Below are 168,139 nucleotides of genomic sequence, written 5' to 3' on the forward strand. Positions count from 1 at the left end.
CGCTTGGCTCCGAGGAGAGAAGATTGCTTGCTATGTTCGGATGGGACGAGTCGCTATACGTGTAAGGGGATGAAAATCGAAGTCGCTTCGGTAGCTGAGAAGAACTCCCGATTCTCAATTTAATTACTGCTTGTTCGGTCAGGTTTGATTTGTGCTGTTCGCTGATGGCTATCCCAAAACACGAGGAAAATCAATCCAAGTTCACCTTAGCAGGGTGCGAAATGTGAGTTAATGTTGTCTCTGCCTCGGCCTTTCCCGTTTATACTGATCCTGACTGTCTAGATTCAGTGTAGTATTATATATCATCTGTTGTAATTACCTTGAAATATTTATCTAAAAAAAGAGCAATCCAAGGAAATCTTCCTGGGGCTGCTCTTTTTGGTTATTCTCTATTTCATTAATTATTCGGTTATTCTTTAACAGCTTCAAGTGCTTTACTGATCATGTCACTAGCATCAGTGCGGGTAAGTTCAACTTTTGGATTGAATTTGCCTTCCTCATCCAATTTAACAATCTCTAACGCAATTGCAGTTTGAATCATACCTGAATAGGAAAGATCGATTTGATCATTATCTTTGATTTCAACCGGTACTAATTTGATCATTGGCAATTTGCCGTTTGTTTGCAGCGTGTGAACCAGTAAATAGGTAAACGATTCACGAGTCAGCTTCGTGTTAGGATCAATATTGACATCAGTTGGCGCATATACGCTCGCAAACGCATCCTTAATCAGTTGAACACCTTCCGTAGTGGAGAGAGATTCATTATTAACGACAGGAGCCGGGTGAGCTTTCAAATATTCTATTGCATTGTAAATTTCTTCAGCGGCTTCCGCCCGTGTAATGTTCTTTTGCGGATGGAACGAGCCGTCTGCATCCAGCTTGATGATACCATAGGCAAGTCCGCGTTGAATGGCGCCAGAATATTCGACATTCAGTTGATCCTGATCCTGAATCTCCACAACAACCGGTTTGATCAATGGCAGTTTCCCATGTGCCTCCATCGCCAGAATAAGCTCGGCCGTGAACGCCTCACGTGTCATTTGGGCACGGGGATCCAGGTCCTTATCGAGCGGAACCCCGTTAGCTCCGGCAGTAATCAGCGCATTTGCATACCAGGCATGATTATCGGCTTTTGAAAAATAATTCGTCGCTTTAGGTTCAACCAGGAATCTGATGCCATCCAAATTGAGTCCAAACGCATTCACAATAAGTTGAACGCTTTGTGCAGCAGAGAGGGTAGTCTGTGGAGCAAACAACTCAGATGTGACCCCGGATACGATACCTCTTTGTTGCAGGCTGATAATTTTGTCCTTTGCAGAGATGCTGTTCAAATCTGTAAAGGAGCTTGAAGCAGCAAAGCTTTGTCCCATTAAAGCCGAAGAAATTAAAGCCGCCGCTGCAGATACTGTCATCATTTTATATACTATTTTCACTGCATTCACCTCATCATATAGTGTTGAGAAGCAAGTTCTCGTTACACTAAACGGCTAGAGATTTAAAAAGGTTGCACACAGGTGATTAATTTTATTATTTCCGGATATAAATCTCTTTGCTATTAAATTCTCCGATTGAATTCTTTTAACAATTGGTAATATAATGAATACAGGCAGTTGGACAAGAGAGAAATCGATCCATGTGCGTTTATCCTTAACCAGCTGTCTCATTATTTCAAGGGCAAAGGAGCAGAGGAAACCTATGTGTACAACCCATGTTCTAAGCGTTCCAAGCGCAAAAGCACCTTTTGAAAAGACAACCATCGAGCGGAGAGAGTTACGGCCTGACGACATTTTGATCGATATTAAGTATTGCGGGATTTGTCACTCGGATATTCACATTGCCCACAATGATTTTGGCAACGCGGTTTATCCCATGGTCCCAGGTCATGAAATTGCAGGGGTCGTATCCGCTGTAGGATCAGCTGTGACAAAATTCGCTGTGGGAGATCGTGTTGGTGTCGGTTGCTTTGTCAACTCTTGCGGAGAATGCAAATTCTGCCTGCGAGGTGAGGAGCAATTTTGTACTAAAGGCGTAGTTATTTCATTTAATTCTACAGACTACGACGGGAATCTTACATATGGCGGATACAGCCAACACATTGTGGTAAAAGAACATTTTGTTGTTCGTATCCCGGACAGCCTGGATCTGGCTGCAGCAAGCCCGCTATTATGCGCCGGTATCACCACGTACTCCCCGTTAAAACACTGGAACGCAGGTCCTGGGAAGAAGGTCGCTGTTCTGGGGATGGGCGGTCTCGGTCATTTGGCCGTTCAATTTGCCCATGCCATCGGTGCTGAAGTCACTGTCTTGAGTACAAGTGCGAATAAAAAAGATGAAGCTGTGAGTTTTGGCGCAGATCATTTCTATACTACCAGTGACCCCGCGACATTCAAGGAATTGGCTGGTCACTTTGACATCATCATCAACACCGTGTCGGCAAATATTGATGTTGATGCGTATCTATCCCTGCTGGAAGTAGATGGATCACTTGTAACTGTTGGGCTGCCAAGTAAACCGGAACAGTACAATATTTTCTCCCTGTACGCTGGACGTCGCAGCATTACGGCTTCAAATGTTGGTGGCATGAGAGAAACACAGGAGATGCTCGATTTTGCTGCAGAGCATGGTATTGCTCCCAAGATTGAGATCATCCGTGCCGATCAAGTGGATGAAGCGTATGAGCGAGTTCTGAACAACGATGTGCGTTACCGGTACGTGATTGACATGGCCACTCTGTAAACAATAAAAGAGCACATAACTATAAATATGTCAACTATTGGGCAGGCCTATGCGAAAGCGCATAATCCTGCTTGAGACCCGCCTTGGTGTTACATGCACCAAGGCTTTTTTCATGTAAAGCCGTCACAAAAAAACGTCTATCGACGTCCTTCAAAAAAAATATGTTTCTAACGACAAACTTTTGAAGATTTCGACAGGAATATTATTTTATAATTTCATCAGATCATCAATTCTATAATTTTTTTCAATTTATTCTTTTATATTTCAAGGAGATGGAATGGTTGAAAAGAGAGAATGTAGAAAACATCGTTGCTTTATCGCCCAATCAGGAAGGAATTTTATTTCATTGCATTCATGAACAAGGCAGCCCAAACTACTTTGAGCAATTAAACATCTCCTTGACCGGAAGCATCCGGATCGCTGATTTTCAGGAAGCCTGGAACATCGTGGTACGTGCCAACGAATCTCTTCGCTCCCAATTTCGCTGGTCGGGTCTGAGGCAGCCGGTGCAAATTATTTTGAAAAATAGCATACCCGAAATTCGGATGGATGTGCTGGCAGGGAAAGATCCGCTGGATGCAAGAGAAGAATTGCAGCGCATTATGGCTGATGATATGGAACGCGGGTTCCGGCTGCAGGAAGAAGTACCTTTCCGAATCAGGCTCATTCAAGTAGAAGCCAATCAATATCAGATGCTCATCAGCAGTCATCATATTTTGTTTGACGGCTGGAGCACGGGCATTCTTCTGAAGGAATTCTGGCATGCCTACCACAAACTGCGCCAGGGCCAGGAGCCTATTGTGCCTCCCAAAAGAAAGAAGCTGGACTACCTCAAATGTATACATAACCTGAATTTTGTCGAAGAAACGGCTTATTGGAGCAAGACTTTGACTCATGCCGGACATGCTTCGATTACACCCTCTGTGAAAAGCAAACATAAATGGAAAAAAGAAATGCTGCAAGAAACACATGTAATGTCTCCGGAGCAGACTCTGCGGTTAAAGCGATTTGCAATGGAGAATCAAATGACGATAGCCGGCTTGTGTTATACCGCTTGGGCATTGGTTTTACAAATGTATACAGGCCGCAGGGATGTGCTCTTCGGCACCACGCTTTCCGGCCGGAATATCCCTTTTGAGGGTATAACGGATATGGTTGGATTATTCGTCCAGACCGTACCTTTTCGAGTGAAGCTGGATTATGCTGCGGCCGGCTCACAGCTTCTCGGACAAGTTCATCAATCTCTGCTGGATTGCGAACGGTACAGCTTTTACCCCTTGACAAGCATCATGAAGGAGCTGGCCGGGAAGGGACAGAACGGCGAATTCGACACGCTGTTTGTCGTTCAGAATTATCCCTTGTTCCAGTTTGAAGCGCTTGGCGGCGAAGAGTTAGCGATTTCGTCTCATTCGATAAGAGAACATTCCCATTATCCGATAACGGTAGGCATTCAGACGTTTGCGGACATCCGGATTTCCGTGTCTTATCGGACCGATCAGTTTGAGAGCCAGTTTATCCAGGGCATGATTGTGGACTTTGCTTTCTTCCTCAACCATTTGCATGATCTGAAAGAAAGAACAGTTAACCACCTTCTGGACTTGCATCAAGGGGAATTATGGCTGAGGCAGCGGCGGTCTGACGTTCCCCATACGGACGATCAGGGGAGTGAACCCTGCAACAGCAGCTGGCCTTCGGACCAGCTTTATCCGGTGCTGTTCGAAAATCAGGTCAGTCAGAGTCCTGATCAGGTGGCGGTGATATTTGGAGAAGACAACTGGACGTATAGCCGGATCAATAACCGGGCGAATCAGCTTGCGCTCAAGCTGCAGGAAATCGGGGTCGGACCCGAGGTGCCGGTAAATCTTTTTATGGAGAGATCGGTTGACCTGTTTGTCTCCGTGCTCGCCATTCTCAAGGCAGGGGGGGCTTTCGTGCCGATAGACCCGGAGCTTCCTGCAGACCGCATCATGGACATCCTGGAGGATACTCGTTCACCGTTCATCCTGGTGGATCATCACACCCGGGAGCTTCTTAACCAATTCAGTTTGGAAAGCAACATCGTGAATGTTTCGGAGCTGGAAGAAGGACACCGGACTTATGCAAACGTAAAGGCAAGCCGCTCTGCCCGCGATCTGGCCTATGTGCTCTATACATCGGGAACATCCGGCAAGCCCAAAGGTGTCATGATTGAGAATCGCAACCTGGTTCATTTTATTCAATCATTTGACCGCAAGCTCCAGTGGTCTCGGAGCAAAGTCATGCTGGGACTGTCCACCTTTTCATTCGATATTTTTATTGTGGAAATGCTGCTCCCCCTGCTGAAGGGAATGAAGATCGTAATGGCAGATGCGATCCAACAAAAGGACCCGATTCGCTTATGCGAACTGATTGAACGCTCTGGCATTCATATTATTCAATTAACTCCTACAAGGCTGAAAACGCTGCTCAGCCATTCCGGCAATGTCAAGCGGCTGCAGGGGGTAACGGATGTACTGCTTGGAGGAGAGGCGCTGCCGAAGCAGCTTGTCCGTTCTCTGCGGGAGAAGCTGCCTGCTGATATTTACAATCTGTATGGGCCAACGGAAACGACGGTTTGGTCTACCGTGAACCGTTTCGACGAACCGGACACCATCTGCATTGGAACGGCGATTGAGGATGTGAACATTTATGTTATGGACGAGGCCGGACGAATCAAACCGTGCGGGGTTCCCGGCGAAATATGCATTGGCGGAAAAGGCGTTGGCCGCGGCTACTGGAACAACCCGGAGCTGACCCGTGAGCGGTTCGTTCCCGACCCGTTTGCTCCCGGAGCATGGATGTACCGTACGGGAGATTTGGGCCGCTGGACCTCCGAGGGACAGCTTGATTTCCTTGGACGGATGGATCGTCAGGTCAAGATCAGGGGGTATCGGATTGAACTGGCTGATGTCGAATCGCATTTGTTATCTGCTCCCTCCGTGGCTGCGGCTGCTGTTATTGTGAGGGAACAAGAGGGCACCGAGCCTTATTTATGCGCTTATGTTGTGGGAGAAGCAGGGGAATTCTCGTCCACACAGCTAAGGGAGCATATGCAGTCCAAGCTGCCGGATTACATGGTGCCCAGCTATTTTGTTCCTGTTGAGAAGCTGCCCCAGAACCAGAATGGCAAGCTGGATATCAAAGCCCTGCCTCTTCCGGTTCAGGAAGCAGCACGGCCCGGTAAGGACAGTCATCTATTTGCGCCACGAAGTGAACTGGAGCATATCCTCCTGCATTTATGGCAAGAAACACTTTCGCTACAGGGCAATGTTTCGTCAAACACACATTTTATGGACCTTGGCGGACATTCGCTGCAGGCCATGTATCTGGTTATGGGTATTCAGAAGGAGCTGGGAATTGAAATTACCGTACAGGAAATTTTTCGGTATCCGACCCTTGGAGAGCTTGCCGCATTGCTGGCCGCAGCCGTTGACGGGAAGTTTCGTCTTCCAGCCATCGTCCCGGCAGCCGAAGCGCAGGACTATCCATTGTCCAGCGCGCAGCTTGCCATGTATATAAGCACCCAGTGGGAGGACGAGCTTACCTCCTACAACCTGCCATTTAGGATTGAAATGAAGGGCTCAGTCGATCACTACAGAGTTGAAGAAGCGTTCCGTACCTTGATTCAGCGCCATGAATCGCTGCGCACCAGCTTTCATGCTGTGGGCGGGGAAATCCGGCAAATCGTACATCGTCAGCTCCCGTTTGAGCTGGAATATGCAGAGGTTGATGCAGAAGGACTGAAGCGTCAGCTCACCGGTTTTATCCATCCTTTTGATCTGCAACAGGCACCTTTGTTCCGGGTAAAGCTGCTTCGCCTCGACGAAAGCTCTTATGTGCTGCTGGGAGACCTGCATCACATCATTACCGACCATCATTCTGTTCGTCAGCTCATGCAGGAGTTTATCACACTGTATCAGCAGCAAAACTGCGCCCCTGTGCAGTTGCAATACAAGGATTACGCTCTTTGGGAGAGTGCGGTTCGCAAGACAGAGGTATATGCCGAGGCCGAGCAATATTGGCTGTCGGTCGTTCATGATGCACCGGCTCCGGCGGCGCTGCCGCCCGATGTTGCCCATTCCCTTCACAACAAAGGCGGAAGCCAGCTTGCGTGGCCGTTTCCCGCAGAACTGGCCGATAAGCTGGTCTCGCTCGCCCGGCTGCACAAAACGTCAATATTTACAGTGTTGCTGACAGCCCATTACATTCTAATGCACAAGTATACCGGTCAGGAGGATGTGACCGTAGGGATTCCATTATCGGGGCGCTGGCAGCCGGATATGGATGCCGTAAGCGGAATGTTTGTCAATACGCTGCCGCTGCGCAATGCACCTGTTGCTGATATCTCTTTTTCCAGGCTGCTCTCCCAGGTCAGACAATCCATGCTGCGGGCCATGCAATATCAATTTTATCCGCTTGCTGACCTGGTTCAAAAACAGAGGCAAGCTTCTCCCGGGCTGCAACCGTTCTTCCGCACCGTATTTACGATGCTGTCTAATGAGGAGCGCCTGGATGTGCCGGGCGTGGAAATGATCATGAAGCCGCTGCATCATGGGCAAAGCAAGTTTGATCTTACCGTAACGGTACTGGCAACAGATCAGGTGCCCGTCAAGCTCATGATTGAATATGCACACCATCTGTTCGCGGCAGACAGTGTACATAAATGGGCGGAACGGTACATGCATGTTCTGGAGCAGGTGGCTGCGCAGCCGGAGCTGGTGCTTTCTGAAATCAAGGTTCATGAGGAGCCGGGACCGGTTCCCGAACGGTATGAAGAAGTGGACTTTCAATTTTAACGGCGAAGGAGCATATGGGTGTGTCCAACCAACTGTATAGTGAAAAGGCTTTGCTTGCAGCGAGTATGCGCGATCAGAAAGAAACGCTGATCCGGCTTGTATCTGAGGAATTGCCCAAGCCGGTTGTACCTTATGACCGTTTGTCGCAACCGTCGTTGGCTCCAGTCCGGTCAGAGTTATCCAGACATGTCGTTACGGCCTGGCTTCCCGAATTCTCCGCCCAGGAGCTTATCCGCATAAGCAATGGCTCGAACGCCAATCTGCACGCGCTGGCCGCGGCGGCAGCTTCCGTGCTGGTCTACAAGTATTGCGGGGCGGATTATTTTCTGCTGGGCATTCCGGCTGTCTTTATCCCCGTAAACGTAAGGCAGGACGATACATTCAAGGAGCTTTTGCTGAAAATCAGGAAGGGTTTGAGCCAGTCACAGGAATATGCCCGTTATCCGCTTGAAGTGTTGGCCGGTGAGCTGGGAATGCCCTGGGAAGGTACAGATAATCCATTCTTTGAAATTGCCGTGATGCTCGAAACGGTTCATGGTCTGGCATGGATGGACGATATAGGTGCGGCCTTTGCCTTTTCCCTGAATGTTCATGCCGATTCCGTTCAAATCAAGCTGTACTATGATCCGGGCCGGTACGCGGAATCCTCGGCCTGGCGGGTTATGGATCAATATATGGTGCTGCTTCAGAATGTCCTGCTTCAGCCGGATCAGCCCATTGTCGGCATTTCCATGATGGATACTGACTCGCTGTCCTTGCTTGCACAGGAAATGAGCGTAGATTTTGCAATGCCTGAGCCGTCCTTGCTGCATGAAATGTTCGCCAGCACAGCTTGCAGTGTACCGAACCATACTGCACTTGTATGTGGCAGCGAGAAACTGACATATGGAGAGCTTAAGCACCGTGCTGACTGCATTGCCTCTGCCCTGCAAAAGGCAGGTGTGAAGCGTGGCACCATCGTTGCCATCCGGGTTGAACGATCATTTGACATGGTGGCGGGAATCCTGGGTATTTTGAGCGCAGGAGGAACGTATCTGCCGATTGAGCCCGGACTTCCTGCGGAAAGATTCCGCTATATGCTTGAGGACTCGGGAACGGCCTTTTTGGTGACGGTCAGCAGCCTTGAAGCTCCCGCAGCATGGGGAAGCGGAACGAACATTCATTTGGATGAAATGGTGTGGAACTCTGCAGAGGAATGGGTTCCGCGCGGGGAGACGTGCTTCGGGGACGATGTGTCTTCCGCAGACCCGGCATACATTATTTACACTTCGGGAACGTCGGGCCAACCGAAAGGAACCGTGATTCGGCATGGCGAAATTACAAGTCTTCTTCAGCATACGCTGCCGCTGTTTTCGTTATCTGCCAAGGATCGGTGGACCCTGTTCCATTCCTTCAGCTTTGATTTCTCGGTATGGGAAATGTTCGGGGCGCTTGTGACAGGGGCAACACTTATCATTGTGCCGGAATCCATTGTAAAGGATACCCGGCGTTTCGCTGATCTGCTGGCCGCAGAGAATGTGACGGTGCTGAATCAGACGCCTTCGGCATTTTATCGGCTCATCCAGGAAGAAGCTATACAGGAATGGAGTCCGCGTTATGTGATTTTTGGCGGCGAAGCGCTGACGCCCGGCAAGATTGCGGCATGGGCAGAGCGTCATCCAAATTCTGAACTGATTAATATGTACGGCATTACGGAGACCACCATTCATGCGACCTATAAAAAGCTGCTGCCCGCAGACCTGCGCTCCTCCGCCAGCAACATAGGTCATCTTTTACCGCATTTGCGGGGCATGGTGGTGGATCGTGACCTGCATCCGGTCCCTTGCGGCGTACCGGGAGAACTGTGGATTGCCGGGCTGGGTGTAGCCGAGGGTTATCTTGGCAAACCGGAACTGACAAATGCCCGGTTTGTCAGACACCCCTTGATGGGCGAAACACGGTTCTACCGTTCAGGAGACCTGGTGAGGCAGCTTGCAAACGGTGAATTCGAGTATTTGGGCAGAATGGATCAGCAGGTCAAAATTCGCGGGTATCGCATCGAGATTGGAGAAATTGTAGAGCAGCTTCTGCAGTATCCACATATCGCCGACGCGGTCGTAATAACGCAGAAGGATAGCATGGGAAACTCGGAGCTTGCCGCCTATCTGGTATGCCGTGGCACAGTTACTGATGAGGAAATTCGCTCACATCTGGAGAACCGCTTGCCTGCATATATGATCCCGTCCCATTTCTACGAGACAGAATCCATGCCTCTGACCCTCAACGGCAAGCTGGATCAGAAAAAGCTGCTGTCTGTTCGCCGCAGGCTGCAAAGCAATACCGTTTATATGCTTCCAAGAAATGATGTTGAACAGACCGTATACGAGATCTGGAAAAAATACGTGCCTCAGGATGTGGATTTTGGCATTCATGACTCTCTGTTCCACATTGGAGGACATTCCCTGACCGCTTCCCTGATTGTGAATGAGCTAAATCGCGATTTCGGATGCAATCTTACGTTACGAACTATTTTCGAGCATTCAACGGTTGAAGCTCTGTGCCGTGAAATGCGGCAATATGTTGACCATGCGTACACCCCGATTCCGTCCATTGGGGAACAAGAGCATTACATCTGTTCTTCCGCTCAGGAGCGTATCTATTTTCATCAAGCTGCAGCCGAGGATTCAACGCTATATAACATGCCGGTCAGGCTGGACATTCATGGTCCGCTTCATGAAGCGCAACTGGAAAAGGCCTTGCAAGCGCTTGTGGCAAGACACTCTGTGTTGCGTACTTATTTACACATCGTGCAAGGTTATCCGTGCATGTGCACGGCGCCCACTCTGCGCCAGGAGCAATATTTGGAAGTAGTGCCGCTGGATGAGGCAGAGCTTGAAGGTTATCTGCGCCATTTTGTCCAACCGTTCGATCTCCTGGCTGCTCCGCTGTTCAGAGTGAAGCTGCTGAAGCTGTCCGAGACCCGCTGCATGCTCTTGTTTGATCTTCATCATATGATTGCGGATGGGGCGACACTGGATATTTTGCTGCGGGATCTGCTGCTCCTGTATGAAGGACAAGCACTGGAACCGCTGATGGTGGAATACAGGGACTATGCTGCCTGGCAGAAAAAAGAGCTGATGAGTGCGGATATGACTGTGCATCAAGCCTACTGGCTGGAGCAGTTCCGGGATGAGGTTCCGCTGCTGGCCTTGCCGACGGATTATCCGAAAAGGAGCTATCCTGACGTACAGGGGGATGTGCTTATATCCTCATGTGCACCGGACATGCTGGAGCCGTTGCAGGAACTGGCCCGGCAGCACCATACCACACTGTTCACGGTTATGCTGACCGCCTTTTATGTTCTGCTGCACAAGTATACCAGCCAGGAGGACATCGTGGTGGGTACACCGGCCGAAGGGCGTGAACATGTCGAGCTGAAGCAGCTTGCCGGCGTATTCGTCAACTCGCTGGCTTTACGAAGCCAGCCTTCAGGAAGCAAAACATTCGTGCAATTGCTGGAGGAAGTCAAAAGCACCGTCATAGCGGCTCTGGAACATCAGGCCTATCCGTTCGAGCAGCTTGTATCTAAAGTGGGAGCATCGCGGGATCTGAACCACAATCCGCTATTTGATGTCTGGTTCGCCCTGCAATCATCCACCGAGCCCAAGCGTTGCGGAGCATTACGGATCAAGGCTGCTGCTCTTGCATCCGGAATATCCAAATTCGACCTCAGCCTGTACGCTGTGATCCATAGCAATCATACATTTGATCTCATGTGGGAATACAGAACCGGTTTGTTCCGCGCTGAAACGATTCGGCAGATGTCGCATCATTTTGTCATTCTGCTGAGAGAGTTGGGCATGCACGCTTCGCGTCCATTGCAGAACATCACACTGTTGTCGGAAGCGCAGCATGATCAAATCATCCGGACATGGAATCCTGACCCGTCCCATTATCCGGTCGAGGCCGGTATTCATGTGCTGTTTGAACAAATGGCCGCCGCTGTGGGCGGACAGATTGCACTTGAGACACCACTAACGAGCCTGACCTACGAGGAACTGAACGGAATGGCCAATACGTTGGCGCAGCGGCTCAGAAGCAAAGGAGTAGGCCGGAATACACTGGTCGGGATCCTCCTTGGCCGCAGCCACCACTTGCTGGTTGCGATCATGGCCGTGCTGAAGGCAGGCGGCGCTTACCTGCCCATCGATCCCGGCTTTCCGGAGGAGCGCATACGCCATATGCTGCAAAACAGCCGGGTCAAGCTTGTGCTGTCGGATCATCTGGATGGGTTGAACGGTTGGGGAGAGAGCAACATCGGTGAAGTGCTGCTGCTTCACGATGAGCAGACCGCATATGATGGAGAGAGTGCTAACCCTGAGCCGATCAACGAACCTGGGGATATGGCTTATGTCCTGTACACTTCCGGCTCCACCGGGTCACCCAAAGGGGTGGTTATTACCCATGACAATCTTTTCAATTTCATCCATGCCATGAGTGAACAGATCGAATGGCCTGCAGGCTCCGGCGTACTGGCGTTGACGACGGTATCCTTTGACATTTTTTTTGTTGAAATGCTGCTGCCCTTGTTTAAAGGAATGAAGGTTATCATGACCGATGAAGCCATGCAGCAGGACCCGGAGCTGCTGGCCCGTCTGGTACGGGACAAGCCTGTGCATACACTACAGTTGACGCCGTCCCGCTTGTCTATGCTGCTGAATCACCGCCATGGGGTGGAACTGCTTCGCCAGGCAAAGCAGATTCTCGTCGGGGGCGAACATTTTCCGCTGAAGCTGCTTGCCGGACTTCAGAATTGCACGATGGCCAGAATTTACAATATGTATGGTCCGACAGAGACCACCATCTGGTCTACGGTACAGGAATTGACTGCCTCCACCCGTAATGACATAGGCAGGCCTCTGGCCAACACAGGGCTTTATGTATTGGATTCACAAGGACAGCTCGTACCTCCGGGTATTCCGGGAGAGCTGTATATCGGAGGCAAGGGTGTAGCAAAGGGTTATTTCGGAAACGAGCTCCTGACGAATGAACGATTTATACCCAACCCGTTTACAGGCGAGGGGACGATGTATCGAACCGGAGATCGGGTCCGGTGGCTGGATGACGGTTGTTTGATGTATTTGGGAAGGCTGGACCACCAGGTCAAAATACGGGGATACCGCATCGATACGGAAGAAGTGCAGGAAAGCATGATGTCGTGTGAAGGCGTTGCCCAGGCACTTGTGGCGGCGGAGTCCAGCCAGGAGAACGGAGGCAGACTGGTCGGTTATTACACGGCTGTAAGGGCATGTTCACCAAGGCAGGTCAGGCAGCATTTAATGGATTTGCTCCCGGCTTATATGATTCCCGGACGATTGGTGCAAATTGCTTCATTCCCGCTGACACCGAACGGCAAGCTTGACCGCAAGAAGCTGCAGACAGCAGAGATGATTCAGGATCAGGAGGAGGAACGGGAGAACACGGAGGCGGCAACGGACGGGGAGCGGCAAATGGCCGCGATCTGGTCCGAAGTGCTTGAACTGACCGGGCCGTTCAGCCCGACAGACTCTTTTTTTGAACTGGGAGGCAACTCGCTGCAGGCCAGTTCCATTCTGCTGATGATTCATGAACGCATGGGTGCGGAGATATCCTTGCGCCAGTTTTTCCAACAGCCTACAGTCAGGGCATTGAGCGCATTGGCCGAATCTTCGTCCAAAAGCAAAATCATGGCCATTCCAGCAGCGACTGCCGCAGACAGCTATCCGTTATCCTCGGCCCAAAGACGAATGTATTTCCTGTACGAGCTGGAAGGTGAGGGCATTTCCTATAACATGCCGCTGATGGTCAAGATCAAAGGCAGGCTGGATCACGAACGGCTTTCCAGGGCTCTGGATGAGATGACCCGGCGTCATGCATCCTTGCGTACCCGCTTTGAAACGGTAAACGGGAGACCGGTTCAACGCATCGTGCCTGATGCGCAAATTCCGGTGTCGTATCGGCAAGCAGCTACAGGCACGGAGCTTCAGGATATGGTTTCGGAATTTATTCAGCCTTTTGCGCTGGATAAAGCTCCGCTCGTGCGGCTATGCATCGCTGCCACTGCAGAGGAAGAAAGCGTATTGATGCTTGATATGCACCATATTATTGCAGATGGAATCAGTACCGACATTTTCGTGCGGGATATGCTTGCACTGTATCAGGGACAAGAGCTTGTCCAGCCCCCAACAGTGGATTACAAGGATTACAGTCTGTGGCAAAGCCAGCTGGTACACACCGATCTGTACCGGACCCAGGAAAAATTCTGGCTGGATGCACTGGGGGGAGAGCTGCCGATTCTGAACCTGCCGATTGACCGGCCAAGACCGCCAGTTAAAGGATATGACGGCGGAACCGTCAAAACCAGTGTGCTGCCCGAGCTTCGCCACAAGCTTAACCGTACTGCGGCAAACCATGGCGTGACTTTAAATACCTTGCTGCTCACAGCATATTATACGCTGCTGTTCCGCATCACCGGCCAGGAGGATATCATTGTGGGATCGCCCTTTGCCAATCGTCAACAGGCGGATATCCGGGAAGTGATCGGCATGTTTGTCAATACGGTCGCCCTTCGTTCCTGCCCTGTGGCGGACAAAACGGTAAGACAGTATGTGCATGAAGTAGCGGACCTGCTATTGCTCGCTCAAGAGCATCAGGAGCTGCCTTTCGAGCATCTGATCGAGAAGCTGAATCTGCCGCGCGATATGAGCCGCAATCCGCTATTTGATACGATGTTCAGCTACCAGTCCAAGCCATTGCCATTACCTCAGTGGCCGGAGCTGCGTGTTGAGCCGTATATGGTTTCATTTCCGGTATCCAAGTTTGACTTGTCCCTGAATGTTATAGAAACCTCTGAGGACATGCTGCTTGAGCTGGAATACAGCGCAGAGCTGTTTATGGCAGAGACGGTGCATCGTTATATGGATTATTACATTCAAATATTACTGGCCTTTACGGAAGGGCCGGACCAGTTGCTCGGAGAGATTGAATTTCTGCCGTTGGAAGAGAAGAGAAGGCTGCTGTCCGGATTTCACCGTCTGCTTGCCGAACCGTTGCTTGTCGAACCTTCCGCCAACGGTGAGGACTTTTATACGCTGTTTGAACATACGGCACAGCAATATGCTCTTCAAACGGCGCTGGTATACGAGGGACGGTCTCTTACTTACGCTGAGCTGGAGCGGCGTGCCGCCGTGCTTGCCTGTGTTCTGCAATCCAGGGGAGCAGGGCGAGGCAGCAAGGTGGGTGTGCTACTGGAGCGATCCATGGAGGGTATAGTTGCCATCCTGGCGGTATTGCGGACAGGCGCAGCTTATGTTCCGATAGATCCGGCCTATCCGGAGGAACGGGTGGCGCATATGTTGAGCGACAGCGGGGCGGAGTGGCTGATCTGCCATGCAGACAGCACACGGTCCGTGTCGTCTTCCATATGCTGTATCCCGATTGAGCAGGTGGACTGGTCGCAAAAGCCGGAGCAGGTGAGCCGTACAGCCGTCAACAGCGAGGATTTGATGTATATCATTTATACCTCGGGCTCTACCGGCAGGCCCAAAGGTGTCATGATCGGACACAGGCAGTTTATCGCCATGTGCCGTATCTGGCGGGAGGAATATCAGCTGACACGTCCGGACTTCAGTCTGCTGCAATTGGCGAGCATTTCCTTTGATGTGTTCACCGGTGATTTGGGCAGAACGCTTCTGCATGGCGGCAAGCTGGTCATCAGCTCGGAGGAAGAGAAGTATGATTTTCGGCGGTTATACGGTCTCATGGCGGAGCACCGCATTACCCTGTTTGAATCGACCTCCGCTCTGATTGTCCCGTTTATGAACTATGTGAGTGAGCGGAATCTGGACATATCCTTCCTGAAGCTGCTGATTATCGGCTCGGATGTGTGCAGAGTGGAGGATTTCCGGCGCCTGTACGCCCGATTCGGCGGAGCCATGCGCATTGTGAACAGTTATGGGCTCACCGAAGCGACGGTAGATTCAAGCTATTATGAATGCAAGCCCGGCTGGAGTTTGCCGGAAACGAGGGTGCCCATCGGAAGGCCCCTGCCCAATGTACGATTTTATATTTTGGACAAACGCGCCCAGCTGGTGCCGATTGGCGTTATCGGAGAATTGTATATAGGCGGCATCGGTGTAGGCAATGGGTATCATAACAATCCCGAGCTTACACACAACCGTTTTTTGAACGACCCGTTCGTTGCAGGAGGCAGGGTCTACCGGACCGGAGATTATGCAAGATGGCTCCCGAATGGAACCGTGGAGTTTCTCGGCAGGGGCGACGCGCAAGTCAAAATCCGCGGGCTGCGGATCGAGACGGGGGAAATTGAAAGTGCGCTGCGCCGGCATCCTCTGATCTCTGAGGCGGTGGTCATTGCCCGGCAGGATGATGGCAAAGAATTGTACTTATGCGCCTATTATACGGCTGCGAACAGCATTGATTCACAGGAATTGAGGAATACATTGACCGCCTCACTTCCGGAATTCATGATCCCGTCCCATTGGATGAGGCTGGAGCAAATGCCGGTCAGCAGCAACGGGAAAATTGATGTCAAGTCTTTCCCGGCTCCCGCAACGGGCCCTGCTCTCCGCAGTGGCGGGGGAGACCGCCCTGAGACAGACATCGAGCGCAAGCTTGCGGCGATCTGGCAGGATGTTCTGGCGTGCGAGCAGGTTGGGCTGGATGACAATTTTTTTGATCTTGGTGGAAATTCCATGTCCATACTGGAGATCAATACAAGGATTCGTGAGGAGCTGGCGCTTGAATTCAGTGTAGCCACGTTGTTCAGGTACGCTACTATTCGCTCGTTTATCGCCCAACTGAATCCGGGTGACGGGAAGAAAGAGATGGCTATCGCCAGCCGAACTGCCCATCACCAGCAAGCAGCCATGATCCAGGACGGAAACCAGCGCAAGCGAGAAATGCTGAATCGAAGACGGGACCGCTAACCCGAACTCGTTTGGAGGTTGACCTATGAATCAAGGTGAAACGCAGCTTGTTCCGATCAGCGAATCCTCTGAGCTGGAAATATTGCGCAATCTTGTCCCTCTGTATCTTCACGATTTATCGGCATATTCACAAGAGCTTAGGCCGAATGAGCAGGGGATATTTGAATATGAAGGATTGCATCTGTATGGGCAGGATGAACGGCTGAAAGCCTTTTTGATTTACCACGAATCCCGGGTCGCAGGTTTTCTGCTGCTGAATCAGCCTCCCTATACGGCCCAGGATGTCGATTACTGCGTGAACGAGCTGTTCATTCTGAAAGGCTGCAGGCACAAGGGGATTGCCCGGGCTGCCGTTCAGCAAGTATTGCGGCAATATCCGGGCAAATACTTGATTTTTCAATTGGCAGGCAACGCGCAGGCGATTTCCTTCTGGAAAAAGGTGTATGACCTTAACGGGATTCATTTCTCGGAAAAAGAAGAGTTATATGATGGCGAATTATGTAATTTTCAGCGATTTGAGACGGGGCCGAGTAGCTTGAGAAGGAGCATTCAGTATGGAAAAGGAAAATAGTCAATTTACGGGATTGGAAATTGCTATTATCGGCATGTCCGGAAGATTCCCTGGGGCCGCCAATTTGGAGCAATTTTGGCATAATCTGAAGCATGGTGTTGAATCTATCACTTTTTTTACAGATAAGCAGCTTGAGGCTGCCGGCGTATCCAGGAATATGCTGCAGAATCCCGATTACGTCAAGGCCAAAGGGCTGCTGCAGGATTATGACTGCTTTGATGCATCGTTTTTCGACTATGTTCCTGCCGATGCCGAGTTGCTGGACCCCCAGATTCGCCTCTTTCATGAATGCGCATGGGAGGCCTTGGAGGAAGGGGGCTACGCATTGCCCGATTCTGATCTGTCTGTAGGTGTGTACGCCGGGGCATCGTCCAATCTGCTGTGGGAGGCAACCGCCTCGCTGGCAGAGCTTGCTCCCGAATCCAAACAATTTGCCGACAGCCAGCTGACGGATAAAGATTTTCTCTCGACACGGGTGTCCTATGCCCTCAATCTGAAAGGTCCCAGTGTAAGTATCTATACTGCCTGTTCCACGTCCCTGGTGGCCATCCATATGGCCTGTCAAGGTTTGCTTAGTGGAGAATGCCGCATGGCACTGGCCGGAGGAGTGACGGTCTCACTTCCGCAGGAAGGCGGTTATCTGTTCCAGGAAGGCATGATTCTGTCTCCGGACGGGCACTGCCGGGCTTTTGACCACCAAGCTGCCGGAACGGTGGGCGGGAGCGGAGCAGGAGTTGTGCTGTTAAAAAGATTGGAAGATGCGCTGGCGGATGGGGACCCCATTCATGCCCTGATTAAAGGATCAGCCATCAATAACGACGGGGCGGGCAAGGCGGCCTTTTCCGCTCCCAGCATAGAGGAGCAAAGCCGTGTCATCCGCTCAGCCATGCTGGCCGCAGAGGTGGAGCCGGACAGCATCAGTTATGTGGAGGCGCATGGTACAGGCACTTATATCGGAGACCCCGTGGAGCTTGAAGGGCTGCGCCTGGCGTTTGACGGTGTGATTCCCGCATCCTGTGCCATCGGCTCGGTCAAATCCAATATCGGCCATCTGGACTGTGCCGCCGGAGTAGCCGGGTTCATCAAAACGGTGCTGGCGTTGAAGCATCGCACACTTCCGCCGACATTGCATGTAACCCGTCCGAATCCGCAGTTTGACTGGAATACGAGCCCGTTTTATGTCAACACACAGGAGCGGCCATGGACAAGCGTCAAGGGGCATCCCCTGCGTGCCGGTGTCAGCTCTTTTGGAATCGGAGGTACGAATGCCCATGTGATTTTGGAGCAAGCCCCGCTACCGACAGAGATCACTAGTCGTCAGCATCGCGGTAAGTCCATGGACACACAAGCGGAGACGTCGCCGGTGCTTCTTCCCATATCGGCCAAGACGCCTGCGGCCCTGAAACAGACCGCCGAAAATCTGGCCCGCTACCTGGCGGAGAATCCGCACGCCTCTCTGGAAGATGTGGCACACACGCTCGTTCATGCCAGAGCGGAATGGAAGCATCGCGCTGCGTTTATTTGTCACAGCCGCCTGGAGGCGATTGAACAACTGTACGCCTTTAAAGAGTCCGGTACATCGTTCCCGGCAGCCGGCTTCATGGAGGAAGTTCGTGAACGCTGGCTGGCCGGTGACAGCATCCGCAGGCATTATCCGCACCTTTTTGCCGGAAGTATGCTGCATTTGCCGACCTATCCGTTTGCGAAAGTACAGTTTAACCGCCAGCTTGAACAGTACAAGCAGCTTATGGCGGCAGGCGGCCTATCCGCCCGTGCAGGGAATTATGAAGGCATTGAACGGGAAGCCCGGCCGCAGAAAAACGCGGACCTCACCAAGTGGCTGTATGTGCCCGGTTGGTCCAGGACATCCAGGGTCAGCCATACGCTCGACAAGCGCACCCTAGAACGGCTCAAGGAGAGCGTGTGGGTGATTGCTCCCGATGCTTGCGGAATTAGCGGGCATATGCTGAAGCTGCTTGAGGAGCATAACGCAGAGGTATTGGTCACAGGCCCGGACGCAGCATGGACATTGCCGGACAGCAATACCAAATCTCTGAAAATCCTGCATCTGGCGAGCCTCACCCCTGAAATGCATCCAGCGCTCGACCAGGCACGATTTCAGGTTTTGCAGCAAAACGGCGCCTACCGTCTGCTTGACCATGTTCGGAATGTCCATAAGGTCAAGGGTACCGTTGCGGCAGATCTTATCGCGGTGACCAACGGGATGCAGGAGGTGACGGGCACGGAGCGGATTCAGGCTGCGCATTCCACGCTCAAGGGTCTGGCGCTGGTCATTCCGCAAGAAAATCCGAATATTCGCTGCACGGTGGTGGATCTTGATGATGAGCTGTCTGCAGAAGCCGCGCATGCTTATGCCTGTGCCCTTCTCAACGAGGCCGTTCATATAGAGTCGAGCCCTGAGCCATTTGTCGCTTACCGCCAGCAGTATCGCTGGATTGCAAACTATGCGCCTGCTCCGTTGCCGGCCCGGCCGAACGGGCAAAGCGAGCTGCGCCCTGGCGGCATCTATTGTATAACCGGCGGGTTCGGAAAGATCGGCCGCGCACTTGCAGAGCATTTTGCCTTGCGATACGGGGCACGGGTCGCTTTGCTGGGGAGAACAGCCATTCCGGACAAGCGTACATGGAAGGACATTGCTGCCGGGCAAATGCACGTTGCCGAAGAACGGGTAGGGAGCCTGATCGGCTGGGCGCAAACGCTTGAGCAGAGTGGAGCAGAGATCATGCTCCTGACGGCGGATGCTGCGTGCGAAGACAGCCTGCGGGAAGCATTCGCCCGTGTTGGTGAGCATTGGGGACCCGTCAACGGCATCATTCACGCAGCCGGCCTGACGGATGGAGCGACATTTGAAGCGGTCTCCCGTCTGGATGAAGAGCTGCTGGAGGAACAGTTCAGGTCCAAAGTGTACGGCGTGCTGGCCCTGGAACGAGCTGTTGCAGATTTGAACCCAGATTTTTGCGTTCTGTTTTCTTCGTTGTCAGCGGTGCTTGGCGGAATTACCTTCGGCGCTTATGCCGCCGCGAACAGTTTTCTGGATGCTTGTGTATACAGCCCGTCCTTTCGGCAAGGACGGTGGATCAGCCTGGGCTGGGACGGCTGGAATGTCGGAGGAGAGCATGGTACGGACTCCGCAACGAATGATCCTTTTTTGATGGAGATTGATGAAGGGATTGAAGTATTGGAACGGGTGCTTCTGACGAAGGAAGCCGGGCATTTCATCGTCTCTGTGGCAAATCTGGAGCAGCGCAGGAGTCGTTGGGTTACCGGGCTGCGGGTGGAAAGGGAACAGGCAGCGCCTGTGCGCAGCAATATCAAGAAGCTTCCGCGTCCGCCGCTTGCTGTGCCTTACAGTGAACCGCAGAACGAACTGCAGCGTCAGTTAACGGATTATTGGGAAAATTTCTTCGGCATTGAGCAGATCGGTATAAACGATGATTTCTTCGAGCTTGGCGGAGATTCACTCAAAGGCGCAACGCTGATTGCCGGTCTGCAAAAACAGGGGCTTGCGCTCCCGCTCAGCGAGCTGTTCCAGCATTCCACCATTCGCGAGCTGGCGGAAATATGGACCGGGGAATCCGCGATAGCCCCGACCGTTGCCCAAGGAGAATCGGAATCGGAGCTGGCGGGCCTGTACCCGCTGTCGCCTGCACAGACCCGCATGTATTTCATGAGCAGATATTACGAGCAAGATACCAATTATAACATTCCTTCTGCTGTAACCATTGCCGGGCCGCTGGACAAGGAAAGGGTGGAGCAGACCATCCACACCTTGATTCGCAGACATGATAGTTTGCGCACCAGCTTTGAAATGCGTGAAGACGAGCCTGTTCAGCGCATCCATCCGGCCTCGGAAATCCGGTTTGACCTTGCTTACAGCGAGGCAGCATTGGAGCAGATCGAAGCAAGAGCTCACGAACTGATACAGCCTTTTGATCTGGGACAGGCACCGCTGCTGCGGGCACAATTGATCCGCCTGGAAGAGAATCGGCATCTGCTTTTTATGGATATGCATCATATCATTTCGGACGGCGTGTCAACCGGCATTATTATGAAGCAGTTTGTTGAGCTTTATGATGGAAAAGCATTGGAAGCACCGACCCATCAATATAAGGATTATGTGCGTTGGTTACAGGGAATCTCACCGGCAGTCAGGGAGCGGCAGCAGCAATTCTGGCTCAACCGGTACCAGGGGGGGCTGCCCGCCTTGCGTCTCCCTGTCCTGATGGAGTCTGGCCAAGGCGGGAAAACAGACGCAGACAAGCTTCCGTTTATATTGGATCAAGATACAGTCCGAAAACTGCAAGCCTTGTCTTCCCGGCACAGATCGACGATGTTCATGACGCTGCTGACGTTATACTATGTATTTCTGTCCAAGTATACCAACCAGCAGGACATCGTCATCGGAACGGCCTCCGCAGGCAGGCAGTACGAACACGCTGACAATATTGTAGGCATGTTTGTCAATACGCTTCCGCTGCGCAATTTTCCGGCAGGCAGCAAACGTTTTACGGATTTTCTGGAGGAAGTCAAATCTAATGTGCTGCAATCGTTTGATCATCAGGAATATCCGTTTGAGGAGCTGCTGCAGCAGCTTGATCTGGAACGGAGCCCTGACAGACAGCCGCTGATGGAAACGATGTTTGTATTTCAAAATATTGATTTTCATGCGCAATCCGGCTCTTTGACATTTGCGGGCTATGACCTGCCGAGCACCTCTTCCAAGTACGACCTTATGCTTGAGGCCAAAGAAATGAACGGAGAAATCCTCTGCTTGTTCCATTACCGCGTTCAATGCTTTGACCGTGCTTATGTGCAGCAGATGGGCCGGCATTTTCAGCATTTGGTGCAGCAGTGTCTGGCTGATCCGGAACTGGAGCTGCGTCAGCTGCGGCTGATGACTTCGGAAGAAGAGGTTCGTTTATTGCAGTACACGCATCCCTATCTGTGTGAATCGACCGGGCAGACGGTTCAGAGCCGGTTTGAAGCTATGGCGGAGCGGTATCCGGATCGTATCGCGCTTGTGCTGGAGGATAGCAGCTATACCTATCGAGCCTTGAATGAGCAGGCAAACCGGGTCGCGCATACGCTGATGTCGAATCTGCCGCAGCAGGAAGCCATTGTGGCCATTGTAATGGAACGTTCGGAACAGCTTGTATCCGCCATTCTCGGCACGGTGAAAGCCGGGGCTGCATACTTGCTCATTCAGCCCGATCTGCCGGAGGAACGCATTGCTTATATGTTAAAAGACAGCGAAGCGGCAAGGATTATCACCACACCGGAGCATGCCGGCAGGCTGAAGGGTTATGGACCGGAGCTGCTGCTCATGGGGAACGATGACTTGGCCGCCTGTATGGAAAATCCTGCGCCGGACGTGTCGCCGGACCGGCTTGCTTATGTAATGTACACATCGGGCACTACAGGCAAGCCCAAGGCGGTGATGATTGAAAACCGGAACATTGCCAGGCTGGTACTGCCGGAAAATTATCGTCTGCTCATCCAAGGAGGCCGGGTTCTGCAGACGGCATCCATGATGTTTGATGCCTTTACGCTGGAGCTGTGGGGAACGCTCACCAACGGGGATACGCTCGTGATGCTGAATGAGCACATCATTCAGGATGCCCGTACATTCAGCACTGCGTTGTCCGATTACGGCATCACAGACCTGTTCCTGACGACTTCGCTGTTTCATTATTTGGTGATGCAGCAGCCGTCGTCGTTTGCAGCGCTAAAGACTGTGATTATCGGAGGCGAAGCCGCGTCTGCGCATCATGCGCAATTACTGCACCAGGCTTGCCCCGCTACAGTGTTAATCAACGGCTACGGTCCGACGGAAAATACGACATTTTCCACCTTGCATACCGTCAAGCGGGGGACGAAGGCACCCGTTCCAATCGGAGTGCCGCTCTATCTGTCCCAGGCCTATGTCGTGCATCCGGAACAGATAGACCAACTGCAGCCTCCCGGAGTGGAAGGAGAGCTATGCGTTGCCGGGCAGGGTGTTGGCAGAGGGTACTGGAAACAACCGGAGCTGACCGCCCGTAAATTTGTGCCCAATCCATTTGATCCAGGCAAGCTTATGTACCGGACCGGGGACTTCGCCAAGTGGCTGCCGGAAGGAAGCTTGCAGTTCAGCGGCCGGATGGACGATCAGGTCAAGATCAGGGGCTACCGTATCGAGCTTGACGAAATCCGTGCCTGTATGCTGGAACACCCGGATATTACAGGGGCGGCCGTCATTGTGCTTGATCGTGAAGCCGGGCGTGAGAAGGAGATCTGCGCATATTATACCGCCGGACAGACGGAATTGGCTCAAGATCAGGTCCGGAACTTTCTTGCCGCAAGACTGCCGCGTTATATGGTCCCTGCTTTTGTGATCCGTCTGGACGTGCTGCCCTTAACCTCCAACGGAAAACTGGATCAGCGCGCATTGCCGGACCCGTGGACACAATTGCAGGACTCCGCTGCGCTGCTGACCGAACCGGTAACGGCCATGGAACGGCGGCTGGCGGCCATTTTCGCCGCTGTGCTGGGGCTGGATACGGTGGGCAGGGACTGCAATTTCTTTGATTGGGGCGGACATTCGCTCAAGGCTATGCAGCTTGTCAGCCGGGTGCAGCAGGAGTTCAACCTGGAGATGAAGCTGAAGGATCTGTTCCGGTATCCTGTGCTGCAGGAGCTGGCTTTGCAGCTGGAAGAGCGAGCGGAACATGTAACGGAAGAGCAAGAGCCGCTTCCCTGGGCGCAAGCTATTCAGTCTGTTGTGCAGCAAGAGGATTACCCGCTCTCGTCCGCCCAGCAGCGATTATTTATATTGGAGCAGTTTCAGGATATCGGAACAAGCTACAATATGCCTTTTGTGCTGCGGCTTGAAGGAGAGCTGAATATTGAGCAGGTGAAATTCGTTTATACAAGCATGCTTGAGCGGCATGCCGCCTTGCGCACGTCATTTCATTTGACCGCAGATCGTGGACCGGTGCAAAGAGTAGCCCCGGTAGAGTCGCTCCAAGCAGAGGTAACGCTATACTCAAGTGAACCGGAAGACCGGCAAGCTGTTCATGACCTGATTCAACAATTTGTCCGGCCTTTTGCTCTGGATGAGGCTCCTCTCGTTCGGGTAGGCATTGTACGGCTGCAAGCTCGCCGGCATCTGCTGATGGTGGACATGCATCACCTGATTTCGGACGGGGTCTCCATGGACATCTGGGTGGATGAATTCATCCGGCTGTATACAAACGATGCTCTGGAAGCGTCGCAACTGCAATATCCCGATTATGCCGTCTGGCAGCAGCAGCAACTGCATTCGGGGATATTGGAACGGCAAAAAGCGTTTTGGCTGAATCAGCTGGCAGGTCCTTTGCCTGTGCTGCAAATGCCAACTGATTGTGTGCGCCCTGCTGTTCGCAATTATGCCGGCCGTCAATACAGCTTCACGCTTGGACAAGAGCTAACCGACAAGCTCAGGTCCTGCAGCCGGGAGCATGGAGTTACGCTGTACATGCTGACCCTGGCGGCATACGGTGTTCTGCTCCATCAATATACGGATCAGGATGATCTTGTCATCGGCACTCCGGTTGCGGGAAGGAACCATGCAGATTTGTTCGGTGTGGTCGGCATGTTTGCCAACACGCTTGCCATCCGCTGCCAGCCTGAGGCCGGGAAAACGGCTGCTGATTTTTTACAGGAAATCAAGCACATCACGCTGCATGCATTCGAGCATGCAGATTACCCGTTCGAGGAGCTGGTGCAGGCATTAAACGTGCCCAGAGATACAAGCCGCAGCCCGGTATTTGATACGATGTTTTCCTTGCAGAATGCTCCGACCCGCACGCTGCAACTTCCGGGGCTTTCCTGTGAGCCGTATGGCTTTGAAACGAACCAATCCGCCTTCGATCTGTCACTCCAGATTCATGAGCAGCAGGATCGGCTCGAACTGTTTATGGAGTACAGCACCCGTCTGTTCCGGGAGGATACGATTCACAGGCTGATGTGTCACTATTGCAATATTCTGCAATTCATGGTTACACAGCCCGAGGCTCTCTTATCCGCAGCGGACATGCTGACGAATGAGGAAAAGCAGCTGATTTTACATCAATTCAACCCGGCAGCAATCGACAGAGAACAGCCTGCCCCGACCATACCGAATCTTGTTGAGCGCCAGGCTGCACAAACACCAAATCGTCTCGCTGTTCATCACGGAGAGGAGCGGCTGACCTATCGGGAGCTTATGCAAAAAGGAGATATGCTGGCCCGTCACCTGACAGGGCTGGGTGTGACTGAAGGAAGGACTGTCGCCATTTTGATGTCCAATTCGTCCGCCATGATTGTCTCCTTGCTGGCCATTCAGCGCATGGGGGCCATATGTTTGCCGATTGACCCGGAATATCCCGAGAAACGAATCACATTCATGCTGCAGGATGCAAATGCTGTCCTGTTGATCACCGGCACCGAAACCGGCGTTCCTCTCGCCTGGACGGGACCAACCTTGCGGATGAGCGGCTCTGAAGCTGTCAGGTCCAGCCTGGAGCAAGGCGATCCGCGCGGCGGCGTGTCTAACACATGGCCTGAAACGGGAACACCGGGGGATGCTCCCGCATGGCTGCCTGATCGCAGTCAGCCGGGGTCCATTGCTTATGTGCTGTATACATCAGGAACAACAGGGCAGCCCAAAGGGGTCCAGCTTTCACACCGGAATCTGGCTCATTATGTGACAACTTTTAGCGAAACCTTCCATCTGGAGCCGGATGACCGGGTGCTGCATCATTCATCCATTTCATTTGACACATCCATTGAAGAAATCTATCCGGCGCTGGTTACTGGAGGTTCCGTGCATATTGCTGCGAAGGATAAGGCGCGTCATATAGAGAGCCTGGCAGCGCTGATTGAAGAGCGTTCCGTAACGGTCATCTCCGCTTCTCCGGTGATGCTGAGTGAGTTGGACCGGCATCTGCGGAATCATCGGGTCCGTCTGTTCATAGCCGGAGGAGATGTGCTGAAGAAGCAGCATGTTTCCAGACTGATGCAGAACGCCGAGGTGTACAACTCTTATGGCCCTACGGAAACGACAGTATGTGCAGCCTACCATCGCTGCCAGGACAGTGATAGCGATAGCATGCCCATCGGGAAACCGATTCCGGGCTGCCGGATTTATATTCTGAACCGGAGCGGCAAGCTTCAGCCTCCGGGCATTCCGGGAGAGCTCTGTATTGCCGGGGCCGGAGTAACCCAAGGTTATCTGGGCAGGGAGGACCTGACGGCGGAGAGGTTCATCCCCGATCCACACGGGACTGGACGCATGTATCGCACTGGTGATCTGGCCAAATGGGATGAGCAAGGAAATCTGCATTTTCTGGGACGGTTGGATCAGCAGGTGAAAATTCGCGGATACCGTGTGGAGCTGCAAGAGATCGAAACGGCTTTGCTGCAAATCCCCGGGGTAAAGGAAGCGGTCGTACTGGCCAGAGCGGACCAGCATCACTTTCAGCGGCTGCAGGCCTTCCTGGTGTCCGATATTCAGCAATATCCGGGGCAGATCCGGGAGCGCCTGCTGCTGGATCTGCCGGAATATATGATCCCCGGCCAGTTCATCGTGCTGGACCATTTGCCTTTGACCCACAACGGAAAAGTGGACAGGCACAAACTGGAGCAGGAGCATGAACATATACAGGCAGCGGCACAGGAAGCCAGAGCGGTGGAGCCGTCTAATCCTGTGGAGGCCCGGTTGCATCACATATGGAAAGAGGTTCTGAATGTGCACGAGTTGGGCGTGCAGGACAACTTTTTTGAACATGGAGGCCACTCGCTCAAGGCTACAAGCCTGGCGGTAAAGATTCGGCATGAGTTCCGGCTGGACTTCAATCTCCAGCACGTATTCCAGTATCAGACCATCGCAGAAATGGCTGATTTTCTGAAATCAAGCCTGGCGGTTGCGCAACTGGACGACATCGTGCCGGCCCAGCAGGCTGACCATTATCCGTTATCCTCCGCGCAAAAACGCATGCTGTTATTACATGCGGCGGATGAAACGAGCACCAGCTACAACATGCCGATGGTGCTGGAGGTTGCAGGCAAGCTGGACGAGAAGCGCTGCCGGGCAGCGCTGGCACAATTGATCGGCAGACATGAAATTTTGCGAACCTCCTTCCATTTCATTGATGGCATGCCTGTTCAGAACATTCATGATCGGGGAACAGCGGAATGGATTGAAATCGAGGCCCAGCAGGACGAAGTGGATGCCATCATTCAGGAGCATATCCGGCCTTTCCGCCTGGACCAGCCCACCCAGCTGCGGGTCTGTCTGATCCACACCGGCGAACATCAGGCGGTATTGGTTTTCGATATCCATCACATCATATCCGACGGTGTGTCACTTTCTATTTTGATTGCGGAATTTATGGACATTTATATGGGAAAAGAACTGCCGGCCTTACAAGTGCAATATAAAGACTTTGCGGTATGGCAAAACGAGATGCTGTCCAGTCCGCAGATGCAAACACAAAAGAACTACTGGCTGGCCCAATTTGAAGATGAAGTTCCCGCTCTGAAGCTTCCATATGACTATGAACGTCCAAAGCTGCAAAGCTTCAGCGGAAGCTCCATCTCTTTTGAAGCAGGCGCGGAGTTAAATGAACAATTAAAGCAGCTTGCCTTGAGAACAGACACAACGTTATACATGCTGCTGCTTGCAGCCTACTACGCCTTGCTGTACCGCTATTCGGGGCAGCGGGATATCGTGATCGGCTGTCCCATTGCAGGCAGACAGCATGAACAGGTGGAACGTTTGCTGGGTATGTTTGTGAACACCTTGCCCTTGCGCATGCGGATTCACGGAGACTGCAGGTTTGAAGACCTGCTGCAGGGGGTAAGACAACGCACTCTGGCTGGCTACGCCAATCAGGATTATCCGTTTGATGATCTTGTCGAACAACTGGATTACCGTCGTGACCTCAGCCGCAATCCGCTGTTTGATACCGTGCTGGTCATGCAGAATATGGAGTCGCCGCCGGCGATTATTCCTGATACGCAATTCCAGGCGCGGGATTATGAACGGAACAGCACCATGTTTGATATCCGCTTTGAGGTGACCGAGGCTCACGAGGGCTTGCAATTTACGATGGATTATTGCACCAGCCTGTTCAAGGCATCCACCATTCGCCATATGACCCGGAATTACATGCACATCCTGCAGCAGATTGTTCGCAACACCGGAGTGGAGCTGGACCGGATCGAGCTGGAGCATGGTTATACCATTCGGGAACGGCAGGACTGGCTGGAGAGCATTACTTTTGATTTCTAACATGAGGTGTACAGGAAGGGGAGAGGGAATGGATACGCTCGAAAAACATGTATTATTGTCGGATGCAAGACTTGAAAAAGAAAAACAGTATTGGCTTGGGCAGTTTTCCGATTTCACGGAAATGACACGTATAGCATTCACTTCATCTTCCTCCGGAGAGGGACGGGTTGAAGTTAAACGTTATTTGTTCAATGAGTCCCTGAGCCAGCGATTGAATGCCGTCAGCAGAGGTTCAGACCATGCCTTGTTTATTCTGCTGCTGGCCGGTCTCAACTATGTGCTGCACCGGTACACCGGGGAAACCGCAATTACCATCGGGGTTCCCGTCATGTCGGATATGGCGGATAACTCCAAGTCCTTGAATCCGCTCGTTCTGCTCCAGACCCAAATTCAACCCGGAGATCGTGGACGAGACTTTATTGCACATACCAAACAGCGGATGGTTGAAGCGGATCAGCACTCAAATTTTCCGTTTACACTGCTGCTGGACTTGCTTGGCGTTGACACGGGAGAGGAGGCTTATTGCAGCATTATTGCCACGATGGAAGGGCTATATGACCCGGCTGCGGTCGCAGACATCGGTTATGATTGCCGCTTCGAGTTCCAGCGCCGTTCAGACCACCTTGCGCTGCAAGTAACCTATCAGACGACAGCCTACGCTGAATGGTTTGTCAGCCAGCTTTTCATGCATTACGAGAAGGCATTGGAGCAGATCTTGTTCTATCCTGATCACGAAATGGATGCCTGCAATCTGCCGGGTGAAGAGGAGCTGCAACCATTTGTGCCAAGTGCTCTTTCCGTGCATGCCGGGGAGGTTGCGAGCATTCCCGCACTGTTCGAAGCGCAGACCGCCCTTCATCCTGACAAGGTGGCTGTTGCGGCAGAATCCGGCGTGTACACTTACAGGGAGCTTAACGATATGGCCAATCGGGTGGCTAACTATTTGCAGCAGGAGCGCGGGCTGCAGCATGAAGAGCATGTCGGCCTCATGATGCATAATTCCGTGTATTCCATTATCGGGATGCTGGGCGTATTAAAAGCGGGCGGGGCTTATGTTCCGCTGGACCCGGCACTCCCGTATGCGCGGATGCAAAAAATGATGGAGGATGCCCACATCCGCACCGTGCTCTCGCTTCAACCGTATCTGCGGCAGCTTAACCGTTTGCAGTGGGAGCTTCCGCAATTTGCAGCCTATATGTGTCTGGATACCGATCAATTGGAAGAGGCCGAAGAGCTTGAGAATGAGTTTATGGACTCCAATGTCTGGAATTTTGTAGCTGACCAGGCGACCGATGATATTTCAGGCGGTGCCTGGGTCAGCAGCTACAACCGTCAGGACTTGTCCAGGGGGGAAATGGACGAATATGCTGATAATATCAGGCAGAAGCTGCTGCCTTATCTGAATTCAACCTCCCGTGTTCTTGAAATCGGCTGCGCTTCAGGCATAAGCATGTTTACCTTGGCACCACATGTCGGATTTTATTATGGTACCGATTTGTCTTCAAGCATGATCCGCAATTGCCGGGAAAGGGTGGAGCGTGAGGGATTGCGGCACATCAAACTGGACTGTCTGCCTGCCGACCAGATCGGCCGGCTGCATGAGGAGCCTTTTGACATCATCATCCTGAATAGCGTTGTGCAGGTCTTCAAGGGACACCATTATTTGCGAAAAGTACTACGCTCCGCCCTGGAGCTGCTGTCGGACCGAGGTATTTTGTTCATTGGCGATGTCATGGATCTTGATTGCAAAGAAGCGTTTTTGCAGGATTTGCGGGATTATGATGCTGCGCACCCGGAGGTCAGCACCAAGACCGAATTTGACAATGAATTATTCCTTTCCCGGGCCTTTTTCCAGGATATGCAGGCAGAGTACCGGGAAATCGGGGGCGTGCATTTCTCTGACAAAATATATACGATCCCGAACGAGCTCACCTTGTACAGATATGATGTCATCATGGAAGTGGACCGGACCGGAGCAGAAGCCGAATACAAGCAGGGCAAGCTTAAGCACCAGCATGATCTGAAATGGATACAACGTCAAGGCAGCGATGGCCCGCCCGTCCATGTATCCTCGCGGCAGGCAGCTTATGTTCTTTATACATCTGGCTCTACAGGTACGCCCAAAGGGGTCGTAATCGAACATCAGAATGTGGTGCGGCTGCTGCAGACAACTTCATCTTTATTTGCCTTTGAAAGCCGGGATGTATGGTCTCTCTTTCATTCCGCCTCATTTGATTTTTCGGTCTGGGAGATTTTCGGGGCTCTACTATACGGAGGCAAGCTTGTTATCGTGCCAAGAGAGATCGCGGCGGACACCCGCTCCTTTGTGCGGCTTGTGCAGGAGAAACGGATCAGCATATTGAGCCAGACTCCATCGGCATTTTACCAATTCGCACGTGAAGCAGTGCAGAGCGGCATTAAGCTGCCTGCACTGAACAAGGTCGTCTTTGGCGGCGAAGCTCTGCAGCCTGGCATGCTCAAGGAATGGAATGAGCAGTATCCCGGGGTCCGTCTTATCAATATGTACGGAATCACTGAAACAACGGTCCATGTCACGTATAAAGAGCTGACATCGGAAGACATCCGGCGCAACCGCTCCGATATCGGAAAGGCTTTGCCTTCCTATCAGGTGTATGTGCTGGACCCTTGGCAGCGGGTTGTACCTATGGGTGTTCCGGGAGAAATGTATGTAGGCGGCAGCGGTGTGGCACGTGAATATCTTAACCTGGACGAATTGACCCGGCAAAGATTTATGTCCATACCGCTGGAGCACAGCGGCAGGGTGTACCGCTCCGGAGATATGGCACGCTGGAATCCGGACGGCTCGCTGGAGTATATGGGGCGAATGGATGAGCAGGTCAAGATTCGGGGTTACCGGATGGAAATCGGGGAAATTACATCCGTGCTGCTGGACCATCCCGGCGTTAAGCAAGCGGTGGTTCATCTGATTCGTGCGGAAGACGGAAGCAAGGATTCGTGTGCGTATTATGTGGCGGCACAGCCGTTAAATGCCAAAGAACTGAGAGAATTTATCGGCAAAAGGCTACCCGGATTCATGATCCCTTCTTACGTGGTTCAACTGGACAGCATGCCACTGACGCCCAACGGGAAGGTGGACCGGCGCAAGCTCCCCGATCCCCGGCAAGGATTTTACAAGGAGCAGGTGTTAACGAAGCCCGAAGGGCCGCTGGAACAGGAGCTTGCCCATATTTTCGAAGATATTCTCGGGATCGGGCAGGTGGGACGCCACGACAGCTTTTTTGAAATGGGCGGCCATTCCCTGAAAGCAACCAGACTGGTATCCCGCATTTACAAGCACTTTGAATGTGAGCTGAGCTTGAGGGATATTTTCCGTTTCCCTTCCGTGCATGAACTGGCCTTGCATATTCAGGGACAACGCTCCACCCGTCCATTTGAGAAAATCCGCCCAGCGGCGGCCAGAGCTTCTTATCCGCTGACTTCAGCGCAGAAAAGATTGTTCATCCTGGAACAGTTCAGTGACATCGGCACCAGCTATAATATGCCGGTGGTGTTCCGGGTGCAGGGGCCGCTTGATCCCGAACGAGTCAAGGATGCCTACATTCATTTGCTGAAGCGTCATGCCAGTCTGCGAACTGCTTTTCATATGCATGGCGATGAACCCGTGCAAACCGTGCTGGATATGGATGCATTATCGCCAGACATCACCTTGCTGGATATGCCTGATGCCGGCGAAGAGATCGTGCGTGCGCGGATTGATGAATTTATCCGTCCGTTTGTCCTGGAGCATGCTCCGCTTATACGAATTACGTTGATTCGTATGCAGCCGGAACAATACCTGTTTATGCTTGACATGCATCACATCATATCCGACGGCACCTCCCTGAATATCTGGTTCCATGAATTCATGTCCTTATATCAAGGAGATACGCTGAAGCCGCTGGATATTCAGTATATCGACTATGCGGTATGGCAGCATGAGCAGCAGGGTCTTGTGGTGATGGACAACCTGCGAAACTATTGGCATAGCCAGCTTGCCGGGGAACTGCCCGTGCTGCAGCTCCCGTGTGATGAGCCCAGGCCATCCGCCCAGGATTTCAGGGGCAATCAGTTTACGGTCCGGCTTGGACACAGGCTGGCCGGGAAGCTGGAGGATAGCTGCCGTGAGCATGGGGTGACGTTGTATATGCTGCTGCTGGCGGCATATCAGGTGCTGCTGCACAGATATACAGGTCAGGAGGATATTATTGTAGGCACGCCGGTTGCTGGCAGAGGGCATGCGGATCTTGAGCCGGTGATCGGTATGTTTGTCAACACACTGGCCATCCGGTGCAGGCCCCAATCAGACCGGACATTCGGCTCTTTTTTGCAGGAGGTAAAAAAGACGTCCCTGGAAGCCTTTGAACATGCCGACTATCCGTTCGAAGAGCTGGTTCAGGAGCTGCAGGTCAAACGGGATTCGAGCCGCAATCCCATATTTGATACCATGTTTGCCTTGCAAAACATGGAAAGGACGGTTCTTCGCATTGCCGATCTGCAGTTTGAAGCCTGTGACTATGACTGGAAGTCCGCGAAATTCGACCTGCTGCTGCAGGCGGAGCAGGAGGCGGGTGATCTGGCGCTCATTTTTGAATATGCGACATCGCTATTTCACCAGTCCACGATTGAACGTTTGTCTGCCAGTCTGCTGTTAATTCTGGAGCAAGCCATCCTGAATCCGGACCTGCGCATCGGGGAGCTGGAGACGATGACAGATGTGGAGAAAATGAGGCTGCACAGGCAACTGACAGGGGAGCGGCTGGATTTCTCGGGGGCAGATCATGTTTGTCTCGGTTTTGAAGAACAGGTAAGCCACACACCTGACCGGACCGCAATCCGGGATGAAGGGGGCATGTTGAGTTACAGGGAACTGAATGCCTATGCCAACCAGTTTGCCAGGGTCCTTCAGGGAGCAGGGATTGTCCCTGGTACCCCGGTGGCGATTTGCGGTGAGCGCTCCATTTCGTACATAACGGGTGTGCTGGCGATTCTCAAGGCTGGCGGAACTTTTGTGCCTATCGATGCGGCATTACCGCAGGAAAGGATTATGCATATGGTTAGCGATTCCGGAGCCAGACTGCTGATTAACTGCACAGAACCATCCATCAAGCTTCCCGGCATGCCGACACTTCAACTGGATTACACCATGCTGACAGATGATCCCGGCAATCCGGGCATTCCAGTGGCAGCCACTGATGCGCTCTATACCATCTATACGTCCGGAACGACAGGCACGCCCAAAGGCGTTCAGTTGTCACATCGAAATTTCATGAATCTGGTGCTCCATCATCGGCAGCAATCCGGAATCCAGATGAACGGCAGGGTGCTTCATTCGTCATCCATCGGATTTGACGTGTGTTATCAGGAGATGCTGGTCACCCTCTTGTCAGGTGGGGAACTGGTCATTGTATCCGATCACATCAAAAAAACGCCGGATCTCCTGCTGGACCTGCTTGGGCAGCATGAAGTAGAAACGATGTTTCTGCCAACAGCCTATTTTAACTTCCTGATTAGCGAGGAGGATTATGTTAACCGATTGCTGGGCGGGACACTTAAGCATATCGTTGTGGCTGGAGAGGCGCTTGTGCTTACTCCGCCATTCATGAAGGTATACAGTCAGAGTCCGGTTCAACTGCATAACCACTATGGCCCATCGGAGACGCATGTAGTCACAACCACGCTGTTGGACAAGCACACTCATCTGCGTGAGCGGCCGCCTATTGGCAAACCGATCAGCAATACCGAATGTTACATTCTGGATCACAATCAGCGCATCGTTCCCGTGGGGGTAAGCGGCGAACTTTATATTGCCGGGGCATCCGTAGGGCTAGGATATGTGAATCAACCGGAGCTGACTGCGGCCAAATTTTTGCCCAACCCGTTCAAGCAAGATACCGTGATGTACCGGACAGGCGATTTGGCAAGGCTGCTGTCCAGTGGAGAAATAGAGCTGCTGGGACGGGCCGATCAGCAAGTAAAGATCCGTGGGTACCGAATAGAGCCGGGCGAGATTACTGCGGTGATGCTGCAGCACGAACGAATCAGCCAGGCGGCAACAACGGTGCGGATACAGCAGGACGGGACCAAGGAATTGTACGCATTTTATACCTCGGCTGACGGAATCGAAGCTGTGGAGGTGCAAAATTATCTGGCCGGACGCCTGCCTTCCTATATGGTGCCGCCATACCTGATCCCCGTTGAGGAAATGCCGTATACCGCCAACGGAAAGGTAGATTATCGGGTACTGGCAGCGAGCGCTCCGGCACATTCCACCCGAATCCCCGGCGTGCTGCATTTGCCTGAAACGGAGCTGGAACAGCGAATCGGCCAGATGTTCCGGAGCATTTTGGAAAAAGCCGAGATCGGAAGGGATTTCGATTTTTTCGAGCACGGAGGGCATTCGCTCAAGGCTATGAGACTGGTGGCTAAACTCCGCAAGGAGCTGAACGCCGCTGTGACGCTCCGTGATATCTTCTTATATCCGACCGTGCAGGCGCTGGCGGAGCATATAAGTCATATGGATATGCCGACAGACAGCCCGTCCATCATCGCTCCTGCACATGCTGTGCACAAGTATCCCCTGTCCTCGGCACAGAAGCGCTTGTACATCCTGGATCAATATGAGGGCATTAGCACGGCTTATCACCTGTCTTCCGCGCTTCTGGTGGAAGGAATGCTTGATCTGGAACGGGTTCATAGCGTGTATAACGCTTTGTTGGAGCGTCACGAGAGCCTGCGGACAACTTTTCATATGGAGGGTGACGAGCCTGTGCAAATGGTGGCCGAGCCTTCGCCTGCCGAGCTCTGGTTTCGGGATGCCGGAGGAATGCAGGAAGCAGCGGTTCAACAGCTTGCGGAATCTTTTATCCGTCCCTTTCAGCTTCGTGAAGCGCCGCTGCTGCGGATTGGCGTCATTCAGCTGGAAAGCAGCAAACATCTGCTGCTGATGGACATGCATCATATTGTATCCGACGGAACCTCCATCGGCATTCTCGTTCAGGACTTTATCGGTCTTTATCAGGGAGCGGAGCTTCTGCCTGTGCCGGTCACATACAAGGATTTTGCGGTTTGGCAGCAACAGCAGCTCCAATCGGTCGGGGCGGTGCGCAAAGAAACGTTCTGGATGCATCATCTGTCTGGCGAGCTGCCTGTTCTCCAGCTTCCCACGGATTTTCCCAGACCTGCGCAGCAACGGTTTGAGGGTGAACTAACCTTTATGCGGCTTGATCAGGACTTACTGCAGCCCTTGCGCCATCTGGCCCAGAGAACCGGAACAACACTGTACATGATTATGCTGTCAGCCTTTCAGGTTTTTCTGCACAAATATTCCGGAGCAGAAGACATCATTGTTGGTGTGCCTGTGGCAGGGAGAACCCACGAGGATGTGGCCGGTGTCGTCGGCATGTTTGTGAACACGCTGCCGTTTCGGAGCAGGCCTGAACGAAGCAAGCCATTTATCCGGTATTTGCATGAAGTGAAGGACCAACTGCTGGAAGCCTTTGAACATCAGGATTATCCGTTGGAACACATGATCGATCTGCTTGAGCTGCAGCCTGACCCGAGCCGCAATCCGTTGTTTACGGTCACGTTTGACATGCAGAACATGAGTGTTCCCGAATTGCACCTCGACGGAATGACGATCAGCAGTTGGGACAGCAGTCACGTAAGCTCCAAGTTTGATTTCTCGGTATCTCTTGCCGAACGTGAAGATCATATGCTCTGCACCGTTGAATATGCAACCTCCCTGTTCAGGAAAGAGACGGCAGACCGAATGATGAATCAGTACCGGGAGCTGCTTCAGGCTATTGTCTCCTGCGAGGAGGCAGCCATCGGGGAGTTGAACATGGTTCCACAAGAAGAGCAGGCACTGATCCTGAATGAGTTCAGTCCGGAGCTGCCCGCCGTCAACACCAATGAATGGATTCATCGTGCCTTTGAACGAATGGCTGCATCGCAACCGGAAGCCATCGCTGCTGTCTGGAAGGGACAAAGCTTGCTCTATGGTGAGCTGAATGCCTATGCGAATGAACTGGCTCATACGTTGCTCGCGCAAGAAGCGGGGGCCAACGCTGTGGTCGCTGTCTATATGAACAAGTCGCTGGACACGCTCATTGCCATCCTCGCCATCTTAAAAGCAGGCGCCGCTTATTTGCCGATTGACCCGGAATATCCGCCGGACCGGGTACAGTTCATGCTTGAGAGCAGTGGTTCCTGCTGTGTCATCACCGATGCCGAATATGGGGCAATGGTGGACAAGACGCCTGTACTGATCTATAGCCATACGGAGCGGTCTCCGGGTGAGATTGCCGCCGCCGGCAATCCGAATGCAGTGGTGCATGCCGGGCATCCGGCCTACGTAATCTACACTTCGGGATCAACGGGACAACCGAAAGGGGTCATGATCCCCCACCGCGGCTTGACTTATTTGATTGCTTTGTACAAAAAAGAACTGGGCCTGACACCTGATGATCGGGTTGCCCAAATTGCCAGCATCGCGTTTGACCTGGCTACATTTGAAATTTTTGCTGCTCTGACGACCGGCGCGGAGCTGCATCTGGTTCCGCGACCAACTTCGGCTGACCCGGTTGCGCTCACTGATTTGTTGAACAGCAGCGGCATTACCTTTGTGGCGATGACACCATCACACCTTGCCTATCTGAACCCGGAGGAGCTGCAAACCGTTCGGCTGGTGGCCTCGGCTGGTGAAGCCATTTCGGCCTATGAATACGAACGCTGGCATCGGTTTGGCTTTGCCAATTTGTATGGGCCTACCGAGACAACCATTCTGGCGACCTTGTGGATACCTGACCCAACACGGCCAATACCGGCTAACATTCCAATCGGGAAGCCTGTTGCGCATAGCCGGATTTATATTCTGAGCGATAGCGGGAGGCTGCAGCCGATTGGTGTCGAGGGTGAGATTTGCATCGCAGGTGCAGGTCTGGCCAAGGGGTACCTGGGACTTCCTGAAGCAACCCGCGAGAAGTTTGTGGACAATCCTTTCGAACCTGGCACGATGATGTACAAAACAGGGGACAGGGGCCGCTGGCTTCCGGACGGCAACATTGAATATGCGGGCCGGATAGACAATCAGGTCAAACTACGGGGATACCGTATTGAGACAGGGGAGATTGAACTGAGGCTGCTGCAGCACCAGGCGATTCGGGATGCTGCCGTCATCGTCAGCACGAATGCACAGCAGGAGCGCTTTTTATGCGCATTTGTCGTGGAAGCCGCACCTGTCTCATCGTCTGAACTCAAAAGCTTCCTGGCAGGCTCTCTGCCAGTGTACATGGTGCCTTCATTCTTTGTCCGTCTGGACCAGCTGCCTGTCACCGTGAATGGAAAGCTGGATATCAAGAAGCTGGAGCGAATGGACACGTCTCTCTTTGAAGAAAACGCATATGTTCCGCCCCAAACCGAGCTGCAGTCGAAGCTAATTGCGCTGTGGGAAAAGCATCTCAAGGCAGAGGGCATCGGAATTCGGCATAATTTCTTCGAGCTTGGCGGACAGTCATTAAAAGCCGCCCGGATGCTCTTCGACATCACGCAGGAACTGGGAATCGCCTTGTCTTTGCGGCATTTATATCAATACCAGACCATTGAAGAATTAACCCTGTTTATGGAAGGTGACAAACAGCATGACGCAAACCGTTCCTAACGAAAACATTCAACTATTCTGCGTCCCCCATGCTGCAGGCTCGGCCAGCATGTTCGGCTCCTGGAAAGAAAGCTTGCCGAGTCACATTCAGCTTGTACCGCTGGAGCTTGCAGGAAGGGGCCGGAGATTCAATGATGCTTTATATCCCGATTTTCAGGCGGCTCTTAACGATCTTTACAGTGAGCTGATAAAGCAGAAGCTGAAGCAGCCGTATGCCCTTTTGGGACACAGTATGGGGAGCCTGCTTGCCTATGAGCTTGCGATGAGGCTGCAGGAGGAAGAAGGCCAACCGCCGGCGCTGCTTTTTCTCGGGGGTCAAAGACCCCCTCACCGCTTTGCCCTTGGCCCGCGTTATGCCGGTCTGTCCGATGAAGAGCTGTGGTCCATCCTGCTGGAAGGAAGCCAGACCCCCTGGGACGACCACCAGTATGGCGAGCAGATTCGCGACATGTACCTGCCCATTCTGCGGGCAGACCTGCATGTATGCGACTCCTACCGCTATATTGAAGGGAGAGGCAGGTATACAGGCCCCGTTGTCGTGATGAATGGAGCGGAAGATGAAAGTGTTCAGGGAGAGCAGCAGGAGTGGTACGAGCTGGTTAACGCTCCTTGTCATACGCTCACTTTTCAAGGCGGCCATTATTTTATATATGAGGATCAGGAGCGGGTTATCGCAGCAGTCATTCAGCATTTGAAGGGGGTCATTTAACTGTTCCGAACGATGATGAAATCCAAAATTCACAAGGCTACGGTGACGGAAGCCAACCTCAATTATGTAGGCAGCATTACCATTGACCGTGATTTGATGGAAGCGGCCGACATATTGGAGAACGAGAGGGTGCAGGTTGTTAACAACAATAACGGAGCAAGACTGGAAACGTACGTGATTCCGGGAGCGCCCGGCTCGGGTGTCATCTGCCTGAACGGGGCGGCAGCCCGGCTGGTTCAGGTGGGAGATGTGGTCATTATTATGACCTATGCCTTAATAAGCTCCGAGGAAGTGGCAGGGCATGTTCCCCAGGTCATATTGGTGGATGACCATAACCGGGTGTCGGATATCCTGTCAGGCGAAAAGCACGGTCAGATGGTGTAAGACAAACTGACTTCACAGAAAGAAGGGAATTTGTCCATGAACGATAACTGCGTGTCCGCCGGCCTCACAGCCCTGCCCCTGACACACCCGCAAAAACGGATCTGTGCGGTTGAAGCTTTGTTTCCCGGCTCCCCTCTCCACAATATTGGCGGTGTCGTCCGGGTAAAAGGCCTCTTTGATCCGGAACGGATGGATAAGGCTATTCGCTTGTTTGTCAGCATACATGAAGGCATACGGGGGCAGTTGGTGCAGCAAGGCTCCGATCTGCAGCTTGTGGTTGCTGATGTGCCTCATCCGGAGCAACGGATCGCAGCCTTTTTGGATTTTAGCGGGGAAATGAGTCCCGAAGAACGCTTTGAAGAATGGGTCTGCCAGCAGGCGGCCATTCCGTTCCGTCTGACTGAGGGGCCTTTGTACACATTCGCATTATGCGCCATTCGGGAAAGAAGCAGCGCCATACTGATCAAGCTGCACCACGTCATCGCAGACGGGTGGTCGGTTGCGCTGCTGACCGATCAGTTATGGGCTATTTACGACAGTCTGCAGACCGATAAGGAAAGTATGGAATCGTTGGTCCCGCCCCCCGCTCCAGGAGGGATACAGGGCTCGAATTTGCAAGATGCCATAACACAGGAAAATAATTACAAAACTTCGCGCAGGTTCGAACAGGATCGCCGCTTCTGGCTGGAAAAGTTCGACGAGATGCCTGAAGCTCAACTGCGCTCTGCTGCGGATTTAAGAGGCAAGCGGCAGTCCTTCCAGCTTTCCGAAGCTTTGTCTGCTGTGGCAAGGAAGCTGGTCGGCAGAACTGCCTCCTCCTTGAATCTGTTGTTTATCGCTCTTTATTACATTTACGTGAACCGTATGGAAGGGGAAAAGCAGGCCGTTATTGGCACCCCCGTACTGAACCGGAACGGAGCACGGCAAAAACAAACGTTTGGCATGTTTACAGGCACGATGCCCTTTCGGTTTACGATATGTGATGAATGGAGCTTTACGGAGCTCTTATCCCGCATCCAGGACGAAATGAAGCTGTGTTACAAGCATCATCGCTATCCTTACGATTTGCTGCTGCAAGATTTGCATGCCAGCGGGTTTCAGCAAAAATCGCTTTTTGCTACATCTATCAACTACTATAATACGCGCCATGTGACGGAAACGCAGGAGCTGTCCGTGAGCAACACCGAGTTTTACAGTGGCGAGCAGTGGTATGCGCTGCAATGGATTGTCAGGGATTGGTCGGCCGACTCGTGCTTGTCCCTGGATATGGACTATCAGACTGGGGTGTACAGTGACGAAGAAATCGAACAGATGTATGAGCTGGTGTGCCGCATTCTGGAACAGGTTGCCCAAGATCCGGAGGTCCCCGTTCACATGCTGAACCTGCTTTCGCCCGCAGAAGAGCACTGGCAGCTACATGTATTCAATGACACGACCCGCAATGATCCCGCAAAACGAACCATCACTGAACGGATCGAACAGCAAGTGCGCAGCACGCCGTATCGGACGGCCGTGACCGATGGTCCGCACCAGCTAACCTATCAGGAATTGGACACACGGGCGAACATGCTTGCGAATCACCTGATTGCAAAGGGAGCGGGCAAGGGGCAGGTGATCGGTCTATACATGAACCATTCCATAGAGACGGTCATCGCCATTCTGGCTGTACTTAAATCCGGTTCGGCGTATCTTCCGCTGGATGCTTCATTGCCGGCGGAGAGGCTTGCTTTTATGACCCGTGATGCCGGTGTGCAAATGATCGTGACCAACCGTGAAGCCACGTTTTCTTTTCCCGGCGAGTGGATTATGGCCGCTGCTCAGCTTGAGAAGGACGAGTATATGAGCGCGGATGCCGTACCGGAGTGGAGTGTGGAGCGGCACCCTGATGATTTGGCTTATATCATTTATACTTCCGGCTCGACAGGCCAGCCCAAAGGGACCCTGATCCGCCATCGGGCTCTGGTCAATTATATCGAGTGGGCTGCCAAAACCTATGTGCGCGAAGAGTCCGAGATATTCGCCTTGTATTCTTCACTTGCCTTCGATTTGACCGTCACCTCGATCTTCACGCCGTTAGTTAGCGGAGGGACGATAGCGGTATATCCCGATAACGGGGAGGAGCATGCGATATACCGCATTGTGAGGGACAATCAGGTCACTATTCTCAAGCTGACCCCGTCCCACCTGTCTCTGCTTAAAGGCATGGATCTTCGCGGGTCTTCCATTCGGCGGCTCATTGTAGGGGGAGAAGATTTCAAATCAGCCCTTGCCGCAGCCATCGACCGGGCCTGGGGAGGAAATATTGAAATCATGAATGAATATGGCCCTACGGAAGCTACAGTAGGCTGCATGATCTATACGTATGACAGGCATAAAGATCAGGCTGGCTCGTTGCCGATCGGCATTCCGGCTGACCATGTGCAAATCTATGTGCTGGATGAGCATCTCCGGCTGCGGCCTCCGGGAACGGTGGGGGAAATCTATATTGCCGGAGACGGATTGGCGGAAGGGTATTTGAACCGGCCTGAAGCGACAGCGGCCCATTTCTTGCCACACCCTTTTGCACCCGGCAAACGCATTTACAAAACAGGGGATCTGGGCCGATTCCGCCCGGACGGCCAACTGGAGTACAAAAACCGGGCCGATGCCCAGCTCAGCGTGCGGGGGTACCGCATTGAACCGGGTGAGGTTGAAAATGCGCTGCTTGCCCATCCCTCCGTCAGTGAAGCCGCAGTGACAGCGGTAACCGTAAACGGAAGCTCCCCGCAGTTATGTGCATATCTGGTGATGAACAGCAGGGAAGAAAGGGAGGCGCTCCGTTCGTTTCTGACCCGGCGCTTGCCTGCATACATGATTCCGCAGCATTACGTATTCCTTGGCGATATGCCAATGACACGCAACGGCAAACTGGACAGAGCACGGCTGCCGGAACCGGCGCTGGCCGAGCCTGCCGGGCAAGGCAGCCGCAGCGGTGCTTCGGAGCCTGTAAGTGCAGCCGCAGCGGCTTTGCACGAGGTGCTTGCGCAAGTTTTGGAGCAGGATGCCGTCGGATCGGACGCTCATTTCTATCACTTGGGCGGAGATTCGATTAAAGCCATTCAGGCGGTCTCCCTGCTGCAGGAAAGAGGATATGTGATAGCGGCAAATGACATTTTATCCAATCCGCTGGTTGGTGACATGGAGGCGTTGCTTCGCGAGAAGAAACGTGCAGGCACCCTGGATCACCGCTGTACAGGCTCACTGCCTGATACGCCTATGCACGTCTGGTTCAAAAATCTGTCGCTTGATCAGCCGCAGCGATATCATCAGCGTCTCTTGCTTGAGATTCGGCGGCCCTTGTCCGGTGAGGATATCAGCGTGCTGCTGGAACGGCTCATCCATCATCACGATACCCTCCGCATCAATCAGGAAGGGGCCGGACAGCGCTTTTTTTACAATGAAAACCATCGCTCGCTGCGTTGTTCGGTACATGAATTGGGTGGGATATCGGGTCTCCATGAGGAAGCGTATGCCGAAATGCAGCGTGTGGCACACGAAGCAGAGCGCAAGCTGAATCTGGCCGCAGACCCGCTGCTGCAAGCCTTTATCTTTTATCAGAGCGGGACCCCATCGTATCTTCTGCTTACAGCACATCATGTGATTATCGACGGGCTTTCCTGGAGAATCGTGCTTGAGGATTTGAACCGGGCAGCAAGCCAGAGATTGAGGGGTGAAGACGTATGTCTTCCGAACAAAACCGCCTCCTATCTGGACTGGGCGCAAAGCCTGCATCGCCATAGTAATCTCCTGTATGAGAAGGAGCAGTCCTATTGGGAAACGATTCTTGGCGGGCTTGCTCCGATCCTTGAATCACAGGATAATACCCCGGAAGATAGAGAATCACGGCAGGGGACGGAGCATTTACATTTTGCACTGCCAACGGACGTTACGCAGCAGTTGCTGACCACAGCCAATCGGGCTTACAACACCCGGCCTGTGGAATTGATGCTTGCCGGTCTGCTGGCCGCCATTCGTTCCGTAACAGGGCAGCGCAACGTTAGCCTTGATCTGGAAGGACATGGGCGAGAGCAGATGGACTCCGAGGTGGATATCTCCAGCACGGTGGGCTGGTTTACAAGTCTGTATCCGATCTCCATCCAGTCACTGCATACGGAGTGGGGCAGCTTGATTAAGCAGGTCAAAGAGCATCTGCGGCAGATACCGGGAGGAGGGATCGGTTACGGAGTGCTCCGTTATTTGCGAAAATCACTGCCGGCAGCACCGGCAAATGATCTCGTATTTAACTATTTGGGAGAGTTCACAAATGGCCGTGACGATGACGCTTTTGTACTGGCCGACGGCTCGATGGCCATGACGGCTTCCCGGAGCAGCGGCGCTTATGCCATGGAAGTCAACGGGGGCGTATTTGACCGCAAGCTGACGTTTGAGGTGAGCTGCCGGACCGGTGAAGCAGTCACAGGATTGGCGGCAGCTTTGATGGAGCATTTCCATGCCTGCCTGCTTGAAGTCGCGGAATATTGCTCCCGCCAGACACATACGGAGTTTACGCCTTCCGATTTCGAAAGCGTCGAATTGACACAGTCCGAATTGGACAGCATTTTTTCCTAAAACGCACGAAGTCCATAAGGGAGCGGAGTATGAAGAAACGAGCGGCAATACACAAAAACAATGGCTTTGCCTTAATCCTTGTTGGCCTTCTGATGCTGGGATTGTGGGGGTTGCCGAGCTATGGACACACGTTCGCCTCTGCCTCTGCGGCAGGGGACCCCTCTGTTCCGCCGGATGCAAGCCGCATCGCGCAAATTGAACGTCTGATTGACAGCCAGATGGAAAAATCACACATTCCCGGCGTTGCGGTCACGATTGTGCAAGGTGCTGAAACTGTATATCAACGGGGATTTGGTTATGCGGATGCCGAGCGCGGGCAGCCCGTATCCGCTGCAAGTGTATTTGAGCTTGGTTCGACCAGCAAAGCTTATACCGGAGTGGCCGTTCTCAAGCTGGTCAGAGAAGGCAGGCTAAAGCTGGAGGACCCGGTAACAGCCTATATTCCCTGGCTTCAATTCCATGTCAAAGGTGCTGGGGCCAAGCCCGGCACCGAGGCGGCCAGTGTTACAATTGGACAACTGCTGTATCAGACAAGCGGCATTCCTTTTTCCACCATTGGCGATATTCCCGCAGGGGCGGGAGAGGATGCGCTCCGGCAAACTATAGAAAAGCTGCGCGGAACAGAGCTGGATTTTTCACCAGGTGAGCGGTTCCAATACGCAACTGTCAATTATGACATTCTGGGATATGTCATTGAACAAGTCACAGGCCAGTCCTATGAAAATTATATCCGCGAGCAAGTGCTGCAGCCGCTCGGACTGCATCATACCTATGTATCGACAGCAGAAGCAAGCCGCCATGACGAGGGGGTTCAGGGCTACAAGCTGGGATATCTGAAGCCCAGACCGTTTGATGCTCCCGTTTACGAGGGAAATACACCCGCTGGATACATATATACGGATAGCCGGGACATGGCGTTATGGCTCAAAATCCAGTTGGGAGCGGTGTCTGTGAACCCGGCAATGGCAGCAGTCCTTTCCCGATCGCACCAACCGGACCGGACAGTGTCCCCGGATGCGGACGGCTCTTCTTACGCCGCCGGGTGGTATGTATACCAGAGCGGAGGCGGAGAGCTGTCCCATTCAGGCAGCAATCCGGCCTATTCCTCCTTTATTGCATTTCGCCCCGGGGAACAGCTTGGCGTAGCGGTGATGGCCAATCTGAACTCGGCCAATACACTGGTCATCGGACAGGGCATCCTTGATCTCTTGCTGGACAAGGAGCCGGTAACGGAGATCGGGGATATTTATCGTAATGTGGACCGGATGTCGGTCATTCTTTTGGCCATATCGCTGCCTTTTATCGGATTGTCGTTATGGTTTGTCATTTCCATTGGACGCGATCTGCGCCACAAGCGGCGGCAAGCGGCCTCCGGCATCCTTATGAACGGGCTGCGGCTGCTCAGTTTTGTCGTGTTTTCCGGCGGGCTGACCTATGCGTTCCTGTTGCTTCCCGAGGTGCTTTTCAACGGAGTAAATTGGGGGTTTGCCGAAGTGTGGGCACCGTCCAGCTTCAAGATGTCCATGTGTTTTCTATATGCCGCACTTCTTTTATTTGCCCTGAGCCTGTTGCTCAATTCATTGTTCCCCGGACAAGGCAGGTCGCCTTTATTTCCTTTTATCGTCCTGTGCCTGGTGAGCGGTATCGGCAACACACTCATTATTTTTATTATTAATGAAGCACTGGCGCGAACGGGTGCATTTCAGGCCGGACTGTTCTCGTTTTTTCTCGTCGGTCTGCTGGTATATGTGCTGAGTCAAAGAATCGTCCGCACACAGCTCATCCGGTTCACCAACGATCTCATTTATGTCAAACAAACGGAAATCATTGACCGTATCTTGCATTCACCCTATGGCAAAGTAGAGAAGATTGCCAAGGAAAAGCTGTATTCCGTGTTAAATCACGATATTGAAACAATCAGCGGTGGCATCAATGTGCTCGTATTCGGATTGACCAGCCTGATCACCCTGATCTTCTGTTTTGTCTATCTCGGTTTCATTAATGTATATGGGCTGCTGGCATCCATGCTCGTGATTTCATTTGCTGCCCTTGCCTATTATGCCGCAGGGCGCGATGCCAACAAGCATTGGGAGTCCACCCGTGACATTCAGAATGTCTTTTATAAGTATATTGGTCACATGGCCCAAGGGTTCAAGGAGCTCAGTTTGCATCAGGCCAAAAAGTCCGAATTCCGGGCCGATCTGCATGAAAGCTGTAATGAGTACCGGGTGAAGCGAATCCAGGGGGATACACGCTTTGCCAACGTGTTTGTCATTGGAGAGGTCATGTTTACGGTTGTGATTGGTGTCGCAGCTTTTATGTTCCCGTTATGGTTTGATTCCATCCGCAGCCATTCCTTGCGCAGTTTTATTTTTATCTTTCTGTACATGGGGGCGCCGGTGCGGGGTGTCCTGGATGCCGTGCCTGATCTGATTCGTATGCGCATTGCCTGGAACCGGATTCATCAATTGTCCGCAGAGCTGGGCAACGAGCCTGGAGCGGCAGAGTCTGTGCAAATGGAGGACAGACTGGATGCCAGCTTCAGCACCCTGGAACTCAATCATGTCTGTTACACGTATGAGAACGATTCTGGTGCAGCATTTTCCGTCGGTCCGGTTAACCTCGTCCTCAGGGCAGGTGAAGTTACTTTTATTACAGGAGGAAACGGCAGCGGCAAATCCACGCTGGTCAAGCTGATTACAGGCCTTTACGAGCCTTCGGCCGGTTTTGTCTCGATGAATGGCCGTCCCGTATCGCCTGCGGGTCTTAGTGAGCAGTTTACGGCGGTGTTCAGCGAGTACCATCTTTTTGACAAATTGTACGGGGTTCGTAACAACCTGGATGATACGGCGGTGAGCCATTATCTGCAACAGCTTCATCTGGAGCAAAAGGTGTACATACAGGACGGCCGTTTCAGCACAACTCAGCTTTCCTCGGGACAGCGGCGGCGCCTCGCGTTGTTCATCAGTTATATGGAGGACAGACCGGTATATCTGTTTGACGAATGGGCAGCAGACCAGGACCCTGAGTTTCGCCGCTTCTTCTACCATTCAGTGTTGCCAGACCTGAAGAAGCAGGGCAAATGCGTGATCGCTGTCACTCATGATGATCGCTATTTTGATCTGGCAGATAGGCTGGTTAAGATGGAATCCGGCCAAATGATACACCTGGAAACGCAAAAGACCGCATCCGGTTCCTGGTAACCGGGGATGAGACGAGACCCTCTATAAGAAAGGACGATGGACAATGATCAAGCTTGGCATCATGTTTTCCGGACAGGGAAGCCAGTATGCGGGGATGGGGCGGTCGCTTGCCGCCAAGTCGGCCATTGCCCGCCGTATTTTTGACCAGGCCAGCAACATATTGGGATATGATCTCACTGCCGTGATGAATGAAAGCGGCTCGGACCGTCTGGAGCAGACGGAATATGCTCAGCCTGCCATTTTTGCCTACAGTTATGCCTGGTATCAGATGCTGGTTGAGGAAGCCTTTCTTGCACCAGCCTTCGGTGCAGGTCACAGTCTGGGGGAGCTTACCGCTCTGGCATGTGCAGAAGTCCTCTCGTTTGAAGAAGCGCTTCGCCTTATTCAGAAGCGAGGAACATGCATGCAGCGCGCAACTGAAAGCGGCTTTGGACGCATGGCTGCCATCAAAGGTGTTCATGTGTCCGTCATTGAAGAGGTATGTGCACGGCTCTCAGATCATGAGCGGCTCGTGCAAATTTCCAACTATAATGCGGCCGATCAAATTGTGATTTCAGGTGAAAGCCGACAGGTGCAGCACGCAGTCGATCTGCTGGCCAAGCTTGGCGGCACTGCCTATCCGCTTCATGTATCGGCACCATTTCATACCCCATACATGAACGCGGCCAATGCCGAATTTACCGCAGCGCTGCAGCATGTAAATTTTGCGAACGGAAGCTGGCCTGTCATCTCTAATGTGAATGCACAGCCATACCGCGATAAGGAGCATGTTCGTGCCGGGCTGCAATCCCATATGCTGCATCCTGTCCGCTGGTCGGAGAGCATCGCGTGTATGTTGCGGCAAGGCGTGAACGTCCTGATTGAGATTGGCCCCAGAGCAGCACTGCGCAATACGATCCGGCAAGCGTATCCCCATATTCGGAGCTTTTCCGTTGATCATGATTATGATGAAATCATCGAAATATTGCGGGATGTGCAGCAGCAAAGCCGATCCACCGTGACTGCAGCCTGCCTGTCCATGGCCCAGCTTATCCCGAATCGCAACAGCAGCATGGAGGAATATACAAGCGGTGTCGTTCAACGATTCCAAAAACTGGAGTATCGCAATCTGCACATGCAGCAGGAGGGGCGCCATGAGACCGAAGAGGAGCAAAGGGAGGCACTGCAACTGCTGCAGGACATACTCCACACCAAAAAAGCAACAGAAGAGGAAGCCTGGAACTGTTACATCCAAATCAGTGCTGAGACCGGCCTGCCACTGTCAGCACTGATACAAGAACATGCAGTGAAGTGAAGAAGTGCTGTTTGCATAATGTAAAGCGCGAGTGCAGGAGGGAGAACAACCGCTGCACTCGCTTTTTTCGTATAATGCCAATTTATAATTACCTCAGAAAACATAACTATGTTGGTTTTTGGAAATATGATTACCACATTTTTAAATATATTTCAATATCAATGCGAAAATAGTAAAATACGAAATTTTGTAATTGACCTGTGGAAAATTATACTATAAAATTGGAGTAAATGGTTCGAAGTGGAGGGAATACATTGGATGATTTACACTTAGATGATCTGAGAATTGACTCCTTAGTAGACTTACTTAAAGCATCGTACACGTTAGAGGATTACGAACACATGATTGAAATAGCTGATAAACTTCTTCTATCGGCAGAGAGAGTATACTCTAGGCAAAAACAATCAATAGATTCAGGGAAACGATACGTTTATTTAGATGGAAAGAGGCACATCGTCTACTATTTCGGATTCAGTCAGATGGCGAAAGGTATTGCTTTACAGAAAAAGGAACTGTACAATGAGTCATTGATTTGTATAAAAAACTATGCTGATCTGTCTTGGTTGGACGATGGGAGCAAAGATGCTGCCGAAGAAATAGCAGCCTTTAAAACGTTTGCGGAAGCCAATACATACAGCGTGAATTTACTTGCAGGGAGGCAGGAATATCTCCATCAGTATGTACAATTTCTCAAAGCATCCAGAATTGAAGAGTTGTTGCCCGGTATGATAACAATACTCAACTCAGCCATTCAGCATGGTTTTGCTGTCGATTTTGTACTGAACGATTCCGAGGGGGCTATTGAAGAAGCGATTGAGGCTTGTAGTAAAGACAGCAAAGAAGTAGTGTATGTGACAAAGTTCTACTACACCCTATCAGAATATCATTTGAAAATGAAACATTATCAAATTGCCTTACATTATATCCTACTTACTTTAGCAGTGTCTGATAAATTTAAAAATGTGGCAGTCTTTAAAAAATGCGTGGTTTTGTTTGAGCACCATCGTATTCATGCGGACCAAGATCAGCAGAACACTTATGCAAAATTCATGAACGAAATTTGGGAAAGGGAGATCAAAAATGAGAAAAGTATTTCTAACGATGATGCTTACAATAGGGTTAATTAGTCTTTTTGGGGTTCCTGTGAGTGCAAACGATTATTATACAACAACTGAGCATGGGATGGGACACTAGACAGTAATTTTTACAACTATCAGTAAATCCACACCTAAACCATCAAAGACCGTCCTAGAAGGGCGGTCTTTGATCTAATATTCAACTTCATTTCGTAGTGAATAATACCAAAATTTCCTATTAAATCCTTTTGCAAGCTCTGGAAGCATCTGATAACTATAAAGAAATAAGTGAATATAAAGTAAGTATCTCTGTGAAGGATATCATCGCCGTATGCTCCTATGGTGGAACAAAGTAAGAAGTGTTACCTGATGCGTTATATATTGAGAGTAAGGGAAAGACATCGAAGCCCCCTTTAACGCAATAGGGAGCCAATACCTTTGTCGCATTAGCCCCCATTTACATCTACTTCAGAGTAAAGAGTGTTATTTCGGTAACACAGCCTTCATCGGATAGAACTCGGCAGTCATCAATCCTGCAATAATGGCGGGGTCTTCTGCGATGAGTTGTGAGACTTGCTCTGCGTTCTCAACTTCAATGATTGCAACCCCATGCGGCGATTTCGGATTTAATACGGGTCCGAAAACTAAAGCAATCCCCTGATTCAGCAAGTCCGTCCAATAGGCGATATGTTGGTGCATAATGTTGCGTTCTTCTTCGGTCATATCGGACATATTCTGAGAAAAAGCCGTTATAGGGGTTGTAGACCTTAACATGAAGTGCATTTTACCCGGATTGTTGCTTGCTGTAGTATCAGACATTACAAAAAACCTCCAGTACCTTAAATTTGTATTTCTACTTACATGTGCAATGATAACGTATAGAGTGCACTTGATAGCAATAGCGTTCGAACCAATGTTATAATAAAAATATGGAAAACAAATTTTCGAGTAAACAAGTTTCTGAAATGACGGGATTAAGCGTCCATACATTGCGATACTATGAACAAATCGGGTTAATTGACGGTATAGAACGGGACGAAAATGGATATCGTCAGTATTCAAAATCCGATATCGTATGGTTTCAAGTTTTAAGTTATATTCGAGCGATGGGGATGCCCATTCGGGAGATGCAGCATTATACCGCCTTGCGCAGTAGTGAAGTCTCTACAATAACAGCACGACGAGAATTCATGGAAGCTTACCGCAGGAAAGTTATCGATCAAATGAATGAGCTTGAAAAGACGCTGGAGAAAATCGATCAGAAAATCAATTTTTTTAAAAATCTAGAGGACTCAGATAAACTACAACAGGGCAAATAATACAGCATTCAACGTGTTAAGAACGTTAGCAATAAAAGCCACTTTAATTGGCGGTTCCGAATTCACCGTCGATTAAAGTGGCTGATGACAATGTGTCTTGTGTTGACACTGGTTCAATTATTTTGATTTTTTGTTCCCCAATCACACAACTGTTCCAAAATGGGTAATAGTGTTTCCGCTTTCTCAGTAAGACTGTACTCGACTTTAGGGGGAACCTGAGGATACTCTTTCCGATTCACCATACCATCTGCTTCCAATTCTTTTAGCTGTGAACTCAATGTTTTAAAAGTAATGGCTCCTATTTGTCTTTTCATATCATTAAAGCGAACAGGCTGCTTTTCGGCCAGCAGGTAAAGAATAAGCATTTTCCATTTACCCCCAATCACAGACAATGTGTAACCAAAAGGGGTCTCTTGAATATTCCCTTCACCTTTATAATCAGCCATGCTCATATTTACACTATCCTTTCGGGTAGTACCTTTCAAAAAAGTGCGTACTACATTTTTATTTGTGGTCAGTTTATACTAACCTTACATTGAAGTAAAGGAGAGAATAAATTGGCTAATATCAAAACCTACAATCACGATCTTTGGGATCACGGCATCTCCCAGGGTTACAGCGTTAATGGCACCATCTACATTTCAGGACAATTTTCCCACGATACGCAGGGCGCGTTAGTTGGTGAGGGCGATATCGAGGCACAGGCCCGGCAGACGCTGGAAAATCTCGATCGCGTGCTGGCGGAATTTGGTGTTACGAAGTCGAACCTCGCTTATGTGGAGCTCTATCTGACAAACCCGCAAGAGCATTCCGAGCCAGTCATCCAGATGTTCAAGGAATACATCGGACAACACCGGCCAGCGGGCAGTCTTATTGGTGTCACATACCTGGCGTTCCCTGAGCAACTGGTGGAAGTCAGCGCTGTTGCACACACGGACTGACGCGGCCGCTACGGCAGTTCAGAGCCAGGCGGTTGCGCTATGAGAAAGCGCAGCCGCTATTGGTGCGGAGCGAAAGGGTGGATCAGTTTCTTACAAATGTCAGAGAACAAAATATTGTCGCTTAAGAAGCCGCCTGCATGGCGGCTTTTCCTGCTCTCCTTATTGAGCAGTAGCGAACTTGCGGGAGGTTTCCCGATATGCTGTAGGAGACATGCCTCTTTTAGCTGTAAATTGTTTTATGAAGTAAGTGTCATACTCAAATCCGGTAGCACGTGCAATTTCATTCAAGCTCATGTCCGTATGAGTCAGTAAATTCCCCGCAACTTTCAAGCGGTGCAACAGTAAGTAGCCCATTGCTGTGCATCCGCATCTTTCCTGAAACATCTTATTTAGAGAGACGCGATTCAAGTGCGCGCATTTCGTTAAATCTTCCAAGGTGATCTTGTCGGAATAGTTTGTGTGTATATATTCCAGAACTGCATCAACAGGGGATTGTTCGCTGTGGCGGTTCAAATCCTCAAGCACCCCCAATATTTGTATGAGGTATTTTTTTATTCTGCATGCCCAGAGTGCATCGCTTTGTGCATACACTTCTGTGCCAAGCACAAAAAACCACTCAAATAATTGTGGGTATGCCTTCTCGCTAATACGAGGTATTCCGGTTCGTGCAGGAGATTTATGAAACAGTGAAAGACCTGTTTGTATTTTCAGATTGGTCGGAAAGTAATCTTGTGTTTCAGAAAGGGGGGTCGAATCAAGAAAATCCGGATGAAAACAAAATGATGATGCCGAAGCGTTATGCTTATCTAAAACTTGTATCGTATCCTCTGCAGACAAACAAAGGATAGCGGGTGCTGAAATGGTGACCGGGCGTTCATTCAATAGCCCTTTTATACTTCCATTCGTAACAAAAACCAGAGTCAAGCGCTCCGGGTAAGGAAAATGTGTAAAATCCTCAGCTGCTACAAATTCAATATTTACAGTTCTGTTTTTATGGCGGTCAATTTGCGGCATGGTTCTCACCTGACAGATAGTATAGTTAAATGCTTCACTTATGACAGTGTATCACAAAAGTTCAAGGGATATAATTTGAATGAAGACAAAGAAAGGTGGTTACGATGATGGCAATTAATATCGCAATAAATGGTTTTGGCAGAATTGGCAGACTCGCTTTTCGACAGCTTTTTGGTACGGAAGGATATAGAGTTGCAGCCATCAATGACCTTACAAGTCCGGAGATGCTTGCGCATCTGCTGAAACACGACACAACGCAGGGACGTTATGACGCCAAGATTGATTATAGCGAGAACAGCTTGACCGTGAACGGCGTGGATATTCCGATCTATGCCGAAAAAGACCCCGGAAGGCTCCCGTGGAAAGAACTGCAAATTGATGTTGTTCTGGAGTGCACAGGCTTTTTCGCATCAAAAAAAGCGTCAGCGGCACATATTGAAGCTGGCGCCAAAAAGGTACTGATATCCACTACCGCCGGAAAAGATGTTCCCACCATCGTTTTCGGTATTAATGAACACACGTTGACTAAGGACGATACCATTGTTTCGGCTGCTTCCTGCACAACGAACTGCCTTGCGCCAATGGCCTATTTCTTGAACGAGCTTGCACCGCTCAAAAAGGGCTTTATGACCACGATACACGCCTACACAAACGACCAGAATACCCTGGATGGCCCCCACGCCAAAGGCGACTTGCGCCGGGCGCGCTCTGCGGCGGGCAACATCATCCCAACCTCAACCGGGGCAGCAAAGGCAATCGGGCTCGTGATCCCGTACCTGGATGGCAAGCTGGATGGAACATCGCAAAGGGTGCCGGTTATGGCAGGCTCACTGACAGAATTGACCGCAGTTGTGGGCGGCTCCGTGACAGCGGAGCAGGTCAACAAGAAGATGGAGCAATCCCAATCGGATGAATACGGATATACAGATGAACTGCTTGTTTCGTCTGATATCATCGGCATGACTTACGGCAGCCTGTTTGACGCAACACAGACGAAGGTAACAGAGTTAGGGACAGATACACTGGTGAAAATCGCCGCGTGGTATGATAACGAAAACTCCTTCACCAGCCAGATGATACGTACCGCAAAATACCTTGCAAAATTATGATGTTTACTGAGCTGGAGGATAAGAGCATAAGAAGTCGCCAAATTGGCGGCTTTTTGCTTTTACGATAGTGTTCTTGCCCAATACAGCGAAGTAGCAAAGTTAATTATGGCTATATAAATTGGATATACAATCGAAATAAACAATATTACTAGCCCTACCCCTCCGAGAGGTTGTTCTTGTGGATTGGTAATTGGATAAAGAGATGCGTGATTTTATCGGCTCGGCTCGTGCGGTTCGGCGGCTCTCTGACTGCATTTGTCTTGAACACGGATTATCTGTCATTTCCAATCCAAAGCTCCATAGCAAGGGAAAATTCAAGCATTATGGTGAGTGGCTTGGCGGCAATAAGCCGCAGACTTTTCAGGAAAAATTAAAGGCGTAGATTGATGCTTGCCTTGCAAAGAAACCGCCGGATATGGACGCTTTTTTTACAGGCCATGGCGGCGGCTGGTTATGAGGTCAAACATGGGCGCGGCGGTTCAATCTGCTTCCGCGCAAAAGGACAGGAACGGCCCAAGATCAATCTGATTGTGGATATTGAATCCCGCATGCGTCAATACACTTGCCCTGCTTGCCGGTTTGTGAAGCTCCCCAGATTCCAAGTATCTATTTACATCTCTACTTCCATGGTAATCTTTGTTACATAGTCCTCTTTGCTCCTTGCAGTATCTTCACCTATCAGATATTCTTCATAAGCAAAGCTCCCCATTTGAAGGTGGTTTCTCTCTAAAAAGGCAAGCATTCTTTCATATGCTTCTCCCATGCTACCATATCCCCCTCGATGGTAACCAACAGCGTATAATCCTTTTGGTTTTATTCGGGTATTCGGACGATCTTGCTTGTTGGTTATTTTTACAAAAAAGTAAGAACTATCATTATAATTGCCACTTAGGATTTTTTCCTTTGCCTGCATTATGCCAGCAAAAGAGGTTCCCTGTGACGACATGTTGGCTTCAAAATTATAAAAAGCCCACAGCCATTTCCAATAGTCATTTGAGCTGTCTTCGGTAAATAAACCGCTACAAATAATGGCTTCTTCTTCTTGTTCTTCTAATATAATTCTATCAATATCAGCCTGCATTCCTTGGTTCGTAAGATTGATATATTCTTCCAGAATTTGTTTAATATAATTCAACTGTTCAATTTCTCTATCGACCTCTATAATTTTCTGCTTTGATAGATTAACAATTAGCTCTGGTGTTCTTATATCCAGATAGGCTTTTATCTCTTTAAGAGGCATATTTAATTCTTTTAAGCTGGCAATGGTATAAAATACTTTTATTTGATGGTATGAATAATAACGATACCCTTTTTCATCTGTGATAGAAGGCTGGAACAGTCCAATGTCATCATAATAAAAGAGGGTTTTTTTATTAACTCCACAAATCTTGGCAAATTCTCCTGTCTTAAAGTAAGTTTTTTGGATTGTACTCATTTTCAATCTCCTTTCTACTATCCAGTTACAGTATACTAAATAATGCGTTATAACAAATATATAAAAGATAAATTTTAGCTGTATTAAAAGGGTTTAATAGTCATTCTCTTTTTTTGAGCTTTCCTATTGACTATCCAGCTACAGAATACTTTATCTTATAATTATTAATTTGAGTCAAGAATGCAGATTGATTTCTGTGATTTCGTTGTTATAAACAACACATTGGTTCATTGAATTATGAGGAGAGTTTTTATGCAAAAAAATTGGAAAAAGAATGCTGGGATTTTTATCGCAAGTCAAGCGATATCCCTTTTTGGTTCATCTCTTGTGCAGTTTGCTATTACATGGTATGTCACCCTCAAAACACAATCAGGCATTTATGCCACGTTGACTATTATCTGCGGATTTTTGCCGACCTTTCTCCTATCCCCATTTGCAGGGGTATGGGCTGATCGGTATGATCGCAAGAAGCTAATCATGCTGTCTGATGGTGGTATTGCAACATGTACCTTGGTGCTGGCAATCCTGTTTCTCACGGGGCATGACTCTATCTGGTTATTGTTTGTTGCATCGGTTATTCGTGCGTTAGGAGCAGCGATACAAACTCCTAGCGTGAATGCACTACTACCGGATATTATACCGAATGAACATCTGACCAGAATTGGTGGTATTAACAGTTCAATTCAATCTTTGATTACGCTACTGTCACCTATGGCCAGCGGCGCATTAATGGGATTCGCCAGCATTGAAAGTATATTCTTTATTGATGTGATAACCGCTGCCATAGCAATAATTTCTATGCTGGTCTTTTTTAAGCTACCTAAACAGGAAAAGAAAGTGGACATGGCGAAAGCACCGGACTACATGGGTGACTTGAAAGAAGGTCTTTCCTATATTTTTAGGAACAGATACCTGCGCAACGTTTTTGTGTTCTTTGCTGCTTTTGATTTTTTAGCTGCACCGATGGAACTGTTAACCCCTCTCCAAATCACTAGAACCTTTGGTAGCGATGTTTGGCGACTCACCGCAATCGAAATGACCTACTCGGTTGGTGTGCTGGCTGGTGGGATTGTTATAGCAGTCTGGGGAGGACTGAAAAACAAAGTCCATACCATGGCGTTGGCAGGGCTTATCATGGGTATAACGACCATCGGTATAGGATTACCGATTAATTTCGGCTTATACCTTCTATTTATGGTTTTATGTGGTGTGTCGGCAAATATCTTCTACACACCTGCTGTAGTGCTGTTGCAGGAAAAGGTTGAACCGGAATATCGGGGTAGAGTGTTTGGCATAATAACTATGATGACCAGTAGCCTGACTCCCTTAGGAATGCTCCTGTATGGTCCGCTCGCTGATGTGGTTTCAATTGAATGGCTTTTGCTGGCAACCGGAGCTTTGGTGCTGATTATGACTTGCGCACTCCGGCTCAATAAGGCGTTGCTGAAAGCCGGAGAAAGCGGGACTACCTTTCAAAAGGAAGGATCGGAATGTGCCTAAAAATAACCCGTCGGCAACAATTTTAACGAAATAACGGGAATGATAGTTGAACATTGTAAATGAGAGAGCCCTCATATTCTGATGGCTCTCCTTATTAACTTGCTGGCTCTATTTCATTAACATCATGGCTCTCACTAATTAACCAAGTGGCGCTGCCGCAACGAAATATTCAAGAGATACTAAAAGGGCGTGATAACCTTTTTAAATTGCGGCGGCTTTGAGATAGGAGACTATCATGTACCCGATGTTGCTTTTTGATGTCTGTGAGGGGCCGTCACCTTACTGTGATGGCTGGATGTAGCAAAAAAATTCCTCCTGTATAACCTCAAAAAATCAAGTAAATATTCGGACGATCAGTGCGCCCATTTTTCATTCGACACCTTTCGGGAACTATCCCTAAGTGGTGTTTTTTTATATCCTTTTTCGACTATTTACGAGCAGATCAAAACGTTAAATCGGACGGCTGAGATCCGATTACGGGAACGTAGCGATGGTTGGGGATGGGGTCAATGATGCCCCGGCGCTGGCTGCATCCACGGTTGGCATCGCCATGGGCGGAGCCGGTACAGACACGGCGCTGGAAACAGCAGACGTGGCTTTGATGGGTGACGATCTAAGAAAACTGCCTTTCGCGATAAAACTAAGCCGAAGTGCACTCCGCATCATCAAACAAAATATCACTTTTGCACTTGCAATTAAGTTGATTGCTTTGCTGCTCGTTATTCCGGGTTGGCTCACGCTATGGATTGCCATCCTTTCTGATATGGGCGCAACGCTCCTGGTTGCATTAAACAGTTTACGACTCATGCGCATGAAAGAATGAAAAGTAAAGGGCTGCTACGAAGTATAATGAGCAGCCCCATTTTTCTGTTAATACGCAACTGCGGATGGTATCAGCTAAGCTGGTATTACCCCTCGTTAGATGCTTCAGGCCGTTCATCTGCATCCCGGCGGGCAGTTCACGCTGGGTCGAGCGGCAGAGCGGAGTACGGATGGACCGGGATGCGCATTGGCGGCTCGGCGAGGAGATCGATGATCTCGTCACGGAGTTCGTCGGCAAGGGCGCTGGTTTCGTAGCTTTCCTTTGCCTCGATGGACCGGAATACCTCGACGTTCCAGAGCACATCCGGGTCGTCGTCCTCACGAAGGATGATGAACCGGTCGGACGCGCCAGACTTTTCCATGCCGATGGTAGCCAGTTCGAACAGCTTGTCGCCGTTTCCGGGCTTGGCGCGCATCTTGATGATGTACGCGGGTTGGTTTTGAAGTGCCATGTTTTTCTCCTTTCAAATTCTCTTTAAACTCAGAGAAATTAGCATTTGCATGACCACATCGGTATATGCATGCGGATAACGATGAAAAAGCAACAGCCTTCGATTTCGGAGCTCTTTACAACAATAACTTTGTTTTTTTATCATTGGAGAGGGGAAACTGGTTAACGGATGTATGGGACACAGCCCCTTATTCTTATACAATGAAGGGAACAGTAATATCAAGCTGTTGATGAGATTTTCGACTTTAAAAGTCAATAACTGCAATGATATTCTATTCGGCAGAGGCCATCCGACCACGGATGGCCTAAGTTTTTTAGGTTATAAGACCCTGAATATATAGTTCCTTGGTCATGTTTAGAAATTGTCTAGGGTCATATGGTACTATTAAAATAAAAATTGAGAGAAGCATGGAGTGAGATTGTAAGTGAAAAAGAATTATTTCGAAGAGATGCACAAACTTGACCATGACGATGACATGAGATACCGGCTTCTGATTCGGGGAGTCAAGCTGTTGTTGGAAGAGCGTAAGCGGGAACGTCCTAAACTAAAGCAAATTCTTGATTCACGCAAAAGAAAAAAGGTCCAGCAAGCCGCGAAGTGGACTTGAAAAGAATTATATGCACTTTATTAGAATGGTCTTATACAAGGAAAACAAAGCAAAATTCAACTGCCGTACATATACCCCTAATGTGAGCGCCACTGACAAATCAAGGCTGTCAGTGGCGCTTTTATTGATAAAAGTCATTTAAAATGGCTAATTTACACGACACCAAATGGTGTCCTATAATCAAATCGTCACTAAATGGAGCCCAGTTCAAGATCGGGTGGCTTTCTACAGCAAGTACTGAAGTACGAACCATAGGAAGGAGTTAAGTATGAGCGGGGCTAATCAGGAATATATCATCATCTCGGGTGCAAGGGAAAACAATCTTAAGAACGTATCCTTACGCATCCCCAAGCGGAAGATCACGATCTTTACCGGGGTATCCGGATCCGGCAAGTCATCGATCGTCTTCGATACGATCGCCACTGAATCCCAGCGTTTGCTGAATGAAAACTTCAGCACATTCGTCCGCACCTTTCTGCCACGTTTACCGCAGCCGGATGCAGACGCGATCGAGAACCTGAGCATGGCTGTCATCGTGGATCAGAAGCGGCTGGGCGGCGGTTCCCATTCCACGATGGGCACGATTACCGATATCTCACCCATTCTCCGCCTTCTCTTCTCTCGAGTGGGTCAGCCCTATGTTGGAGGAGTGAACATGTTCTCGTTCAATGATCCGCAAGGTATGTGCCCCGAATGCAACGGGATCGGCCGCAGTCTGTGTGTCATCATGAGCAAAGCGGTGGACATGTCCAAGTCGCTTAATGAAGGGGCGATTATGCTGCCAGGATATTCGGTAGACAGCTGGGAATGGAATATGCTTCTACAGTCGGGAGACTTCGATCCCGACAAGAAGCTGAGCGATTATTCGGCTGGGGAATTGGAACAGCTGTTATACGCCAAGGCAAGGAAAGTGAAGATGGATTTCGCCGGGAAGGCAACGAATATTACCGTGGAAGGCGTCATTGAGAAGTTCACCAATAAATACATCAAGCAGGATGTGAAGACGAAGTCCGAGCGTACACAAAAAACGGTTGCGCCGTTCATCTCCGAGGGTCCCTGCTCCAGCTGTCATGGCGCCAGACTCAGTCAGGCAGCGCTGGGCTGCAGGATCAACGAACTTAACATTGCGGAGCTGTCCTCCATGGAGGTCGGCCAGCTCATTCGCTTCATTCGGGAGATTGACGATTCTGTCGCCGTGCCAATCGTCAAGTCTCTGACGGAGCGGCTGCAGCATCTGGTGGATATCGGACTTGACTACTTGACACTGGACCGCGAGACAGATACATTGTCCGGCGGCGAGTCGCAGCGTGTCAAGATGGTGAAGCACCTGAGCGGAAGTCTGGTGGATGTTACTTATATTTTTGATGAGCCCAGCGTTGGTTTGCATCCCCGTGATGTACACCGGCTGAATGAGCTGCTGCAGAAGCTGCGCGACAAGGGTAATACCGTGATTGTCGTCGAGCATGATCCCGATGTGATCAAGGTTGCGGATCATATCGTCGATGTCGGGCCACACGCTGGCAGCCACGGCGGGTCCATTGTGTACGAAGGAAACTACGAAGGTCTGCTGAAGGCCAACACGCTGACAGGCACCTATATGAAGCAGCCGCTCCAGTTGAAGCATGATTGCAGACAGCCATCCGGCAAGCTGTCCATCAAGGATGCCACATTGCACAACCTGCGCAATGTGAGCGTAGATATTCCAACCGGAGTGCTGACTGTCGTTACGGGTGTCGCCGGTTCGGGCAAGAGTACGCTGATTAACGAAGTATTTCTCAGACAGCATCCGGATGCGATCGTCATCGATCAATCGGCGATAGGCGTGTCAACACGCTCGAATCCTGCAACCTATACTGGCATTATGGATGATGTGCGCAAGGCGTTTGCTTCCGCGAACAAAGTCGACCAGGGCCTGTTCAGCTTCAATTCCAAGGGGGCTTGCGAGAACTGCCAAGGGCTGGGTGTAGTGTATATTGACCTCGCATATCTCGACAGCGTGAAGCTGCCATGCGAAGTATGTGAAGGCAGACGGTACAAGGAAGAGGTGCTCGCGTACAAGCTGAACGGCAAGTCCATTGCAGAAGTGCTGGAGATGACGGTGGAGCAGGCATTGGATTTTTTTGAGCTTAAAGAGGTCGTGCGCAAGCTGCAGGCGATGAGTGATGTGGGGCTGAATTATATTACGCTCGGCCAGCCGCTCAGCACACTCTCGGGCGGGGAATGCCAGCGCATCAAGCTGGCAAGCGAACTGCATAAGAAGGGCAGCATCTACGTGATGGACGAGCCGACAACCGGACTGCATATGTCGGATATCGGTCACCTTCTGGAAATCATGAACCGCCTTGTGGATGCCGGCAATACGGTGATCGTCATTGAGCACAACCTCGAGGTAATCAGCCAGGCAGATTGGATCATCGATATGGGACCGGACGGAGGCAGCAAGGGCGGCCTGGTAGTGTTCGAGGGCACACCTGCACAGATCATCCATGCGGAGCAGTCAATCACGGGTAGATATTTAAAATAATAATATAAAACAGATCACTCAGGTGGTATCTATATGCCCCCAAGTGATCTGTTTTTACAAGTTGGGTTTAAAAACTACCATGACCTATTTATCCGCCAGATTCATCTCTGCGCACATGAGGATGAAGGCGCCTGCTCCGTGCAGGTCGTTTTCGCTGGTTGGACGGGCGATATAGTGGGCGTAGTCGCCGATTCCCGTGCCGATGCAAATGTTGCCAATCACGACGTTGCCGTTCTCGTCGAACTGCAGCGTATCGATGACGCCCTGGTAGCCTTTCCAGGCATAATCCATGTATTTGGCGTCCAGATAGCCGAACCGGACAGCCTTGGCAATGGCATGCACATACAGCGCCGTGCAGGAGTTTTCATGCCAATTATCCGGGCGGTCGCCTTTGTCTACGACTTGATACCATAATCCGGTGGCAGGATCCTGATACTTTGTCAGAGCGATAAGCAGATCCTGTACAATGGTTACGAGCTTTGCTTTATCCGGATGATCCTCTGGCATGTATTCGAACATTTCAAGCAAGGCGACGGGATACCAGCCGATGGCACGGCCCCAGAACTCCGGTGCAAGGCCCGTAACGGGGTCGGCCCATTTGGCCTGCCTGGTTTCATCCCAGCCGTGGTACAGCAAACCTGTGACAGGGTCCTTCGTATGCTTCTCCATGAGCAGCGCCTGGAAGGCCATCATGTCAAAATAATCGCTCTCGTCAAATGTTTTGGCGAACTGCACAGCGATCGGTCCGGCCATATATAAGCCATCCAGCCACATTTGGTTCGGATAATGTCCCTTGTGCCAGAATCCGCCGGATGGATTCGTTGGCCAGGATTTCAGCAAGGGCACCAGCGTGTGCAGCGCTTTTTTGTACCGCTCGTCTCCTGTCTGCTCGTAGAGAGTGAAGAGAAGCACGCCGGGCTGTATGTCGTCAAGTTCGTCGGACATAAACTTTTTGATGCTGCCGTCCTCAAGAATCTGGCTGTCCACCCACCCTTTCATGTAGTCGTACAGCTTTTGTTCTCCGGTCTGCCGCCAGCATTTCTCCATGCCTGACAGGAAGACGCCTTGATGGTAGTGGAACCGGTCTGGCGGAAGATTTTCCGGCTCGAATTTATTCATTAATGCTTCGCAGGCTTTTAGCGCCCATTGAATCGGGGTCATAAGGGATGAAGCGGTTTGCATGCGTATCCTTCCTCCTTGGTTATTTGTACTCCTATTCTAGCACCGGAATATGTACATGTTTTGCGGAATGTCTCCTTTTCTTCTTATTTCTTGCGGTATAATAAACAACAGATACGGAAGGGGAGGGGAGCGGCTTGGGAGATCTATATTTCGAAAATAATACAGGCACATTCCAGGTATCCCACCGGAAAGCGTTAAGCCACCATATGCCGGTGAGCCATTTTCACAGTACCTACGAAATCTATTATCTGATGTCCGGCAAGCGGGAAATTTTTATTCAAGACCGGACAATTACCATTAGCGAAGGCGATGTCGTCATTATCGCTCCCAATATTCTGCACCGTACGACCAATGCGGAGCGGCCGAAGCATGAGCGGCTCATTATCAATATGCATGAACGTTTTTTTTCACCGGATGGTTCTCATAAGGAAGCGCTTCAGCCTTTGTTGGAACGGGATTACCTGATTATGAACGGTTCCTTGCGCACTAGGCAGCCGATCGAAGCTCTTTCCAGAGCGATGATTCAAGAGATGCAGGAACGCGGAAAGGGCTTCGAATTGTTTGCCCAGACGCTTGCCGTGCAGCTGCTCATCCTGTGCTGTAGACACTTCCGGCAGCATGATGCAGAGCCGCTGGCATCGCCCAGTCCCATGCACGAACGAGTATCGGAGATCGTCCGCTACATTAACGAGCATTACATGGAAGAACTATCGCTTCATTTACTGGCGGACAGGTTTTATATCAGTCCTTATTATTTGAGCCGATCCTTCAAGGAGGCGACAGGCTTCGCGTTTGTAGAGTATATGAACAGCGTGCGGATCAAGGAAGCCAAGAAGCTACTGGAGAGCTCTTCCATGAAGGTGAACCTGATCGCAAGCAAGGTGGGCTTCGGAAGCGTGACGCATTTCGGCCGGGTGTTCAAGGCGGTCACGGGCCATGCGCCACTGCATTATAGAAGGAAAAGGGAGACGCGGAGAATATAAAAATAAAATGCTGCTTGATATTCCGGTGCCGGGACTCTATGGGCCCTCGGTCAATGAGGATGTAATACTCTGTATAAAATCGGATATTTCAACCATAATATAACAAATTGGTTTGTTTCCAAACGTACGGAGGAGCAGATGAATGTGAAAAGTAAATGGTTGCCGGCATTGCTGTTAACCTTGGCGCTTGTTGTTAGCATGATACCAGCAGGATCCGTGCAAGCGAAGGCAGGCGCGGAAAAGGATTTGGCTTGTCTAAGCCCCAAAATGGTGCAGCTGCAGGGCGATATGCGGAAAGCTTGGATCGACCATACGATATGGACAAGAAGTTATATTGTCAGCGCCATATCGAATCTCCCAGATCAGAAGGACGTATTGGACCGGCTTTTGCGGAACCAACAGGACATAGGCAATATAATCAAACCTTATTACGGGGAAGCCGCCGGCAATAAGCTGGCTGATCTTCTGAGAGAGCATATTCTAATCGCAGGGAAAATTGTAGCGGCGGCCAAAGCGGGCAATCAGACGGATGTGAAAAAGCTAGAGGCGGATTGGCATAGAAATGCTGACGATATCGCCAAATTTTTAAGCACAGCGAATCCGAACTGGCAGTTTAAAGTGCTGCAGGATATGCTGTATACACACCTTCAGTTGATTACGGAAATCGTCCTTGACTGTCTCAAAGGAGATTGGAAAGCAGATATTGCAGCAACCGACAGAAACGAGATCCATATGATTCATTTAGCGGATATCCTGACAGAAGGCATTGTCAAACAATTCCCCGGAAAATTTTAAACAGAACGCGATAGGTGCTGCAAAGCAGTTTAAGCTTTTTATAATCGCCCGAAAGGGTGACTATGAAAAGCTTTTTTATTGGTGTTCAGATTATGCGGAAAACAAAAAAAGCTTGGCATATAAGCCAAGGCACAAAAAAACATTTGAACACAAAAAAGCGCTATGTTATAATCGGTAGCGCGATTGAAAATCATGTCAAGAACGGTATATTAATTACTTTTCCTAACTTTATTTTATACCAGTGACCGCTGATTTGTCAATGCCCTTTTTTGCAGACTAGATTGAAAAGGAGTGTGTCTAGAAAACATGGAGGAGAAGGAATGGCGGACAGAGCAAGAACGGCTGGATCAGGTCAGGGAAAAGCTGAAAGCAAGGATTGACGAGTTGGAACCGGAGATTACCGGGCTGCACGATCAGGCTGCTGAGATTCGCAGGCGGTTCTGGGAAGAAGTTACGGTTAACACGAGCACGGACGAAGAATTTGAGGAAACATTTTATACAATCAAACAACAGGCTGCCGTGTTATCCGAACGGGAGCGTGGCCACCGGCTTCTGACGCAACAATGGAAGAGCTTAAATCGGCTGTTGCCATCTCCGTATTTCGGACGCATCGACTTTCTGGAGGATGGCCAGAACCTGAGCGAGCAGATTTATATCGGCGTATCTTCCTTCGTCGCTGAAGATGGATTGAGCTTCCTGGTGTATGATTGGCGCACTCCCATAGCAAGTCTCTACTACGATCATTCCCCCGGTACAGCCTCTTACGTCACGCCGGGCGGGCGGATCACGGGTACGATGGAACTGAAACGGCAGTATCAGATTCACGATGGACAAATCCGTAATATGTTTGACGCGAACGTAACAATTGGCGATGAGCTGCTCCAACAAATGCTGGCCAAAGGCGCGGACTCGCAAATGAAGAGTATCGTATCCACCATCCAGAAGGAGCAAAATGCCATCATCCGCAACGATCATAGCCGGCTGCTTATCGTGCAGGGGGCGGCTGGCAGCGGGAAGACCTCCGCAGCCTTGCAGCGTGTAGCGTATTTGCTGTACAAAAACCGCGATTCGCTTAAGGCTGACCAGATCGTTCTTTTCTCACCGAATCCGATATTTAACAGTTATGTATCCTCCGTCCTTCCGGAGCTCGGCGAGGAGAACATGCAGCAGACGACTTTACAGGAGTATCTTGAATATTGGCTTGGTTCATCCTTAGGTCTGGAGGATGCCTTCGATCAGATCGAATATGTGCTGACCGCACAATCAGCTCCACATTATGAGGCTCGCCTGCAAGGGATGAAGTACAAGGCGTCCGAGGCTTTTTCGAAAACCCTGCAAAACTATGCCTTGTGGCTGGGGCAGGCAGGCATGCTTTTCAACGGCATTCGCTTTCGGGACCGTGATCTGATCACCGCGGAGCAAATGAGATTGCAATTTTACAGCTATGACCCCTCCTTGCGCTTGGCCAATCGTGTTGAACTGCTGCAGAAATGGCTTCTGAAGGAGCTGGCACAACTGGAACGCAAAGAGCGCATGGCGTCCTGGGTAGAGGAGGAGCTCCAATATCTCGACAACGAGCAATATGCGGAAGTTTTCGGTGAGCTGCACAAGGACAGGGAGGTCTTTGACATTGCCGAGCATTACGCCGCAGTTTACGAGAAAATAAGCAATAAGCGCCGGGGAGATGAAGGTGACTTTGACTTCACCGAGCGCGAGGAAGATTTGCTCAGCCATAGGATCGTGAAGATGGGCTTCAAACCGTTAAGGCAAAGTGTGAGGAAATTTGCGTTTATCGATGTCCAGGGCCTGTACGCCCAATTATTTGACGATGAAGCTGCTTATCTGGAGAAGACGAATGAGATCGAAATCCCTGTTCTATGGCCTGAAATCTGCAAGCAAACGAAAGAAAAGCTGGATCGGCTCGAATTATTTTATGAGGATGTGACTCCGTATTTGTATTTAAAAGAACTGATCGAAGGTGTCCGCACGAACACGGAGATTCGGCATGTCTTCGTCGATGAGGGGCAGGATTATTCGCCGTTCCAATATGAGTATCTCAAAAAACTGTTTCCCCGTGCCCGCATGACGGTGCTCGGCGATTTCGGGCAGGCGATCTTTATGCAGGCTACCAACCTGCAGGAGTCTGATTCGCCGCTGTTTCAGCTTTATGGTGAAGCCGAAACAAGCTTGATCCTCCTTGTGCGCAGTTATCGTTCAACTCGGGAGATTGTGGAATTCACGAAGGCACTGCTCTCTGATGGGGCGGAAATCGTCCCCTTTGCAAGGAGCGGGCCGAAACCTTTTCTAGTCACGTTAGAAGGCGGAGAGAAGCGTGATGAGCGAATGTTGGAGGACATTGCGGCACTTAAAGCCGAAGGCTTCGACTCTATTGCCGTCATTACGAAGACAGCGGCCGAAAGCCGCGTTGCCTTTGAATCATTACGGATGCAAGAAGGCGAAGCATTACAGCTCATTACGAAGGAGACGGTCGCCTTTGAGAAAGGAGTAATGATCATTCCCGTATATCTTGCCAAGGGCATTGAGTTTGATGCCGTTCTGATTTATGAGGCTTCCCCTCAAGCTTACGGCCGCGACAATGAACGCAAGCTTCTGTATACGGCGTGTACGCGGGCCATGCACCGGCTGCATCTTTACACGACAGGTGATTGGTCGCCGTTTGTGCAGGCATTGTCTGCAAATTTATACGAGAAAGCGCCATATTGACAGATCAAGGGGATGTCGGCCGCGATAAGCTGCTGTACATTAGCCAGCAAACATGTTTCTTCTCAATTTAATGGTTAGGAGAGATGTTGAATGAGTTCTTTGGTGCTCGGTTTTCAGGAAATGGAGCAAACGCAGCAGCTGCTTGTTGGTGGAAAAGGGTTAAATTTAGGAGAATTATCAAAAATTCAAGGAATCCAGGTACCAGAAGGGTTCTGTGTTACAACCGAAGGATATCAAAAAGCCATTGAACAAAACGAAACGTTTCAAGCATTGTTGCAGCAACTAACCATGCTCAAAGCAGAAGAGCGGGATCAAATTGCTGAAATCAGCAGCAAGATTCGACAAACTGTTATGGAAGTAGAAATCCCTTCGGATGTAGTGAAAGCAGTCACTCACTATCTCTCCCGCTTTGGCGAGGAACATGCTTATGCTGTGCGTTCCAGTGCGACTGCTGAAGATTTGCCACATGCCTCTTTTGCCGGCCAACAAGACACCTATTTAAATATTATCGGCGTTGATGCCATCCTGCAGCATATCAGCAAATGCTGGGCTTCTCTATTTACGGACCGTGCCGTCATCTACCGTATGCAAAATGAATTTGACCACAGCCAGGTTTATTTATCTGTTATCGTGCAAAGGATGGTTTTCCCGCAGGCTTCAGGGATTATGTTTACCGCTGATCCGATGACTTCCAATCGAAAGCTGCTGTCCATCGACGCTGGTTTTGGACTTGGAGAAGCATTGGTCTCCGGCCTGGTATCTGCCGATGGTTATAAAGTACAGGATGGACAAATCGTCGAGAAGAGAATCGCAGCCAAAAAATTGGCGATCTACGGCCGAAAAGAAGGCGGGACCGAGACAAAACAGATTGATCCTGAGCAGCAAAATACGCAAACTCTTACTGATCAGCAAATTTTACAACTGGCAGACATCGGAAGACAGATTGAAGCGTATTTCGGCCAGCCGCAAGATATCGAATGGTGTTTGGCTGAGGATACATTTTATATTGTCCAGAGCCGGCCTATCACGACGTTATACCCCATCCCTGAAGCAAATGATCAGGAAAATCATGTTTACTTATCTGTCGGCCACCAGCAAATGATGACCGATGCCATGAAACCATTAGGATTGTCTTTTTTTCTGTCAACAACTCTTGCACCTATGCATACAGCCGGCGGAAGATTGTTTGTCGATATCACATCTCGCCTGGCTTCGCCTGCCGGTAGAGAAGCTTTATTAAATATGGGGCAATTCGATCCGCTCTTTGAAGACGCACTTATGACCATAATCGAGCGAGATTTTATTAAATTGTTACCAAATGATGAAAAAGAACCTGCTAATAGCAATAAAGCTATGCCGCCTGCAGGTGCTCGAACACAAATTGATAGCGATCCGGCCATCGTTTCTGATTTGATTAAGCGCAATCAAGCCTCGATCGAAGAGTTAAAGCAAAACATCCAAACCAAATCTGGAGCGGATTTATTTGATTTTATTGTGGACGATATTCAGCAGCAATTAAAAAAAATTTTATTTGACCCGCAAAGCTCGGCTGTGTTTATGGCTGCGATGGATGCTTCAGCATGGATCAACGAAAACATGAACAAGTGGTTAGGTGAAAAAAACGCGGCAGATACGCTTTCTCAATCCGTACCTAACAATATTACTTCGGAAATGGGTCTGGCGCTCCTGGATGTCGCGGATGTGATTCGTCCTTACCCGGAAGTCATTGAATATTTGCAGCATGTACAAGGTGATAGCTTTTTGGATGAGCTGCTTAAGTTGACTGGCGGGCAGGAAACCCGAGACGCGATCTATGCTTATCTGGACAAATACGGAATGCGCTGTGCCGGAGAAATCGATATAACCAGAACTCGTTGGAGCGAAAAACCAATTACCCTTGTCCCGATGATTCTGGGTAATATCAAAAACTTTACGCCTAATGCCAGCCAGCGGAAATTCGAGCAAGGGCGACAGGAAGCATTAAACAAAGAACAAGAAATATTGGAGCGATTAAAGCAATTACCGGATGGTGAACAAAAAGCCGCAGAAACCAAACGAATGATCGATCTCGTCCGGAATTTCATCGGTTATCGGGAATATCCAAAATACGGCATGGTGAATCGTTATTTCGTGTATAAGCAGGCTTTGCTGAAAGAAGCACAACAACTCGTACAAGCGGGCGTTATTCACGAACAAGAAGATGTATATTATCTCACTTTTGCAGAATTTCACGAGGTTGTACGCAGCAATAAACTGGATTACCAGCTCATCAGCCAACGAAAAGACGAGTACAAACGATATGAGAAACTGACTCCGCCACGTATGCTCACGTCTGATGGTGAAATTATTTCAGGCAAGTACAAACGAGAAAATCTCCCGGATGGGGCTATTGCAGGTCTGGCTGTTTCTTCCGGAATGATCGAGGGGCGCGCACGTGTCATTTTAGACATGAAAGATGCTGATCTGGAAGATGGGGATATATTGGTCACCTCCTTTACGGACCCTAGCTGGACACCCTTGTTTGTATCCATCAAAGGTCTCGTCACCGAAGTTGGCGGACTGATGACCCATGGAGCCGTGATCGCACGTGAATATGGCTTGCCGGCCGTTGTTGGCGTGGAGAATGCTACCAAACTGATCCGAGACGGGCAACGAATTCGCGTGCATGGAACAGAAGGCTATATTGAAATATTGTAATCGGAACAACAGATTTCAATTGAGTAATACTTAACTTATAATGGATAAAAGGTTAGTTCCGCCGAAACACCAGAAGGAGGTTGAACAACGTGTCAAATCCGGATGAGAAAAAAGTCCAAACCTATCAGGATTGGCTGACATGGGATGGAACATGGGAGTTAATTAATGGCCAGGCATATAATATGACACCAGCTCCAACCTCATTGCATCAGTTTATTGTTGGAGAGCTTCATTTTGCACTACGGACATTTTTTCAGAATCGTAATTGCTTTGTGTTCGTGGCTCCTTTTGATGTGTTTTTCAGCGAAGGTGAAGATTATAAGTCGCCTGATCATGTCACTCAGCCTGACCTCTCGGTTGTATGCTCGAAGGATCAAATATCTAAAAATGGCTGTCTGGGGGCTCCAACGGTAATTATAGAGGTGCTATCCCCATCAACCGCACTGAAAGATTTTAATGAGAAGTTCAATTTATATCAGAAGCACGGAGTACAAGAATATTGGATTGTCGATCCAGGAAACCGGACGGTTCATGTATATTCTCTGCAGGATGGCAGCTACCAAATACGTAATCTGTATACGGAGCAAGAGATAGTCCAATCTATCGTTTTTAAAGATCTGCAAGTGCCTATGAACAGACTGTTTAGTCTGGAATAATTGAAACAATACACCGATAAGATGCGACTCGACAGTTATGTGCTTTGAAATTAGGCACCTGAGCAAACAAGGCTCTGCCTTCGTGTTGCCCAGGTGCTTGCTGATTTGATACGAAGTGAATAAAGAGGCTTATCCGAAAGAAATACTAAATAAACCTATCTTTTACTGACTATGCTAAATACTATAGAAACGGAGAAGCCGACGATGGATTTTCTAATGATTGTTTTGTTAGTCATGGTTGGATTACTGGTATCCAATATTGTGAGTCACTATGTACCAGCCATTCCTACTGCTTTAACGCAGATCGCTTTAGGGATCATCCTTACACTAATACCAGGCCATTATTCATTCGAAATTGACGCAGAGTGGTTTTTGTTATTATTTGTCGCACCCATTTTGTATAATGATGGCCGCCTCTTTCCGCAAAAGGAATTGTGGGGAATGAGAACTCTCATATTGGGGAATGCATTTTTCCTGGTCATTTTGACAACAATAGGCTGCGGTTACGTCATTCATTTTCTAATCCCCAGCATTCCGCTTGCAGCCGCATTTGCTCTGGGAGCAATTCTGTCACCTACAGATCCTGTTGCAGTTACCGGTATTGCCAAGAGAATTAAAATACCGGAAAAAGTTATGGTTTTGGTCAAAGGAGAATCCCTGATCAATGATGCTTCAGGACTGGTCGCTTTCAAATTCGCCATCGCTGCGGTGGTAACCGGCGTTTTTTCCTTGAAAGATGCTGCGTTAAACTTTTCCTATGTTTTTGTAGTCGGAGCCATTTTGGGGCTTATCCTTGGCTTAGTTGTAACCTCGCTTCGCTTCAGATTGCGCAAAGCAGGAATACATGACGTCACATTCCATACGCTGCTGCAAATTTTGACTCCATTTGGCATTTATATGGTTACAGAACATTTTTTCCATGCTTCAGGTGTCATTGCTGTAGTAATCGCAGGTATTATTCACTCCACCGTGAAACAATTCACGGAGACGTTTATTGCGGAAGAGCAAGTTCTTACTGAAAATACATGGTCCATGCTGTTATTTATCTTGAATGGTTTCGTTTTCTTTTTATTGGGCATGAACATTCCGTCTTCCATGATGGATATCTTTTCGCAACCGGATATAAACGGATGGTTGGCTTTTGGCTATGTTGCTGCGATCGGGGGGACCATTCTTGTAACACGATTGGTCTGGTCCATAATCACCTCGCTGCTTACGTATAACGTGGCTAACAAAAGACAAGGAGAAAAACCACAAATAAAGACGGATCTGATCACGACCTTAACCGGGGTTCGTGGTGCTGTTACCATGGCCGGAGTGCTTACGATTCCTGTCTCCATTGCCAATGGGGACGTGTTTCCTGAACGTTCGTTAATCATTTTCCTTGCTGCCGGGGTCATTTTGCTGCTTTTAATTCTGGCTACTGTTTTTCTCCCTATACTCAGCAGAAGCGAGGAGGACCATGATCAGGCAGACGAGTTGGAACTGGGAGCAGCCAAAACCAAGCTTTTACTTGTCGCCCTACGAAAAATCAAAGAAGAAATGAATGATCAGAATAAACCGGCTGCACTCAAACTGATGCAGGAATATATACTCAGTTTTGAACAAAACTTCTCAGGACACAATGTTAATGATAAATATGTGACGCGATTTAACGATAACCTTGATGAAATTCGAAAGCTGGCTATTGATATTCAGAGGAATTATGTCTCCACGCTTTTAGACAACCATAAAATTGATGTGCTGGTTCATGATCGGTTAGTCCAATTTTATGATATGCAGGAAGCGGCATTCGAGTATAGTCTGCGTTCCGGAGCCAAATTAATGACCAAAAGAATCAGGCATACTGCTGTTCGTTTCACTCGAATTTTCCGGAAATGGGATTTTCCCAATCAAGATACATGGCGTGAGGTCAAAACTGTGCAAATGGAAGCGATTCAGGCTGCTATTACAGGCCTTGAGGCACATGCAAAATCATTGCAGCAGCCGGAGTACGTGTATGCTGTTATGCTGGAATATGAAAGTATGCTCATGAGATTCAAACGTGTAAACGAACATCAGGATGATCTATATGTTAGCTTCAAGGAAGAACTAAGGCTCAAAGTAATTGATGCAGAACGACTGGCCATACGCACGATGTATGAAACGGGAGAAATCAATAAAGAACAGGAAAAAGAATTAAGAAGAAGCTCCAATTTCATTGAAAGTATTCTCTTGTTTGAGCATATTGAATAGGAGAAAAGCTTTGTCCATTCCGGGCAAGCCTGTGGAGGAAAAACCATAGTAAGTTAAGGCCGGGGAGAAGAATCCCCGGTCTTTTTCAAACTGCTCAGGATACCTTCTAATAAAATTAGGATTAAGATATCTGGTATTGCGGATTTTCGTGAATTCATTGACAATATAATAGAGGCACTCTCGCGCCGGCGAGAGTGCTTTTTTTAGATTTTACTGGGCACTGCGGGCAAATTTGCAGCACAAGCAGGTCAATAGAGCAAATATAGCGTAGTTTTTGGGTCGGGAAATCTGCTATACTGCCTATTGAAAGCGGATACATTATCCAAAAATACCGGATCAGCGGCCGCACCGTGCTCTGGTATCTCACTCAACGCTTGTATGGGGGGATTGTCTATTGTTCCGTACCTGGTATCGTCGATTGCTGCTGTCCTACTTTCCCATTTTTTTACTCACCGTAACGATACTCATTTTTGCCTCTTTTGTGTTTATCAATGATATTTCACGCATGGAAACCAAGAAAGCGGACCGCATCTCCGCCAGCTATATCGTGGATAATGTAGACCGGACAATAAAAGAAGTTGAGTTATCGGTGCTGGCTGCCGCTGAACGAAGTGATGCCTATAAACGATATTTCAACAATCAAGGCCAGACGGATAGGGGGACGATCTATGCGGTGGCCCAAAGCCTGCGTAATCTGACCGACGAATCGCCCTATATTCAGTCTGTCTATCTATATGACAAGAAAAGCGAAAGCGTTTTAACAGAAACCGGGTTAAAGGATCTTTCGGGCTTTACAGACGAAGACTGGATTCGCAGTATGACCTCCGGCTCTGTGTCCGAGGGTTGGCAGCCTGTCAGGGAATACAGGGATAAGTTCGTTCAACGCACACCTGTGCGTGTGCTTACCATAAATAAAGCAATGCCTTTGCCCTTTGGCACGGAGGGTATACTTGTTATCAATATCAAAATGAGCGGAATTGAACAGATGGTCGACAGTATGGTCAACGAACAGCTCTCCTTCCTTACGATTATTGGCAGTGACGGGCAGACTGTATACCAGGCGCACTCGGACAGTGAAGGCGCAACGAACGGGGAACAGTTGAATACCATTGATCTGGAACGGCTTGGCTGGACGTTCTCCAGCGGCATCAAGGCGGGCAACCTGTTCGGCTGGGTATCTGTCATCTCCTATCTCTGGGTGGCTATCGCTTTCGGAACGGTTATCTGTGCGATTATTTATCTGGTCTATGTTACCCGGCGCAACTACAAGCCCATTCAGGTGATTATGAACCGGATTGAAGGCCATCAAATCCGGACAATGGACCATTCCACCTACAGACCGGACGAAATGAAGCTCATTGACGGGGTGCTGGAGGATCTGATCAACCATATGACGGATTATGACAGGAAGAGCCGGGAAAACCTGCTGCTGCAGCGCAGCAAGCTGTTCACCGATCTGCTGCGCAATGAGCGGATGGACAATGCTGCCCAGCGGATAGAGGAGCTGTCGCCGTTCTCTGGTGTTCATTCCTCATCCCGCTTTTCGGTTGTGCTGAGCGAAATCAACCGCTACGAACAGGTTTTTCGGGATCGTTATACGAGGGACGACCAGAACACGCTCAAATTTGCTCTGATGAATGTCTTTCAGGAATTGGCGCGGGGGGCGGATTTGCAGGCTTGGGCAGAGTGGATCAGCACAGACCGGGCAGCGATTCTCTTCCTGTCAACCGGAAGCGATGAGAAGATGACTGAGGAAATCCGTCTATTCACCGAGCAATGCCGTTCCTGGGTAGAGCAAAATTTGCGTATTTCCCTCAGCTTTGGCATCGGACCGCCCGTATCTGGTCCAGGTGCAATTCGGGATTCATATGCGGCGGCCGAGAATGTGATGCAGCACAAGCTTTTAATGCATGAAGATATCGCTTTGGTGCAATGCGGGGAAGTACGCCAGTCGCTGCTTGAGACATACAAGTATTTACAAATGATTGCCGAGTTTGTCAAGCAGTTTCGCATGGCGAGCGGCCAATGGCGGGAGCGGTTGGAAGAGATCTTTAAAGCGTTCGAGCAGGATTTTCTGCAGGACGATGATATTCGCTCTCTGATCCAGGCCATGCTGCAAATGCTGAGCCGGGAAGTGGCTGTGATGTCGGAGCAACTGCAGGACGCACTGTCGACGGAGAATGCTTCGATACGTTTGAAGCTGTTGGAAGAGTCGGAGTCCATTGATGAAGTCAAGGGCATTCTGTTTGAATATTTGACCGATGTCTTCCGCACCTATGTCTCCGCCAGCGAGACCAAAAGCTACCGGGCGATGGTCAACGAAATGAAGAACTATATCGAAGAAAATTTTGCGGATTCCGATCTTTCCCTGAAGCATTTAAGCGACCGATTTCAGGTATCTGGAAAATATGCCAGCTATCTTTTTAAAACAGAATTTAATATGAAATTTGTTGATTTCGTTACAGAACTGAGGATGAAGAAAGCCGAACAGCTTCTGTTGGAAACGGAGTATTCTTTGAAGGATATAGCGTTCAAGGTGGGATACGCCAATGCCATTACGTTCGGCAGAGTATTTAAACGGGTCGCCGGAATCACGCCGGGGGATTACCGCTCTTTGAATCGCGGCCGTCCAATCTCCAGAACATGAGCGGCACGCCTGTTCAGATTGAACATGAACAACTGATCTTACACTTGTTATTTCGGGACCGCATTCCTGCTCGCATACCTCCACCAGGAGGATGCAAACACGAATGCGGTCTTATTTTTCATATTTTCGAAAGCGGTTTATTGCACGAAAATGGTTGCATGGATAAACAGAAGGTCTGATTGGGAGTATCCGAAACAGGTTTATTGTCAAGCCGCTGAAATTCATGAAATACTGTGGGCATCCCGGAACAGCAAGTGCCAGGCTTCGAAGCATTAAAGCAAGCATGACGTGATCGGGATTCCGCACAGGGACGGACAGCTTTAAAGTTAGGCGGTCATAAAGCCACAATTAAAAAACGCAAAGGGGATGGGGATGGAAGAATGAACGTATTGCATGGAGTACTGAAGAAGACAATCGGGCTCGGAATGGCCGCAGTCATGGGAATTTCTCTGCTGGCCGGTTGCACAAACGGGGATTCGGCGGCAGAAGGAGAAAACGGCGAACGAGTCACGTTAAAGGTTGAGGTGTTTGATCGTGGCAACAGTCCAGAACCGCATACCATTACCAACAACTATTTGACGAAACTGGTGCAGGAACGGTTCGGCGATCCGAATAACATTGATATCGAGTTTGTACCGGTTCAGCGCTCTGAGGAAGTTTCGAAGCTGAATGTGTTGATGGCGAGCAATACCGATGTGCCGGATATCGTCTTTACGTATGATTCCACCGTGTTTTACCGTTACGCCCAACAGGGTGGTCTGACCGATGTCGGAGAGCTGCTCGATGAGTATGGTCCGAATCTGAAGAAATTTATTGGCGAAGAGACGCTTGCCTTCGGCCAGCTTGAAGGCAAGCAGTTCGCAATCCCTGGCAAACGGGCGATCACGGGCCGCTATAGCTCTTACATCCGTCAGGATTGGCTGGATAAACTGGGCTTGCCTGTACCAACATCGACCGATGAGCTGTATACAACCTTGAAAGCGTTTAAAGAGAAGGACCCGGGAGGCCTCGGCAGCCAAAATATTCCGATGGGCATGGCACTGGCTCCGTCCCAGTTTGAAACCCTGATATTTTCCTTCATCAAGCCGGTCAGAGGTGATCTGACTTACAGCCAGCGTTACGAGCTGCCGCTTCATGAGGGCTTTAAGGATGCGATGCAATTTCTGAACAAGCTCTATAACGAAGGGCTGATCAGCAAGGATTTCAGTCTGGACGAGGATAAAACCCAATTGGCCAAAGATATTCAGAACGGCAATATAGGCTACTGGTCGGAGGACGTAGATGTCCTGTTCTATGCCGATGGCACATTGGATAACCTCTACAAAAATGTAGAAGGGAGCAAGGTGGTTCCGGTAGACGTCCTGACCAACGCCAAAGTTGAAAACAAGCATATTAAGTCCCGCTATGCCTCGAACGGCATGTACATCATGATTCCCAAAAGCAGCAAACGCGCGGTCGAAGCGATTAAGTATCTGGACTGGATGGCCTCCGATCATAATCTGATCGATATGTACAGCGGCATTGAAGGGGAGAACTATGATCTGGTCGATGGCCTGCCGGTCGTCAAAGCCGATGCCCCTCAGGAAGTTGTGGACCGGATTTACAACGCTGGCGATATGGCCATCATTTCCAATGGCAAAAACATCGGAGATCAGGTCACCAACGAAAAAGCTTGGGTGAGCGGCTTCCCGGAGCGCAACCAGGAAATGCTGAAGCAGTCAATCGCGATTGCGAACACCGACACGATTGGTCCTATTGTTTTCGGCAAACCGATTGAAGCGGAGGCCCAATATGGCACCACACTTAATGACAAAATCACCGTCATTATTGTCAAGACTGCGATGGCCAAGCCGGAGGAATTCGAAGCGGTTTACGAGCAGGAAATGCAGGATTATATGTCCCTGGGCGGAGCCAAGCTGCAGGAAGAGCTCGAACAGGCGCTCATGGAGCTTCCGACTCAATAAATGAATAAAGGTAAAAACCGGGGGATGCCGCTCGCTTCACCGGTTTTTACCTATAGGAGGAAACCGACTTGAGCAAAGCGACCTACTTTAGACGGTATTGGCAATTGTACGCGCTGCTTTCGCTGCCTATTCTCTATTTCCTGATCTTCCGTTATGGTCCGATGTATGGTGTGCAGATTGCTTTCAAGGATTTCAATCTGTTTCAGGGAATTACAGGCAGTGAATGGATCGGCTTTGATGCCTTCCGCGAAGTCTTTGGCATGAGGGAGTTCTACAGCACCCTGCGCAATACTTTTATGCTGAATTTTCTGGATTTGCTCGTCTCTTTCCCGGCCCCGATCATCCTGGCTATTATGCTATATGAAATCCGGGCGGCATGGTTCAAAAAAATATCCCAAACCATTCTGTACATTCCCCATTTTATTTCCTGGGTGATTATCGGGGGCATCGTATATCAATTATTCGGCAATCAGTCAGGTATGGTGAACGGTGTGCTGGAGAGCCTGGGCCTCACTCCGATCCCGTTTCTGACCGAAAACAATCCATGGCTGATCACCTATTTGTTCACAGGTGTCTGGCAAAGCGCGGGCTGGGGAACCATCCTCTATCTGGCGGCGTTGACCGGTGTTAACAAGGAAATGTTTGAAGCTGCAGAGGTGGATGGGGCAACAAGATTGAAAAAAATTCGCTATATCACACTCCCCAGCATTAAACCAACCATTGTGACACTGCTTATCCTCAATCTCGGGAAAATGGTCAGCATCGGCTTTGACCGTCCTTATGTTATCGGAAATACAGCGGTGCGGGAATATTCCGATGTGCTCAGCACCTTTGTGTACCGCATCGGTCTGGAATCCGGTCAATATACGCTGGCTACCGTAGTCGGATTATTCCAGGCCGTGGTGGGACTGGTGTTCATTCTCGGCTCGAACTATATTTCGAAAAAAGTGACCGGGGACGGTATTTTATAGGAAGGAAGTGAGTGCCATGAGTGAACGTACCTCAAACCGGATATTTGATATCGTTAATATTACGTTTGTTGCCTTGTTCGTTTTGTTCTGCCTGGCTCCGTTTTTGCATGTAATTGCCGTGTCGCTCAGTTCAAACCGGGCTATCACTTCCGGAGAAGTTACGCTTTTTCCCGTTGAGTGGAACTGGAACGCATACATTAAAGTATTTTCCGACAATGCCATGATTCGCTCGCTCATCTTCACGATTGTTCTGACGGTGGCCACAACGGTGCTGTGTATGCTCTTCACGATCGCGGCAGCCTATCCGCTGACCAAAAGAAATCTCAAGGGCCGCAAATTTTTTATGTACCTTATCATTATCACGATGTTCTTCAGCGGCGGCATCATTCCCGAATATTTGCTGATTCGTGATTTGCATTTGCTTAATTCGGTCTGGGCGCTTATTTTGCCTGGCCTGGTCAGTCCTTTCAACCTGATTATTCTCATTTCCTTTTTCAACAACATTCCTCCAAGTTTGGAGGAATCGGCCGAAATCGATGGCAGCTCCCATTTCCGCACACTGTCGAGCATTATAGTTCCACTGTCCATGCCGGTTATGGCCACATTGGCTCTCTTTTATGCAGTAGGACGGTGGAACGGCTTCCAGGATTCCCTTATGTATATTAACAACCCGAACCTGTATCCGCTCCAGCTTAAGCTGTTCCAAATGGTGCAGAACAATATGGTTTCTGAACTGACGCAGTTGGAGGGGGCCAACCGGACCCCGCTGACACCGGAAAGCCTCAAGGCGGCCACCGTCATTTTCGCTACCGTACCGATCCTTCTCGTCTATCCGTGGCTGCAGAAATATTTTGTCAGCGGTGTCATGCTTGGTGCCGTCAAAGGTTGAACTGTAGGGCGTTGTTGGCTGCCAAGCTGGCGCGCAGAAGGCAATCGGGAGGGAGTTACTAATGTACAAACAACTGGTGGACAGTAATAACAGAGCAGTGGAGGAAGGATTATCCCGGCAGGTGCTCGATCCGCAGAGCCGTTATTATGGAGGAACAATTGACCCGGGTACGGGCATTGCCTGGGTCAACCACACAACCGGCACACCGACCGACATGTGTTATTGGGGGGCCGCTCTGGCTCATCCCGATTCTGCGTATTACCGGGATGAGCAGTTGCTGGCACGGCTGCTGCTGGCGACAGAGTTTGTGCTGCGCGCACAGCATGAGGACGGCTCTATCTCTCCTGGCTGGACCAACTACCATTCACCGCCGGACACGGCCTTTGTCATCGTCGGTTACGCTCAATTGTACCAATTGCTGGCACAGCAGGAATGGGCGCCGCTGCAGCCTGTGCTGGATAATATGCGTCTGTTTCTTGAGCGAACTATTCCCGCCATGCTTACGGGCGGCTGCCATACGCCGAATCACCGCTGGGTGCTATGCGCAGCACTAGGCTTTCTGTATAAGCTGTTTGGACTGGAAGAGGCTGTTCAGCGGGTGGATCAGTGGCTGTCGGAAGGCATGGACATTACACCGGACGGTGAATGGACGGAACGCAGCAACGGGATTTACAACGCAGTCAGCGATATCATGCTTATTCATGCCGCCCGTTTGCTGGATCGGCCACAATTGCTTGACCCAGTTCGTTTGAATCTGCGCATGATGGTATATCTGGTCCATCCAGCGGGCGAGGTCGTTACCGATTATTCCGGACGACAGGATTTGGGAAGTTTTCACGATCTGTCTCCATATTATTTGCCTTATGCCATTCTGGCCCGTTATGACCAAGATCCTGTATTCGCAGGCATGGCAGAATGGGCCGGTCAGGCGCTTGCTAGTCCGGGTGTCTGCTCCGTCAACGTGCTTGTGCGGATGCTGCTGGAGCCGGAGCTTCAAGAGCCGTTTGAGGCAACGGAGATCCTTCCTGTAAAATACGAAAAAATACTGAACGGCGATTTCCTGCGGCATGGCTATTTGCAGAATATGGAGCTCGCAGGCCATCTAGGACGAATCTACCATAGCCGGCTGCATACCGATTTCGGGGCGCCTGTTGCCCGCTGCAGGGACGGCGGTACCAGTGTGACGCTGATGACGGAGACGCCGTCATTTTTTGCGCTGCGCCATGGAGCTGTGAGGCTACTGGCCGTGCAGCTGGCTTCTTACTTTTATCCGGGTTATGTGCCGATGCAGGAAATGACCAAGCTCCCCGAAGGATACCGCCTGGCAGGGGAGCAAAAAAAGGGATATTACGGCCCGGTCGAAGGAGCATTGCTTCCTCCGACATCCGGGACGGCGGTAAGCCCTTGGTATTTGCTCCCTCATCATATGCGCCCGCTTACTCATGAACAGACGTTCCGTGTGGAGGCGGAGGTTCAGCGTACCAACAAGGGCTGGACAATCCGGCTACTTGGTGATGAGCCGGGGGAAGTCATGACACAGCTTTCCTTTATTTTTGGCCGGGAAGGAAGCTTCACCACGGGAGAATTGCAGGCTGCAGGAGAGGACTGTTATCTCTGGAGCGGTGGCCATCTCCGCTATGTATGCGGCGAGGACTGGATTGAACTGACAGGGGGCGAACTGGGCCATCTGGCCGCCACGGTGCGCGAGGCGAAGCTGCAGGATAACTGCAAGGCGGTGTTGGTCAATTTTATGACCCCATTCAATAAGACGTTTACCATCACTTTATCTCCTTCCATGATAAGAAAGCAATGCCAGTGAAACCATGGTGTATGAGTAGAGCGAGGCGCCAGATGTTTCAAGATCTTACGGGCAAGAGTCTCTCCGAAGTTTAGTTCAGCAGGCTCATAAGAGAATCCGACGAGAAAATGATAACGCTTGCAAAAAAATCTTGCTCAAACGATGTTGACTGGAATATTATGAAATTAAGCGCTTAACCTTTAATGGAAAGCGTTTAATTTCAGATAGATTAAGCGCTTAACCTTGGAAGAAGGGAGACGGTTCATCCATGACAACGATTCGACTGACGATGGCTCAGGCACTGCTCCGTTATCTGGACCAGCAGTACATTTCCGTGGACGGGGTGGAAAGCAAGTTTGTCAAAGGTGTTATTGGCATATTCGGGCACGGCAACGTGACAGGAATCGGGGAAGCGCTGGAGCGCAGCCCGGGCAGTCTCACCTATCTGCAGGGCAAAAACGAGCAGGGTATGGTGCATACTGCGGCGGCTTATGCCAAACAGAAAAACCGCAGGCAGATTTACGCGTGCACCACCTCTATCGGGCCTGGAGCCCTCAATATGATCACGGCGGCGGCTACCGCCACAGTCAACCGAATTCCTGTGCTGCTGCTGCCTGGTGACAATTTTGCCTCACGCGAGCCGGACCCGGTGCTGCAACAGCTTGAAGTGGGCAGCGACTATACGGTTTCTGCCACCGATCCGTTTAAGGCAGTAAGCAAGTACTGGGACCGCATCGTGCGCCCCGAGCAGCTGATGACGGCGGTCACCCACGCCATGCGGGTGCTGACCGATCAGGCAGAGACAGGAGCAGTGACGCTGGCGCTGCCGCAGGATGTGCAGGCTGAGGCGTACGATTACCCCGAAGTGTTCTTCACCCGGCGAGTGCATTATCTGGATCGCCGGCCCCCGGTTCGGGCAGCGCTGGAACGGGCGGCCGAGCAGATCGCCCGTGGACGCAGGCCGTTGCTGATCGCAGGGGGCGGCGTGCTCTATTCCGAGGCATCCGCTCAGCTTGCGGCCTTCGCCGAGGCTTTTGGCATTCCGGTTGCCGAGACGCAGGCAGGCAAGAGCGCTCTGCCGTGGGACCACCTGCTCAATGTGGGGGCCATCGGCGTAACCGGCTCCCTGGCCGCCAACAGACTGGCCAGGGAGGCGGATATCGTCATCGGTGTCGGTACGAGATTTTCGGATTTTACGACATCGTCCAGGTCTGCTTTTCAGCATCCGGATGTAGCGTTCGTCAACATTAATCTAAACGGCATGGATGCCGCGAAGCTGGGCGGAGAAGCCATTCTGGCCGATGCGAGGGAGGGTCTGCAGGCTCTTCAGTCGCTTCTGCAGCAGTGTGGATACCGCAGCGGATACGAGGGCTCGGAAATTGTGGAGCTGCGCCAGCAGTGGAATGCCGAGGTGGAGCGGCTGTACGGGCTTGGACATGAGGCAGGGCTGGCCCAGACCGCTGCGATTGGTGTCATCAACCGGACGATTGCGCCATCCTCGGTAATCGTGTGCGCGGCAGGCAGCCTGCCTGGTGATTTGCACCGTTTGTGGCGGTCCGCAGAGCCGAAGACGTATCACATGGAATACGGGTTCTCCTGTATGGGCTATGAAGTGAGCGGAGCACTGGGATCTGCGCTGGCCGAGCCGGAGCGTGAGGTGTACGCCATGGTGGGTGACGGCAGTTACCTGATGCTGCATTCCGAGCTGGTGACCAGCCTGCAGGAGCAGCGCAAAATTACAATACTGCTGTTCAACAACAATGGCTTCCAGTGCATTCACAATTTGCAGCGGGAGCATGGCAGCGACGGGTTCGGCAATGAATTTCGTTACCGGGAAGCAGACACGGGACGTTTGACCGGAGCGTATATACCGATCGATTTTGCCGCTCATGCCCGCAGCCTGGGGGCCAAGGGTTACCGGGTGGAGAACGCCAAGCAACTGGAGGAGGCGCTCAGGGATGCCCAGGCAGAGACTGTGACCACGCTGATCGAAATTCCGGTCGTTCCCGGCACCAATACCGGCGGGTATGATTCGTGGTGGAATGTGGGTGTTCCCGAAGTATCTACGGCGGAAAAGGTCGTTCAGGCCCATGGTGTTATGCAGGAGTATCGCACCAAAGCAAGACTCGTCTAAATCGAATCACAAAGGAGACGTGAAGCTATGAGCAAGCTGCCATTCCGGCTTGGCATTCATCCGATCAATTGGGTTGGCGAGGATGTGAAGGAACACGGTGAGGATACGACGTGCGAACAGATTCTGGATGATATTCAGCGCCTTGGACTGACAGGCACGGAAATGGGGCGTAAATTTCCAACAGACCTGGAGGTTCTGAGGAAGGAGCTGAGCCAGCGCGGCATTAATCTGGTATCCCAGTGGAAATCAGTGCTGTTCTCCGATCCGGCTTACCGGCAGTCCGAGCTGGACAGCTATCGCCGCCATGCCGAATTTCTGCAGTCCATGGGAAGTACAGTGATTAGCACGGCCGAGGTGGGAGGCTCCCTGCATTTTGATCCACGGAGGACACCACATGAAAAAGAGGTGCTAAGGCTGGGCGAGCAGGAATGGAGCAGCCTTGCGGAAGGGCTGAATGCGGCCGGAGCGATCGCCCGTGAGCATGGGCTGAAGCTGACCTATCATCATCACGGCGGCACGGTGGTGGAGCAGCCGGAGGAGATCGACAGGCTGATGGAGCTGACTGACCCCAGTCTGGTGTACCTGCTCTATGATACGGGTCATGCCTACTATGGCGGTGCCGACCCGCTTGAGGTGCTGCGTAAGCACTATGATCGGATCGCCTATATCCACCTTAAGGATGTGCGTCCGCATGTCCTGGAGGAGGCGCGGGCCGAGCAGAGCGATTTTGTCAGCTGTATTCGTAAAGGGGTATTTACGGTGCCTGGAGATGGCTGCATTGACTTTGGCCCGATCGTGCAGGAACTGGTCACCCGAGGTTATGACGGCTGGGCGATGCTCGAAGGGGAACAGGACCCGGCGCTGCATAATCCTTATGCGTATGCGAAGCGTTCTCTGGAATATCTTCATTCCCTGCTGCAAGAGCCTGATACAGAAAGGAGTGCACAGGCATGAGTGATGTATCCTTTCCCGCTTCCAGGAGACTGGATTTCACGGCGATCGGACGTCTGTGTATTGACCTGAATGCCAATGAGATCAACCGTCCGATGGAAGAGACGATGACATTTACGAAATACGTTGGCGGTTCTCCGGCCAATATCACGATCGGCATGTCCCGGCTTGGCATGAAGACAGCCTTCATCGGCAAAATCGCCAATGACCAGATGGGCAGATTCATCCACGGTTATCTGGAAAACAACGGCATCAATACGTCCAATGTCGTGACAGACGATACCGGGGCGGTGACCGGACTTGCTTTTACCGAAATCAAAAGTCCAACCGACTGCAGCATCCTCATGTACCGCGACCATGTCGCTGACCTGAAGCTGCAGCCACGCGAGGTGCAGGAGCAGTTGATTGCCGACTCCAGGGTGCTGCTGATCTCGGGCACGGCCCTGGCACAGAGTCCATCCCGGGAGGCGGTATTTCAGGCACTGGCCTATGCCAGCCGGCACGGTGCCGTGATCGTGTTTGACCTTGACTATCGCCCTTATACATGGACGTCACCGGAGGAGACGGCGGTATATTACAATCTTGCGGCCGAGAAATGCGATATCATCTTGGGCACACGCGAGGAATTCGACATGATGGAGACGTTTGATCATAATCCGGAGCATAGCGATTTGTTAACGGCGCAGAAGTGGTTTGATTTTACGGCAAAAATCGTCGTGATCAAGCATGGCAAGCAGGGCTCCATCGCCTACACCCGCGAAGGGCTTGCCCATCGTGCGGCCAGCTATCCGGCGCAGGTGGTGAAAACGTTTGGGGCAGGCGACTCCTATGCAGCCGGGTTCCTGTACGGTCTGATGCAGGGCTGGTCGATTGAGCGGAGCATGGGGTACGGCAGTGCGGCCGCCTGCATCGTCATCTCCAGCCACAGCTGCTCGGATGCGATGCCAACGGTGGAGCAAGTAAACGATTATATTGAACGTTGCAATCGTGGCGAGATCACAGTGTCGTAGGAAGAAGGCGAGTGTCATAGTACGAAGGAGCAAAGGAGACAAGATTATGGGAGAAAGAGCAATAACGGAGCAGCCGCAAATCATTCACGTACAAAACTGGATTGGAGGTGCCTGGGTCGCCCCGGCGGGCAACTGCACCGAACCGGTGGTGAATCCGGCGACGGAGGAGGTCATCGCTTACGTGCCGCTGTCTGAGGCGGCGGATGTTGACCTGGCAGTACGTACGGCGAAGCAAGCCTTCGCTGCCTGGAGCCTCGTGCCGGTTCCGCGGCGCGCGCGGATTTTGTTCCGTTACCAGCAGCTGCTGGTCGAGCATTGGGAGGAGCTGGCCCGGCTGGTGACGCTGGAGAACGGCAAAAGTTATAACGAAGCCTACGGCGAAGTGCAGCGCGGCATCGAATGCGTTGAGTTCGCGGCAGGCGCCCCGAATCTCATGATGGGCAAGCAGCTGCCCGACATCGCCACAAGGCTCGAATCGGGCATGTACCGGTACCCGGTCGGTGTTGTGGGGGGCATTACCCCCTTCAACTTCCCGATGATGGTACCGTGCTGGATGTTCCCGCTGGCGATTGCATGCGGGAACACCTTTGTCCTGAAGCCGTCCGAACGTACACCGCTGCTGGCGTGCCGCCTGGCAGAGCTGTTTCAGGCAGCAGGACTCCCGGACGGAGTGCTGAACATCGTTCACGGCGCGCATGACGTCGTGAACGGGCTGCTTGAACACCGGGATGTTCAAGCGATCTCTTTTGTCGGCTCACAGCCTGTAGCCGAATATGTCTACACCACGGCCGCTGCGCATGGCAAACGGGTGCAGGCCCTTGCCGGCGCCAAAAACCATTCCATCGTCATGCCCGACGCTGATCTTGATCTGGCCGTCAAGGAAATTACGGGTGCCGCCTTCGGTTCGGCCGGGGAACGCTGCATGGCCTGCTCGGTCGTTGTTGCCGTTGGGGATATCGCGGACACCCTCGTGCAGAAGCTGGCGGAGGCTGCCGACCGGATTGTGATCGGGAACGGCATGGACGAAGGGGTCTTTCTTGGCCCGATCATCCGTGGCCCGCATAAGGAGCGTACGCTTGGTTATATCGCGTCCGGGGAGCACGAGGGAGCCGCCCTGATCCGGGATGGCCGGAAAGATGAGGCAGCCGATCAGTCCGGTTATTTTATTGGACCCACCATCTTCGATGAAGTGGAGAGCAGCATGAAAATTTGGCGGGACGAAATCTTTGCGCCTGTGCTCTCGGTGGCAAGAGTGGCGACGCTGGGAGAGGCGGTAGAGCTGGCCAATCGCTCGGATTTTGCCAACGGGGCGTGTCTGTTCACCCGGAGCGGAGCGAGCATGCGGCAGTTCCGCGAAACGATTGATGCGGGTATGCTGGGCATTAATTTGGGCGTACCTGCGCCGATGGCGTTTTTCCCGTTTTCCGGATGGAAGAAGTCCTTCTACGGTGATCTGCATGCCAATGGCACGGATGGAGTTGAGTTCTATACACGCAAAAAAATGCTGACAGCGCGCTGGTAGTCCACAGTGAAACTTAGGCTGGACCGCTAGAAGTCTTGTTGTGAAGCCGAGCGGCGCAGTGCAGATGCATACAGGGAGGATAACCGAATGGAGAAGGATAAAGTGAAAATCGGAATTATCGGGGCCGGACGGATCGGCAAAATCCATGCCGACAATCTGCTGCGCAACCCGCTTGCCGAAATTGTGGGCATCAGTGATTTATTCGCCGGACCGGAGCTGCAGAGCTGGGCAGCGGAACGCGGCATTGCGGCCGTCACAACTGACAGCAGCAGGCTGATCGCAATGTCTGAAGTGGATGCTGTGCTGATCTGCTCCTCCACCGACACGCACGTGCCCCTGATGGAGCAGGCGGCGCGGGCAGGCAAGCATATTTTTTGCGAGAAGCCTGTCAGCATGGACCTTCAACAGACCCTCGCCGCCGTGACTGCGGCAGAGCAGGCGGGTGTGAAGCTGCAGATCGGGTTCAACCGCAGGTTCGATCATAATTTCAGACGGGTGCGTGAGCATGTGCAGATGGGCACGATCGGGGAGCCGCACATTATCAGAATCACGTCACGCGATCCAAGTCCGCCCCCGGCAGAGTACATTCGGGTGTCAGGCGGGATATTCATGGACATGATGATTCACGATTTCGACATGGCCCGCTACCTGACGGGAAGTGAGGTGGAGGAGGTGTATGCCTTGGGCAATGTGCTGATTGATCCTGTATTTGCGGAGCACGGGGACGTGGATACGGCGATTGTCACCCTGAATTTTGAGAACAGAGCGATCGGTGTTATCGATAACAGCCGTCAGGCTGTGTATGGATATGATCAGCGCGTCGAAGTGTTCGGATCGCTTGGAAACGCCGCGGCTGCCAATGACCATCCGAATACAGCTGAAATTAGCACGGCGGGTGGCCTGATGCGCGACAAACCGCTGCACTTTTTCCTGGAACGCTACAATGAAGCGTATGTAGAGGAAACGGCCCTTTTTATCGAGTCCATTCTGAAGGACACCCCCGTGATGGTGGGCGGCTACGATGCCGTACAAGCGGAGCGCATTGCGTTGGCGGCTCGCATGTCATTGTTGCAGAAAAGACCCGTAAAGCTGAGTGAGGTGCCTGGGATGACTGTTGGAACACAGACGGCTGCCCCATGAGCTGCTGCTTTTTCGAAGATCATTTTCGAGAATCGGATGAAAGAAATCACCAGGAGAGGGAGTGGAGGTAAAAATGGCAGAATACATCATTAAATCTAAGCTGACACCGGATGAAGATGGAACGGTGCTGACCGTAACCCCGGAATCTGCCGGGTGGAGCTATGTCGGGTTTCTGGTGGCAAAGCTGGCAGAAGGGCAGACGCTGACCCGCGAGAGTGGGGATCAGGAGCTCTGCATTGTGCTGCTCAGTGGTTTGGCGAATGCCGTGACCCGCAGTCAGACATGGGACAAAATAGGGAAACGAATGAGCGTTTTCGAAAAAATCCCGCCGTACGCTGTATACGTTCCATGCTCGGATCGGGTAGAGATCACGGCACTGACAAGCGTAGAACTGGCTATTTGCTCGGCACCGGGCCATGGCACCTATCCGGCGCGACTGATTGCCCCTGAAGATGTTGGAGTGGAGATGCGCGGGTACGGCAATTTGGAGCGGCAGATCCACAACATTTTACCAGAGCAAAAGGAAGCGGACAGTTTGCTTGTTGTAGAGGTATTCACGCCGGATGGACATTGGTCCAGCTACCCGCCGCACAAGCATGATCGGGATGCGCTGCCAGAGGAATCGTTATTGGAGGAAACCTATTATTTCCGCGTAGAGCCGGAGCAGGGATTTGCGATTCAACGGGTTTACACGGATGACCGCTCCGTGGATGAGACTCTCGCGGTGAACAATGGGGAAGTCGTGCTTGTACCTTGCGGATACCACCCGGTAAGCGCTCCTCCGGGCTATGAGGTCTACTATCTAAACGTGATGGCCGGACCGACGCGAACCTGGAGATTCCGGAATGACCCGGATCATGACTGGTTGATGAAGCCCAGCTAATTGATGGAGCTCCCAACCCAACCCATCTTCTTTTTTCAGCGCGTGAGCCGTCTGTGTGCATCAGGTTGCTTATGGCGGCATCCGCCTGCATAATGGGAGTCAAATGAAAACAATGGGGAGTTACAATGAAAGCAACCATTTACGATATTGCACGGGAGGCGGGAGTGTCCATTGCCACTGTCTCCCAGGTCATTAACGGCAAAGGCAAAATCAGCGAAAAGCGGCGCGCCGAGATTATGGAAATCATGGAGCGCCTGAACTATCAGCCCAGCGCTATCGCCGCTGCCCTGACAGGCAAGCAGACGTATACGCTTGGGCTGCTCGTGCCAGACATCTCCAATCCGTATTTCGCCGAGCTCGCCAGGGCGGTGGAGGATCGGAGCCGGCAGTTGGGCTACAGTGTCGTGATCTGCAGCACCGATAACAAGGACGAGCGGGTAGAGCGATACCTGAACCTGCTTCAGCAAAAAAAAGTCGACGGCATGATGATTGGAACAGGCATCAGAAATGCCGGGATACTGACACCGCTTCTGCAGCAGTCAATCCCCTTTGCACTGATTGCCCGTCATATGCCGTCACTCGCTGTTCATACGGTTGCCACGGATGACCGGCTTGGTGGTGCATTGGCGGCACAGCACCTGCTGGACCTTGGACATACGCGTGTGGCGGTGCTGTCGGAGCCTGCGCGAGTAAGCAGCAGTCAGGAGCGCTTGCGCGGCTTCCGCGAAGTTCTGGAGAAGGCGGGGTACACGCTGGCACCAGAGCGGATCAGGGAATCGACGGCCGAGCTCAATGCTGCCAAAGCAGCTGTGCTGGAACTGCTTGGACAATCCGCTCAGCCCACTGCGCTGTTCTGCTGCAACGACATTCAGGCTATCGGCGCATTGCAAGCAGCCAAGGAGCTGAACCTGCGGGTGCCGAAGGAGTTGTCCGTCATCGGGTTCGACAACACGATTCTCGCCTCCGTAACGAGCCCGCCGCTGACGACGATTGCACAGCCGATCGAAGAGCTGGGACGTCATGCGGTCGACCTGCTGATTGAAGAGTTGAAGCAGGAGCGGCAGCCTGCGCGGAACATGATCCTGAAGCCGTGGCTGGTCGTTCGGGAATCGACAACAAAGGCGCCTGGATGAGGTATGTGTTGAGCATATCGAATAGGAGACATATGGTAAATAAATTGAAATTTAAAAACCGTCGAAGAAAAAAACGACGGTTTTTCCTTATAATGACCCTGGAACAATGGTGAAGGAACTGGAAATCCCAAAACGCTCTCAGAATCTGTTAGACTAAGAGCAACAAGGGAGCCCACAACAGTTTGTTTATTAAACTGTTGTGGGCTTTTTTTCTTAGATATCAGACATACATGCCGCTTCACGGTACCACTGATAGATGAAAATAGTAGATGGAATCAGAATCAATCCCGATCACCATATCAGCTGCTTATTTCTCGGCGTCACCCATGATATTGACTAATACATCGTTAACATGAGCCGTGTCGTGATGCTCGTGGTAAACGGCGATTTTATCGCCCCGGAGCTCAAAGAGAAAATGATAATGGTTCTGATAGCGACGTCCACTCTTTAGCTTCATCGTTGAGTAGGCTTCCACTGCCACACGGTCCCCTTGGATGGTCCAACCGGTAGGGACGATCTGAAGTGGCCCGTCAGTAATGTCGTCCAGCGGGGTCAACATCGATCGGAATTCATCCTTGGTGATGAACCCAGGGTGTGGAAGTCCGCTCATCCACCACTCGACATCATCGGTGAGCATATCGAGAAGTGCGTTCAACGGTTCCGTGTTCTGAGGGTCCCCCCATCGACCTTGCCCGTAATGGCTAAGGAAGTGTTCAATAATCTTTTTCTTGCCTGTATCGTCCATTTTTGAATTCACGCTCCTTTGTAGAGTTCGGGTTCCCGGCAAGATCACATTCCTCCGATAAACAGAGGTTGAATTGTTGTCTGCAGACAGGTACATTATAAATCAGAGTTTTATGTGCAGTAAAATTGATATATTCGAATTAAACGTTCATTAATAATGAACTAAAGTGTTTTGCATGTCATAAATTTAATACAAGGTGTGAAATCGTGGAGCTTCGTCATCTCATAACCCTGAAAACGATTGTTGAAAAAGGCGGATTTAAAAAAGCTGCTGAGCATCTTGGTTACGCCCAGTCCTCCGTCACTGCACATATCAAGGAGTTGGAAGCCGAGATCGGAAAACCCGTTTTTGATCGTTTGGGTAAAAAAGTCGTGCTAACCCACTACGGGGAACAATTTCTTCCGTACGCTTTAAAAATTATAGAATTATACGATCAAGCTTTATCGACAAACAACGAACCTGCAGGTGATCTTACGCTGGGTGTATCGGAGTCACTTATGATTCATCGTGTCCCATCTCTTCTTGTCGAGTATAAAAAATTATATCGGAATGTGAATTTATCCCTTAAAACACTTGATTTCCAAGATATGTTGGCTTGTCTTCAAACAGGAGAAATCGACATTGCATTGGTATTAGAAAGTGATGGATGGAAAATGTCTGAACTCCACTATGAACAGCTGTTGAGAGAAAAAATGGTGATGATCAGCCCGCCTCCTGACAAGAATCTTGAACTGGGGGCCGTACTTTATCCCGAACGTAGTTGCGGTTATAAGACAGTTTTTAAAGAATATATCACTGACAAGAAAATAAAAGTTAAAGAAGGTCTGGAATTCCAGAGCATCGAAGCGATTAAACAATGTGTCAGGAGCGGTTTAGGAATTTCCATGGTTCCTTATTTTTCGGTACAAGAGGAATTGGAAAGCCATAAATTAATCGGGGAAGAGGTCGAATCTGATCCTGCTGCAGTTTCAACGTACCTTGCTTACCACAAAGATAAATGGCTTTCACCATCCATGAAAAGCATGATCTCATTAATAAAAAAGCATGCTAAGGAGTGGATATGAACGGCCCATTGTGCGTATACCGCCAGCGCGAATAAGTAGTCATTCATAACCGCGCATGGACACACGCGACTTTAGCCGTGTGAGGAATTGCGCTCGGCATAAGGGCTACCATGGGTAGCTCGAAAGCCGAAAGGTCCATGCTTCCTCCTTTTATCATGAGAATTTAACATAGTGTGCTATATTGAATGCAGTGAAAAGAGGTGAATCCGATACCCACCATTACAGCAAAAATCCAAATCGATGTCCCGCATGAACATAAGGAGATGCTCATCAAGACCATCCATACCTACCGCGAAGCATGTAACTATCTTTCTGCAATGGTCTTTCAAACTAAAGAGTTACGTCAGCGTACACTCCATGACTTGTATTATCGAGAGCTGCGAAGTCGTTTTGGTTTAAAGAGCCAAATGGCACAATCGGTGATCAGAACCGTCATCGCCCGCTATACATCTACCCGATCCAACGGGCACGATTGGAGCTTGGTCAAATTCAAACGCCCTGAATATGATCTGGTATGGAATCGAGATTATTCTTGGAACCATGATCGGTTTAGCGTGAATACACTGGACGGGCGGGTGAAGCTTCGTTACAAAAAACGAGGCATGCAGCATTTCTTTGACGGGACATGGAAATGGGGCACGGCCAAGCTCGTGTACAAACACAAGAAGTGGTTTTTGCACATTTCCATGACCAAAGAGTTTCCTGAATTGGATCTTCCAAAGGTCAACCATGTTGTTGGCATTGACCTGGGAATCAACTTTCTCGCCACCACCTATGACAGCCAAAGCCGGACGACATTTTATCCTGGACGAACGGTGAAACATAAACGTGGCCAGTATAAGGTTCTACGCAAACAACTTCAGATGAGACAAACCCCATCGGCTCGAAAACGACTCCAGGAAATCGGTTCAAGAGAAAACCGTTATGTTACCGATGTCAACCATCAAGTAACCAAGGCACTCGTTGAAACGTATCCGAAAGGCACACTGTTTGTGATCGAAAATTTAAAAGGTGTTCGTTCCGCCACGGAAAAAGTGTGTGTTCGCCATCGTTATGTGTCGGTTTCCTGGGCATTTCACCAATTCCGTGACATGTTGGAGTATAAGGCTCAACTGAACGAGCAGGTCGTCATCGCAGTAAATCCTAAATATACTTCCCAAACCTGCCCGAAATGTGGACATGTTGAACGAGCCAATCGAAACAAAAAAATGCGCACCTTTGAATGCCAAACCTGTCACTATCGCTCGAACGATGACCGAATTGGCGCTATGAATCTGTACCGCAAAGGAATCGAGTACATCGGTACAGGTACAACAGGAGTATAGCTCTTGTTGTAGGGGCGAGGTCAACCGTCCTGATGTTCCAACACGCTAAGGTAGGAGCACGATAAGGGTGCGTTCGCACTACCGGTTAGGAATAAGTCTAAAAGGCTTGTGCGAAGCGCAAGCACTGTCTACGAAGTAGGCAGAGACAAGCTCGTGACTTTAGTCATGAGTTGTTGACAACCACTCCTTCAATGTAATGACCCCGAGAAGACAAGAAAAGGAGTTCGCCAGCAGCAATCTCCTTTTCTTGAGCATGAAACATTGTGAAATATCAATATATTATTGAATATAATTCCAGATTCCAAGGGCAAACTCATAAATAAAGTATAACGAGAAACCGATCAGCAGAATGCCTGCAATAACCGAAACCATCTGAATCATTCTTCGGCTCATGACTGTCCTTGTTACGGAGACGACAGACAGCAGACCGATGTCGTGAATCAGTATGCCACTAATCACGCCGCATGCCGCAATGCTGAAATTGCCCGTATTGTTGGAACTATAGGAATCGGAAAGAACGGCACCGAAAACGGAGACCCAAAAAATAAGGTTGCCTGGTGATACGGCAACGAGCAATCCATTCCGGTATGTACTCCAAAACGATTTTTGTGTTTTTTCATCCGCTGGGGTGATATCCTTATCGGCATTCTTGATAGAGTCATAACCCAAATAGGCGAGAAAAGCTGCACCCACCAGCCAGAGCGGCATTTGAATAAACGGCAGGGACAGGAAGGAGGCAAAACCCAAATACATCGCAATAATCAGGGTCAGGTCAATGGTCATTCCACCAAGGCCGACCGCCCAGCCATGAATAAATCCGTTTTTCAATCCTTGCTTGGTCATTTCTACGGTAATTGCTCCGACTGGCATCGCAATCGTAAGGCCAACCAAGAAGTATTTCAAGTATATTTCCATTTAACACCTCTTTCATCTTATGTATAAATTCGTGCTACTAGCGAAAAAACAATAATGAACAGCATAATACATAAATTCATCCAAAACAAGATTTTTTTCAACCCTTCTTTAAACCTTCCAAGACTTCACCTGGCAATTCTCTGACCTTGATATCCCCGCCCAACAAGAGCAGCCAATTTGTTATTTCTGAATACTGAGATGGGCGCATTAAGCCATCAACGCTGCGTTGTCGGTGTTTGGCTTGGATCGTGCGGATATCGATCACTAACGAGCATAAAAATTTCTTCTTGCAATTTTGAACCGAAAGGTACATAATAGCCTCATACCTAATTATGAACCGAAAGGTTCAAAAATGAATTGAGAGGAGTTTTACATTTGAATACGACAAGCACAATGAATAAACCGTTAGCTGACAAAAAAGCTTTGGTCACCGGAGGAGCACGCGGCATTGGCGCAGCAATCGTGAAAAGACTTGCAGAAGACGGCGCATCAGTTGCCTTTACTTACGTCAGCGCACAAAGCAAGGCAGATGAACTGGTACAAGAAATTAAAAGCGCAGGTGGTCAGGCTTTGGCGATTCGCGCGGACAGCGCCGATGCCGGTGCAGTGAAAGGTGCTGTCGAAGAGGCAATCCAAGCATTTGGCGGTATCGATATTCTTGTTAATAATGCCGGCATTGCAAGCTTAACGCCTTATGACCAGTTTGATCTTGAAGAATTCGATCGAATGGTTGCTGTTAATATGAAGGCGGTGTTCGTTGCCGTTCAAGCTGCCGGTCCGCAAATGAAACAAGGCGGTCGCGTCATCAATATTGGCAGTGTTGCCGCTGAATTTAATCCATTCACTGGCAACAGCCTGTATGTCTCGACAAAAGCTGCGGTAGCCGGATTGACACGGGCGCTGGCGCGCGATCTGGCGCCTCAAGGCGTTACAGTCAATAACATTCAACCGGGATTGATCGATACGGATATGAATCCTGCGAACGGCCCCTCTGCTTCAGTCGTAAACATGGTTCCGCTGGGAAGATACGGCAGAGCATCCGAAATTGCAAGTTTGGTGGCTTATATCGCTTCCCCTGAAGCCAGCTATATTACCGGGGCAACCCTGAATGTCGACGGAGGCGGGAGCGTTTAATCACAAGCGCTTTCTTAACGAGGGCAGGATGAACAAGAAATAGATTATGCAAGCAAAAAGATCCAGACTGTCAGGAGACCGGATGGCCACCGATCTTATCGGGCCGTTTGGATCTTTTCATATTTTCCGAAAACATTGCAAATTCCGAGCTGTGTAGTAAAATATCACTTATCTGATTTATGAAAGGTGAGATGATGATGGCAGCCGGACGTCCGCGGGAATTTGACATCAAACAAGCGCTTGAGCGCGCCGTAGAGATTTTTCGGCAAAAAGGGTATGAAGGAGCTTCGTTGTCCGACCTGACCGAAGCCATGAAAATCAACCGTTCAAGCTTTTATGCAACCTTCGGCAGCAAAGAAAACCTGTTTCACATGGCGCTTGATTTTTATATAAGCGAAGAGCCGATTCAAGCTTCAGTGGCTGCGCTGAACGAGCCGACAGCTCGATTAGTCATCGAGAAGCTTCTTCGCGCAACGGCGGATTCGGTGCTCAATCCCAATTATTCTCCAGGCTGTTTAACAATCAAAGGAGCCCTTACGGACAGCAAGGAATCCGATCCGATCAAACAATCATTGACCGATCTACGCATTCAAACCGAAAAAGCGCTAAGTACCCGGTTGGAGCAAGCCAAGAAGGATGGGGATTTGCCCAAGCACGCCGATCCTGTCGCCCTGGCCCGGTATGTCGCGACCCTCGTGTACGGTATGACGGTCCAGGCCGTGAACGGGGCCAACCGTGAAGATCTCGAAGAAATGATCACTATCGCTATGTTTGCATTGTCAGCATATAAATGAATTGTCGGCTCTCTTGTAAACCTTCCAAGACTTCACCTGGCACTTCTTTGACCTTGATATCTTCACCCAGGAAAAGCAGCCAATTTGTGATTTCGGTTAATTCTTCTGAATGATGAACATTGATAAAAGTCTTTAGAATGGCTGTCGTTTGGTAAGGATTCGTATAAGAAAGTGAAATTTTTAATGGATGGTATTTTTTGAACTGGGCAATCGCCTTGGGACCAAGTTCCAGGACAAGGTTGACTGCTTCTTCCTGCTTGCTTAGTTTTTCTAATATTTTTTTCCTGCTTACTCTTTTCTTCGTGGGGTATGGTTTTACATCAGTGAGATTGTCGACAGGAATAATCCGCCTCTTTTCTTCCTCCAAGTCAAAACCTTCAATTAACCATAAGCTTTTTTCCCGATATAGGTGCAAGAGAACAATGGAATAAGACTTTATTTCCTTCTCCTCCTCGATAGAAACCAATAAATAGCTGTCCAAAAGAAGGATTTCGATGAGTTTTTCCAACATAGGATGGGGCAGGTCTGACAGATCAAGCAGATCGGGATTATGGGGGTTGGTCCCTTCAAAGAGCAATATTTGATTTAATAGAACAAGGTCATCTTGCTGGCTTTCCGAGATGAGACCCAGTAATTTTTCGGCTAAAGACTGGCGGCTCTTCAGATAAGGGAGCTGTTGATTTCTTGTCGCCATAAAGGCAATAAACAGAGCTTTAATTTCATTATCGGTGAAGCGAACCGTCGGCAGGACAGAGTTGTTCATGACAAAATACCCCCCATCCCTGCCAACTTCAGCGACTAGTGGTAGCCCCATGGCTTCAATTTCTCGAATATCCCTAAGGGCAGTCGAACGAGAGATGTTAAATTCACGCATAATTTCAGAAATGGTAAAGTGGGCGCGGTTGTTGACATAGCGCATGATGGTATTAATTCGTTCAACTTTTTTCATCTGGCCCCCCTAAACAGGTTCATTTTTTGACATGATTTATGGTTATTATAAACTCATCAAGTGAAAAGACAACATCATTTGATTAATTTTAAAAAAAGGACGGTTTTGAATATGGCAAATTATACTCTTGAGGAAAAAGACAGCTTTACCGTTTTAGGCATTGGAATTGAGCTTAAGAGCGATTACACAGACTATGCCGGCATTAACAAGGAAAAAGCAGACTTTTGGCAGGCAGTGGAACAAGATGGAAGGCTTGACACTTTAAAAGCCAAAGCCGCAAATGACTACATTTTTGCCGTGAACGAAGCGGTGAATAACAAGATGATGCATTATGCCGGCGTCATGACAGAGGCATCGTTACCAGAGGCAACCAGGGTTATCCAGTTTCCTAAAGGGGAATATCTGGTTGTTAAAGGGGAAGGGAAGACGGCTGAAGAGTTGAGTAATACGCTTACTGGCATTGCCTTTGGTCAAGCCTTGGCGGAAGCAAAGGATTATGCCTATGTTGGCGGGCCAAATACAACGGTTGAGATGGGGCAGCGAAACGGCTTAGTATATGGCGAAATGTGGATTCCTGTTGTTAGGAAATAACGCTCACAAAACTTTAAGCGAATGCTTCCGATGTGAGTTTTGTTCGAAGCAGGTTCTAAGAGGTAACGCTCACAAAACTTTCAGGAGGGATGAAATGTCCTATATCGTTGATTTTAAGAATGTGTCTACGGTTGGCTTGGGGTCTTCACCAGTAGCAGAAGCGCTGGCTGGTTTACGAGCTAATGAAGCCCGCTACTTTATGAACAAATATAAGCATGAATTTACGGTTGTACAAGCTAGTGAAAGCCGGGAGACCCTTGATTATGTGAACCGGATTTTGAAAGAAGAACGTGATCTTGAGTTTGCGGCCAAGCCTTTGGAAACGTCGCGTTTTCAAGTGGAAAATATCCAATTTGCTTATGTCTTTTATGAGGATGGTCTGGGGCTCAATGTCATGTATACGCTTGATGACCCCAAGAAGCGGGCCGTTGGTTTTAAGCTTTCTGAGGGGATGGAGGTACCCCAAGAGTTAGAAGGGAAGTTTAAGTTTGCCAGGCAGAAGTCTAAACTGGCCGGAACCATTCGAGGCTCGTTTTTTGTAATTAAAGGAGAATATTAAAGCAAGCAGACCGCCGAGGGGGAACGGTGTCACTTTACGTGACGCAATTCCCCCTCGCTAATTTTATTCCTCGATGGTGGTGTGTACAGCGGAATGATGGGGTGACAGCCTTTTTCGAAATACTTCCATTTTAATCTAAACAACTTGTCCGAGCTGCGCATTTAATGAATTATCCAAAATGATTGGAGGGTATCTAGATGGTCGCTATAAATATATTATTTATAACCGGAGATTTCTCCAAATACCTTGCGGATGGTACCTACCATTTACTGAATGAACTAAAGAAGAGAGCCAATATTGCTGAGTGGCATCAGCCTGGGGATATTCATGAGATTATAGCAAAATTGGACCAGCCGCCCGACTTCGTGTTTGTAAATGAATTTGGTGAAACGAACTGTCCCGTCATCAGTGGCTTGGATACATTAACTCTGCCATTTGCTATTTATGTACATGATATTCATTATAACCACAAACAGCGAAATGAAGAGATGAAAAATATTAAGGTTAAATATATCTTCACCCGATACCGTGATGGTTTCAAGCACTTTTACCCTGACCTCTCTCCATTGATGAGATGGCTTCCCCAACATGCACCTACAACTATTTTTTATGATTATGCTCTACCAAAAGATATAGATATGTTGCTTATGGGAAGCACAGACCAACACTATTATCCTCTAAGATTTAAAATTTATGAGAAATTGAAAAATGAATCTAATTTTTTATGTCATCCGCATCCTGGATATAGAAATATTGAAGAGAATGAACACCAAAGCAAGCAGGTTCTGGTTAGAGAGAATTATGCGCAAGAGATAAACCGTGCCAAGTTGTTTTTTACTTGTGATTCCATTCTCCATTATCCTATTACAAAATACTTTGAGGTTCCATCCTGTAATACTCTTTTGTTGGCACCAGCGATACCAGAGTTATACGACTTAGGGTTTATTCCGGATCAGCACTTTGTAGACATCAATGAAGATAACTTTGTGGAAAAAGCACAATATTATTTAGATCATGAGGAAGAAAGAATACAAATCGCAAGAAACGGCTATGAGTTGGTCCAAAATTACCATTCATCGGCAAAGCGTGCCGAAATGTTGCTGGCAGAGATCAAGGATATTCTTAATAAAACGAATGATTTGTCCACCTTTTGCGATATTGATGGGGCGTGATGTCCATATGTTCCTTAAATAATTTGCAGAAGTACGAGACATTCGTCAAGCCGATCTCCTCGGCGATGAACGAAATCGGTTTGGTCGTCGTTGTCAATAAGCGAACAGACTGATGAATCCTGCGGGCCGCGATATATTCCGAAATGCTGAGCCCGGTTGCTTCCTTAAATAAATGGGAAAGATGATAGGGGGATACATGCAGCGATTTGGCCAAGTCGTCCAACCGATAGGGAATATGATAGTTCGTCTCGATCCAGCTTAATATTTTTTCCACTTGGTGGTTTTTGCGTCCGGCAGGATACGCTGCGTAGTCCCCCTCCAGATGACTCCACATCGGCTTGAGAAAATGAAAGAAATTCACGAGAAAAAGCGAAATCTCCTCCGATCGATTCGTCTCTGCTCCAAAAGGCAACCTCTCCTGAAAGTTTCTAAATAGATGAACCAGGATATGCTGATCGTCAATGTCGTACAGGCAAGGGAAGGGCAGCTTCCCTAGATAAATATAGGTAAAGAAGGCATGAAGTGCAGGCCATTTCTCGAAATACGCTTCGAACATGGTGGGTTCAAAAATAGCCAAAGACCGTTCGAAACATTGGTCGTGTGAATAATCCAGCGTCAGATGATGAAGCTGAAAAGGCTGAAAAATACAGAGCATGCCGGGTTTGATCTCGAAGCTCCTGTTATTGACGATCACCGTTCCCCGACCCTGGTGGATCAGCAGCAGCTCGATGCCCAGATGGGAATGAAAGGTTTCTTTATGCTCGTTGTTTACACTTTTGCGTTTATAGGCGAAATAAATGGGATTCTCATTAAACTTATACAGATCATATCGCATGAATAAAGACACCTCCTGTCTCAATCCTCTTCACTATAACGAGTCTCCGGCAAAACCGCAATATAGCGTTATTTTTCCCACCTTGCAGCCTCACAATGAGCAGCCTTCCTCGGGTACTATCATGTTGTGGACATCAATTCCGTGGGAGGAAATCATCATGTTAAAGGTTGCGATAATCGGCGCAGGGGCGATCTCCAAAGCTCATATCGAGGGTTACCTGCGGTTTAAGGAGCGATGCGAGATTGCTGCCTTATGCGATTTGTATCCCGACAAGGCAGAAGCGCAGAAACGGCAGTATGCATTGAATGCTAAAGTTGTTAGCGATTACAAAGAGCTGCTCGATGAAGGGATCGATCTCGTCTCCATTTGTTTGCCTCCGTATATGCATGCGCCGATTGCGGTAGATTTTCTGAATGCCGGAAGTCATGTACTGGTTGAAAAGCCGATGGCATCCTCGCTGGAGGAATGTGATCTCATGATCGAAGCAGCGCAAAAAAGCGGCAAAGTGCTGTCGGTCGTGGCGCAGAACCGGTTCACGAATCCAATCATGAAGCTTAAGAAGATGCTTGACACCGGACTGGCCGGCCCCATCCTGCATGCGCAGATCGATTCCTTCTGGTGGCGTGGCCATTGCTACTATGATCTCTGGTGGCGCGGCACCTGGGAGAAGGAAGGAGGTGGCTGTACGCTTAATCATGCGGTTCATCACATCGATGCTTTGCTCTGGATGATGGGCCGTCCCGAGCAGGTTCAGGCGTTCATGAGCAACGTCGCGCACGACAATGCAGAGGTCGAAGATTTATCGATCGCAATGCTTCGTTATCCGAATGGGGCATTGGGGCAAATCACGAGCTCGGTCGTTCATCATGGTGAGGAGCAGCAGTTTATCTTCCAGGGACAACACGCCCGCATCTCGGCTCCCTGGAAAGTAACGGCTTCCTCGTCCAAATCGAATGGATTCCCGGAAAAGAATACGGAGCTGGAAGAACGGCTTCAGCAGGTGTACGACAGCTTGCCGGATTTGCCGTACGAAGGGCATACCGCTCAAATCGACAACGTCCTGCATGCCATCGAGTCGGGAGAGCCGCCGTTAATTGACGGAGTCAGCGGCCGCACGACCCTGGAGATGATCATGAGCATTTATAAGTCGGCCAGTACGGGAGAGAACGTCTGCCTTCCGCTGGTTGCGGGCGACTCGTTCTATACGCAAGCAGGTGTTAAACAGAATGCCATTCATTTCTACGAGAAAAGCGGTCATGTCGATAACTTCGCCGATCAGCAAATCACGATCGGAACGAAATTGGAATAGTCAATCACATTAAATAATTCGAGGTGAACCATGGATAAGAAAGATGGAATGAACTATGCACCTGTCGGGAAACCGATGCCTGTCGTCAAGCCCGGGGAATTCGTCATCGCAGCCATTGCTCTCGATCACGGTCATATTTATGGAATGGTAAACGGTCTGCTCGAAGCGGGCGCCACCTTAAAGTGGGTATATGATCGGGACCCGGATAGAGCGGAGGCTTTTAAGCACAAGTATCCTCAAGTACAAATAGCGTCATCGGAAGAGGAAGTGCTTGGGGACACGGAAGTACAACTGGTGGCCGGAGCCGCCATCACTTCCGAACGCTGCGCCTTGGGCTTGCGTGTAATGGACGCAGGCAAGGATTATTTTACGGATAAAGCTCCGTTCACGACTCTGGAACAATTGCAACAGGCCCGTGCCAAAGTTCGGGAAACGGGCAAAAAATACATGGTTTATTATAGCGAGAGGTTACATGACGAATCTGCCGTTTATGGCGGCCAGCTTGTCGAGGAGGGGGCGATTGGCAAGGTCGTACAAGTCACCGGCTTTGGTCCGCATCGTTTGAACGCACCCTCACGTCCGGAGTGGTTTTTCCAGAAGGAGTATTATGGCGGCATTCTCTGCGATATCGGAAGCCATCAGATCGAGCAGTTCCTTTATTATGCCGGCTGCAAGCATGCCGAAGTGCTGCACAGCAAGATCGCGAATTACAGCTGCCCCGATTATCCGGAGCTTGACGATTTCGGTGATGCGACCTTGCTGGGAGATAATGGAGCGACGAATTATTTCCGGGTGGACTGGCTGACCCCGGACGGATTAAGTACATGGGGAGACGGACGTACGATAATTCTGGGAACAAAAGGCTACATCGAGCTGCGCAAGAATGTCGATATTGCCCGTAGCGACTCAGGAGATCACGTCTATCTGGTCAATCAAGAAGGAGAATTCCACTTCCAGGTGGCCGGACAGATCGGCTATCCCTTCTTCGGTGAGCTCATTCTGGATTGCTTGCATCGAACCGAAAACGCGATGACACAAGAACATGCCTTCCTCGCGGCGGAGCTGTGCCTGAAAGCTCAGGAGATGGCTATTAAAATTAAATAGACACTACGAATCCGCACAAGAAAGAACTCCGGTGAATTGACTTCATCGGGGTTTTATTTGCCTTTTTTTGGGTTCTAGTAGTTGACTTATCCGTAAGGGAACTTTATACTCCATTTATTAAAATAGTTTTAAAAAGATATTAAAAAAAGGGGTTGGAGCATGTCATCTTACACGCATAATACGATTCAAGTTAAAAAGATGAATATTGAGCTGGTTAAAAACGCCTTGAAGGCTCAGGGAATAGCTACAAAAGCGTCCATTGCAGGCCTGACCAAGCTTAGTGTTGCCACCTGCGGGACAATACTTAATGAGCTGCTTGCCATAGGCGAAGTCATCGAATTAGAACCGGATGGGCCAAATGGCGGCAGACCAGCCAAGCAATATAAGTACAATGCAAACTTTGGATGCATTATCTGTCTTCTTGTCAGGACGGAAGGCGGCATTCATTCTATCAGCTACAGCATCGTGAATTTGCTTGGCGAGACTATTAAAGAGACAACGTTGGGACTGCCTCATATCGATAGGCATGTTATTGACCAATTGATTGAGGGATTAATCAGTGACAACGAGAATGTTCGAGCCGTTGGTATCGGGATTCCAGGCATCGTTCACCTTGGAGTGATTGGCGTATGTGATGTTCCGGATCTAACTGGAATGCCGTTAGGACCCTATTTGGAAGAAAAGTATGAGCTCCCAATTACGATTGAGAACGACATGAACATGACGGTATACGGCTTCTACCATCTTCAAAATTTCGAAGAAGATAGGACGTTTGCTGTTGTGACCTTTCCCAAGAACCATTTTCCTGGTGCCGGTTTTATCGTAGACGGACGGATCTTATCGGGGAACACCACATTTGGCGGTGAGGTATCCTTCTTACCGTTTGGCATTTCGCGCGAGGAGCAGCTGCGGCAGCTGCATACAGAAGAAGGTTTTATCCGGCTGGCAGTTAAGACACTATCCTCAATCATCGCGATTATCAATCCGGTAACCATTGCAATTACAGGCGAACTGCCTCATGAATCACAGCTGGAAGACCTTTATATGGGATGCTTAAAGCATATTCCGGAGGAGCATATGCCGCAGCTCATGATTCGGAACAATACTCAACAGGAATACATGACAGGCCTTGTCACAGCTACGCTGGAAAGTCTCACTTACCGGCTGCAGGTCCCTCAGAAAAGATAACAAGTTAGGAGTACACAAAGGGTGGAAAAAAGTATAGGCAAGATCAACAAGATTTACGCCATGCAGCTGGCAACCATATTTATTGGATTCGTCATCTTCGGGTTCTCGGAAAATATTAAAGGACCGGCCATACCACGCATTCAATTCGATTTTATGCTGAGTGAATCTCAACTCGGTACTTTGTTATCCTTGAACGCCCTGGGTTATTTGATCGCCTGTTCCTTTACAGCTTATTTGACCAAAATATGGGGGATCAAATGGGTAACCGTCGCCGCGTTCGCCTCTATGGCTGTATCCGGTATCCTGATTTTCTTTTCTCATTATTACCCGATGTTCTCGGCTTCGTATTTCCTGATGTATATCGGCAACGGGATGCTGGAAATTGGCTTGGCCATTCTAAGCGCTCGGATTTTCGTGAAAAACACGGGTATGATGATGAATATGACGCATGGCTTCTACGGCTTAAGCTCAACGGTCGCCCCGCTTATTGCAACTGGCCTGATGAAGGTGACGATTGCTGGCCACACGCTGGATTGGCGCGGGATGTATATGGTGATGCTGCTATTGTCCGTCATCCCGATTGTGATCGCCTTGTTCAGTACGTTCCCGGGAGATGACATCTCGCACGAGGACCGTATTCCATTAAAGGCCTTGCTGAAAGACCGCGTATTATGGTTAATGGTGCTGGTGCTTACGTTTGGTGTTGTATCTGAATTGGCCGTTGGCGGCTGGCTCGTTAATTTCCTGGAGAAAGCATATAGCTGGGATACCGTTAATGCTTCCGGGATGTTATCCATCTTCTTCTTATGCTTCGCACTGGCCCGGCTATTGCTTGGTCCGCTAACAGATCGGATAGGCTTTGTATTATCTCTCATTATCTTCTCAGGGTTTTCGGCATTATGTACATTTGTTGCCATATTAGGCGGTGAAAGTGTCGTGTTCCTGTTTGCTGCTTCCGGTATAGGCATTGCGATGATTTATCCGACAGTGATGGCTTTTATCGCGAAGAGATATCCGAAGGGCAGTGATACCGCTATCACATTTACTGTTACGTTAATGGGGTTAGGCAGTGTAATCGGCAATTATCTCATCGGGGGAGTCACAGAGCTCGTCAAACACATGGTTGGTGAAGATTCGCCCACAAGCCTGCTTCGTGGACTGCAAGCCGGTTACGGCTTCATTGGATTATGTGCAGCATTATGCGCGATAACCGCACTTATTTTATACGTGTATTTGTATAAGAGAAAAGAAGTCATCTAAGCACAGTTAGAATGTATCCCTGGAGAGTGGGCTTACCCCACTCCTTTCTTTTTGGGCAGGGATTATAATCCATCTTGACAGTGAAAAGTTTTAATGGAGGGAGGGCTTGATCGTCAGGAAATGGGGTTCTTGTGCACAAATAAATGTTAGCGCTTTCAAAATCTTGAGGAGGTATTTTATGCTTACCATTACAAGAAAAGCAGTTAGTCTGTTGGTAGTGCTTGCCGTCATGATCACAGGATTTGTACCCCGAACTGCTGATGCGACCGAGATTGAGAGCTTACAGACCGCCGCTGCTCCAGCCACGATACAAAATTACCCGATGCCATCCATCTATACCGCATCCAGTGTATTTTCATTAAAAGCAGATAACAAAGCGATTCCTGTCATCAGCTATCTGGCTGACTATGATTACGCTCAATTTTCTTTTTCCGGCACGGTCAATATCGAGGTTACCGCCAGTGAGCCGATTACATCTTATTCCATCAGTCCACAGGCCAAAAACATCAAGGGTACGGTTAACGGGAACAAGCTGACGTTTTCGCTTTCTTCCTCAACCTATGTGATCGTGAAAATCAATGACTGGAAGAAGAAGATGGTCATCGCCGCAGATCCCCTGGAGACAGATATTCCCCCATCCTCAGGTGTCGGGATCTATAATGTGACAGCGTCGCCATACAACGCAGATAAGACGGGGACATTGATGGCATCAGACGCGATTCAGCAGGCGATCGATGACGCCCATCAAGCTGGCGGCGGCGTTGTATTTGTTCCGGCTGGTGTCTATAAAAGCGGGAACCTGACATTAAAAAGCAATGTGACCTTTTACCTGGCCGGAGGCGCTGTCATTGTTGGCACGGGCAAGGGGGAAGACTACGTGATTGATTTTCGCAAGGATTCACGAAATGCGGATGGAACGTATTTTATCCGTACTGCCGTAGATTCCAGCAATATTACCGTACGGGGACGGGGAACCATTGATGGAAAAGGCATAGCGATGCGGGAGCGAAAGATGCCGGCGCCGCATAAAAATGAAGGGCTCCTGAATAACCTGCTCGTACCGATCGCAACCACAAATTTTACGTTTGATGGTTTAATATTGCGGGATGCCGGTTTCTGGTCATTTATGGTGGTTCGTTCCGACCATGTGACCATCAAAAACCTCAAGGGATTCCAGGATTTATACAAAATCGAGAATGACGTTATCGATATCAATGAAAGTCAGGACGTGCTTGTTCAACATGCGATTGGCATATCGGATGATGACACTTTTTCTACCAAAACCTGGCTGCAAACGGGGATGTCTAAAGGGTGGCCGGGAGCGCTTGAACATTTGGAAAATGTGGTTTTTGATGACGCTTTTGCATGGACGAGATGTGCGGCTTTCAAGATTGGTATGGGAGTGGCCCAGCCGCAGATCGGCGTAACCATCCGGAATTCGTATGTGTATCAGAGCGCCCGGGCATTGCTGGTTGATCATGGTTACCAATATAATACGCTTCCGGAGGAAGGTTACGCTCAAGATATTACTTTTGAAAATATCGATATCGAACGCGTCGGTATCAATCAATTCGGGAACTATTGGCTCGGGGTTTCTACCAGTACTTCCGGCGATGTAAGCAATGTTATATTAAAGAACATCAATGTTCGCGAGACAGGATCTCAGAAATCCAGACTTTCCGGGAATGCCACCAAGGGCGGAATGATTAATGGGGTCACGTTCACAGATGTTTATGTTGAAGGCAAGCTGGCAACAAACCTGAACGACTTGAATGTTACCACCAATAATAATGTAAACGGTGTCATTTTTGCCAATTCCACGGCGCCGCTATTCAGCGACAATTTCGAAGACGGAAACACGGCGGGATGGACGTCTGTCACAGGCGGCTGGACCGTACCAACAGACGGTACGAATAAAGTGCTGTCCAGCGGGAGCCAGACAACCACATCCCTGATTACCGCCAATGCCGGTGGCTTATGGACGGATTACACGTATGAAGCCAGAATGAAAATGCCCATCACCGATGCAAATGCTGGCATTCTCTTCAGGGTGCAGGATGCAAATAATTATTACATGTATCGAATCCATTCATCGAATAAACAGCTGGAATTGTACAAATCTATGAATGGACAACTGAAACTTGTAACCAGTACTCCGTTCACAGCTAAGGAGAAGCAATGGTATACGGTTAAGGCGGTTATACAAGGGAACAAGATTAGCTGTTATGTGGATGGACAATTCAAAATGGAATGGACTAATCCTGTAACAGAATTGACCGCAGGGGGGATCGGATTCCGGACCACCTCGGCAGGCGTGCATTTTGACGATGCTTTGGTACTAGACTAAATGGGATCATACGAAGGAGCTGCCCCTAAAGCCATGAAATGGCTGCTCGGGACAGCTCCGTTTTTTTGCATTGTCGTACAGGGGGATGCGGTGACATAATCAAAAGATAGAGATTTTTAACGGAAGGCGTGAGAAGCTTGGACTATCTTCGCAGGCAATCGTTCCGTAACAAACTCAAAATCGCATTTCTGGCCGTCATCCTGATCTCCGTGCTGATGACCGGCGGGCTGTCTTATTATATTTCGGCTGTCACCCTGGAAAAGAACGCGCTGAAGCTCACACAGGACACGGTGGTCAGGTCCACGCAGATCGTGGATGAGAAGCTGAACAAGCTGATGCTGATTATGATGACGTTCATGATCAGCCAGCCTTTTTACGATATGCTGAAGGATGCCGCCTCCGGAGACACCAGCGGGTATTACACGCATCTGAACGATCTTGACAACGTTTTCTCACAGGCGCGGATCGCCGAGCCGCTGATACAGTCCATCTACGTCACTACGCCGATTGGCGAATTCTATCCTTCGTCCATGAACCGCAATCGGCTCACTGCGTTTGAAGATACCTTTCTATATGAGCGTATCGAACAGGAGAAAAAGAACCTTTGGGTGGAGGGCCATGAGGATATGCTCTTCTCTGGCAGGGAACGTGTCATCTCGTTGATTCTGGAGCCGATCTTCGACTTTCCGGTCAGCGATGTCTATATTGTCGTGAATATCCGCGAGGACGGCTTCCGCAAGCTGGTGCAGGGAGACAGCGGGACAGGGGCGTCCAGCTTTTTGCTGAACGCTCAAGGCGAGACGATCTACTCTGTGAAGGAGCCGCTGGTCCGGCAGGCGGTGGACTCAGGGAATCTGAGGGATATGATGAACCGCCCGGAAGGCAGCCAATCCTTTGAACTGAACGGCAAAGCTTATTTGCTCAATTATGCCCGGCTCGGCATTGCGGATTGGACGATGACCACCATCCAGTCTCAGGCCGGCGTGCTGAAGGACATGGTATATGTGAAATGGCTGATCGCCGGAGTTGCTCTGGCGGCTTTTGCCGTAACAACGTTGATTTCCGGTGCGTTGACGCGCTATCTGCTGAAGCCGCTGCAAGGGCTGCTGAAGGTGATGAAGCGGGTGGAGAACAATGATTTGTCCGCCCGCTTTGAGAGCGGCAGCGGAGATGAGCTCGCACAGGTGGGCTTCCGGTTCAACCGGATGCTGGAGCAGATTGTGGTATTAATTGAAGAGGTCACGGAAGCGCAGACGCATAAGCGGTCTGCGGAGATCAAGGCGCTGTCGGGGCAGATGGATCCGCATTTTCTGTACAACACCCTGAACACCATCTACTGGAAGCTGAATTTGCAGCAGGTTGGGCCTTCGCAAAAAATGGTCATGTCACTCTCCCGGCTGTTCCAGCTCGGGCTGAACAACGGCCAGGAAATTACGACATTGTCGAAAGAACTGGAGCATGTGCGCCAGTATCTGGAGCTGCAGTCAAGCTGTTATGAAGGGTTGTTCTCCTATGAGATTCATGTCCGCGAGCCCGATCTGTCCGTGCTTTCGATTCCGCGTATCATTTTGCAGCCGCTGGTGGAGAACAGCATTCTGCATGGTTTTCGCGACCTGGTGAACGGTGGACGGATCGAGATTGAAATTGCCGGAGATGGGGAACGCTGGACGCTTGCCGTACGCGATAACGGCAGCGGCATGGACGAAGACCAGGTGTGCGCACTCTTTTGGCGGGAATCGGAGAAGGGCTATGCCGTGTCCAATCTGATCCGGCGGCTTCAGCTCTATTACGGGGACGGTGCGGAATTTCATCTGGATAGTGCGCCGGAACGCGGAACAGAAATACGGATTTCTTTACCCAGGAAGGAGGAGCATTCGGATGAGCAATCATGAGACGGTCAGTCTCTGCATTATCGATGATATCAAAAGCGTGGTGGACGGATTGACCACGATGAACTGGGAAGAACAGGGGATTCGAGTCGCGGGGGTATCAAGTAATGGGGAAGAGGGACTGAAGCTGATCAACGGGCTGCGGCCGGATCTGGTCATTACCGATATACGAATGCCGAGAATGAACGGGTTGAGCTTGCTGCGTGCGGTTTTGGAAGAGAACCGCAGTTGCAAGGTTATTCTGATCAGCGGTTATGCCGACTTCGAATATGCGAAGCAGGCGGTGCAACTGGGAGCGTTTGATTTTGTGGTGAAGCCCTTTTCAGAGGAAGATATCATGTCGACGGTGCTGCGGGCCAAGGCTGTGATTATGGAAGAGAGGTCCAAGCGCTTAAGTCTGAGGGAAATGGAGAATAAGCTCCGCGAGAGCATGCCGGTGCTGCGGCAGGAATACTTTGCGCTGCTCGTGAGCCACCGCACTTCATGGGAAGAGGCTTCGGGGCGGTGGGATTTTCTGAATATTGAGCTGGAGCCTCAGGGTCTCGTGGTGATGCTGATCGAAATCGACCGTTTCCAGGAGCAGGTTACCGAGTTGTCCATCCGGGAGATGGAGCTGATCCGTTTCTCACTGTTGAATATCATGCAGGAGACACTCGCTGACTATGCGCGCAGTGTCGTTTTCCGCGCCCATCATGACCGGTACCTGGCCATACTGAACGATACATGTATGTCCAGTCCGTTCAGTCCGATCGAAATTGCCGAGCAGTGCTGCCGGAATATTAAGCGGTATACCAAGTTTACGGTTTCGGTCGGGGTCGGCGGCAGAGTGGAGGAGATCAGCGAGCTGCCAGATTCCTGCCGTCAGGCTCAGCGGGCGCTCTCCCATCACCTGTTCACCGAAGGCAATGCGGCCATTATGTACGATGATATTCACCAGAACGGAAGCCAGGAGCCGCTGGTACTGGAGTACAAGGATGAGTTGCTGCTGGCTCTTCGTTCCGGGAATGTCGGGCGGACGGGCGCCATTCTGTCCGCGATTTCGGAAACGCTGCAGAGCCTGGTCTCCCGGCAAAATCCGGATTACCTCCTCAGTCTGTACGATGAGCTGGCCGCTTCAGCCATTCGCACCTTTTATGAGATGGTTCCATATCCGGACATTCAGCCGCTGATTCAGCGCTTCAGGGCGGTGCAAGGGACAGCGGGGCTGTCGCTGGCGTCCCTGCAGCGTCAGTTGCTTGCCTTATGCACGGAGGGAGCCGGACTGGTGCGCCGGAACTGCTTATCCGAAGGGCAGAGGATGATTTATGAAGCCATGGACTATATCAAGGGCCGCTTGTCCGAGGAACTCACCGTCGGCGAATGCGCCGCCCATGTTCATCTCAGCGCCAGCTACTTTTCCAGCCTGTTCAAGAAGGTGACCGGGATGACGGTCACCCAGTATACAACCTCGGAACGCATCCAGAAAGCGAAGCTGCTGCTGGTGGAGGGGGCACAGGTGCAGGAGGTGGCTGCGGCTGTAGGCTATGAGGAGCGCCGATATTTCAGCGAGATGTTCAAGAAGATCACCGGCCAGACACCATCGGAATTTAGGGCAGGTTATCACCCGGACCAGCCGGAGGCGTGAGACACATGCTGCGGGAGACCATAGAATTCCATCCCTGGAGAGTGAATTTGCCTCACTCCTTTTCTGAGTATGAGGGTCTATACTAAAAATGAGCTCACAATACAAACGTCAATCAAAGGGGCTGGATGTATGCAAAAAAAATGGTTAGGTCTCGGCTTGAGCCTCCTACTGTCCGTCGGAATCGCAGGCTGCGGCGGGAACAACAACGGCAATGGCGGGGCGACGATTGGAGCGCCTAACGACGGCACAGCGGCTCCCGCAGCCGAAACAGGCACACCTGTACAGTTGAAATACTGGACTGACGACCGCCACGACCAAGAGTATATCAAGGAATTGATCAACAAGTTTAATGAGACGAACGGCGACAATATTCAGGTGGAATTGACGGTGATGTCCGAGAACTACACGCAAAGCGTCGATATTGCCTTTTCCAGCAACCAGGCGCCGGATGTGCTGCGTCTGAAGAGCGCCAATACGTCCGAGTTCGTCAAAAAAGGGTATCTGGCGCCGATTGACAATTATCTTACCGATGACATGAAAACGAAATTCGGTAGTCTGTTGATCGACAATGTCAACCGTTTTGACGGCAAGGTGTACTCTCTGGCTAACACCGGCCTCACCATGCGTCTGGTCTACAACAAGGATCTCTTTGCCAAAGCGGGCATCGAGAAGCCTCCGGCATCGCTGCAGGAAATGGTGGATGATGCCAGGAAAATCACCGAAATCGGCAAGTCCGAAGGCATCTACGGTTTTGCGCTGAACTTTAAAAGTCCCAAACAGGCATTTGACCGTTCCATCCGGGAGATCCTCTCCTTAAGCGGTTATCAGGGACTTGGTTTCGATCCGAAAACAGGCCAATTCGATTTCGCGCCTTACGCGCAGGCCATCGAATATTTCAAGCAGATGTATGAAGACGGAAGCATTCTGCCCGGGGCGGAATCGCTGGATATCGACCCGCTTCGCGCCCAATTCGCGGCAGGCAAAATCGGCATGTATCTTTCCTTCTCGACAGAACCGGGCGTGTACAAGGATCAATTCCCGACAGAAATCAACTGGGCAGGCGCCCTGGCCCCGACGCTGGACGGACAGATCAGGGGAACTTCCGAAATCGTGTCCGCCGGAACCTGGCTCGGCATCAGCGCTAAATCGGCCCATCAGGACGCAGCCTGGAAATTCATGCAGTATATGTACGGCGACGAGGTTTTGCAGACCTATCATGAGAAGGGCTTCGGGATTGCCATTGTGCCAAGTATTGTGGAACAGGCCAAAAACCCGGAGATCGGCGGGATGGAAGGCTTCCTGGTCGGAGAACACGACTCGCTCTGGCCCGCTGCGCCAAGCGTGACTCCGGAAGGTTCCACCTATGCGGATGCTTTCTTCAAATATATCCTCGACGGGGGAGAATTGAAAGCGATTACAACGAATTTGAACGCAAGATATAACGCCGCATTGTCCAAAGCTGTGGAGAAAGGCGAGGTCACTGTAACGCCGAACCCTGCTTTTGATCCAAGCAAACCGCAGGGAAAATAACAGGAAGGATGGGCTGACGCGCACTTCTTGGCGGATGCCCTGTTTCTTTTCCCGAAGGAGGAATGAATCATGCGCTTTAAATGGAAACGGCTGGGGGAGAATGCTCTGTTTCTGGTCCCGAGCATCATTCTGACGGCCGCCTTAGGCATCTATCCCCTGCTCTGGATGCTGCGCTATATGTTCTATGATTATGCCGGGTACGGTGATGCGCTGTTCATTGGCCTGGACAATTTCCGCCGGTTGCTGCGCGACGAGCTGTTCTGGGAATCGGTTGGCAATACCTTTATCTTTGCCGGAGGCAAGCTGCTGCTGACGCTTCCGTTGTCCCTGCTGCTGGCGGTCATCCTGAACGGCAAGCTGCGGGGCGGAAATTTGCTGCGGGGCATTTATTTTATGCCGACGGTTATCAGTACCGCAGTCATATCCGTTGTTTTCTATAATATCTTCAATTCCTATAACGGGATGGTTAACACCGTTCTGATGAAGCTGCACCTGGTCTCGCAGCCGATCGACTGGTTCGGACCGAAGCATGCGATGCTCACAGTCATTCTTGTGGCAGTATGGGGCGCGGTTGGCAACTATATGCTGCTGTTCCTGGCCGGGCTGCAGAGCATTCCGCAGGATTTGTACGAGAGCGCAGCCATTGACGGCGCGAACGCCGGAAGACGGTTTTGGAGCATCACGCTTCCGCTGCTGGCCCCAGTTGCTCAGATGGTCATCATGCTGGCCATTATCGCTTCCCTGAAAGGCTATGAGAGCATTATGGTCATCACGGAAGGAGGACCGATCGGCAAAACCGAGGTCATGTATCTCTATCTGTACAAACTGCTGTTCCCGGTATCTACGGGTTCGCCTGTAACGCAGCAGCTTGGATACGGCAGTGCCGTAGGCTTCGCAAGTGCTGTTATCGTCGGGGCGATCACCGGCTTGTATTTCTTATTGAGCCGTAAAATGAACAAAATGTATTAGCGTGCAGGAGGATATACAAATGAACAAACAGGTGTTACCCCAACTGCCAGACAGGCGCGGGAAAATCGCAGCCCGCCCGACTTCCGGCCATGCAGGCAGATTTGTGGCCCGCACGGTCATGTGGATCTTTTTATTAGCAACGGCGATGCTGACTTTGTTTCCCCTGCTTATGACATTATCTGGTTCTCTCAAGACTGGCGCCGAAATGATGACCGGCGGCAGCCTGCTGCCGGCCAAGCTGCAATTCGCCAACTATGCGGAAGCCTGGAAACAGGCTAATTTCGCCCGCTATACCTGGAACAGTGCTTTTGTCAGTATTATGGTTACAGCAGGCACTCTGCTGGTAGCTTCCATGGCGGCTTATGTGGTGGACAGGCGCGATTTTCCCGGCAAATCCCTGTATGTAACGGTGCAGGCATCGATGATGTTTATATCCGTCGGCGCCATTGTGCTGCGCCCGCAGTTTGATCTGATGGTGGCCCTGCACCTGAATACCACGCTGTGGGGAGTCATCCTCATTCTGATCAGCGCCCATTCCAGCACGTTTTTTATGCTGCAAGGCTTCTTCAAAGCTATTCCCCGCGAGCTTGATGAAGCGGCAATGGTGGATGGCTCCGGGTTCATACGCACCTTCTTCCGGATTATCCTGCCGCTCTTGACACCGGGGCTGGGCGTGGCCGGGCTGTTCGCCTTCCGCCATGCGTGGAACGAATACATTCTGCCGCTGGTGTTCACGATGACCAATCCGCAGCTGCAGACGCTCACTGTCGGGCTGGCGAATCTCCGCTACGGCTCTTCCGCGGCCATGCAGATCCATCTGATGATGGCGGGAGCATGTTTGTCGATCCTGCCGATGCTGCTCGCTTATATTCTGGCAAACAAGACGTTTATCCAGGTGACGGCGGGTTCGGTCAAAGGCTAAATTCAATTCCGTATAAAAGGAGCGTTATGTATATGAGTGATTTTACAGTAGGACCTTTGGTTTCCAGCCCGGTGATTGCCCGGCATTCAGCGAATCCGATTCTGTCGCCGGGTGATGTGCCTTACGGTCCGGCGATGGTCTTTAATGCCGGGGTCACCAAATTTAGAGGCAAATATGTGATGGTCTTCCGCAATGACTACGGAGATGAACATAAAGGGATTGTTGCCCCTCATCATACAACCAATCTTGGCCTGGCCTTCAGCGATGACGGCATAAAGTGGGATGTGCAGCCGGAACCGTGCTGGTCCTGGCATGATGAAGAGGTCATCCGTGTGTATGATCCGCGTCTAACGGTAATCGGCGAACAATGTTATATGTGCTTTGCGGTCGATACCAGGCATGGGTTGCGTGGCGGCATCGCTGTAACCGAGGATTTCAGCTCCTTCGAGGTGCTGAGCCTATCGATACCAGACAATCGCAACATGGTATTGTTCCCGGAGCGGATCGGTGACAAATATGTGCGGCTGGAGCGTCCGATGCCTGTATACAGCCGTGGCGGTATGGACCGCTTTGACATGTGGATGAGCGACTCGCCTGACCTGAAATACTGGGGCAACTCCAAGCTGCTGCTGGCGGTTGAAGATGTAGCCTATGCCAATGACAAGGTAGGCCCCGGCGCTCCGCCTGTCAAAACGGATAAAGGCTGGCTGACCCTGTTCCATGCCGTGGACATCGACCGCAGCCGGGGCAAGAACGGCTGGGAGGACAGTTGGCAGAAACGCTATAGCGCAGGCATTATGCTGCTGGATCTTGCCGATCCCAGCCGGATCATCGGCAGGGCGGAGACGCCGCTGCTTGCACCGGAGGCACCTTATGAGACCGAAGGTGGCTTCCGCAATGATGTTATTTTTCCGGGGGGCATGATTCTGGAGGATTCCGGGGAAGTCAAAATCTACTACGGCGCCGCCGATACCGTAGAATGCCTGGCTACTGCGCATGTGGATGATTTGCTGCGTCTTTGTCTTGAAGGTACGGTCAAATAAGCAATGATGAAATATTAAACCGGCTCAAAACCGCAATCGGAGCTTGACCGGGGCTTAGCAGACGATCCGGAGTACGAGGGGAGCTTGCCTAGCGGACTGAGATGATCTTATTTGGGCGAAATCACTCGTTTTGGGAGGGTGAACGGACCCTATGGACCTTATTTGGCCTTTTGAAGCATGTTTTAGGCTATTTTCGGGTAAATAAGGTCGCTCCGGCCCATTAAAACTTAGAACCCCGTATTTTGCGGCAAATAAGGTCTTCTCGGTCTCTTAGCAAATCCAGGCTGACGCCTCCGTTCCCATCATCGTTTGTCAAGCACCGATTTTTAGGTTGAGCCATAAACCTATACAGAATTGGGGAGGTTTCAATGAAAGAACATATTACGCTGCCTTCCGTCAGCATTCCGGTTGCCTGCGAGGTGGATGTGCTGGTCATCGGCGGCGGAGCTTCCGGCATCGCTGCGGCCATTGCCGCTGCGAAAGGGGGAGCGCAAACGATGCTGGTGGAGCAGAGGGGCTTCCTTGGCGGCATGGGCACCGTTGCACTCGTCCCAGCCTTCTGTCCCTTTACGGATAAGCGGAAGCCGATTATCCGCGGTCTCGGCCTGCAACTGATGGAACGGATGAAGCAGGCATGCGATCCTGTATACCGCGAGGAATATCAAGAGCTGCTGGATTGGGTGCCAATTGATCCCGAGGTGCTGAAACGGGTCTATGACGATGCCATTCTGGAAAGCGGCGTTACGCCGCTGTATCACACCTTTGTTTACGATGTTGTACTGTCTAAGGACCGCCGGAAGGTTGAAGGTGCCGTTGTCGTCAACAAAACGGGACGCTCTTTCATCCCCTGCCGGTATATTATAGATTGTTCGGGAGATGGGGATATTGCCGCGCTGGCGGGAGTCCCTTTTCAGAAGGGCGGGGAAGCGGGCGAGCTTCAGCCTGGAAGCATGTGTTATCTGCTTGCGAATGTGGACCGTCCGCAGTTCAACCGGTTCCTGAAGGAGAGCGGGGACACGGGCCAACTGCACAAGACGGTGGAGCGGGCGATCAAAGACGGGGCGCTGCCGGAGGGCCGCAAGTCGATCTCCGGCCTTGCCTGGATCAGCAACTATCTGGTAGGTGTCAACTTCGGCCATGTATTCGGCGTTGACGGTACCCTTGCCGAGGATTTGACACGGGGTGCAATTGAAGGACGTCGCACGGCGGAACGCCAGCTGCAGTTCTTCCGCCGTTATGTGTCGGGCTTTGAGCGCGCCCATATGGTGGCGAGCGGAGAGCAGCTCGGCATCCGGGAGACGCGGCGTATCGAAGGGGACTATATCCTGACGGTCGATGATTTCCTTGCTGCGCGCTCCTTCCCGGATGACATTGCCCGCAACGCCTACTATATCGATATTCATCTCGCTAATAGCAAAAGCGAAATGACCTTCAACCACTTGCCGCCGGGGGTTTCACATGGCGTACCGTACCGGATCATGCTGCCGGTTGGCATCGACAACCTTTGGGTTGCCGGGCGCTGCGTATCCTCGGATCGAGCGGTGCAAGGCTCCCTGCGGGTGATGCCGAACTGCTTCTCTATGGGCCAGGCCGCGGGAACGGCGGCTGCATTGGCGCTGCGTGATGGCTCCGGCTCGCGCGGCATTTCCGTAGCCGAGCTTCAGCAGCGGTTGTTGGAGCAGGATGTATGGCTGGGAGAGGATTTCATGCCAGCCGAGAAGCAGAAGGAAGGGAATGCGCCGTGAAGCAGCTTCCCTTAACGGATGAGTGGTTTCACGGCGCTGTGTCGTTGGAGCGCCGGGTGGAAGGAATCAAGCCCTGGCGTATTCCTTACACGGATTACGAACTGTATCCGCCCGAGGGAATCGAGGGCAAAGCCGAGATTTGCGCCGGTGTTCGCCTGCGGCTGCGCACAGATTCCACAGAGGTGGCAGTATCTTTCGCACCGCTTGCGGATGCCGCCACCCTGGATTGCGTGGCAGGAGGAGAATTATGCCAGACGCTCAGCCTGCCCGTCGGAGCGACAGAAGCCTTGTTCAGCGGACTTCAAGGCGGAATCAAGGATCTGGAGATTTGGCTCCCGCAAAATATTGGAATGACCGTCACCGGCTTGCGGATTGGTGTTGAAGCTGTCGGAGTCCCGCTGCCGGACACCCGGCCCCGCTGGATTACTTACGGCAGCTCCATTACCCAGTGCGTCGCGGCTTCTAGCCCCTCGCGCACTTGGCCCGCCATTGCCGCCGCGACCTGCGGCTTCAACCTGACCAATCTCGGCTTCTCCGGCAACTGCCATATGGAACCGATGATCGGGCGGCTGATTCGCGACTTGCCGGCCGATTTCATCTCCCTATGTGCGGGCGTGAACATCTATGGTGCAGGCACCTTAAGTCCGCGTATGTTCAAACCGCTGCTGATTGGCCTGCTGGAGACTATACGCGACAAGCACAGGGAGACCCCGCTGCTTGTCATTTCTCCGATTTATGGCACCGTCCGCGAAACGGAGCTTAATTCGCTGGGGTTCACCCTGCCCATGATGCGTGAAGCTATCCGTGAGACCGTAGAGCTGCTCAGAGAGCGGGGCGATCGCCAGTTATACTACCAGGATGGCCTGAACTGGCTCGGCCCGAAGGATGAAGCCTTTCTAACGGACGGCTTGCATCCTGGAGCTGAGGGTTATGAGTTGCTAGGCCAGCGTTTCCGCAACCTTCATGAATTTGCGTTCTACTCTATCACCAAAAGGGCCTTTTTATTCGACTAAGACCCATTTAACGCAATAAGGGAGCCAATACCTTTGTCGTATTAGCTCCCATTTACATCTACTTTAGAATAAAGAGTGTTATTTCGGTAACACAGCCTTCATCGGATAGAACTCGGCAGTCAACAATCCTGCAATAAAGGCGGGGTCTTCTGTGACGAGTGGTGAGACTTGCTCTGCGTTCTCAACTTCAATGATTGCAAGCCCATGCGGAGATTTCGGATTTAATACTGGTCCGAAAACTAAAGCAATCCCCTGATTCTGCAAGTCCGTCCAACAGGTAATATGTTGGTCCATAATGTTGCTTTCTTCTTCGGTCATATCCTGAAAAAAAGTCGTTCTCGGGGGTGTAGACCATAACATGAAATGCATTTTCCCTGGATTGTTGCTTGCTGTATTATCAGACATTACAAAAAACCTCCATTATCTTAAATTTGTATTTCATAGTCATGACGCTCTCCAATCTTTTCAAAAATTTTGAGGACTCAGATAAAGCTTAAACAGCAGCTTTTCGTATTATTTAGGTTAGCCAGTAACTACTGGTTGACCTATTTTTTTGCTATCAGTTCACGTATCCATAAAATTATTCACGAAAGCGACTCAGCTTTTTGACAGAATTATGAGAATTGGTCGAGGAAAGAGCATATAACCGACGTTATGTGATAATCTATAGTAGTGAAATTACTTAGAGGGAGTATTATGTCGTGAGAATGCAAAGTAATATGAATACTATTGAACGAATTCCTACCTCCGTAACGAAGGTGCTCTTCGAAACGATAAAGATTGGCATTGTAAAGTCGAACCTCATTTCGATGATTGCCGGGCTTAGCATGGCGTTGTTTGTTCATCACTTATCATTCTTCGATAAAATCGGCAACGTTGCGTTGGCTTTGATTGGGACTGCCTTGGTGATTGGAGCCGCCGGTGTCTTTAATAATCTATATGACCGGGATATCGACGGTATTATGGAACGAACGAAGAATAGGCCAACTGTATCCGGAATCGTTGACGTCAGGAGCGGGCTGATTATTGGAATCTGGATCGCGGTTGGTGGTCTTGTTGCGCTGTATATTGCTGCTCCGCTTTCGGCTTTCTGCGGCTTTCTGGGGTTGTTCCTCTATGTTGTGCCTTATACCATGTGGACGAAACGCAAAACCATCTATAATACAGAGGTTGGAAGCCTATCGGGTGCAATGCCTCCGCTGATCGGTTGGGCCGCGATCTCACCAGACATTTTGCATCCCGGTGCCATTGCATTGTTCCTGTTAATGCTGATTTGGCAGATGCCGCACTTTTATGCGATTGGGATTCGCCGAATGGAGGAATACCGGGCGGCTAACGTCCCGATGCTACCAGTCGTCAAGGGTATTCGAAGAACGTACGTGCAGATGAACGTATATCTAACCGCGTTGTTCCTGTGCAGTTTCTTGTTTTGGTCCTTTAATCCGTACATCGCTGTGGCGAATGCGCTCCTGAGTTTGGGCTGGTTGATTCTGAGCATTTATGGATATCGTAGGAAGCAGGAAGACAAGTGGGCACGATCCATGTTCATTTTCTCGTTGAACCACATCACGATACTGCTGATGATGATCGTTGGCTACTCCTTGGGTGCTCCTTTGTTATAATTGGAAAACTAACGGCTCCAAACGTATGTAGATGATTATATTAATAAACCCAGTTTCTAAGCCGCCGATTAACATCAGGCGGCTTAGAATTTGAAGGAGACGGGGCTGCCGTAAGCAACGATCAATCAGCAGCCTTGTGGTGCAGCGACACAAAACGGCTCAACGTTTAGGTCACATCATCTCCATAACCTCCGTATTCTTTTCCAAAAGCCTCCATCATATCTAACACAGGAATTAATTTTTCTCCTTTTTCTGTAAGGTAATACTCTACTTTGGGAGGAACTACTGGATACACTTCACGTTGGATAATGCCATCGTTCTCTAATTCTCTGAGCTGCTTAGAGAGGGAGCCTTGTGATAAGTCTCCCAGAAACGTTTTGATGTCTGAATAACGACGTGTGGTTCCTTTTAAATACCAAAGAATGAAATATTTCCAACGTCCGGATAAAATATTTTGAGTAAAGGCTATTGCGTACATATCTCCTTTTTCTTCAATAAACTCTTTTTGAAATCCATCTTTACAAACCTTCATTTTTATTCGCTCCTGTCCAAAAGTACAAATACATGTACTATGTTCATTTATATTGCCCTCTTTGCAAATGAACATAATGGCTTTATGATTGTGTCAGCAAAGCGGTCCATTACAAGTTAGTTTATCTAAAAGGCGGGGCTTAATGCATAATGTGCTCATCACTGCGTCCATATATTTAGCAAGCTAACTAAAATTATAACATAGAAAGGAGTTCTTGATTAGTGAACACAGGAAATTCGAGACTACAACTTTCAATTTTAGATTTCGTTCATGTTTATAAAGGTAGTGATGCCTCGAAAAGTCTTCAAAACATAACGGAAATGGTGCAATTGGCAGAACGATGGGGTTACACGAGATACTGGTTCACCGAACACCATAATACAACGACCTTGATGAGTACTTCACCGGACTTGCTCAGCATGCATGCAGCCGCCCACACCAAAAGCATTCGAGTAGGTTCTGGTGGTATCTTATTGGAAATGTTGAGCAGGTCGCTGAGCAACTCCATCAAATTGCGCAAGCAAGTTTTGTGAATGAAATCATGATTGCAGATTTTTATCCTAATCAGGAAAGCCGCAAGAAAGGGCATGAATTACTGGCAAATGAATTAGGTTTAGCCCGCTAAATAACATTCGAGGGATGATTAATTCATGACAGATTCAGTGGATTGTGATATTCGTCAGTTGTTAGATCGAATCTCCTCGCAAATGCGACGACATTACAGCGAATCTCTAAGAGAGCTTAACCTTTATGTGGGCCAGGACAATTTACTGTATCGTTTGTGGTTAGGCGATGGGATCACACAAATGCAACTATGTGAACATTTAAAATGCGAACCTCCCACGGTAACGAATATGGTTAAATCACTAGAGCAAAATGGATTTATATACCGTAAACGCGATGAACAAGATGCAAGAGTAATGCGAATTTATCTTACAGACAAAGGCAAAGAATTAGAGGCACCGGTTGAAATGAAATGGAGAGCACAACAAGAAAAATTGCTACATTCCATTTCAATGGAAGAGCGGTCGATACTAAGACAATTCATGCAAAAGATGGAGAATAATTTATCATGAGTTCTCCGTCTTGCATAAATATTTAGCAGGCTAAATATTTATGGTACCAAAGTTATATATCATTCAAAATAAGGAGCTGTTTTACATGAGTAAAAAAATTCGTACTGGAATTATTGGCGGGTCTGTTAATAACGGATGGGCAAGCGGCACTCATATTCCAGCCATTAAGCATCTGAATGAATTTGAGCTCACGGCGGTTGGAACAAGCAATATGGAGAGCGCAAAGAAGAGTGGTGAGGCTTTCCAGGCAAATCATGGTTTTGATAACATGGAGGAATTGGCTCAACATCCCGATGTGGATATGGTAGTCGTCAGCATCAACGTTAAAGATCACTATAAGGCAGTCAAAGCAATTACACCTGCTGGAAAACCGATTTACTGCGAGTGGCCACTGGGGTCAAATACCACTGAAGCGCTTGAAATGCAGGAATGGGCAGAGTCCCGCCAATTGCCAAACGCAATAGGACTACAGGCAAGACAGGCTCCAGCTATCAATTATGTGAAGGATTTATTGGCGGAAGGTTATGTTGGAAAAATCCTTTCGGCCAATTTGAAGATTTCGATCGATGGGATGGGTGGCGTTGCTGACAAAGCTACTGCATACTTATTTGATCGCAAAATCGGAGGCAACCTGCTCACGATTGTAGGCGGACATAATCTGGATGCATTCACTTACATGCTCGGGGACTTTACAGAACTTTCAGCGATGACAGCGCAACAATTCCCTGAAGTCGAGTTGGTGGATATTCACAAAGTCATTAAGAAGACGACGGATGATCAAATACTGATTACAGGAAAATTAACAAACGGAGCAGCAGCCAGCATTCATATTCAAGGGGGAGTCAAACAGCAAACAGGACTTACGCTTGAAATTTTTGGAGACAATGGCACGATCGTGCTGAGCGCGCCTGCATCCATTCAATTCGGGTCACACCAATTGCGCGGTGCAGGACCAACTGACAAAGAGCTTCATGAGCTAACAATTCCTGATTCCTATTACTGGGTACCAGATTCTCTAAAAAAAGACTCAGGTTTTGTTCTTAATGTCGCTCAGGCCTACAGCAAATTCGCTCAGGATATCGAAAAAGGAACATCCTTTACTCCAAGTTTTGCAGACGCGGTGAAACTTCATCAGTTACTTGATACCGTGGAAAAAGCAGCACAAACCGGTGAACGACAGTATCTATAACTAGAATTTAAGTTCGAACACAGTATACTCGTTAGGTCAATATTTTTGAGTGTCTAAAACAAGATGTAACCCACATACGAATCGGCAGCTATCAAGCACATGACAGCTGCCGATTTTGACTACCAGCATACGTGTCACAGACAAGTCAAACGTTTCAATATTTCTATGAAAAGCTCCTAAAGCTTGTAGACGGTATGCATACGGGAGACGAATGGCTGCGCAGCGGCATCAGGTGATGACCACATTTCTAGATCATTCGAGAACGAATTGGGACTTTCCTCCCCTGGAGTAACTGCCTCGAAGTAAAAGCATCATAAGTCTAAAATAAGTATCAAAACCCGCGAGAACCCTTAACCTTTAGGTGCCTTTCGCGGGTTTGTTTCCTTCATGCAAGTGAGAAATCAGCTTCAAGATTCCGTTCAAGCAATAACCCCACTCGTTGAGCCATGAAGGAAGGAGAGTGAGGTTTTCCATTCTTGAACCACCACTCCACTACCCCTACGATCGCCGCTCCTAAAAATTGAATATCAACATCTTCACCGTCAGTTAATCCTTGATTGCTCCCTTCGGGCATATCGTTCTCTTTTTTCTTTAATTCTTGGAGAAAAAACTCAAGGAATCGATTACGGAAAAAAGAGCCCCCTTTACTCGCCAGCATCACAGAGAAGAATAAATAATGACTCTCGAAATACTCGAACCATAACAACCCCATATCTATATATTCGGCGTCATCGTCTATCGAATCGCAGATTTCCCGCATCTCGTCAATATGTTCTTCGATGAGCTTATCCAGAAGATCAAATTTGTCCATGTAGTGAAGGTAGATGGTTCTTCGGCTAACATCCGCTCTGTCAGAAATATCTTGTATTGTAATCTGATCAAAATTTTTTTCAATCATCAGTTCAATAACAGCCATTTTTATGGCTTCTTGGGATTTGCGTATCCTTCGATCCATCTTTAACAATGGAGAATCACCAGCCTTCCTGAAATTAAATACACAATTCTAATGGATTTGTGAACTAATGCACGGAACCTGCTTTTTTAAGAATTGTAGACTTTCTATTTCTATATACAATTATACATAGTTGTTTCTTAATACACTAGTGTGCAATTTGGTGCATGCATGAGTATGAAGTCAATCATATCATCAGCCGAAGGGGAACATTCAATGAAAATTGCGATTATTGGAGCAACAGGGACGACTGGAAGGAAAGTGATGGAACGGGCACTTGAATTGGGACATGAAGTTGTAGCCGTGGCTCGCCGGCCGGAAGTCATTACTCCCGCAGAGCGGCTTATCACCCGGCAGGGGGATGTATTCGACGCGCCCGGTATGGTCAAAGCCATTGCTGGTACAGATGCGGTAATCAGTTGCATAGGTCCAACCAGTAACTTCTCGCCGGGTACGGCTATGGCGAAGGGAATCCTGAATGCCGTTGTAGCAAACTTCTCACCGGGTACCGTCATGTCGGAGGGAATCCCGAATATTCTTGCAGCCTGTCAGCATGTTGGAGTTAAACGCTTCGTGATGCAGAGCGGCATTGGTTTGAGCGACGGGAAGGAGTTTACCACAGGCAATCGGTTGGCGATAGGCATTCATCGCCGCATCTTCTCGAAGGCGGTCAAAGATAAGACGATTGCCGAGCATGCGGTTGAGCGGAGTGACCTGGATTGGGTCATTGTACGGCCGCCGGGGATGAATTACGGGGCTGCCACTCTGAACTATACAGCAGGTCCATTAGCACGCATCGCTCCGTTCCGGACGCTGCCTTTCGAAGACTGTGCCGACTGCCTTGTACGGGCGGCGACGAGTGAGCCAACATGGATCAGGAAGATCGTTAATGTTGGACGATGATGATTTAACATCGCCCTCTCCACATGCAAATTGCTCCATCCACTATTAAGGAGTTGGTACGATTGAACAATAAAAAAGCAATATTAAAGCTAATTGGCATTATATTTATTGGCGTAGTTTTAAAGGTAATTCAACTACCATTTTTGGAAGACCCTCTTGCAAAGGTATTCCATCTACGCATGATAAAAAATGTAGCTACAACCCCATTTGCATTGATTTTGATCATATTATCATATTTATTTTTTTCAATTATTTTTATTAAAATTCAAGGTAGAATCAATGGTAATAAAATTTATAAAGGCTTGATTTATGGAACTCTTTTTGGTCTCCTATGGTTTTTTGGAGTGATTGAAATGGGCATCATTCATAGTAATTCAATTAAACAAGATATCCTATATGGGCTAGGTGATGCTCTCCCCTTAATTGTAATGGGCATTTTATTGGGCATGTTTTTTGGAAGTAGTTCCAAAAATCAAGTTTCTAAAAAGGATGTTATGCCCATTATTGGCATTACTTTAATATATTCAGTAGGACGATATATATCATACATTGTCATTGGTGCACAATCATCATATATAGTAAAACCGATTGAAACTTTAGCATTGACACTTGTAAATGGGCTACTTATTAGTATCCTTTATTATTTTGTGAAAGATGCGCTTCAACATTATCGATTAGTCAAGCGTGCTTTTGTTTTTGGATTTATAATATTTGGAATAGACTGGTTTTTATATAACCTTTTTATTCCATTAATTTATGACATTTCGTTGCTGCAAACCGTTCAATCTTTTCTTGGACGTTCGATTCCAGATGTACTATATGCATGTATAGGAGTATTTTATTCAGAAAAGGTCAGAGTATCAAAGAATAATAAACTTGAATTTCGAAAGTAGATTTTTATGAAAACGTGAAAAGCGCTTGAAATCTTTGGTAGAATGGTGTTTGCCGAAACAACATCACCCAAGAGAGAGAGTGATGAAAAAGTCCATGTCTTGTTGCTAAGAATGCAACGGAACATGGACTTTTTCTGTTGGTCTTTGTTAGGGGAGAACTCCCCCTGAGTTGTGGTTGCTTGGCCGCTTGTCAGCTTCACCATTCGCCTGGTATTGACCATGATCGCTGCAAGCACCGTTTTGATTCTCATGCCAAGTAGACCACGACTATATAATGGCGAGAAAAACAGCATTTACATGATGTACACTTGATCTGAGAGGTACATGACTTGAAAATAAAATAATGCTGGACACTTAATAAACAATCATTATAAAGTATATATAAAAAGATCTGGATGTAAGATGAATTCTGTAAAAGAAGAAGCATGTATTTAATATAGTCAGCCTGCAAAGTCCTGTAGTGCTGAAAAAGGAGAACATGATGAAAATTGAACATATTGCTATGTACGTTAATAATTTATCGCTTAATAAAGAATTTTACGTTAAATTTTTCAACGCTACTTCCAATGACCTGTATCATAACCCAACAACGGGATTAAGAACATACTTTCTAACATTCGAAAACGGAGCAAGACTGGAAATTATGAATCGACCAAACATGGTGGATGAGCAGAAAGAGTTGATGCGAACAGGTTTAATTCATCTCGCGTTTAGTGTAGGAAGTAAAGAAAAAGTGGATTCATTAACCAAGGAGATCGTGGAGGCGGGTTACCCCATCTTAAGCGGACCTCGTACAACCGGTGATGGCTATTGTCAACAACTCATGACTCAAGTCACGAGCTTGTCTCTGCCTACGTCGTAGACAGTGCTTGTGCTTCGCACAAGCCTTTTAGACTTATTCCTAACCAGTAGTGCAAACGCACCTTATGGTGCTCCTACCTTAGGGTGTTGGAACATCAGGACGGCTGACTTCGCCCCTGCAGCAAGAGGTATACTCCTGTTGCACTGTACCCCATGTACTTAATTCCTTTGCGGTACAGGTATAGTGATTGTTAAAGCAATAGGGATAGATAGGGTTTGTTTCAACGAGTGCCTTGGTTACTTGGTGATGGACATCCAGCAACTAACGGTTTTCTCTTGAACTATCTTTTCACTTGAGTATAGCATGGATCAAGTGATCCATGGTTAAATTTTCATGACGGAAGGGGGAAGCATGGAGATTTCGGCTTGCGAGCTACCGATGGTAGCCCTTATGCCGAGCGCAATTCCTCACACGACTAAAGTCGCGTGTGTCCATGCGCGGTTATGAAAGTTGTATCTTAGGACCTGAGTCTATTCAAATTGAAATCACTGTATGAATCATTGGATTTGATTAATAAACAAATAAGAGGGGCCGATCAATATGAAAGAAGAAGAGCGTATTCTCCAAGGAAATCGGCGATCATTTCTTTGCCAATTATAATCTAACTATCCAGGATGACACTAAGGTTACGATTGGAAACCATACCCTTTTTGGCCCCAATGTAACGGTTTGTGGCGGAGTTACCATCGGTGACGGCTGTGTGATTGGTGCTGGGAGCGTCGTAACTCGTGATATTCCGGCGAGCCGGGATGGCAACTATGTACCGTCGATGGTCTTCTCATGCATGAAGAACAGTTAAAATTTATCCCTGGAGAGTGGACTGGCCCCACTCCTTTCTTTTTGGGCAGGGATTATAATCCATCTTGACAGTGGGAGGGCTTGATCGGCAGAAAATGGAGCTGTTTGCTCCAAAAAAATGTTAGCGCTTTCAATGGACGACAAGTAAAAATACAGTTGGGCGAACGGATCTGCGCTGCCTACTATCAGTCGGCAGATGAATAATCTTGAGGCTCAGGGAGGGGGGCGATCGCCAGGTGTACTATCAGGATGGCCTGAACTGGATCGGCCCGGAGGATGAAGCCTTTCTAAAGGACGGCCTGCACACTGGAGCCGAGGGTTATGAGTTGCTGGGTCGGCGTTTCCACGATCTTCATGAATTTGTTTTCCGGGCTGTATATAGAGTTGCTAAGTGATGAATCTCGATATTCCGCGTCCTGTAGACGCGGATTTGTCACATTTATATACATAGTATAGCTCGTAAGAGTTATTAAGATTGCAAGCCGATTGCATTACCATGATAGAGATCACAGTTGAAGACGAGTCTCAGCAATTTAGAAAACAGTTGGAGGGATTTAAGCTTGATGAAGTCACATTATTGGAAATGGATTCTGATCACCTGTCTGGTTGTGCTACTTACAGCCTGTACAAACACAGATACTTCGGGGGCGAACGTTTCGTCGGATGATACATCCCCTGTTAAGGAAAAGGAACTAACCTCAGCTCCGTTCTCGGGGGAGGCTGCTCAGCCCTACCTCACCTTTCAAGATCTAAATGGAGAAACAGTGACGCTGGAAAACAAGCCTGAACGGATTATCATCCTCAATAATGAATTGACAGAACTGTTCTATCAAGTGGGAGGACAAGCAGTCGGCATAGCCACATCGGCAGGCGTTGAGATTCCGGAGCAAGCAGCGAATGTGAAACAAGTAGGCACCATCAGTAGCGTAAACATGGAGGAAATTCTAAAGTTGAAACCAGATTTGGTGATAGGACAGCCCCTGTTCCACAAAGATTTAAAAAGTACATTTGCGGATTCCGGTATTCCGTTTGCCATTCTGACCGTCAAATCAATCGAAGATATCCGGAACAATGCCAAACTGTTCGGTCAAATCATCGGTAATGAGGAGCGCGCACAGATTGCTATCGGCAACATGGACACTAAGCTGAATGAACTAACGGCAGATTTACCAGCGAACAAGCCATCTTATGCAATCATTACCCTGATGGCCAATACCGCGTCGTTGCAAAAATCGTCGAGTATTGCGCTCGATATTGCCAGCTTGCTTCAAATGAACAATATTGCGGAAGATATTCCTTCAGGTAATATGCCAAGTTCGGTACCTTTCAGTATAGAAAAGCTGGTGGAACTGAACCCGGAGCACCTTTTCATCGTCGTTCACGGATCAGATGAAGAAGGCCAGCGTATGATCCAATCCCAGTTAGAGAGCAACCCCGCCTGGAAATCGCTGCAAGCCGTCAAATCGGGCCATCTCGAGATTTTGCCGCCTTCCATGTTCGTTACCAGTCCCGGTCTGCAGATATGGGAATCGGTAGAATACATGAAGCAATTAGTGTTCCCATCTTCCGCAGCTACGCAATAACATATGCACCTATTCAATAATCGGAGTCGTTGGCGTTATGCCATCATGTTGACTCTTAACAAATGTTCATACATTAGCTATATTTTGACCACCTTAATTAAAAAACATAGCCCTTATGAGTCATCAAAGGATATAGAAGAATAGCGTATGATCTTTGTACAAAGTTGAAGTTTAGATAAGGAGAACGTTAAGTTTATGGACAACATTTCCAGCAAAACTCCGCCATTGCAAACCACGCTGCAGATTACAGGAATGACCTGTGCCGCATGCTCCAACGGAATCGAAAAAGGGCTATCTCGCTTGAATGGTGTACATCAAGCGAATGTAAATCTTGCCACAGAAGAGGCAACGGTAGTGTACGATTCAGGCACCATAGATATTCAGGCTCTTCGGAATAAAATAGAGACCCTGGGTTTCGGAACTGCTACGACGGCCGTTGATTTAAACATTACAGGTATGACATGTGCAGCATGTTCAGCACGCATCGAAAAAGGCCTAAGTCGGGTCCCAGGTGTAACACGTGCAAATGTAAACTTGGCCCTGGAGTCGGGTTATGTTGAATTCGTATCAGGAACACTGAAGGGTTCCGACTTCATCTTCATAATTAAGCAATTGGGATATGGTGCACATATTAAAGCCACAGAGGAAGAATCCCTGTCCATGAGGGAACAGGAGCTTCAAAGAAAAAAATGGAAGTGGATCTTGTCCGCAGTGCTTGCTTTCCCCTTATTATGGGCCATGGTCTCGCATTTCTCGCTCACATCATGGATCTGGGTACCGGAATTGTTCATGAATCCATTGTTCCAATTGCTGCTGGCCACGCCCATACAATTATACTTGGGAGCCCAGTTCTACGAAGGTGCGTATAAAGCTTTGAAAAACCGAAGTGCCAATATGGATGTACTTGTCGCGCTTGGGACGAGCACGGCTTATTTGTATAGTTTATATTTAACATCTCTAACCAGTACCGGCGGCATGTCCGGTCATAACCATGGTGGAAGCGCCCAAGTAGTGGACGTTGTAAACACGACTGCTCAAGGCCCTGTCAATATGTACTTCGAAACTAGCGCAGTGTTGATTACGCTAATATTGTTCGGTAAATGGTTGGAGGCTCTGGCTAAGGGAAGATCAACGAAGTCCATTAAAAGTCTAATGCAAATGGTTCCGCGAAGTGCCCGGGTCGTTCGAAACGACGAGGAGATCGAGCTTCTTCCTGAATATGTGCTCGTCAATGATCTCGTCATTGTGAAGCCCGGCGAGAAGATTCCTGTGGATGGGATCGTGGAGGAGGGGGGCTCCTCTGTGGACGAATCCATGTTAACTGGAGAAAGTCTACCAGTGGACAAAAAGGTTGGTGATCATGTAACTGGCGCGACTCTAAACAAAAATGGTCGTCTGCTTATACGCGCGACTCAAGTAGGTCCTGACAGTGCGCTGTCCCGGATCATCCGTATCGTGGAACAGGCACAGGGATCGAAGGCTCCAATCCAGCGTCTTGCTGATTCGATTTCAGGGATTTTTGTGCCTGTAGTTATTAGCCTTGCTGTTGTTACCTTTATATTTGCATTGCTCTTTGGAAGCACGGGCGGCTTCAGTGAGGCTATGGAGAAAGCGATCGCTGTTCTGGTCATTGCCTGTCCATGCGCACTTGGCTTAGCAACACCTACATCCATCATGGCGGGTTCGGGGCGTGCCGCCGAGTACGGTATCCTGTTCAAAGGTGGGGAGCATCTGGAGACTACGCAGCATATTCAGACAGTTATTCTTGATAAAACGGGCACAGTGACTAACGGAAAACCAATCATGACTGATGTCAGGACTGCTTCAAAATGGTCAACTGGTGAATTGTTGAAACGGGTTGGAATTGCTGAGTCGAGCTCTGAGCATCCACTTGCCCAAGCCATTATGGAGGGGATCAAAGAAAGAGGTATTAAAATCATGTTCAATCCGGAACAGTTCGAAAATATTCCGGGATATGGTGTAAGAGCACGGGGTTACAGCCAAGATATTCTCGTCGGAACACGCCGTCTGCTTGCTGATGCCAAGGTACAGGTTCCAGCAGAAGCATCGGCCCAAATGTCTGAGCTGGAAAGCCAAGGAAAAACCGTGATGCTTGTGGCGGTGGATGATAAGTGGGCTGGTATGATTGCTGTAGCGGATACAGTGCGGGATACATCTGCCCAAGCGGTTAGCCGGCTTCAAGCGATGGGAATCGATGTGGTATTAATGACTGGTGACAACGAGCGAACTGCTCGTGCTGTTGCCAGTCAGGTCGGGATCTCCAAAGTCATCGCTGGCATTCTTCCAGAGGAGAAAGCAGCGGAAGTGAAGAGGCTACAGCAACTGGGACTTAAAGTAGCCATGGTAGGGGATGGAATTAATGATGCACCCGCTCTGGCCGTGTCTGATATTGGCATGGCCATTGGAACAGGCACCGACGTTGCCCTAGAGGCAGCAGATGTTGCACTTATGCGAGGAGACCTGAACAGTGTTGCTGACGCCATTGAGTTAAGTAAACGAACGATGAGGAATGTAAAGCAAAATCTCTTTTGGGCACTCGCGTATAATGTGGTAGGTATCCCAATTTATGCCATTGGACTTCTCGCTCCTTGGCTGGCTGGTGCAGCGATGGCGTTCAGTTCCGTTTCAGTCGTACTTAACTCCTTACGTCTTCAAAAAATGAAGCTTTGACTGTGAGATCTTTAAGAAAAGCTATCTTAAAGGGGATAAAAATGATGAAGCATCAATTTAAACTTGTAATCATTATGTTAATAATAATGGTAATTGTCAGTGGTTGTAAAAATACTTCACAACAGCAAGAGGGAAAAAGAGTGGGCGTTGATCAATCAGCTGAACCTTATCTCTCTTTTAAAGACTTTGACGGGCAGCTCGTTACACTTCAAGACAAACCTCAAAATATTGTAGTCTTAAATGATCAAGTTCTTCACTCATTTTATCAAGTCGGGGGTAAAGCAGTCGGTATAACGAATGCTTTTACCATTGATCCACCCGAGGAAGCGGTTGATGTTCCAAAAGTAGGATTTATGCACGAGGTCAATATTGAAAAGGTATTAGAATTAAAGCCTGATTTAGTGATTGGCCAGCGTTTCACACATGGTAATTTAAGAAAGATTTTTAAAGAGGCTAATATTCCTTTCGCAAATCTTAACACCCAATCTATCGAAGACATGAGACAAAATACACTGTTGATGGGGAAAATTACGGGTAATGAGAAAAAAGCTGAAAAACTTATACATGAGATGAACTTGGAAATCAATCAAGTGATTGATCATATTCCAGAAGAGAAAGAGATGCCTACTTATGCTATAGTGACGGTTATGGGCGATGCTGTATTTGTTGAGCAGAGTTCTACAATAGCGGTAGATATTGCTAATCAGTTAAAGCTTCGTAATGCAACAGAATCGTTAGATGGAGAAATTATGGCAGGCTATATCCCGTTTAGTATGGAAGAGTTGGTTAAGATTGATCCTGATTATCTGTTTATTCTTTCTCATACAACGAATGAAGATGCTGAAAAGATGATGGAAAGCAATTATAAATCGAATCCAGCTTGGAATTCACTTTCGGCTGTTTCAAATGACCATACTTATTTTCTTCCAAAAGATAAATTTGTAATGGCTCCTGGTGTTGATGTAGTGGATTCATATAAATATATGGCAGATTTAGTCTATTCAAGTCAATCAAATTAACTATTGGAGCAATCTTTATGAATGAGAATAAAGGGTTTAGAAAAAAGATAAGCTGGAAGCTTTTCATTATTGGACTTTTTTTAATCCTGGCTATACTCAGTGTTATAATTAGTTTAGGTTTTGGAGCAGTTTCCGTGGATGTTCGGTCGATTTTAAGTATTTTATTTGGAAGCACAGATTCTGAATACTACACAATCATTTGGAATATTAGGCTGCCGCGTACACTTGTAGCCGTGTTTGTGGGAATAAATCTAGCTCTTTCGGGTGCATTGTTGCAAGGGGTTATGCGTAACCCTATGGCTGATCCCCATATTATCGGTGTTTCCTCGGGTGCAGGTTTGTTTGGAACAACCATGTTGCTGGTCTTCCCTGCCTTTTCACATTTGTTGATTCCTGTTGCATTTCTTGGAGCGTTGGCTTCAGCCTTGCTTATTTATATGCTAGCCTGGGACAAGGGGGTTTCCCCTATGAGGATAATCCTCGCGGGAGTTGCAGCCTCCGCTTTTTTAAACTCCGGAGTATCGGCCCTGTATACGTTTTATAGCGATCGTATACAAGGGGCGGTTTCCTTTATGGTTGGAAACCTGTCCGCAAAAAGTTGGGGGCATGTAGAGATCATCGTTCCTTATAGTCTTATTGGGGTAACACTGGCTTTACTAAGCGCTCAACGAATGAATGTTCTATTACTGGGCGATGCTGAATCGAAATCGCTTGGACTTAACACGGAGGGTTATCGTTTATGGTTTATTGCTCTAAGCGCGTTGCTTGCTGCCAGTGCAATAAGTATTGTTGGTCTTCTTGGTTTTGTTGGGTTAATTGTCCCTCATGCTGCCAGGCTTATCGTGGGAAATGATTATAGAATATTGCTGCCGGCTTCAGCGTTGCTAGGAGTGACAGTTTTGTGTTTATCTGACACCATTGGCCGTGTTGCCTTTGCACCAATTGAGCTGCCCGTTGGTATTATTATGGGGGTTATAGGTGCTCCATTTTTCTTATATTTGTTACGAAAGAAGAGAACGATATGACACTTGAGGCAAAGAATGTTCATATTGGATATCATGATAATGAAGTCATTTCGGCTTTAACTCTTCAGTTTGAAGCAGGAAAGATCCACAGTATTCTTGGACCAAATGGCTGTGGTAAAAGCACCCTTTTAAAGGCGCTTGGAAAGCAAATTCAGACTACCGATGGAGAAATTTTATTTAAAAATAGTGAAATCAATAAATGGAGCAGGAAAGCTTTTGCTAGAGAACTTGCCTTTTTAATGCAGGTACATGAGAGTAATCCCGAGATTACTGTTAGACAATTAATTGAATATGGCCGTTTCCCTCATAAAAGGAAATTCGAACGATTAAATCAAGAAGATCGGGCAATTGTAGACCAAGCCATCACACTTACTCATTTAGTGGATTTAACTGAGAGAGCAGTAGATAGTTTGTCTGGAGGGGAGCGTCAGAGGGCATGGATCGCAATGGCACTAGCTCAACAGCCTGCTGTTTTGTTACTTGATGAACCTACGTCCTATCTGGACATCCACCACCAGCTTGAGATTATTGAACTGGTTAAACGGTTAAATATCGAACAGGGCATCACAATCATCCTGGTCCTGCATGATATTAATCAAGCAGCAATGATTTCCGATCAAATAATTGTGCTTCAATCTGGACGACTTTATGACTGTGGCATTCCTCAAAATGTCATTACACAGAAAATGTTACGTGATGTTTTTAAAGTTGATGCTGAAATAAATGTGTCTTCTGAAAGTGAATCGATCTCTGTCTACAATTTTCATCTATTTAAAGAATGAATGCAGAACAACCTCTGATAAAAAATCAGAGGTTGTTCTATTGATGAAGAATATAGAGTATTATCCACAGTTTGAGGAAAATGAAAAATTCGCAAAATGGTTGAATGAGCTTTTCTGAGATGGATTATTTTGTGATAAACAGTCAGAGAAAACGCGGAATACACTTCTTTATTTCCCATAAATATGTTATTGTTGGTAGTGTACGATTATTTTGTTTGTTTGATCGATAAGGAAGGGAGGCGCGGATTCCCGAATCATTCAATCTGTATCAAGAGAGTAACTTCACTGCTTGTTGAAAAAAACAATATGATAAGCGGAGGTTAGGTTATGCTCAAAAAAATGAAGAAATATGGAGTTTGCAGCTTAGCACTTGTATTGCTGGCTTCTGTGGTCTTTACCGGATGGAGTACCCGCGCATCAGCAGCTGATTTCAGATCATTGCAGGCTTCGGAAATTGTGTCGGAGATGGGTGCAGGATGGAATTTGGGGAATCAGCTTGAAGCAACGGTAAACGGCATACCGAATGAGACAGCTTGGGGCAATCCTGTCGTTACCCCGGAACTGATCAAAAAGGTGAAGGCTGCGGGCTTCAAAACGATTCGAATCCCCGTTTCCTATTTCAATCATATTGGAAGCGCTCCCAATTATACCATTAACGCCGCATGGTTGAATCGAATCCAAACTGTGGTTGACTATGCTTACAATGAAGGCTTGTATGTCGTCATTAACATTCATGGCGATGGGTACAATTCCATGCCGGGTGGATGGTTGCTGGTGAATGGAAGCAATCAAGCTGCCATTAAGGAGAAGTATCAACGGGTTTGGCAGCAGATTGCTACCAAGTTCAGCAACTATAATGAGCGTCTTATTTTCGAATCCATGAACGAAGTGTTTGATGGGAGCTACGGCAATCCCAATCAGGCATATTACGTTAATCTGAACGCCTATAATCAAATCTTCGTGGATACTGTCCGGAAGACCGGTGGCAATAACAATTCCAGATGGTTGCTAATTCCGGGCTGGAATACCAATATTGATTATACTGCAGGTAATTATGGCTTCGTTCTTCCGACAGATAACTTCAGATCCTCAGCAATTCCTAGCTCGCAAAAGAGAATCATGATCTCGGCACACTATTACTCTCCTTGGGATTTTGCAGGTGAAGAATCCGGTACGATTACACAGTGGGGAGCAACTGCAACGAATCCTTCCAAAAAGTCTACTTGGGGACAAGAGGATTATCTGGATTCGCAATTCAAATCCATGTACGATAAGTTTGTAACTCAAGGCTATCCTGTTGTCATCGGTGAATTCGGCTCTATCGATAAAACGGCGTATGATTCAAGCAATCCTGTATATCGTCAAGCTTATGCCAAAGCTGTGACAGCAGCCGCGAAGAAATACAAAATGGTTCCAGTTTATTGGGACAATGGACATAACGGTCAGCATGGTTTCGCTTTGTTTGACCGTTCAAACTATACCGTTACCCAGCAAGGCATCATTAATGCCATCATGCAAGGTATGCAATAATCCAAACATTGCGGCAACTCCAGCAAACGGCGTGTTCCTGTAAAAGAGAGGGACATGCCGTTTCACTACATTACTTATATAGTGATGGACTGTTTGACGAAATATAATATCATTATGCATAGAGCATTTTGCTGCGAGGAGGAGGAATAAGAAGTGAACAATAACTTATTTTTGCCTGAAGCTAGGAATCGATTAATCTGGATGCACGAACCGGGCAACTGGGAATTCACGGCGAACGGGGAGCTAGTTGTCGATGCACCGCCCGAAGCCGATTTTTTTAAAGATCCGGGAGGCAAGCATGTAGTCCATTCAGCTCCATTTTTACATCTGAATGTTGATTCGACATTTGAACTTACTACACAAATTGAGGTGGACATGCGTCATATGTATGATTCGGGGTGCCTGATGCTAATGGCGGATGAAAACAACTGGGCAAAGCTGTGCTTCGAATCAAATGGCCAGTACCCAACAATAGTATCTGTAGTTACTCAAAACGGCTTTTCTGATGATTGTAATTCAGAGCAGGTCCATATAGAGCAGCCTTATTTGAGAATAACTAAGAGGGGAAGAGTTGTATCCTTCCTTTACTCCACAGATGGGGAGAGTTGGAAACTTATTCGTTATTTTGGTATGGAGGCACAAGGCCCGTTCATCGCAGGTGTTGTAGCTCAATCCCCGAAGGGTTCTGGCTGCAGAGTTAGTTTCAAATACTTGAATATTTCTGTCCCGGATGAAGAAAACCGCTTCTAGTTTAAGATCAAGGAGAGAGTTTGGAGAAATCATATTGCGAAGATCAAGAGGTGTTCTTATGTATATTTTAATTTTGGGTGCAACTGGACGAGTCGGGAGCCCTATCGTTACACACGCTCTTAAGGACGGGCATCATGTGACTGCGCTGGTTCGTCATCCGGAGAAAATCCGGGATCATGATAGAAACTTAACGGTTATTCAAGGTGATGTGCTGAATCAAGAGGATATTGTGCGTGCAATGCATGGAATGGATGTCGTAATTAGTGCACTGAACACAGATGGAACAACAACGATGTCCGAAAGTATGCCGTTCATCATCGAAGCAATGCATAACGAAGGTATACAACGAATGATCACTGTAGGAACTGCCGGTATCCTGCAAAGCAGATCCTTCCCGAATGTCCTGCGATACCAATCCAGCGAATCCAGGCGTAAGTCAACCCGTGCAGCAGAAGAACATCATCGAGTATATTCATTGCTCAAAGAATCAACTCTGGATTGGACCATAGTATGCCCTACATATTTGCCGGACGGAGAACGCTTGGGTAAATATCGGGTAGAGCGTGACGTTCTGCCTGAAGGTGGTGTTGAGATATCTGTTATGGATGCAGCAGAATTCACGTATCATCAAATTAAAGACAGCCATTACATCAAATCTCGAGTAGGTATTTCTTACTAAGGGTGGTATACATTTTATTGAGACCATCTGATATTTATGGTTATAAGGGTCCTTTCATATGGAAGGACCCTTATACATTACTACCTTCAATCTTTGTTATGAATCGAATCGGCTTGTTCAGCAGCCATGCTATCCATTATTCTTTGAGCGCACCGATCATAACGCCGTGCACAAAATATTTTTGCAAAAACGGATACAGGACCAGGATCGGCAATGTAGACACAATGATCGTGGCGTACTTTATCGTTATCCCGATATCCAGACGATCACCGGTCGCTGCTCCTGTCATCATACTATCTGTGCTGTTGGAAATCAGAATCTCCCTGAGCACCAGCTGCAGAGGGAACAATTCCCGGTCACGTAAATAAATCAATGCATTGAAATACGAATTCCAATGTCCGACGGCGTACCATAAAATCATGACGGCAATTACGGGCATGGAAAGGGGGATAATAATCCTGGTCAGAATAACCCAGTCATTCGCTCCATCGATGCGTGCGGATTCCTCCAAGCTTGCCGGAATGCCTTGAAATGCGGTCCGCATAATAATTAAATTGAACGAATTGATTGCTCCTGGTAAGAGAAGTGCCCAAGGCGTATTTAACATGCCAAGATTGTTAACCAGCAGGAAGGACGGAATAAGCCCCCCACTGAACACCATTGTGATCACGATCATGAGCATGATGTGGTTTTTGAAATAAACGTTACGACGAGAGAGAGCATAGGCACCGAGTGTTGTCATCATCAAATTGATGGCTGTACCTGCTGTGACATAGAAAAGCGTATTCCGGTAGCCGGTTGTAACCATGGGATTTTCCAGCACCGCTATATAGGCATCAAAACTAAATCCCTGTGGGTAGAACAGCATGCCGCGAAACTGGGCCATTTCTGCAGGATTGCTTAGCGATGCAAACAGGATATAAATAAATGGATAGAGTGTAACGAAGCAAAGTAACAGCATAAAACAGACATTAAACCATGAAAATACAGTTTCCCCCAGAGAACGTTTATATGTCATTTTTCACGATCCCCTTTACCACAGTCTATGTTCGCTTACTCGTTTGCTAATTGTATTAGCGACTATAAGCAAAATGAAGCTGATGACCGAATTGAATAAGCCTACTGCGGCGGAATACCCGAAATCCGCTCCAAGAATACCTTTTCTGTATACATAGGTTGAAATAACATCAGCTGTTTCGTAAGTAAGCGGGTTGTATAACAGAATGATTTTTTCACTTCCCACGGAAAGCATGGATCCTATATTAAGTATAAACAAGATGACAATGGTAGGCATAATGCCTGGTATCGTGACATGCAAAGTTTGCTTCCAACGCCCTGCACCATCAATACGAGCGGCATCGTACAGCGTAGGATCAATGGAGGACATTGCGGCGAGATAGATAATAGAACCCCAGCCAATTCCTTGCCAGATCCCGGAGGATACATAGATCGAGCGAAACCATCCCGGTTCTTGCAGGAATGCAATGGGTTCATATCCAAAAAAGCCGAGGATGTTATTCATCAGGCCATCGCGGGCAGCAAAGTCGACAAGCATTCCGGCTACTACCACGATTGAAATAAAATGAGGGAGATAACTAATCGTCTGTACGACTCGCTTGAAAATGATGAGACGAATCTCATTAAGCAATAGGGCCAGGATGATCGGGGCGGGAAATGCAAACAACAATTCATAAATACTGATCATTAAGGTATTTCGAAGCAGCCGCCAAAAGTAAGGGCTTTCAAAGAAGTTCTGAAAATGGGTGAAACCGACCCAAGGACTTTCCCACACACCATCTGCTATACCGTAATCCTTAAAAGCAATAAGCAGACCATACATAGGACCATAATGAAAAATGGCATAGTAAATCAAAACAGGAACAAGCATCAAATAAATATATCGATTACGAACCAAGTCCCGCTTGATGATACTCTTTTTGCTGTCCGCAGGTATTCTCACTGCTGCTTGCACAGAGTTTCTGTCTAAATCAGGCACGAATTCTCCCTCCCGGATGACCGGAATATGGCAAGCTGTCCCTTAGCCCATATTCCGGAATGGTTAGCAATACTTATCGGTTGTTGTATCTTTCTAAAGCTGCTTGCTGAATTTGGATCGCTTCCTCGATGCCCAAACCTTTTAACATTTCTACATAGTTATCGAAATGATCGAGCGGCTCGGTACCCATAATAAATTTCAGAATCATTTCGTCTTTAAATGTATTAACGTCAGTCATGATCGAGGAGTATCGGTTGCTATCTTCTGCAGAGATACTAACGGGAGGCATTCTTTTTTCCTGTGTAGTGTTAGACCACAGCTTCATGGCCTCTTTTTGTTCCGGCTTGGTCGTATACTGTTGCGAGTGACGTACATCCTGCACAAAAGGACCTGATGTCGCGCCCATAATATGCTTTCTGAAGGCTTGGGAAATCGGCAGCCCGTCAGGATTCTTCAAGATAGCATCCGTATACTGGGGCTGGCCGTCAACTAACGTGTAAGTTTCGCCTTCCTTTCCGAAGTTCATAATGAGTTTTCCTTCTTCACTGTACAGGTAATCCAGAAATTTTACAGTTCCAACAACGTTTTTGTTGCTACCGGTTATGGCTGCGAAGATACCGGTAACGGGATTATCCATATATCCGAACACCGGTTTTTCACCAGGCTTTAAAGTCGGATAGGGGGTTCCGACAATTTTGAAACCCGGTTGGCTTTGCGCCATTAAGTCCATGTATTTTCCGATTCCGCCATTGAGAAACAACACCGTCGAACCGACCTGATTACTCGTAATTTTTGCATCTTTAATTTTGCTATCTGTTGCCGCTGTCGCGAAGTCCTTGTCGAGCAGACCTTCGTTATACCATTGATTCATTGTGGTCAGGTATTGCTTGAAACCGGGTTCAATTGGCCCGTATTTGACAGTATCATTCTCTTGGTAGAAATCGTTAGGGATCCCGAAGGCACCGGCAAAAGCTAATTCTCCTGCCGGGATTAGAATCGGAATTTCGTCCGCTTCACCATTTCCGTTGGGATCCTGTTCTTTAAACGCTTTCAAAACGGTGTACCATTCATCAATGGTTGTGGGTACAGATAAATTCAATTTATCCAGCCAGTCTTTACGTATTGCGGGTCCCAGGAACACTTGCTGCGTGACATCCTCACGAATGAACGGGAAGCCTATGATATCGCCATCGTCGGTAGAAGCCATTTTTCTCCATTCCGGATGAGCGTCCAGCAGTTTCTTCAGGTTGGGCGCATGCTCCAAATAATCATTTAACGGGATGAGCTTCTCATCTCTGATCGCTTTCTGTGCTCCACCGGGGTAAGTGTTCCATCCATAATCGACAACATCAGGCAGCTTATTTGATGCTACCATCAAATTGAATTGTTCTCCGAGCTGGCCTTGTGCCGGATGCTGAAATTCTATTTCCACACCGGTTTTGGCTTCGATTTCCTGCCAGGCAGTAACTTCTCCATAACTCTTCATAATGGCGGCAGCATCTGGAAACAGTTCTACCCAATACGTTAACTTCGTTAGTGGTTGATTCTGCTCTGCTCCTGTTGATTCCGCTGATTCTGAACCGTCTCCACCGCACGCGGCCAGCGTAGTTGCTAACAGTCCCAAGATGATTGCATACTTGCTTATCTTTCTTATGTGCATGGACATGAACCCATCGTCCTCCTCATCTCCGTAATGATATTAAAATTTGGAATGACGGTTTTTCATCTGAAGGGGCTATCCTCATCGGGATAGCCCTTAGCGATCATTTCAGCGTGGAACCCCAGTCATATGGATCATTGTGACCGGTGTAAATGCCCTTGACCACGCGGTAGGCCAGCTTTGGTTTGCGGTATTCGTTGACCAGCCCTTTGTTATTGAAGGAGCGTGCCCGATCCCTGAAGTGGGGAAGATGGCTTTGCAGTTGGGCTCGGGTATCTGCAAACTGCCATACGTAAGTACCGCTAATCTTCGAATCGGACCGGAAGAGCTTCAGGGACTTGCCAAGTATATCAGCCTGGTAGTCCTCGCTGAATAGACGGGGTTCCCAGCCGGAATCTCCGTATACGCCTGCTCCGCCAAATTCGGTCATAAGCACCGGGGTGTCCTCGGCTCCATATTCCTTGCAGCGCTCATGAAAGACTTCGAGCATCTCTTCGAACTCGACATGTCCGAAATACCATCCGCCATAATAGTTAATTCCGATAACGTCGAATAGTCCAAGGCAGATATCTGTCATAGGGTGCATAGTGGCATAAGCCACCAGCCTGGATTGATCCTTGCTCCTAACGAGTTCTGTCATTTTTATGGACAGTTCATAGGCCTGCTTGGAGCGCGTATCAATCTCGTTATGAACAGACCAGAACAGGATCGAGGGATGGTGAAGATCCCGCTCGATCATCTCATCCATCATGGTCAGCGCGCGTTCTACGAAGAGCGGATCGTCCGTCTCACTAGCCGGAAATGCGGCGCCCCAGATCGGAATTTCGCTCCAGAAAAGTACGCCCCGCTCATCCAGCAGATCGAGCCAGTATTCACTCTGGGGATAATGTGACCCGCGCACGGTGTTACATCCCATCTGCAGGATAATGTCAAGTTCCTTGTTCATTAATTTGTTGGGAAAAGCGAAGCCCCATTCCGGATGTTCCTCATGACGGTTAACTCCCTGCAGGTAAAGCTCCTTGCCGTTCAGCAGAATCTTCTTGTTCCGGGTCTCCACGGTACGGAACCCGATGCGGTCTGTCCGATCGTCATGGCCGGTTACGGCTCTGATCATATAGAGAGCAGGATCTTCAGGTTCCCATCGCTGGAGATCCGACCAGGCTTGTTCCACGACTAGTTCCATGCTACCCTTGGCAGGAAGGTAAGCGTTATCATTTAGGAATATCTCATCGTTGCGATAGAGAGATACGGGTACCTCGACAGGCGCATCCGACATGGAGCGGAGCTTGAGCAGAACCCGGACATCAGCACTGGAATCTCCTGTCATGTCATACGTGATACGCATCCCCTCGATCCAGACATCAGACAAGCATTGAATCTCTACGGGCCGGATGATTCCGCCGTAATGAAACCAGTCCACAATATGGTAGGGTAAAGTGTTATGCCCCAGTGTGCTGTCTGTACGGACAACGAGTTCGTGAACTCCGGCAGTGACATTAGGAATCGTAAAGTCAAAAGGAGTAAATCCACCATAATGGTACCCCAGATGCTGTCCATCCCAGTACACATCGGCATGCCCCATCACGGCGTGGAACAGTAAACGCAGATGGCTGCTATCGTCAAGCGTTACCCAAGTGCGGTACCATGCTACGCCTTCATAGTCGTATTTACCGAGCTCGTTATTCCAACAAGCTGGCACGGGTATCCGATCGGGGTTAGAAGGAAAGTTCGTGTGCCACTCTTCAGTTAAACCCATATTGTCCTTGTCAAAAACGAAATCCCATAATCCGTCAAGCAATTGGCATTGCCTAAGTCGATGCTGCTGAAACGTTCGGATCATATTCATCATCTCCAATAATTTTGCGTAGATCATCTATAATGGATGGTCTGTATGTTCGGAGTTTAGCATCGTTAGCAATGAAGCGACAATGGTAAAAACAATCCTGTTCATTTATCATAAATGATACAAATTAGGATAAGGGGAAGATCTGATGGAGTATGCTTTGGGAAATATGGTGGTGCATATACATTGGGTACTCGCCAAGCCTGCGTTGCCAGGTTGGGAGGATATCCGGCAGACAGTATCCGGGCATACCTTTTATTACATTTACAGTGGCAAGGGTATTTTCCGTTGTGAGGAGAGGGACGTGGAAGTAGGAGGGGGCACATTGGTGTACCTTTGGCCCGGGTTGCCTCTCTATATGAAGTCATCCGAAGCGCATCCACTCCGAATGACGATGTTGCTCTTCGATTGCGCTTCGCTGAGGAAAAATGAGAATGAATGGGATGTCCCGGAGCCTATCGAACGGATGCGGCTGCCATTTCTGTTGCCTTTACAAAGTGAGCACATGAGCAAAATCGGGGAACTGTTCCGGGAAGCAGAAATGCAATGGGTACCTGGGGATTTTGTGCGGGAAGCCCGCGTGAAATCTGTCTGGTACCGCTTGGTGCAAGAGGGACACGAAGCAGCGGAAGCAGGGGGAAGACACAGCGGTGAGGAAGGAATAACAGCAGCGCTTCGCAGGTTCAAGGAGAAGCTGGATACTGGATTTGCCACCGAGTTTCGCATCACCGAGTTGGCGGAGCAGACTGGCTTCTCACCCGTTTATATACGCAGAACTTTCGCAGCCCGGTACGGGTGCAGTCCCAAGGAGTACCTGGATCAGCTTCGCAATGAGCACGCCGTCCGCCGACTCCGGTTCACAGGTGATTCCATCACAGATATAGCGAGAGCTTGTGGTTACTACGACGTCTACCAGTTCAGCAAAACGTTCAAGAAACGAAATGGTCTCTCTCCGACCGAATACCGCAGAATGCAAGGAGATTGATACTCGCTTAATCATGAACAGAAAATACTCCATCTTTATCCGCCAATGATGAATTGTATCGAAACGGGAAAAAAAGTAAATTATAAATTGAAAGCGCTATCATTTAGTCTGAATAGATGTACAGTATGGGTTTATCACAAAAGGAGGGGAGCGATTAGATCGAACAGCAGTGGTCAACAAGCAGCTTATACCTATTCTGATGGAGGTGCAAGGATGATAAAATTTGTCGGTGGTACCAGAAAAATCGTGACTATGTTTCTGCTAGTGATCGTACTTTGTGTGAACAGCGCGAATATAAGTCAAGCGGAATCCCCACAGGCTACAGTGCCCAGCGGCAGCCTTGTGAACAGTCTAAACCCCAATGAAGATTTTGTCCCTGTTGCAGTTACGATAGCGAATTATGATTTTGAAATTGCACAAGGCAGTAAACTTAAGGTTTGGCATGCCTCAGGGGATAAATCATCCTCACAGCAGGCGGCTTCAGGCTACAGCGGACAATACAGCCTGCAGCATGCCAATAGCAAGAAGAATTATCAAGTACGAACGGAGCAGATCCTGACTGGGCTGGACAACGGTTATTATACCCTGACCGGCTGGACGAAGAACAGTGGTGGACAAAGGGCGGCATATTTGTATGCAAAGGGAGCTGATAAGTCCGAATCACGAACAGCACTGCCGGTTTCTTCTCAATGGATCAAGGTAACCGTGAGAGGCATTCAGGTCAATGACGGCAAAATGACTGTAGGAATCTATTCTGATGCCAAAGCTGGGAATTGGCTGAATTTGGACTTTGTAGAATTTGTACATGACAATAGACCCTACAAGTTGCTTAAAGGTGGCGATGTATCTGAGTTAACACAAATAGAAGCCAAGGGCGGTAAGTTTTATGATCGGAAAGGGAAGCAAAAGGATCTGTTTCAAATATTGAAAGAGGAAGGACATGATATCGTCCGCCTGCGTTTATATAATGATCCTGGCAAAGGCAAGGGAGATAGGAAATACTACCGTTCCGCTGGCTTTATGGATAAACCAGATATTTTGAAGCTGGCTAAGCGTGCGAAAGCCGCAGGCTTGCAAATTCAGCTCTCCTTTCACTACAGCGATTATTGGACCAATGGTCTCCTGCAGATCATTCCGAACGAATGGCAAAAGCAAATCCAACATCTCACAACAGAACAGCAAAAGGTGGACAAGCTAAATCAGCTTCTATACGATTATACGACAGAGATCATGCAAGCGATGAAAGCTCAGGGAACTACACCAGGGTATGTATCCCTTGGCAATGAGATGCAGGGAGGGCTGCTCTACCCTTTTGGCAAAGTAGAAGATGTGACTTCAGAGAATTGGGATCATCTTGCCCGCTTCCTCCAATCGGGTTCCCAGGCAGTAAAGGCGGTATCACCGTCGACCAAGGTCATTATTCATCTGGATGATGCAGGGAATTACGATAAGTATTATGATTTTTTCGATCAGCTGAACCTGTATCAAGTCGATTATGATATTATCGGGCCTTCCTATTACCCGTTCTGGACGAAAAAAACGGTAAGCCAGCTGGTCGATTTCCTTAACGATATCGGTCAAAAATATGAGAAGGATATCATGATCATGGAAACCGGCTTTAATTGGAATCCTACGCTGCCGGATGATAGTGCTGGACAACTCGCAGACAATGGGCCTTACCCTGCCAGCATGAGCAGTCGGGAAGGGCAGCGGGATTTTATGTATGAACTGTTTAACGGCTTGAAGAGTGTAAATAACGGCAGAGTCATCGGCGACTTGTACTGGGACCCCATCATGATTCCAGCACCGGGATTGGGCTGGGCGATCAGGGAAGCAGACGATCTTCCGGATAAAAACGTTGTCTCCAATACCACGTTGTTTGACTTTGACGGCAGAGCCCTCCCCGTATTTGATGCCTATAGATACAATACAGAAGGCTTGCCATCAACTACGAAGCAGGAAAACGAACAGTAGAAGTATAGCGAATAAAGCCTGAGAGGCCATACAATACGGCTTTCCTGGCTTTATTCACCAATTCCATTGTAGCCCTTGTGCTGCAACTGGTGTTCGGCTACCCATTATCTCGGCCATGCCTACAAATTGTTTGGCCAAAAGGAAGAAGCTGCTTACCATTTTCTCTCTAAGTTTTGTTGACGAGTCTATGAATCTACTGTATTTTCATATAGTGTTACACATCATAAGTGGACATCCGTTTTCGAATGACGGTAATGTCCATTAAGTAGGGGATGAATCTCGGTTAGGCGAAGCCTAAATGCACTTGTCTGTTGTATATGGCTCGTGCTTTCCTAGTTGAATGATTGTGTGGTATGATGGGAATATATGTTCTTATTAAGGCGGTGACCCTTCATGCAAATCACGTATCAATTTCGCCTCTACCCGACCCCCGAACAGGAAGAAGGCATGATTCGAACGTTGATCTTGTGCCGAAAGCTGTACAATCGGGCGAAGGAGCAACGGGATACCGTCTACAACCAAGAGGGCACAACCGTCACCTACGCCATGCAGCAAAATGAATTGCCCGCCTTCAAGAAGGAATTTCCCGAATATAAAGAAGTTCATTCGCAAGTGTTACAAGATTGCCTGCGGCGTTTGGATGATGCCTATCAGCGGTTCTTTCGCGGCGATGCAGGTTTTCCTCATTATAAGTCAGCCGACCGATATCTCTCCTTTACATACCCTCAGCCTGGTGCGGTAGACAAGACTTTCGCCCGGAATGGATACGTCTATCTGTCCAAAATCGGCTTTGTTCGCCTGCGTGCACATCACGGCTGTTTCCGCCGTCTGGCCGGCTTCCGCTGCCTCTATGTTCACACCGATCCCCACGATCCATCCGTCTGCATGCCGTTTTACGTTGATTTGGGTCACATTCGCCCGGTCGAACGGAACCAGAAAGTGGTGCGGCAGCGCAAAGATTTCTTGCACAAGCAATCGCATCGCATCGTTCAGGGACATGACCTGATTGCGGTGGAGCAGCTGAAAGTGAAGAACATGATCTGTAACCGCCGTCTGTCCAAAAGCATCGCGGATGCCGGATGGCGGAGGTTCATCACGTATCTGTCGTATAAAGCGGCAAGACAGGGGAAGCGACTCGTAGAAGTGCCCGCCCACGGCACATCGCAAACCTGCATATGCGGTGCGGATGTTCCCAAAACGTTGGCGATCCGGCTTCATGAATGCGAAGCATGCGGACTGGTGCAGGACAGGGACATCGTTTCGGCCCAGGTCATTTTGCAGCGGGCTTTGGACATCGTAGCGTGATGGATCGAATACCGTAGGGAGGGTTTGCCCCGAACGGGATGCGTGCTGCATCGAACGCTTGTGGAGATCCAGTCAGACCTTTCCTACAGAAAGGCAGCGATTGTTGAAACAAGAAGCTCCCGCCTCTTCAGGCGGTGGGAACATTCACTAGAAGTGTATCTGCGAAATGAAAATTATGAAGTGTTCAAGTTTTACTCTGCAAAGGAAGCTCTTGCCTGCATTGAGACGACGGAGCTTGACTTTGCCATTCTGGACATTATGCTGCCGGACATCAATGGTTTCATGCTTTGCCAGAAAATACGGGGCTAACCTTGGGTGCCGACGACTACATCACAAAACCGTTCCGTCCACTGGAGATGGTAGCGCGTGCGAAAGCACAGTTGCGGCGCTACAAAAAATACAACACGCCACAGTCTGCCCTGTCACTGAGCCTGTAATCGTCCATTCAGGTTTGGTTATGGATGTAAGCACGCATGAGTGCCTACTGAATGAACAACCTCTTGAACTGACACCCACAGAATTTTCCATACTCCGCATTTTACTGGAGCGAAAGGGCGGAGTGGTAAGTGCCGAGGAGCTATTTCATGAGATTTGGAAGGACGAGTATTACAGCAAAAGCAACAATACGATCACCGTCCATATCCGTCACTTGCGTGAAAAAATGGGCGACACTGTAGAAAAGCCAAAGTATATCAAAACAGTATGGGGGGTCGGTTATAAAATTGAAAAGCAGTAAGAAGGGCAATTATGCAATGCTGAAGCGAAAAGCTTTTTTACAGATGCTGCTGTTACCGTCCTTATATTGCGGAATAATGAAGTCAACACGATGCCTGGTTGTACCTCTTACAGCCGCTATCCAAGAATGATGGCCGCCGCTGGCTTAACGCTTGCCGATGTGATTGAACGTATTGTCGCATTAGCGCTGGAGGAGTAAGGATATGAAAAAAGGATTTGTGTTCCTTGATGAAGTTCTCCCCGGAATTCGTTGGGATGCCAAGTATGCCACATGGGACAATTTCACCGGAAAACCGGTCGATGGTTATGAAGTCAATCGTATTGTTGGCACCCATGAATTGGCTGCCGCGCTGCATATGGCACAGGAGCAGGCAGCTATCCTTGGGTATGGCTTGCTTCTCTGGGACGGTTATCGTCCGCAACGCGCTGTGGATCGTTTTCTACAATGGTCTGAAGAGCCTGAAGATGGGCGTACAAAATCAAAACATTATCCTAATATCAACCGTTCCGAAATGATTCAGAAGGGTTACATAGCGACTCAATCGGGTCATAGCCGTGGTAGTGCAATTGATCTGACTCTTTATCGGTTGGATACCGGCGTTCTTGTTCCAATGGGAGGTGATTTTGATCTGATGGATGTCATCTCTCATCACGAAGCTAAGGGGATCACTGAAGCTGAAACTAAAAACCGCCGGTTATTGCGTTCGTTCATGGAGTCCAGCGGCTTTAACTCTTATGCTTGTGAATGGTGGCATTATACATTGAAGAATGAGCCGTATCCTAGCTCCTATTTTGATTTTCCTATTGAACCTTACGTAACGTAATGATTCATAATGAACGTGACGGCAGGACAAACTAAATTCAAAATCGGAGGAGAAACGAACATGAGAAAACTCGTATTGTTCATGCATGTATCGCTGGACGGGTATGCGTCGGATTCGAACGGAGGACTCGATTGGATTCCGTACAACGAGGAACTCGAAAAATACGCCGAGGAGGTCGTAGCCGGAGTCGGCTCTCCCGTTTACGGACGCACAACGTATCGACTGATGGAGAGCTACTGGCCCACGGTGCTGGACGATCCGAATGCATCGAAGCACAGTATGGAGCATGCCGAATGGCTGCAGGATGTTAAGAAGATCGTCATTTCCGGCACGATGGACAAGGCGGAATGGAACAATACGACGCTGATCAAGGACAATATCGCAGAGGAAATCAAGCTGCTCAAGGAGCAGCCCGGCAAAAATCTCGTGATCTTCGGCAGCCCGGGAGCGGCGAAGACGCTGCTCAAGCTCGGCCTGATCGACGAAATCCTGCTTACCATTTGTCCGGTCGTCCTGGGCAGCGGAAAATCGGTATTCGACGGCTGCGAGAAAATCAGGCTCAAGCTGCTATCCAGCCGAACGTTCCAGTCGGGTATTATCGCGGCCCGCTATGAGCTGGAGAAATAATTGAACACATGACGGCAGCCGGCCAACTACCGGTTGCCGTTTTTTCAACTAACATTTTTTTCGCAGGGACGAGTCAAATTATGCCGCTGGATGATCTGGTTGCCTCCGGGAAGCTTGATGTTTCCGATTTGGATGACAGTTCACGCGCGGCGGGCACGTTTGACGAAAAGCTCTACGGCATCGTTACTGGCGTGAATGCCCAATCCGTCATGTACAATCCCGAAATATTCGAGCAGACGGGCGTTCCAACGCTATCGGCTGGATATACGTACGAGGACCTCATTCAGACAGCGAGGGAGCTCAAAGAACAAATCAATCAGCCGGATTTTATACCGATCGGTTCTGGCGCGCTTGAACTGGCGACGATGGAGGAGATCACCTCGTCCTCCCAGGAGCTTGCTAAAATGTCCGAGGAGATGCTGCATTTTGTCAAGGACGTCAAGCTTTAAAGAAGCAGGAAGATGACTCAGTGGGACAACTGGGAACGATAGTTCAATTATGACATGCGGCGGCCGGCCACTCGATCGGTCGCCGTTCGTCGTTGAACGAAAGGACAGAATACAGTACCGTAACTGATACATTTTGGATTCCGAAACCGTCTTTATACTAAAAGAGCGAAAGGAGAATTGAAGATGAGGTTGTTTGAACTGTTGCTTTTTTTGTCAAACATCGCCTTATTTACATTAACAGTCCTGTTAAATAAAGGACGCCGCACAATTCCAGTATTCGTTGCAAGCGGGATTGCCACACTTTTGCTGGTCATTCACTGGACGGTGGAAGGCTACAGAGTTCAGCTATTTTTCCCATATTGCATCACGATCATTTTTTTAGCCATTTCAGGTTATAGCTATTTAAAAAAATCCGGCCCCCCAAAAATCCCGAGATTCATATGGGGATCAGCTTATACCGCTATAGCGATAATGATGATCGTAACAGCGGGGCTCATGTATGCTTTTCCTGTATTTAAACTCCCTGAACCGACAGGCGAATTTAAGGTTGGAACGCAAACTTTTCATTTCGTGGATACGAATAGGGAAGAGATTTTCGATGAAGCCCGAAATGGCAAGAGAGAATTGATGGTTCAGGTATGGTATCCGGCTCAAGCCGGCACCGGCAAGTACGCGCCCTTTGTTCCCGATCCTCAGATTTTGCCTTATATGGCCGCGGACTATGGCCTTCCCGGGTTTACTTTTCAACACCTGAAGTACGTATCCAGTCATGCTTATTCGGGGGCCGAAGTCTCTTCGGCACAGACTTCATACCCGCTGATCCTTGCCAATCCCGGCAACGGCTCTTCCAGGTTCCTTCACACGTCGCAAGCCGAAAATCTCGCGAGTCACGGATATATCGTGGCGGTGATCGACCACACCTACAATACATTCGCAACCGAGTTTCCGGACGGGCGAATCACGACCAGCACAACCAACGACTTATTCTCGCCGGGCCAAGATTACCGGACGAGTAGAGAAAATCGCGACAAGTTGGGAGAAGTTCTAACCGGCGATGTGGCGTTTGCGCTGGACCAATTCGAGCTCATCCAATCGGGACAGATTTCAAGTCATCTCAAAGGCAGGATTGATCTTCGTCATGTCGGGGTGTTCGGCCATTCCATCGGCGGAGCGACGGCCTATGACGCCTCTTACGATCCGCGAATCGCGGTTGGTATAGACCTTGATGGAGGGCTTTACCGACTGCGTGACAGAGAGGGTCTTCGAAAGCCATTTTTGTTCATCAACTCGGAAAGCTATTTCGAACAATTAAAAAGGGTGATGGATAACCGGGTATACACGGATGCAGAGCTTAACCGGATGGGCTCAACAAGAGAGTGGGAAGATCAAGTAACGGAAGATAAAAAGTTGGAGCTTGAACGGATGCGCGAAACGGTCGATGAAGGGGGATTAATCCTCTATATCGAAAATACGGAGCATTTAAATTTTGCCGACGTACAGTTCATTTCTCCGGTTTTCAACATGCTGGGCATTACAGGAAAGATTGCGCCCGAAAGAGCAAACTCCGTTATCAATGCCTATATGCTGGATTTCTTCGATATGTATTTGAAAAATCAAGGCGGAATCTTAATGAAAGGACCGGATAGCCGCTTTCCGGAGGTGAAGTTCGTAACCGCGTTATAAAGTACGGAGCAGGCTACCGGTTTTGATATGCTAATAAGAATGAAGAGACCATAGCTCGTCGCTATGGTCTCTACGAAATTCGCCTCACTCACTTCAACTGTCCGTCAACTTCTGCCACTGAAACGTTTGATTGCTTCCTCGGTCACCGGCGCGAAGAGGTTAACAAGATTGCCGTCGGGATCGCGAAACAGCACGGCACGGTTCCCCCACGGCATGGTGGTAGGTTCCTTTACCCACTCATCGACAAACGGCTTCAAGCGCTCGTATTCGGCATCGACATCGTGGACGTGGAACTCGATGATGACAGTGTGATTGCTGGCCGCCACTGCGGAACCAGCGCCGAACAGTTGCACCGTCTGGGAGTGGCCGATCGCCAGGGTGCACGATGGCATAACGAGTTCGGCAAAGACAGGCGCAGGGCGTTCCGCCGAAACACCCGTGATTTTCTCATAGAACTCGACGAGACGATCCACGTCATCCGTAATGATGCGTATAGAAGCAAAATTCACGAGATACCATCCTTCCTATAATAAGTGATACAATACCGTATCATATCATTTTGGGCCAAATACTTCATATTTACTCCTACTCCTTTACGATTACTTACTCCGACTATACAAAAACACTACTGACAACGGTATGTCAGTAGTGTTGTATCAAGTTTTCGTAAGTATTTATAGGGATATAGGTTCTTATTCGTCTTTGGACTCTAAGCAAAAATCTTTGTAATCTGGATTACAGAAGAGGAAATTATGGTGGTTTATGATGAATGAACACTCCGCTATAGGTTATGTTACACGAGGAACGATGATTGCGGAGAGTGGAGCGGTTGTCGTTCGCCACATGGAAAGGAGGGGCAAAATGTTACATGATGAGGCGATGGAAAACATATTTCGTTTGCCGCTCCGCGGTGCTCAGCATGAACGGCGGTGCATCTCCAGGGGGGCCAATGTACAGGCATCCCTGTCTTTTTTAGAACACTGCATCCCTCTCTGGGTTGTCTATTGTGCTTGTGCGTGTGCGTGTAAAAATATATTATATATATAAATCTTATCAAGTGAATTGGTGATGTGATAATAATGAACACGAATGACCGAATACCGTTATACCAACAAATTCAGGAATATATCCGCAAAATAATCATCACAGAGAAAATGAAGCCAGGTGATCGAATACCGACAGAGAAGGAGCTGATGAATCAATTTAACGTCAGTAAAATCACGGTTGTAAATGCCCTTACAGGTTTAGCTAATGAGAAGCTGATCGATCGTGTCCCTGGTAAAGGGAGTTTTGTCGCGGAAGAGACAGTCACAGCTATTACTAATTCTGAACCTCCGCTTACGAGTAGAAGGGGACTACATACGGGGATGATTGGGCTTATTATGCCCACGATCCACGATTACTTCGCGATCCGGCTGATTGAAGGGATTGAACAAGCGCTCAATCAGGAAGGTTACCGCAGCATGATCATGTTGACGGATGGCAAGAGCGAGAAAGAGAAGGCCGCAATCAAGGAGCTTAGAGCGCTTGGAGCAGAGGGACTACTGATCTTTCCTGTCGATGAAGAGAATTATAATGAGGAAATTCTCGGCATGAAGCTGTCTGGGTTCCCTTTCTTGCTGATTGACCGGTATTTGCCGGGGGTCGAAACCCATTATATCGCGGCAGATGGAAAACTGGGTGCAAAGCTGGCTGTTGAACATCTCTGGGAGCTGGGACACCGTGATATTGCCATCTGCTCGGATTCACCGCTGCAAACCGTCACGGTCCAGGACCGGATAGAAGGTTATATGGAAGCATTAAAAGATAAAGGGGCGCTTATTAATCCCGCCCATATGATTACGGATTTCAAGCCACTGACAGTTCTAAAGGACGCGGAGGACCATCCGCTGTATCGATATATCCGCAACAAAATGGTTACGGCTTATATATCCCTTAACGGCAGGCTTGGTGTACAGATCTTTCAAATGGCCAAACAAGCAGGGCTTCGTATTCCCGAAGACTTATCCATCGTAAGCTTTGATGATCCAACCTCTATCGTGGAAGAGTTCAGCATCTTCACTCACGTCAAGCAGTTCGAAAGGGATATGGGATTCCGCGCAGCCATCCAGCTTCTTGAAGTCATCCGCAGTAATGGAGATATTAAAGGGTTCAGCAAGACACTGATTGAGCCTGAACTTGTCATTAAACAAACATCAGGCACCAGTCCTTTGTCTTAAGTTGTGAGTATTGATATGAACGTCTTTTCCGAATTTACGGAAAAGACATTTTTATTTCTTCATAAAACATATTGAATATATTTTTAATGTATATTATATTTTGGTAAATGAGTCTCCTCACACAGTTAGGGAGGTTAAAGCTGGGATGCGAAACCGTAATGAAGAAAGAATTGGATTTCAGGAATCTGCCCCTTATCATCCCGATTATGATCTGCAGACAGACTTTGTCATGGTCTACGGGATTGACGAAACGATGCCTGAGCGTATTCAGGAATGGAAGGCAAAAGGATACATTGTTCATTTGATGACCGGGGTAGCGTGGGGGACTTATAACAGTTACTTAGACGGCGAAGTAGACGGGGAGACACATTGGGATGAAGCACAGACGGATCGGCATGGGGCGATGATTCTTCATGGAAAGAAGCCTGTTATCCCTTATATGGTACCTACCGTCTCTTTCGGCAGATTTCTCTCTGATCGAATTCGTTTAGCCGTTGATTCCGGCGTGGAAGCGATCCATTTGGAGGAACCTGAATTTTGGGTGAACGGCGGATACTCCGAATCCTTTAAAAGAGAGTGGCAGCTGTATTACAAAGAACCCTGGTGTCCGCCTCACGCTTCGCCGGACGCGCAGTATAGAGCCTCTAAATTGAAAGCGTTTTTATATACACGCGTATTAGATCGGTTATGTACCGAGATGAAAGATTATGCTCTCAAACGCTACAATCGCGTCCTTCGTTTTTACGTTCCAACACACAGTTTGATCAATTATACACAGTGGCGGATCGTTAGCCCCCAATCCCGCTTGATAGAACTTCCTTCTGTGGATGGATATATAGCACAAATTTGGACCGGGACGTCACGTACTCCCAACGTATATGAAGGCGTACGAAAGGAACGCACTTTTGAAACCGCATACCTGGAATATGGGGTGATGCAAGAGCTGGTAAGGGGAACAGACAGACGAATGTGGTTTCTTCATGATCCCATTGAAGACAATCCGAATCATACATGGGCCGATTATAAGCAGAATTATTTGAAAACGGTTGCAGCTTCACTACTCCATCCCGGAGTTGCTCATTATGAAGTCGCGCCATGGCCGCGAAGAATTTTTAAAGGGACTTATAAAGCGGATGAGGGGCAGGAAAAAGTGGGGATTCCCGCCGATTATGCAACGACGCTGCTGAACGTCATGCACACACTCGGGAACATGAACCAGGACAACATCGAAACAGAAGATGAGTCTCTTCAGGTCGGTGTATTCATTGCCGATTCGGCGATGTTTCAGCGCATGAAGCCGGAGCCGGAAGCACCCGATGCCGGAAAATATGACGGAACAGATCCAGAAGCATTCCATGAGGACGGGGATACGGAACTGCTCGATTTCTCTCCATTCTATGGACTTGCGCTGCCTTTACTTAAACATGGCATACCTGCGAGGCCTGTCCAGCTTGATAATGTGAGGCGATATCCGCATTACCTGGCCCCCTATCGTGTGCTTCTTTTGAGTTATGAGTTTATGAAGCCGGAGTACTCGGATATCCATTTTGCACTAGCCCAATGGGTACAGGATGGCGGGGCATTGGTCTATGTCGGTGATGACAGCGACCCCTATCACAACATTCGTGCATGGTGGAATGGCGACCTTCGCAGTGGAAGTCCAAATCAGGTTTATCACTCTCCTCGCGAGCACTTATTTGAACAGCTTGGTCTTAAAAAAAAACACCAGGGCATTCAGTACTCCGGTAAGGGATTGGTTAATTGGCTCTGTGTGCATCCGGCTGTCTGTTCTTCATCGAAGACTGGTGCAGATCAACTACGGCAGTCTGTAAGGGAAGCAGTGGACAAAATTTATGGTTCTCATGAATCCTGGAAATCAAAAAATTACTTTAAAATCAAGCGGGGTCCCTATATTATTGCATCCGTTCTGGAGGAGTCGGTATCGGAAGAAGCCTTGGTGATCCCTGGTCCAGTTGTTGACTTGTTTGATCCTGTCCTTCGCGTTCTGCAGGAAGTTCGTTTAGCTCCAGGAGAGCAGGCTCTGTTATATGATGTTACGGCTGGACGACCACAGCATGGCAAAGTAAAACTCATCTCTGCCTCCTCCAGAATAGAAAACTTAACGATAACAGATGCAGGTTTCCAATTTGTAGCCAAAGGTCCAGCCAACCTACAGGCAACTGCCAGACTATACTGCCCTGCCGAACCGGTATCGGTCTGCTGTATGGGCCGGGGAGAGGAAGCGGCTGCGGTATGGGAATGGGATCCGAAATCACAAACCGTACTTCTACGGTATGAGCATGGCAGCGAGAATAAAATCAAGGTCCAGGCAAGGTGGAGCAGTGAAACTCTAAAAGCCTGATGAACGGGAGGGAGTAAAAACAATCATGCCGTATGAACCCATACGATTCGAACCCTTAAAACAATTATTGTCCAAACTCCGTGAAGCCATTTATGAACCGGTTACCCAGTTGACAGCGACAGCATGGGTTACACCAGAGCCCGTTCCGTTCGCTGAAAGAATGTCGGGGGACAAAATCACACTTTCGCCCGGGGAGCGATGGGGCAAGTTATGGGATTGCGCCTGGTTTTGCTTTACGGGTCATATTTCACAATCCATACCAGATACAAAGGTCGTTCTTCTGCTGGATGTCAATGGCGAACTTTGTCTAGTGGATAACGAAGGGACACCCGTTCAAGGTTTAACCACAATCAATTCGGAATTTGATTTCACACTGGGCCTCCCCGGTAAGAGAGTAGTTCAAGTAGATCGTTCTTCGATAAGCGGCGGGGAAATTGAAATATGGGCAGATGCCAGCAATAATGACTTATTTGGCAAGTACTGCGGCGGAACCTTAAAAGAAGCGGTTATCGCGATCTGCCATGAAGACATCCGGGGGCTGTATTACGACATAGAGGTGCTGCTTGAAACGGCCGAGCATCTTCCCGCCGGCACTGCGCGCAGAGAAAAGATTCTTCAATCTCTATATGACGTTTCATTGCAATTGGCGAAATTCACACCTGACTGTATTCATCAGGCTAAGCAATTATTGGAGAGACAATTATTACTTCGTGGCGGGGACCCTGTATTCAGTATTAGCGCCGTTGGCCATGCCCATATTGATTTGGCTTGGTTATGGCCGATCCGCGAAACCATCCGCAAGGGCGCAAGAACTTTTTCGACGGTGCTTCGCATGATGGAACGGTATCCGGATTATGTATTCGGAGCAAGCCAACCCCAGTTATATGATTGGATGAAGTCGCACTATCCCAAGCTGTATGACCAGATCAAGGAGCGGGTGCGGGAAGGACGATGGGAGCCGCAAGGGGCCATGTGGGTGGAGTCAGACACCAATGTGCCAGGTGGTGAATCCCTTGTACGCCAGATTTTGTATGGTAAACGTTACTTTCAACAGGAATTCGGGCTCGAGATGAGGACACTGTGGATGCCAGACGTATTTGGATACTCCGCAAGCTTACCGCAGCTATTGAGGAAATCCGGTGTGGATTACATGATGACTCAAAAGCTGTCCTGGAGTGAGTATAACCGGCATCCACACCATTCCTTCCTATGGGAGGGTATCGATGGCTCTACAGTTTTAACGCATATGCCTCCTGAAGATACTTACAACAGCCCTGCGGCTCCGCGTTCGATTATCAAAGCTGAGCGGGAGTACTTAGACAAGAATGTATCCAGCCACGCACTGATGCTGTTCGGTATAGGGGATGGAGGCGGGGGGCCCGGAGAAGAACATTTGGAACGGCTGGCTCGTGAGAAGAACCTGCTTGGGCTAGCTCCTGTTATACAAGAGCCTTCCTGGAAATTCTTCGAGCGGCTGAATGAGGAACGAGATCATTTCCAGACATGGCGTGGCGAGCTTTATCTGGAGAAACATCAAGGAACCTTGACCAGTCAGGCACGAAATAAGCGGTACAACCGGAAGATGGAGAAAGCGCTGCGTGAACTGGAATTTGCCGCTGTGCTTGCTGCCTGGTTAGGAAAGCCATATCCATCCGAGAAACTGGAGACCCTCTGGAAGGAGGTTCTTCTGTACCAGTTCCACGACATCCTGCCAGGGTCTTCAATTAAGCGGGTATACGATGAATCATTAATACGGTATGAGGAATTACTCCAGCAGACAGAAGCCATGATCACCGAAACCCACCGGTATTTAGCAGGGCATATCTTGACGAGTGAGGTGGACGAGAAAGGAATTGTGGTGTTCAATTCACTGCCTTGGGAACGTGAGGAGTGGCTGCAAGTCAATGGGCGATGGCGTATCGTCCAGGTTCCGGCCATGGGATATACCGTCGTATCGGATGCGGCCGACCCTGCAGTCGAAGTTGAAGCAGTCTCCTATGTTCATGCAAGAACGAAGGAACGCAGCCTTGAGAATGACAAATTTATTGTGAAATTTGCTGAGAACGGCGGCATCCTTTCGATCCTGGATAAGGAGGAAGCTCGTGAAGTCATCCGGCAGGGCGGCCTGGGTAATGACCTTCGTGTGTATCATGACGACGGGGACGCATGGGATTTCCGTCATGATTATTCGGCAAGCCCCGGCATGCCGCTAATTCTTCAGCATGTCCATGAACTTTTCGATGGTCCAAAAACCGGCCTGGTCTTCGCTTACAGTTACGGAGAATCCACACTAACCCAGACGGTGGTTCTAACAGAGGGGAGCCGGCGTATCGACTTCGAGACCACTGCAGATTGGAGAGAGGAGGGTAAAATGCTGCGCACCTCTTTCCCTGTTGAGATCCGTACCGATCAGGTGCACTGTGAAATTCAGTTCGGCAGCCTGAGCAGACCAACCCACCGCAACACCATGTGGGACTTTGCGAAAGATGAGATATGCGCTCACCAATGGGTTGACTTATCGGAGCCTGATTACGGAGTAGCGCTGCTCAATGATTGCAAATACGGCCACCGGGCGATCCATAACGTCATAGACCTTCATTTGCTTCGCAGCACCTCTTATCCTGATCCGGCTGCAGATCGAGCCGAGCATAAGTTCACTTACTCGTTATACTCGCATCAAGGGAACCATGTACAGGCAGAAATTTACCGCAGAGGGAATGAGCTGAATATTCCGCTGCGCCCGGTTATCTTGTCACCATCATCATCAGACCGGCCCAAGGAAAAGCTGCCACATTCGAAAGTGTTCTTCCGGCCGAACCATCCGGGTATTATGGTGGAATCGGTCAAGAAGGCAGAGGACAGCAGCGACATCATTATCCGTCTGTATGAGACATCAGGCACTCAAATCAAAACCAGACTATTTATCGGGTTGGAAGTAAGTGAAGTTTGGATGGTTGATCTCCTGGAAAATGAGATTTCATCATTAGAGATTCAAGAGCAACCGATTAAAGAACAATCTGAGGTAGATTTATTCTTCAAACCATTTGAAATTATTTCACTGCGATTGAAAGTATAGCAGGAATAACAGGGGCCAACTCCCCCTTTAGCGAAAGGAGAGATGGGAATGTGATGAAGCCCACCCATCCATTGATGAAGCGGATCTGGAGACATAAGCTCTTTTACTTGTTCATGCTGCCTGGTATCGTCTGGTTCTTTCTATTCTCCTATGTGCCCCTGTATGGCATTCAAGTTGCCTTCAGGGACTACACCTTCATTGGCGGTTTCAGCGGAAGCCCTTGGGCCGGCTTGAAGTATTTCCAACAATTCTTTAGCTATTATCAATCGGGTGATATCATCCGTAACACCGTTATCATCAGCCTCATGAAACTGCTTGTCGGCTTTCCAATGCCAATCCTTCTTGCACTTCTCTTGAATGAGGTGCGGCTATTGAAATTCAAGAAAACAGTTCAGACCTTGTCCTATTTACCTTATTTCGTATCCTGGATCGTGGTAGTCACCCTGATGCAGAGACTGCTTACTCCATACGGCGGTCCAGTCAATGATTTATTGGGGTCATTTGGAGTGGAGCCCATCCAGTTCCTTAACAATCCGTCCTGGTTCTATCAATTGATCGTAGGATCCGATATCTGGAAAAATATTGGTTGGAACTCCATTATCTATATGGCTGCCATTGCGGGAATTGACCAGCAGCAATATGAAGCAGCCAAGATCGATGGCGCTGGACGTTTTCAACAGATGTGGCACATAACACTACCAGGTATCCGTAATGTAGCCATTATCCTGTTTATTCTGGCCGTGGGCAATTTGATGAGTGCCGGATATGAGCAGCTGCTTCTCCTGAATGGACCTGCGACTGCCAATATGGGCACTGTACTGGATGTCCATGCCATCAATTCCGGTATCCGCGAAGGGCGCCTCAGTTACGCCGCAGCTGTCGGATTATTTCAGAGCATTATTGGTCTGATCCTGGTCCTAACGGTCAATCGGATTGCGCGCAAAGCCAGTGATGTTTCCCTGTTCTAAGGAGGTGACGTTATGGAACGTAAATGGTCTATATTCTCCGTTGTCAACTATAGCATACTTGCTTTGATAGGCTTCTCCATGATCTACCCGTTTATTTATATTTTGGCTTATTCGCTGAATGACGGTAAAGATTCTATGCTGGGCGCCATCTATTTCCTTCCTCGTAAATTCACACTCGATAACTATGCCCAGGTTTTTGACAATACCCGTATCTGGAAGGCGTACCAAATTACGCTCATGCGCACCGTACTGGGAACATTCCTGCATGTGATCCTGTGTACGCTCATGGCTTATGCGCTTTCCAAAAAGACGCTGCCCGGCCGCTCATTTTTCACCTTTTATATTTTTCTGCCTACCATCTTCAATGCCGGTTTCATTCCCTATTTCATTACGCTGCAGAAGCTGCATTTAATCAACAGCTTCTGGGTGTACGTTCTTCCTATGCTGTTTAATTTCATGCACATTGTTATCATCCGTACCTTTCTGCAGGGCATACCCGAGGAGCTTGAGGAATCCGCCCATATTGACGGTTATGGTGATTTTCAAATCTTCGTCAAGATCGTCCTGCCACTTTCCGGACCTGTCTTGGCTACCATTTCCCTTTTTATCGGGGTGGCACATTGGAATGACTGGTTCTCAGGGGCCTATTACGTATCCAATAAAGATTTGATTCCGGTACAAACACTCCTTCAAGAAATGCTGACGGAAGCTGAAACGTTATCTAATTCGATGCAGCGAGCCGCGCAGCAGGGAGGGCAGACAGTTGGGGGAACCGGCGGCGCAGACGCTACGCCAGAATCACTTCGCATGGCACTGCTTGTGATCACGGTCTTTCCCATTCTGTGTATTTATCCGTTTCTGCAACGATATTTCGTAAAGGGGGTTATGATTGGATCCGTTAAAGGCTAGACATTACGAAAATCATTGATATTCCTATTCCAGGAGGCGATTGGTTTGAAGTGGGTTTGGTCGAAAGGTGTATCCGCATTACTCGTGTCCGTCATGGTTGGAGGTTTGCTGGTCAGCTGTACGAATTCATCAGGAAATGAAGGTAACAAGCTCAAAATCCTGCACAATTGGAATGGCTCGAACGGGTCCGATAATATAACCCCTGTAGAGGAAGTGATCAAGGAAAAAACCGGCGTTACCCTCGAGTGGGAGTATACCAAAGGCAGCGAAACCGAAAAAGTAAACCAGATTTTCGCCACACAGGATCTTCCGGATATTTATACCGGACCTGCTTGGGGAGGCGAATTGGATGGCATTATTAAGGCAGCCAACGAGGGGCAATTGGTGGATATCTCTGACAAGTTAAAGGATTATCCGAACCTATCCAAGTCTATTGCACCAGAAAATGTACCCCCGGCATTATATGAAAAGGCGATTGATGCATATGGCGGCAAAAAATATCTGCTTCTGCAAAATCAACCGGCTACAAACGAAGACGGCATGGATTGGCTCTATGGCTTCTATGTCCGCAAAGACATTGCTGAGAAGGTCGGCGTCGATCCGCAATCCGTTGTTACAAAGGACGATTTCTACAACTTCCTCAAGAAGATTAAGGATGCCCATTTGGAGGAGAACGGCCAGCCGGTTTTTCCGCTGGGCGGTTTCAGTAACGGCTGGGCTGTTGGTATCGGCAACACCATGTTCTTCCCGGGCGCAAGCTATGTAGATAAGGGAGACGGCACCGTCGAGCACAGCTTCTTCACGAAGGGTTATGAAGACTATACGCTGTATTATCGCAAGCTGCTTGAAGAAGGACTGATAGATCCTGAAGCCTTCACCCAAACGGACCCGATTGCCAAGGAAAAAATCAATCAAGGCCGCATCGCGATCCTGGCCGCTCACTATCCGGCCATTCTGGATGCAACCAAAGAATATACCCTCTCCCATCCGGGAAGCGAATTTATTCCGATCGGACCGCTGGAGCGGGCGGGCGTTGAGCCTGACCGGCCCGTGGATCTGGGGATTCAAGGCAATAATGTAACCGCTATCACCAAGAACTGTCAAGGCGCTTGTGTAGATGCAGCCCTTAAATTCCTCGATTTCATGGCGTCAGATGAAGGCTTCATGCTGGCACGGTACGGGGTGCAGGGCGTTCATTGGGAGATGAAGGATGGCAAACCTGTCGCTAAACAGGAATGGTTTGATAAGTTCAGTACGGACACTACCATGAAGCTTCGCAAAAATGAAGGCATTAGCATTGGCCTTAAGTCCCTTACGGGGCTTGACCGCATCAATTCCAGCGCCGGCGGAGACATTTGGGCTGAACCGGAACGGATCGAAGCGATGGAGCAAGCACGCAAAATCCTCCGTCCAAACGGCATCCAAGTAATTACTGCCTATAATCCGAGCGATGTTATTACAAAAGCGCCGGAATGGGAAATGCTGAAGCCTTCAATGGACCGGATGGGAGATGCCTGGAAGGAAGCGGTTTTTGCAAAGTCGGACGAAGCCGCGATGAACATGATCAACGAACTCCGGGAGCAGCTCATGAAGACTGGATACGAGAAAGCCATGCAGTTCACGAACGATAATTTGAAAGGAAAAGATAGGGTAACCGTTCAGATGCCGAACTGATGACAACATGCTTTTAAGGAGATGAAGGGTAATGACAACAAAGCAATTCAGACCTCCATCCGTTCCTCTTGTAACCGTGGACCCTTATTTTAGCGTTTGGTCTTCTGCAGATCACCTGTACGATGATCACACCCGGCATTGGACGAACAAGGTGCACGGCATGGTTGGGCTTGCGATCATTGACGGTCACGCCAGACGTTTTATGGGAAAAACGGCCTCTCAGGATGAATCAGGATTTCCTGAGCCGGAGGCACTCGCTCAAACCGGGCTGACGGTGGATCCCGTAACCACTCAATATACTTTTCAAGGGGAAGGAATTGAACTTCAGGTTCAGTTCACCACACCTTTGCTGCTGGATGATCTTGACTTGTTATCCTGGCCGGTGACCTACGTGACTTTTCAAGCAAAATCTATGGATGGGAAGTCCCATCAACTTAAGATTTATTTCGACGTAACAAGCGAGTGGTGTGTACATTCACCGGATCAGCAAGTGGCCTGGAAACAGCACGTGATTGAGGATCAACTGAATGTAATGTCGGTGGGGACCGTAGAACAGCCGGTATTGCAGCGTGTTGGAGATGACACACGGATCGATTGGGGATATATGGTTCTTGCGGTTCCTCAGTCTCCCCGCATCCGGACGATTATACATTCCATGGCAAGCCGAGAGCATTATATCCGAACCAGTCAACTGCCAGCAGAGGATGATCCGCACCAGCCGAGGGCTGTCTCCGATAACATGCCTGTGATGGCAGCAGAGATAGACATGGGCATCATCCGGGATGTGCCGGAAACCCGGTTTCTGATGCTTGCGTATGACGATATACATTCGATTGAATATTTTCATAAACCGCTGGATGCCTATTGGAGACGAAACGGGTTAACGTTTCATGAAATGCTGTTATTGGCTGCCGATCAATATGAAGAGATCCTGCAAAGATGCGGGAGCTTTAATCAGGAGCTGTTAGCAGAGAGTGAAGCTGCAGGCGGTGAGAAATACCGTGACATCCTGGCCCTTACGTACAGACAGGCGATTGCTGCACATAAACTGGTTGCTGATGGTTCGGGTGACGTTTTATTTTTCTCCAAAGAGAACTTCAGTAATGGATGCATCGCAACGGTGGATGTCAGTTATCCGTCGATTCCGTTGTTTCTTAGGTATAATCCGGAACTGATCAAGGGCATGATGCGTCCGATATTTCAGTATGCCAAGAGGCTCCATTGGACGTTTGAGTTTGCGCCTCACGACGTAGGGACTTATCCAAAAGCCAATGGTCAGGTATATGGAGACAATGCGTTGGAAAACCAAATGCCGATTGAAGAATGTGGAAATATGCTCCTAATGACTGCAGCGGTATGCAAATATGAGGGAAGTGCAGACTTTGCCAGGGAGCATTGGGAGCTGCTTACGAAATGGGCGGGGTATCTCCTGCAGAATGGACTTGATCCAGAGAACCAGCTGTGCACCGATGACTTCGCCGGTCATTTGGCACACAACGCCAATCTGTCCATTAAGGCGATATTAGGCATTGCCGCTTATGCGTATATGTGTGAAAAGCTTGGTTTACAGGAAGGGGCCTCTTATCTTACGGCAGCTGAAACCATGGCAAAAGAGTGGGTATCCATGGCAGATGCCGGGGATCACTATAAGCTCACTTTCGACAGCGGACCAGAGACTTGGAGCATGAAATACAATTTGGTGTGGGATCACCTTCTTGACTTCAACCTGTTCCCACAGGAGGTTGCTGCTAAAGAGCTCCAATATTATAGGAACAAACAAAATCGCTTCGGCCTCCCGCTGGATAGCCGTGATACGTATACCAAATCGGATTGGCTGGTATGGTGTGCCTCCATGAGTTCAACCCAGGAAGAGTTTGAATCCTTGATTACACCTCTATGGGATTTTATGAATCAAACGATCGCTCGTGTGCCGTTAACGGATTGGTATGACACAATCACTACAGAGCAGAAGAATTTTCAGAATCGTTCTGTTGTGGGGGGCTTCTTCATCTATTTACTCATCTCATCTCACTTAAAGGAGAAATGAAAATGATGATTCGCAAGTTAGCCATTTTGTGTATTTCCCTTGTCTGTTCAACGGTGTTATCGGCTGGCGCCTTTGCTGCTGATGATGCTTCTATGGAAGTAAATGCTTTGAAATGGCCTGAATCTCAGGCGCTTCCAACCTTCGGCAAAGCAAAATCTTTGGATGTGGCCAATGTATACGAGGCGCCGGGGGATATCAAATTACTTCTCACAACACTTGAAGGAATCATAAACAGAGTACAACCACGAATTTATGTGCAGCAGAATAAAGAGGACCCTTGGCTAAAAGATCTCCAGGTTCCATACAAACAGCACGATAACGCTATGGATGTTTTCAAGAAATATGCAAAAGAAATTAAAGGCATTATTATTTATGATCCTGATCTGCCGGATTCGATTAATGTAGCAACCACTCTTGCCGGACTAGAAAACGCCGTTGTGGCCAGTCCTGAACTTGCTGAGCAATTAACAGCGGCACCTTATAAGCTGCCGGTCCTACAAGATCTGCAAGGCAAATTCAAGAGTCGGATGGACGCATACAATTGGCAGTATGAGAATCTTTGGAGCCAAACAACGCAAAGAATGTTGGTCGGGTTAAGCCCAAATACCTCCATTCCGATTCCCCCGGATAATTTTGATTCGTTCCAAACGATTGGCATGGAGACGGAACAACTACGCGATGCAAGCAATCGGAAAACATATGAATATGATTTGTCTCCTTACCTGGGCAATGAGGCTGTTTATCTCCGCTTCCAGGACGCCTTTCCTCAGGATGGCTGGGGACCAGCCGTCCATCAAGTTACTGTAAAGGCAGACGGTCAGGTCATCGCAGATTTTAAAACAGGTTCCGCTGAGGAAGAACCTTTCCTGTATGACCGGCAAGGCTCCAAATTTTTACCTGGCAGCGATCACCGCTTCGCCGACAACGGCAATTACTTCGTTTATGAATTTAAACCTTCTGCCGAAACGAAACAATTAACCGCATCTGTGGAAATGTGGAACCAATACAAAGTATCTGCAAGCCATATTAAACCTCTATCCTCCGAAGAGAAGGAGCCTTTTGGTTATCTCCGTGATTATGCTGTAGCCAATAAAGCAATGGTTTTCTGGCTGTCAACAAGTGTACCGGAGGAAAAGGAGCTGTTCGAGAAGATTCTATCCGATGTCAAACCGGGGACCCCTTATCTGGGGTGGTTCGACAATGATGTTGAAGGAGAGGTCGCTGGCCTCGAACTAACGTCCCGTCACAGTGTGTATGTGCTTCCATCCGACTGGTTCCATAACATGACCGTATTTGCGGGAACCAAAGTAAAACAAGCACCGACCCCCAGTCGATCGAACCCTAAGCTAGAGAATAAAATTTATGTGACCTACACCTTTGGCGAAGGGGATAATCTGCAATACGACCAGAACCATATGCGCGACCTATGGGATGATCCTGCCCGGGGTAAAGTTCCTATTAACTGGACGGCAAGCCCGCTTTTGTATGACGCAGCACCAGCCATTCTAAATTATTACCGTTCAACGGCGACGGACAATGATCTGCTTGTTGCAGGACCATCCGGAGCTGGCTACTTCTACCCGCAAGTCTGGCCCCAAGAGACTTTTACGGAATTTCTGAAAAAGTCCTATTCATATCTTAAACAAACTGGCATGTCGTACCCTTATGTACTGAACCGTGAATCGGGTAGAGATGTTCCGCTCAACGAAGCTGCGGCAGCAGCGTATGAGAAATATTATAAACTCCAGGGTCTATTCTTGGCCGGAGATGAGAAAGACAACATTAAAATCATGAACGGGAGCCTTCCGGTATCCATGATGCGCGGCATCTCAACTGTTCAGGACGGCAAAAATGTATTGACCGATGCTAAGAAAGACTGGGATGGCAAATCTCCAAAATTTATTTCCATTGGGATCAACGCGTGGGGTATGACGCCATCAGATGTTCTAGCTATTTCGGAATCTCTTGGGCCAGAATATGAGGTCGTTAAAGCTGACGAATACTTCTCACTTGTTCGAAAAGCCTATGGATTAACTAAATAAGATTTGACCAAGCGGTCAAAAACACGAAAAGAGGACGACCGGATTTTTCTGGTTGTCCTTTTTTTAAACCAGTTAACGTAACAATCCGGGATACCTGAATTACAAATAAACGAAGAACTGTGTAAGTTAATAAAAGAGGGAGAGTTAAGCTAACGGGCAGTTTACATTAACGTAACTGATACATTTTGGATCTTGAAACCGTCTTTATACTGAAGTAGCAAAAGGAGGGAGGGGCTTAGGTTAGCCTGGCAGGTAAGATTGTAACGAACGAAAATGGAAGCTTTTTGAAAGGAGACTTGAGGTGAGATTGTTTGAACTGTTGCTTTTATTGTCAAACATCGGCTTGTTTGCATTAACAGTCCTATTAAAAAAAGGACGGCGTAGAATTCCAGTATCCGTTGCAAGCGGGATCGCCACACTTTTACTGGTCATTCATTGGACCGTGGAAGGATACAGAGTTCAGCTATTTTTCCCCTATTGCATGACGATCCTTTTTTTAACCGTGACAGGTTATCGCTTATACAGTCATGCTTATTCAGGGGCCGAAGTCTCTTCGGCACAGACTTCATACCCGCTGATCCTTGCGAATCCCGGCAACGGCTCTTCCAGGTTCCTCCACTTTTTAGTTCCATTAAATCCATAGGTAAGACATCTCCGAACAATGATATACCCTGATTATAGAACATAAGTTCTCATTATTCAAATGTCATCAATGGAGTATAGCCAAAAATAAAGTTATCGCATCGGAATTAATTAGACAAACGGTCCCGTTATTGACTATTAACAATATCTATTGATAAGTTCCTTTTTACAGCTCAGCTCCTTATTTATCTGATTTTTATTTTCTGGATATTTCGAACTATGAAATTTTAGTTGATACAAATTTATATCCATGTATAATAGTTCTAAATAACTAAGGAGGATTTTAGATGAATGGTAAGAAAGTAATATACAGGTGTGTTTTATTGACACTCTCTTCAATGTTGGTATCAGTATCCCCAGTCTATGCTGGTTATGGGAGCTTTCAAACTGCTGGTGTTGATGAAGATGGGAATATAGATCATGCCATTTTTGATAATTTAAGTAGTGAATACAAAAAGGCTTTAGAGAACTTTTACATAGATGAAAGTGTTGTGAAAAATATTATTTCTGGTACAAATTTTAAAGTACTTAAAGAAAGTGATATAAAAGATTTGCTACTAAGATATCTCGATGTCAAATCTAATCGAACTATAACGCGAGGAGAATTCGTTAAAATTTTTGACGGAGGATTTGGGGAGTTTCATGGAGAGCAAGATCTAGCTAACGGTCTTTCTTTGTATCACTCATATCTATTAGACCTTCAAAAAAAAGATTATATCACTGAAAGTGACTTTACTACAGGAGACTACAATACCAATATAACCCGCTTAGAGATGATAAAGATTGCGGTACGGGCTGCTAATAGACTTAGTGGATCAGATAAGTTCTCCGCTTTAGTAGCAATACAAGCTGGATTACTCTCGTCGAAAAACGGCAATTTAAATTTGGATGACCCGGTGACGGTTCGTGAAGCCCTTCAAATGACCGATAATGTTCTATGGCTTACAAAAACTGACTGGTTAGGAAAAACAGAATCTTTAAATGTAGATAAAAAAGCTTTGACTCTTATAAAGAGCACCTTAGATAGAGAAATCGATCCGTGGAATAGAAAAATTAGAACAACCAACCTACCCAAGAATGCTGACGACTATCTTTATATTTTGGATGATATTCCGAATTCGATGTATGAGATGAAATATCCACCAGGTGGAGAAGTTTTTCCTTTTAAGCCTAGTAAGGAAAGAATTACAGGTCTCGCTTATAATAAAACTGAAGCGGATGGAATGGTTAAAAATGTTGAAGAATTTTATAAACTGATTTTAAATGTAGACTATAGAACAATTGATAATAACTGGGCACAGAACGTGTATAAATTAATGAGTACTCAAGGTGTGAATGATTACAGTTTAAATAAACGTATGAATAGTTTGAGAAATTATGTTAAGTGGGTAAAGCAGAAAAAAATTATTTTAAAGGGAAGTTTAAAGGTTGAGCCTTCTATGACCTATAGCCTTGGTTTTATTTATGCAAGAGCAAAAGTTAACCTCCAAATTATTAAAGCTCCTAAAGATGCATATATGCTGAATAAGGATCAAACTGCGCTATATTGGGGTTCTTATACCGGAATGTCTTACTTTAAAAAAGGGCCAGGCACAAATATCAATCTTTATTCGGACATTAGGATTGCTCCAGATAAAGTTAATGCTGACTGGGGGGAATATAAAGTCGCTAATGAGGAGTTGTTTAAAAACTTTTCAATCATAAAATAAGTTGTACGATTAATATAAGTGCAAAAGCGTGAACGTCAAATAGCCCCCACCTATCGGTGAGAGCCGACTTGGACTATATTATTGTGGAATCTTGTTCATCCGGCA

The 168,139-nt window shown here is 48.9% G+C and carries 109 protein-coding genes and 4 pseudogenes; 94 read left to right on the plus strand and 19 right to left on the minus strand.

Annotation, left to right across the window (positions count from 1 at the left end; all coding sequences use genetic code 11):
- Window positions 1–409: 409 nt before the first annotated feature.
- Window positions 410–1,435 (minus strand): S-layer homology domain-containing protein, encoded by a 1,026-nt coding sequence (locus tag ACE5LO_RS12325; RefSeq protein ID WP_375520326.1) that lies wholly within the window; start codon window positions 1,433–1,435, stop codon window positions 410–412.
- Window positions 1,436–1,697: 262 nt separating this feature from the next.
- Here ACE5LO_RS12325 and ACE5LO_RS12330 point away from each other — a divergent pair, with 262 nt between their 5' ends.
- The 12 genes from ACE5LO_RS12330 to ACE5LO_RS12385 all read left to right on the plus strand — a co-directional run bounded on the left by ACE5LO_RS12330 (window position 1,698) and on the right by ACE5LO_RS12385 (window position 49,407).
- Window positions 1,698–2,738, plus strand: a complete 1,041-nt coding sequence (locus tag ACE5LO_RS12330) for an NAD(P)-dependent alcohol dehydrogenase (RefSeq protein WP_375520327.1) — start codon at window positions 1,698–1,700, stop codon at window positions 2,736–2,738.
- A gap of 281 nt (window positions 2,739–3,019) precedes the next feature.
- Complete coding sequence (locus tag ACE5LO_RS12335) at window positions 3,020–7,552, plus strand: non-ribosomal peptide synthetase (RefSeq protein ID WP_375520328.1); 4,533 nt, start codon at window positions 3,020–3,022, stop codon at window positions 7,550–7,552.
- A 20-nt stretch (window positions 7,553–7,572) separates the two neighbouring features.
- Window positions 7,573–16,518 carry a non-ribosomal peptide synthetase gene (locus tag ACE5LO_RS12340; RefSeq protein ID WP_375520329.1) on the plus strand — a complete coding sequence of 2,982 codons (8,946 nt, stop codon included), beginning with the start codon at window positions 7,573–7,575 and terminating at the stop codon, window positions 16,516–16,518.
- A gap of 25 nt (window positions 16,519–16,543) precedes the next feature.
- Window positions 16,544–17,089, plus strand: coding sequence for a GNAT family N-acetyltransferase (locus tag ACE5LO_RS12345; RefSeq protein WP_375520330.1), 546 nt, complete (start codon window positions 16,544–16,546; stop codon window positions 17,087–17,089).
- Window positions 17,073–28,403 (plus strand): type I polyketide synthase, encoded by an 11,331-nt coding sequence (locus ACE5LO_RS12350; RefSeq protein ID WP_375520331.1) that lies wholly within the window; start codon window positions 17,073–17,075, stop codon window positions 28,401–28,403. Before ACE5LO_RS12345 ends, ACE5LO_RS12350 begins: the two co-directional genes overlap by 17 nt.
- Before the next feature lie 28 nt (window positions 28,404–28,431).
- Entirely contained in the window at window positions 28,432–38,082 is a 9,651-nt protein-coding gene (locus tag ACE5LO_RS12355; protein WP_375520332.1) for a non-ribosomal peptide synthetase, read from the plus strand.
- Entirely contained in the window at window positions 38,063–38,791 is a 729-nt protein-coding gene (locus ACE5LO_RS12360) for a thioesterase II family protein (RefSeq protein ID WP_375520333.1), read from the plus strand. Before ACE5LO_RS12355 ends, ACE5LO_RS12360 begins: the two co-directional genes overlap by 20 nt.
- Window positions 38,792–39,175: an aspartate 1-decarboxylase gene (panD, locus tag ACE5LO_RS12365; RefSeq protein WP_375520423.1), complete on the plus strand. Its 384-nt coding sequence runs from the start codon at window positions 38,792–38,794 to the stop codon at window positions 39,173–39,175.
- Window positions 39,176–39,211: 36 nt separating this feature from the next.
- Window positions 39,212–43,783: a non-ribosomal peptide synthetase gene (locus ACE5LO_RS12370; protein ID WP_375520334.1), complete on the plus strand. Its 4,572-nt coding sequence runs from the start codon at window positions 39,212–39,214 to the stop codon at window positions 43,781–43,783.
- A gap of 29 nt (window positions 43,784–43,812) precedes the next feature.
- Window positions 43,813–46,986, plus strand: coding sequence for a cyclic peptide export ABC transporter (locus ACE5LO_RS12375; RefSeq protein WP_375520335.1), 3,174 nt, complete (start codon window positions 43,813–43,815; stop codon window positions 46,984–46,986).
- Between the two features lie 43 nt (window positions 46,987–47,029).
- Window positions 47,030–48,280, plus strand: a complete 1,251-nt coding sequence (gene fabD, locus ACE5LO_RS12380) for an ACP S-malonyltransferase (protein WP_375520336.1) — start codon at window positions 47,030–47,032, stop codon at window positions 48,278–48,280.
- Window positions 48,281–48,534: 254 nt separating this feature from the next.
- Window positions 48,535–49,407, plus strand: coding sequence for a hypothetical protein (locus tag ACE5LO_RS12385; RefSeq protein ID WP_375520337.1), 873 nt, complete (start codon window positions 48,535–48,537; stop codon window positions 49,405–49,407).
- 432 nt (window positions 49,408–49,839) lie between these two features.
- Here ACE5LO_RS12385 and ACE5LO_RS12390 read toward each other — a convergent pair whose 3' ends face one another.
- Window positions 49,840–50,175: a YciI family protein gene (locus ACE5LO_RS12390; protein ID WP_375520338.1), complete on the minus strand. Its 336-nt coding sequence runs from the start codon at window positions 50,173–50,175 to the stop codon at window positions 49,840–49,842.
- 110 nt (window positions 50,176–50,285) lie between these two features.
- Between ACE5LO_RS12390 and ACE5LO_RS12395 the strand changes: the two genes are divergently transcribed.
- A complete protein-coding gene (locus ACE5LO_RS12395; RefSeq protein ID WP_375353102.1) occupies window positions 50,286–50,675 on the plus strand; it encodes a MerR family transcriptional regulator in 390 nt (129 codons plus the stop codon).
- Between the two features lie 113 nt (window positions 50,676–50,788).
- On the opposite strand, the gene ACE5LO_RS12400 is transcribed toward ACE5LO_RS12395, so the two are convergent.
- Window positions 50,789–51,127: a winged helix-turn-helix transcriptional regulator gene (locus ACE5LO_RS12400; protein WP_375353100.1), complete on the minus strand. Its 339-nt coding sequence runs from the start codon at window positions 51,125–51,127 to the stop codon at window positions 50,789–50,791.
- A 105-nt stretch (window positions 51,128–51,232) separates the two neighbouring features.
- Here ACE5LO_RS12400 and ACE5LO_RS12405 point away from each other — a divergent pair, with 105 nt between their 5' ends.
- Window positions 51,233–51,616, plus strand: coding sequence for a RidA family protein (locus ACE5LO_RS12405; protein WP_375520339.1), 384 nt, complete (start codon window positions 51,233–51,235; stop codon window positions 51,614–51,616).
- Between the two features lie 159 nt (window positions 51,617–51,775).
- Here ACE5LO_RS12405 and ACE5LO_RS12410 read toward each other — a convergent pair whose 3' ends face one another.
- Window positions 51,776–52,630 carry a helix-turn-helix domain-containing protein gene (locus ACE5LO_RS12410; RefSeq protein ID WP_375520340.1) on the minus strand — a complete coding sequence of 285 codons (855 nt, stop codon included), beginning with the start codon at window positions 52,628–52,630 and terminating at the stop codon, window positions 51,776–51,778.
- Window positions 52,631–52,737: 107 nt separating this feature from the next.
- Between ACE5LO_RS12410 and gap the strand changes: the two genes are divergently transcribed.
- Both gap and ACE5LO_RS12420 read left to right on the plus strand, forming a co-directional pair.
- Entirely contained in the window at window positions 52,738–53,739 is a 1,002-nt protein-coding gene (gene gap, locus ACE5LO_RS12415) for a type I glyceraldehyde-3-phosphate dehydrogenase (RefSeq protein WP_375520424.1), read from the plus strand.
- Window positions 53,740–53,929: 190 nt separating this feature from the next.
- The gene (locus ACE5LO_RS12420) at window positions 53,930–54,121 is read left to right on the plus strand and encodes a hypothetical protein (protein WP_375520341.1); all 192 of its coding nucleotides are present in this window, start codon (window positions 53,930–53,932) and stop codon (window positions 54,119–54,121) included.
- 228 nt (window positions 54,122–54,349) lie between these two features.
- Here the strand turns inward: ACE5LO_RS12420 and ACE5LO_RS12425 are convergent, their stop codons facing one another.
- A complete protein-coding gene (locus ACE5LO_RS12425; RefSeq protein WP_375520342.1) occupies window positions 54,350–55,174 on the minus strand; it encodes a MerR family transcriptional regulator in 825 nt (274 codons plus the stop codon).
- Window positions 55,175–55,426: 252 nt separating this feature from the next.
- Between ACE5LO_RS12425 and ACE5LO_RS12430 the strand changes: the two genes are divergently transcribed.
- Both ACE5LO_RS12430 and ACE5LO_RS12435 read left to right on the plus strand, forming a co-directional pair.
- On the plus strand, window positions 55,427–56,674 hold the full coding sequence (locus tag ACE5LO_RS12430) for an MFS transporter (protein WP_375520343.1): 1,248 nt from the start codon (window positions 55,427–55,429) through the stop codon (window positions 56,672–56,674).
- Window positions 56,675–57,143: 469 nt separating this feature from the next.
- Window positions 57,144–57,497: pseudogene (locus ACE5LO_RS12435) on the plus strand (HAD-IC family P-type ATPase); the annotation flags it as partial.
- A gap of 136 nt (window positions 57,498–57,633) precedes the next feature.
- On the opposite strand, the gene ACE5LO_RS12440 reads toward ACE5LO_RS12435, so the two are convergent.
- Entirely contained in the window at window positions 57,634–57,948 is a 315-nt protein-coding gene (locus ACE5LO_RS12440) for a putative quinol monooxygenase (RefSeq protein ID WP_375520344.1), read from the minus strand.
- Window positions 57,949–58,372: 424 nt separating this feature from the next.
- Between ACE5LO_RS12440 and ACE5LO_RS12445 the strand changes: the two genes are divergently transcribed.
- The gene (locus ACE5LO_RS12445; protein WP_375520345.1) at window positions 58,373–58,555 is read left to right on the plus strand and encodes a hypothetical protein; all 183 of its coding nucleotides are present in this window, start codon (window positions 58,373–58,375) and stop codon (window positions 58,553–58,555) included.
- A gap of 268 nt (window positions 58,556–58,823) precedes the next feature.
- Window positions 58,824–61,079, plus strand: coding sequence for an ATP-binding cassette domain-containing protein (locus tag ACE5LO_RS12450; protein ID WP_375520346.1), 2,256 nt, complete (start codon window positions 58,824–58,826; stop codon window positions 61,077–61,079).
- Between the two features lie 84 nt (window positions 61,080–61,163).
- On the opposite strand, the gene ACE5LO_RS12455 is transcribed toward ACE5LO_RS12450, so the two are convergent.
- Complete coding sequence (locus ACE5LO_RS12455) at window positions 61,164–62,261, minus strand: glycoside hydrolase family 88/105 protein (protein ID WP_375520347.1); 1,098 nt, start codon at window positions 62,259–62,261, stop codon at window positions 61,164–61,166.
- Between the two features lie 134 nt (window positions 62,262–62,395).
- Between ACE5LO_RS12455 and ACE5LO_RS12460 the strand changes: the two genes are divergently transcribed.
- From ACE5LO_RS12460 to ACE5LO_RS12545, 18 genes are all read left to right on the plus strand, one after another.
- Window positions 62,396–63,244, plus strand: a complete 849-nt coding sequence (locus tag ACE5LO_RS12460; protein ID WP_375520348.1) for a helix-turn-helix domain-containing protein — start codon at window positions 62,396–62,398, stop codon at window positions 63,242–63,244.
- 144 nt (window positions 63,245–63,388) lie between these two features.
- On the plus strand, window positions 63,389–64,039 hold the full coding sequence (locus tag ACE5LO_RS12465) for a glycosyltransferase (protein ID WP_375520349.1): 651 nt from the start codon (window positions 63,389–63,391) through the stop codon (window positions 64,037–64,039).
- Between the two features lie 306 nt (window positions 64,040–64,345).
- Window positions 64,346–66,763 (plus strand): RNA polymerase recycling motor HelD, encoded by a 2,418-nt coding sequence (gene helD / locus ACE5LO_RS12470; protein WP_375520350.1) that lies wholly within the window; start codon window positions 64,346–64,348, stop codon window positions 66,761–66,763.
- A 90-nt stretch (window positions 66,764–66,853) separates the two neighbouring features.
- Window positions 66,854–69,460: a phosphoenolpyruvate synthase gene (ppsA, locus tag ACE5LO_RS12475; RefSeq protein WP_375520351.1), complete on the plus strand. Its 2,607-nt coding sequence runs from the start codon at window positions 66,854–66,856 to the stop codon at window positions 69,458–69,460.
- 89 nt (window positions 69,461–69,549) lie between these two features.
- Entirely contained in the window at window positions 69,550–70,116 is a 567-nt protein-coding gene (locus ACE5LO_RS12480; RefSeq protein WP_375520352.1) for a Uma2 family endonuclease, read from the plus strand.
- A 204-nt stretch (window positions 70,117–70,320) separates the two neighbouring features.
- On the plus strand, window positions 70,321–72,351 hold the full coding sequence (locus ACE5LO_RS12485) for a Na+/H+ antiporter (protein ID WP_375520353.1): 2,031 nt from the start codon (window positions 70,321–70,323) through the stop codon (window positions 72,349–72,351).
- A gap of 394 nt (window positions 72,352–72,745) precedes the next feature.
- Entirely contained in the window at window positions 72,746–74,998 is a 2,253-nt protein-coding gene (locus ACE5LO_RS12490; protein ID WP_375520354.1) for a helix-turn-helix domain-containing protein, read from the plus strand.
- A 380-nt stretch (window positions 74,999–75,378) separates the two neighbouring features.
- A complete protein-coding gene (locus tag ACE5LO_RS12495; RefSeq protein WP_375520355.1) occupies window positions 75,379–76,962 on the plus strand; it encodes an extracellular solute-binding protein in 1,584 nt (527 codons plus the stop codon).
- A 68-nt stretch (window positions 76,963–77,030) separates the two neighbouring features.
- On the plus strand, window positions 77,031–77,933 hold the full coding sequence (locus ACE5LO_RS12500; RefSeq protein ID WP_375520356.1) for an ABC transporter permease: 903 nt from the start codon (window positions 77,031–77,033) through the stop codon (window positions 77,931–77,933).
- Between the two features lie 16 nt (window positions 77,934–77,949).
- The gene (locus ACE5LO_RS12505) at window positions 77,950–78,822 is read left to right on the plus strand and encodes a carbohydrate ABC transporter permease (protein WP_375520357.1); all 873 of its coding nucleotides are present in this window, start codon (window positions 77,950–77,952) and stop codon (window positions 78,820–78,822) included.
- Between the two features lie 61 nt (window positions 78,823–78,883).
- On the plus strand, window positions 78,884–80,641 hold the full coding sequence (locus tag ACE5LO_RS12510; RefSeq protein WP_375520358.1) for a hypothetical protein: 1,758 nt from the start codon (window positions 78,884–78,886) through the stop codon (window positions 80,639–80,641).
- Between the two features lie 247 nt (window positions 80,642–80,888).
- Complete coding sequence (gene iolD, locus ACE5LO_RS12515; RefSeq protein ID WP_375520359.1) at window positions 80,889–82,754, plus strand: 3D-(3,5/4)-trihydroxycyclohexane-1,2-dione acylhydrolase (decyclizing); 1,866 nt, start codon at window positions 80,889–80,891, stop codon at window positions 82,752–82,754.
- A 27-nt stretch (window positions 82,755–82,781) separates the two neighbouring features.
- Window positions 82,782–83,708, plus strand: coding sequence for a myo-inosose-2 dehydratase (iolE, locus tag ACE5LO_RS12520; RefSeq protein WP_375520360.1), 927 nt, complete (start codon window positions 82,782–82,784; stop codon window positions 83,706–83,708).
- Window positions 83,705–84,715, plus strand: a complete 1,011-nt coding sequence (gene iolC / locus ACE5LO_RS12525; protein ID WP_375520361.1) for a 5-dehydro-2-deoxygluconokinase — start codon at window positions 83,705–83,707, stop codon at window positions 84,713–84,715. The genes iolE and iolC overlap by 4 nt, the downstream gene beginning before the upstream one ends.
- Before the next feature lie 46 nt (window positions 84,716–84,761).
- A complete protein-coding gene (locus tag ACE5LO_RS12530) occupies window positions 84,762–86,237 on the plus strand; it encodes a CoA-acylating methylmalonate-semialdehyde dehydrogenase (protein ID WP_375520362.1) in 1,476 nt (491 codons plus the stop codon).
- An 87-nt stretch (window positions 86,238–86,324) separates the two neighbouring features.
- Window positions 86,325–87,377 carry an inositol 2-dehydrogenase gene (iolG, locus tag ACE5LO_RS12535; RefSeq protein WP_375520363.1) on the plus strand — a complete coding sequence of 351 codons (1,053 nt, stop codon included), beginning with the start codon at window positions 86,325–86,327 and terminating at the stop codon, window positions 87,375–87,377.
- Between the two features lie 73 nt (window positions 87,378–87,450).
- Window positions 87,451–88,260, plus strand: a complete 810-nt coding sequence (gene iolB, locus ACE5LO_RS12540; RefSeq protein WP_375520364.1) for a 5-deoxy-glucuronate isomerase — start codon at window positions 87,451–87,453, stop codon at window positions 88,258–88,260.
- Between the two features lie 125 nt (window positions 88,261–88,385).
- On the plus strand, window positions 88,386–89,393 hold the full coding sequence (locus ACE5LO_RS12545; RefSeq protein WP_375520365.1) for a LacI family DNA-binding transcriptional regulator: 1,008 nt from the start codon (window positions 88,386–88,388) through the stop codon (window positions 89,391–89,393).
- 307 nt (window positions 89,394–89,700) lie between these two features.
- Here the strand turns inward: ACE5LO_RS12545 and ACE5LO_RS12550 are convergent, their stop codons facing one another.
- Entirely contained in the window at window positions 89,701–90,138 is a 438-nt protein-coding gene (locus ACE5LO_RS12550; protein WP_375520366.1) for a nuclear transport factor 2 family protein, read from the minus strand.
- A gap of 206 nt (window positions 90,139–90,344) precedes the next feature.
- On the opposite strand from ACE5LO_RS12550, the gene ACE5LO_RS12555 reads away from it, so the two are divergent.
- Both ACE5LO_RS12555 and ACE5LO_RS12560 read left to right on the plus strand, forming a co-directional pair.
- A complete protein-coding gene (locus ACE5LO_RS12555) occupies window positions 90,345–91,202 on the plus strand; it encodes a LysR family transcriptional regulator (protein WP_375520367.1) in 858 nt (285 codons plus the stop codon).
- Between the two features lie 209 nt (window positions 91,203–91,411).
- Window positions 91,412–92,527 (plus strand): RNA-guided endonuclease InsQ/TnpB family protein, encoded by a 1,116-nt coding sequence (locus tag ACE5LO_RS12560; RefSeq protein ID WP_375520425.1) that lies wholly within the window; start codon window positions 91,412–91,414, stop codon window positions 92,525–92,527.
- Between the two features lie 279 nt (window positions 92,528–92,806).
- Here ACE5LO_RS12560 and ACE5LO_RS12565 read toward each other — a convergent pair whose 3' ends face one another.
- A complete protein-coding gene (locus ACE5LO_RS12565) occupies window positions 92,807–93,442 on the minus strand; it encodes a LysE family transporter (RefSeq protein ID WP_375520368.1) in 636 nt (211 codons plus the stop codon).
- A 375-nt stretch (window positions 93,443–93,817) separates the two neighbouring features.
- Between ACE5LO_RS12565 and ACE5LO_RS12570 the strand changes: the two genes are divergently transcribed.
- Both ACE5LO_RS12570 and ACE5LO_RS12575 read left to right on the plus strand, forming a co-directional pair.
- Window positions 93,818–94,576: a 3-oxoacyl-ACP reductase family protein gene (locus ACE5LO_RS12570; RefSeq protein ID WP_375520369.1), complete on the plus strand. Its 759-nt coding sequence runs from the start codon at window positions 93,818–93,820 to the stop codon at window positions 94,574–94,576.
- Between the two features lie 197 nt (window positions 94,577–94,773).
- A complete protein-coding gene (locus tag ACE5LO_RS12575) occupies window positions 94,774–95,370 on the plus strand; it encodes a TetR/AcrR family transcriptional regulator (protein WP_375520370.1) in 597 nt (198 codons plus the stop codon).
- Here ACE5LO_RS12575 and ACE5LO_RS12580 read toward each other — a convergent pair.
- Window positions 95,342–96,319, minus strand: coding sequence for a helix-turn-helix transcriptional regulator (locus ACE5LO_RS12580; protein ID WP_375520371.1), 978 nt, complete (start codon window positions 96,317–96,319; stop codon window positions 95,342–95,344). The genes ACE5LO_RS12575 and ACE5LO_RS12580 overlap by 29 nt on opposite strands.
- A 111-nt stretch (window positions 96,320–96,430) precedes the next feature.
- Here ACE5LO_RS12580 and ACE5LO_RS12585 point away from each other — a divergent pair, with 111 nt between their 5' ends.
- The 3 genes from ACE5LO_RS12585 (at window position 96,431) to ACE5LO_RS12595 (ending at window position 98,641) form a co-directional block, all read left to right on the plus strand.
- Complete coding sequence (locus tag ACE5LO_RS12585) at window positions 96,431–96,910, plus strand: GyrI-like domain-containing protein (RefSeq protein WP_375520372.1); 480 nt, start codon at window positions 96,431–96,433, stop codon at window positions 96,908–96,910.
- A gap of 94 nt (window positions 96,911–97,004) precedes the next feature.
- Window positions 97,005–97,469, plus strand: coding sequence for a DUF8821 family protein (locus tag ACE5LO_RS12590; RefSeq protein WP_375520373.1), 465 nt, complete (start codon window positions 97,005–97,007; stop codon window positions 97,467–97,469).
- 197 nt (window positions 97,470–97,666) lie between these two features.
- On the plus strand, window positions 97,667–98,641 hold the full coding sequence (locus ACE5LO_RS12595; RefSeq protein ID WP_375520374.1) for a glycosyltransferase: 975 nt from the start codon (window positions 97,667–97,669) through the stop codon (window positions 98,639–98,641).
- On the opposite strand, the gene ACE5LO_RS12600 is transcribed toward ACE5LO_RS12595, so the two are convergent.
- Entirely contained in the window at window positions 98,592–99,476 is an 885-nt protein-coding gene (locus tag ACE5LO_RS12600; RefSeq protein ID WP_375520375.1) for a helix-turn-helix domain-containing protein, read from the minus strand. The genes ACE5LO_RS12595 and ACE5LO_RS12600 overlap by 50 nt on opposite strands.
- A gap of 157 nt (window positions 99,477–99,633) precedes the next feature.
- On the opposite strand from ACE5LO_RS12600, the gene ACE5LO_RS12605 reads away from it, so the two are divergent.
- From ACE5LO_RS12605 to ACE5LO_RS12665, 13 genes are all read left to right on the plus strand, one after another.
- Complete coding sequence (locus ACE5LO_RS12605; RefSeq protein ID WP_375520376.1) at window positions 99,634–100,785, plus strand: Gfo/Idh/MocA family protein; 1,152 nt, start codon at window positions 99,634–99,636, stop codon at window positions 100,783–100,785.
- 30 nt (window positions 100,786–100,815) lie between these two features.
- Entirely contained in the window at window positions 100,816–101,889 is a 1,074-nt protein-coding gene (locus ACE5LO_RS12610; protein WP_375520377.1) for a Gfo/Idh/MocA family protein, read from the plus strand.
- 159 nt (window positions 101,890–102,048) lie between these two features.
- A complete protein-coding gene (locus ACE5LO_RS12615; RefSeq protein WP_375520378.1) occupies window positions 102,049–103,077 on the plus strand; it encodes an ROK family protein in 1,029 nt (342 codons plus the stop codon).
- A gap of 60 nt (window positions 103,078–103,137) precedes the next feature.
- A complete protein-coding gene (locus tag ACE5LO_RS12620) occupies window positions 103,138–104,337 on the plus strand; it encodes an MFS transporter (protein ID WP_375520426.1) in 1,200 nt (399 codons plus the stop codon).
- A 178-nt stretch (window positions 104,338–104,515) separates the two neighbouring features.
- Window positions 104,516–106,684, plus strand: a complete 2,169-nt coding sequence (locus ACE5LO_RS12625; protein WP_375520379.1) for a 3-keto-alpha-glucoside-1,2-lyase-like domain-containing protein — start codon at window positions 104,516–104,518, stop codon at window positions 106,682–106,684.
- Window positions 106,685–106,812: 128 nt separating this feature from the next.
- Complete coding sequence (locus tag ACE5LO_RS12630) at window positions 106,813–108,576, plus strand: cache domain-containing sensor histidine kinase (RefSeq protein ID WP_375520380.1); 1,764 nt, start codon at window positions 106,813–106,815, stop codon at window positions 108,574–108,576.
- Entirely contained in the window at window positions 108,563–110,197 is a 1,635-nt protein-coding gene (locus ACE5LO_RS12635; protein ID WP_375520381.1) for a response regulator, read from the plus strand. Before ACE5LO_RS12630 ends, ACE5LO_RS12635 begins: the two co-directional genes overlap by 14 nt.
- 129 nt (window positions 110,198–110,326) lie before the next feature.
- A complete protein-coding gene (locus ACE5LO_RS12640) occupies window positions 110,327–111,727 on the plus strand; it encodes an ABC transporter substrate-binding protein (RefSeq protein WP_375520382.1) in 1,401 nt (466 codons plus the stop codon).
- Between the two features lie 69 nt (window positions 111,728–111,796).
- Window positions 111,797–112,696, plus strand: coding sequence for a carbohydrate ABC transporter permease (locus ACE5LO_RS12645; RefSeq protein WP_375520383.1), 900 nt, complete (start codon window positions 111,797–111,799; stop codon window positions 112,694–112,696).
- Window positions 112,697–112,715: 19 nt separating this feature from the next.
- Complete coding sequence (locus tag ACE5LO_RS12650; protein ID WP_375520384.1) at window positions 112,716–113,618, plus strand: carbohydrate ABC transporter permease; 903 nt, start codon at window positions 112,716–112,718, stop codon at window positions 113,616–113,618.
- Between the two features lie 32 nt (window positions 113,619–113,650).
- Window positions 113,651–114,661 (plus strand): glycoside hydrolase family 130 protein, encoded by a 1,011-nt coding sequence (locus ACE5LO_RS12655; RefSeq protein WP_375520385.1) that lies wholly within the window; start codon window positions 113,651–113,653, stop codon window positions 114,659–114,661.
- Between the two features lie 368 nt (window positions 114,662–115,029).
- Window positions 115,030–116,406, plus strand: a complete 1,377-nt coding sequence (locus tag ACE5LO_RS12660; protein ID WP_375520386.1) for an FAD-dependent oxidoreductase — start codon at window positions 115,030–115,032, stop codon at window positions 116,404–116,406.
- Complete coding sequence (locus tag ACE5LO_RS12665; protein WP_375520387.1) at window positions 116,403–117,419, plus strand: SGNH/GDSL hydrolase family protein; 1,017 nt, start codon at window positions 116,403–116,405, stop codon at window positions 117,417–117,419. Before ACE5LO_RS12660 ends, ACE5LO_RS12665 begins: the two co-directional genes overlap by 4 nt.
- Before the next feature lie 78 nt (window positions 117,420–117,497).
- Here ACE5LO_RS12665 and ACE5LO_RS12670 read toward each other — a convergent pair whose 3' ends face one another.
- Window positions 117,498–117,824, minus strand: a complete 327-nt coding sequence (locus ACE5LO_RS12670) for a YciI family protein (protein WP_375520388.1) — start codon at window positions 117,822–117,824, stop codon at window positions 117,498–117,500.
- 302 nt (window positions 117,825–118,126) lie between these two features.
- Here ACE5LO_RS12670 and cyoE point away from each other — a divergent pair, with 302 nt between their 5' ends.
- Complete coding sequence (cyoE, locus tag ACE5LO_RS12675; RefSeq protein ID WP_375520427.1) at window positions 118,127–119,041, plus strand: heme o synthase; 915 nt, start codon at window positions 118,127–118,129, stop codon at window positions 119,039–119,041.
- Window positions 119,042–119,207: 166 nt separating this feature from the next.
- On the opposite strand, the gene ACE5LO_RS12680 is transcribed toward cyoE, so the two are convergent.
- Window positions 119,208–119,573 (minus strand): winged helix-turn-helix transcriptional regulator, encoded by a 366-nt coding sequence (locus tag ACE5LO_RS12680; RefSeq protein ID WP_375520389.1) that lies wholly within the window; start codon window positions 119,571–119,573, stop codon window positions 119,208–119,210.
- A gap of 221 nt (window positions 119,574–119,794) precedes the next feature.
- Between ACE5LO_RS12680 and ACE5LO_RS12685 the strand changes: the two genes are divergently transcribed.
- The 3 genes from ACE5LO_RS12685 to ACE5LO_RS12695 all read left to right on the plus strand — a co-directional run bounded on the left by ACE5LO_RS12685 (window position 119,795) and on the right by ACE5LO_RS12695 (window position 121,838).
- Entirely contained in the window at window positions 119,795–120,106 is a 312-nt protein-coding gene (locus ACE5LO_RS12685) for an LLM class flavin-dependent oxidoreductase (RefSeq protein ID WP_375520390.1), read from the plus strand.
- 117 nt (window positions 120,107–120,223) lie between these two features.
- Complete coding sequence (locus ACE5LO_RS12690) at window positions 120,224–120,649, plus strand: MarR family winged helix-turn-helix transcriptional regulator (RefSeq protein WP_375520391.1); 426 nt, start codon at window positions 120,224–120,226, stop codon at window positions 120,647–120,649.
- A gap of 85 nt (window positions 120,650–120,734) precedes the next feature.
- Window positions 120,735–121,838 carry a Gfo/Idh/MocA family protein gene (locus ACE5LO_RS12695; protein ID WP_375520392.1) on the plus strand — a complete coding sequence of 368 codons (1,104 nt, stop codon included), beginning with the start codon at window positions 120,735–120,737 and terminating at the stop codon, window positions 121,836–121,838.
- A gap of 385 nt (window positions 121,839–122,223) precedes the next feature.
- Here the strand turns inward: ACE5LO_RS12695 and ACE5LO_RS12700 are convergent, their stop codons facing one another.
- On the minus strand, window positions 122,224–122,802 hold the full coding sequence (locus ACE5LO_RS12700) for a TetR/AcrR family transcriptional regulator (RefSeq protein ID WP_375520393.1): 579 nt from the start codon (window positions 122,800–122,802) through the stop codon (window positions 122,224–122,226).
- Window positions 122,803–123,006: 204 nt separating this feature from the next.
- On the opposite strand from ACE5LO_RS12700, the gene ACE5LO_RS12705 reads away from it, so the two are divergent.
- From ACE5LO_RS12705 to ACE5LO_RS12765, 13 genes are all read left to right on the plus strand, one after another.
- Window positions 123,007–123,693 (plus strand): NAD(P)-dependent oxidoreductase, encoded by a 687-nt coding sequence (locus ACE5LO_RS12705; RefSeq protein WP_375520394.1) that lies wholly within the window; start codon window positions 123,007–123,009, stop codon window positions 123,691–123,693.
- Between the two features lie 62 nt (window positions 123,694–123,755).
- Window positions 123,756–124,586: a hypothetical protein gene (locus ACE5LO_RS12710; protein ID WP_375520395.1), complete on the plus strand. Its 831-nt coding sequence runs from the start codon at window positions 123,756–123,758 to the stop codon at window positions 124,584–124,586.
- 481 nt (window positions 124,587–125,067) lie between these two features.
- Entirely contained in the window at window positions 125,068–125,448 is a 381-nt protein-coding gene (locus tag ACE5LO_RS12715) for a VOC family protein (RefSeq protein WP_375520428.1), read from the plus strand.
- Between the two features lie 631 nt (window positions 125,449–126,079).
- Entirely contained in the window at window positions 126,080–126,247 is a 168-nt protein-coding gene (locus ACE5LO_RS12720; RefSeq protein ID WP_375520429.1) for a DapH/DapD/GlmU-related protein, read from the plus strand.
- Between the two features lie 235 nt (window positions 126,248–126,482).
- A complete protein-coding gene (locus tag ACE5LO_RS12725; protein ID WP_375520396.1) occupies window positions 126,483–126,641 on the plus strand; it encodes a hypothetical protein in 159 nt (52 codons plus the stop codon).
- A 168-nt stretch (window positions 126,642–126,809) separates the two neighbouring features.
- On the plus strand, window positions 126,810–127,829 hold the full coding sequence (locus ACE5LO_RS12730; RefSeq protein ID WP_375520430.1) for an ABC transporter substrate-binding protein: 1,020 nt from the start codon (window positions 126,810–126,812) through the stop codon (window positions 127,827–127,829).
- Window positions 127,830–128,024: 195 nt separating this feature from the next.
- Window positions 128,025–130,520: a heavy metal translocating P-type ATPase gene (locus ACE5LO_RS12735; RefSeq protein ID WP_375520397.1), complete on the plus strand. Its 2,496-nt coding sequence runs from the start codon at window positions 128,025–128,027 to the stop codon at window positions 130,518–130,520.
- 41 nt (window positions 130,521–130,561) lie between these two features.
- Complete coding sequence (locus ACE5LO_RS12740; RefSeq protein WP_375520398.1) at window positions 130,562–131,539, plus strand: ABC transporter substrate-binding protein; 978 nt, start codon at window positions 130,562–130,564, stop codon at window positions 131,537–131,539.
- 17 nt (window positions 131,540–131,556) lie between these two features.
- A complete protein-coding gene (locus ACE5LO_RS12745) occupies window positions 131,557–132,564 on the plus strand; it encodes a FecCD family ABC transporter permease (RefSeq protein ID WP_375520399.1) in 1,008 nt (335 codons plus the stop codon).
- On the plus strand, window positions 132,561–133,346 hold the full coding sequence (locus ACE5LO_RS12750) for an ABC transporter ATP-binding protein (protein WP_375520400.1): 786 nt from the start codon (window positions 132,561–132,563) through the stop codon (window positions 133,344–133,346). Before ACE5LO_RS12745 ends, ACE5LO_RS12750 begins: the two co-directional genes overlap by 4 nt.
- Before the next feature lie 327 nt (window positions 133,347–133,673).
- Window positions 133,674–134,876: a glycoside hydrolase family 5 protein gene (locus ACE5LO_RS12755; protein ID WP_375520401.1), complete on the plus strand. Its 1,203-nt coding sequence runs from the start codon at window positions 133,674–133,676 to the stop codon at window positions 134,874–134,876.
- Window positions 134,877–135,029: 153 nt separating this feature from the next.
- A complete protein-coding gene (locus ACE5LO_RS12760; protein WP_375520402.1) occupies window positions 135,030–135,626 on the plus strand; it encodes a DUF1349 domain-containing protein in 597 nt (198 codons plus the stop codon).
- A 58-nt stretch (window positions 135,627–135,684) separates the two neighbouring features.
- Window positions 135,685–136,305, plus strand: coding sequence for an NAD(P)-dependent oxidoreductase (locus ACE5LO_RS12765; protein WP_375520403.1), 621 nt, complete (start codon window positions 135,685–135,687; stop codon window positions 136,303–136,305).
- A 136-nt stretch (window positions 136,306–136,441) separates the two neighbouring features.
- Here ACE5LO_RS12765 and ACE5LO_RS12770 read toward each other — a convergent pair whose 3' ends face one another.
- The 4 genes from ACE5LO_RS12770 to ACE5LO_RS12785 form a co-directional block, all read right to left on the minus strand.
- Entirely contained in the window at window positions 136,442–137,323 is an 882-nt protein-coding gene (locus ACE5LO_RS12770) for a carbohydrate ABC transporter permease (protein WP_375520404.1), read from the minus strand.
- Between the two features lie 15 nt (window positions 137,324–137,338).
- Entirely contained in the window at window positions 137,339–138,301 is a 963-nt protein-coding gene (locus ACE5LO_RS12775; RefSeq protein WP_375520405.1) for an ABC transporter permease, read from the minus strand.
- Between the two features lie 73 nt (window positions 138,302–138,374).
- Window positions 138,375–139,961 carry an extracellular solute-binding protein gene (locus ACE5LO_RS12780; protein WP_375520431.1) on the minus strand — a complete coding sequence of 529 codons (1,587 nt, stop codon included), beginning with the start codon at window positions 139,959–139,961 and terminating at the stop codon, window positions 138,375–138,377.
- 103 nt (window positions 139,962–140,064) lie between these two features.
- Window positions 140,065–141,801: a glycoside hydrolase family 2 protein gene (locus tag ACE5LO_RS12785; RefSeq protein WP_375520406.1), complete on the minus strand. Its 1,737-nt coding sequence runs from the start codon at window positions 141,799–141,801 to the stop codon at window positions 140,065–140,067.
- A gap of 151 nt (window positions 141,802–141,952) precedes the next feature.
- On the opposite strand from ACE5LO_RS12785, the gene ACE5LO_RS12790 reads away from it, so the two are divergent.
- From ACE5LO_RS12790 to ACE5LO_RS12830, 9 genes and pseudogenes are all read left to right on the plus strand, one after another.
- The gene (locus tag ACE5LO_RS12790; protein ID WP_375520407.1) at window positions 141,953–142,789 is read left to right on the plus strand and encodes an AraC family transcriptional regulator; all 837 of its coding nucleotides are present in this window, start codon (window positions 141,953–141,955) and stop codon (window positions 142,787–142,789) included.
- 213 nt (window positions 142,790–143,002) lie between these two features.
- A complete protein-coding gene (locus ACE5LO_RS12795; RefSeq protein ID WP_375520408.1) occupies window positions 143,003–144,763 on the plus strand; it encodes a glycosyl hydrolase 53 family protein in 1,761 nt (586 codons plus the stop codon).
- Between the two features lie 393 nt (window positions 144,764–145,156).
- Window positions 145,157–146,068, plus strand: coding sequence for an RNA-guided endonuclease InsQ/TnpB family protein (locus ACE5LO_RS12800; protein WP_375520409.1), 912 nt, complete (start codon window positions 145,157–145,159; stop codon window positions 146,066–146,068).
- 99 nt (window positions 146,069–146,167) lie between these two features.
- Window positions 146,168–146,804 (plus strand): annotated as a pseudogene (locus ACE5LO_RS12805) (response regulator transcription factor).
- Between the two features lie 75 nt (window positions 146,805–146,879).
- A pseudogene (locus ACE5LO_RS12810) lies at window positions 146,880–147,002 on the plus strand (D-alanine--(R)-lactate ligase VanF); the annotation flags it as partial.
- Window positions 147,003–147,006: 4 nt separating this feature from the next.
- On the plus strand, window positions 147,007–147,627 hold the full coding sequence (gene vanX, locus ACE5LO_RS12815) for a D-Ala-D-Ala dipeptidase VanX (protein ID WP_375520410.1): 621 nt from the start codon (window positions 147,007–147,009) through the stop codon (window positions 147,625–147,627).
- A 60-nt stretch (window positions 147,628–147,687) separates the two neighbouring features.
- Window positions 147,688–148,254, plus strand: a complete 567-nt coding sequence (locus ACE5LO_RS12820) for a dihydrofolate reductase family protein (protein WP_375520411.1) — start codon at window positions 147,688–147,690, stop codon at window positions 148,252–148,254.
- An 80-nt stretch (window positions 148,255–148,334) separates the two neighbouring features.
- Window positions 148,335–148,703, plus strand: coding sequence for a hypothetical protein (locus ACE5LO_RS12825; protein WP_375520412.1), 369 nt, complete (start codon window positions 148,335–148,337; stop codon window positions 148,701–148,703).
- A gap of 183 nt (window positions 148,704–148,886) precedes the next feature.
- Window positions 148,887–150,386: an alpha/beta hydrolase family protein gene (locus tag ACE5LO_RS12830; protein ID WP_375520413.1), complete on the plus strand. Its 1,500-nt coding sequence runs from the start codon at window positions 148,887–148,889 to the stop codon at window positions 150,384–150,386.
- Window positions 150,387–150,490: 104 nt separating this feature from the next.
- Here the strand turns inward: ACE5LO_RS12830 and ACE5LO_RS12835 are convergent, their stop codons facing one another.
- Window positions 150,491–150,895, minus strand: a complete 405-nt coding sequence (locus tag ACE5LO_RS12835; RefSeq protein WP_375520414.1) for a VOC family protein — start codon at window positions 150,893–150,895, stop codon at window positions 150,491–150,493.
- A gap of 570 nt (window positions 150,896–151,465) precedes the next feature.
- Between ACE5LO_RS12835 and ACE5LO_RS12840 the strand changes: the two genes are divergently transcribed.
- The 10 genes and pseudogenes from ACE5LO_RS12840 (at window position 151,466) to ACE5LO_RS12885 (ending at window position 168,034) form a co-directional block, all read left to right on the plus strand.
- Window positions 151,466–152,605, plus strand: a complete 1,140-nt coding sequence (locus ACE5LO_RS12840) for a GntR family transcriptional regulator (protein WP_375520415.1) — start codon at window positions 151,466–151,468, stop codon at window positions 152,603–152,605.
- Window positions 152,606–152,750: 145 nt separating this feature from the next.
- Window positions 152,751–154,967, plus strand: coding sequence for a hypothetical protein (locus tag ACE5LO_RS12845; protein ID WP_375520416.1), 2,217 nt, complete (start codon window positions 152,751–152,753; stop codon window positions 154,965–154,967).
- A 25-nt stretch (window positions 154,968–154,992) separates the two neighbouring features.
- Entirely contained in the window at window positions 154,993–158,043 is a 3,051-nt protein-coding gene (locus ACE5LO_RS12850; protein ID WP_375520417.1) for an alpha-mannosidase, read from the plus strand.
- Window positions 158,044–158,096: 53 nt separating this feature from the next.
- Window positions 158,097–159,011 carry an ABC transporter permease gene (locus ACE5LO_RS12855; RefSeq protein ID WP_375520432.1) on the plus strand — a complete coding sequence of 305 codons (915 nt, stop codon included), beginning with the start codon at window positions 158,097–158,099 and terminating at the stop codon, window positions 159,009–159,011.
- A gap of 12 nt (window positions 159,012–159,023) precedes the next feature.
- Complete coding sequence (locus ACE5LO_RS12860) at window positions 159,024–159,920, plus strand: carbohydrate ABC transporter permease (RefSeq protein WP_375520418.1); 897 nt, start codon at window positions 159,024–159,026, stop codon at window positions 159,918–159,920.
- Window positions 159,921–159,965: 45 nt separating this feature from the next.
- Window positions 159,966–161,594: an extracellular solute-binding protein gene (locus tag ACE5LO_RS12865; protein WP_375520419.1), complete on the plus strand. Its 1,629-nt coding sequence runs from the start codon at window positions 159,966–159,968 to the stop codon at window positions 161,592–161,594.
- Between the two features lie 31 nt (window positions 161,595–161,625).
- The gene (locus tag ACE5LO_RS12870) at window positions 161,626–163,641 is read left to right on the plus strand and encodes a glutaminase family protein (RefSeq protein WP_375520420.1); all 2,016 of its coding nucleotides are present in this window, start codon (window positions 161,626–161,628) and stop codon (window positions 163,639–163,641) included.
- A 2-nt stretch (window positions 163,642–163,643) separates the two neighbouring features.
- Entirely contained in the window at window positions 163,644–165,683 is a 2,040-nt protein-coding gene (locus ACE5LO_RS12875; RefSeq protein ID WP_375520421.1) for a GxGYxYP domain-containing protein, read from the plus strand.
- A gap of 301 nt (window positions 165,684–165,984) precedes the next feature.
- Window positions 165,985–166,302: pseudogene (locus ACE5LO_RS12880) on the plus strand (alpha/beta hydrolase family protein); the annotation flags it as partial.
- Window positions 166,303–166,612: 310 nt separating this feature from the next.
- Window positions 166,613–168,034 (plus strand): hypothetical protein, encoded by a 1,422-nt coding sequence (locus ACE5LO_RS12885; RefSeq protein WP_375520422.1) that lies wholly within the window; start codon window positions 166,613–166,615, stop codon window positions 168,032–168,034.
- Window positions 168,035–168,139: the final 105 nt, after the last annotated feature.

The organism is Paenibacillus medicaginis, assembly GCF_042138635.1.
Classification (GTDB): Bacteria; Bacillota; Bacilli; order Paenibacillales; family Paenibacillaceae; genus Paenibacillus; species Paenibacillus medicaginis.

Coding starts and splice junctions, on each gene's coding strand:
- ACE5LO_RS12330 (WP_375520327.1), top strand. CDS start 1,698: ATGTGTACAACCCATGTTCTAAGCGTTCCAAGCGCAAAAGCACCTTTT.
- ACE5LO_RS12345 (WP_375520330.1), top strand. CDS start 16,544: ATGAATCAAGGTGAAACGCAGCTTGTTCCGATCAGCGAATCCTCTGAG.
- ACE5LO_RS12350 (WP_375520331.1), top strand. CDS start 17,073: ATGGAAAAGGAAAATAGTCAATTTACGGGATTGGAAATTGCTATTATC.
- ACE5LO_RS12355 (WP_375520332.1), top strand. CDS start 28,432: ATGGATACGCTCGAAAAACATGTATTATTGTCGGATGCAAGACTTGAA.
- ACE5LO_RS12360 (WP_375520333.1), top strand. CDS start 38,063: ATGACGCAAACCGTTCCTAACGAAAACATTCAACTATTCTGCGTCCCC.
- ACE5LO_RS12370 (WP_375520334.1), top strand. CDS start 39,212: ATGAACGATAACTGCGTGTCCGCCGGCCTCACAGCCCTGCCCCTGACA.
- ACE5LO_RS12375 (WP_375520335.1), top strand. CDS start 43,813: ATGAAGAAACGAGCGGCAATACACAAAAACAATGGCTTTGCCTTAATC.
- fabD (WP_375520336.1), top strand. CDS start 47,030: ATGATCAAGCTTGGCATCATGTTTTCCGGACAGGGAAGCCAGTATGCG.
- ACE5LO_RS12390 (WP_375520338.1), bottom strand. CDS start 50,175: ATGTCTGATACTACAGCAAGCAACAATCCGGGTAAAATGCACTTCATG.
- ACE5LO_RS12395 (WP_375353102.1), top strand. CDS start 50,286: ATGGAAAACAAATTTTCGAGTAAACAAGTTTCTGAAATGACGGGATTA.
- ACE5LO_RS12400 (WP_375353100.1), bottom strand. CDS start 51,127: ATGAGCATGGCTGATTATAAAGGTGAAGGGAATATTCAAGAGACCCCT.
- ACE5LO_RS12410 (WP_375520340.1), bottom strand. CDS start 52,630: ATGCCGCAAATTGACCGCCATAAAAACAGAACTGTAAATATTGAATTT.
- gap (WP_375520424.1), top strand. CDS start 52,738: ATGGCAATTAATATCGCAATAAATGGTTTTGGCAGAATTGGCAGACTC.
- ACE5LO_RS12425 (WP_375520342.1), bottom strand. CDS start 55,174: ATGAGTACAATCCAAAAAACTTACTTTAAGACAGGAGAATTTGCCAAG.
- ACE5LO_RS12430 (WP_375520343.1), top strand. CDS start 55,427: ATGCAAAAAAATTGGAAAAAGAATGCTGGGATTTTTATCGCAAGTCAA.
- ACE5LO_RS12440 (WP_375520344.1), bottom strand. CDS start 57,948: ATGGCACTTCAAAACCAACCCGCGTACATCATCAAGATGCGCGCCAAG.
- ACE5LO_RS12450 (WP_375520346.1), top strand. CDS start 58,824: ATGAGCGGGGCTAATCAGGAATATATCATCATCTCGGGTGCAAGGGAA.
- ACE5LO_RS12455 (WP_375520347.1), bottom strand. CDS start 62,261: ATGCAAACCGCTTCATCCCTTATGACCCCGATTCAATGGGCGCTAAAA.
- helD (WP_375520350.1), top strand. CDS start 64,346: ATGGAGGAGAAGGAATGGCGGACAGAGCAAGAACGGCTGGATCAGGTC.
- ppsA (WP_375520351.1), top strand. CDS start 66,854: ATGAGTTCTTTGGTGCTCGGTTTTCAGGAAATGGAGCAAACGCAGCAG.
- ACE5LO_RS12485 (WP_375520353.1), top strand. CDS start 70,321: ATGGATTTTCTAATGATTGTTTTGTTAGTCATGGTTGGATTACTGGTA.
- ACE5LO_RS12495 (WP_375520355.1), top strand. CDS start 75,379: ATGAACGTATTGCATGGAGTACTGAAGAAGACAATCGGGCTCGGAATG.
- ACE5LO_RS12505 (WP_375520357.1), top strand. CDS start 77,950: ATGAGTGAACGTACCTCAAACCGGATATTTGATATCGTTAATATTACG.
- ACE5LO_RS12510 (WP_375520358.1), top strand. CDS start 78,884: ATGTACAAACAACTGGTGGACAGTAATAACAGAGCAGTGGAGGAAGGA.
- iolD (WP_375520359.1), top strand. CDS start 80,889: ATGACAACGATTCGACTGACGATGGCTCAGGCACTGCTCCGTTATCTG.
- iolE (WP_375520360.1), top strand. CDS start 82,782: ATGAGCAAGCTGCCATTCCGGCTTGGCATTCATCCGATCAATTGGGTT.
- iolC (WP_375520361.1), top strand. CDS start 83,705: ATGAGTGATGTATCCTTTCCCGCTTCCAGGAGACTGGATTTCACGGCG.
- ACE5LO_RS12530 (WP_375520362.1), top strand. CDS start 84,762: ATGGGAGAAAGAGCAATAACGGAGCAGCCGCAAATCATTCACGTACAA.
- iolG (WP_375520363.1), top strand. CDS start 86,325: ATGGAGAAGGATAAAGTGAAAATCGGAATTATCGGGGCCGGACGGATC.
- iolB (WP_375520364.1), top strand. CDS start 87,451: ATGGCAGAATACATCATTAAATCTAAGCTGACACCGGATGAAGATGGA.
- ACE5LO_RS12545 (WP_375520365.1), top strand. CDS start 88,386: ATGAAAGCAACCATTTACGATATTGCACGGGAGGCGGGAGTGTCCATT.
- ACE5LO_RS12550 (WP_375520366.1), bottom strand. CDS start 90,138: ATGGACGATACAGGCAAGAAAAAGATTATTGAACACTTCCTTAGCCAT.
- ACE5LO_RS12565 (WP_375520368.1), bottom strand. CDS start 93,442: ATGGAAATATACTTGAAATACTTCTTGGTTGGCCTTACGATTGCGATG.
- ACE5LO_RS12575 (WP_375520370.1), top strand. CDS start 94,774: ATGGCAGCCGGACGTCCGCGGGAATTTGACATCAAACAAGCGCTTGAG.
- ACE5LO_RS12580 (WP_375520371.1), bottom strand. CDS start 96,319: ATGAAAAAAGTTGAACGAATTAATACCATCATGCGCTATGTCAACAAC.
- ACE5LO_RS12585 (WP_375520372.1), top strand. CDS start 96,431: ATGGCAAATTATACTCTTGAGGAAAAAGACAGCTTTACCGTTTTAGGC.
- ACE5LO_RS12590 (WP_375520373.1), top strand. CDS start 97,005: ATGTCCTATATCGTTGATTTTAAGAATGTGTCTACGGTTGGCTTGGGG.
- ACE5LO_RS12595 (WP_375520374.1), top strand. CDS start 97,667: ATGGTCGCTATAAATATATTATTTATAACCGGAGATTTCTCCAAATAC.
- ACE5LO_RS12600 (WP_375520375.1), bottom strand. CDS start 99,476: ATGCGATATGATCTGTATAAGTTTAATGAGAATCCCATTTATTTCGCC.
- ACE5LO_RS12605 (WP_375520376.1), top strand. CDS start 99,634: ATGTTAAAGGTTGCGATAATCGGCGCAGGGGCGATCTCCAAAGCTCAT.
- ACE5LO_RS12610 (WP_375520377.1), top strand. CDS start 100,816: ATGGATAAGAAAGATGGAATGAACTATGCACCTGTCGGGAAACCGATG.
- ACE5LO_RS12615 (WP_375520378.1), top strand. CDS start 102,049: ATGTCATCTTACACGCATAATACGATTCAAGTTAAAAAGATGAATATT.
- ACE5LO_RS12620 (WP_375520426.1), top strand. CDS start 103,138: ATGCAGCTGGCAACCATATTTATTGGATTCGTCATCTTCGGGTTCTCG.
- ACE5LO_RS12625 (WP_375520379.1), top strand. CDS start 104,516: ATGCTTACCATTACAAGAAAAGCAGTTAGTCTGTTGGTAGTGCTTGCC.
- ACE5LO_RS12635 (WP_375520381.1), top strand. CDS start 108,563: ATGAGCAATCATGAGACGGTCAGTCTCTGCATTATCGATGATATCAAA.
- ACE5LO_RS12640 (WP_375520382.1), top strand. CDS start 110,327: ATGCAAAAAAAATGGTTAGGTCTCGGCTTGAGCCTCCTACTGTCCGTC.
- ACE5LO_RS12645 (WP_375520383.1), top strand. CDS start 111,797: ATGCGCTTTAAATGGAAACGGCTGGGGGAGAATGCTCTGTTTCTGGTC.
- ACE5LO_RS12650 (WP_375520384.1), top strand. CDS start 112,716: ATGAACAAACAGGTGTTACCCCAACTGCCAGACAGGCGCGGGAAAATC.
- ACE5LO_RS12655 (WP_375520385.1), top strand. CDS start 113,651: ATGAGTGATTTTACAGTAGGACCTTTGGTTTCCAGCCCGGTGATTGCC.
- ACE5LO_RS12660 (WP_375520386.1), top strand. CDS start 115,030: ATGAAAGAACATATTACGCTGCCTTCCGTCAGCATTCCGGTTGCCTGC.
- ACE5LO_RS12670 (WP_375520388.1), bottom strand. CDS start 117,824: ATGTCTGATAATACAGCAAGCAACAATCCAGGGAAAATGCATTTCATG.
- cyoE (WP_375520427.1), top strand. CDS start 118,127: ATGCAAAGTAATATGAATACTATTGAACGAATTCCTACCTCCGTAACG.
- ACE5LO_RS12680 (WP_375520389.1), bottom strand. CDS start 119,573: ATGAAGGTTTGTAAAGATGGATTTCAAAAAGAGTTTATTGAAGAAAAA.
- ACE5LO_RS12690 (WP_375520391.1), top strand. CDS start 120,224: ATGACAGATTCAGTGGATTGTGATATTCGTCAGTTGTTAGATCGAATC.
- ACE5LO_RS12695 (WP_375520392.1), top strand. CDS start 120,735: ATGAGTAAAAAAATTCGTACTGGAATTATTGGCGGGTCTGTTAATAAC.
- ACE5LO_RS12705 (WP_375520394.1), top strand. CDS start 123,007: ATGAAAATTGCGATTATTGGAGCAACAGGGACGACTGGAAGGAAAGTG.
- ACE5LO_RS12715 (WP_375520428.1), top strand. CDS start 125,068: ATGAAAATTGAACATATTGCTATGTACGTTAATAATTTATCGCTTAAT.
- ACE5LO_RS12730 (WP_375520430.1), top strand. CDS start 126,810: ATGAAGTCACATTATTGGAAATGGATTCTGATCACCTGTCTGGTTGTG.
- ACE5LO_RS12735 (WP_375520397.1), top strand. CDS start 128,025: ATGGACAACATTTCCAGCAAAACTCCGCCATTGCAAACCACGCTGCAG.
- ACE5LO_RS12740 (WP_375520398.1), top strand. CDS start 130,562: ATGATGAAGCATCAATTTAAACTTGTAATCATTATGTTAATAATAATG.
- ACE5LO_RS12745 (WP_375520399.1), top strand. CDS start 131,557: ATGAATGAGAATAAAGGGTTTAGAAAAAAGATAAGCTGGAAGCTTTTC.
- ACE5LO_RS12750 (WP_375520400.1), top strand. CDS start 132,561: ATGACACTTGAGGCAAAGAATGTTCATATTGGATATCATGATAATGAA.
- ACE5LO_RS12755 (WP_375520401.1), top strand. CDS start 133,674: ATGCTCAAAAAAATGAAGAAATATGGAGTTTGCAGCTTAGCACTTGTA.
- ACE5LO_RS12765 (WP_375520403.1), top strand. CDS start 135,685: ATGTATATTTTAATTTTGGGTGCAACTGGACGAGTCGGGAGCCCTATC.
- ACE5LO_RS12770 (WP_375520404.1), bottom strand. CDS start 137,323: ATGACATATAAACGTTCTCTGGGGGAAACTGTATTTTCATGGTTTAAT.
- ACE5LO_RS12780 (WP_375520431.1), bottom strand. CDS start 139,961: ATGCACATAAGAAAGATAAGCAAGTATGCAATCATCTTGGGACTGTTA.
- ACE5LO_RS12785 (WP_375520406.1), bottom strand. CDS start 141,801: ATGATCCGAACGTTTCAGCAGCATCGACTTAGGCAATGCCAATTGCTT.
- ACE5LO_RS12790 (WP_375520407.1), top strand. CDS start 141,953: ATGGAGTATGCTTTGGGAAATATGGTGGTGCATATACATTGGGTACTC.
- ACE5LO_RS12795 (WP_375520408.1), top strand. CDS start 143,003: ATGATAAAATTTGTCGGTGGTACCAGAAAAATCGTGACTATGTTTCTG.
- ACE5LO_RS12800 (WP_375520409.1), top strand. CDS start 145,157: ATGCAAATCACGTATCAATTTCGCCTCTACCCGACCCCCGAACAGGAA.
- vanX (WP_375520410.1), top strand. CDS start 147,007: ATGAAAAAAGGATTTGTGTTCCTTGATGAAGTTCTCCCCGGAATTCGT.
- ACE5LO_RS12820 (WP_375520411.1), top strand. CDS start 147,688: ATGAGAAAACTCGTATTGTTCATGCATGTATCGCTGGACGGGTATGCG.
- ACE5LO_RS12825 (WP_375520412.1), top strand. CDS start 148,335: ATGCCGCTGGATGATCTGGTTGCCTCCGGGAAGCTTGATGTTTCCGAT.
- ACE5LO_RS12830 (WP_375520413.1), top strand. CDS start 148,887: ATGAGGTTGTTTGAACTGTTGCTTTTTTTGTCAAACATCGCCTTATTT.
- ACE5LO_RS12840 (WP_375520415.1), top strand. CDS start 151,466: ATGAACACGAATGACCGAATACCGTTATACCAACAAATTCAGGAATAT.
- ACE5LO_RS12845 (WP_375520416.1), top strand. CDS start 152,751: ATGCGAAACCGTAATGAAGAAAGAATTGGATTTCAGGAATCTGCCCCT.
- ACE5LO_RS12850 (WP_375520417.1), top strand. CDS start 154,993: ATGCCGTATGAACCCATACGATTCGAACCCTTAAAACAATTATTGTCC.
- ACE5LO_RS12855 (WP_375520432.1), top strand. CDS start 158,097: ATGAAGCCCACCCATCCATTGATGAAGCGGATCTGGAGACATAAGCTC.
- ACE5LO_RS12860 (WP_375520418.1), top strand. CDS start 159,024: ATGGAACGTAAATGGTCTATATTCTCCGTTGTCAACTATAGCATACTT.
- ACE5LO_RS12870 (WP_375520420.1), top strand. CDS start 161,626: ATGACAACAAAGCAATTCAGACCTCCATCCGTTCCTCTTGTAACCGTG.
- ACE5LO_RS12875 (WP_375520421.1), top strand. CDS start 163,644: ATGATGATTCGCAAGTTAGCCATTTTGTGTATTTCCCTTGTCTGTTCA.
- ACE5LO_RS12885 (WP_375520422.1), top strand. CDS start 166,613: ATGAATGGTAAGAAAGTAATATACAGGTGTGTTTTATTGACACTCTCT.